Origin of the sequence: Streptomyces olivochromogenes (assembly GCF_001514115.1) — a bacterium.
GTDB lineage: Bacteria > Actinomycetota > Actinomycetes > Streptomycetales > Streptomycetaceae > Streptomyces > Streptomyces olivochromogenes.
Genome location: NZ_KQ948451.1, coordinates 343,564 through 573,501, shown reverse-complemented (window position 1 = coordinate 573,501; position 229,938 = coordinate 343,564). Strand labels below are relative to the sequence as shown.

The 229,938-nt window shown below is 70.6% G+C and carries 190 protein-coding genes, 11 pseudogenes and 1 riboswitch (2 of these 202 cut by a window edge); of the genes and pseudogenes, 111 read left to right on the top strand and 90 right to left on the bottom strand.

Translation table 11 applies throughout. The features are described from left to right. The 3 genes from AQJ27_RS02595 to AQJ27_RS02585 form a co-directional block, all read left to right on the top strand. Window positions 1–2,232 carry the 3' portion of a glycoside hydrolase family 2 gene (locus AQJ27_RS02595; RefSeq protein ID WP_067360951.1) on the top strand. The gene continues 375 nt to the left of window position 1, outside the view, so 2,232 of the gene's 2,607 nt are visible here — the last part of the coding sequence; its start codon lies beyond the left edge, outside the window; it ends in the stop codon at window positions 2,230–2,232. 262 nt (window positions 2,233–2,494) lie between these two features. Continuing rightward, window positions 2,495–3,832, top strand: a complete 1,338-nt coding sequence (locus tag AQJ27_RS02590) for a wax ester/triacylglycerol synthase family O-acyltransferase (RefSeq protein WP_067360948.1) — start codon at window positions 2,495–2,497, stop codon at window positions 3,830–3,832. 124 nt (window positions 3,833–3,956) lie between these two features. Further along, a complete protein-coding gene (locus AQJ27_RS02585; RefSeq protein ID WP_235613408.1) occupies window positions 3,957–5,480 on the top strand; it encodes an SDR family NAD(P)-dependent oxidoreductase in 1,524 nt (507 codons plus the stop codon). Window positions 5,481–5,512: 32 nt separating this feature from the next. Here AQJ27_RS02585 and AQJ27_RS02580 read toward each other — a convergent pair whose 3' ends face one another. The 4 genes from AQJ27_RS02580 to AQJ27_RS02565 all read right to left on the bottom strand — a co-directional run bounded on the left by AQJ27_RS02580 (window position 5,513) and on the right by AQJ27_RS02565 (window position 9,823). Next, on the bottom strand, window positions 5,513–7,120 hold the full coding sequence (locus AQJ27_RS02580) for a serine hydrolase (protein WP_096239707.1): 1,608 nt from the start codon (window positions 7,118–7,120) through the stop codon (window positions 5,513–5,515). Between the two features lie 46 nt (window positions 7,121–7,166). Next, complete coding sequence (locus AQJ27_RS02575) at window positions 7,167–7,967, bottom strand: SDR family oxidoreductase (protein ID WP_067360942.1); 801 nt, start codon at window positions 7,965–7,967, stop codon at window positions 7,167–7,169. A 25-nt stretch (window positions 7,968–7,992) separates the two neighbouring features. Beyond that, window positions 7,993–8,448, bottom strand: coding sequence for a hypothetical protein (locus AQJ27_RS02570; protein ID WP_067360939.1), 456 nt, complete (start codon window positions 8,446–8,448; stop codon window positions 7,993–7,995). 106 nt (window positions 8,449–8,554) lie between these two features. Beyond that, window positions 8,555–9,823 carry a permease gene (locus tag AQJ27_RS02565; protein WP_079064740.1) on the bottom strand — a complete coding sequence of 423 codons (1,269 nt, stop codon included), beginning with the start codon at window positions 9,821–9,823 and terminating at the stop codon, window positions 8,555–8,557. 568 nt (window positions 9,824–10,391) lie between these two features. Here AQJ27_RS02565 and AQJ27_RS57235 point away from each other — a divergent pair. After that, window positions 10,392–10,565: a hypothetical protein gene (locus tag AQJ27_RS57235; protein WP_167552106.1), complete on the top strand. Its 174-nt coding sequence runs from the start codon at window positions 10,392–10,394 to the stop codon at window positions 10,563–10,565. Between the two features lie 59 nt (window positions 10,566–10,624). Beyond that, window positions 10,625–11,107 carry a GNAT family N-acetyltransferase gene (locus AQJ27_RS02560; protein ID WP_067360937.1) on the top strand — a complete coding sequence of 161 codons (483 nt, stop codon included), beginning with the start codon at window positions 10,625–10,627 and terminating at the stop codon, window positions 11,105–11,107. Window positions 11,108–11,194: 87 nt separating this feature from the next. Here the strand turns inward: AQJ27_RS02560 and AQJ27_RS02555 are convergent, their stop codons facing one another. Further along, entirely contained in the window at window positions 11,195–12,538 is a 1,344-nt protein-coding gene (locus AQJ27_RS02555) for an amidase (RefSeq protein WP_067360934.1), read from the bottom strand. Between the two features lie 252 nt (window positions 12,539–12,790). On the opposite strand from AQJ27_RS02555, the gene AQJ27_RS02550 reads away from it, so the two are divergent. Genes AQJ27_RS02550 through AQJ27_RS02540 form a run of 3 tightly spaced genes read left to right on the top strand, consistent with a single transcriptional unit; the run spans window position 12,791 to window position 18,553 of the window. Beyond that, complete coding sequence (locus AQJ27_RS02550; protein ID WP_067360931.1) at window positions 12,791–15,130, top strand: alpha-L-fucosidase; 2,340 nt, start codon at window positions 12,791–12,793, stop codon at window positions 15,128–15,130. Beyond that, window positions 15,123–17,000 carry a family 20 glycosylhydrolase gene (locus AQJ27_RS02545; RefSeq protein ID WP_067360929.1) on the top strand — a complete coding sequence of 626 codons (1,878 nt, stop codon included), beginning with the start codon at window positions 15,123–15,125 and terminating at the stop codon, window positions 16,998–17,000. Before AQJ27_RS02550 ends, AQJ27_RS02545 begins: the two co-directional genes overlap by 8 nt. A 20-nt stretch (window positions 17,001–17,020) precedes the next feature. Then, a complete protein-coding gene (locus tag AQJ27_RS02540) occupies window positions 17,021–18,553 on the top strand; it encodes an alpha-L-fucosidase (protein ID WP_067360926.1) in 1,533 nt (510 codons plus the stop codon). Between the two features lie 103 nt (window positions 18,554–18,656). Here AQJ27_RS02540 and AQJ27_RS02535 read toward each other — a convergent pair whose 3' ends face one another. Beyond that, on the bottom strand, window positions 18,657–19,700 hold the full coding sequence (locus AQJ27_RS02535) for a LacI family DNA-binding transcriptional regulator (RefSeq protein ID WP_067360923.1): 1,044 nt from the start codon (window positions 19,698–19,700) through the stop codon (window positions 18,657–18,659). Window positions 19,701–19,920: 220 nt separating this feature from the next. Between AQJ27_RS02535 and AQJ27_RS02530 the strand changes: the two genes are divergently transcribed. Genes AQJ27_RS02530 through AQJ27_RS02505 form a run of 6 tightly spaced genes read left to right on the top strand, consistent with a single transcriptional unit; the run spans window position 19,921 to window position 29,447 of the window. Next, window positions 19,921–21,213, top strand: coding sequence for an ABC transporter substrate-binding protein (locus AQJ27_RS02530; protein ID WP_067360920.1), 1,293 nt, complete (start codon window positions 19,921–19,923; stop codon window positions 21,211–21,213). A gap of 8 nt (window positions 21,214–21,221) precedes the next feature. Next, window positions 21,222–22,118, top strand: a complete 897-nt coding sequence (locus AQJ27_RS02525; protein WP_067360917.1) for a carbohydrate ABC transporter permease — start codon at window positions 21,222–21,224, stop codon at window positions 22,116–22,118. Window positions 22,119–22,162: 44 nt separating this feature from the next. Beyond that, on the top strand, window positions 22,163–23,080 hold the full coding sequence (locus AQJ27_RS02520) for a carbohydrate ABC transporter permease (protein ID WP_067360914.1): 918 nt from the start codon (window positions 22,163–22,165) through the stop codon (window positions 23,078–23,080). Between the two features lie 37 nt (window positions 23,081–23,117). Then, window positions 23,118–24,377, top strand: a complete 1,260-nt coding sequence (locus tag AQJ27_RS02515; RefSeq protein WP_096239657.1) for a glycoside hydrolase 5 family protein — start codon at window positions 23,118–23,120, stop codon at window positions 24,375–24,377. Beyond that, the gene (locus AQJ27_RS02510; protein ID WP_067360908.1) at window positions 24,374–26,386 is read left to right on the top strand and encodes an endo-beta-N-acetylglucosaminidase; all 2,013 of its coding nucleotides are present in this window, start codon (window positions 24,374–24,376) and stop codon (window positions 26,384–26,386) included. The genes AQJ27_RS02515 and AQJ27_RS02510 overlap by 4 nt, the downstream gene beginning before the upstream one ends. 43 nt (window positions 26,387–26,429) lie before the next feature. Further along, window positions 26,430–29,447, top strand: a complete 3,018-nt coding sequence (locus AQJ27_RS02505; RefSeq protein WP_067360905.1) for an alpha-mannosidase — start codon at window positions 26,430–26,432, stop codon at window positions 29,445–29,447. 40 nt (window positions 29,448–29,487) lie between these two features. Here AQJ27_RS02505 and AQJ27_RS02500 read toward each other — a convergent pair whose 3' ends face one another. Then, window positions 29,488–30,189: a FadR/GntR family transcriptional regulator gene (locus tag AQJ27_RS02500; protein ID WP_067360902.1), complete on the bottom strand. Its 702-nt coding sequence runs from the start codon at window positions 30,187–30,189 to the stop codon at window positions 29,488–29,490. A gap of 199 nt (window positions 30,190–30,388) precedes the next feature. On the opposite strand from AQJ27_RS02500, the gene AQJ27_RS02495 reads away from it, so the two are divergent. The 8 genes from AQJ27_RS02495 to AQJ27_RS02460 all read left to right on the top strand — a co-directional run bounded on the left by AQJ27_RS02495 (window position 30,389) and on the right by AQJ27_RS02460 (window position 38,356). Next, window positions 30,389–31,456 carry a sugar ABC transporter substrate-binding protein gene (locus AQJ27_RS02495; RefSeq protein ID WP_067360898.1) on the top strand — a complete coding sequence of 356 codons (1,068 nt, stop codon included), beginning with the start codon at window positions 30,389–30,391 and terminating at the stop codon, window positions 31,454–31,456. Continuing rightward, window positions 31,453–32,946 (top strand): sugar ABC transporter ATP-binding protein, encoded by a 1,494-nt coding sequence (locus tag AQJ27_RS02490; RefSeq protein WP_067360896.1) that lies wholly within the window; start codon window positions 31,453–31,455, stop codon window positions 32,944–32,946. The genes AQJ27_RS02495 and AQJ27_RS02490 overlap by 4 nt, the downstream gene beginning before the upstream one ends. Beyond that, entirely contained in the window at window positions 32,939–33,973 is a 1,035-nt protein-coding gene (locus AQJ27_RS02485; protein WP_067360893.1) for an ABC transporter permease, read from the top strand. The genes AQJ27_RS02490 and AQJ27_RS02485 overlap by 8 nt, the downstream gene beginning before the upstream one ends. An 85-nt stretch (window positions 33,974–34,058) precedes the next feature. Further along, window positions 34,059–35,429 carry an L-fuconate dehydratase gene (locus AQJ27_RS02480; RefSeq protein WP_067360890.1) on the top strand — a complete coding sequence of 457 codons (1,371 nt, stop codon included), beginning with the start codon at window positions 34,059–34,061 and terminating at the stop codon, window positions 35,427–35,429. Next, window positions 35,426–36,184: an SDR family NAD(P)-dependent oxidoreductase gene (locus tag AQJ27_RS02475; protein WP_067360887.1), complete on the top strand. Its 759-nt coding sequence runs from the start codon at window positions 35,426–35,428 to the stop codon at window positions 36,182–36,184. Before AQJ27_RS02480 ends, AQJ27_RS02475 begins: the two co-directional genes overlap by 4 nt. Next, window positions 36,181–37,209: an aldo/keto reductase gene (locus AQJ27_RS02470; RefSeq protein ID WP_067360884.1), complete on the top strand. Its 1,029-nt coding sequence runs from the start codon at window positions 36,181–36,183 to the stop codon at window positions 37,207–37,209. Before AQJ27_RS02475 ends, AQJ27_RS02470 begins: the two co-directional genes overlap by 4 nt. Then, window positions 37,206–37,520, top strand: coding sequence for an L-rhamnose mutarotase (locus AQJ27_RS02465; RefSeq protein WP_067360880.1), 315 nt, complete (start codon window positions 37,206–37,208; stop codon window positions 37,518–37,520). The genes AQJ27_RS02470 and AQJ27_RS02465 overlap by 4 nt, the downstream gene beginning before the upstream one ends. Then, window positions 37,517–38,356, top strand: a complete 840-nt coding sequence (locus tag AQJ27_RS02460; protein ID WP_067360877.1) for an amidohydrolase family protein — start codon at window positions 37,517–37,519, stop codon at window positions 38,354–38,356. The genes AQJ27_RS02465 and AQJ27_RS02460 overlap by 4 nt, the downstream gene beginning before the upstream one ends. Window positions 38,357–38,398: 42 nt before the next feature. On the opposite strand, the gene AQJ27_RS02455 is transcribed toward AQJ27_RS02460, so the two are convergent. Continuing rightward, a complete protein-coding gene (locus tag AQJ27_RS02455; protein WP_067360874.1) occupies window positions 38,399–39,820 on the bottom strand; it encodes a lipase maturation factor family protein in 1,422 nt (473 codons plus the stop codon). 177 nt (window positions 39,821–39,997) lie between these two features. On the opposite strand from AQJ27_RS02455, the gene AQJ27_RS51695 reads away from it, so the two are divergent. The 3 genes from AQJ27_RS51695 (at window position 39,998) to AQJ27_RS02440 (ending at window position 44,324) form a co-directional block, all read left to right on the top strand. After that, window positions 39,998–41,200, top strand: coding sequence for a DUF6777 domain-containing protein (locus AQJ27_RS51695; RefSeq protein WP_235613409.1), 1,203 nt, complete (start codon window positions 39,998–40,000; stop codon window positions 41,198–41,200). Between the two features lie 100 nt (window positions 41,201–41,300). Beyond that, a complete protein-coding gene (locus AQJ27_RS02445) occupies window positions 41,301–43,376 on the top strand; it encodes a SpoIIE family protein phosphatase (RefSeq protein WP_067360872.1) in 2,076 nt (691 codons plus the stop codon). Window positions 43,377–43,463: 87 nt separating this feature from the next. Beyond that, window positions 43,464–44,324 carry an Fpg/Nei family DNA glycosylase gene (locus AQJ27_RS02440; RefSeq protein WP_067360869.1) on the top strand — a complete coding sequence of 287 codons (861 nt, stop codon included), beginning with the start codon at window positions 43,464–43,466 and terminating at the stop codon, window positions 44,322–44,324. Window positions 44,325–44,351: 27 nt separating this feature from the next. On the opposite strand, the gene AQJ27_RS02435 is transcribed toward AQJ27_RS02440, so the two are convergent. From AQJ27_RS02435 to AQJ27_RS02425, 3 genes are all read right to left on the bottom strand, one after another. Further along, window positions 44,352–45,008 carry an anti-sigma factor family protein gene (locus AQJ27_RS02435; RefSeq protein ID WP_067360866.1) on the bottom strand — a complete coding sequence of 219 codons (657 nt, stop codon included), beginning with the start codon at window positions 45,006–45,008 and terminating at the stop codon, window positions 44,352–44,354. Between the two features lie 238 nt (window positions 45,009–45,246). Beyond that, window positions 45,247–45,762: a hypothetical protein gene (locus tag AQJ27_RS02430; RefSeq protein WP_067360863.1), complete on the bottom strand. Its 516-nt coding sequence runs from the start codon at window positions 45,760–45,762 to the stop codon at window positions 45,247–45,249. Between the two features lie 155 nt (window positions 45,763–45,917). Further along, a complete protein-coding gene (locus tag AQJ27_RS02425) occupies window positions 45,918–46,457 on the bottom strand; it encodes a sigma-70 family RNA polymerase sigma factor (RefSeq protein ID WP_067360860.1) in 540 nt (179 codons plus the stop codon). Window positions 46,458–46,698: 241 nt separating this feature from the next. On the opposite strand from AQJ27_RS02425, the gene AQJ27_RS02420 reads away from it, so the two are divergent. Continuing rightward, complete coding sequence (locus AQJ27_RS02420) at window positions 46,699–47,859, top strand: CapA family protein (protein ID WP_067360857.1); 1,161 nt, start codon at window positions 46,699–46,701, stop codon at window positions 47,857–47,859. A 91-nt stretch (window positions 47,860–47,950) separates the two neighbouring features. Here the strand turns inward: AQJ27_RS02420 and AQJ27_RS02415 are convergent, their stop codons facing one another. Beyond that, the gene (locus AQJ27_RS02415) at window positions 47,951–48,415 is read right to left on the bottom strand and encodes a universal stress protein (protein WP_067360854.1); all 465 of its coding nucleotides are present in this window, start codon (window positions 48,413–48,415) and stop codon (window positions 47,951–47,953) included. A 188-nt stretch (window positions 48,416–48,603) separates the two neighbouring features. On the opposite strand from AQJ27_RS02415, the gene lysX reads away from it, so the two are divergent. Beyond that, on the top strand, window positions 48,604–51,888 hold the full coding sequence (lysX, locus tag AQJ27_RS02410; RefSeq protein ID WP_067360851.1) for a bifunctional lysylphosphatidylglycerol synthetase/lysine--tRNA ligase LysX: 3,285 nt from the start codon (window positions 48,604–48,606) through the stop codon (window positions 51,886–51,888). An 81-nt stretch (window positions 51,889–51,969) separates the two neighbouring features. Continuing rightward, window positions 51,970–52,812 (top strand): polysaccharide deacetylase family protein, encoded by an 843-nt coding sequence (locus tag AQJ27_RS02405; RefSeq protein WP_067360848.1) that lies wholly within the window; start codon window positions 51,970–51,972, stop codon window positions 52,810–52,812. A 75-nt stretch (window positions 52,813–52,887) separates the two neighbouring features. Here AQJ27_RS02405 and AQJ27_RS02400 read toward each other — a convergent pair whose 3' ends face one another. Then, window positions 52,888–53,550: a class F sortase gene (locus AQJ27_RS02400; protein WP_067360845.1), complete on the bottom strand. Its 663-nt coding sequence runs from the start codon at window positions 53,548–53,550 to the stop codon at window positions 52,888–52,890. A 331-nt stretch (window positions 53,551–53,881) separates the two neighbouring features. On the opposite strand from AQJ27_RS02400, the gene AQJ27_RS58405 reads away from it, so the two are divergent. Further along, window positions 53,882–54,796, top strand: a complete 915-nt coding sequence (locus AQJ27_RS58405; RefSeq protein WP_067360841.1) for a hypothetical protein — start codon at window positions 53,882–53,884, stop codon at window positions 54,794–54,796. 109 nt (window positions 54,797–54,905) lie between these two features. On the opposite strand, the gene AQJ27_RS02390 is transcribed toward AQJ27_RS58405, so the two are convergent. The 3 genes from AQJ27_RS02390 to AQJ27_RS55460 all read right to left on the bottom strand — a co-directional run bounded on the left by AQJ27_RS02390 (window position 54,906) and on the right by AQJ27_RS55460 (window position 57,084). Further along, the gene (locus AQJ27_RS02390) at window positions 54,906–55,505 is read right to left on the bottom strand and encodes a hypothetical protein (protein ID WP_067360838.1); all 600 of its coding nucleotides are present in this window, start codon (window positions 55,503–55,505) and stop codon (window positions 54,906–54,908) included. A 223-nt stretch (window positions 55,506–55,728) separates the two neighbouring features. Then, entirely contained in the window at window positions 55,729–56,493 is a 765-nt protein-coding gene (locus AQJ27_RS02385) for a bestrophin-like domain (RefSeq protein WP_079064736.1), read from the bottom strand. Window positions 56,494–56,508: 15 nt separating this feature from the next. Then, window positions 56,509–57,084, bottom strand: coding sequence for a hypothetical protein (locus tag AQJ27_RS55460; RefSeq protein ID WP_159064314.1), 576 nt, complete (start codon window positions 57,082–57,084; stop codon window positions 56,509–56,511). Between the two features lie 282 nt (window positions 57,085–57,366). Here AQJ27_RS55460 and AQJ27_RS02370 point away from each other — a divergent pair, with 282 nt between their 5' ends. The 4 genes from AQJ27_RS02370 to AQJ27_RS02355 all read left to right on the top strand — a co-directional run bounded on the left by AQJ27_RS02370 (window position 57,367) and on the right by AQJ27_RS02355 (window position 62,704). Continuing rightward, window positions 57,367–58,314, top strand: a complete 948-nt coding sequence (locus tag AQJ27_RS02370; RefSeq protein ID WP_067360828.1) for an SCO0930 family lipoprotein — start codon at window positions 57,367–57,369, stop codon at window positions 58,312–58,314. 457 nt (window positions 58,315–58,771) lie between these two features. Continuing rightward, window positions 58,772–59,584: an SAM-dependent methyltransferase gene (locus AQJ27_RS02365; RefSeq protein ID WP_067360827.1), complete on the top strand. Its 813-nt coding sequence runs from the start codon at window positions 58,772–58,774 to the stop codon at window positions 59,582–59,584. Further along, window positions 59,581–61,716: a putative bifunctional diguanylate cyclase/phosphodiesterase gene (locus AQJ27_RS02360; RefSeq protein ID WP_067360825.1), complete on the top strand. Its 2,136-nt coding sequence runs from the start codon at window positions 59,581–59,583 to the stop codon at window positions 61,714–61,716. The genes AQJ27_RS02365 and AQJ27_RS02360 overlap by 4 nt, the downstream gene beginning before the upstream one ends. Before the next feature lie 208 nt (window positions 61,717–61,924). Continuing rightward, window positions 61,925–62,704 (top strand): SDR family NAD(P)-dependent oxidoreductase, encoded by a 780-nt coding sequence (locus tag AQJ27_RS02355; RefSeq protein WP_067360822.1) that lies wholly within the window; start codon window positions 61,925–61,927, stop codon window positions 62,702–62,704. Window positions 62,705–62,739: 35 nt separating this feature from the next. Here AQJ27_RS02355 and AQJ27_RS02350 read toward each other — a convergent pair whose 3' ends face one another. Continuing rightward, window positions 62,740–63,621 carry a LysR family transcriptional regulator gene (locus AQJ27_RS02350; RefSeq protein WP_067360819.1) on the bottom strand — a complete coding sequence of 294 codons (882 nt, stop codon included), beginning with the start codon at window positions 63,619–63,621 and terminating at the stop codon, window positions 62,740–62,742. Between the two features lie 119 nt (window positions 63,622–63,740). On the opposite strand from AQJ27_RS02350, the gene AQJ27_RS02345 reads away from it, so the two are divergent. From AQJ27_RS02345 to AQJ27_RS02325, 5 genes are all read left to right on the top strand, one after another. Next, complete coding sequence (locus tag AQJ27_RS02345) at window positions 63,741–64,412, top strand: succinate dehydrogenase (RefSeq protein ID WP_067360816.1); 672 nt, start codon at window positions 63,741–63,743, stop codon at window positions 64,410–64,412. Window position 64,413: 1 nt separating this feature from the next. After that, complete coding sequence (locus AQJ27_RS02340) at window positions 64,414–66,372, top strand: fumarate reductase/succinate dehydrogenase flavoprotein subunit (protein WP_067360814.1); 1,959 nt, start codon at window positions 64,414–64,416, stop codon at window positions 66,370–66,372. Then, window positions 66,369–67,118 carry a succinate dehydrogenase/fumarate reductase iron-sulfur subunit gene (locus tag AQJ27_RS02335; RefSeq protein WP_067360811.1) on the top strand — a complete coding sequence of 250 codons (750 nt, stop codon included), beginning with the start codon at window positions 66,369–66,371 and terminating at the stop codon, window positions 67,116–67,118. Before AQJ27_RS02340 ends, AQJ27_RS02335 begins: the two co-directional genes overlap by 4 nt. A gap of 295 nt (window positions 67,119–67,413) precedes the next feature. After that, the gene (locus AQJ27_RS02330) at window positions 67,414–68,184 is read left to right on the top strand and encodes a GNAT family N-acetyltransferase (protein WP_067360806.1); all 771 of its coding nucleotides are present in this window, start codon (window positions 67,414–67,416) and stop codon (window positions 68,182–68,184) included. Next, window positions 68,184–68,993, top strand: coding sequence for a lysophospholipid acyltransferase family protein (locus AQJ27_RS02325; protein WP_067360803.1), 810 nt, complete (start codon window positions 68,184–68,186; stop codon window positions 68,991–68,993). The genes AQJ27_RS02330 and AQJ27_RS02325 overlap by 1 nt, the downstream gene beginning before the upstream one ends. Window positions 68,994–69,048: 55 nt before the next feature. Here the strand turns inward: AQJ27_RS02325 and AQJ27_RS02320 are convergent, their stop codons facing one another. The 4 genes from AQJ27_RS02320 to AQJ27_RS02305 all read right to left on the bottom strand — a co-directional run bounded on the left by AQJ27_RS02320 (window position 69,049) and on the right by AQJ27_RS02305 (window position 74,742). Beyond that, a complete protein-coding gene (locus AQJ27_RS02320) occupies window positions 69,049–71,397 on the bottom strand; it encodes an ATP-binding cassette domain-containing protein (RefSeq protein WP_067360800.1) in 2,349 nt (782 codons plus the stop codon). 42 nt (window positions 71,398–71,439) lie between these two features. Beyond that, window positions 71,440–72,441, bottom strand: a complete 1,002-nt coding sequence (locus AQJ27_RS02315) for an LLM class flavin-dependent oxidoreductase (protein WP_067360797.1) — start codon at window positions 72,439–72,441, stop codon at window positions 71,440–71,442. A gap of 22 nt (window positions 72,442–72,463) precedes the next feature. After that, window positions 72,464–73,678, bottom strand: a complete 1,215-nt coding sequence (locus AQJ27_RS02310) for a glycosyltransferase family 39 protein (protein ID WP_096239659.1) — start codon at window positions 73,676–73,678, stop codon at window positions 72,464–72,466. Between the two features lie 161 nt (window positions 73,679–73,839). Next, on the bottom strand, window positions 73,840–74,742 hold the full coding sequence (locus AQJ27_RS02305; RefSeq protein ID WP_067360794.1) for an SDR family oxidoreductase: 903 nt from the start codon (window positions 74,740–74,742) through the stop codon (window positions 73,840–73,842). Between the two features lie 342 nt (window positions 74,743–75,084). On the opposite strand from AQJ27_RS02305, the gene AQJ27_RS02300 reads away from it, so the two are divergent. Continuing rightward, window positions 75,085–76,053, top strand: coding sequence for an aldo/keto reductase (locus tag AQJ27_RS02300; RefSeq protein ID WP_067360790.1), 969 nt, complete (start codon window positions 75,085–75,087; stop codon window positions 76,051–76,053). Here the strand turns inward: AQJ27_RS02300 and AQJ27_RS02295 are convergent. Then, the gene (locus AQJ27_RS02295; protein ID WP_067360787.1) at window positions 76,040–77,902 is read right to left on the bottom strand and encodes a glycoside hydrolase family 9 protein; all 1,863 of its coding nucleotides are present in this window, start codon (window positions 77,900–77,902) and stop codon (window positions 76,040–76,042) included. The two genes, AQJ27_RS02300 and AQJ27_RS02295, sit on opposite strands and share 14 nt — an antisense overlap. A gap of 504 nt (window positions 77,903–78,406) precedes the next feature. On the opposite strand from AQJ27_RS02295, the gene AQJ27_RS02290 reads away from it, so the two are divergent. Next, window positions 78,407–80,356, top strand: a complete 1,950-nt coding sequence (locus AQJ27_RS02290) for a ricin-type beta-trefoil lectin domain protein (protein WP_067360784.1) — start codon at window positions 78,407–78,409, stop codon at window positions 80,354–80,356. A 104-nt stretch (window positions 80,357–80,460) separates the two neighbouring features. Here AQJ27_RS02290 and AQJ27_RS02285 read toward each other — a convergent pair whose 3' ends face one another. The 13 genes from AQJ27_RS02285 to AQJ27_RS02225 all read right to left on the bottom strand — a co-directional run bounded on the left by AQJ27_RS02285 (window position 80,461) and on the right by AQJ27_RS02225 (window position 94,952). Continuing rightward, on the bottom strand, window positions 80,461–81,714 hold the full coding sequence (locus AQJ27_RS02285) for a polysaccharide deacetylase family protein (RefSeq protein WP_067360781.1): 1,254 nt from the start codon (window positions 81,712–81,714) through the stop codon (window positions 80,461–80,463). Between the two features lie 207 nt (window positions 81,715–81,921). After that, window positions 81,922–82,659 carry a DUF4232 domain-containing protein gene (locus tag AQJ27_RS02280; protein WP_067360778.1) on the bottom strand — a complete coding sequence of 246 codons (738 nt, stop codon included), beginning with the start codon at window positions 82,657–82,659 and terminating at the stop codon, window positions 81,922–81,924. 225 nt (window positions 82,660–82,884) lie between these two features. Next, complete coding sequence (locus tag AQJ27_RS02275; protein ID WP_067360775.1) at window positions 82,885–84,276, bottom strand: serine/threonine-protein kinase; 1,392 nt, start codon at window positions 84,274–84,276, stop codon at window positions 82,885–82,887. A 519-nt stretch (window positions 84,277–84,795) separates the two neighbouring features. Beyond that, complete coding sequence (ssuE, locus tag AQJ27_RS02270) at window positions 84,796–85,353, bottom strand: NADPH-dependent FMN reductase (protein WP_067360772.1); 558 nt, start codon at window positions 85,351–85,353, stop codon at window positions 84,796–84,798. A gap of 53 nt (window positions 85,354–85,406) precedes the next feature. After that, entirely contained in the window at window positions 85,407–86,180 is a 774-nt protein-coding gene (locus tag AQJ27_RS02265) for an alpha/beta hydrolase (protein WP_067360769.1), read from the bottom strand. Window positions 86,181–86,296: 116 nt separating this feature from the next. After that, a complete protein-coding gene (locus tag AQJ27_RS02260) occupies window positions 86,297–87,637 on the bottom strand; it encodes an LLM class flavin-dependent oxidoreductase (RefSeq protein ID WP_067360766.1) in 1,341 nt (446 codons plus the stop codon). A 34-nt stretch (window positions 87,638–87,671) separates the two neighbouring features. Further along, on the bottom strand, window positions 87,672–88,520 hold the full coding sequence (locus AQJ27_RS02255) for an ABC transporter ATP-binding protein (RefSeq protein ID WP_067360763.1): 849 nt from the start codon (window positions 88,518–88,520) through the stop codon (window positions 87,672–87,674). Further along, complete coding sequence (locus tag AQJ27_RS02250; protein ID WP_067360760.1) at window positions 88,517–89,461, bottom strand: ABC transporter ATP-binding protein; 945 nt, start codon at window positions 89,459–89,461, stop codon at window positions 88,517–88,519. Before AQJ27_RS02250 ends, AQJ27_RS02255 begins: the two co-directional genes overlap by 4 nt. Further along, entirely contained in the window at window positions 89,461–90,372 is a 912-nt protein-coding gene (locus AQJ27_RS02245) for an ABC transporter permease (RefSeq protein ID WP_067360757.1), read from the bottom strand. Before AQJ27_RS02245 ends, AQJ27_RS02250 begins: the two co-directional genes overlap by 1 nt. Window positions 90,373–90,374: 2 nt before the next feature. After that, window positions 90,375–91,406 carry an ABC transporter permease gene (locus AQJ27_RS02240; RefSeq protein ID WP_067360755.1) on the bottom strand — a complete coding sequence of 344 codons (1,032 nt, stop codon included), beginning with the start codon at window positions 91,404–91,406 and terminating at the stop codon, window positions 90,375–90,377. Window positions 91,407–91,451: 45 nt separating this feature from the next. Further along, complete coding sequence (locus tag AQJ27_RS02235; RefSeq protein ID WP_067360752.1) at window positions 91,452–93,026, bottom strand: ABC transporter substrate-binding protein; 1,575 nt, start codon at window positions 93,024–93,026, stop codon at window positions 91,452–91,454. Window positions 93,027–93,606: 580 nt separating this feature from the next. Next, complete coding sequence (locus AQJ27_RS02230; protein WP_067360749.1) at window positions 93,607–94,521, bottom strand: DsbA family oxidoreductase; 915 nt, start codon at window positions 94,519–94,521, stop codon at window positions 93,607–93,609. Further along, window positions 94,518–94,952 (bottom strand): RrF2 family transcriptional regulator, encoded by a 435-nt coding sequence (locus AQJ27_RS02225; RefSeq protein ID WP_067360746.1) that lies wholly within the window; start codon window positions 94,950–94,952, stop codon window positions 94,518–94,520. Before AQJ27_RS02225 ends, AQJ27_RS02230 begins: the two co-directional genes overlap by 4 nt. A gap of 139 nt (window positions 94,953–95,091) precedes the next feature. Between AQJ27_RS02225 and AQJ27_RS02220 the strand changes: the two genes are divergently transcribed. The 3 genes from AQJ27_RS02220 (at window position 95,092) to AQJ27_RS02210 (ending at window position 97,480) form a co-directional block, all read left to right on the top strand. Next, on the top strand, window positions 95,092–95,613 hold the full coding sequence (locus tag AQJ27_RS02220) for a cupin domain-containing protein (RefSeq protein WP_067360744.1): 522 nt from the start codon (window positions 95,092–95,094) through the stop codon (window positions 95,611–95,613). 131 nt (window positions 95,614–95,744) lie between these two features. After that, window positions 95,745–96,296, top strand: coding sequence for an RNA polymerase sigma factor (locus AQJ27_RS02215; RefSeq protein ID WP_054231249.1), 552 nt, complete (start codon window positions 95,745–95,747; stop codon window positions 96,294–96,296). 245 nt (window positions 96,297–96,541) lie between these two features. Next, window positions 96,542–97,480, top strand: coding sequence for a hydrolase (locus AQJ27_RS02210; RefSeq protein WP_067360741.1), 939 nt, complete (start codon window positions 96,542–96,544; stop codon window positions 97,478–97,480). Between the two features lie 109 nt (window positions 97,481–97,589). Here the strand turns inward: AQJ27_RS02210 and AQJ27_RS02205 are convergent, their stop codons facing one another. The 4 genes from AQJ27_RS02205 to AQJ27_RS02190 form a co-directional block, all read right to left on the bottom strand. Next, window positions 97,590–98,939 (bottom strand): jacalin-like lectin, encoded by a 1,350-nt coding sequence (locus AQJ27_RS02205; RefSeq protein WP_067360738.1) that lies wholly within the window; start codon window positions 98,937–98,939, stop codon window positions 97,590–97,592. A gap of 43 nt (window positions 98,940–98,982) precedes the next feature. Then, on the bottom strand, window positions 98,983–100,368 hold the full coding sequence (locus tag AQJ27_RS02200) for a glycoside hydrolase family 43 protein (RefSeq protein ID WP_067360735.1): 1,386 nt from the start codon (window positions 100,366–100,368) through the stop codon (window positions 98,983–98,985). Between the two features lie 65 nt (window positions 100,369–100,433). Next, the gene (locus AQJ27_RS02195) at window positions 100,434–101,843 is read right to left on the bottom strand and encodes a glycoside hydrolase family 43 protein (RefSeq protein ID WP_067360732.1); all 1,410 of its coding nucleotides are present in this window, start codon (window positions 101,841–101,843) and stop codon (window positions 100,434–100,436) included. A 93-nt stretch (window positions 101,844–101,936) separates the two neighbouring features. Beyond that, on the bottom strand, window positions 101,937–102,197 hold the full coding sequence (locus AQJ27_RS02190) for a hypothetical protein (protein WP_067360729.1): 261 nt from the start codon (window positions 102,195–102,197) through the stop codon (window positions 101,937–101,939). A 246-nt stretch (window positions 102,198–102,443) separates the two neighbouring features. Between AQJ27_RS02190 and AQJ27_RS02185 the strand changes: the two genes are divergently transcribed. After that, on the top strand, window positions 102,444–102,947 hold the full coding sequence (locus AQJ27_RS02185) for a phosphatase domain-containing protein (protein WP_067362645.1): 504 nt from the start codon (window positions 102,444–102,446) through the stop codon (window positions 102,945–102,947). 354 nt (window positions 102,948–103,301) lie between these two features. On the opposite strand, the gene AQJ27_RS02180 is transcribed toward AQJ27_RS02185, so the two are convergent. From AQJ27_RS02180 to egtA, 5 genes are all read right to left on the bottom strand, one after another. After that, window positions 103,302–103,517, bottom strand: coding sequence for a dodecin (locus AQJ27_RS02180; protein ID WP_067360726.1), 216 nt, complete (start codon window positions 103,515–103,517; stop codon window positions 103,302–103,304). Window positions 103,518–103,693: 176 nt separating this feature from the next. Beyond that, window positions 103,694–104,656 carry an L-histidine N(alpha)-methyltransferase gene (egtD, locus tag AQJ27_RS02175; RefSeq protein WP_067360723.1) on the bottom strand — a complete coding sequence of 321 codons (963 nt, stop codon included), beginning with the start codon at window positions 104,654–104,656 and terminating at the stop codon, window positions 103,694–103,696. Continuing rightward, window positions 104,653–105,462, bottom strand: coding sequence for an ergothioneine biosynthesis protein EgtC (egtC, locus tag AQJ27_RS02170; protein WP_067360720.1), 810 nt, complete (start codon window positions 105,460–105,462; stop codon window positions 104,653–104,655). The genes egtD and egtC overlap by 4 nt, the downstream gene beginning before the upstream one ends. Continuing rightward, window positions 105,462–106,784, bottom strand: coding sequence for an ergothioneine biosynthesis protein EgtB (egtB, locus tag AQJ27_RS02165; protein WP_067360717.1), 1,323 nt, complete (start codon window positions 106,782–106,784; stop codon window positions 105,462–105,464). Before egtB ends, egtC begins: the two co-directional genes overlap by 1 nt. After that, window positions 106,781–108,151: an ergothioneine biosynthesis glutamate--cysteine ligase EgtA gene (gene egtA / locus AQJ27_RS02160; RefSeq protein WP_079064735.1), complete on the bottom strand. Its 1,371-nt coding sequence runs from the start codon at window positions 108,149–108,151 to the stop codon at window positions 106,781–106,783. The genes egtB and egtA overlap by 4 nt, the downstream gene beginning before the upstream one ends. 328 nt (window positions 108,152–108,479) lie before the next feature. On the opposite strand from egtA, the gene AQJ27_RS02155 reads away from it, so the two are divergent. Beyond that, complete coding sequence (locus AQJ27_RS02155) at window positions 108,480–109,328, top strand: TIGR02452 family protein (RefSeq protein WP_067360714.1); 849 nt, start codon at window positions 108,480–108,482, stop codon at window positions 109,326–109,328. A gap of 4 nt (window positions 109,329–109,332) precedes the next feature. Here the strand turns inward: AQJ27_RS02155 and AQJ27_RS02150 are convergent, their stop codons facing one another. From AQJ27_RS02150 to AQJ27_RS02135, 4 genes are all read right to left on the bottom strand, one after another. Further along, on the bottom strand, window positions 109,333–109,788 hold the full coding sequence (locus tag AQJ27_RS02150; protein WP_067360711.1) for a type II toxin-antitoxin system PemK/MazF family toxin: 456 nt from the start codon (window positions 109,786–109,788) through the stop codon (window positions 109,333–109,335). Window positions 109,789–110,094: 306 nt separating this feature from the next. After that, on the bottom strand, window positions 110,095–111,600 hold the full coding sequence (locus AQJ27_RS02145; RefSeq protein WP_067360708.1) for a flotillin family protein: 1,506 nt from the start codon (window positions 111,598–111,600) through the stop codon (window positions 110,095–110,097). A 145-nt stretch (window positions 111,601–111,745) separates the two neighbouring features. Beyond that, the gene (locus tag AQJ27_RS02140; RefSeq protein ID WP_067362642.1) at window positions 111,746–111,964 is read right to left on the bottom strand and encodes a hypothetical protein; all 219 of its coding nucleotides are present in this window, start codon (window positions 111,962–111,964) and stop codon (window positions 111,746–111,748) included. A gap of 102 nt (window positions 111,965–112,066) precedes the next feature. Next, entirely contained in the window at window positions 112,067–113,491 is a 1,425-nt protein-coding gene (locus AQJ27_RS02135; RefSeq protein WP_067360705.1) for an amidase, read from the bottom strand. A gap of 170 nt (window positions 113,492–113,661) precedes the next feature. On the opposite strand from AQJ27_RS02135, the gene AQJ27_RS02130 reads away from it, so the two are divergent. From AQJ27_RS02130 to AQJ27_RS02120, 3 genes are all read left to right on the top strand, one after another. Further along, a complete protein-coding gene (locus AQJ27_RS02130) occupies window positions 113,662–114,696 on the top strand; it encodes a LacI family DNA-binding transcriptional regulator (protein WP_067360702.1) in 1,035 nt (344 codons plus the stop codon). A 98-nt stretch (window positions 114,697–114,794) separates the two neighbouring features. Beyond that, window positions 114,795–115,973, top strand: coding sequence for a 4-hydroxybenzoate 3-monooxygenase (locus AQJ27_RS02125; protein ID WP_067360699.1), 1,179 nt, complete (start codon window positions 114,795–114,797; stop codon window positions 115,971–115,973). Between the two features lie 37 nt (window positions 115,974–116,010). Next, the gene (locus tag AQJ27_RS02120) at window positions 116,011–117,447 is read left to right on the top strand and encodes an aldehyde dehydrogenase family protein (RefSeq protein ID WP_067360696.1); all 1,437 of its coding nucleotides are present in this window, start codon (window positions 116,011–116,013) and stop codon (window positions 117,445–117,447) included. Between the two features lie 93 nt (window positions 117,448–117,540). On the opposite strand, the gene trxA is transcribed toward AQJ27_RS02120, so the two are convergent. Then, entirely contained in the window at window positions 117,541–117,927 is a 387-nt protein-coding gene (trxA, locus tag AQJ27_RS02115) for a thioredoxin (RefSeq protein WP_054231635.1), read from the bottom strand. Between the two features lie 135 nt (window positions 117,928–118,062). Here trxA and AQJ27_RS02110 point away from each other — a divergent pair, with 135 nt between their 5' ends. Continuing rightward, window positions 118,063–119,496, top strand: coding sequence for a dihydrolipoyl dehydrogenase family protein (locus AQJ27_RS02110; protein ID WP_067362639.1), 1,434 nt, complete (start codon window positions 118,063–118,065; stop codon window positions 119,494–119,496). Window positions 119,497–120,368: 872 nt separating this feature from the next. On the opposite strand, the gene AQJ27_RS02105 is transcribed toward AQJ27_RS02110, so the two are convergent. Further along, window positions 120,369–121,025: a peptide deformylase gene (locus tag AQJ27_RS02105; RefSeq protein WP_067360692.1), complete on the bottom strand. Its 657-nt coding sequence runs from the start codon at window positions 121,023–121,025 to the stop codon at window positions 120,369–120,371. 310 nt (window positions 121,026–121,335) lie between these two features. On the opposite strand from AQJ27_RS02105, the gene AQJ27_RS02100 reads away from it, so the two are divergent. The 4 genes and pseudogenes from AQJ27_RS02100 to AQJ27_RS60710 form a co-directional block, all read left to right on the top strand. Next, window positions 121,336–122,742: a PepSY-associated TM helix domain-containing protein gene (locus tag AQJ27_RS02100; protein ID WP_067360689.1), complete on the top strand. Its 1,407-nt coding sequence runs from the start codon at window positions 121,336–121,338 to the stop codon at window positions 122,740–122,742. 31 nt (window positions 122,743–122,773) lie between these two features. Next, window positions 122,774–123,295: a BlaI/MecI/CopY family transcriptional regulator gene (locus tag AQJ27_RS02095; RefSeq protein WP_079064734.1), complete on the top strand. Its 522-nt coding sequence runs from the start codon at window positions 122,774–122,776 to the stop codon at window positions 123,293–123,295. 6 nt (window positions 123,296–123,301) lie between these two features. Next, window positions 123,302–124,252 carry a M56 family metallopeptidase gene (locus AQJ27_RS02090; RefSeq protein ID WP_067360683.1) on the top strand — a complete coding sequence of 317 codons (951 nt, stop codon included), beginning with the start codon at window positions 123,302–123,304 and terminating at the stop codon, window positions 124,250–124,252. A 31-nt stretch (window positions 124,253–124,283) separates the two neighbouring features. Then, window positions 124,284–124,654 (top strand): annotated as a pseudogene (locus AQJ27_RS60710) (hypothetical protein); the annotation flags it as partial. 209 nt (window positions 124,655–124,863) lie between these two features. On the opposite strand, the gene AQJ27_RS02080 reads toward AQJ27_RS60710, so the two are convergent. The 3 genes from AQJ27_RS02080 to AQJ27_RS02070 all read right to left on the bottom strand — a co-directional run bounded on the left by AQJ27_RS02080 (window position 124,864) and on the right by AQJ27_RS02070 (window position 126,277). Next, complete coding sequence (locus tag AQJ27_RS02080) at window positions 124,864–125,211, bottom strand: tetratricopeptide repeat protein (protein WP_067360677.1); 348 nt, start codon at window positions 125,209–125,211, stop codon at window positions 124,864–124,866. Window positions 125,212–125,279: 68 nt separating this feature from the next. Then, window positions 125,280–125,720, bottom strand: coding sequence for a helix-turn-helix domain-containing protein (locus tag AQJ27_RS02075; protein WP_067360674.1), 441 nt, complete (start codon window positions 125,718–125,720; stop codon window positions 125,280–125,282). A 2-nt stretch (window positions 125,721–125,722) separates the two neighbouring features. Continuing rightward, window positions 125,723–126,277, bottom strand: a complete 555-nt coding sequence (locus tag AQJ27_RS02070) for a MarR family winged helix-turn-helix transcriptional regulator (protein ID WP_079064733.1) — start codon at window positions 126,275–126,277, stop codon at window positions 125,723–125,725. A 198-nt stretch (window positions 126,278–126,475) separates the two neighbouring features. Here AQJ27_RS02070 and AQJ27_RS02065 point away from each other — a divergent pair, with 198 nt between their 5' ends. The 4 genes and pseudogenes from AQJ27_RS02065 to AQJ27_RS51675 form a co-directional block, all read left to right on the top strand. Beyond that, entirely contained in the window at window positions 126,476–127,441 is a 966-nt protein-coding gene (locus AQJ27_RS02065; protein ID WP_067360672.1) for a pirin family protein, read from the top strand. A gap of 631 nt (window positions 127,442–128,072) precedes the next feature. Next, the gene (locus AQJ27_RS02060) at window positions 128,073–128,801 is read left to right on the top strand and encodes a FadR/GntR family transcriptional regulator (protein WP_067360669.1); all 729 of its coding nucleotides are present in this window, start codon (window positions 128,073–128,075) and stop codon (window positions 128,799–128,801) included. Between the two features lie 289 nt (window positions 128,802–129,090). Then, window positions 129,091–130,245 (top strand): DUF3103 family protein, encoded by a 1,155-nt coding sequence (locus AQJ27_RS02055; RefSeq protein ID WP_067360666.1) that lies wholly within the window; start codon window positions 129,091–129,093, stop codon window positions 130,243–130,245. A gap of 502 nt (window positions 130,246–130,747) precedes the next feature. Beyond that, a pseudogene (locus AQJ27_RS51675) lies at window positions 130,748–131,026 on the top strand (GNAT family N-acetyltransferase); the annotation flags it as partial. A 60-nt stretch (window positions 131,027–131,086) separates the two neighbouring features. On the opposite strand, the gene AQJ27_RS02050 reads toward AQJ27_RS51675, so the two are convergent. Both AQJ27_RS02050 and AQJ27_RS02045 read right to left on the bottom strand, forming a co-directional pair. Next, window positions 131,087–132,574, bottom strand: coding sequence for an FGGY-family carbohydrate kinase (locus tag AQJ27_RS02050; RefSeq protein ID WP_067360663.1), 1,488 nt, complete (start codon window positions 132,572–132,574; stop codon window positions 131,087–131,089). 536 nt (window positions 132,575–133,110) lie between these two features. Continuing rightward, the gene (locus tag AQJ27_RS02045) at window positions 133,111–133,563 is read right to left on the bottom strand and encodes a MarR family winged helix-turn-helix transcriptional regulator (protein WP_067360660.1); all 453 of its coding nucleotides are present in this window, start codon (window positions 133,561–133,563) and stop codon (window positions 133,111–133,113) included. A gap of 63 nt (window positions 133,564–133,626) precedes the next feature. Between AQJ27_RS02045 and AQJ27_RS02040 the strand changes: the two genes are divergently transcribed. The 4 genes from AQJ27_RS02040 to AQJ27_RS02025 all read left to right on the top strand — a co-directional run bounded on the left by AQJ27_RS02040 (window position 133,627) and on the right by AQJ27_RS02025 (window position 135,684). Then, the gene (locus AQJ27_RS02040; RefSeq protein WP_020549970.1) at window positions 133,627–133,995 is read left to right on the top strand and encodes a VOC family protein; all 369 of its coding nucleotides are present in this window, start codon (window positions 133,627–133,629) and stop codon (window positions 133,993–133,995) included. A 212-nt stretch (window positions 133,996–134,207) separates the two neighbouring features. Then, complete coding sequence (locus AQJ27_RS02035) at window positions 134,208–134,732, top strand: hypothetical protein (RefSeq protein ID WP_159064313.1); 525 nt, start codon at window positions 134,208–134,210, stop codon at window positions 134,730–134,732. Between the two features lie 74 nt (window positions 134,733–134,806). Further along, window positions 134,807–135,418, top strand: a complete 612-nt coding sequence (locus tag AQJ27_RS02030; protein ID WP_159064312.1) for a site-specific integrase — start codon at window positions 134,807–134,809, stop codon at window positions 135,416–135,418. 38 nt (window positions 135,419–135,456) lie between these two features. After that, the gene (locus AQJ27_RS02025; protein ID WP_067360651.1) at window positions 135,457–135,684 is read left to right on the top strand and encodes a hypothetical protein; all 228 of its coding nucleotides are present in this window, start codon (window positions 135,457–135,459) and stop codon (window positions 135,682–135,684) included. Window positions 135,685–135,689: 5 nt separating this feature from the next. Here AQJ27_RS02025 and AQJ27_RS02020 read toward each other — a convergent pair whose 3' ends face one another. Next, window positions 135,690–136,325: a maleylpyruvate isomerase N-terminal domain-containing protein gene (locus AQJ27_RS02020; protein ID WP_067362636.1), complete on the bottom strand. Its 636-nt coding sequence runs from the start codon at window positions 136,323–136,325 to the stop codon at window positions 135,690–135,692. 177 nt (window positions 136,326–136,502) lie between these two features. On the opposite strand from AQJ27_RS02020, the gene AQJ27_RS02015 reads away from it, so the two are divergent. The 6 genes and pseudogenes from AQJ27_RS02015 to AQJ27_RS60705 all read left to right on the top strand — a co-directional run. Further along, on the top strand, window positions 136,503–136,706 hold the full coding sequence (locus AQJ27_RS02015) for a hypothetical protein (RefSeq protein WP_067360648.1): 204 nt from the start codon (window positions 136,503–136,505) through the stop codon (window positions 136,704–136,706). Continuing rightward, the gene (locus AQJ27_RS57825; RefSeq protein ID WP_067360645.1) at window positions 136,703–137,914 is read left to right on the top strand and encodes a DUF4194 domain-containing protein; all 1,212 of its coding nucleotides are present in this window, start codon (window positions 136,703–136,705) and stop codon (window positions 137,912–137,914) included. Before AQJ27_RS02015 ends, AQJ27_RS57825 begins: the two co-directional genes overlap by 4 nt. Before the next feature lie 281 nt (window positions 137,915–138,195). Next, window positions 138,196–141,909: a S8 family serine peptidase gene (locus tag AQJ27_RS02005; protein ID WP_067360642.1), complete on the top strand. Its 3,714-nt coding sequence runs from the start codon at window positions 138,196–138,198 to the stop codon at window positions 141,907–141,909. 92 nt (window positions 141,910–142,001) lie between these two features. After that, a pseudogene (locus AQJ27_RS02000) lies at window positions 142,002–142,199 on the top strand (DUF488 family protein); the annotation flags it as partial. 310 nt (window positions 142,200–142,509) lie between these two features. Continuing rightward, window positions 142,510–142,619: pseudogene (locus AQJ27_RS57820) on the top strand (IS5/IS1182 family transposase); the annotation flags it as partial. Then, a pseudogene (locus AQJ27_RS60705) lies at window positions 142,580–142,911 on the top strand (transposase); the annotation flags it as partial. The pseudogenes AQJ27_RS57820 and AQJ27_RS60705, both read left to right, overlap by 40 nt. Before the next feature lie 82 nt (window positions 142,912–142,993). On the opposite strand, the gene AQJ27_RS01995 reads toward AQJ27_RS60705, so the two are convergent. Further along, on the bottom strand, window positions 142,994–144,214 hold the full coding sequence (locus AQJ27_RS01995; RefSeq protein ID WP_067360639.1) for a metallophosphoesterase: 1,221 nt from the start codon (window positions 144,212–144,214) through the stop codon (window positions 142,994–142,996). Window positions 144,215–144,447: 233 nt separating this feature from the next. Between AQJ27_RS01995 and AQJ27_RS01990 the strand changes: the two genes are divergently transcribed. Further along, the gene (locus AQJ27_RS01990; RefSeq protein ID WP_067360636.1) at window positions 144,448–144,714 is read left to right on the top strand and encodes a Rossmann-fold NAD(P)-binding domain-containing protein; all 267 of its coding nucleotides are present in this window, start codon (window positions 144,448–144,450) and stop codon (window positions 144,712–144,714) included. 17 nt (window positions 144,715–144,731) lie between these two features. Here the strand turns inward: AQJ27_RS01990 and AQJ27_RS01985 are convergent, their stop codons facing one another. The 3 genes and pseudogenes from AQJ27_RS01985 to AQJ27_RS01975 form a co-directional block, all read right to left on the bottom strand. Next, window positions 144,732–144,944: a beta-propeller fold lactonase family protein gene (locus AQJ27_RS01985; RefSeq protein ID WP_067360633.1), complete on the bottom strand. Its 213-nt coding sequence runs from the start codon at window positions 144,942–144,944 to the stop codon at window positions 144,732–144,734. 110 nt (window positions 144,945–145,054) lie between these two features. Beyond that, window positions 145,055–145,471 (bottom strand): annotated as a pseudogene (locus tag AQJ27_RS01980) (SMI1/KNR4 family protein); the annotation flags it as partial. A 280-nt stretch (window positions 145,472–145,751) separates the two neighbouring features. Next, on the bottom strand, window positions 145,752–147,215 hold the full coding sequence (locus tag AQJ27_RS01975) for an MFS transporter (protein WP_079064732.1): 1,464 nt from the start codon (window positions 147,213–147,215) through the stop codon (window positions 145,752–145,754). 59 nt (window positions 147,216–147,274) lie between these two features. On the opposite strand from AQJ27_RS01975, the gene AQJ27_RS01970 reads away from it, so the two are divergent. The 3 genes from AQJ27_RS01970 to AQJ27_RS01960 all read left to right on the top strand — a co-directional run bounded on the left by AQJ27_RS01970 (window position 147,275) and on the right by AQJ27_RS01960 (window position 149,348). Further along, the gene (locus AQJ27_RS01970; protein WP_067360620.1) at window positions 147,275–147,754 is read left to right on the top strand and encodes a winged helix-turn-helix transcriptional regulator; all 480 of its coding nucleotides are present in this window, start codon (window positions 147,275–147,277) and stop codon (window positions 147,752–147,754) included. A gap of 36 nt (window positions 147,755–147,790) precedes the next feature. Continuing rightward, window positions 147,791–148,141: a VOC family protein gene (locus AQJ27_RS01965; protein ID WP_067360617.1), complete on the top strand. Its 351-nt coding sequence runs from the start codon at window positions 147,791–147,793 to the stop codon at window positions 148,139–148,141. Between the two features lie 208 nt (window positions 148,142–148,349). Next, on the top strand, window positions 148,350–149,348 hold the full coding sequence (locus AQJ27_RS01960; protein WP_067360615.1) for a helix-turn-helix domain-containing protein: 999 nt from the start codon (window positions 148,350–148,352) through the stop codon (window positions 149,346–149,348). A gap of 143 nt (window positions 149,349–149,491) precedes the next feature. Here the strand turns inward: AQJ27_RS01960 and AQJ27_RS01955 are convergent, their stop codons facing one another. After that, complete coding sequence (locus AQJ27_RS01955) at window positions 149,492–152,800, bottom strand: S8 family peptidase (protein WP_067360612.1); 3,309 nt, start codon at window positions 152,798–152,800, stop codon at window positions 149,492–149,494. A 391-nt stretch (window positions 152,801–153,191) separates the two neighbouring features. Between AQJ27_RS01955 and AQJ27_RS58390 the strand changes: the two genes are divergently transcribed. From AQJ27_RS58390 to AQJ27_RS58375, 8 genes and pseudogenes are all read left to right on the top strand, one after another. Continuing rightward, window positions 153,192–153,470 (top strand): hypothetical protein, encoded by a 279-nt coding sequence (locus AQJ27_RS58390; protein ID WP_235613413.1) that lies wholly within the window; start codon window positions 153,192–153,194, stop codon window positions 153,468–153,470. 41 nt (window positions 153,471–153,511) lie between these two features. Beyond that, window positions 153,512–153,883, top strand: a complete 372-nt coding sequence (locus AQJ27_RS58385) for a hypothetical protein (RefSeq protein WP_067360605.1) — start codon at window positions 153,512–153,514, stop codon at window positions 153,881–153,883. Window positions 153,884–153,908: 25 nt separating this feature from the next. Next, a complete protein-coding gene (locus AQJ27_RS58380) occupies window positions 153,909–154,208 on the top strand; it encodes a transposase (protein ID WP_341866062.1) in 300 nt (99 codons plus the stop codon). 39 nt (window positions 154,209–154,247) lie between these two features. Further along, window positions 154,248–154,685, top strand: a complete 438-nt coding sequence (locus tag AQJ27_RS01935) for a contact-dependent growth inhibition system immunity protein (RefSeq protein ID WP_067360602.1) — start codon at window positions 154,248–154,250, stop codon at window positions 154,683–154,685. Window positions 154,686–155,159: 474 nt separating this feature from the next. Beyond that, window positions 155,160–156,674 carry a hypothetical protein gene (locus tag AQJ27_RS01930; protein WP_159064311.1) on the top strand — a complete coding sequence of 505 codons (1,515 nt, stop codon included), beginning with the start codon at window positions 155,160–155,162 and terminating at the stop codon, window positions 156,672–156,674. Between the two features lie 215 nt (window positions 156,675–156,889). Continuing rightward, a complete protein-coding gene (locus tag AQJ27_RS01925) occupies window positions 156,890–158,872 on the top strand; it encodes a WD40 repeat domain-containing protein (RefSeq protein WP_067360595.1) in 1,983 nt (660 codons plus the stop codon). Window positions 158,873–159,659: 787 nt separating this feature from the next. Continuing rightward, the gene (locus AQJ27_RS01920; protein WP_159064310.1) at window positions 159,660–161,708 is read left to right on the top strand and encodes an outer membrane protein assembly factor BamB family protein; all 2,049 of its coding nucleotides are present in this window, start codon (window positions 159,660–159,662) and stop codon (window positions 161,706–161,708) included. 691 nt (window positions 161,709–162,399) lie between these two features. Next, window positions 162,400–162,828, top strand: a pseudogene (locus AQJ27_RS58375) (carbohydrate binding domain-containing protein); the annotation flags it as partial. 238 nt (window positions 162,829–163,066) lie between these two features. Here AQJ27_RS58375 and AQJ27_RS01910 read toward each other — a convergent pair. Both AQJ27_RS01910 and AQJ27_RS57815 read right to left on the bottom strand, forming a co-directional pair. Then, window positions 163,067–163,951 carry an aldo/keto reductase gene (locus tag AQJ27_RS01910; protein ID WP_067360589.1) on the bottom strand — a complete coding sequence of 295 codons (885 nt, stop codon included), beginning with the start codon at window positions 163,949–163,951 and terminating at the stop codon, window positions 163,067–163,069. Beyond that, a complete protein-coding gene (locus AQJ27_RS57815) occupies window positions 163,951–164,508 on the bottom strand; it encodes an MFS transporter (RefSeq protein WP_067360586.1) in 558 nt (185 codons plus the stop codon). The genes AQJ27_RS01910 and AQJ27_RS57815 overlap by 1 nt, the downstream gene beginning before the upstream one ends. Window positions 164,509–164,752: 244 nt before the next feature. On the opposite strand from AQJ27_RS57815, the gene AQJ27_RS01900 reads away from it, so the two are divergent. The 7 genes from AQJ27_RS01900 (at window position 164,753) to AQJ27_RS01870 (ending at window position 178,014) form a co-directional block, all read left to right on the top strand. After that, a complete protein-coding gene (locus AQJ27_RS01900) occupies window positions 164,753–165,649 on the top strand; it encodes a helix-turn-helix transcriptional regulator (RefSeq protein ID WP_067360583.1) in 897 nt (298 codons plus the stop codon). A 28-nt stretch (window positions 165,650–165,677) separates the two neighbouring features. Beyond that, a complete protein-coding gene (locus AQJ27_RS01895; protein ID WP_067360580.1) occupies window positions 165,678–166,697 on the top strand; it encodes an aldo/keto reductase in 1,020 nt (339 codons plus the stop codon). A gap of 426 nt (window positions 166,698–167,123) precedes the next feature. Continuing rightward, entirely contained in the window at window positions 167,124–170,270 is a 3,147-nt protein-coding gene (locus tag AQJ27_RS01890) for a discoidin domain-containing protein (protein ID WP_079064730.1), read from the top strand. Window positions 170,271–170,563: 293 nt separating this feature from the next. After that, on the top strand, window positions 170,564–174,124 hold the full coding sequence (locus AQJ27_RS01885; RefSeq protein WP_067360577.1) for a choice-of-anchor D domain-containing protein: 3,561 nt from the start codon (window positions 170,564–170,566) through the stop codon (window positions 174,122–174,124). Window positions 174,125–174,233: 109 nt separating this feature from the next. Then, on the top strand, window positions 174,234–176,207 hold the full coding sequence (locus tag AQJ27_RS01880; RefSeq protein WP_067360573.1) for a glycoside hydrolase family 99 protein: 1,974 nt from the start codon (window positions 174,234–174,236) through the stop codon (window positions 176,205–176,207). A gap of 146 nt (window positions 176,208–176,353) precedes the next feature. Beyond that, window positions 176,354–177,196, top strand: a complete 843-nt coding sequence (locus AQJ27_RS01875) for an SDR family oxidoreductase (protein ID WP_067360570.1) — start codon at window positions 176,354–176,356, stop codon at window positions 177,194–177,196. Window positions 177,197–177,258: 62 nt separating this feature from the next. Next, window positions 177,259–178,014, top strand: a complete 756-nt coding sequence (locus AQJ27_RS01870) for an SDR family NAD(P)-dependent oxidoreductase (protein ID WP_067360567.1) — start codon at window positions 177,259–177,261, stop codon at window positions 178,012–178,014. Between the two features lie 59 nt (window positions 178,015–178,073). Here AQJ27_RS01870 and AQJ27_RS01865 read toward each other — a convergent pair whose 3' ends face one another. After that, the gene (locus AQJ27_RS01865; protein WP_067360564.1) at window positions 178,074–178,715 is read right to left on the bottom strand and encodes a TetR/AcrR family transcriptional regulator; all 642 of its coding nucleotides are present in this window, start codon (window positions 178,713–178,715) and stop codon (window positions 178,074–178,076) included. A 130-nt stretch (window positions 178,716–178,845) separates the two neighbouring features. Between AQJ27_RS01865 and AQJ27_RS01860 the strand changes: the two genes are divergently transcribed. Next, window positions 178,846–179,796 (top strand): SDR family NAD(P)-dependent oxidoreductase, encoded by a 951-nt coding sequence (locus tag AQJ27_RS01860; RefSeq protein ID WP_067360561.1) that lies wholly within the window; start codon window positions 178,846–178,848, stop codon window positions 179,794–179,796. Between the two features lie 162 nt (window positions 179,797–179,958). Continuing rightward, a complete protein-coding gene (locus AQJ27_RS01855) occupies window positions 179,959–180,891 on the top strand; it encodes a hypothetical protein (protein ID WP_244313859.1) in 933 nt (310 codons plus the stop codon). Between the two features lie 207 nt (window positions 180,892–181,098). Here the strand turns inward: AQJ27_RS01855 and AQJ27_RS01850 are convergent, their stop codons facing one another. Together AQJ27_RS01850 and AQJ27_RS51655 are read right to left on the bottom strand one after the other, a co-directional pair. After that, entirely contained in the window at window positions 181,099–183,456 is a 2,358-nt protein-coding gene (locus AQJ27_RS01850; protein WP_067360558.1) for a GH92 family glycosyl hydrolase, read from the bottom strand. Window positions 183,457–183,555: 99 nt separating this feature from the next. Next, window positions 183,556–183,960 carry a helix-turn-helix transcriptional regulator gene (locus AQJ27_RS51655; RefSeq protein ID WP_107120663.1) on the bottom strand — a complete coding sequence of 135 codons (405 nt, stop codon included), beginning with the start codon at window positions 183,958–183,960 and terminating at the stop codon, window positions 183,556–183,558. Window positions 183,961–184,205: 245 nt separating this feature from the next. Between AQJ27_RS51655 and AQJ27_RS60480 the strand changes: the two genes are divergently transcribed. The 7 genes and pseudogenes from AQJ27_RS60480 to AQJ27_RS01820 all read left to right on the top strand — a co-directional run bounded on the left by AQJ27_RS60480 (window position 184,206) and on the right by AQJ27_RS01820 (window position 190,243). Then, window positions 184,206–184,607: a hypothetical protein gene (locus AQJ27_RS60480; RefSeq protein WP_067360555.1), complete on the top strand. Its 402-nt coding sequence runs from the start codon at window positions 184,206–184,208 to the stop codon at window positions 184,605–184,607. Window positions 184,608–184,930: 323 nt separating this feature from the next. Next, a complete protein-coding gene (locus AQJ27_RS58370; RefSeq protein ID WP_235613414.1) occupies window positions 184,931–185,464 on the top strand; it encodes an aldehyde dehydrogenase family protein in 534 nt (177 codons plus the stop codon). Window positions 185,465–185,523: 59 nt separating this feature from the next. Beyond that, window positions 185,524–186,396, top strand: a complete 873-nt coding sequence (locus AQJ27_RS01840) for a sugar phosphate isomerase/epimerase family protein (protein WP_067362628.1) — start codon at window positions 185,524–185,526, stop codon at window positions 186,394–186,396. A gap of 128 nt (window positions 186,397–186,524) precedes the next feature. Continuing rightward, on the top strand, window positions 186,525–187,373 hold the full coding sequence (locus tag AQJ27_RS01835) for a sugar phosphate isomerase/epimerase family protein (protein ID WP_067360552.1): 849 nt from the start codon (window positions 186,525–186,527) through the stop codon (window positions 187,371–187,373). Window positions 187,374–187,636: 263 nt separating this feature from the next. Next, window positions 187,637–188,653: a sugar ABC transporter substrate-binding protein gene (locus tag AQJ27_RS01830; RefSeq protein ID WP_067360549.1), complete on the top strand. Its 1,017-nt coding sequence runs from the start codon at window positions 187,637–187,639 to the stop codon at window positions 188,651–188,653. A gap of 65 nt (window positions 188,654–188,718) precedes the next feature. Then, window positions 188,719–189,194: pseudogene (locus AQJ27_RS58365) on the top strand (ABC transporter permease subunit); the annotation flags it as partial. Between the two features lie 29 nt (window positions 189,195–189,223). Further along, complete coding sequence (locus AQJ27_RS01820; protein ID WP_067360543.1) at window positions 189,224–190,243, top strand: Gfo/Idh/MocA family protein; 1,020 nt, start codon at window positions 189,224–189,226, stop codon at window positions 190,241–190,243. 63 nt (window positions 190,244–190,306) lie between these two features. Here the strand turns inward: AQJ27_RS01820 and AQJ27_RS01815 are convergent, their stop codons facing one another. The 3 genes and pseudogenes from AQJ27_RS01815 to AQJ27_RS01810 all read right to left on the bottom strand — a co-directional run bounded on the left by AQJ27_RS01815 (window position 190,307) and on the right by AQJ27_RS01810 (window position 192,802). Next, window positions 190,307–191,326: a Gfo/Idh/MocA family protein gene (locus tag AQJ27_RS01815; protein ID WP_067360540.1), complete on the bottom strand. Its 1,020-nt coding sequence runs from the start codon at window positions 191,324–191,326 to the stop codon at window positions 190,307–190,309. Then, window positions 191,326–191,459: pseudogene (locus AQJ27_RS58360) on the bottom strand (dehydrogenase); the annotation flags it as partial. The pseudogene AQJ27_RS58360 and the gene AQJ27_RS01815, both read right to left, overlap by 1 nt. Before the next feature lie 164 nt (window positions 191,460–191,623). Next, a complete protein-coding gene (locus tag AQJ27_RS01810) occupies window positions 191,624–192,802 on the bottom strand; it encodes a phytanoyl-CoA dioxygenase family protein (protein ID WP_067360537.1) in 1,179 nt (392 codons plus the stop codon). A 108-nt stretch (window positions 192,803–192,910) separates the two neighbouring features. Here AQJ27_RS01810 and AQJ27_RS01805 point away from each other — a divergent pair, with 108 nt between their 5' ends. The 3 genes from AQJ27_RS01805 (at window position 192,911) to AQJ27_RS01795 (ending at window position 196,542) form a co-directional block, all read left to right on the top strand. Beyond that, window positions 192,911–193,957: a LacI family DNA-binding transcriptional regulator gene (locus AQJ27_RS01805; RefSeq protein WP_067360534.1), complete on the top strand. Its 1,047-nt coding sequence runs from the start codon at window positions 192,911–192,913 to the stop codon at window positions 193,955–193,957. 140 nt (window positions 193,958–194,097) lie between these two features. Continuing rightward, the gene (locus AQJ27_RS01800; RefSeq protein ID WP_067360532.1) at window positions 194,098–194,856 is read left to right on the top strand and encodes a PIG-L deacetylase family protein; all 759 of its coding nucleotides are present in this window, start codon (window positions 194,098–194,100) and stop codon (window positions 194,854–194,856) included. A 306-nt stretch (window positions 194,857–195,162) separates the two neighbouring features. Beyond that, a complete protein-coding gene (locus AQJ27_RS01795) occupies window positions 195,163–196,542 on the top strand; it encodes a multicopper oxidase family protein (RefSeq protein WP_067360530.1) in 1,380 nt (459 codons plus the stop codon). Window positions 196,543–196,566: 24 nt separating this feature from the next. Here the strand turns inward: AQJ27_RS01795 and AQJ27_RS01790 are convergent, their stop codons facing one another. From AQJ27_RS01790 to AQJ27_RS58355, 3 genes and pseudogenes are all read right to left on the bottom strand, one after another. Continuing rightward, a complete protein-coding gene (locus tag AQJ27_RS01790) occupies window positions 196,567–197,373 on the bottom strand; it encodes a thioesterase family protein (RefSeq protein WP_067360527.1) in 807 nt (268 codons plus the stop codon). A 59-nt stretch (window positions 197,374–197,432) separates the two neighbouring features. Next, complete coding sequence (locus AQJ27_RS01785) at window positions 197,433–197,759, bottom strand: branched-chain amino acid transporter permease (protein WP_067360524.1); 327 nt, start codon at window positions 197,757–197,759, stop codon at window positions 197,433–197,435. A gap of 295 nt (window positions 197,760–198,054) precedes the next feature. Beyond that, window positions 198,055–198,357, bottom strand: a pseudogene (locus AQJ27_RS58355) (AzlC family ABC transporter permease); the annotation flags it as partial. A 241-nt stretch (window positions 198,358–198,598) separates the two neighbouring features. Between AQJ27_RS58355 and AQJ27_RS01775 the strand changes: the two are divergent. Further along, window positions 198,599–199,036, top strand: a complete 438-nt coding sequence (locus AQJ27_RS01775) for an Lrp/AsnC family transcriptional regulator (RefSeq protein ID WP_067360518.1) — start codon at window positions 198,599–198,601, stop codon at window positions 199,034–199,036. Between the two features lie 81 nt (window positions 199,037–199,117). Here the strand turns inward: AQJ27_RS01775 and AQJ27_RS01770 are convergent, their stop codons facing one another. Further along, window positions 199,118–200,098, bottom strand: a complete 981-nt coding sequence (locus tag AQJ27_RS01770) for an NADPH:quinone reductase (RefSeq protein WP_067360515.1) — start codon at window positions 200,096–200,098, stop codon at window positions 199,118–199,120. A 293-nt stretch (window positions 200,099–200,391) separates the two neighbouring features. Here AQJ27_RS01770 and AQJ27_RS01765 point away from each other — a divergent pair, with 293 nt between their 5' ends. The 4 genes from AQJ27_RS01765 (at window position 200,392) to AQJ27_RS01750 (ending at window position 205,022) form a co-directional block, all read left to right on the top strand. Continuing rightward, complete coding sequence (locus AQJ27_RS01765) at window positions 200,392–202,173, top strand: FAD-binding dehydrogenase (protein WP_067360512.1); 1,782 nt, start codon at window positions 200,392–200,394, stop codon at window positions 202,171–202,173. A 435-nt stretch (window positions 202,174–202,608) separates the two neighbouring features. Beyond that, window positions 202,609–202,757: riboswitch (cobalamin riboswitch) on the top strand. A gap of 35 nt (window positions 202,758–202,792) precedes the next feature. After that, window positions 202,793–203,014, top strand: coding sequence for a CbtB domain-containing protein (locus AQJ27_RS01760; RefSeq protein ID WP_054232543.1), 222 nt, complete (start codon window positions 202,793–202,795; stop codon window positions 203,012–203,014). Window positions 203,015–203,037: 23 nt separating this feature from the next. Continuing rightward, on the top strand, window positions 203,038–203,790 hold the full coding sequence (locus AQJ27_RS01755; protein WP_067360509.1) for a CbtA family protein: 753 nt from the start codon (window positions 203,038–203,040) through the stop codon (window positions 203,788–203,790). Window positions 203,791–204,125: 335 nt separating this feature from the next. Continuing rightward, entirely contained in the window at window positions 204,126–205,022 is an 897-nt protein-coding gene (locus AQJ27_RS01750) for a hypothetical protein (RefSeq protein ID WP_235613450.1), read from the top strand. A gap of 61 nt (window positions 205,023–205,083) precedes the next feature. On the opposite strand, the gene AQJ27_RS01745 is transcribed toward AQJ27_RS01750, so the two are convergent. Then, window positions 205,084–205,482 (bottom strand): VOC family protein, encoded by a 399-nt coding sequence (locus AQJ27_RS01745; protein ID WP_067360503.1) that lies wholly within the window; start codon window positions 205,480–205,482, stop codon window positions 205,084–205,086. Window positions 205,483–205,577: 95 nt separating this feature from the next. Here AQJ27_RS01745 and AQJ27_RS01740 point away from each other — a divergent pair, with 95 nt between their 5' ends. Beyond that, on the top strand, window positions 205,578–206,591 hold the full coding sequence (locus tag AQJ27_RS01740; RefSeq protein ID WP_067360500.1) for a helix-turn-helix transcriptional regulator: 1,014 nt from the start codon (window positions 205,578–205,580) through the stop codon (window positions 206,589–206,591). A 54-nt stretch (window positions 206,592–206,645) separates the two neighbouring features. Here the strand turns inward: AQJ27_RS01740 and AQJ27_RS01735 are convergent, their stop codons facing one another. Further along, on the bottom strand, window positions 206,646–209,075 hold the full coding sequence (locus tag AQJ27_RS01735; protein ID WP_067360497.1) for a SpoIIE family protein phosphatase: 2,430 nt from the start codon (window positions 209,073–209,075) through the stop codon (window positions 206,646–206,648). 205 nt (window positions 209,076–209,280) lie between these two features. On the opposite strand from AQJ27_RS01735, the gene AQJ27_RS01730 reads away from it, so the two are divergent. Both AQJ27_RS01730 and AQJ27_RS01725 read left to right on the top strand, forming a co-directional pair. After that, the gene (locus AQJ27_RS01730; RefSeq protein ID WP_067360494.1) at window positions 209,281–210,039 is read left to right on the top strand and encodes an IclR family transcriptional regulator; all 759 of its coding nucleotides are present in this window, start codon (window positions 209,281–209,283) and stop codon (window positions 210,037–210,039) included. A 98-nt stretch (window positions 210,040–210,137) separates the two neighbouring features. Then, window positions 210,138–211,292, top strand: a pseudogene (locus tag AQJ27_RS01725) (PP2C family protein-serine/threonine phosphatase); the annotation flags it as partial. Window positions 211,293–211,737: 445 nt separating this feature from the next. Here AQJ27_RS01725 and AQJ27_RS01720 read toward each other — a convergent pair. The 10 genes from AQJ27_RS01720 to paaN all read right to left on the bottom strand — a co-directional run bounded on the left by AQJ27_RS01720 (window position 211,738) and on the right by paaN (window position 221,622). Further along, a complete protein-coding gene (locus AQJ27_RS01720) occupies window positions 211,738–212,619 on the bottom strand; it encodes a CAP domain-containing protein (protein WP_067360492.1) in 882 nt (293 codons plus the stop codon). A gap of 455 nt (window positions 212,620–213,074) precedes the next feature. Beyond that, window positions 213,075–214,193, bottom strand: a complete 1,119-nt coding sequence (gene paaE, locus AQJ27_RS01715) for a 1,2-phenylacetyl-CoA epoxidase subunit PaaE (protein WP_067360488.1) — start codon at window positions 214,191–214,193, stop codon at window positions 213,075–213,077. Further along, window positions 214,193–214,711 (bottom strand): 1,2-phenylacetyl-CoA epoxidase subunit PaaD, encoded by a 519-nt coding sequence (gene paaD, locus AQJ27_RS01710; RefSeq protein WP_067360485.1) that lies wholly within the window; start codon window positions 214,709–214,711, stop codon window positions 214,193–214,195. Before paaD ends, paaE begins: the two co-directional genes overlap by 1 nt. Beyond that, the gene (gene paaC, locus AQJ27_RS01705) at window positions 214,705–215,532 is read right to left on the bottom strand and encodes a 1,2-phenylacetyl-CoA epoxidase subunit PaaC (protein ID WP_067360482.1); all 828 of its coding nucleotides are present in this window, start codon (window positions 215,530–215,532) and stop codon (window positions 214,705–214,707) included. Before paaC ends, paaD begins: the two co-directional genes overlap by 7 nt. Window positions 215,533–215,542: 10 nt before the next feature. Beyond that, window positions 215,543–215,845 (bottom strand): 1,2-phenylacetyl-CoA epoxidase subunit PaaB, encoded by a 303-nt coding sequence (gene paaB, locus AQJ27_RS01700; protein ID WP_067360480.1) that lies wholly within the window; start codon window positions 215,843–215,845, stop codon window positions 215,543–215,545. Beyond that, a complete protein-coding gene (paaA, locus tag AQJ27_RS01695) occupies window positions 215,842–216,840 on the bottom strand; it encodes a 1,2-phenylacetyl-CoA epoxidase subunit PaaA (protein WP_067360477.1) in 999 nt (332 codons plus the stop codon). Before paaA ends, paaB begins: the two co-directional genes overlap by 4 nt. 184 nt (window positions 216,841–217,024) lie before the next feature. After that, window positions 217,025–217,900 carry a 3-hydroxyacyl-CoA dehydrogenase family protein gene (locus AQJ27_RS01690; protein WP_067360474.1) on the bottom strand — a complete coding sequence of 292 codons (876 nt, stop codon included), beginning with the start codon at window positions 217,898–217,900 and terminating at the stop codon, window positions 217,025–217,027. After that, the gene (locus tag AQJ27_RS01685) at window positions 217,897–218,643 is read right to left on the bottom strand and encodes an enoyl-CoA hydratase/isomerase family protein (RefSeq protein WP_425275178.1); all 747 of its coding nucleotides are present in this window, start codon (window positions 218,641–218,643) and stop codon (window positions 217,897–217,899) included. Before AQJ27_RS01685 ends, AQJ27_RS01690 begins: the two co-directional genes overlap by 4 nt. 38 nt (window positions 218,644–218,681) lie before the next feature. Continuing rightward, window positions 218,682–219,905, bottom strand: coding sequence for a thiolase family protein (locus AQJ27_RS01680; protein WP_067360467.1), 1,224 nt, complete (start codon window positions 219,903–219,905; stop codon window positions 218,682–218,684). Continuing rightward, a complete protein-coding gene (gene paaN / locus AQJ27_RS01675) occupies window positions 219,898–221,622 on the bottom strand; it encodes a phenylacetic acid degradation protein PaaN (RefSeq protein ID WP_067360464.1) in 1,725 nt (574 codons plus the stop codon). Before paaN ends, AQJ27_RS01680 begins: the two co-directional genes overlap by 8 nt. A 147-nt stretch (window positions 221,623–221,769) precedes the next feature. On the opposite strand from paaN, the gene paaI reads away from it, so the two are divergent. Both paaI and paaK read left to right on the top strand, forming a co-directional pair. Then, window positions 221,770–222,159 carry a hydroxyphenylacetyl-CoA thioesterase PaaI gene (gene paaI / locus AQJ27_RS01670; RefSeq protein WP_067360462.1) on the top strand — a complete coding sequence of 130 codons (390 nt, stop codon included), beginning with the start codon at window positions 221,770–221,772 and terminating at the stop codon, window positions 222,157–222,159. Further along, window positions 222,156–223,511, top strand: coding sequence for a phenylacetate--CoA ligase PaaK (gene paaK / locus AQJ27_RS01665; RefSeq protein WP_067360459.1), 1,356 nt, complete (start codon window positions 222,156–222,158; stop codon window positions 223,509–223,511). The genes paaI and paaK overlap by 4 nt, the downstream gene beginning before the upstream one ends. Before the next feature lie 76 nt (window positions 223,512–223,587). On the opposite strand, the gene AQJ27_RS01660 is transcribed toward paaK, so the two are convergent. Both AQJ27_RS01660 and AQJ27_RS01655 read right to left on the bottom strand, forming a co-directional pair. Then, entirely contained in the window at window positions 223,588–224,760 is a 1,173-nt protein-coding gene (locus AQJ27_RS01660; RefSeq protein WP_067360456.1) for a S1 family peptidase, read from the bottom strand. Between the two features lie 171 nt (window positions 224,761–224,931). Then, a complete protein-coding gene (locus tag AQJ27_RS01655) occupies window positions 224,932–225,555 on the bottom strand; it encodes a TetR/AcrR family transcriptional regulator (protein ID WP_067360453.1) in 624 nt (207 codons plus the stop codon). A 149-nt stretch (window positions 225,556–225,704) separates the two neighbouring features. Between AQJ27_RS01655 and AQJ27_RS01650 the strand changes: the two genes are divergently transcribed. The 3 genes from AQJ27_RS01650 to AQJ27_RS01640 all read left to right on the top strand — a co-directional run bounded on the left by AQJ27_RS01650 (window position 225,705) and on the right by AQJ27_RS01640 (window position 228,861). Then, a complete protein-coding gene (locus AQJ27_RS01650) occupies window positions 225,705–226,736 on the top strand; it encodes a medium chain dehydrogenase/reductase family protein (protein WP_067360450.1) in 1,032 nt (343 codons plus the stop codon). A 71-nt stretch (window positions 226,737–226,807) separates the two neighbouring features. Continuing rightward, a complete protein-coding gene (locus AQJ27_RS01645; RefSeq protein ID WP_201264234.1) occupies window positions 226,808–227,398 on the top strand; it encodes an ester cyclase in 591 nt (196 codons plus the stop codon). A 272-nt stretch (window positions 227,399–227,670) separates the two neighbouring features. Then, complete coding sequence (locus tag AQJ27_RS01640; RefSeq protein ID WP_235613415.1) at window positions 227,671–228,861, top strand: PP2C family protein-serine/threonine phosphatase; 1,191 nt, start codon at window positions 227,671–227,673, stop codon at window positions 228,859–228,861. A 10-nt stretch (window positions 228,862–228,871) separates the two neighbouring features. On the opposite strand, the gene AQJ27_RS01635 is transcribed toward AQJ27_RS01640, so the two are convergent. From AQJ27_RS01635 to AQJ27_RS01625, 3 genes are all read right to left on the bottom strand, one after another. Then, window positions 228,872–229,132, bottom strand: coding sequence for a hypothetical protein (locus AQJ27_RS01635; protein WP_067360447.1), 261 nt, complete (start codon window positions 229,130–229,132; stop codon window positions 228,872–228,874). Beyond that, on the bottom strand, window positions 229,119–229,385 hold the full coding sequence (locus tag AQJ27_RS01630) for a DUF6400 family protein (RefSeq protein WP_067360444.1): 267 nt from the start codon (window positions 229,383–229,385) through the stop codon (window positions 229,119–229,121). The genes AQJ27_RS01635 and AQJ27_RS01630 overlap by 14 nt, the downstream gene beginning before the upstream one ends. Window positions 229,386–229,516: 131 nt before the next feature. Further along, window positions 229,517–229,938 carry the 3' portion of a GAF and ANTAR domain-containing protein gene (locus AQJ27_RS01625; RefSeq protein ID WP_067360441.1) on the bottom strand. The gene runs 283 nt beyond the window's last position, so only the last 422 of its 705 coding nucleotides appear in the window; its start codon lies beyond the right edge, outside the window; its stop codon occupies window positions 229,517–229,519.

The following is a 229,938-nucleotide window of genomic DNA, read 5'->3' as shown; positions in this document are numbered from 1 at the left end:
GACGACTGGGATCGCGAACAGACCTCCGAGCCCATCGATCTGACGGCAGGTCACGCCTATGACTTCAAGCTCGAGTACTTCGAGCACTACGGCGGCTCCAACCTCCATCTGCGCTGGACCGAACCCGGCGGCGCCAAGGTGACGATCCCGCAGTCGGCGTTCCTGCTGCCCGACGGCTACGACTACGACGGCGCCCTCGCGACCACCGTCCAGCCGGACGGCCGCACCCTCAAGCTCGACTTCGCACGGGAACTGTCCGCGCCACCGACCGCCGTCGTCGACCACCTCCAGGCCGTGATCGGCGGCGCCAAGTGGCCGTTGGGGACGGTCGAGTTGGACCCCGCCGACTCCAGATCCCTGCTCGTCACGCTCAAGGAACCCGTCGTCGGCGACAAGACCGGCACCGCACGCGGCAACGCCGACCTGCGCTACGACGGCACGGGCGGCCTCGCCGCCGCCGGGGACGGCAAGGCGATCGGCGCCTTCTGGAGCAGCGGTCCCAACCACTCCACCTATGAACTGCGCACCAAGTGGGCCGACGAGGTCGGGCCGGACAACGCCCTGCCGCAATACCCCCGCCCCCAGCTCACGCGTGACGCCTGGCGCAACCTCAACGGGCGCTGGCAGTTCGCCGCCGCCACCGCGGGGGAGCAGCCCCCGGTCGGGAAGACGCTCGGCGAGCACATCCTCGTCCCGTACCCCGTGGAGTCCCAGCTGTCCGGCGTCGAACGCCACGAGGACCGCATGTGGTACCGCCGCACCTTCACCGTCCCGGCCGACTGGCACATCGGCTCGGGCAAACGACTCCTGCTCAACTTCGGTGCCGTCGACTGGCAGTCCGAGGTGTACGTCAACGGAGTCAGGGTCGCCGAACACCGGGGCGGCTACGACAAGTTCGGCGTCGACGTCACCGACGCGCTGAAGCCCGGCCGCACCCAGGAACTGATCGTCGGCGTGTACGACCCGACCGACGCCGCGTCCGGCGAGAACCCGCCGCTCGGCAAGCAGCGCCTCGACCCCAGCGGGATCTGGTACACCCCGACCTCCGGCATCTGGCAGACGGTGTGGATGGAGCCGGTCGCCCCGGACCACGTCGACTCGCTCAAGCTCACTCCGGACGTCGACGGCGGCCGACTCACCGTGGAACCGAAGGGCGTGCGCGACGGGCTGCCGGTCACGGCGACGGCGTACGAGGGAGGGCGGAAGGTCGCCACCGTCACCGGCCGCACCGGACAGCCGCTGGCCCTGAAGATCGCCCATCCGCGCCTCTGGTCGCCGGACGACCCCTTCCTCTACGACCTCAAGGTGAGCGTCGGGCGCGACCGTGTCGGCAGCTACTTCGGGATGCGCTCGATCTCCGTCGAGAAGGTCGAAGGCACCCCGCGCACCGTCCTCAACGGCAAGCCCGTCTTCATGATGGCCACGCTGGACCAGGGGTTCTGGCCCGACGGTCTGTACACGGCGCCGACGGACGAGGCCCTCGCGTACGACCTGCGCATGCACAAGGAGATGGGCTTCAACGCGGTGCGCAAACACATCAAGGTGGAGCCCGACCGCTGGTTCTACTGGGCGGACCGGCTCGGTCTGCTGGTGTGGCAGGACATGCCCGCCATGACCGCCGGGGTGAACCCGAACGCCGCGGCCCGCGCCGAGTACGAGCGGGAGATGAAACTGATGATCGACCAGCACATCAGCAGTCCGTCGGTCGTGATGTGGGTGACCTTCAACGAGGGCTGGGGCCAGTACGACGAGGGCCGCATCGCCGACCAGGCCAAGTCCTGGGATCCGACCCGTCTCGTCAACGGCATGTCGGGGCTGAACCTGGGGGCCGACGGCGGCACCGGCGACATCATGGACGAACACGGCTATCCGAGCCCCGCGCTGCCACCGGCTCCCGACGGCAGACGCGCGCTCGTCAGCGGCGAGTACGGGGGCCTCGGGCTCGCGGTGCCCGGGCACGCCTGGTCGGTCCAGCAGTCGTACGTGGACGTGGACCCGTCGACGTACACCGACGACTATCTCGCCCGCCTCGCCGAGGTACGGGCGCTCGCGTGCCGGGGGAGCAACGGCGCCGTCTACACCCAGATCTCGGACGTGGAGGGCGAGCTGAACGGGCTCCTCACCTACGACCGCAAGGTCGTGAAGCCGGACGTGGGGAGGTTGAGGGCGGCGCACGAGGCGCTGATCGCCGACGCGTCCCGGGCGACCCCCACGGGCTGCCCGGCGACCTGACACATCGGGTCCTTCGAGGGCCTTCGCGGTCCTTCGGGCGACCCGGCGCTTCCGGTCCTTCGCACGGCCGCGCGTCGGCGCGCGCGCCGCGGTCGGGACGCCTATCCTGAGCCGACCTCACGTGCCCCTTGTGTCCCGCCCCTTTCGCGGGGGGCGGGACTTAATCTGCTGTTAACTGAGCGTAGCTTGATCGTACTTGACCGTAATCGTCTGTCGGGGTTTGACTGCTTGCTCACCCTGTCGTCGAAGCGAGAGCAAGCCTTTGACTCCTGATCTCCTCGCACCACTCGACCTGGCGTTCTGGAACATCGAGTCCGCCCAGCACCCGATGCACCTCGGCGCCCTCGGTGTCTTCTCCGCGCACTCGCCGACCGCGGGCGCGCACGCCGCCGAACTGCTCGCGGTCCGCGCGGCCGGGGTGCCCGGGCTGCGCATGCGGATCCGCGACGTCTGGCAGCCCCTCGCCTTCCCGCCCAACTTCGGGAGCGCGGCCCGGGAACCCGCGCCCGACTTCGAACCCCTCGACCACGTCCGGCTGCACGCGCCGACCGCGGACTTCCCCGCCGCCGCGGGCCGGCTCATGGAACGCCCGCTCCAGCGCGGCCGGCCCCCGTGGGAGGCGCATGTGCTGCCCGGCGAGGACGGCACCTCGTTCGCCGTGTTCTTCAAGTTCCACCACGCGCTGGCCGACGGCCTGCGGGCACTGATGCTCGGCGCCGCCCTCATGGACCCGCTGGACCTGCCCGAGCCGCGCCCGCGCCCGCGCCCGGCGGAGCCGCCCCGCGGACTCCTCCCGGACGTCCGCAAGCTGCCCGACCTGGTGCGCGGCACCCTCTCCGACCTGGGCCGCGCCCTGGACATCGGCAGTTCCGTCGCCCGCGCCACCCTCGGCGCCCGCTCCTCGCCCGCCCTCACCTCGCAGCCCACCGGCACCCGCCGGATCGCGGGCGTCGCCCTCGACCTGGACGATGTGCACCGCGTCCGCAAGAGCGTCGGCGGCACCGTCAACGACGTCCTGATCGCCGTCGTCGCGGGCGCCCTGCGCAACTGGCTCGACGAACGCGGCGACAGCAGCGAGGGTGTCGCGCCGCGCGCCCTGATCCCCGTCTCCAGGCGCCGCCCGCGCACCGCGCACCCGCAGGGCAACCGGCTCTCCGGTTACCTGATACGGCTTCCCGTCGACGACCCGGACCCGCTCGGCCGACTCCGTTCGGTACGTACGGCGATGGACGCCAACAAGGACGCGGGGCCCAACCGGGGAGCCGGCGCCGTCGCGCTGCTCGCCGACCATGTTCCGCCGCTCGGTCACCGCCTCGGCGGTCCCGTCGTCGGCCAGGCGGCCCGGCTGCTCTTCGACATCCTGGTCACCAGCGTGCCGCTGCCCAGCCTCGGTCTGAAGCTCGGCGGCTGCCCGCTCGCCGAGGTCTATCCGCTCGCCCCGCTGGCCCGCGGCCAGGCGCTGGCGGTGGCCGTGTCGACGTATCGCGGACGGGTCCACTACGGGCTCGTCGCCGACGCACAGGCCGTGCCGGACCTGAACCGGCTGGCCCGCGCGCTGACCGAGGAGGTGGAAACGCTGATCATCGCCTGCGGCCCCTGAAACGGCCTGCGGGGACCGGTGATCATCTCGGGTTTGGCGCCTTGCCCTCTTGCTCCGTAAAATTCCGCCTTCGAAAGCGAGCGCGGTTCGAGCGCGGCGCGAGACCCGAGGAACGGCACACGCGATGACGGTGACAGAGGACGGCCAGGCGGCTCTCGCCGTGGACACGGCTGAGTACGACCGGGCGGCTTCCGCCGTGGACGGGGAGGCGGTCTCGTACGGTCCGGGCATCGACCCGGAGCGGCTGGCCGTCTGCCTCAGCGTGCTCGACGAGCTCGACAAGATCGACGTCGACCACCCGGACGCCATCGCCGTGCGCCGCGCCACCGCGGGCGTCTACCGCACGGTCAAGCAGCGCCGCCGCCAGGAGCGCAGGGCCGCCAAGACCGCCCACGACAAGGCCGTCACCGAGTCCACCGCGACCGGTTCCGCCCAGCGCATCGACGACGAGACCGAGGGCATCCTGCCCTCGTCCGTCACCGACGCCGGCGAGATCGCGGGGATACTCCAGCGCCCGCGCTCCTGCTACACCTGCAAGAAGCGGTACGTCGAGGTCGACTACTTCTACCACCAGCTCTGCCAGGACTGCGCCGCCGAGAACCGCGCCCGCCGCGACGCCCGCGCCGACCTCACCGGCAAGCGCGCGCTGCTCACCGGCGGCCGCGCCAAGATCGGCATGTACATCGCGCTGCGGCTGCTGCGCGACGGCGCGCACACCACCATCACCACGCGCTTTCCCAACGACGCGATCCGCCGCTTCAAGGCCATGCCCGACAGCGACGAGTGGATCGGCCGTCTGAAGATCGTCGGCATCGACCTGCGCGACCCGGCGCAGGTCGTGGCCCTGGCCGACTCGGTCGCCGCCGAGGGCCCGCTGGACATCCTGATCAACAACGCGGCCCAGACCGTTCGCCGTTCCCCGGGTGCCTACAGCGAGCTGCTCGCCGCCGAGTCCGGCCCGCTGCCCGCCGGTGAGCTGCCGCCCGCCGAGGTCATCGGCACCTTCGGCTCCGGCGCGGTGGCCGCGCTCCCGGTCGCCGGGGGCGGCGCGCTGACCGCGCAGGACGTCACCGACCTGGCCCTGGTGTCCGGCTCGGCCTCCCTGGAGCGGATCGCGGCCGGTACGGCCATCGACGCGGGTGGGCTCGTGCCCGACCTGCACGACACCAACAGCTGGATCCAGTCGGTCGAGGAGGTCACGCCGGTCGAGCTCCTCGAGGTCCAGCTCTGCAACTCGACGGCCCCCTTCATCCTGATCAGCCGGCTGCGCGCGGCGATGGCGGCCTCCGGGGCCGACCGCACGTACATCGTGAACGTCTCCGCCATGGAGGGCGTCTTCAACCGCGGCTACAAGGGCGCGGGCCACCCGCACACCAACATGGCCAAGGCCGCCCTGAACATGCTCACGCGCACCAGCGCCCAGGAGATGTTCGAGAAGGACCGCATCCTGATGACCGCCGTCGACACCGGCTGGATCACCGACGAGCGCCCGCACCCCGACAAGATGCGTCTCGCCGACGCGGGCTTCCACGCCCCGCTCGACCTGATCGACGGCGCGGCCCGGGTGTACGACCCGATCGTGCGCGGCGAACAGGGCGAGGACCTGTACGGCGTCTTCATGAAGGACTACGCGCCCGGCAAGTGGTGACCGCGCCCTCAGTCATGGGTGAGACCGAGTCCTCAGCCACGGGTGAAGGTGCCCAGGCCGTCGTGGTCCCAGGCCTCGACGGTCACCCGCGACGCCTTCGAGCCGCCGGAACCCGGTGAACCCGAACCGACCTTGAAGGTCACCCCCGAGAGCCCGGTCGCGTTCTCGCCGACGGTCCGGAAACCGAAGGTGTCGCCGTCGTAGTGGGTGAGCCGGAAGGTCGTGTGCTTCGGGCCCAGGCTCATGCTGAGTTCGCCGTTCGCAGCTGTGACGGTCAGCGGACCGTAGTAGGCGTTGTCGTACGTGCCCGTGTACGTGTCGGCGGCGCGGGCCACGGCCCCGTTCCGCGGGGGTCTGGCGTAGTCGGTGGGGGAGCGGCCCTGCTGCTCCTGCTGCCGGTAGACCCGGTCGACCAGGGGCAGCCAGTCCGTCGTGGGCTTCCCGTACTGGGCGGTGTCGAAGAAGTTCAGCGCGACCGAGTCGGCCAGGCCCACCGGCGCCCCGTTGGTCAGGACGGCGATGCCGAGCTGCTCGCCGGGCAGCATCGTCACATTGGTGTTGGCGCCTAGTTCGAAGGCGCCGGAGTGACTGAGGCGCAGCCGGCCCTGGTCGTCGTAGCCGACGTTCCAGCCGAGGCCGTAGAAGCCCGCGCGGCCCGCCGGGGCCCGCGGGGGCTGGGCGACGATCTCGGGCAGATGGGTGCGCGCCAGCGGTGCGGCGGGGATGACCTGCCTGCCGTCCAGCTTCCCGTTCGCCAGTTGCAGTCGCATCCAGGTGGCCATGTCACGGGCCGTGGAGCTCGCGCCGCCCGCGGGCGACTGGGCGTCGGCGTCCCGGACGTACTTCGGCTGCCAGGTGCCGTCCGTGTTCTTCACATGGGTGACGGCCTTGTCCTTGGCCCGGTCGTAGTCGGAGAAGCGGGAACTGGTGTTCTTCATGCCTGCGGGGCCGTACAGCGTGTCCTGGGAGAGCTTGTCCCAGGAGGTGTCCTTCGCGTTCGCGACCGCCTGGGCCGCGGCGGTGACCCCGTAGTTGGTGTAGGCGTAACCGGCGCGGAACGGGCCGAGCGGCTCGTACTTCAGGTGGTCCAGGATGTACGTCCGGTCGTAGCCGAGGTCTTCGAGGAGGTCACCGGAGTGGTCGGGCAGTCCGCTGCGGTGCGAGAAGAGGTCGGCGTACGTGACGTGTGCCGTGACCCAGGGGTCCTTGAGCGTGAAGCCGGGCAGATGCGCCGCGACGGGGTCGTCCCAGGCGAGCGTCCTGCCGCCGACGACCCCCGCGACGACGGTCGAGGCGAGAGGCTTGGACAAGGACGCGAGCTGGAAGACGGTGTCCGGGTCGACGGTCCCGGACCGTCCCACCCGACGCTCGCCGAAGCCCTTGAGATACACCACGCGGCCCTTGTGGACGACGGCCACGGCGACGCCGGGAACGCCGGTCTTCTTCATGGCGTCCCGCACGATGCCGTCGAGCTTGCCGACGGCGTCGTCGACCTTGGCCCGGGTGAGCTGCGGAGGCGGCTGGGGAGGCGGGGCCGCCGCTACGGCGGAGGGGGTGTGGCCCGCGCCGAGCAGGACGGTCGCGGCGGCCGCGATCAGCGCCGCGCATCGGTGGTGTCCCGCCCGTCGTCGCACACCCATGGTCACCATTGAACGCGCACTGTCAGGCTTTGTCCTGCGGAGACCGCTATGCGTCGGGCGCGCGGGTCCGCAGGCGGTCGTGGACGGTGTCGGCGGGGGAGTGCGCGGACCGGACCCGGGTCCCTCCGTCGACCAGCAGATCGGCGCCCGTGATCCACCCGGCCGCGTCCGAGGCAAGCCAGACCACCGCCCGCGCGATGTCCTCGGGCCGGCCGATCCGGCCCAGCGGGAGCCCCGCGCCGAGCGCGTCCTCGGCGTCCTCCCAGACGAACCGGGCCATCTCGGTGCGGACGAGCCCCGGGGAGACGGAGTTCACCCGCACCTTCGGGGCGAGTTCTCCGGCGAGTTGCCGGGTGAGGTGGAGAAGGGCCGCCTTGCTGGTGCCGTACGCCCCCACGTTCGGCCCCACATGCCCGGCGCCCTCCGTGCACACGTTCACGACCGCACCGCCGTGCTCGCCCATCCAGGCCCGCCAGGCACACTGCACCAACCGCAGCGGGGCCTCGACGTTGACCGTGAACGCCTCGCGCCAGCGGTCCGGATCGGCGTCCATGAGCGGGCCGTACGGCTGGTTGGTCGCGGCGTTGTTCACCACGACGTCGATCCGCCCGAACTCCCGCAGCGCCAGCTCGGTCAGCTCCCGCAGATGCGCCGGATCGGCCACCGAGCCCGCGAGTCCGACGCCGCCGAGCCGTTCGGCGGCCCGGCCCACCGCGTCCGGGTCCCGGGCCGTCACACACACCCGCGCCCCCGCCCGGGAGAGCTCCTCGGCGACGGCGAGACCGATCCCGCGCGAGGCCCCGGTGACGATGGCGCTCCTGCCCTCAAGCCCGTACGGCGTCGTCATCCGCGTACCGTCTCATGACGGACCGTCAGTCGACAGCCCCGAGCCGCGAGTGCTGCGCCGCCACCAGCTCCAGCACCGTGCGCCAGTCCTCCAGGACCCCGGCGTCGAGACCGGGGACCCTGCCCGACTCGTCCGCGTGGCGCAGGCTCAGCACGTCGTCGGCGTCGGCGTCGTCGGCCCATCCGCCGGCGTGCAGACGGACGAGCCGGGAGACCCGCTCGCCGAGCAGCGGCCGGACCAGGTCCGCCGTCAGGTCGGCGTGTCCGGCCGTGTCGCCGGGCCGCAGCAGTTGCCCTACGGCGTGGACCAGGCCCCCCACCTGGAGTTCCTTGTCCGCGGGACGACTTCGGCGCAGGAGCGCGGCGGTCTGTAGGGCGTGGTCGTGCAGATCCACTCGGCCGCCACAGCGGCCCGGGGTGTCCCGGGCGCCCCGGCAGGCGTGCAGCAGATCCATCAGCTCCTCGACACTGCGCAGCTCCATGCGTCAGTCCTCCCGAGTCCTCCCGCGGGAAAAAGCCGTTTCCGGGCGCCAGCAGATCATGGCTGCCTTGCGAATCGGCCAACGGGACCTGAACTGCGCGCCGTGTTCAGTGGTGCCCGTGGCCTTCGGCCCCCGGAGTCCCGTGCCCGTGGCCTTCCGGCGCAGGTGCGCCGTGGTGGTGGCCTTCCGCTCCCGCGGTCCCGTGGCCTTCCGCTCCCGCCGTCCCGTGCCTGTGGCCCTCCGGCTCCGGTGCCCCGCCCATCATCCGCAGCATCGCCGGGCCGCCCGTGCGCAGGAACCGCCACACCAGGGCCGCCGCCAGTAGCAGGAAGACGATGTTGAGCCAGGTCGTGTAGTTCCAGGAGACGCCCTCCATGGGGATCGTCGCGTCGGCCTGGTCGGGGATGAGCCCGAGGCCGCCGAAGAGGAACTCCACGACGTATCCGGCCACCACCATGGCGGTGTAGAAGGTGACCAGGAGGAAGCCGGTCATCCGGAGGCCGTAGTACTTCCGGTAGATGTTCAGGATCGGCAGGATCAGCAGGTCGGCGAAGATGAACGCGACCACACCGCCGAAGCTGATCCCGCCCTTCCACAGCACGACGGCCAGCGGCACGTTTCCGATGGAGCAGACGAACGAGGCGATCGCCACGAGCGGGCCGATCAGGGGGCCGATCAGCTTCGCGGCGAGCGGGTGGCCGTCCAGGAAGAGGGACTGCCAGAACGCGTCGGGCACCCAGGCCGCGATCGCGCCCGCGATCAGGAGACCGATCACCAGGTCGCGCAGGATCGCCGCCCATTCCATGACGAACACGTGTGCGACCGAGGTGTAGCCGTCGCGCGAGAGCAGCCGCCGCGCGAACGAGCCCTCCGTCTGGATCGACATGTCCATCGCGGCATGCCCCTCCATCGACCCGGCGAGCCCGCGCTCCGCCTGCTCCCGGGCCTCGCGCAGCAGCCGTTCGCGCAGAAAGATCCGGAAGAGCACGGCCAGCACCACGATCATGATCGGGCCGCCGACGAATTCGGCGACCGTGAACTGCCAGCCCATCAACAGGGCCAGGATCACGCCGAGTTCGACGACGAGATTGGTGGAGGCGATCTCGAACGCCATCGCCGCGGTGAAGTTCGCGCCCTTGCGGAACAGTGAGCGCGCCAGCGCGACGGCCGCGTACGAACAGGACGAGGACGCCGCACCGAGCCCCGCGGCCAGTGTGAGGGTCCGCGGCCGGTCGTCACCGAGCAGTCGCACGATCGTCGCGCGGCGCACCACGGCCTGGACGACGGCGGAGAGGCCGAATCCCAGGATCAGCGCCCAGGTGATCTCCCAGGTCATCGACCCGGTGATGGACAGTGCGTGCAGGATCGCGTGCATCGGCCTCACTCTTTCCCGTCCGGCTTCCCCGATTCATGCGGGACTATACCCCCTAGGGGTATCAGATGCCGGGTGGTGATCGGGCGGGTCGGGCCGGTTCAAGGTTCCGCAAAGACTTTGGAGGGTCGTCCCAAAAGGAGGCCGGGGCTCCGCGGGTCGGCCCATCACCCCTGTCCGGGCGCCGGGTTGAGCCTTCCCGGCCTGGTCGCGGGAGGTGTGGCGCTATGCCGAACGGGTGGCGTGCGAGGGGGGATACATCATCAAATAGACCCAGATCGAGGACCGATGGACACTGAACGACGCGAGACGGTTACCTCGTGTTTTCAGCCCCATCGAGCGGGGACCCGCTCATTTGGTTACCCTGTACCGGACGGACAGCCTGCAGGGGTTCCACCCACACCCAAGGTCCGTCCCGGGACAGCCGGTCACCACGGACTGCTCTCAACCGAGTTACCGGCGCCACCGCGTCCTTAACTGCCTTCGACTCAGACCCGAGGGGATGTCAGGCGACCGGAAGCAGACTGGCCCTGTACGTCCCGAGGGTGACCCGACACATAAGGAGTGCGCGGTGACACCGGAGAAGACGAATCGCGATCAGCGCCCCAAGGAACTCGCGGAGCGCGGAGGCCGGCCCGAGAAGAAGCTCGGCAGCCTCGACGTGTGGGCCAGGTCCGCCCCGATCCGCCTGGCGGGCTACGAGGACGACCTGGCCGAGCCCCACATCCTGCCCAGCGTGGACTGACCGCTCGCGGCGGGACTCATCGCGATCGCTGACGGCATGGGCGTGCCAGACTCACGTCCATGCTGATCAGAGAAGCCGCGGCCGACGACTGGCCGCGGATCTGGCCTTTCTGGCACCGGATCGTCGCCGCGGGTGAGACCTACACCTGGGACCCGGGCACCTCCGAGGAGGCGGCCCGGGCCCTGTGGATGGCACCGGGCAAGCGTGTGTACGTCGCCGAGGACGTCACCGGAGCGGTCGTCGGCTCGGCCTATGTCACCCCCAATTACGGCGGCCCCGCCGCCCGCGTCGCCAACGCCGGATTCATGGTCGACCCTGACCACGCCGGGCTCGGCATCGGGCGCGCGCTCGCCGAGCACATCCTCGCCGCGGCGAAGGCCGACGGCTACCGGGGCATGGTCTTCAACGCCGTCGTGGAGACCAATCCCGCCGTCAAGCTGTGGACGGCGCTCGGCTTCACGATCCTCGGCACCGTGCCGGACGCCTACGAGCATCCTCGACACGGGCGGGTGGGACTGCACATCATGTACAAGGCGCTGTGAAGCCCCTGCGTGTACAAGGCGCTGTGAGGCCCCAGCATGGACAAGGCGCTGTGAAACCCCCGCGCTCCTAGGGGGTGTCGCCGTTCCTCAGTCCAGTGGCGCCGTCCGCCGCCACGGCCGCAGTTCCTCCAACTGACCCGCCAGCTCCAGGAGTTCGAGCTCGGATCCGGGTCGTCCGACCAGCTGCACGGCCGCCGGGGCCCCGCTCGGCAGGGTCCCGAACGGCACCGCCATCGCGGGCCACCCTGTGAGGTTCCACGGCGGCGTCAGCGGCGAGTAGTTGGTGTTGACCAGCACATTGCGCAGCCAGCCCCGCTCGTGCCACGGTGCGGCGGCCGGCCCCCGCCGGGCCAGTGCCGGGGTGAGCAGCACGTCGTGCTCCGCGAAGAACGGCTCCAGGCGCCCGCGCAGCTGCTCGCGGCGCTCCCCCGTGCGTACCCCGGCCACGAAGCGGCGCCCCACGGCGGCGTGCACCCGGGTCCGCCGGGCGAGCCGGCGCGGGTCGAGGTCCTCGGCGTCCACCGCGGTGCCCGCCGTCCAGTGCATCAGCGCGGCGGTGCCCAGCCAGTAGGGGTACGGCGGGTCGGCGGGCCGCACCTCGTGGCCCGCCCCGGCCAGCAACTCCGCGGCCTCCCGGGCCGCGTTCGCGTACGGGCGGCCGACACTCACGCCGACCAGCGGACTGCGCACGGAGAGGGCCACCTTGCGGACGAGGTTCCCCGAGGGGCGTATCGCCTCGGTGTCCGACAGGACCGCGAACATCAGGCGGGCGTCCTCGATCGTGGTCGCGAGCGGCCCGTTCTCCGACATGCCGAACCAGTCGCCGTGACCGATGCCCGCCGGGATCGTGCCATGGCCCGGCTTGAGGCCGACGATGCCGCAGTTGGCCGCCGGGATGCGCAGCGAACCCATCCCGTCGTTGCCCAGTGCGATCGGCACCATCCCGGCGGCGACCGCGGCCGCGCTGCCTCCCGAGGAGCCGCCCGCCGTGCGCGAGGTGTCCCAGGGGTTGCGGGCCGTGCCGTGCACACCCTCGGAGGTGCCGAAGACACAGAGCTCGGGCACGTTGGTGAGACCCACGACCACGGCGCCCGCCGCGCGCAGCCGCGCCACCGTCGGATGGTCGTGATCGGCGGGGGTGTCCGCGGTCGCGGCGGAGCCGTTGCGGTTCGACTCGCCGCGCACCGCGAGGTTGTCCTTGACGGCCACGGGCACCCCCGCGAGGGGGAGTTCGGTCAGGTCCGAGCGGCCGGCCAGCTCGTCGGCCTCCGCGAGGGCCGCCTCGGCCCGTACGACACGGAAGGCACCCACGCGCGCGTCGAGCCGCTCGATGCGGGCGAGGTGGTCGGCCACCACCTCGTGGGGCGTGGCCCGCTTCTCGCGTACGGCTGCGGCGATCTCGGTGGCGGTCCGGCCGACCCAGCTGGTCACAGGTGCTCCTCGGGGGCAGGGGATTACTGGTGAGTACGAGGAGCACTGTGCCCGGCGGCGGGGTGCCGCGTCGAGAGCCGTCGCCCTTGGACATTCGGATCGGTCTTCTTGGACTTTCGCGCTCACGCTTGTCCGGTATCTCCGCAGAGTCGCCGATCATCCGATCACTTGCTCAACTTTCGCTCCTGCACGCCCCATTGACAGGATCTGGTGGCGCCTCAATCATCAAACATCCGATGAATTGGAGCCGCTATGAGCACGTATCCAAGACGTCAGGTTCTGGGCGCCGCGGCCGGAGTGGCCGTCGCGGCCACTCTTCCCCTCGCGGCCACGGCCGAAGCGCGACCGGCGGTCGAGCAGCACGGTCAGTGGGTTCCCGTCCCCGACCCGATCCCCGTGCCGCTCGACGCGTACACCGACAACGACGGCATCGACACGGCGGCCGCCCCCGGCGGCAGTTTCGACGGCTCGGGGTACACGTTCCCGGGCGAGGAGCTCCCGGCGGGCCCCGTCGAGGTGGACGGCATCGCGTTCGTCTTCCCGTCCTCCGCCGCGGGCGCCCGGAACAACGTGGTGGCCCTCGGCCAGCGCATCGACCTCCCGAGCGGGCGCTATCTCTCGGCCCACTTCCTCACCGCGGGCAGTTACGGCGACGCCTCGGGCCGGGCCACGGTGCACTACGCCGACGGCTCGACGACCACCGCCGGGCTCGGCGGCGCGGACTGGTACGCGACGGGCGGGTCGCTGTCGGCCCCGTACCGCTACCGACCGGACGGCACGAAGGACGAGCACGGCGTGGGGATCGGCACGGCCGAGGTCTGGATCGACCCCCGGCGCGAGGCGGTCGCCCTCACCCTGCCGACCACCAACCCCGCCGAGGCCGGGAAGGCCTCCCTCCACCTCTTCGCCCTCTCCCTCCAACCGGCCGCGCAGGGACGGGCATTGGCCCTGCGGGACGCGCACTCCACCTTCTCCCTGCTGGAGTCGAGCGGCGCGCAGAGCGTGGAGGCCACGGTCGTCAACGCGGGCACGGTCGCCGTCCTCGCCGGTGACCGGGTGTCGGTCGGTGTCGACGTGCCGGGCGCCCGTACCGTCGAGCCCGCGCACGTCGTCCGCCTCGACCCCGGCGAGCAGGCGCGCGTCCGGGTCGGCATCCGCAACCGCGGGGGCACGACACCCGGCACCGCGCGGCCCGGAAAGGTGACCGTCACCGGACGCGGACAGCACGTCACCTCCGCCGGGCGCGAGTTGACCCTCGGCGTGCCCGACTACCAGCCCACCGAGAGCTCTCTCGCCGGCCACCAGGCCCCGTACTGGTTCCACCGAGCCAAGTTCGGCATCTTCATCCACTGGGGTGTCTACTCGGTGCCTGCCTGGTCTCCGGTCGGCAAGCAGTACGCCGAGTGGTACTGGAACCACCTGCAGAGCCCGGACAACGCGGTGTACGCCTACCACCGGGACACGTATGGCGAGAACTTCGCCTACGACGACTTCATCCCGATGTTCACGGCGGAGAGGTTCGACCCCCGGGCCTGGGTGGAACTCTTCCGTGACGCGGGAGCCCAGTACCACGTCCTCACCTCCAAACACCACGAGGGTTTCGCCCTGTGGGACACCAAGGTCTCCGACCGCAACGCCGTGAAGATGGGCCCGAAGCGCGATCTGGTCCGCGAACTCTTCGACGCCTCGAGGAAGTTCACGCCCGAACTACACCGCGGCCTGTACTTCTCCATGCCCGAGTGGTTCAACCCCGACAACCCGTGGATGGGCCACGCCCCGCGCAACCCGTACACCCTGGAGCCACTCCCGTACACCGGATACACGGCGGGCAAGGACTATGTGAAGGACTATCAGGCCCCGCAGATGCTGGAACTGATCCACGGCTACGACCCGTCCCTGATCTGGTGCGACATCGGCGGCGCGAACGACAGCCTCCATGTCCTCGCCGAGTACTTCAACCACGGCAAGAACAGACCCAAGCCGTACGAGGTGACCGTCAACAACCGCTCGGGCATCGGGTTCCACGACTTCACCACCCCCGAGTACACGACGTACGAGAACACGGTCGTCGCGAAGTGGGAGTCGAGCCGGGGACTCGATCCCTTCAGCTACGGCTACAACAAGGCGACGCCCGACGCCGCCTACATGACCGCCGAGGAGGTCGTCCACAGCCTGGTCGACATCGTGTCGAAGAACGGCAACTTCCTGCTGGACATCGGCCCCCGCGCGGACGGCACCATCCCGGAGATCATGCAGACCCGGCTGCGCGAGACCGGCCGCTGGCTCAGGACCAACGGCGAGGCGATCTACGACACCACGTACTGGTCGCGGATGGCGCAGCTCGGCGAGGACCTGCGGTTCACGGTCCGGCAGAACGAGGCGTTCTACATCCACTCGCTGACCGAGCCCGGCGCCACACTGACCGTCGAGGCGCCGGTGCCGATCCGCGGCGGGGACAAGGTGACGATGCTCGGTCACGACCGGCCGCTGACCTGGACGGTGAGCGGCGGGTCGCTGGTCGTCGACGTGCCGGAAGCGGCCCGCAAGGCGGGGCAGCACGTGTGGGTGTTCAAGGTGGAGTGGCATGGCTGACCAACGCGCCGCACGATCTGTTCGCAGCGGGTGGGCGCGGAGGGTCGTCGGCTGCGCGGTGGTGCTGCTGCTGACGCTCGCGACGCCGGTCCAGGCGTCGGCGCGGGCGGCGGCGGTGCCTCCCGTCACGGTCCCCGCCCTCTCCAACTGGAGGGCTGAACAAGGAAGTTACTCCTTCGGTCCGGGCTCCCGTATCGTCGCGCGCGACCCGGCCGCACGCCGGGTCGCGGACACCCTCGCCGACGATCTGCGCGCGGCGGGCCACGGCACCGTTCCCGTCGTACGGCGGGGCGCGCACGCGGGTGACATCGTGATCGGTGTCGACCCCTCCGCGTCGCGGCTCGGCACGGAGGGATACGAACTGCGCTCGGGCGAAAGCCTGTTGGTGACCGCCGCGGGCGAGACCGGTGCCTTCTACGGCACCCGGACCCTCCTCCAACTCCTCGCCCAGAGCGACCGCGTGCCCGCCGGGAGCACGGTCGACGTGCCCCAGTACAAGGAACGGGGCGTCGGCGTCTGCGCCTGCTACGTCCACATCTCGACGGCCTGGCTGGAGAACCTCGTACGCGACATGGCGTACCACAAGCTCAACCAGCTGCTGCTCGAACTGAAGGTGAAGAGCGACGCCCACCCCGAGGCCGACACCTGGGGCTACTACACCAGGGACGAGATACGCCGGCTCGTGGCCCTCGGCGAGAAGTACCACGTCGAGATCATCCCGGAGATCAACTCGCCCGGGCACATGGACCCCTGGATCCAGAACCGCCCGGACCTCCAGCTCACCGACGCCGACGGCGTGAAGCAGCCCGCCCGGCTCGACATCACACAGGACGCGGCCTTCACGTACTACACGAGCCTGATCGACGAGTACGCGCAGGTGTTCACGTCCGGGTCCTGGCACATGGGCGCCGACGAGTACATGCTCGGCTCCGACTTCGCCAAGTACCCGCAGATCCTCGCCTACGCGCGGGCCAGGTACGGCGCGAACGCCACCCCGCAGGACGCGTTCATCGACTTCGTCAACCGCGTCCAGGCCTACGCGGCGGCCAAGGGAAAGAAGCTGCGCATCTGGAACGACGGTCTCACCGGCGCCAACACCGTGCCCGTCACGGCCGGTACGACGGTCGAGCACTGGCTGAACGTGACGACCAAGCCCAGCCGGCTCATCGCCCAGGGCTATCCGTTGATGAACGCCGCCTACTCCCTCTACCTCGTCCGCGGCGGCTTCCACACCGACACGAAGGCGCTGTACGACCAGAGCTGGGACCCGCGCAGTTTCGAGGGCGAGAAGCTCGCCTCGCGCGCGGGCGTCACCGGGGCGAAGATCAGCCTCTGGCCGGACAACGGGCGCGGGGAGACCGAGAACGAGGTCGCGACCGCCATGGACCCGGCCCTGCGGCACATCGCCCAGGTCACCTGGGGCTCGGCGCACCCCGACCCGACGTACGCGGAGTTCACCGCGCGCGGTGCGGCCGTGGGGCACGCGCCCGGGTGGCGGGACCTGACCCGTGTGCCGGTGGCCGAGGGGACGTACACCTTCCGCGGTGGGGCCGCGACCGCCGATCTCCAGGTCCGGCGGACCGCGGACGGCTATGTGACCCTGCGGTCCGCGACGAGCGGCGGCTGTCTGGAGGTGAGCGGCGGAAAGCTCACGCTGAACGTGCCCCTGGACCCCGGTGTCGAGGTGACCGAATCGCCGTGCGTCGCCGCGGACAACTTGCAGCGCTGGGAGCTGGAGTCGGTGCGCGGCGGATACCGGCTCGTCAACGCGATCACACGGATGGCGGTGCACGTGACGGACGCGGGGCGGCTCCTCCAGTACCCCCCGGACCAAGAGCCGCCGTCCGTCTGGCAGTTGACCATCCACTGATGTGAGGAGCCCCCACCCCCATGGCCATCTCCAGACGCCTCTTCGTGCTGGCATCCACCGCTCTCGTCGCGTCCACCGGCACATCCGTCGCCCTCGCGGCCCCCGGCGAAGCTCCCTCCCGCATCCCCGTAAGCCCCTCCGACAGTGAGGACGACCTGGTCCGAAAGGCCTCCCAAGTCCGGCCCACCGCACGGCAGATTACCTGGCAGAACCTCGGACGCACCGCCTTCCTGCACTTCGGCGTGAACACCTTCACCGGCCTTGAGTGGGGCACCGGTGACGAGGACCCGGACGTCTTCCAGCCCGTCGGGCTCGACACCGACCAGTGGGCCCGCGCCCTGCGCGACGGCGGATTCGAGCTCGCCATCCTCACCGTCAAGCACCACGACGGGTTCGTCCTCTACCCGTCGCGCTACACCGACCACTCGGTGGCGTCGAGCAGTTGGCGCGGCGGGCGGGGCGACGTGCTGCGCTCCTTCGCCGACTCGATGCGCCGCCACGGGATCAAGGTCGGCGTCTACGTCTCACCGGCCGACGAGAACCAGTACCTGCACGGCGTGTACGCCAACGGCAGCGCGCGCACGGAGCGCACCGTCCCGACGCCGGTCGACGGCGACGACCGTACGAACCCGAGGACGTTCACGCTGGACGCCACCGACTACGGCGCCCATATGCTCAACCAGCTCTACGAAGTGCTCACCGAGTACGGACCCGTCGACGAGGTGTGGTTCGACGGAGCGCAGGGCCGTATTCCGCCCGACAAGGTGGAGAAGTACGACTGGGACAGCTGGTACGCGCTGGTCCGGGCCCTCGCCCCCGACGCCTCGATCGCGGTGTCCGGTCCCGATGTGCGCTGGGTCGGCAACGAGGGCGGGCTCGCCCGCGAGGACGAGTGGAGCGTCGTACCGGTCACGGAGAAGGACAACGGCCGCACGGACTACGCGCTCGCCTACGACGCACCCGACGAGGGCAGCAGGGCCGCCCTCGTGGCGGCCCGCCCGGTGGCCGACTACCTGCAGTGGTGGCCGGCCGAGTGCGATGTGTCCATCCGCGACGGCTGGTTCTACCACCCCGACCAACAACCCAAGAGCGTGGACGAGTTGACCGACATCTACTTCCGCTCGGTCGGCCGCAACTCGGTCCTGCTCCTCAACATCCCACCCGACACACAGGGCCTGCTTCCGGCCGCCGACGTGGTGCGGCTGCGCGAGTTCCGCGAACGCGTGGACCGGGAGCTGCCGGAGGACCTGGGGCGCGGGGCCGTGGTCCGCTCCTCCCCGGGGGTCTTCACCGTCGACCTCCGTACGGAGCACGAGGTGGACCGGATCAGGCTCGCGGAGGACATCCGGCACGGCCAGCAGGTCGAGAGCTTCGTGGTCGAGGCGTACGGAGCGGGCGCCTGGAGCCGGGTGGCCGGGGCGGGCACGATCGGAGCGAGCCGGATCCTGCTGCTCCCGGTGCCCGTACGGGCCCGGCACTGGCGCCTTCGGGTGACGGGGTCACGGCAGACCGCGCGGATCGCGGAGTTCGCGCTGCATCGCTCACGGACCTGAAGCGTACGGGGGGTGGACGCCCCGCAAGGCGTCCACCTCTCAGCGTCTTCCGCTCCGCGTCCACCTCTCAGCGTCTCCGGCTCCGCGTCCACCCCTCACCCCCTCAAGCCCCGCAGGGCCCCGTGCTCTCCCGTTCGATCAGCCGCGGCACCGGTACCTGCACCGTCCGGGCCGGACCGCCGTCCAGTAGTGCGGTGAGTTCCTGGGCGGCCGTGCGGCCGAACTGGACGGTGTCGCGGGAGAGGGCGGACAGCCAGGGTTTGACCATGCGGCACAGGGGCGAGTCCTCCCAGGCGACGACCGAGACGTCGCCCGGTACCAGGAAGCCCAGTTCCGTGGCGGCGGCGACGCCGGCGACGGCCATCACGTCGTTGTCGTAGACCAGCGCGGTCGGCGGGGTGCCGCTCTCCAGGACGCGGCGGGTGACGGCGGCGCCCTCCGCGTCCGAGTAGTCCGTGGGGACCGAGCGCACCTCCGTCAGACCCCGCCGCTCGGCCTCCGCGCGCAGGGTGCGGATGCGGCGCTCGGTGTGGGCGAGCCCCGGCAGGCCCGCGATGTGCACGATCCGGCGGTGGCCGAGCGCGTACAGCTCGTCCACCAGCGCGGCCATCGCGCCCGCGTCGTCCGCCCAGACGGTGGAGATCCCCGGGTGCCCCGCGTCCGGTACGCCGCCGATCACCACGGCGGGCAGACCCAGCTCCTCGAGCAGGTCCGGACGCGGATCGTCGGTCCGCGGGTCGACGACCATGACTCCGTCCACGCGATGCTCGGCCCACCAGCGCCGATAGACCGCGCACTCGTCGGCCACATCCTCCACCACCTGGAAGAGCAGGCCGAGATGACGCTCGGCCAGCACCTCCTGGATGCCGGAGATCAGCTGCAGGAAGAACGAGTCCACGCCCAGGGTGTCGGCGGGTCGGGCCACCACGAGACCGACCGTCGCCGCGCCCTCGCCGGACAGCTGGCGCGCCGCCGTACTCGGCCGCCAGCCCAGCTGTTCGGCCACGCGGCGGACCCGGTCGCGGGTGATCTCGGAGACCCCGGGCCGGTCGTTGAGCGCGAAGGAGACCGCGCTCTCGGAGACCCCGGCGCGCTGTGCGATGTCCTTCATCGTCGGTCGGCGCGCGGGTGACCGCTTGGCTGGCAACCCTGTTCCCCGTTCTGCTGAGCTGGTGTACTAATGCGCTTGAGCTGAGGCAATCTAAAGCGCATTAGTGATCGATTGCAAGAGGCTGAGGGAACGTCTGTGACCAGCCATGTTGTGGCACTAATGAATTTAGCTGAGCCAAATCCATTGACTTGCCCGGCGAGTTGGCTGCAAGGTCTGCCCCGGCACCGTTACCCCTGCTGCAAGAGGAGCCCCATCCGTGCGCATCTCCCGCAGAGCTCTCGCCGCCGCTGCCACCGTCGCCGTTCTCCTGCCGCTGAGCGCCTGCGGCTCCGGGAGTGACGGCAGTGGCTCGACGGACGCCTCCGGCAAGGTCGAGGGCGACATCACCTTCCAGACCTGGAACCTGAGGGCCAACTTCAAGTCGTACTTCGAGGGCGTGATCGCCGACTTCGAGAAGAAGTACCCCGACACCCATGTGAAGTGGGTCGACCAGCCCGCCGAGGGCTACGCCGACAAGATCAGCGCGGACGCGGCCGGCGGCACCCTGCCCGACGTCGTCAACGTCTCGCCGGACCTCGTCGCCCCGCTCGCCAAGGCGGGCCTCGCCCTCGACCTCGACAAGTCCGCCGCGCAGTACAAGAAGGAGTACCTGGACGGCGCCTGGGCCAGCCACCAGATACCGGGCATGACCGGCACGTACGCCTTCCCCTGGTACCTCAACACCGGCCCGCTCTTCTACAACAAGTCCCTCTTCAAGGAGGCCGGCCTCGACGCCTCCAAGCCGCCGACGACGTACGACGAACTCTTCGCCGACGCCCTGCAGCTGGCGAAGAAGAGCGACGGCAAGGTCGCCACGCTCGCCAACGTGCCCACCGTCGAGGACTTCGGCCGCTACGGCGTCGAGCTGATGAACAAGGAAGGCACCGCCTTCGCCTTCAACGACGCCAAGGGGGTCGAACTCCTCACCAAATACAAGGAGTTGTACGACGCGAAGGCGCTCGACCCGCAGGCGCTGACCGCGACCCCGGAGTCCTCGGGCAAGAAGTTCCTCACCGAGGCCGTCGCCATGAACCCCGGCAGCGCCCTGGACCTCGGCAACTTCAAGAAGCAGGCCCCGAACCTCTACAAGAACATCGGCATCACGGACCAGATCACCAGCACCGGCAAGGTGAACATGTACGTGATGGGCGTGATGGTCAACTCGCGCACCAAGCACACCCCCGCCTCGGTCGCCTTCGCGCACTTCGTCACCGACGCGCAGAACCAGATGTCCTTCGCCAAGAAGGTCGCGATCTTCCCGAGCACCGCGGGCTCGCTCGACGACCCGTACTTCACCAAGGAGGACGGCACCGACGAGACCCGCGTGCGGATCGCCGCCGCCAAGTCCCTGAAGAACGCGGTCAACTACACGCCGGTCCTCTTCAGCGAGCAGATGAAGACCGCGCTGCGCAACGAGGTCGCGAAAGCCCTGCAGGGCAAGGAGAGCCCCAAGACGGCTCTTGACAACGCTGTCAAGGCCTGCGACACGCTGCTCAAGCAGCAGGGCTGAGCGGGGCCATGGCGAGTTCCTCCAGCACCGCCCGGGTAAGGCGCCAACTGCCGACCAGCCCCTGGCTGTTCGCCGCTCCCGGCCTCCTGGTCGTGGGCGTGTTCATCCTCTATCCGTTCGTCTCGACCGTGGTCAACGCCTTCACCGACCGCCGCACCCTGATCCCGGGCACGTTCGTGGGCCTCGCCAACTTCCGCGAGCTGCTGCACGACGACATGTTCTGGATCGGGCTGCGCAACAGCACGCTCTACGTCCTCGGGGTCGTCCCCGCGCTCGTCCTGCTGCCGTTGCTGCTCGCGCTGCTGGTCCAGAAGAACATCCCCGGCATCACCTTCTTCCGGTCGGCCTTCTACACCCCGGTGGTCGCGTCCATCGTCGTGGTCGGCCTGATCTGGGTGTGGCTCCTGGACGAACGCGGCCTGGTGAACTCGCTGTTGGAGTCGATCGGCGTCGACAGGGTCGGCTTCCTCAGCGACCAGTGGCTGCTCCTGCTGAGCGCCATGGCCGTCACGGTCTGGAAGGGCCTCGGCTACTACATGATCATCTATCTGGCCGCGCTCGCCAATGTGCCACGCGAGCTGCACGAGGCCGCGTCGGTCGACGGCGCGGGCGCGGTCCGGCGCTTCCTCACGGTCACCGTGCCCGCTGTGCGCTCCACCATGGTGCTGGTCGCCGCGCTCTCCTCGGTCGCCGCCTTCAAGGTGTTCTCCGAGGTGTACCTGATGGCGGGCCCGGACGGCGGCCCGGCGGGCGAGGACACCACTCTCGTCATGCTCGTCCAGCGCACCGGCACCGGACTGACCGGCCGGGTCGGCTACGCCTCCGCCATCTCGGTCGTCGTCTTCGTCGTCACCGTCGCGCTGATGCTGCTCGTGCTGCGCGCCGACCGCAAGGAGGACGCGTGAGCGCGCCGGAAGGAGGACATGTGAGCGTGCGGGAAGAAGGACGGGTGAGCGTGCTGGAGAAGGAGCGCGACGTCGAGCGGCGTCCGCCGGCCGAGCGCGGGCCCCGTCGTCGCCGTATCACCGACGAGCACGGCCGCCGTGTCCGCGGCTGGGAACTCGCCCTGCGCTACCTGCTGCTGCTCGCCGTCCTCGCCCTGACCGTCGGCCCGTTCCTGTGGCAGCTGTCCACCTCGCTCAAGGGCCCGACCGAGGACATCTTCAGCTCACCGCCCAAGTTCCTGCCGGGCGATCCCACGCTGCACAACTACAAGCGGGTGGCCGACACCATCCCCGTGTGGGACTACGCCTTCAACTCCCTGAAGGTCGCGGGTGCCAACGTCGTCACCAACTGCGTCGGCTCGGCCCTCGCGGGCTACGCCCTGGCCCGCCTGCGCTACCGAGGCAGGCGGGTGGCGACCCTCGTCTTCATCCTCGCGATGCTCGTCCCCGTCGAGGGCATCATCATCGCCCAGTTCACCACCATGCGTGAGCTCGGCCTGAACAACACGCTCATCGGAGTCGTCCTGCCCGGCTGCATCGGCGCGATGAACGTTTTGCTGATGCGCAACGCCTTCCTCAACCTGCCGTACGAGATCGAGGAGGCGGCCTTCGTGGACGGCGCCAACACCTGGCAGCGGTTCCTGCGGATCGCGCTGCCCTCGGTGAAGGGCACGCTCGCCGTGGTCGCGATCTTCGCCTTCATGGGCGCCTGGGACGACTTCCTGTGGCCCCTCATCGTGCTCAGCGACCCCTCGAAGTTCACCCTCACCATCGGCCTCAACTATCTGCACGGCACCTTCGCCAACGACGAACGGCTCGTCGCCGCGGGCACGATCATCGCCGTGGCACCGCTCATCGCCCTCTTCGCCTGCCTCCAGCGGTACTTCTTCCGCGGGGTGGGGGAGGGCGCCGTCAAGGGCTGACCTCCCGCACCCCCGATTCGCCTCGCAAGGATCCCGCATGCCTTCTGCCGTGCGCTTCGGCGTCAACTACACGCCCAGCGAAGGGTGGTTCCACCACTGGCTCGACTTCGACCTCGACTCCGTACGCGCCGACCTCGACTCCATCGCCGCGCTGGGCCTCGACCACATCCGGGTCTTCCCGCTGTGGCCCTACTTCCAGCCCAACCGCGCGCTGATCCGCCCGCGCGCCGTCGAGCAGCTGATCCAGCTCGTCGACGCGGCCGGAGAGCGGGGGCTCGACGTCAACGTGGACGGTCTGCAGGGGCACCTGTCGAGCTTCGACTTCCTGCCCGCGTGGACGCGGACCTGGCACCGGCGCAACCTGTTCACCGACCCGGAGGTCCTCGACGGCCAGGCGGCCTATCTGCGCACGCTCGCCGCGGCCCTCGCCGACCGCCCGCACTTCATCGGCATGACGCTCGGCAACGAGGTCAACCAGTTCTCGGCGGGCCCGCCCCATCCGGACCCCGACCGGGCGAGCAGCGCCCAGATCGACCACTGGCTGGAGCGGATGCTCGCCGCCTGCGAGGAGGGCGCCCCCGGCCGGCTGCATCTGCACGCCGAGTACGACGCCACCTGGTACCAGGACGACATGCCGTTCACCCCGGGCCAGGCCGCCTGCCGCGGCGCCGTCACGGCCGTACATTCCTGGGTCTTCAACGGCACCGCGCAGCGGCACGGCCGTACCTCCGTGCCGACCGAACACCACGCCGCGTATCTGATCGAGCTGAGCAAGGCCTGGGCCGACGACCCGCACCGGCCCGTCTGGCTCCAGGAGGTCGGCGCACCCGCCCCCCTGATCCCGCCCGAGCACGCCGCGGCCTTCACCGAGGCCACCGTCGCGGCCGCACTGGACTGCCCCGACCTGTGGGGCATCACCTGGTGGTGCTCCCACGACGTCTCCCGCGACCTCGCCGACTTCCCCGAACTCGAATACGGGCTCGGCCTGTTGACCAACGACCGGCGCCCCAAGGACAGCGCGCGGACGCTGGCCCGCGCGGCCCGCGAGCACCACCACACGCCCGCCCCCCGCACCACGGCGCTGATCGTCCCCACCGACCCCGCCGTCCGCTCGCTCTGCGCCCCGGGCGGCCCCGTCTTCGAGGCGTTCTTCCGGCTCACCGCCGACGGCGCCCGCCCCACCACCGTCCTCGACGCGCGCGTGGACGACAAGGAACACCTCGCCGCGCGCGGCATCACCGAAGTCGTCAGTCCCGATCAGGTACTCCCCATCCCACAAGGAGAAACCCGCTCGTGAACCCCACCAGACGCACCGTCCTGCTCGCCGGCGCGGCCGCCGCGCTGCTGCCCGCCCTGCCCGGTCTGCCCGCGGTCGCGGCGACCGAGGCCGCCGCGACCGCGGCACCGCCGTACGCCTCCTACTGGTACCCCGACTCGCTGCCCTCGGGCACCCCCGGCACCGGCATCACCTGGCGCAGTCTCAAGGCATGGAGCGCCGCCACCGACGCCGACCTCGCGTTCAACGCCTCGACCGTGCCGCTCGCCGCGCGCTTCACACCGACCCCGGCCAACACGACCGCCCGCAGCGGCCAGGCCCGTATCCAGTCCCTCGTCTCCTTCGGCCCCACGTCGAGCAACCCCTCGCAGGGCGCCGCCACAGCCGACTACTACGCCCTCACCCACTGGGCGTACCTCGACGAACTCGTCTTCTGGGGCGGCTCGGCGGGCGAGGGCCTGATCCTCGCGCCGAACGCCCCGATCGTCGACGCGGCCCACCGGCACGGCGTGCCCGTCCTCGGCAACGTCTTCCTGCCGCCCGTCGCCTACGGCGGACAGCTCCAGTGGACCCGCGACCTGGTGCAGAAGGACTCCACCGGGCACTACCCGCTCGCCGCGCGGCTCGTCGCGGTGGCGGCGGCGTACGGCTTCGACGGCTGGTTCATCAACGCGGAGACCAGCGGCGGGAACAGCGCGCTCGCCACCGACATGCTCGGCTTCATGAACGAACTGAAGACGCTCGGGACGGCCCAGGGGCTGCGCGTCACCTGGTACGACTCGATGACCGTGAGCGGCTCGGTGAGCTGGCAGGGCGCCCTGAACAACCAGAACAAGACGTTCTTCCAGGCCGCCGACTCCATGTTCGTCGACTTCCGCTGGTCGCAGAGCAGCCTGGCCTCCTCCGCGACGACCGCGCAGCAACTCGGGCGCAGTCCCTACGAGTTGTGGGCGGGCGTCGATGTCGAGGCGGGCGGCACCGGCGCGTCCGTGAACTGGGACGCCATCGTGCCGAGCACCAAGGCCCACGTCACCTCGCTCGGCTTCTACCGGCCCGAGTGGACCCGCAACCACCTGCCCGCGAGCCGTACCCCCGGCGACTTCCACGCCGCCGACGACCTGTTCTGGACCGGCTCCTCCCTCGACCCCTCCAAACCCAACACGAGCGCGAGCTGGCGCGCCCCGGCCGTCTCCGTCGCCGACCGCTCGACGGTCGCCTCGCTTCCGTTCGCGACCGTCTTCAACACCGGCCACGGGCTGAAGTGGTACGAGGACGGTGAGGCCACCTCGGACCAGGCCTGGAACCATCTCGGCCTCCAGGACCGGCTGCCCTCCCGCCGCTGGGTCGTGCGGACGAGCGGACAGCGCCCCGCCGTCACCTTCGACTTCGCGGACGCCTGGCGGGGCGGAAGCAGCCTGCTCGTCGACGGCGCCCTCGACGCGCCCACCACGCTGGACCTGTATGCGACCAGGCTGCCGCTCACCGCGGACACGGTGGTCGAGCTCACCTACCGCACGGACGCGGGAGCCGCCGCCGTGGAGCTGGCCGTCGCCACCGCCGAGCCGAGCGCGGCGGGCGGGGCGCCCCCGTACACGTACTTCCCGCTCACGTCCTCGGGCGACGGCTGGGAGACCGCAACGGTGCCGCTGACCGGACTGACCGGGACCGTGCACGCGCTGGGCGTGCGGCTGACGGCGAGCAGCGGTCCGGTGCGCTGGCGTCTTGGCGGGCTCGCGGTCCGCGATGCCGTGCTCACCCCCTCCGCACCCACCGACCTGCGCGTCACCGGAGCCGACGGCGGCAACCTGCGCTTCGCCTGGCAGGGCGCCCCCGGCGAAGTGCGCCACTACGAGCTGTACCGGACGCTCCCCGACGGCACGCGCCGCTTCCTCGGCGGCACCTGCCAGAGGGCGTTCTACGTCGGCGGTCTCACCGCCGAGCAGGGCGAGTCGTCCGGGGGGTTCGAAGTGCGCGCGGTGGGGGAGCTGTTCACCGTCTCGACCGCCGCCACGACCACCCACACCTGGTAGCAGGACCACCTTCCCGCACCATCTTCACCCCACGGAGCACCCCATGCATGACGACCGCACCCTGGTCGAAGCCCGCCTCAAGCGCGTCCTCGACGAGCGCATCCGACCCGCCGTGTACCCCGAGTCCGTGCCGCTGGAAGTCGCGGTGTGGCACGCTCCCGGTGAGCCGGTGCCCGTCGCCGAGGGGCTCGCGGCCACACCCGAGCCGATCGAGGTGGGTGCGCGCTGGGGCGCTCCGTGGGGCACCAGCTGGTTCCGCGTCACCGGGACCGTCCCGGAGGCGTGGGCAGGGAAGACCGTCGAGGCCCTGCTGGACCTGGGCTTCGACGAGAACATGCCCGGCTTCCAGTGCGAGGGGCTCGTCTACCGGCCCGACGGCACTCCGGTGAAGGGCCTCAACCCGCGCAACCAGTGGGTGCGCATCGGCGCCCCGGTCGAGGGCGGCGAGGAGGTCCGGCTGCACGTCGAGGCCGCGTCCAACCCGGTGATCCTCGACTACCACCCCTTCCTGCCCACCCAGTTGGGCGACAAGGAGACCGCGGGCAGCGAGCCGCAGTACACCCTCACCCGGATGGACCTCGCCGTCCTCGACGAGACCGTGTGGGAGCTGGTGCTCGACCTGGAGGTCCTCGGCGAGCTGATGGCCGAGCTGCCGGTGGAGTCGGCGCGGCGCTGGGACATCCTGCGCGCGGTGGAGAAGGCGCTCGACGCGGTCGACCTGCAGGACGTGGGCGCGACCGCCGCCGCGGCCCGCGACCGGCTGGCCGGGGTGCTCGCCGAGCCCGCCGTCGCGTCCGCGCACCGCATCAGTGCCGTCGGGCACGCGCACATCGACTCGGCGTGGCTGTGGCCGCTGCGCGAGACCGTCCGCAAGGTGGCGCGGACCACCTCCAACATGACCGCGCTCATCGAGGACGAGCCCGAGTTCGTCTTCGCGATGTCCCAGGCCCAGCAGTGGGCCTGGGTGAAGGAGCACCGGCCCGAGGTGTGGGCACGGGTGAAGAAGGCGGTCGCGGAGGGTCGGTTCGTGCCCGCGGGCGGCATGTGGGTGGAGTCGGACACCAACATGCCGGGTTCGGAGGCGATGGCCCGTCAGTTCGTGCACGGCAAACGGTTCTTCCTCGACGAGTTCGGCATCGAGAACGACGAGGCCTGGCTGCCGGACACCTTCGGCTTCGCCGCGGGACTCCCGCAGATCATCAAGGCGGCGGGCTCCAAGTGGCTGCTCACCCAGAAGATCTCGTGGTCGCAGACCAACAAGTTCCCGCACCACACCTTCCAGTGGGAGGGCATCGACGGCACGCGCATCTTCACGCACTTCCCGCCCGTCGACACCTACAACTGCTCCATGCGGGGCAGCGAACTCGCCCACGCGGCCAAGAACTTCAAGGACAAGGGCGTCGCCCGGCACTCCCTCGCCCCCACCGGCTGGGGTGACGGAGGCGGCGGCACCACGCGCGAGATGGTCGCCAAGGCGGCCAGGGTCCGTGACCTCGAAGGCTCCGCGACCGTGGTGTGGGAGACCCCGGCGGAGTTCTTCAAGAAGGCCGAGGCCGAGTACCCGAACGCCCCCGTCTGGGTCGGCGAGTTGTACCTCGAACTGCACCGCGCCACCCTGACCAGCCAGGCGAAGACCAAGCAGGGCAACCGGCGCAGCGAACACCTCCTGCGCGAGGCCGAACTCTGGGCGGCGACCGCGGCCGTTCGGACCGGATTCCCGTACCCGTACGAGGAGTTGGACCGCATCTGGAAGACGGTCCTGCTCCACCAGTTCCACGACATCCTGCCCGGCTCGTCCATCGCCTGGGTGCACCGGGAGGCGCGCAGGACGTACGAGCGGGTCGCCGAGGAGCTGAACGGCGTCATCGACACGGCGCAGCGGGCGCTGGCGGGTGAAGGCGGCACGGAGCTCGTGTTCAACTCCGCCCCGCACCGCAGGGACGGGGTCCCGGCGGGCGGGGCCCTGCCCGCCGCCGCGGCGAGCGAGGTGTCGCTCGCGCCGCGCGTAGGCGGCGGACACGTCCTCGACAACGGCCTGCTGAGGGTCGAGATCGACGCCCGGGGCCTTGTCGTCTCCGCGTACGACCTCGACGCCGACCGCGAGACGATCGCCCCCGGACGCGCCGCGAACCTGCTCCAGATCCACCCCGACTTCCCGAACATGTGGGACGCCTGGGACGTCGACGAGTTCTACCGCAACACGGTCACCGACCTGGTCGACGCGGACGAGGTCGTGCCTGGTGAGGACGGCGTGTCGGTGCGGATCGTACGGTCCTTCGGCGCGTCGCGGGTCACCCAGGTGCTGTCGCTCGCGCCGGGGGAGCGGCGGCTCGGCATCGACACCGAGGTCGACTGGCACGAGACGGAGAAGTTCCTGAAGCTCGCCTTCCCGCTCGACGTGCACGCGGAGCGGTACGCCTCCGAGACGCAGTTCGGGCACTTCTACCGTCCGACGCACACCAACACGTCCTGGGAGTCGGCCAAGTTCGAGGCGTGCAACCACCGGTTCGTGCACATGGAGGAGCCGGGCTGGGGTGTCGCGCTCGTCAACGACTCGACGTACGGCCATGACGTGACCCGTACCGTCCGCGACAGCGACTTGGGTACGACCACCACCGTGCGCGTCTCGCTGCTGCGCGCCCCGCGCTTCCCCGACCCCGAGACCGACCAGGGCGTCCACCGCTTCCGGCACGCGCTGGTGCCGGGGGCCGGCATCGGGGACGCGGTGCGCGAAGGGTGGCGGATCAACCTGCCGGAGCGGCGGGTGAGCGGCGAACGTGAGGTCGCACCCCTGGTGGAGGTGGCGCAGGACGCGGTCGCGGTGACCGCGGTCAAGCTCGCCGACGACGGCAGCGGGGATGTGGTCGTACGCTTCCACGAGTCCCGGGGCGGGCGCACCGGGGCCACGCTGACGGCCGGGTTCGAGGTCGGGGACGTCACCGTGACCGACCTGCTGGAGCGGCCCCTCGCGGACGCCGCGCAGCCGCGGCGCGACGGTGACACGGTCACTGTGTCGCTGCGCCCCTTCGAGCTGGTCACTCTGCGGCTGACACGCGCCTGAGCGGTTGCGTGTCCGACCCCTTCCCGGGCTGCGGATCCGGCTACTGCGTGAGCTGGGTCCGCAGCCACTGCTCCACTTCGCCCACGTGCGCGGCGGCGGCAGCCCTGGCCGCCTCCGGGTCGTGGGCCACCAGCGCGCGGTGGATCGCCGCGTGCTCGCGGCGCGTGCGCTCGAAGGCGCCCTCCTCCTCGTAGCCCCGCCAGACCCGGGCACGGAAGGTGCGCGAGGACAGGCCCTCCAGGATGGCGGCCATGGTCTCGTTGCCCGCGGCGGCCGCGATCTCGCGGTGGAAGGCCAGATCGTGGGCGAGGATCTCCTCCGGGTCGTCCGTCGCGTTCATCGCCAGCAGGTGTTTCTCGACCTCTGCCAGCTGGTCCGCCGTGATCCGCGCGGCGGCCAGCGCGGTCGCGGTCGACTCCAGGATCCGCCGCACCTCCAGCAGCTCGACCAGCTGCGGCCCGCGCGAGAGGTCGGCCACCACGCCGAAGGTCTCCAGCAGGTCCCCGGCCTCCAGCTGGGTGACATAGATGCCCGAGCCGTGCCGGGCCTCCAGCACACCGAGGACCGTGAGCGCGCGGATCGCCTCGCGCATCGAGCTGCGGGACATGCCCAGCTGTGCGGCGAGATCACGCTCGGTCGGCAGCCGCTGCCCGGGCTCCAGCCGGCCCTCGCCGATCATCGCCTTGATCCGCTCGATGGCGCGCTGCGTCACGGTGCCCTTCTGCGGGGCCGACTCGTCCACGCCGTCTCCTCCTGTCGCCGGGTGCGCCGCAGTCTAACCACCAGAGTGGTCGGACCACTACGGCTGATAACGCGGAAATTTTGGCGCACGGGGGTGTTGCGGAGGCGAAGTGGTCTGATAAATATTCGTCCCGGTTGAGCGGGACGCTCGGCCACGCACCGTCACCCCCGATCGATCTCGCTCAACGAGGAGCCGTCAGATGGCCGGCAGAAACGTGCGGAACACGCGAATTGCGTCGCGGGCAGTGCGTGCGGCGGCTGCGGCCGCCTGCGCGACCCTCGTGCTCGCGGCATGCGGCAGCACCAAGGACTCCGTGTCGTCGGGCGGTGGAGGCACCGGCAAGGTCGGGGTGATCCTGCCCCTGCTGACCTCGCCGTTCTGGCAGTCCTACAACGACTACGTACCGAAGATGGCGAAGTCCGAAGGGGTCGACGCCCTCAAGACCGTCAACTCCAACAGCGACCCGTCCCAGCAGATCACCGACATCAACAACCAGCTCAACCAGGGCGTGAAGGGCCTCGTCGTGGCCCCCCTGGACAGCGCCGCGATCGCCGCCGGGCTCGACCAGGCCGAGCGCAAGGGCGTGCCCGTGGTCGCCGTCGACGTGGCGCCCGAGAAGGGCAAGGTCGCGATGGTCGTACGCGCCAACAACGTCGCGTACGGCGAGAAGGCCTGCGAGTACCTCGGCAAGCAGATCCCCTCCGGCAAGGTCGTGCAGATCATGGGCGACCTGGCCTCGGTCAACGGCCGGGACCGCTCCGAGGCCTTCCGCACCTGCGTGCAGAAGAACTACCCGAAGCTGAAGGTCCTGGAGATTCCCGCCAAGTGGGAGTCCGACACCGCGGCCTCCAAGCTCGACACCCTGCTGAACGCCAACCCCGACATCAAGGGCATCTACATGCAGGCGGGCGGCGTCTACCTCGCGCCGACCCTCCAGACCCTCAAGTCCAAGGGCATGCTGAAGAAGACCGGCGAGGCGGGCCACATCACGATCGTCTCGAACGACGGCATCCCGCAGGAGTTCGACGCCATCCGCAAGGGCGAGATCGATGCCACCGTCTCCCAGCCGGCCGACGCGTACGCCAAGTACGGCATGTACTACATCAAGGCCGCGATGCAGGGGAAGACGTTCAAGACCGGCCCGACCGACCACGACTCCGAGATCGTCAAGCTGCCCAGCGGCATCCTGGAGGACCAGCTGCCCGCGCCGCTGGTGACCAAGGACAACGTCGACGACCCCAAGCTCTGGGGCAACACGGTCAAATGAGCACCCCACTGGTGGAGGCGCGGGGGGTGGCCAAGCGGTACGGCCCCACCGTCGCCCTCCAAGACGGCCGGCTCACCGTTCTCCCCGGTGAGTCCCATGCCCTCGTCGGGCGCAACGGCGCGGGCAAGTCCACCCTCGTCACCATCCTCACCGGCCTCCAGGCTCCCGACGAGGGCGAGGTCCGCTTCGACGGTGAGCCCGCGCCCGCGCTCACCGACCGCGACGCCTGGCGCCGCAAGGTGGCCTGCGTCTACCAGAAGCCCACCGTCGTACCGGAGTTGACGGTCGCCGAGAACCTCTTCATCAATCGGCAGCCGGTCGGGCGCGGCGGCTTCATCAGCTGGCGCAGGCTGCGGGCCGAGGCGGCGCAGGTCCTGGACACCTGGGACGTGCACGTCGACCCGCAGGCCCGCACCGCCGACCTCAAGGTCGAGGACCGCCAAATGGTCGAGATCGCCCGGGCGCTCAGCTTCGGCGCCCGGTTCATCGTCCTCGACGAGCCGACCGCGCAGCTCGACAACCGGGAGATCGAACGGCTCTTCACCCGGATGCGCGCGCTCCAGGAGTCCGGTGTCACCTTCCTGTTCATCTCGCACCACCTCCAGGAGGTGTACGAGGTGTGCCAGACGGTCACCGTGCTGCGCGACGCCCGCTGGATCACCACCGCGCCGGTCGCCGAACTTCCCCGCACGGCCCTGGTGGAGGCCATGGCGGGGGAGTCGATCGCCGAGCGGACCGTCACGCACCAGCCCGTCGCCGCGGACGCCCCGGTGCTGCTCGACGCCCGGGGGCTCACCTCGGACGCGTACGAGGACATCGACCTCACCGTCCGCCACGGCGAGGTCGTCGGCCTCGCCGGCTCCAGCGGCAGCGGCAAGATCGAGCTTGCCGAGTCCTTCGCCGGACTGCACACCCCGACCGGCGGAACGGCTCGACTCGACGGTGAGCGGCTGTCGTTCGGTGACGTGCAGGCCGCGCTCAGGGCAGGCGTCGCCTGTGTCCCGCGTGACCGGCACGAGCAGGGTCTCGTCTCCGGCATGACCATCGGCGACAACACCACCATGAGCGTCCTGAACCGGCTCGGCCGCTACGGCTTCATCTCCGCCGCCCGCAAGCGGGGCTTCGCCGCCGAGCTGATCGAACGCCTCGACATCCACACCGAGGGCCCCGAACAGCCTGTCTCCGACCTCTCCGGCGGCAACGCGCAGAAGGTCGTCATGGCCCGCGCCCTCGCCTCCGACCCCCGCCTCCTCGTCCTCATCAACCCCACCGCGGGCGTCGACGTGAAGTCCAAGGAGTCGCTGCTGTCCCGGATGGACAGCGCCAGCGAGGACGGCACCGCCGTGCTGGTCGTCTCCGACGAACTCGACGACCTGCGCCGCTGCGACCGCGTCCTCGTCCTCTTCCACGGCCGTGTCGTCGCCGAGCACCCGGCGGGCTGGCACGACCACGAGCTGATCGCCTCCATCGAAGGAGTGGACCATGGCTGACACGAAGGCCCCGTCGGCCTCGTCGCCCACCTCCGCGCGCGTCCCCGACGCTCGGGCCGCCAAGACCGTACTGCTCCGCAGGGCCCGCGAACTCGCCCTTGTGCCAGCCCTGTTGGTGCTCCTGGTGCTCGGCGCGATCGTCAACGACTCGTTCCTCACCGAACGGAACCTGATCTCCATCCTGGGCGCCTCGGCGGCACTCGCGATGGTGGTCCTCGCCGAGTCGCTGGTGCTGATCACCGGCAAGATCGATCTCTCACTGGAGTCGGTGGTCGGCATCGCGCCCGCCGTCGGCGCCCTGCTGGTGCTGCCGTCCGCGCAGTCCGGCTGGGGCACGGAGTGGTCGGCCGCGCTCGCCCTCGTCGCGATCCTCGTCGTGGGCGGAGTCATCGGCGCCTTCAACGGCATCCTCGTGGTGAAGTTCAAGCTCAACGCCTTCATCGTCACCCTCGCGATGCTGATCGTCCTGCGTGGCCTGTTGGTCGGCGCCACCAAGGGCAAGACACTGTTCGGCATGCCCGACGCGTTCTTCCAGCTGGCCACCTCCACCTTCCTGCGGGTCCCGCTGTCGGTGTGGCTGGCCGCGGTCGCCTTCGGGGTTGCCGGACTGATCCTCAAATACCACCGCGTCGGGCGCGCCCTGTACGCCATAGGCGGCAACGCGGAGGCGGCCCGCGCCGCCGGTATCCGCGTCGACCGGATGCTGCTCGGCGTCTCCGTCGTCGCCGGCGTCCTCGCCTCGGTCGGCGGGATCATGCAGACCGGGTACGTCGGCGCGATCAGCGCCAACCAGGGCAACAACATGATCTTCACCGTGATGGCGGCGGCGGTCATCGGCGGCATCAGCCTGGACGGCGGCAAGGGCACCATGTTCGGCGCCCTGACCGGCGTACTCCTCCTCGGCGTGGTGCAGAACCTGCTCACGCTCGCCCAGGTGCCGTCCTTCTGGATCCAGGCCATCTACGGCGGAATCATCCTGGTCGCCCTGATGATCGCCCGCGTGACCACCGGCCGCGCCCAGGACTGACCTCCCTTCGTCTTCGTACGGATCCAAGGACCCACGGATCCACGGAACCCTCCGTACGCCCCTGTCCCGGACCGAAAGGCCTCCCGTGTCACCAACTGCCGCCCGTATCACCGCGGTCGACACCTACGACATCCGTTTCCCCACCTCGCGCGAGCTCGACGGCTCCGACGCGATGAACCCGGACCCCGACTACTCGGCGGCGTACGTCGTGCTGCGCGGCGACGCGGCCGACTGTCCCGAGGGGCACGGCTTCACCTTCACCATCGGGCGGGGCAACGACGTCCAGGTCGCCGCGATCGAGGCGCTGCGCGGGCATGTGGTCGGACGCTCGGTCGACGAGCTGTGCGCGGACCCGGGCTCCCTCGCCCGGGACCTGATCGGGGACAGTCAGCTGCGCTGGCTCGGACCCGAGAAGGGCGTGATGCACATGGCGATCGGCGCCGTCGTCAACGCCGTGTGGGACCTGGCCGCCAAGCGCGCCGGGAAGCCCCTGTGGCAGCTGCTCGCCGACGCCGAACCGGAGTGGCTGGTCCGCCAGGTCGACTTCCGCTACCTCACGGACGCCCTCACCCCCGAGGAGGCGCTCGAACTGCTCCGTCGTGGCCGGGAGGGCGCCGCCGAGCGCGCCGCGATCCTCCGGGAGAGGGGCTTCCCCGCCTACACCACCTCGCCCGGCTGGCTCGGCTACAGCGACGAGAAGCTCACCCGCCTCGCCGCCGAGGCCGTCGCCGACGGGTTCCGGCAGATCAAGCTGAAGGTGGGTGCCGATCTCGCGGACGACGTACGCCGCTGCCGGGTCGCCCGCTCGGTGGTCGGCCCCGACATCCGGATCGCCATCGACGCCAACCAGCGCTGGAACGTGGACGAGGCGATCACCTGGACCAAGGCCCTCGCCGAGTTCGAGCCCTACTGGATCGAGGAGCCCACCAGCCCCGACGACGTCCTCGGCCACGCCGCCGTCCGCGAGGCCGTCGCCCCCGTCAAGGTCGCCACCGGCGAACACGTCCAGAACCGTGTCGTCTTCAAACAGCTCCTCCAGGCCGGCGCCATCGACGTCCTGCAGATCGACGCCGCCCGCGTCGCCGGTGTCAACGAGAACCTCGCCATCCTGCTGCTCGCGGCCAAGTTCGGCGTGCCCGTCTGCCCGCACGCGGGCGGGGTCGGCCTGTGCGAACTCGTCCAGCACCTGTCGATGTTCGACTTCGTGGCGCTCTCCGGCACCACCGACGACCGGGTCATCGAATACGTCGACCATCTGCACGACCACTTCCTCGACCCGGTGGTGATCAGGCAGGGTCACTACACGGCACCCACCGCGCCGGGCTTCTCCGCGACCATGCGGCCGCAGTCCATCGCGGAGTTCACCTACCCCGGCGGCACCTTCTGGGCCGCCGACCTCGCCCACCAGAAGTCAGACAGCCAGCCGAGCGACAAGCAGAAGGGGGAAGCCGCGTGAGTGCCGACTTCGAAGGACTCAAGGCGCTGGTGACCGGTGGCGCCTCCGGCATCGGCCGCGCCACCGCCGAGCTGCTCGCCGCCCGTGGGGCGCGGGTCGCCGTCCTCGACCTGGACCCCTCGACGGTCGACAAGCCCCTGCTCGGTTTCCGCGCCGACGTCACCGACGACGCCTCCGTGCGCGAGGCCGTGGCCGCGGCCGTCGCGGACCTCGGCGGACTCGACGTACTGATCAACAACGCCGGGATCGGCGCCCAGGGCACCGTCGAGGACAACGCCGACGACGAGTGGCACCGGGTCCTGGACGTCAACGTCGTCGGCATGGTCCGTACCGCCCGCGCCGCCCTGCCCCACCTGCGGGAATCCGCACACGCGGCCATCGTGAACACCTGCTCCATCGCCGCCACCGCCGGGCTCCCGCAGCGCGCCCTGTACTCCGCCACCAAGGGCGCCGTCCTCTCCCTCACCCTCGCCATGGCCGCCGACCACCTTCGCGAGGGCGTCCGCGTCAACTGTGTGAACCCGGGCACCGCCGACACCCCCTGGGTCGGCCGCCTCCTCGACGCCGCCGCCGACCCGGCCGCCGAACGGGCCGCGCTGGAGTCCCGCCAGCCCTCCGGCCGGCTCGTCTCGGCGGACGAGGTCGCGGGGGCCATCGTCTACCTGGCGAGCCCGCTGTCCGGCGCCACCACCGGCACCGCACTCGCCGTGGACGGCGGCATGCAGGGACTGCGACTGCGGCCGGTGGGCCAGTGAGCACGCTCGGAAGCGGCAAGCTCGGACGGGGCACGCTCGGGAACAGCGGTGTCGAGGTCAGTGCCCTGTCCTTCGGGGCGGCGGGCATCGGCAACCTGTTCACCGCCGTCAGTGACGAACAGGCGTACGAGACCGTGGACGCCGCCTGGTCCGAGGGCATCCGCTACTTCGACACCGCCCCGCACTACGGCATCGGCCTCTCCGAACGCCGTCTCGGCGTGGCCCTGCGCGATCGCCCCCGCTCCGACTACGCCCTCTCCACCAAGGTCGGCCGCCTCCTGGAGCCCACCGGCGCGGACGCGGGCGGCGACGATCTGGCCGACGGCTTCGCGGTGCCCGCCACGCACCACCGCGTATGGGACTTCAGCGCCGAGGGCGTACGACGCGGCATCGAGGCCAGCCTCGAACGCCTGGGCCTCGACCGCGTGGACATCGTCTACCTCCACGACCCGGACGACCACGCCGAGCAGGCCTTCCACGAGGGCTATCCGGCCCTGGAGCGGCTGCGTTCGGAAGGTGTGGTCGGCGCGATCGGCGCGGGCATGAACCAGGCCGAGATGCTCACCCGCTTCGTCCGCGACACGGACGTGGACGTGGTGCTGTGCGCGGGCCGCTACACCCTGCTCGACCACGCCGCGCTGACCGAGCTGCTGCCCGCCGCCCAGGAGCGCGGCACCTCGGTGGTCATCGGCGGCGCCTTCAACTCCGGTCTGCTGGCCAACCCGAGGCCCGGAGCGACATACAACTACGCGACCGCTCCGGAGGAGTTGCTGGACCGCGCCCTGCGACTGAAGGAGATCGCGGAGCGGCACGGCACCACCCTGCGCGCCGCCGCGCTGGCCTTTCCCGCCGCTCACCCGGTCGTCGCGAGCGTCCTGGCCGGCGCCCGCTCGGCGCACGAAGTCCGCGACTGCGTACAGCAGTTCAAGACGCCGGTGCCGGAGGACTTCTGGCGGGAACTGCGCGAGGCGAAGCTGCTGCCCGAGGACGCCCCCGTACCCGTACCCCCACAGGACCCGTCATGAGAGTCGCCCTGCACACCAAGGTCCGCGCGGACCGCGTCGCCGCGTACGAGGCCGCCCACCGCGAGGTCCCCGAAGAGCTCACCACGGCCATCCGCGCCGCCGGAGCCACCTCCTGGACGATCTGGCGCAGCGGCACCGACCTCTTCCATGTCCTGGAGTGCGAGGACTACGGGCACCTGCTCGCCGAACTGGAGAAGCTGCCGGTCAACATCGCCTGGCAGGCGCGCATGGCCGAACTCCTCGACATCGTCCACGACTACTCGGGCGAGGGCGCGCAGGCGGGGCTGCCCGTCGTGTGGGAGCTGCCGTGAGGGTGGACGCGCACCACCACGTGTGGGACCTCTCGGTCCGCGACCAGGACTGGATCACCGGGCCCCAACTCCAGCCACTGCGACGTGATTTCGGCCTGGCGGACCTCGCTCCGCAGGCGCGGGCCGCCGGCGTCGACCGCACGGTCCTCGTACAGACGATCACCGTGCCCGAGGAGACCCCGGAGTTCCTCGCCCTCGCGGCGCAGGGCGAGCTGATCGCGGGGGTGGTCGGCTGGACCGACCTGACCCGGCCGGACGTCGCCGACGAGCTGGCCCGGCTGCGGGAGCTGCCGGGCGGCCGCCACCTCAAGGGCATCCGGCATCAGGTACAGGGCGAGCCCGACCCGCAGTGGCTGCTGCGTGCGGACGTACGGCACGGGCTCGCCGCCGTCGCCGAGGCGGGCCTCGTCTACGACCTGGTCGTGCTGCCGCACCAGCTGCCGGCCTGCGTCCGGGCCGCCGCCGGCCACCCCGGACTCACCTTCGTCCTCGACCACTTGGGCAAGCCACCGATCGCCACGGGCGCGCTGCGACCGTGGGCGACGGCCGTCCGGGCGCTGGCCGCGCTCCCCAACACCGTGTGCAAACTCTCCGGCATGGTCACCGAGGCGGACCTCGCGAAGTGGACCCTCGACGAGCTGCGCCCCTACGCGGACACGGTCCTGGACGCCTTCGGACCCGGCCGGCTGATGTTCGGCTCCGACTGGCCGGTGTGCACGCTGGCGGCGTCGTACGGCCAAGTGGTCGAGGTGGCCGAGGAGTTGACCGTGGCACTTGGCGCGGAGGAACGCGCCGAGGTCTTCGGCGGCACCGCCACCCGTGTCTACCGGCTCTGATCCACCGGCCCGATCCACCGAGTCCGATCCGCCGAGTCCGATCTACCGGCTCTGATCCACCCACTCCAGCCGCATCGGCGGCAGGAACTCGCGCACATACGTCCGGTGCCAGCACGCGCCCGTCTCCCGCAGCTCAGGCCAGGTCGTGTAGCGGTAGCGGTAGAGGCGGGCGCGGACGTACCGGGGCGGGGCGTCCGCCGGGAACGGGCAGCGGCGCAACAGCCGTAGCGTGTCCCGGTCGTTCTCCAGGAGCCGTTCGACCAGGCCCGTGAACCAGGAGGCGGCGTACGCGGGGGAGAGCGCCGCGAACCACATCAGCCAGTCGAGCCGCAGATGGTACGGCGCGTACTGGCGCGGCCAGTGGCGGGGATCGCCCGGTTTGCCCTTGAACTCGTACTCCTTCCACTCCGAGTCCTCCCGCGGCACGGGATCCGCCGTGCCCTCGACGACCACCTCGTGGCGCACCCGGCTGACGCTGCCGAACGCGCCGTAGGTGTTGACCAGGTGCAGCGGGTCGAAGGAGCGGTTCATGACCTGGCGCCGGGAGATCAGGTTGCGGGCGGGGCGGTAGCTGAGGGCCAGCAGGCCCGCGGCGACCGCGAGGACCACGATCTCGTACCAGAGGGGCGGCCCTGCCACACGCGGGTGAGTGGCGGGGAACTCGATCGCGGAGAGGGCCAGCACGATGGTGGTCCAGTTCAGCCAGGAGAAGTTGCCGGACAGGACCAGCCAGAGCTGGGTGAGGACCATCAGCGACGCCGCCGCCGTCGCGATCGGCTGTGGGGTGAACAGGAGGACGGGCACGACGAGCTGGGTGAAGTGGTTCGCCGCCACCTCGACCCGGTGGAAGGGCCGGGGGAGGTGGTGGAAGAACCAGCTCAGCGGTCCCGGCATCGGCTGGGTCTCGTGGTGGTAGTCGAGGCAGGTCAGCTCCCGCCAGCAGGAGTCCCCGCGCATCTTGATCAGCCCGGCGCCGAACTCCACGCGGAACAGCACCCAGCGCAGCAGGAAGAGGACGACGACCGGCGGGGCCACCTCGTCGTTGCCGAGGAACACGGCGAGGAAACCGACCTCCAGGAGCAGGGACTCCCAGCCGAACGCGTACCAGGTCTGGCCCACATTGACGATCGACAGGTACATCGCCCAGGGCACCAGCCACAGCACCATGGCCCCCCAGAGCGGGAGCCGCTGGTCCAGGCCGGCGATCAGCGCCACCGACACCGCGCAGCCCGCCCAGGCCCAGGCCGCGAAGAAGCGGTCCGAGTAGCGCAGGTGGAACACGCTCGGTGCGTCGCGGAACGCGACCCGCGCCAGGAACCGCGGCACCGGAAGCATCCCCCGCTCCCCGATCAGCGCACGGAACTGGACCGCCGCGCCCAGGAAGGCGACGAGGTACACCACGGCCAGGGCCCGCTGGAAGACCAGCCGGCTCAGCCAGTAGTCGGGGGCGACGAACCACTCCACGCGAGCCACTCCTCTTCCCTTTGTCTTCCATTGTGACGCTGGGTGACCGTCTCCGCTTGCGTGAGCCAACTGGGCGACGCAGACAATAGTGGACGAAACGCCCCGAGTGACCGGGAGGGCGTGGTGCAACAGGAGGAAGCAGTGCAACGGGAGAACGTGGTGCGACAGGAGAACAGCGTGGTGCACATACCCACCCGGGCCTTCGTCATGGCCTGTGCGCTCTGGGCGGCGCTCCTCGTCGCCGGGTGTGGCGGCAGAGGCAGCGAGAGTGCGGCCTCCGGGGTCGACGGCGGTGAGATCCTCCTGCAACCGGTCGCCGGCGGCGGCCGCGACCCGTTCACCGCGTCCACGGCCGCCGACTCGCCGTTCATCACCCGAATGCCGTACCCGGCGACACCCGCGAACCGTGGCTCCGCCGCGCAGGGCGTGCGCTCCTTCCCCGGCTCCACGCCCGGCCTCTACGGCGGCACCCGGGCCGTCGGCAGCTGTGACGTCGAGAAGCAGATCGGCCTTCTCTCCTCGGACCCCGGCAAGGCGCTCTCCTTCGCTCAGGCGGCGGGCGTCCCGCAGGCCGCCGTCCCGGGCTTTCTGCGCGGTCTGACCTCGGTCGTGCTGCGTGCCGACACCCAGGTCACCGACCACGGCTTCCGTGACGGCCGGGCGACCAGCTTCCAGTCGGTGCTCCAGCGGGGCACCGCGGTCCTCGTCGACAACCGGGGCGTGCCGCGTGTGCGCTGCGCCGGCGGCAACCCGCTGAACCCGCCCGTCGTGTCCAGGACGACCCCGGGGGCCCAGGGGCAGCCCTGGTCCGGTTTCCGTCCTGGCAACGTTGTCGTCGTGACCCCGGCGTCCACCGTGATCAGGAACATCACGATCATCGACATCGTCGACAACAGGTGGATCGAACGGCGGGTGGGGGACGACGGTCACCGGGACGTCGTCCTGCGGTCGCCGGTCTCGGCCGCGAGCCCCGAGCGTCGTACCGGCGCGAGTCCCGGTGCGAGTCCCGGTGCAAGTCCGAGCACGGTCCCGGAGCAGAGCCCGCGGACGGGCCCCTTCGTGGACGAGCCGCCGTCCGGCTGTGTGGCGCCCACCCTGACCGTCACCCCGGAGGGAACCCCGGGCATGCCGGAGGCTCCGGTGGCCGCGGTGTCGGACTGTCTCCCGCCCACCACGACCGCCCCGCAGGACCCTGTCGCCCCGCGGGGCCCTGTCGCCCCGCGGGACCCCCTTGCCCCGTTGGACCCCTCGGAGGACGAGATCGGCCCCGACACCGTTCCGGAGATCCCCGACCTGCCCGACGGCGGTGGTCTGATCCCCGACGAGTCGCCCGATGCGGGCACCGTCTTCGACGCCCCGACGGACGTCTTCGACGGCTGAGCGCCGAGTGGTCGGGGAAGCCCGAGTCCGGACTCGCCCGAACCCGAATCCGGACTCCCCAGAAGTCGAAGAATCGGCCGAATGCTGGCAAGGTGGGCGCATGGTTGATCGGGGAGCGAGCGCCCTGTCACTCCCGGACGACTGGCCCGCCCACCCGGATCCGATCCTGGCGCTCAACCGCATGGGCAGCTTCGAATGGGACCTGGACTCCGGTCTCATGCAGATGGACGCCCAGGCCCACGAAGTCTTCGATGTGCGTCCCGAGGAGTACGACGGTCGCCCCGAGACCCTGTCCCTGCGGGTGCCCGCGACCGAGGGGATCCGACTCGACACGCTGGTCTCGCACGCCCTCAAGGACGGCAGCGAGAACTACGGCGCCTACTTCCGCATCCGCTGCCGCGACGGCTCACTGCGCTGGACCCACACCCAGGGCTACATCCGCCGGGACGGGACGGGCCGGCCGCGCCGGATCATCGGCATCGTCCGCGACGCCACGCAGGAGCTCGGCGAGCGCGCGGCGCGCCGCGAGCAGGCGGCCCAGGACGAGGCGCGGCGCCAGCAGACGAACGTCGTGCAGATCACCACGGCCGCCCTTGCCCACGCCCGCACGGTCCAGGACGTCATCGACGTCCTCAAGGACTCCCACGGCCTCACCCACCTCGGCGCGACGAGCCTGGTGATGGGTCTGGTCGAGGCCGGACGCATACGGCTGGTCGCCGAAGGCCCCGAGGGCAGCTTCGTCCCCGGCACCATGGTCACCCGCATCGACGAGCAGTACCCGATGAGCGAGGTCGTACGCACCCTCGGCCCGCGCTTCATCGAGTCGCCCGAGGACTTCGCCGACTCGTATCCGCTGCTGTGGCCGCACATCACCGACCTCAAGATCACCTCGGCCGCCTACCTGCCGCTCATCGCGCAGGCCCGGCCCATCGGCGCGATGGGACTGCTCTACAACGACCGGCGCGGCTTCTCGTCGGAGGAGCGCAACGTCCTCGTCGCGCTCGGCAGCAGCATCGCCCAGAGCCTCCAGCGGGCCATGTTCTACGAGCAGGAGAAGGACCTCGCGCAGGGCCTCCAGCAGGCCATGCTGCCGCGCTCCATACCGAACGTGCCCGGCGCCGACATCGCCGTCCGCTACCGTTCCGCCTCCCTCGGCAGGGACATCGGCGGCGACTGGTACGACGTGATCCCGCTGCCCGGCGGTCGCGTCGGCGCCGTCATCGGGGACGTCCAGGGCCACGACACCCACGCCGCCGCCGTCATGGGCCAGTTGCGGATCGTGCTGCGGGCCTACGCCGCCGAGGGGCACACCCCCGCCACCGTGATGGCCCGCGCCTCGGTCTTCCTGCACGAACTCGACACCGACCGCTTCGCGACCTGCCTGTACGCGGAGGCCGATCTGTCCACCGGAGTCGTCCAGCTGGTGCGGGCCGGCCACATCGACCCACTGATCCGGCAGAACGACGGCACCTGCCGCCGGCAGTCCGTCGCAGGGGGCCTGCCGCTCGGCCTGTCCGCCTTGTTCGGGCGCCTCGAATACCCCGTCGACACGGTCGAACTGGACCCCGGGCAGACCCTGGTGCTGTGCACCGACGGCCTGGTCGAGCAGCCCGGCGTCGACCTCGACGAGGGCATGCACACCCTCATGGAGCTGATCCGCTCGGGCCCGGACGACGTACGCGACCTCGCCGACCGGCTCATCGACGTGGCCGAGGAACGCGGCGGCGACGACGACGTGGCCCTGCTGGCGCTGCGCCGCCGCGGCCCCGGGCCTCAGCAGTCCGGCGGGCGGCTCCAGCAGCATGTCGCGCCCGGCGACCCCGAGGCGCTCACCGAGGCCCGGCACATGATCCGTGCCGCGGTCCGCGCCTGGGGCGGGGGAGAGCGCGCCGACGAGGTCGAACTGGTCGCCGACGAGCTGATCACCAACGCCCTCATACACACCGAAGGCGCCGCGATCGTCACCCTGCGGGTCCTCAGCGGCCCGGGCCGCCGGCTGCGCGCGGAGGTCGAGGACGCCTCCAGCGCCCTGCCGCGCCGCCGCGAGGCGGGCGAGTCCGGCGTCTCCGGCCGCGGACTCCTCCTGGTCGACCGCCTCGCCGACGTCTGGGGCGTGGAGGCGCGCGGCGGCGGCAAGTGCGTGTGGTGCGAGTTCCTGGTCCCGGAACGGGACTGACCGGGTGTCGCGGGAGACCGGCCGCCGTTGCCTCAGGAGGTGTGCGGTTCGGCTGGTGTTGTCGGTGGGGGGTGGCACTCTGGAGCCATGCCGGAACTGCCAGAGGTCGAAGCGCTCAAGGACTTCCTGGCCGACCATCTCGTCGGCCGCGAGGTCGTGCGCGTGCTGCCCGTCGCCATCAGCGTCCTGAAGACCTACGACCCGCCGGTCACCGCCTTCGAGGGCCGCGAGGTGACCGCCGTGCGCCGGCACGGCAAGTTCCTCGACATCGAGGCCGACGGACTGCACTTCGTGACCCACCTGGCCCGCGCGGGCTGGCTGCACTGGAAGGACACGCTGCCCGACGGCCCGCCCCGCCCCGGCAAGGGCCCGCTCGCGCTGCGTGTCGCCCTGGAGACCGGCGAGGGCTTCGACCTCACCGAGGCCGGCACACAGAAGCGACTCGCGGTGTACGTCGTCCGGGACCCGGCGGAGATCCCCGGCGTGGCCCGCCTCGGCCCCGACCCGCTCGCCGCCGACTTCGACGAGGCACGGTTCGCCCGGCTGCTCGCGGGTGAGCGCCGCCAACTCAAGGGCGCGCTCCGGGACCAGAGCCTGATCGCCGGCGTGGGAAACGCGTACAGCGACGAGATCCTGCACGCCGCCAGGATGTCCCCGTTCAAGCTGGCCGCGTCACTGACCCCCGAGGAGACGACCCGTCTCTACGAGGCGCTGCGCTCCACGCTCACCGAGGCCGTGGAGCGCTCCCACGGTCTGGCCGCGGGGCGCCTCAAGGCGGAGAAGAAGAGCGGGCTGCGGGTGCACGGCAGAACGGGCGAGCCCTGCCCGGTGTGCGGCGACACCATCCGCGAGGTCTCCTTCAGCGACTCCTCGCTGCAGTACTGCCCGACCTGCCAGACGGGAGGCAAGCCGCTCGCGGACCGCCGGTTGTCCCGGCTGCTCAAGTAGCCCGGCAGCAGCGGGGACAGCCCGGGATCAGTGGGGCGTGACGGTCACCAGGCGCTTGCCGTCCGTCGTACGCACCTCGAACCGGCTGATCTCGTCGGACTTGAGCGCGGCACCGCCCTGCAGGGTGGTCGCCTCGCCGTTGTGCGCGGGCACCATCCAACTCGTCACCGTCTGCTGCGAACCGTCCTTGCCGATGGCGACGAGCTGACAGGGGCGCGGGCCCCCGGCGTCCTTGACCTCGACCTCGACCTGGCTGCCCCAGATGCGGTCCGCGGTGGTGACCTTGGCCCACACGCCGGTCTGCGCGTCCGTCGACGCGACCGCGGCCGTCTGTGACCCGGAACCGTGCGACGTGACCATCGCGATCGACGGACCGCCCACCGCGAGCACCACGGCGGCGGCCACCGCGTACAACCAGCGCCTGCGCCCGGCCCGGTGCCGGGTCGCCACCTCACTGAGGAGTTTGTCCATCAGGCGCGGCCCGGGGGCGGCGAAGGGGTGCACGGAGCGCGGGGTGGCCTGCCGGTACAGCATCAGCTGCCGCGTGGCGGGCTTGAACTCACTCACGTGCGCCGCGCACTGGGGGCACTCCATGAGGTGATCCTCAAAGCGGAACGCCTCCGCCTCGTCCAGCACGCCGAGCGCGTAGGCGCCGACGTCGCGATGCCGTTCCAGGGACCTCATACCGAATACCGAATCCTCGTGGCGATGGTGCGGGGGTGGGAGTGGTGTTGCTGTTGCCCACGGGTACGCACCAGACCGTCGAATCACTCAAGACTCGTTCGGAATCGAGACCAAGACATTCGGAGCGGGTGGGCTCGCGGATTGGTGCGAGCCCGAAAAAAGTTGTGCGGAAAACTTGTTTGGCGGAGTGCGGATCCCTGATCAGGGGTTACCGGCGGTCCACCCGATGTCGTGGTGGTCAGAAGAGATGGATCGCCAGATGCCCCAGGGGCAGACCCAGTCGCCAGGCCGGTGTCCACACCTTCGGACCGTCGTCCTCGCCCGGGATCGGCCCGCCGCCGGGCACGGCGTCCAGGTCCGGGGCGAGCAGTTCGGTCTCCTCCAGCCAGCGCCAGGCCGCCGTCGCCAGTTCCAGGTCCGGGGCGGGGCCGCCGCACTCGACCGCCTCGGCCGCGCGCCGCGCCATGTGCTCGCGCACCCAGTCCTGCCACGGCTGGTCGTACGCCGTCAGCGAGAGCCAGGTCTCCAACTGCGAGACGACCCGGATGCCCGAGAGCTCGCCGTCGGTGTCGGAGAGGAAGATCGTCAGCGCCAGGGCGTCACGCCCGGCGCGGAACTCGAAGGACGTGGGCGGCATCAGGTCGCCGGTCCGCAGCAGCTCGTCGGCGATGTACTCGGCGTACAACCACGCCATGGGGACGGTGAGTTCCCCACCGCCGGTGCCGTCCGTGCTCTCTTGGCCTCTGTGCAGCATCCCTTCCTGCCTTCCTCCGGTTTGCGTGCGCGTCGCCCGATCCCGAGCCCTTGGGGGTTTCCCCCCCCCAATCCGGAACACGGATGAGGACAGCTGATTGCTCAACCATGGTCCTCAGCAAGGCGCTTTACGGAGGTTTGACTCGGCCTTCGGTTTCACCGCAGGTCGGCCGCATATCCTGGAAGAACCCGGCGCAGGGCGCGCAGCGCGTAGTACGCACGAGACTTCACGGTACCGGGCGGAATCCCGAGCGCCGCGGCGGCCTCCGCCACACTCGCCCCCTGGAAGTACACCAGCACCAGGACTTCACGATGCTCGGGAGTGAGTGTCTTCACAGCCTCCCGCACATCGAGCGTCGCCGCCGACCTTTCGGCGTGATCCGCGCAGACCCGCGCGCTTTCCAGCACCGCGTCCCCGACCTCCGGCGGACGCGCCTGGCGGGCCCGCCGCGCATCGATCGCGAGCCGCCGTCCCACGGTGAGCAGCCAGGGGCGTACGGAGTCGAAGTCGTCGGCGCGCAGCGCCTCGGGGTGCTGCCAGGCGCGGACGAGCGTCTCCTGCACCAGATCCTCGGCGCGTTGGCGGTCGCCGTCGGAGAGCCGCAGGAGCAGGGCGAAGAGGGGCCGGCCGTGCTCGCGCTGGAGCGCGGCCAACTCGTGTTCGGCGGTCGTCTTGGTGGTGGTTCCGGCCGTCATGGCGTGTATGCCAGCGGGTGCCGCTCCGCTGGGACAGGCCCGGGGCACGGGTCTGCGGTGGGCGGTCGATGCCGTCGGTGAACGGCGCGGTGAACGGTTCAGCGGGGCCCGGTGGCGCCCCGACGGGCGGTTCCCCGAGGGCCGGACGGGCTACGGATGCGCGTCGCTCCTTGACTCCATCCTTTCGATTGGGTGGATTTGCCTCACTTCCTAGTTAAATATGACTGCATCGAGGCTGGGCATGATCACACGTAGTCGACTGGCCGCCATCGCTGTCGCGGCCGTACTTGTCGTGGGCGCCGGCTGCCGGGCCGACCAGGAACCGTCGGCCCGGAGCAGTAGTAGTGGGCAGCCGGGCGCACCCCTCACCCCCCACGGCTTCACCCTCGTCGCCTCCGGCGACGTGCTGGCACACACCTCGGTCACCGAGCGGGCGAACGCCGACGCGGGCGGCACCGGGTACGACTTCCTGCCGATGTTCGAAGGGGTGAAACCCCTCGTCTCCGGTGCCGACCTGGCGATCTGTCACATGGAGACCGTGTACGGATCCGACGGCGACCACACCGGCAACCCGGCCTTCAAGATTCCACCGCAGGTGGCCGACGGGCTCGCGGCGACCGGGTACGACGCCTGCTCCACCGCCTCCAACCACTCCCTGGACGACGGCGCCGCGGGCGTACGGCGCACCCTGGACGCCCTCGACCTCGCGGGCGTACGGCACGCGGGATCGGCGCGCACGGCGCAGGAGGCGTATGTGCCCACGCTCCTGCGCGCGGGCAACGCGGTGGTCGCCCACCTCGCCTACACCTACGGCACGGACGGCTTCCCGATGCCCCAGGGACAGCCCTGGAGCGTCAACCTCATCGACCGCGACCGGATCCTCGCGGACGCCCGGGCCGTCAGGAAGGCGGGCGCCGACGTGGTCGTCGTGTCCCTGCACTGGGGCACCGAATGGCAGGAACAGCCCAACACCCAGCAGACGACGCTGAGCCGGGAGCTCACCGCCTCGCGCACGAACGGGCGGCCCGACATCGACCTGATCCTCGGCACGCACGCGCGTGTCCCGCAGCCCTACGAGAAGGTCAACGGCACGTGGGTCGTCTACGGCATGGGTGACCAGATCGCGGGCGAGATGTTCAACCGCCAAGGCCTCCAGGACTCCCGGGGCAACGAGAGCACCCTCGCCCGCTTCACCTTCGCCCCGCCCGCGCGCAAGGGGGACCGCTGGCAGGTCACGAAGGCGGAGTTCGTGCCGCAGCTGTTCGACATCGACGCCGGGCGGGTCGTCGACATCAACGCGGCTCTGGCCCAGGGCGCCGACCTGGCCGGTGTACGCGACCGCATCCGTGACGTGGTGCTCAGCCGCGGCGCGGCCCACGACGGCCTGATGATGGCGCAGTAGGACCCACGGAGTTCACGGAGCCATGGAGTCCAAGGAACCCACGGAGCCATGGGGCCCAAGGAACCCACGGGGCCCATGCGGTCCGTGGGATCTATGGGACGACCGTGACCGGCCAGCGGCCCGCCTTCACCAGCCGGATCGCCACCGACCCGATGATCCGGTGCCCCGCCTGCTCGGAGGCACCGACCACCACGGCGTCCGCCTTGAGCTCGTCCGCCGCCGTCACCAGACCGTTGTAGGGATCGCCGCGGAAGGTGTGGAACTCCCAGCGCACCGCGAATATGTCCTTGACCCGCTCGGCGGCGTCCCGGATCTGCGCGACGAGGTCCTCGGCGATCTGGTCGGTCGTCTCGGCGACCGGCGCCCCGAGCGCCGCTCCCGCGGCCATGACGGGCTGCACGTACACGACGGCGAGCAGCGAGTGCTGCCGCCTGGCCAGCCCGCCGGCGTAGGACGCCGCGCGCAGCGACGAGTCGGAGCCGTCCACGCCGACGACGATGACCTTGGGACCGTCCGTGCCACGCTCGAACCGGTGCGAGGGTTGCTGTTCCGCCACACCACCGAGGCTATCGGAAGCCGCAGGTCGGGAGCAGGGCGGCCCCACGGCGTCCCGCATGCGACGGAACGGGTGAAGTGTCCGCCGCCACGGCCCGCCAGGACCCGCCGGGACAGCCGTCCGCGTCGGCGACGAGCGGCCCGGCGCTCGACGGGCGCCCGCGGCCGGGGCTTCCTAGAGTCGACACCATGAGCGCCACCGTGGAGGCCCGCGGACCGAGGGACGCCACGGGTCCCGTACCGCCGTCCCGGGTCGGCTTCCTCAGCAAGGTGCCCGAAGGCTTCGCGGCCTTCTTCGGCGCCCTCTCGCTGCTGTGCGTCCTGCTGGCCTTCTTCGCCCCCGTGCGCCGCCTGCTGCACCCCGTCGTGGCCTTCCTCGACCTGTTGATCGTCCCGGTCAGCGCCAACCTCGCGTACGCCGTCTTCCTCTTCCTGCTCGCCGCCGCGACCGCCGCCCGCAAGAAGGTCGCCTGGTGGCTGGTCGTCGTCTACCTCGGCGTGCTGGTCTTCTTCGACATCGTCGGCCTGGCGATGGGCCTGTACGCCGAGTCGCTGCCGTCCTTCGTCGCCTGCGGACTGCTGCTGGTGCTCCTGATCGTGGCGCGCCGCGAGTTCTACGCCGACTCCCGGCGCGGCGCCGTATGGCGCGCCCTGGCCGTACTGCTCGCCGGACTCGCGGTGGCGATCCTGATCGGCTGGGGCCTGGTCGAGTGGTTCCCCGGCACGCTGTCCTCGGGAGAACGGCTGCTGTGGGCGGCCAGCCGGGTGTGCGGCGGGCTGGTCCCCAGCAGTTCGTTCAGCGGGCGCCCGCCCCGCAAGCTCTTCTTCGTCCTCGGCCTCCTCGGCGCCCTCGCCCAGCTCAACGCCGTCGCCACCCTCTTCCGCTCCCAGCGCCTGGAGGCGGCCCTGCGCGGCGACGAGGAGGCCCGCATCCGTGCCCTCCTGCGGGCGTACGGCGCCGACGACTCCCTCGGCTACTTCGCCACCCGCCGCGACAAGGCCGTCGTCTTCTCACCCAGCGGCAAGGCCGCCGTCACCTACCGCGTCGAGGCCGGCGTCTGCCTGGCCAGCGGCGACCCCGTCGGCGACCGCGAGGCCTGGCCGCACGCCATCGAGGCCTGGCTCGACCTGGCCCGCCGCTACGCTTGGGCGCCCGCCGTCATGGGCACCTCGGAGAACGGCGCCAAGGCCTTCGCGCGCGCCGGGCTCGGCGCGCTCGAACTCGGCGACGAGGCGATCCTGCACGTCGCCGGCTTCGACCTGGACGGCCGCGACATGCGTGTCACCCGCCAGGCCGTGCACCGCGTACGGCGCACCGGCGCCACCTGCCGGGTACGCCGCCACGCCAGCCTCACCGACGAGGAGATGGAGGAGCTCGTCGACAAGGCGGACGCCTGGCGCGACACCGAGACCGAGCGCGGCTTCTCCATGGCCCTGGACCGGCTCGGCGACCCCGCGGACGGCGACTGCCTGCTCGTCGAGGCCCTGACGCCCGAGGGCAAGCTCCTCGCGCTGCTGTCCTTCGTTCCCTGGGGCAAGGACGGCATCTCGCTCGACCTCATGCGCCGCGACCGCAGCGCCCCGAACGGCGTCATGGAGTTCATGGTCGCCGAGGTGTGCGCGGCGGCCGGGACGTTCGGCGTACGGCGCATCTCCCTCAACTTCGCGGTGTTCCGGTCGGTCTTCGAGGAGGGCGCCCGGATCGGTGCGGGGCCGGTGCTCCGGCTCTGGCGCGGACTGCTGCTGTTCTTCTCCCGGTGGTGGCAGTTGGAGGCCCTCTACCGGTCCAACGCCAAATTCCAGCCCGAGTGGTATCCCCGCTTCATCTGTTACGGCGACACCGGCTCCCTCGCCCGCATCGGCCTTGCGTCCGGCATCGCCGAGGGCTTCGTCTCCGTGCCCTCGCTGCGCAAGCTCTGGGGCAAGGGGCACCCGAAGACCGGCCCCCAGCCCGCGAGCACCGCGGGTCTGCCGTCGTTGTCGGCTCTCGGCCTCGACGAGGGCGAGGCGGCGGCCACCGATCCGACCGCGGGCCTGCCCGAGCAGATCCGCCTCCGCCACCGCACACTCGACCGGCTGCGCGCCGACGGAATCGACCCCTACCCGGTGGGCGTCCCGTTCCGCAGCCACACCCTCGCCGAGGTACGCGCGGGACCGGCCAGGCAGCACGTGACCGTCGCCGGGCGCGTCGTCCTCGTACGGGACTTCGGCGGAATCGTGTTCGCCGTCCTGCGCGACTGGTCCGGCGATCTCCAGCTCGCCCTCACCCGGCTGGAGACCGGGCCCGAGCTCACGCGCTTCCGGCAGGACGTCGACATCGGCGACCACATCACCGCCGAGGGCCTCGCCGGCGTCAGCGACCTGGGCGAACCGACCGTCTTCGTCTCCTCCTGGCAGCTCACCGGCAAATGCCTGCGCCCGCTGCCCGACAAGCGCCGGGGCCTCGCCGACCCCGAGGCGAAGGTGCGCCACCGCTATCTCGACCTGGTGTCCAGCCCCGACGCCCGCGAGGTCCTGCGGGCCCGCTCCACCGCCGTGCAGGCGCTGCGCCAGGGCCTGCTGGACCGGGGTTATCTCGAGGTCGAGACGCCGATGCTCCAGCAGATCCACGGCGGCGCCAACGCCCGCCCGTTCACCACCCACATCAACGCCTACGACCTGAACATGTACCTCCGCATCGCCCCCGAGCTCTACCTCAAGCGGCTGTGCGTGGGCGGCCTGGAGAAGGTCTTCGAGATGGGGCGCACCTTCCGCAACGAGGGCGTCTCCTCCAAGCACAACCCCGAGTTCACCATGCTGGAGGCCTACCAGGCGTTCGCCGACTACGACGTGATGCTCGACCTCACCCGCGAACTGATCCAGGGCGCCGCGACCGCCGCCTTCGGCGCGCCCGTCGTCCACAAGGACGGCACCGAGTACGACATCTCCGGCCCGTGGCCGGTCAAGACGGTGTACGGCGCGATCTCGGAGGCCCTGGGGGAGGAGGTGGACCCCGGCGCGTCCGTGCCGGACCTGCACCGGCTGTGCGACTGCGCGGGAGTGCCGTATCGGCCGGACGACGGACAGGGTGACGTCGTACTGGAGATGTACGAACGACTGGTCGAGGAGAAGACCCTGCTGCCCACGTTCTACAAGGACTTCCCGACCGACGTCTCCCCGCTCACCCGGCAACACCGCACCGACCCGCGCCTCGCCGAGCGCTGGGACCTCGTCGCCTTCGGCACCGAACTCGGCACCGCCTACTCGGAGTTGACCGACCCCGTGGAGCAGCGGCGGCGGCTGACCGCGCAGTCGCTGCGGGCCGCCGGGGGAGATCCCGAGGCGATGGAGCTCGACGAGGACTTCCTCGACGCGCTGGAGTACGCGATGCCGCCGACCGGCGGGCTCGGTATCGGCGTGGACCGGCTGGTCATGTTCCTCACGGGGCTGACGATTCGGGAGACACTGCCGTTCCCCCTGGTGCGTCGGCGCTGAGCTGGTCCCAACGGGTGCTTTCCTGAGTCCACACCGGTGTTGCTCAGCCGCGCCGCGCCTCCGTTGGGCGACTGATGGGTCATGCAAAAGGATCAGCTGCTCACGCGGCGCCGGGCGTTGATCGCCGGTGCCGCCGTTCTCGGGGCGGTGGGGGCGGCGGGCACGGCCCGCGTCCTCACCGCGGATCCGGCCGGGAGCCCGGTGCGGGCCCCCGTGGCCGGGGGCCCGCAGGCGCGTCAGGCGCTCAAGCCCTCCGCGTACCGCCTCGAGCCCATGACCGGATTCGCTCCGCCGCGCCGGACGCCCGGCAAGCCCGCCGTCCGGCGTGAGCCGATCATGCGGGTGAGCGGGCGCGGCCGAACGATGGTGCTGACCTTCGACGACGGACCCGATCCGCGCTACACCCCGAGCATTCTGCGCACCCTGCGCAAGCACGACGTACGGGCGATGTTCTTCGTCTGCGGGGAGATGGCCGTCGACAACAAGGACCTGCTGGCCGAGATGGCCGACGACGGGCACGTCGTCGGCAACCACACCTGGACGCACCCGTTGCTGACCGAGCTCCGGCGCTCCGAGATCCGCTCCGAGATCGCCCGCACCAGCGACGTCATCGAGGACGCCTACGGCGAACGGCCCGTCTGGTTCCGCGCGCCCTACGGGGCCTGGAACCGGGCCACCTTCCAGATCGGCGCCGACCTCGGCATGGAACCGATGGCCTGGACGGTCGACAGCCTCGACTGGACCACCCCGGGCACCGCCACCATCGTCGACCGGGTGGAGGAGGGCGCCGCCCCCGGCGTCGTCGTCCTCTCGCACGACGCGGGCGGCGACCGCTCCCAGACCGTCCGCGCCCTGCGTGACTACCTGCCCGAACTCCTCGACTCCGGCTACCACCTCACGGTGCCGCACCGCCAGGACTCCTGAGCGGGGAGCGGGCGCGGTCGCTCCCGACTCCGCCTACCGGCCCGGGAACACCGCCCGGGCCGTAGGCGGGGAGTCTCAGCGGACCTCGACCAGGCGGGCGAACACGACGACGTTCCCGTCGTAGCCGTGCTGCTTGGAGAAACCGCCTCCGCAGGTGATGACCCGCAATTCCGGGGTGCCCTTGCTGCCGTACACCCGGTCGCCGGGGAAGTTGTTCTTGGCGAATACGTCGACGCCGTAGATCTCGAATGTGGCGGTCTTCCCGTCCTTTCGCTGAACCTCGACCCGGTTTCCCTTCTTGAGGGAACCGAGCCCGTAGAAGACGGCCGGTCCCCGCATGTTGTCCACATGGCCCACGATCACGGCCGTGCCCTTCTCGCCGGGTGACACCGCACCGGTGAACCAGCCCGCGAGATTGGCGTTGTCGGGCGGCGGCGCGTCGACCCAGCCGGCCGAGTCGAGACCCACCGGCACGACCGGGGCATTCACCTGGATCGCGGGGATCCTGACCCGGTCCACCACGGAGTACGGCAACGCGGCGGGTCCGTTGGAGAAGGTGGCGACGGGCGTCCTGCTGTCCGCTGCCGCCGCCGTCGCGGGCTGTGGAGGGCCCACGTCGAACTCACCGGAACCATTCCGGATGAGTGCGAGGCCGGTCAGCAGAACAAGCGCTATTACGCCCCACGGGGCGCGCTTCTTCTGCCGCTCCTCCTCTTCGGCCACCTCGGACGCAAACATTCGCAATCCCCTCTCGACGCGGCCGTCACCGCGTCCGTCGCGCGTACCAGAACGCTAAGTGCAGCATGCCCGGGGGGCGACGGGGCGCGGGCGAACGGGTGTCGGGGCTCCGCGTGGTGAGCCATCCGAGTTGCCGAGGGCAGGAAATTTCTGACGGTCCGTGACCTGCGGCAATATCCGATTGTATGGAAATCCTTCGGCGTGTCTTCTCACCAGGACGGACCATTCTCGAAATGCGTCCCTGTGCGCCGCATCTGAGGGTCTGTATGGGAGGCGCTTTCTCGCCGATCGACCGGGGACGGTTCCCGGGGCGTCTTCCGCGGAGGATCACATGCGTACAACTCGTGCCCTGGCGGTCTCTGCCGCCGTGGTCGCCGCGGTGGGGCTCGCCGCCCCGATGGCGACGGCATCGAATGAACCGGGCAGCAATGAGTCGAGCAACAACGAGCCGAGCAACGACGAGCCGAGCGGAAACGAGCGACTGGGCAACCCCGGTGGACCGGGCAACGGCACAGGGCTGAACAACGGCGGTGGCGTGGTCGGCGGCGGTGGCGTGGTCGGTGGCGGCGGGGTGGTCGGCGGCGGTGGCGTGGTGGGCGGTGGCGTCGTCGGCGGCGGTGGCGTGGTCGGTGGCGGCGGCGTGGTGATCGGCGGCGGTGGCGTGGTCGGTGGCGGCCGCCCGGGTGACATCGGTCGGTTCAACGACAACGGTCGGTTCAACGACAATGGCCGGTTCAACGACAACGGCCGATTCAATGACAATGGCAGGTTCAACGACAACGGCCGCTTCGAAGACAACGGCCGGTTCTATGACAACGGCCGCTTCGAGGACAACGGCCGTCGCGAGGTGCGGAACATCCTCGTCCGGCCCGGTGTCATCGCGCGGGGCGGCCAGCTGTCGATCACCGTGGACGGCGAAGCGTGCCTGAGGCCCGGCAGTACGGTCTCCTCGCGGGTCTTCCGCACCACCCTGCTGCGCCGGGCGGGCGGCGACACGACCATCGCGACGGTCATCGTCGACCGTGACGCGCGCCCGGGGTCGTACGACGTCACGGTCCGCTGTGACGGCCGAAGGCTGACCAGGCCCGCCGCCTTCACCGTCATCGGCGGTGTCAGCGGTGGTCTGGGTGGCAGCATCGGCGGAGCCGCGCCCGCCGACGTCGCGATCGGCAGCGGACTGCTGACCGCCGGCGTCGTCGGCGGTGGGCTGCTCTGGAAGCGCCGCAGGTCCGATCGGCGGATCTGATCGGTGCCGGCACCTTTGGCGGTGCCCCGCGTACCGTGCGTCTGACAGGCCTTCGCCCCGGACCTTCTCGCCGAGATCCGGGGCGAGAAGGGCCCCGAGTGGCGAGCGGTCACGACTCCTCGTCCGTGACGCGGCGGCGCGTCATGGACCACGCGGTACCGACACAGCCGGCGATGAGCGCGGTTCCCAGGGCGATCTCCTTGAGGTCGAAGCCACCGTTGGAGCTTCCGCCGACACCTGCATTGACGCCTCGCTGTACGGAGGCCGGGAGCTGGACCTGGGTCGGGTCGGAGTAGCTGGTGCCGGAGCGGCCGGGGGCGATGGTCAGCTCGGTGTGGCCGCTCTCGTTGCCGCACTGGAACGTCACCTGGTACACCGAGCCCGCTCTGGCGTCCCCGTCGATCAGGGCCGTCGCCGACGACTGGCCCTTGGGGATCGTGACCGTGTCGAAGACTTCCGAGGAGACCCTGGCCACGGAGTCGCAGCTCTCCGCGGTCAGCCGGAGCCGGCCGCCCGCGGCGATGCTCTGCGGCTGCACGTTGAAGCCGAACGAGGTGATGCTGTTGCCCCGGCCACTGTCACGGCTGCTGTCACGGCTGCTGTCACGGCCGCCGTCACCGTCTCCGTTTCCGGCGAGAGCGGCGGTCGCGGAAAGGGTGAGGGCGGTCACGCCCAGCAGTGCGGCCGAAGCGACGCGTATCGCGTGCATGGTGAGCCTCCGGGTCCCCGAGGAGCCTTGCTGCGGACTTTCCGCCTGCGTCTGAAATGCGCCTCGATGTTCGAAACGCTAGGAAGGCGTGCACGTGGGCGCGATCGCAGTAGCGCGAATGGGGTAACCGGGTGGGCCGTACGGGGGAATGCGGGTGCGCGATCGGGGGACGGACGCGGTGTGGCGTCCGTCCCCCGATCCTGTGGCCGCTAAGGGAGGCCGGTCACTTCGGAAGGTGCGGGAACAGTGCCGTGAACGGCTCCGCCGAGGCTGTGATCCCCCGGCTGTAGGGCGCGTCGAAGTCCCAGATCAGGAAGAGCAGGAACGCGATCAGGGCGGAGAAGAGCCCGGCGAGGATCAGTTCCCGCTTGGTGCGCCGGATCTGGAGGGCGAACACCATCCCGATGGTGACCACGGCTCCGGTGATCAGCCCGAACCACACCACGCCCGGCATGGTCGCGTCCGTCGAGTCGGCGCGGGCGTTGCGTGCCGCGTCGGCCGCGGTCACCTGGTCGACCAGCGGCTGGTAGGTCTGGGCCTCGAAGTCCGACCCCGGCTTGTAGGTGCTGACGTCCTGGCGGACGACCTCGAAGAGCCGACCGCCCTTGGCGGTGACATGGCCGTGGTCGGCCATGGTCTTCCACTCGGTCTTGACGACGTATCCGACGTACGCGTCGACGTCGCCGCGAATACGGTCGCGCACGTCCGGCGGGTAGACGCGGACCCGCTCCGAGATCTCGTGCAGGGCCTGGGCCTCCGCCTGCACATGGTCCTGGGCGGCGCTGCGGGCCTCCCAGACTCCGGCGATGGCCAGTCCCAGGACGATGGCGTAGACCACGCCGATCATCATGGTCATGTATTCGATCACGTCCGGGGTCTCGGACGGATCCTCGTCGTCGGGGGCCCGGCGGGTGCGTACGAGGGACACGACGAGGACGACGACGCACGCCGCCGCCATCGCGAGGACGAGAACAAGCCATTCCGACAAGGATGCCTCCAGGGGTCAGCGCGGACGCAACGCCGCGACGGCGAGCAACGCGGGCACGGTGACGAGCAGGGTGAGCGAGACCAGGGACGGTCCGCTGCGGGGCGAGTGCCTGCGCGTCGGGGCGCGGTAGGCCGGATAACTCACCGGGGTCGCCGACGGTTTGGGCCGCGCCTTGTGCGTGGGCGAGGGCGTCGGTGTCGGTGTGGGCTTCGGCTTCGGCGCCGGTGGAGGTGCCGGCCTCGGCGGTGGCGCCACGGCGGGGGGCCGCGGGGTCGGCGAGGCGGGCGGAGGCGGTGGCGGGGGAGCCGGCGGCGGGGGCTTCGGCCTGGGCTTGGGCGGAGGCGCCGGGGGTGGTGGGGGCGGCGGTTTCGGAGTGGGTGGGGGCGTGGGCGACGGGGGCGGCGGGCTGATGGTGCAGAGGTCGCTGCCGGCCACCGCCACCGCGTCCGTACCGTCCGGGCCGATGGAGGCGTACGCGCAGGAGTCGGCGACCGCCGCCGAGGCCGGCGCGCCGCCGATGATCCAGGTCAGCGTCAGCAGCGCCAACACGCGTATGACGAGGGCGGACCGGGTCCGCTGTGGTCCATGCACGACCGAGATCATGAGGCGTATCGCGCCCGCGCACGCCGGAGCCGACGGGTATTGCCCCCGAACGAAGGACGTCCGGCTCGGACCGGTTTGACGCCCCCTCGGGACACGGCCACCGCGGTGGGAACAGATGCGCGAGAAACATGCCGGCGTGGGGTGTGTCACAGCGTTCCGAAAGTTTTTTGTGCGGCCGTTGAACACATCCGCCACTCCCGCCCGTACCTAGGGCCATGCGCGGCGCAGCAGAGCGCTGCAACCCTTAACGCGAACAGTGGGAGTTACCCAATGAAGACCTCCTGGCGGAGCGCCTCACTCGTAGCGACAGCTGCGGCCGTGCTGGCGCTCACGACGGCGTGCGGTCAGGAATCGGGCACCCAGTCGACGGGGAGCCAGAACGTGGGCGCCGCCGCGGCTGCCAACGGTTACGGTCAGGCCACCAGTAGCAGCACCACTTCTCCCAACGGCTACGGCGCCGACCAGCAGAGTGCCGCCCCCAAGGCGGAATCCGCAGGTCAGCTGGCTGTCGCGGAAAGCACGACGCTCGGCAAGGTGCTGACCGACAGCGCCGGATTCACCCTGTACCGCTTCGAGAAGGACACCGCCGAGCCGCCGAAGTCGAACTGTGACGGCGACTGCGCGACCGCTTGGCCGCCCGTTCCCGCCGACGGCGCCGTGGCCGCCACCGGTGTGGACAAGGCCCTGCTCGGCGAGGTCACCCGCACGGACGGCACCAAGCAGCTGACGATCGGCGGCTGGCCGATGTACCGGTACGCCAAGGACACGAAGGCCGGTGACACCAACGGCCAGGGTGTCGGCGGCATTTGGTACGCCTCCGCCCCCGATGGCAAGAAGGCGACCCTGGCCTCCCTGCCGGGACTGTCGACCCGCAACGACCCCAAGCTCGGCGAGATCATCGTCGACAAGAACGGCCGGACGGTCTACCGGTTCCTGAAGGACCAGGCCTGGCCCGTCCCGAAGTCCGCCTGCACCGGTGCCTGCTTGGAGAAGTGGCCCGTCGTGGCCCCGGTCTCCGCCAGCGACACCAAGGGCGTGCAGAAGAAGGGCCTGATGGGCTTCACCCGCCCGGACGGCGCCAAGCAGATGACCGTCAACTGCTGGCCCATCTACACCTTCTCCGGTGACAAGGCGGCCGGGGACACCAACGGTCAGGGCGTGGGCGGCACTTGGTACGCCGTCGCCCCCGACGGAAAGCCGGTCGGCGCGCCGAAGTAGAGGATCACCTCCCCAGGGTTGATCGATCTCGCCCGGAACAACGCGTACGACCTGGGTCCGCCCCCTCCGCACCGCACGGAGGGGGCGGACCTCTTGGCGTGCCCGGAACGCGCGGGGCGCGCGGATCGGACGACGTGCGGCATACGGATCACGGCGCGGTTCACTTGCCGAACGAACGCCCGGGAGTTTTCCACACCGGGGATACCCGACCCCTCGATACGGTCGCGACGCTTCGTAACTCCCGCGAACTTTTTGGAATGCTTCGCATCGATTTCGCGGTGACAGCGGACGGCGTGTCCGACTGACCTGCACCGGCCGCCAATTCGGCACATGCCCGAGGCAGTGACGGTGAACGGACGGTCAATTTCCGTTTTGACTCGCTCCTTTGGCGGACGATCAGTAGCCTCAGCTCGAACACCGGATCGCCTACGTCGTCGACTACGCCTTGGAGAGATAGATGGAGCGTCCCGCCTGGGCCCCCCGCAGCATTGACATCTCGGTGCCGAGCGTGTCCCGTATCTATGACTACTACCTGGGCGGTTCGCACAACTTCGAGGTCGACCGGGAAGCCGCGCGCAAGGCGATGGAGTTCATGCCGGGACTGCCCAAGGTGATGCAGGCGAACAGGGCGTTCATGCGCCGTGCCGTGCGATTCGCGGCCGACGAGGGCATCGACCAGTTCCTCGACATCGGCTCCGGCATCCCGACCTTCGGCAACGTCCACGAGATCGCCCAGACGGCCAGGCCCGGCGCGCACGTCGTGTACGTGGACCACGACCCGGTGGCCGTCGCGCACAGCCAGGCCGTCCTGCGGGACAACGAGGACGCGGACGTGGTCGCGGCCGATCTGCTCAAGCCCCAGGAGATCCTGGCGACTCCCCAGGTGCAGCGGTTGATCGACCTGAACCGTCCGGTGGCCCTCCTCCTCGTTGCCATACTGCACTTCGTGGAGGACGCGGACGACCCGTACAGTGCGGTGGCCGAGCTGCGCGACGCGCTGGCACCGGGCAGTCTGCTCGTGCTCACGCATGCGTCGTACGAGGGAATCCCGCTCCCGCCGGAGCGGGCCGAGGGCGCGGTCGACGTGTACAAGGACATCCGCAACCCGCTGATCATGCGCTCGCGCGAGGAGATCGCGCGGTTCTTCGAGGGGTACGACATGGTGGAACCCGGTCTGGTGCCGATGCCGATCTGGCGGCCCGACACGGCACCCGAGGACGAGGATCCTTATTCCTTCTCGGGGTTCGCAGGTGTGGGGCGCACGGCGTGACCGGCGAACCGGACGGGCCGGAGGACAGACTGCGCAGGTTCGCGACGATCTGGAGCCGGGCGGTCTTCCCGATCACCTCCACGTCGCTGACCCGGCCGGAGCTCGAGCAGCAACTCCTGCCGCTCGCCCGGCGGTTGAGTGACGCGCTGAAGGCGAGGACCTTCGACGCGGCCGCGGGCCAGGCGGTCGGCGCCGCGCTGGTCGCCGCGCACTGCACCGACCCCGAGGCCCTCAGCCGCAGCCTCGACTGCGTCGACGCCTATCTGGTGCTCTACTGCGGCGAGGACGGGCCCCAGGAGGCCCTGCGGACCCGCTCGGCGCGTCTGCAGCACGCCATGGCGGCGGGCTTCGCCGGGGCACTGCGGGAGCGGACGCTCGCCGAGCAGGAGGCCATCTACCAGGCGGCGTTGAACGCGCGCAGCACGGTGGCCGAGGCGCTGCACGCGAGCGAGGCCCGGTTCCGCGCGGTCTTCGAGGGCGCGGCCATAGGAATCGGCATCGCCGACCTCGAAGGCAACATACTGCAGGTCAATGGAGCCCTGCTGCGTATGTTCGGCGGTTCCGAGCAGGGCGTGCGCGGCCGCAAGGTCCCGGAGTGGACCCATCCCGAGGACGCGCCCCAAGTCTGGCGGCTGTACGAGGAGTTGGTACGCGGCGAGCGCGAGCACTACCACGTCGAAAAAGCCTTCTACCGGCCCGACGGCACCGCCCTGTGGACCAACCTGACGGTGTCCCTGCTGCGCGACGCGGACGGCCGGCCGCAGTACCAGCTCGCGCTGATGGAGGACACCACCGAGCGCCGGCTGCTCAATCTGCGGCTGCGCTACGAGGCCACCCACGACGCGCTCACCGGCCTGCCCAACCGGACCCTCTTCTTCGAACGCCTGGAGAAGGCGGTGTCCGCGGGCAACGACCAGCGCTTCGGCCTGTGCTACCTCGACCTCGACGGCTTCAAGACCATCAACGACAGCCTCGGGCACGCGGCGGGCGACCGGCTGCTCGTCGAGGTCGCCGACCGGTTGCAGTCCTGCGCGACCGCTCCCGGCGAGATGGTCGCCCGGCTCGGCGGCGACGAGTTCGTGGCCCTCACCACCGGGCCCGACACCGAGCGCGAGGTGGACGCGCTCGCCGACCGCATCATGAACGCCCTCGTCACCCCGGTCCGCATCGACGGCCGGGAACTGACGGTCCGCGGCAGCATCGGCATCGTCGAGGGTCCGGCGGGTGAGCGCGGCCCGGCGGAGGTGCTGCGCAGCGCCGACATCACGATGTACCGCGCCAAGTCCGCGGGCGGCAACCGCTTCGAACTCGCCGATCCCGAGGCCGACGCCCGCGCCATCACCCGGCACGGGCTCACCACGGCGCTGCCCGCGGCCCTGGACCGGGGCGAGTTCTTCATCGAGTACCAGCCGCTCGTGCACCTCGGCGACGGCAGCGTGCACGGCGCGGAGGCGCTGGTGCGCTGGCTGCACCCGCAGCACGGCGTTCTCGGCCCCGACCGGTTCATCCCGCTCGCCGAGCACACCGGGCTGATCGTGCCGCTGGGCCGGTGGGTCCTGGAGCAGTCGGTCCGCCAGGCCCGCCAGTGGCAGGAGCGGCACGCCGACTCGGGCCCGCTGCGGATCAACGTCAACCTGTCGCCCTGCCAGCTGACCCACCCGGGCCTGGTCCAGGACACGGTCGACATCCTGGAGCGTGAAGGTCTCGACGCCGAGGCGCTGTGTCTGGAGGTCACCGAGTCCGCGCTGATCGGCGCCGACGACGATCTGCTCAAGCCGCTGCGGCGCCTGGCCGAGATGGGCGTCGACATCGCCCTCGACGACTTCGGCACCGGCTACTCCAACCTCGCCAATCTCCGCCGCCTGCCCGTGAGCATCCTCAAGCTGGACCGCTCCTTCACCCAGGGCATGCAGCAGTTCCCGGCGGACCCCGTCGACCTCAAGATCGTCGAGGGGATCGTTTCGCTCGCCCACAGCCTCGACCTCGCGGTCACCGTGGAGGGCGTCGAAACGGGCGCACAGGCCGAGCAGTTGCGGATACTGGGCTGCGACACGGCCCAGGGCTGGTACTACGCCCGCCCCGGCCCACCGGAGCGGCTGCACGAACTGGCCCTGGTGGACGCCACAGGCTGAGGGTTCGGGCGTGGCGTGGTCTCCTGGACGTGGCGTGGTCTCCTGAAAAGGAGGCCGTGCCGCTGTCCGCGCATCCGTGAGCGGCGGAGCAGCCGGTGCGGGCCCGTGAACGTCAGCTGTGTCTCGGCCTCCACGCCGACCGTCGGACGACGCCCTCCGTATGGCCCTGGGTATCGCCGTAGTGCAGCAATCGAAGGAGCTGAGAAGGATGGGCACGGAACTCCGGGGCAGGACAGCCGTCGTCACCGGCGCGAGCAAGGGCATCGGACTGGCCGTCGCCGAGGCGCTGGCCGGGGCGGGGGCGACGGTGATCGCCGGCTCGCGCACCACGACGCCGGGTCTCGACGCGCTGGTCAAGCAGGGCGGTGTCGCCTGGGTACCGGTGGACCTGGCCGAACCCGGTGCCGCCGAGCGCCTCGTGGCGGCGGCGGACGGCCGGGTGGACATCCTGGTCAACAACGTCGGCGCGGCCCCCGCCCGCATGGGCGGATTCCTGTCGGTGACCGACGAGGACTGGCGGCGCACGGTCGACCTGAACCTCCTCACGGCCGTACGGGTCACCCGCGCCGCCCTGCCCCTGATGCTGTCCGCAGGGCAGGGCTCGGTCGTGACGGTCGCCTCGGTCAACGCCACCCTGCCCGACCCGATGGTGATCGACTACAGCGCGGGCAAGGCCGCGCTGGTCGCCTTCTCCAAGGCGCTGTCCAAGGAGGTCGGCCCCCAGGGCATCCGGGTCAACACCGTCAGCCCGGGCCCGGTGGAGACCGAGCTGTGGCTCGGCGGCGACGGGGTGGCGGCCACGGTCTCGGCAGCCGCCGGGATCACCCCGGACGACGTGGTCGCCCAGGCGTCCAGTGCCACGGTCACCGGCCGCTTCTCCCAGCCGTCCGAGGTCGCCGACCTGGTCCTCTTCCTCGCCGGCGACCAGTCCCGCAACATCACCGGCAGCGACTTCGTCATCGACGGCGGCTTCATCCCGACCTGGTGACGTACCGACCTGCCTCTTGAGCCCCCTCGCGCCGGTCAGCGTTCCAGCAGCATCCGCTGGAGTTCGCGGGCCGCGCGGGGCGGAGCCACATCGCTGCGGTGGGCCAGGGCGATGACGCGGTGGAGTCCAGGGCGTGCGAGCGGTGTCACCCGCAGGCCGCGCCCCGAGCGCGTCGCGACCATGCGCGGGACGACGGCCACGCCGAGCCCCGCCCTGACGAAACCCAGCACCGCGTCCATCTCGCCGCCCTCGACGGCGAAGTCCGGCTCGAAGCCCTCGGCGCGGCAGGCGGCGACGGTCAGTTCCCGCAGGTCGTAGCCGTGCCGGAACATCACGAGGCGTTCGCCCTCCAGGTCGGGGATGCGCACGGTGCGACCGGTCCCCGGCGCGGGCGCGTCCGGTGACGACACCACGACCAGGTCCTCACGCAGCAGCTCCACCGTCGTCAGCGCGGGGGAGGGGGTGGGCAGCGGGAGGACGACCAGGGCGAGGTCCAGCGCGCCGCGCGCGAGTTCCCGTACGAGATCGTGGGAGCCGCTCTCCTCGATCAGCAGCCGGATACCGGGATAGCGGTCGTGGAAGGCGCGCAGAACGTCCGGGACCAGGCCGGTGCACAGGCTCGGCGTCGCGCCCAGGCGGACCCGGCCGCTGCGCAGCTGGGCCAGTTCCTGCACCTCGTGCCGGGCGGTGTCCGCGTCGGCCAGGATGCGCCGGGCCAGGGGCAGCAGCGCCTCGCCCGCGTCCGTCAGTGTGATGTTGCCGCGCGCCCGGAGAAAGAGATCCGCCCCCAACTCCCGTTCCAGCGCCTTGATCTGCTGGGACAGGGACGGCTGGGCGACATGGACCAGATCGGCGGCCCGGGTGAAGTGCCGGGTCTCGGCGACCGCCACGAAGTACTGGAGCTGCTGGAACTGCATCCACCCATCATAGGCTCCAGCTATCGAAACGAGCCGGACCATGTCTTGGACCGATCGGCACCCGCGGCCCTAGCTTCTGAGACATGGCTCTGGCAACGCGGACGGACCGACGACCGTCGATGACGCGCACCGTGTGGGACAGCTCCGTCGGGAAGAAGGCCGTGATGGCGGTCAGCGGCCTGATCATGCTGATGTACCTGGTCGTGCACATGTTCGGAAACCTGAAGATCTTCTTCGGTTCGGGCGATTTCAACCACTACGCCCACTGGCTGCGCACCCTCGGTGAGCCCTTCCTGCACTACGAGTGGGCCCTGTGGATCATCCGCGTGGTCCTGGTCGTCGCCGTCGTCGCCCACGCCACCGCCGCGTACCAGCTCAGCCGCCGCGACATCAGGGCGCGCCCGAGCAAGTACGTCCACAAGAAGCCCAGGTCCAGCTACGCGACCCGCACGATGCGCTGGGGCGGGATCATCCTCGGCCTGTTCATCGTCTGGCACATCCTCGACCTGACGACCGGCACCGCGCACCCCGGCGGCTTCCAGCCCGGACACCCGTACCAGAACGTGATCGACACCTTCTCGACCTGGTACGGCGACGTGATCTACATCGTCGCGATGCTCGCGCTCGGCCTGCACATCCGGCACGGCTTCTGGAGCGCCGCACAGACCCTGGGCGCCGGCAGCCGCACCCGCGACCGCGCCCTCAAGACCATCGCCGACGTCCTCGCGCTGGTGCTGACGGTGGGCTTCATCTCCGTACCCGTCGGTGTCATGACCGGATTGGTGAGCTGACATGACCGCAGCCTCTGAATACGCCGCGTACACGACCGGTGCGCCCGTCGTCGACAGCAAGGCCCCCGAGGGCCCGGTCAACGAGCGCTGGGACACCCGTCGCTTCGAGGCCAAGCTCGTCAACCCCGCCAACCGCCGCAAGCACACGGTGATCGTGGTCGGCACCGGCCTCGCGGGCGGCTCGGCGGGCGCCACGCTCGCCGAGCAGGGCTACCACGTCGTCCAGTTCTGCTACCAGGACTCGCCCCGCCGCGCCCACTCGATCGCCGCCCAGGGCGGCATCAACGCGGCGAAGAACTACCGCAACGACGGCGACTCCGTCCACCGGCTGTTCTACGACACCGTCAAGGGCGGCGACTTCCGGGCCCGCGAGTCCAACGTCCACCGTCTCGCGCAGATCTCGGTCGAGATCATCGACCAGTGCGTCGCCCAGGGCGTGCCCTTCGCGCGGGAGTACGGGGGTCTGCTCGACACGCGTTCCTTCGGCGGCGTCCAGGTGTCCCGCACGTTCTACGCCCGCGGCCAGACCGGCCAGCAGCTCCTGCTCGGCGCCTACCAGGCCCTGTCGCGGCAGATCGCGGCCGGCAACATCGAGATGCATCCACGCACCGAGATGCTTGACCTGATCGTGGTCGAGGGACGGGCGCGCGGCATCGTGGCACGGGATCTGATCACCGGCCGGATCGACACGTACTACGCGGACGCCGTCGTCCTGGCCTCCGGTGGTTACGGCAACGTCTTCTACCTCTCGACGAACGCCATGAACTCCAACGCCACCGCCGTGTGGCGGGCGCACCGGCGCGGCGCCTACTTCGCCAACCCGTGCTTCACCCAGATCCATCCCACCTGTATCCCGCGTACCGGCGATCACCAGTCCAAGCTCACGCTGATGAGCGAGTCGCTGCGCAACGACGGCCGTATCTGGGTCCCGAAGGCGCAGGGCGACACCCGTCCGCCGAACGAGATCCCCGAGGACGAGCGCGACTACTACCTGGAGCGGATCTACCCCGCCTTCGGCAACCTGGTCCCGCGTGATATCGCCTCCCGCGCCGCGAAGAACGTCTGCGACGAGGGCCGCGGGGTGGGCCCGGGCGGACAGGGCGTCTACCTGGACTTCGCCGACGCGATCGGGCGGATGGGCAGGGCGAAGGTCGAGGAAAAGTACGGCAACCTCTTCGACATGTACGCCCGGATCACCGCCGAGGACCCGTACACCGTGCCGATGCGGATCTACCCGGCCGTGCACTACACGATGGGCGGACTGTGGGTCGACTACGACCTCCAGACCACGATCCCCGGCCTGTTCGCGATCGGCGAGGCCAACTTCTCCGACCACGGCGCCAACCGCCTCGGTGCCTCCGCCCTGATGCAGGGCCTCGCCGACGGCTACTTCGTGCTGCCGTCGACCATCAACGACTACCTCGCCCGCAACCCGCACCACGCCGAGGTCACGGACGAACACCCCGCCGTCCAGGAGGTGCTGGCCGAGACCGAGGACCGGCTGCGGCTGCTGCTGGCCGTCGACGGCGACCGCACCCCCGACTCCTTCCACCGCGAACTCGGCGAACTCATGTGGGAGTTCTGCGGCATGGCCCGCACCGAGACGGGTCTGCGCAAGGCCCTGGAGCGCATCCCGCAGATCCGCGAGGAGTTCTGGCGGCGTATCAAGGTCCCCGGCACCGGCGAGGAGTTCAACCAGTCCCTGGAGAAGGCCAACCGCGTCGTCGACTATCTGGAGCTCGCCGAGCTGATGTGCCTCGACGCGCTGCACCGGTCCGAGTCCTGCGGCGGCCACTTCCGCGAGGAGTCCCAGACCCCGGACGGCGAGGCCGCCCGCAGGGACGAGGAGTTCTCCTACGCCGCCGCCTGGGAGTTCACCGACAGCGGCGCCGCGCCCGTCCTGCACAAGGAAGACCTCGTCTTCGAGTACGTCCACCCCACCCAGCGGAGCTACGCATGAAGCTCACCCTGCGCGTCTGGCGCCAGAAGAACGCCGACGCCGACGGAGCGATGTCCACGTACGAGGTGGACGACATCTCGGCCGACATGTCCTTCCTGGAGATGCTCGACACCCTCAACGAGGAACTCATCCTCAAGGGCGAGGACCCCGTCGCCTTCGACCACGACTGCCGCGAGGGCATCTGCGGCGCGTGCAGCCTGGTCATCAACGGCGACGCCCACGGACCCGAGCGCACCACCACCTGCCAGCTGCACATGCGGTCCTTCCAGGACGGCGACACCATCGACGTCGAGCCCTGGCGTGCCTCCGCCTTCCCGGTCGTCAAGGACCTCGTCGTGGACCGCTCGGCCTTCGACCGGATCATCCAGGCCGGCGGCTACATCTCCGCCCCCACCGGTGCCGCCCCCGAGGCCCACGCGACGGCCGTACCGAAACCGGACGCCGACTTCGCGTTCGAGCACGCCGAGTGCATCGGCTGCGGTGCGTGTGTGGCCGCCTGCCCCAACGGTGCCGCGATGCTCTTCACCTCGGCCAAGATCAACCATCTGAACGTGCTGCCACAGGGCGCGCCCGAGCGGGAGACGCGGGTGCTGGACATGGTGGCGCAGATGGACGAGGAGGGGTTCGGGGGGTGCACGCTGGCCGGGGAGTGCGCGACCGCCTGCCCAAAGGGGATTCCGTTGGTTTCCATCACCGGGATGAACAAGGAGTGGCTGCGAGCCGCTCGCAAGTCAGGGCGTCGCTGAGGCGGTGCCTGGACTGCGGGTTGGTGGGGGCTGATCGCGCAGTTCCCCGCGGCCGAGGCCCGTTGTTAAGAAAACGTTCGCCGGATCTGTGCGGACGGGCGGGGCCGGGAGTGGTGCTCATTCCCGGTCCCGTCTCGCATTCGGGGGAATCTCCTGGCATTCAACATCCCCACATCCTGGCTCCTGGCACAGGTCACGTGCAGGCCAACCGGCATCGGAAGAACAGGAGCGCGCGGGCCGTACCGAACCGGTCTGCCGCCGCTGTGCCGAACCGGCCCGTGACCAGGAGAGTGCCATGACCGGCGTTTCCACCCTCGACAGCCCCCCGCAGCCCCTGGCCCCCACCCGCTACACCGTCTCCCTCGCCCGTTCCGAGGCCGACGTCCGGGCCGCACAGCGGCTGCGGCACGACGTCTTCGCCGGGGAGATGGGTGCCCTGCTGACCACGCCGCAGCCGGGGCTCGACATCGACGCCTTCGACGCCTACTGCGATCACCTGCTGGTCCGTGACACGCTGACCGACCAGGTCGTCGGCACCTACCGCCTGCTGCCCCCGGAGCGCGCCGCGATCGCCGGCCGGCTCTACTCGGAGGGCGAGTTCGACGTGAGCCCGCTCGACGCGATCCGCCCGGGACTCGTCGAGGTCGGGCGCTCCTGCGTGCACCCCGACCACCGCGACGGCGCCGTCATCGGCCTCATCTGGGCCGGGATAGCCCGCTACATGGTCGAGGGCGGCCACGAGTGGCTCGCGGGCTGCTGCTCGATCCCGCTCGCCGACGGCGGCGAGCTCGCGGCCGGAACCTGGGACCGGGTGCAGGCCAAGCACCTGGCACCCGAGGAGTACCGGGTGCGACCGCTGCTGCCCTGGACCGCGGAGGGTGTCACCCCTCAGCCCCGCACCGAACTGCCTCCGCTCCTGCGCGGCTATCTCCGGCTCGGCGCCTGGGTCTGCGCGGCACCGGCGCACGACCCGGACTTCGGGGTCGCGGACCTGTTCGTGCTGCTGTCGATGCGCCGGGTCAACCCGCGCTATCTGCGGCACTTCCTCTCGCTCGTCCCGGCCTGATGAGCGTCTGGCTGCCCAGCGCGCCCTGCACCCCCAGGGCGTGCGTCGAGGCGACGGGGTCCGCCACGGCCGTACCGCGCGCCGTGCTGCGGCTCGCGGCGGTCCTGGTCGTGGTCGCCACCGGGGTCGTGCTGTTGCCGTTCGGCGGGCGGATCCCCGCCGAGCCGGTACGGCGCTGGTGCCGGGCGATCGTGCGGGCCGCGGGCGTCCGCGTCCGGATCACCGGCCCCGCCGTCCCCACCGGCGGGCTGCTGATCGTCGCCAACCACATCTCCTGGCTGGACATCCCGCTCCTCGCCGCCGTCCGGCCGGCCAGGATGCTCGCCAAGTCCGAGATCCGGCAGTGGCCGGTGGCGGGACCGCTGGCCGCGCGCGGCGGTGTCCTGTTCATCGAACGCGACCGGCTGCGCGCGCTGCCGGACACGGTGGCGCGGATCGCCGGGCTGCTGCGGGACGGGGCGGCCGTCGTGGCCTTCCCGGAGGGCAGCACCTGGTGCGGCAGGGCGCAGGGACACTTCCGGCGGGCCGTCTTCCAGGCCGCGCTCGACGCGGGGGTGCCGGTCCAGCCGGTGCACATCCACTACCGGCTCGCCGGGGGAGTGGCGAGCACCGCGCCCGCCTTCGTCGGGAACGACTCGCTGCTCGCCTCACTGTGGCGGGTGGCCTCGGCACGCGGGCTGGTGGCGGAGGTCGAGGTACGGCCCTCGCTCGCCCCGGGCAGCCACCCGGATCGACGGGAGCTGGCCCGCGCGGCGCAAGGGGGGTTGCATTCCCGGGACGCACGCGCGTCGGCCCTCGCACATCGCTGACGTATCAGGACGAGGCGACCCGAAGGGACAGGGGCCGGTGGCCGGCGGTACGGGGCTACCGGCCCCGAGCGAGTGCCCGGGTGAGGTACGGAGCCGTCGTGCTGCCCTCCGCCCGCGCCACCTCGGCCGGGGGGCCCGCGGCCACGATCCGGCCGCCCGCGTCCCCGCCGCCGGGACCCAGGTCGATCACCCAGTCCGCGCCCGCGACCACCGACATGTCGTGCTCGACGACCACGACGGTGTGTCCCGCGTCGACCAGGCCGTGCAACTGGCGCATCAGCACCTCGACATCGGCGGGGTGCAGCCCGGTCGTCGGCTCGTCGAGGAGGTAGAGGGTGTGCCCCCGGCGGACCCGCTGCAACTCGCCGGCCAGCTTGATGCGTTGGGCCTCGCCGCCGGACAACTCCGTGGCGGGCTGGCCGAGTCGCAGATAGCCCAGACCCACGTCGAGGAGCGTGGCGAGGCTGCGGGCGACGGGCGGGGTGTCGGCGAAGAACTCCGCCGCGGCCTCCACCGTCATGTCCAGGACCTGCGCGATGTTCCGTTCGCGGTACGTCACCTCGAGCGTCTCGGGGTTGTAGCGTGCCCCGTCGCAGTCCGGACAGGGGGCGTAGGTGCTCGGCAGGAACAGCAGCTCCACGCTCACGAACCCCTCGCCCTGGCAGGTCTCGCAGCGCCCGCCCGCGACGTTGAAGGAGAAGCGCCCCACCCCGTAGCCGCGCCTTCGTGCCTCCTCCGCCCTGGCGAAGACCTTGCGCACCACATCGAAGAGGCCCGTGTATGTGGCGAGATTCGAGCGCGGGGTACGGCCGATGGGCTTCTGGTCGACGGAGACGAGCCGTCCCACGCCCGCCAGCTCCTCGGTCACCTCGCCGACGAGGGTGGACTTGCCCGAGCCGGAGACACCCGTGACGGCGGTGAGCACACCGAGCGGGAACGCGGCGCTCACCCCGCGCAGGTTGTGGCGGCTCACCGGCCCCACCTTCAACTGCCCCTGCGGGGAACGGACTTCACGTTCCGGCGTGGGGGAGCGGTCGAAGAGGAAGCGGGCCGTGGCCGACTCCGCCACCCCGGCCAGCTCCGCCACCGGACCGCTGTGCAGCACCCGCCCGCCGTGCTCTCCCGCCCGCGGACCGACGTCGACGAGCCAGTCGGCACCCCGCACGACATCCAGATGGTGCTCGACCACGAACACCGAGTTGCCCGCCGCCTTCAGCCGGTCCAGGACCGTGAGCAGGGCCTCCGTGTCCGCCGGGTGCAGACCCGCGGACGGTTCGTCGAGGACGTACACGACACCGAACAGACCGGAGCGCAACTGCGTGGCCAGCCGCAGTCGTTGCAGCTCGCCCGCGGAGAGGGTCGGGGTGGCCCGGTCGAGGCTGAGGTAGCCGAGGCCGAGTTCGACGACGGGGGCGATCCGTGCCCTCAGGTCGTCGGTGAGGACGCGGGCCGCCTCTCCCCGGGGCTCCAGGGTCCCGGCCAGTTCGGACAGCGGCAGGGCCGCCAGTTCGGCGATCGTGCGGCCCGCGACGGTCACCGCCAGCGCCTCGGGACGCAGCCGGCTGCCGCCGCACACCGGGCACGGGGCGCTGGTCAGGAACCGCTCGGCCCTGGCTCGCAGCGTCGGGCTCTTCGAATCGGAGAACGTCTTCATGACGTAGCGCCGGGCGCTCATGTACGTGCCCTGGTAGGGGCGTTGGATCCGGTCCGCGTCCCGCACCGGATGCACGGTGACGACCGGCTGCTCGTCCGTGAACAGGATCCACTCCCGCTGCTCGGCCGGCAGGTCGCGCCACGGCCGGTCCACGTCGTACCCCAGCGCGTCGAGGACGTCGCGCAGGTTCTTGCCCTGCCAGGCGCCGGGCCACGCGGCGATCGCGCCCGCGCGGATCGACAGCGACGAGTCCGGGACCAGTGACTCCTCGGTCGTACGGTGGACCTGGCCGAGACCGTGACACTCCGGGCAGGCCCCGGCGGCCGTGTTCGGCGAGAAGGCGTCCGAGTCGAGGCGTTCGGCGCCCTGCGGATAGTCGCCCGCGCGTGAGAACAGCATCCGCAGGGAGTTGGAGAGGTTGGTGACCGTGCCCACGGACGAGCGCGAGGTGGGCGCCGAGCGGCGCTGCTGGAGCGAGACCGCGGGCGGCAGCCCGGTGATGTCCCCGACCTTCGGCGCCCCGACCTGGTGGATCAGCCGTCGCGCGTACGGCGCCACCGACTCGAAGTAGCGGCGCTGGGCCTCCGCGTAGATCGTCCCGAACGCCAGCGAGGACTTGCCCGAGCCCGAGACCCCAGTGAAGACCACGAGCACATCACGCGGGATGTCGACGTCCACGCCTTGGAGATTGTGCTCGCGGGCGCCCCGCACACGGACGTACGCGTCGTGGCGGCGGTGCGGGTCGGACATCGACGGGACTCCTGCCGGGGGCTCGGGGCAAACCCCACGATTCTAGGCTGTAGTCAGTCCCGCGACCCGGGCGAGCCTCCGGAAGGAGTCCAGCAGGGCCTCGCGGTCGTACGTACTGGTCGTGACCAGCAGCTCCTGCGCGCCGGTCTCCCCGATCAACATCTCCAGCTCGTGCTCGACCTGCTTCTCGGTGCCCGCGATCTGTCCCGCGAGCGCCGACTCGTAGAAATGCCGCTCCTTGCCGTTCATCGTGAGATCCTCGACCCGCTCGGCGGGCGGCAGCGGCGGGAAGGTGCCGTGCGTGCGGGCGTACGCCATCGACCAGGCCTCGGGGAGGAGCAACCGCATCGCCTCGTCCGGCGTCTCGGCGACCGCGACGGCGCCTGACACGACGATGTAGGGCTCCGCCGCCCACACGGAGGGGCGGAACGTCGCGCGGTAGTGGTCGATCCCGCGCCGCATCTTCTCCCGGTTCCGGATGTCCCCGATGACCAGCGGCAGGCCCGCCCGCGCCGCGATCGTGGCGCCCTCGTTCAGGGCGAGTACGAAGGGCGGCACGGTCAGCCCCTCCGAGGGGCGCGCGTGCACCCCCGTCGACGACGGGCCGCGGAACCAGCCGAGCAGTTCGTCGAGCTGCCCCGCGAAGTCGTCGGCGACGTCCTTGTCCCGCCCCAGCGCCCTGCGCACCCCGTCCGTGAAGCCGACCGAACGCCCGAGCCCCATGTCGATCCGCCCGGGGAACAGGGACTCGAGTACACCGAACTGCTCGGCGACGATCAGGGGCTGGTGGTTGGGCAGCATCACCCCGCCGGTACCGACCCGGATCGTCCGGGTGGCGGCGGCGACCGCGGCGGCCAGCACGGTGGGCGCGGACCCGGCGACTCCGGGCACACCATGGTGCTCCGAGACCCAGATCCGGTGGTACCCGAGCCCTTCCAGCTCCTGGGCCAGACGCACGGTGTCCCGCAGGGCCTCGGCGGCGTCGTGCCCCTCGCGGGTGCGCGAGCGGTCGAGGACGGAGAAACGCGTCACTCCTCGGATCATACGGACCTCGCCGCACCTGTGGTCACAGGGCCTCGTGGGAAACGGTCAGCAGATAGGTGCCGTAGAAGAGGGAGAAACCGGCCAGGCCGATGAGCAGGACGACGACCGTGCGCCGCTGGGCGCGGGCCAGGGAGAGGGCGAACGGCAGCAGCAGGGGGAAGGCGGGCAGCAGCAGTCGGGGCCTGCTCGTGAAGAAGTGGGCATCACCGAGGGCGATGACGAGGAGAATCCCCGAGTACACGAGAAGCGGCAGCGGCTGTCGGTCCAGGACGCCGAGGACGAACAGCAGGACGCAGCCGAGGACGATTCCGCCGGAGAGATAGACGACCAGGGTGTCGTGCCCGACGATCAGGTGCTTGAACATGTGCGCGGTGTAGTGACCGAAGTCGAACCGTGAGCCCCACAGACTCTGCACCCGGAAGTAGCCGGTCAGGTCGTGTGTGCGCAGCCCCACCCAGGCGACATACCCCAGCCACCCGACGGGCGCCAGGAGCATGGCCGCCCAGGCGCGCGGGACGGTGTGTCTCCCGTCGCGGCGGCGCTGCCAGAGGTGGGCGGCGGCGGCCGCGATGACGGCGGCGGCCACGGTGAAACCGTTGGGGCGGCACAGCCCGGCCAGCGCGGCCAGCGTTCCGGCGGTCAGCCAGCGGTGGGTCAGCGCCGCGTAGAGCGCCCAGGCGGCGAAGGCCGTCATGAGGGACTCGGTGTACGCCATGGTCAGCACGACGGCGTGCGGCAGCAGCGCCCACAGTGCCGCGAGCGCCAGGCCGACCCGCCGTCCGTGCAGCAGCTCGCCGACCGCGTACACGCCCCAGGCCGCCACGGCGGCGGCGATCCAGGAGATGACGAGCGCCGCGTTGACCGGGCCGATCGGCAGGACCGCGTTCAGACCGTGGATCAGTCCGGGGAAGAGCGGGAAGAACGCCAGGTCGTTGTAGATGACCCCGTGGCCGGACTTGGCGGCGACGATCGTGCCGTAGCCGTACCGGGCGATGTGCCAGTACCAGCCGCCGTCCCATTCCAGACCGAGCACGTTGCGCGGGTGCCGGCCCAGGTGCAGCGACCAGGCGGTCACCATGGCCACACCCGTCAGCCGCGCGGCGGCGAACAGCCACAGCGCCGGCAGCGCCCGCTTCAGTTCGCCCCGCCATCGCCACACCTCGGGCGAGGCGGCAGACGACGCGGGCACGAACTGCCGCGTGGGTCTGCCGCTCACCGTCTGGGGGCCGTCTTCCATGCCGACCTCCTCGTCGCCCTGCTAGAGGGAACGGCCGGGGACGGGGTTCCACCGGTGGGAAGATCCTGACTTCATGGGACACGACGGTCCCGGGCCGCGCATCCCGGCCCGGCACGGACGGGTGATGAGGTCGCCGGGTTCGAGCCGCTCGAGCGGCTCGCTCAGTCGTTGAAGTAGTGGCCTGCTTCGAGGTCCGGGACGAGAGCGGGGTGCACGGGACGCCATCCGAGCAGCTTCCGGGTCAGGACGCTCGAGGTCGGGTTGTCGAGGGGCACGGCGGCGGCGAGAAAGCCGAAGCGCCGGCTCGCGTCCTCAGTGGTGATCCCGACGGTCGGCAGCTTCAACCGGCGGCCGATGAGCTCGGCGATGTCGCGCAGGGGCACGCCCTCTTCGGCGGCCCCGTGCAGGATCGAGCCGGCCGGGGCGGCTTCGACCGCCAGCCGGAACAGGTGCGCCGCATCGAGCCTGTGCACGGCGGGCCAGCGGTTCGATCCGTCGCCGACGAAGGCCGACACGCCACTCTCGCGGGCGATGCCGATCAGGCTCGGGACGAAGCCCTTGTCGCCCTCGCCGTGCACGGTCGGCGAAAGCCGTACGACCGAGGCGCGCACCCCGCGCGCGGCCAGCGCCATGGCCGCGCTCTCCGATGCGATCCGGGGTGCCACCGACCCGGGATCGGGCGCGATCTCCTCGGTCCCGAGGCGACCCGGCGCCATCATGGTGAGCATCAGGGTTCCCGAGGTCACCACGAGGGGCTTGCCGGTTCCTTCGAGCGCCGCTCCGAGAGCCCCGACGGCCCGCAGGTCCAGCTTGCCGCTCGCGACATAGTCCGAGAAGTCATGGTTGAAGGCCAGATGGATGACGCCGTCCGCCGCGGCGGCACCCTCGTGCAGGCTGTCCGGATCGTCGAGGGAGCCGCGGTGCGCCTCGGCGCCGACGGCCCTCAGCGCCGAGGCGGCGGTGTCCGAGCGGGCGAGGCCGACGACCTGATGCCCCGCTTCGAGGAGTTCACGGACGACGGCGGAACCGATGAATCCGGTCGCGCCGGTGACGAATACGCGCATGGTGCATTCCTTCGACAGGACGAACAGGGTCCGCCCCGGTGCGGCATCAGGGCGGTGATTCCACCCTGCGCGCGGGATGTGCTCAAGGTCCAAGACCTGTAGCGCATCCGGCGATACGCCTGAGGCATCACCACAGCTCAGACCGTGTCACACCCCCATGCCGCCACGCAGTCCACCCGCGCCCGCCCGTCGTCGTACGAACTCCTCGGCGGCAAGTACTGCGCCGCGGCCCCGCGACTAAGCGAACGGCGATCGGGAATGGCTTTCCCGGAGCTCTTGTCGGCGGCTCGCCGCGGCCGGGTCGGCGGGAGCCCTTCCACCCCACGGAAAGCAGGAGTGAACATGCAGTACGTGAAGCTCGGTTCGACGGGCCTGGACGTGTCCCGGATCTGCCTGGGCTGCATGAGTTTCGGGCTGCCCGACCGAGGGCCCCACGAGTGGACGCTCGACGCCGAGGGTGCCCGCCCCCTGATCCGTCGCGCGCTGGACGCCGGGATCACCTTCTTCGACACGGCGAACGTGTACTCCGACGGCACGAGCGAGGAGATCGTCGGCCGCGCGCTGGCGGAGTTCGCGCGCCGCGACGAGATCGTCATCGCCACCAAGGTGAACGGAGCGATGCACGAAGGACCCAACGCGCGTGGCCTGTCCCGCAAGGCCGTCATGACGGAGATCGACAACAGCCTGCGCCGCCTGGGCACCGACTACGTGGACCTGTACCAGATCCACCGCTTCGACCCCGCCACTCCCGTCGAGGAGACGATGGAGGCCCTCCATGACGTGGTGAAGGCGGGCAAGGCCCGTTACATCGGGGCGAGTTCGATGTACGCGTGGCAGTTCTCCAAGGCCCAGTACACGGCCCGGCTGAACGGCTGGACGCGGTTCGTGTCCATGCAGAACCACTACAACCTCCTCTATCGCGAGGAGGAGCGCGAGATGCTGCCGCTCTGCGCGGACCAGGGCGTCGGCGTACTGCCCTGGAGCCCGCTCGCCCGCGGTCGGCTCACCCGTGACTGGGACGTCAGCACCGAGCGCAGCCGCACCGACGAGTACGGCAAGAGGCTCTACCAGCCGGGCGACCGCGAGATCGTCGACGCCGTCGCCCGGATCTCCGCCGAGCGTGACGTCCCGCGTGCCCGGATCGCCCTTGCCTGGCTGCTGCGCCAGAGCACCGTCACCGCGCCCATCATCGGCGCCACCAAGGTGGGGCACGTCGACGACGCGGTGGCCGCCCTCGACGTGGAGCTCTCGGAGAAGGAGATCGAACAGCTGGAGGAGCCGTACACGCCTCGCTCGATCAGCGGGCACTGACGCGCGGCGCGGGGCCGCCCGCGCAGTCGTCCTCGGCGGCGTAGGCGGCCAGCCACGCCAGCGGCGCGTTCCAGTTGACGGCCACCTCGTTCGTCGAGTACGAGCCGATGTCGTCGATGTAGCAGGCCTGGGGTGCGCAGCCGGGCAGGTGCTCCTGCGCGACCGGGTCCTGCAGCCCGCTGTTGGGCCCGCCCGCGAGGGAGCCCGCCGGCGGGTGCGGCAGCGAGGAGTCGTACTGGTGCGCCCAGAAGCGGTGGTGCTGGTTGTCGGAGTACCGCTCCCCGTATCCGGTCACGTACGACTGGCCCAGGGCGTTGCGGCCCAGCAGGTAGTCCATCGACTCCAGTACTCCGGCGCGGTAGCGCGGGTCCCCGGTCAGTTCCTGGGCGGTGGCCATGACGATCGCGTTGTCGGTGACCGCGCTGTTGGAGCCCCAGACGTACCCGGTGGCGGGGATCGAGACGGCGTATCCCTGCCCGGCCATGGTCGACAGATAGCCGTCCGCGGCGGCGGTCACGGAGGCGCGCACCCGCCGGAGGTCGGCCGGGGGCAGCCCGGTGCGTACGGTCGCCAGCGTCAGCCGGCCCAGCGCCGCGGTGTCGGCCCAGCTGAAGCCGCCGGACGTGAAGGCGTTCGCGTCGGTGTGCCAGGGCGAGGAGGTCACCGCGTCCCGGTAGGCGCGCTCGCCCGTCGTGGCGTACAACTCGGCGGCCGCCCAGTAGAACTCGTCGGTGACCCGGGTGTCGCCATAGGCCCCACCGCCGGTGCTGTCCGAATCCGGCGCGTACATCGCCGGGTTGGCCCGCGCCGCCGTCCAGGCCTTGCGGGCGGCGGTGAGGCAACGGTTCGCGAACGCGGTGTCGTAGGGCCGGAAGACGCGGGCGCACTGGGCCGCCGTCGCCGCCAGGTTGAGGGTGGCGGCGGTGGACGGCGGGTGGAGCTCACGCGGCTGGGCGTCCTGCTCGGGCCGGGTCGGCAGCCCGGTCCAGGCGGCGTCGTGGACTTTGTGGAACGCCATTCCCGCATACGGTCTGCCGTCCGGCACCTGCATCCGCATCAGGAAGTCGAGCTCCCAGCGCGCCTCGTCCAGGACGTCGGGCACGCCGTTGCCGCGCTCGGGAACGCGCAGCGTCGAGTCGCCGAGCGCGGACGCGGTGCCCGCTCTCTTCGCCCGTTCGAATGAATTGATGAGCAGCCAGGTGGAAATGCCGCCATTCACGACGTATTTGCCCTGGTCTCCCGCGTCGTACCAACCGCCCCTGACGTCCTGCGTGTAGTCGCACACCCCGGACTGACAGGGCACGTTCGTGTCGCCCTGATTGGGTGCGACTCCGAGATGCCCGGCGGGCCGCGCATAGGCGGAACCCACCAGGGAGGCTTCGATCGGTATACCGCTGCGCTGGTGGTAGAAGAAGGCCAGCGCGTCGGAGCGCAGCCCGTCGTAGAGATCCGCGCGAATGTCGAAGGGATCGCTGACCGTTCCCTCGACCGTCAGGACGTAACCCGAACCGGTCCGTCCGTACGAGGAGAAGTCGGCGACCTGGGTCGGCTGCCCGGAGGCCGCGTCCGTGCCCCGGCCGACGGTCGGCCCCGAGGCGACCACCCTGCCCGAGGCGGTGCGCAGCCGCCAGGTGAGCGGCCCCGTGGCGGAGGTGACCACGGTCGCGCGCTTGGGACCGTCCGGCAGATAGCCGACTTGGTTGATCCGTACGGCGGTTGTCGCCGTGGCGGCGGTGGCAAGCCCCGTCGCGGAGGGGGCGGTCGCGAGGCCGCCGACGAGTAATGTCCCCGCGAGCAAGGCGGCCGTCAGGTGTCTTTGGCGGCGGCGGGGCAACGGGAAAGCGGACATGAGCGGCTCCCAGCGGTGAGGTGAATCCTGTGCCGCGGCCACGCGAGGTGGACGACGGAGAATGGGAGCGCTCCCAATATGGAGCATTGCATGGGCATGCCAGGCCGTCAACGGGTCGGTGAAGGCCTTTCCGCTCTTCGGGGGCCTGGTCGGGGGCTTGCGTGTGACCGCTCGCCGATGGTTGCGGGGGATTCCGAATTTCTTTTGTGGAGACCTCTGCTGACGTTCGGTCAATACGTCCGCGTGCGACGGAAAAGGGAAGGTGACGAGATCTCTTGTTTCGGCTCGGCGCACTGTGCAAAGGTGTGCCTTGTTGGCGTGCAGACAATTCGCTTCCTTCTGTACGCGCACGGTGTGCCCGCGCGCCCCTCGCTTCAAAAGAGCTGCCGGAGAGGGCGATTGCGGTAACAACCCCCCCATGGGTAGCCCCTCCGCTTCGTCGGGCGGGCTACATACCCATTGGTATGGACTAATTCCTGCGTTACCTTTGGGAGGAAAGCGGACGTGACTGACGCAGCGGTGTCTCATTCCCCAACGCCCGGTCGCTTGTTCGAGGTTTCGGATGAGCGGCTTGCGGCGGAACTGAAGAAGAGCTCGGGGAACACGCCCGCGCACCATCCCGTCGGGGAACTCCTCGACCGCCACTGGGAAGCGGTCTTCGCCTACGCGCGCCTGTGTACCAACGGTGTGCGTCCCGCCGGAATGCTCACCACGGCCGCTTTCACCCGGCTGTTCGGTGAATCGCTGCGGCAGACCGGGCCGACGGCCGCCTGGCGCCCGCAGTTGCTGGTCACCGTTCGGCGTATGACCGCCGAATGGCTCGGGGACCAACGGCGGGAGATGCTTCATCCCGAATTGCTGGCCGATTCCGACAGCCGTGACCGGGTCATGGCGCGGCTTCTGCCGCCGGAGAACAGACGGCAGTTGTCCCGCGCGTTCCAGCGGCTTCCCGAGCTCGCCCGGTGTCTGCTCTGGCACACCGAGGTCGAGGCCGAGCAACTCGCCGTACCCGCAGGGCTGTTGGGCATCGGTGACGATGACGCCCTGGTGGAACTGCGGCGGGCCCGGGAACGCCTGCGCGAGGGCTGCCTGGAAATCCACCGCGAACTGGCCCCGGAGGAGGAGTGCCGCCGCTTCCACCGGATGCTCGATGTGTCCCTGCGCCGCGGCGGCCTCGGCCTCGACGCCGATCTGAGCAGGCACATGGGCCGGTGCCCGCACTGCCGTCACACCGCCGACCAGTTGAGCCGGTTCAACGGCGACCTCGCGCTGCCCCTGGCCGAGGCCCTGCTCGGCTGGGGCGCCGCGGCCTACCTCGACTCCCGCCCCGGACGCGTCGACGCGATCGTGGAAGTGACCGAAGTCCCGGACACCGTCCCGACCGCGCACAGAATCCCTCCCCTCCCCAGCCACGCGCCCCTCGTTCCGGGCGAGCCCCCGCGCCCCGCGTCGCGCGGCCGTGCTTCCGGTGACTCCCGCCCACGGACGCACAAGGCGCCCCGGCGCTCCTCCCGCCGCGCCCCGCGTCGCAACAACATCGCGCTGGCCGCGCTGACCGTGAGCGGAATGATCCTGGTCCCGCTGGTCCTGTGGGTCACCCAGAGCTCGGACGGCGCGCCCGGTCTGGCCGACGGCGCGGGACCCTCGGGCTCGCCCAGTTCGGGCCCGGTCAAGGCGCCCGGATCGAATCCGTCCTGGATAGGCACCGGCGACACCTCGAAGGGCGGCGTGCGCGGCCGGCTGCGCAACACCGAGACCGGGCTGTGCATCGGCATCGTGGGCACGAAGCCGGTGAAGGGCGTGGAGACCGCGCTCACGCCGTGCTCCTCGACGGCGAGCCAGGAGTGGTCGTACGAGGACGACGGACTGCTGCGCGACCTGGCCGCCCCCGACCTCTGCCTCGACTCCCACCTCGGCTACTCGGTCCAACTCGCGCCCTGCTCCGGCGCGTCGCAACCGGGCACCAAGAACGTGCGCTACGACTTCACCCTCCAGGGCATGGTGGTGCCGCGCTGGAACCAGGACCTGGTCCTCACCCCCGCCTCCACCAAGGGCGAGGCGTCCGTGGTCCTCAAGGTCCGGGGGGAGGAGTCGGACCAGCACTGGACGATGGACACCTCGTCGCCCTCGCTCCAGATGGAGGCGGTCAACTGGGACTCCGCCGGGCAGACGAGGACATCGTCGGGTCAGGCCTCTCCCCAGCCGTCGAAGTCACCCTCGGCGACCGTGCCCAAGTCGTCGCCCCGGCCCTCGGCCGAGCCCTCGACGCCCGCGCCCTCTTCACCCGCCCACAGTTGCTCCCCGTACTACTACTGCGCGCCACCGGGCGGACAGTACGGTGATCCCGGGTACGGCTACGGAGATGGCTACGGCGGCTACGGCGATTACGGGTACGGCGGTTACGGGGGGTCCGGCGGTTACGGACACGGCGACGGCCAGGGCGGCCACCACTGACCCGTCCTGGACGTCACACCGACCGCGGCCGGGCCACGCGCGCCCGGCCGCGGTCGTGTTCGCGATGGTGGTCGTGTTCGCGGTGACGGTCGGCGTCGGAGGTGTCAGGAACTCGCCGTGGCCGACTGCGAGGCCGCCGTGCCCAGGAACTCCGACCAGCCGCCGAGGGGCGACTGTCCCGGGTTGAGGGTGCGCAGCTTGCGCAGGACGGCCGGGTCCTGGGCCTCCAGCCACTGGACGAGCTGGCGGAAGGAGACCAGACGCACGTCGTCGTGCCCGGCGATCTGCTCGATGGCCTGCTCGACCGCGTCCATGTATATCCCCCCGTTCCAGCGTTCGAAGTGGTTGCCGATGAAGAAGGGGGCGCGGTTGCTCTCGTAGGCGCGGCGGAAGCCGGCGAGGTAGCTGTCGCGGGCCTGGGCGCGCCAGGCGTCGTACATGGACTTGTCCCCGAGCGGGTTGGCATGGGACTGGTTGGCCATCAGGTTGTAGTCCATCGACAGGACCTGGAAGGAGTGGCCGGGGAAGGGTATGGACTGCAGCGGGAAGTCCCAGATCCTGCCGCCCTGGACCTTGCCGGGCCACATCTGCAGGCCGCCGGGGCTGCTGGCGTCGTACTTCCAGCCGAGGGCGGCGGCGGTCGGCAGCAGGTTGGACTGGCCCTCCAGACACGGGGCGCGGCCGCCGATCAGCTCCTTCTCGTAGTCGAAGGGGAACGGTTCGAGGTCGGTGAAGCCGGTGTTGGTCTTCCACTCCTTGACGAACTTCTTCGCCTGCGCGATCTCGCTGCGCCACTCGGCGGGGGACCAGCGGCGCACCCCGTCCGCGCCGCAGAAGTGGCCGTTGAAGTGGGTGCCGATCTCGTGGCCCTCCAGCCAGGCGGACCGGATCTGCTGGATCGTGGAGTGGATGTGCCGGTCGGAGAGGTAGCCGATCGCGGAGGCGCCCACGGGGTGCTGCGGCGGGCTGTAGAGGTGCTTCTTCGACTCGGGCAGTGTGTAGATGCCGCTGAGGAAGAACGTCATCGAGGCGCCGTGGTCGGCGGCGACCTTGCGGAAGCGGGAGAACAGCTTGTTGCTGAGCTCGCCCGCGCCGTCCCAGGAGAAGACCACGAACTGCGGCGGGCGCTCGCCCGGCTTCAGCCGTTCGGCCTTCGGCTGCTTGGGCTGGGCCCCGGTGTCGGCGGTGGAGCCGTCGCCGATCAGCTTCGGCTTGGGGGACTTGCCGCTCGTGTCCCCCTTGGCACTGCTGCCCACGGACCAGTCGTTCGCCGAGCAGGCGGTGAGCGCGCCCAGGCCGCCCAGCGCGCCCGCCGACGCCGTCGCGGTCAGCAGACGCCTGCGTGAGATGCCGGTCATGATGAACCCCCGATGTTCTCGATCCGGCTCCCGCCCGCGGGCGGGAGCTTCCGTTCCTGTGACGCGCCGCTCTACGGGGTGCGTCACACGGTGTGATGCGTGGATCGTCGGGAAAGGTCGCCGGGATCGGTACGTGTTGCTGTTCCGTGACAAACCCCGCCGATCCGCGGGCGGACGGCGGGGCGGGGTCGGTGACGTCGGCTCGGGTCAGGCGCCGTTGCCGGCGCGGACGACGGTCAGGGATACGGAAGAGGCGTTCCCCGACACGGGTACCTCGCCCCCCTTCCACGCCACCTTGAGCGGGTCCCGCTCATCGGGCGGTGTGACGATCAGTGAGGCGGGCGTCGCCGTCTTCGCCCCGCTGATGCCCGGATTGGAGAACGTCAGCCCCGCCCACGCGCTCCGCCCCGGCGCCAGCGTGACCGTCGTCGGCGTATCGGCGGAGCGCCTCGGGTCGGGCCCGAGCTGCTTGCCCGACGCGTCGACGAACGCCGCCCCGGGGAAGCCGCGCAGGGTGCAGGTGCGGTGGGAAGTGTTGGTGAGGACGACGGGGAAGTTCTCCTGACCGGCGCCCGGATCGTTGGCGCCGACCGTCGCGCGCAGCTCCGAGGTGTGGCATCGGGTACTGCCGGACGAGCCGCTCCCGCTCCCGGTCGAGGACGAGGAAGAGGACGAGTTCGAGGTCGACGACGAGTTCGAGGCCGCTGCCGAGGGTGTGAGGGAACCGGTCGGGGCGGCGCCCGTACCGGTCGTGTCCGTGGTCTTGTCGCCGGAGGCCGGCTCGGCCGTGCCGGAGAGCTTCTGCGGAGGACTGGCGTTGCCGTGGTCGGTGCCGCAGGCCGTGAGCAGGCCGAGCAGCGCGACACCCGCGACCAGGGCCGCCCGATGGGTGGGGGAGGACGGGCGGCGGAGGGGAACCGCGTCGCCGGGCCGGAAGGTCGCCATGTCAACACTCCTTGGAATTCACCGCACGCGCCCTGACTCGGCGTGCGAACGGCGCTCTGTGCTCCGTCACCAGTGTCCGATGCTCGGGCACGCGAAAAGGTTCGCGGACCGGACGCGCGATTTCCGCGGATCCCGGAACGGGGACCGTGATCCGGGCCTCGCGGGCCTCGGCGCCGCTGTTCGGCTTCCCGCTGGTCAGCCTCCGGCTCGTTCGCTTCCCGCGCGTCAGTCTCCGGCCCGTATGGAGCCGAGTACCCGGTCGGTCGTCGCGGCGCTGCCGGCGGCCTGGCGGATCTGGACGTACAGCTGTGGCTGCTGGTTCCCGCCCGCCGAGGTGAGCGCCGCCTCCGTGAGCGAGCCATGGCTGCCCGGACAGGCGTTCCAGGTGCGGATCAGCCCGTGCCAGCGCGTGCCCGTATAGGTGCGACTGCCCTCGTAGTGGCAGTCGGTGTGGGCGATCGCCCCGACCCTGTCGCGCACGTCGCCGTGTTCGCTCAGGCCGACGAACACCCCGTCCACGCCCGAGCGCAGGTTCTGCCACTTCGCCAGGTCGTCCGCGACGGCGAGACCCGGTTCGTGCGTGTCCGACAGGCCCACGGTCCGCGGATTCCAGCCGGAGTCGCGCAGTTGGCGGCCCCACCCGCCCGGAACCTCGACCGAGACCTGTCCGGAGGCGTCCTCGACCGTCACGGACGGGGCGTCTGACCGCAGGGTCACGAGCGCGGTGGTCACACCGGCCGCGCCGATCACGACCGCGGCGGCCACGGCCACCAGCACGGTCCGCCGACGGCGCCGGGGCACGCGGACCGCCCCCATCGACACCTCTTCGGCCAGCCGTTCCAACTCCACGGCCAGGCTCAGCGCCGTGGGCCAGCGCCGCTCGCGGTCGGGCTCCATGGCGCGCAACAGCGCCCGCTGCACGCCCGGGGCCAGATCCGTACGCAGCCGTTCGGGTCGTACGACCTTGCCGGGCGGTCCGGGGACCGACCCCGTGACCAGGTGATAGCCCAGGGCGCCGAGGCTGTACACATCGGCCCGCGCGTCGATGCCCGAACCGGGCTGGGCCTGCTCGGGCGGGGTGTAGCCCGCGGAACCGGCCGCCATCGTCAGTCCGGAAGCCTGCGCCAGGCTCTTGGCGAGCCCGAGGTCGGCGAGCAGGACGCGGTCGGCGCCGCCGGAGGAGGTGCGCAGCAGTACGTTGGACGGCTTGATGTCGCGGTGCACGATCCCGGCCTCGTGCAGCGCGGCCGCGGCCCGTGCCGCGAGGGCCGTCAGGCGCAGTGCCTCGGCGATGGGCAGCGGCCCGGCCTCGATCCGGTCGTCGAGGGTGCCTTTGTCGGCGTACTCCATGACGAAGTAGGGCCTGCCGTCGGGCAGTTCACCGATGTCGTAGACCTGGACGACCCGGTTCGAGTCGGCCTTGCGCAGCAGCCGGGCCTCGGAGAGGAAACGTTCGCGGACGTCGAGGTGGTCGGCCCAGTTGTCGGACAGTACCTTCAGGGCGACGACGGCCTCGAGCACCTCGTCGTGGGCCAGCCAGACCACGCCGAAGCCACCCGCGCCGAGACGCCGGTCCAGACGGTAGCGGCCGATCCGATCGAGGGGATCCCTCAGCATGGACAACCCGTCGTGCAGCCTGTGAGCCGGTGGGTTCGACCACGGTCGAGATGGCCTGGCATCTGTTCACCAGCGGGCATGTGCTCTCCAGGGCGGGGCGGATGCCACGAGCGCGGCGCTGTGGCCGCTGTCCCTAGAGGGGTGCTGCTCCTGGCAACGGTCGGGCTGTTGAAGCCTACCGGTCACGTCAGCCGCCGAGCACGCGGGACGGGGGAGGATCAGAGAGGCACGGGGGGAGGATCAGAGAGGTAAGGCGCACGGCGCAGGCTCCCGGGAGGAGACCTCCCCGACGACCGCGCTGACGCTCGACCGGGTGCGGCTCGGCGCGGGTGGACCGCTCGTCCGTCTGCGGGTGGCGGGCGGCAGAGTCACCCATGTCGTCGCGGAGGAGGTCACCGGCGGGCGGGCGACGCCGGCCGGCGGTGAGCGTGTCCTCGATCTGGAGGGGCCCTCGGAGCGCCGCGCCGAGGCAATGCCCTGTCGGGCCGCGTGCTCGTACGACAGGGCCTTGGTGGCGGCTCACCCCGTGGGCGCGAGTACGGTCGTACGGCCTCCCAGCGCGGCGGAGAAGTGGTCCGTGACCTGCTCCAGCGCCGTGGCGGCAGCGGGCGCGACGGTCAGTGTGCCGTCGTCGTCGATGGTTACGTCCTTGTCGAGCGTGAACCAGCCGGGCACGATGTGCGAGGCGCCCATGGAACTCAGCACCGGACGCAACGCGTAGTCGATGGCCAGGACATGGGCCGTGCTGCCACCGGTGGCCAGCGGCAGCACCGTCTTGCCGGTCAGCGCGTACTGCGGAAGCAGGTCGAGCAGCGACTTGAGCAGGCCCGAGTAGGCGGCCTTGTACACGGGCGTGCCGATCACCACTCCGTCCGCCTGCTCGAACAGCGCCGTGGCGGAGGCGATCGCCGGATGCCGGAAGTCGGCGCCGAGCAGCGCCTGCGCGGGGAGGCCGCGCACCTCCAGCGGGGTCACGTCGTGGCCCTGGAGGCGGAGCCGGTCGTCCAGGTGACGCAGTAGTCGGGTGGTGCGGGAGGTGGGGGAGGGGCTTCCGGAGACGGACAGGATCGAGGCCATGACGGGACCTTCCGGGATCGGGGTTCAGACGTACCGAGCGGGTGGGCGGTTGCTCACCAGGCGCTCGACCGCACCGTGATCAGCGGCCGCAGTTCGTTGCGCAGCGTTTCCAGGAAGGTGACGACCTCGGCCGCCACCGAGCGGTGCTGGAGGTCGTTGAGGACGTCGTGGTGGGCGCCGTGGACGACCGAGAGACGGGCACGGGGCAGTGACTTCGCCGTGTGCGCGAGCGCCTCGTGGTCGGCGAGCGGATCGGCGTCGCCGATGAGCAGCAGGACGGGCACGGCGGCTCCGCTGTCATGGGCCGCGGTGAGCACCGCGTCCGGGATCGCGTCGTCGAGCGATCCGCGCCGCACCTGGGGGTCCTCGGTGAGCGTGCCCCGGTGGGCGGGGCAGGAGGTACGGACGTCGAGTTCCTGGTCCCAGGTGCCGACGGCGGCGGTGGTCCCGGACGCCTGGCCGGGAAGACCCGCGAGGACCACGGCGTCGGGCCGAGCACCGGGCGTCTCCGCCCGGCCGAGCAGCGCGGCGACCGCGGCGGCGCCCGAGTCGGCGCCGACAAGGACGAGGGGCCGTACGACACCGTCCTCGGCTGCCGTGCCCTCGACGGCGTCGGCGAGCCGGGCGGCGAAGCCGGTCAGGGACGCGGCCGGGTCCTCGGGGTCGAGGGCCGGGGCGTCGATCACCCGGACCCGGTAGGCGTCGGCGGCGAGCCGTCTGCCGAAGCGGGCGTAGGTCGCCCGTGTCTCGCCCCGCCCGGGAACCACGAGGATCGTGCCGCGGGTACGGAGGCCGTCGGGGCCGTGGTGGTCGCTGTACTCAGTCATCTCACACTCCTGTGGGTGCATGCTCGGCCGTGGACGCGGACTTTCCGCCGGACGCGGGTGCCACCTCGGTCGCGATGAGTCGCCCCATCGCCGACTGTTCGGTCATGGCGCGGTCCTCAGTCGTTCACGAGCCGGCGCTCGTGGGTGTGACGGTTGGCGGGGACGGGCAGACCGAGGTTGCCGCGCAGGGTGTCGGCCGTGTACTCGGTGCGGAACAGTCCGCGCTTCTGCAGGATCGGGACGACGCCGTCGACGAAGTAGGTCAGCTCCTCCTCGGTGCGGAAGGCGAGGTTGATGCCGTCGAAAGCGCCGGCGTCGAACCACCGCTGGATGGTGTCGGCCACGGTCCGCGGGTCCCCGACGAACGGCGACTGACGGAACTGGTTCACGGACTCGGCCACTTGACGCAAGGTCAGGTTCTCGGTCCTGGCCCGCTCGATGAGCTGCGCGGCACCCGTGCGTCCGCCCTTCTCGGCGAGGTGAGCGACATCCGGGAAGGGCGCGTCCAGGTCGTGCACGCTGAAGTCGTACGCTCCGAAGGAACGGCCCAGCAGAGCCAGGTTGCGGTCGAAGTCGTCGTCCTCCTCGAAGATCTCCCGCTCGCGACGGCGGGCCGCCTCGTCGGTGGCGGCGACGACCGGGCCGCCGTGGATGAGGATCTTGACGTGGTCGGGGTCGCGGCCGTAGGCGGCGGTGCGCTTCTTGATGTCGGCGTAGTAGTCCCGCGCCTGCTCCAGGGTGCCCCCGGGCGCGAAGATGCCCTCGGCGACCTGTGCGGCGAGATCACGCCCCTCCTCGGACACCCCGGCCTGGAAGATCACCGGCTGGCCCTGCGGGGAGCGGGAGAGGTTCAGCGGGCCCGCGATCTTGAAGTGCTCGCCCGCATGGTCGAGTTCGTGCAGCTTGGCCGGGTCGAGGAAGACGCCCCGCTCGACGTCGGCCGGAAAGGCGTCGTCCTCGTACGAGTCCCACAGCCCCCGGGCGACCTGCACGAACTCCAGGGCACGGCCATAGCGGGTGGCGTAGTCGAGGTGCTCGTCGAGTCCGAAGTTCCGCGCGGTGCCGGTGTCGAAGCTGGTCACCACGTTCCAGCCGGCCCGCCCGCCGCTGATGTGGTCGAGCGAGGCGAAGCGGCGGGCGAGGTTGAAGGGAGAGTTGTACGTCGAACTCGCCGTGCCCACCAGGCCGAGGTGCTTGGTGTGGGTGGCGACGGCCGACAACAGGGTCAGCGGTTCCAGGCGGTTGAGATAGTGCGCCGGGTAGGTGGAGTTGATGAACTGGCTGTCGACGATGAACAGGGCGTCGAACAGGGCGTGTTCGGCCGCCTGTGCCAGCCGGATGTAGTAGTTGACGTCGATGCTGGCGTTCTTCGCGACGCGGGGGTCCTTCCACAGACCGTGCTGGCCCGGACCGCCGACACCGTAGGGGTGGAGGGCGAGGTGGAGCGTGCGGGACATGACTGTTCCTGTTCTGTCGGGGGGTGAGGGAGTCTCAGGCGTGCAGGAGGGCGCGCAGGGCTTCGCGTTCGGCCCGGTCGGCCGGGGCGCTGTGCAGGGTCGGCGCGGAACGGACGAGCAGCCGTGTGTAGGGGTGCCGGGGTTCGCTGATCACGTCACGGGCGGTGCCGGCCTCGACCAGCTCGCCCCGGTACAGCACGGCGATGCGGTCGGCGACCCCGGCGACCGATCCGAGGTCGTGGGAGATGAAGACGAGGGCCACCCCGTCGGCGCGGAGTTCCTTGAGGATCTGCAGGATCTGGACGCGGTTGGCGGAGTCCAGGGCGCTGACCGGCTCGTCGAGGATGACCAGACGCGGTTCGGTGACCAACGCCCGTGCCACCGCCACGCGTTGGCGCTGCCCGCCGGACAGCTCGCCGGGCAGCCGGTCGAGCAGGTCGTCGGAGAGCCGGACCCGGGAGAGGAACGCGCGCACCCGTGTCGCCGCCTCCTGCCGGGACACACCCTGGATGAGCAGCGGCTCGGCCAGCGAGGCCTCGATCGTGAGATCCGGGTCGAGGCTGCGCAGGGGGTCCTGGAAGACGTACTGGATCACTCCGCGGCGGCGCAGGGCGCGCCACGAGCGATGGCCGTACGCGCTGACGTCCTCGCCGCCGATCACGATCGACCCCGCCGAGGCGCGCACCAGGCCGAGCGCGGCCCGCGCGAGCGTCGACTTGCCCGAACCGGTCTCGCCGATGATGCCGACGGTCTCGCCCGGCGCGACGCTCAGGGAGACCCCGTGCAGGGCGCGGCGGCGTCGTCGGCGCGGTCCGTAGTGCACCTCCAGGTCCCTGACCTCCAGGACGGGGCCGGCGGCCTTCTGCGACGGGTCGGTGCTCACGCGTCCTCCTCTACGGCGGCGGCGGCCTTCGCGGCCTCCACGGCGAGGAACTTGTCCAGGCCGTACTGCTCGTGCTCGGCGATCAGCAGCCGGGTGTACTCGTGCCGGGGGTGGTGGAGCACCTCGCGGGTAGGGCCCTGTTCGACCACTTCGCCCTGCCGCATGACGAGGACCTCGTCGCACAGCTGGGCGACGACGGCCAGGTCGTGGGAGACGAGGACGAGGGCCAGCCCGGTCCGCTCGCGCAGGTCGGCCAGCAGGTCGAGGATTTCGGCCTGGACGGTGACGTCGAGCGCGGTCGTGGCCTCGTCGGCGATGAGGATCCGCGGGTCGGCGGCGATCGCCGCGGCGATCAGGACCCGTTGGAGCATGCCGCCCGAGAGTTCGTAGGTGTACTGGCCGTAGACCAGCTCCGGGTCGCGCAGGTGTACGGCTCGCAGGAGTTCGATCGCCCGCCGGTGTGCCTCGCGCCGCTTCAGTCCCTTCTTGACCCGGACGACCTCGGCGATCTGCGCGCCCACGCGGATCGAGGGGTTGAGGTAGGACGCCGGGTCCTGGAAGACCGCGCTGATCGTGGCGCCCCGCAGGGCCGTCCACCGCGCGGGCGTCAGGGCCGAGATGTCGTTGCCGTCGAGCTCGATCGAGCCACCGGTGACCTCGAAGTGGGCGGGCAGGATGCCCAGCGCGGCACGGCAGGTGAGGGTCTTTCCGCTGCCGGACTCGCCGACGATGCCGACGGCCTTGCCCGGCGTGAGCGTGAAGCTGACGCCGTGGACGATCTCGTGGCCGGCGGCCTGGTCGCTGATGCGTACGTCGCGTACGGACAGGACAGGTGCCGAAGCGTCGGCCGGGTGGACGTGCTCGGTGTTGCCGGTCTCCTCGGCCTCGGTCCTGCTGTCCTTCTCGGCCTCGGTGAGGACCTTCTCGGAGAGAGTGGCCATCACGCACCTCCTGCGTGAACGTGAGCGGCGTCGGTGTGGGCGTCGGAGTCGGTGTCGGCCAGGCGGTTGGCGCGCGCCTTGCGGCTGTTGACCAGCGCGCGGCCCGCCTCGCCCGAGACGTCGCGGATCGCGTCGGCGAGGATGTTGCAGGCCCAGACGGTGACCATGATCAGCAGGGCGGGGACCAGCGGCGCCCACGGCTTCTGGGTGAGGTAGCCGAGGTCCGAGGCGAGCAGCCCGCCCCAGGTGGGCGCGGGCGGCTGGACGCCGATCCCCAGGAAGGTCAGGCTCGAGACGATGACGAGGCCGACTCCGATGGTCTGGGCGAGCGCGACCGCGATCGGCGGGAGCACCTTGACCCACACATGGCGGCGTACGACCCAGCCGATGGAGGCACCGGAGATGAGCGCCGCCTCCACGTACGGCGAGCGGGCCACGGCCAGCGTGGCGGCGCGGGCCACCCGGTAGAACAGCGGGGACACCAGCACGCCCGTGACCAGCATCGCCTGGGTGATGCCGTTGCCGAGCAAGGCGACGACGGCGACGGCGAACAGCAGGAAGGGCAGGGCGACCAGTGTGTCGGTCAGCCGGAGGGTGATCCACTCGAAGACCCGCCCGAAATACACCGACAGGATGCCGGGGATCGCCCCGACGCCCAGTGCCGTGAGCGCGACTTCGAGCGAACCGAGCACGCTGACCCGGGAGCCGTCGAGCAGCCGGCTCAGCACATCGCGGCCGAGGTAGTCGGTGCCGAGCCAGTGGGCGCCCGAGGCGTCGGCGAGCGTGTCGGAGCTGGTGGCCAGTGGATTGTCGGGCGCGATGAGCGGCCCGAGTACGGCGAGCAGGGCGATCACGGTCAGGATCACCAGGGCGATCCGGCCGGACGTGAGGGAGAGTACGCGGCGCACCATGGTCACACCCCTCGCTGGGATGCCGGCGTCACACGTGCCAGCACCAGGTTGACGATCAGGTTGAAGGCGACGACCAGGACGATCGACACCACGAGGACCCCCTGCACGGCCGGTACGTCGCCGGCCTGGGCGGAGTCGTTGGCGAACCGGCCGAAGCCCTGCAGGCCGAAGATCCACTCCGTGACGACGGAGGCGCCGACCAGCGTGGGGAACTTCAGGCCGAGTGTGGCGAGCGCCGGGCCGAGGCCGTTGCGCAGCACATGGCCGAAGAAGATCCGACGTGGGCTCAGCCCCCGCACCACCGCGCCCGTCACGTAGTTCTCGCGGTAGGCCGCGACGAGGCTGCTGCGCAGTTGGCGGGCGACATCGGCGACGACGTCGAAACTCAGGGCGACGGCGGGGAGGGTGATGTGGGCGAGCCATGGGCCGAACCCCTGCGCCGCCGGGACGTAACCGGCGGACGGGAACACGTGCAGTCCCACCGCGAAGACCGCGACCAGCACGATGCCGACGACGAAGGCCGGCATCACCGAGATCACCGTGACGAAGCCCGTGATCGCGCGGTCGACCCACGTGGAGCGGCGCAGCGCCGCGACCGTGCCGAGGGTGAAGCCCGCGACGACGCCGATGAGCAACGCGAAGGTCGCCACCGACAGGCTCACGCCCAGGCCGAGGCCGATGAGGGTGGAGATGTCGGCCCCGTTGGTCCAACTGGTACCGAGCTGCCCGTGCAGGACGCCGCCCAACCAGTCCACGTACTGGACCAGGAAGGGCCGGTCGAGACCCCACTGGGCCTCGACTCTGGCTACCGCCTCGGGAGTCGCTTCCTCGCCCAGCTGGATTCGCGCCGGGCTGAGCCCGCTCAGTGACCGCAGCGCGAACGTCACGAACGTCGCGACCAGGAACACGGGCACGAAGATCGCGATCGACCGGGCGAGGGTGACCAGGACGCGGCCCAGCGTGCGCCGCGCCCCGGTCGTGGCGCCCCGGTGACGGACGTCGGGTGGTGTGGCCGGCGCATCCGTCGTCGTCATGGCTTGCCCCCTGTCTGTAGTGTCCGCACGGGATGTGACGGAGTGTCAGTTGGAACCGGAGATGGTCACACCGGTCCAGTCGATGTGGGCCGGGTTCTTGGGCAGGGCGGAGATGGACTTGCTCTTGGCGATGAGGTTGGGCGGCGAGTAGGTGAAGACCAGCGCCTTGCTCTGCAGGCCGGCCCGGGTCGCCGCCTGGAGGACCTTCGCGTAGTCGGGCGAGTCCAGCGGGGTCTGGCGGACCTTGGCGATGGCCGCCTCGAAACCGGCCGGCTCGTAGGGCGTGCTGAGGTTGAGCGGGCCGTTCGGGCCGAAGTGCGCGGTGAGGGTCTGCGCCGCGGAGTCACGACCCGTGGTGCCGTAGAGCGAGAAGGTGAGGTCCTTGGCGAAGAACGGGGTGGCCCAGTTCTTGTCGATCTTGATGGTGACGGTGATGCCGACCTTCGCCAACTGCGCCTGGACGATCTCCGCTTGGGGATCCTCCGCCGGGATGACGAGGTTGAGCTTGATCTGACCCGCCTTGTAACCGGCCTCGGAGAGCAGCTGCTTCGACTTCGCCGGGTCGTAGGCGTAGCCGTTCGCGGACTGCGGGTCGTAGGCCACATAGCCCTTGGGGAAGGGCTGGTTGGTCGCCGAGCCGTAGCCGAAGGTCAGCTTGTCCACGAACTCCTGGCGGTTGATCGCGTGGCGGACCGCGTCGACGACCTTGTCATTGTTGAACGGAGCCTTGTTGACGTTCAGGCTCAGGTTGTTGGCGTTGAAGCCGGGCTGGACGAACACATCGAGGCCGGCCTTCTTGGCGGCCTCGGCCTGACTGGGCTTGATGTCGGCGAAGTTGTAGACGCCGGTCTGGAGCCCGGAGACGACCGTCGAGGCGTCGGGGGCCGAGGTCAGTTCGACGTTGTCGATGTGGATGTCCTTGGCGTCCCAGTAGTCCGGGTTCTTCTTCAGCAGGACCTTGGTGCCCGGGACGAGCTGGGTGACAGTGAACGGGCCCGCGCCGACCGGGCTCTGGTCCAACTTGGCCGGGGACTTGGCCGCCTTGGGGCTGGCGATCTGCAGGACGCGCTCACCGAGCAGTTGGGGGATCTGGAAGTCGGCCTGGCTGAGGTGGAGCACCGCGTCCAGCCCGTTGGCGTCCACCGACTTGATCGAGGTGAGGTCGCCGAAGAGCGCGGAGTTCTTCTGCTTCTGGGCCCGCTCGATGGCGGCCTTCACCGCTGCCGCGTCGACCGGCTCACCGTCGCTGAACTTCAGGTTCGGCCGCAGATGGAACGTGATCCGGTCGCCCTTGGCGTTGTACTCCCAGCTCTTGGCCAGGTCCGGGACGGCCTTACCGCTCGCGTCGGTACGGGTCAACGAGGCGTACACCAGGGAGAGTTCGCGGAACTGGGCGCCGCTGCCGCTGACGACCGGGTCCCAGTGGGTGGGGAAGTAGGAGGAGGTCCACTTCAGCGTGGCGCTGCCGCCGGCTGACGAGGCGTCGCCGCCGCAGGCGCTGAGGGTGGGGACGAGCACGGTGAGGAGGGCGGTCCCCAGGGCCGCGGTGCGCAGCCGGCCGGGGCGACGGGCGGAGCGAAGGTTCTGTCTGGGGCTGCGGGGAGTGAGGCGTCCGGGCATCTTCTTGTCTTTCTTCGAAGGCTCCGACCCGTGTCAGGGCGCGGCGGATCGGGAGCGCGGGCGGTTCGCCCCGGCGCCGGACGCCTGTTCAAGCCTGGATGGGCATGCCGGTGCGTGCTCCGGTGCACACGTGGGCATGCCGCGCCCAGGGCATGAGGCGTCGGCGGCTCGCGGGGGAGGGCCGTGATGCGGAAGGAGGGGAGGTGACGAGGCGCGAAGGACGCGGCGCGAGAAGACGGGCGCTGGGCGGCGAAGCGGCGGGAGGCCGGTGCCTACGAGAGCGGGGTCAGGCGCCTGGGGGCCGCGGGCGGCGGTCGGTCAGCGACAGAGAGCGCTGGAGGTGCGCCGCAGATCCACGTAGCGGCACACCACGTTGGGGTGCGTCGTGAGCATGCTGCACATCCTGGGGGCAGCCGTCGGCGGCTGTCAATGGACACCAATTGGTGTCTCATTGGGCGGGACGGCCTGTGACCGCTGATCAGAGGCCTGTCGGGGCACGGTGGGAGCGCCGCGGTCCGTGGTGGGGAGTGCCGCGGTCGGGTACGGGAAGTGCCGCGGTCGGCAGTCGGGGGCGCAGTGGTCAGTGGTCGGGAGCGCCGCGGTGGGCGGCCGGGTGCACCGCGGCTTCCTCCGGATGCAGCCACACGGGGCCGTTGCCGGTCTCGACACGGACGGCGTCCGCCGGAGGCCACGGGCCGTGAGTCAGCAGTCTGCGCTCCGGGTCGGTCAGGCTCCGGTACCGCGCGAGCGCCTCCGCCGGGCTCAGGGTCACCGGGTCCTGCGGCAGCCCGGGACACAACTCGTCGACCGCCGAGGCGTACTCCTCGTACGACCGCCAGCCGGGCACGGCCCGGTACCCGGTGGCAGTGCGGATCAGCAGCGTCGGCAACGCGTACCGGTACTCCCCGTCGGCGGTCTCCTTGGCGGCGCCGGGATGGGGGGACCCGCCCTGTGCGGAACGCACTTCGCCCACCGGGCGACGCGCCTCGGCACGGTCGGCGCGCACCCGCTCCAGCACCGCGGCCGACGCCGCGTCGGCGGCCAGCCGTGCGGAGTCCAGGCCCGGTGTGCCCCGTACCGCCGACAGCGCCAGCGCGGGGGTGTCCGCCGGTTCCCCGAGGACGAAGACGCTCTCCCGCAGCCGCCGCAGCACCCGTTCGGCCACGTCGGCGCCCTGCAGTTCGGCGGCCTTGGCGACCAGCGAGGACGGCCACGAACTCGCTGCCACGCGGCTCAGCCGGAGCGCCCGCGGCGCCCGCGTGTGGGTGCTGATGTCCTCGACGTAGCGCGCGTACCAGGCGGTCTCCGCCGCGGGGTCGGGCGGCGGGTCGTCGTCGTGGTCGAAGAGGATGCTGTACGCGCGGCGCCAGCGGACCCGGCCGTCCAGCGCCGCACGCAGGCGCCGGAAGACGGGCTCCGACCCCCAGGCCCAGGGACACAGCGGGTCGGTGTACTCCACGACCTCCAGCGCCGGTCGGTCCGGTACGACCGTCACGTGGTTCCCTTCCCGTCCAGCCCCGCGCCCGCCTCGGCGGGCAGCAGTGCGGCCAGGGTCGTCCCGCCCAGGACCGCGGCGGCGTCCGCCTCGAGCCGGCGCCACACCCCCGGCAGACCGGAGGCGGGACCGGGGTAGTCGAGCCCGGCCAGTGACTCACCCCGCAAGGTGATCAACTCGCCGTCCACGGCGCGCGCGACATCCAGGAGCGTGATCTCGTCGGCCGGCCGGCCGAGCCAGTACCCGCCCTCGCAGCCGCGCTGACTGCGTACCAGACCGGCCTTGCGCAACTCGCCCACCACCGACTTCAGGAACCGGAAGGGGATCTGCTGGGAAGAGGCGACGGCCTCGCACGTGAGCGGCCGGGCAGGTTCACGGGCGAGCTCCAACAGGGCCCGCATGGCGTAGTCCGCCTTCGCGGAGATATGCATGCGCACATCATGCCCGACGAGGCGCCCGTCACGAGGGCTTCCATCGGTCCCCCGCCTACATTGCAGGAACGTTGCCGCAGGTGAAGCACAATGGACACCTCTTGACATCCTTTTCCGGGCGGCTCTAGCGTCCCCACCCATGAGCGAGCCGTTGACGACCCCCGGCGAAGGTTTCCACCCCCATCTCCACGACCCCGCCGGGCATCCGGTGGCGCCCTTGCACACCCGCCTGCACCACATCCGCGCCGACGCTCTCGACGGCGACACGGCTCAGACCGGAGGCATGCGCAGGTTCGCCGCCGTCAGCGGCAGGACGGTCGGCTCCGAGAAGCTGTGGATGGGCCAGACGCACGTCGCCCCCTCCACTTCCTCCTCCGACCACCATCACGGCGAGTCCGAGACCGCCATCTACATCGTGAGCGGACACCCCGAGTTCGTCTTCCTCGACGACTCGGGCGCGCAGCCGGAGGAGGTACGCCTGCGCACCGCTCCTGGGGACTACATCTTCGTCCCCCCGTTCGTGCCGCACCGCGAGGAGAACCCCGACCCCGCCGAAGAGGCCGTGGTCGTCATCGCCCGCAGCACCCAGGAGGCGATCGTGGTCAACCTCCCACGGCTGTACGCGCTGCGGCCCGGGGAATCCGAACCGTCCCAGGGCTGAGGGAGAACGCACAGGATCCGAAGGCGCATGCCGACGGCGGCCTCCGGGCTGCCCACCGGGGCGCTCCGAACGACGCCGCGTGCGTGCAACTATGATGCCTGGCCTCTGATCGACACCGAGGGGAGCACCCAGTGCAGGACGCGGCGGCGACCGAGGAGCTCGCGCTGCGCGCGGCCTCGGGTGATCCGGCAGCGCTCGACCTGCTGCTCCAGGGGATCCGGCCGGAGGTCGTGCGGCGCTGCGGGCGCTTCCTGCCGTGCCGCGAGGACGCCGAGGAGGCCGCGCAGGACGTCCTCCTCCAGGTGGCGCGGAAGATCACCTCGTTCGAGGGGCGCAGCCGGTTCAGCACCTGGCTCTACACGGTCGTCGCCAACTGCGCCCGTCAGAAGTACCGCGAGCTGAAGCGGCGGGCCGCCGAGCAGCCGGACGTCATCGACGCCTCGCAGCACGTCGACCCGCGCACCACGAGCGTGATCGCCGGGTCCCGCATCGACCTCCTGGAGGCGCTGGAGCGTCTGGAGCGCGAACACCCGCATCTGGTCGCGCCGTTGGTCTACCGGGACATCTGTCAGCTGGAGTACGCCGAGGTCGCCGAGCGCGTCGGCATTCCGCTCGGCACGCTCAAGTCCCGGCTGCACGAGGCACGCAGGCAGGTCAGGCCCTGGCTGGTCGACGCGTCCTGACGGACCGGCGGCCACCTGTCGCGCTCGGCTGCCGGGCGAGCCGCCAACTGGCCTAAATCCCCTGCCGGTTGTGGCGCAAGGTAAGAGGTTGATGATAAGTCGCGGCAGGGTCTCCCGGCGGCCTTGATCACGTCTGTACTGTCCACCGTTGTGTCGAACGGCAGTTGTTCAACGGCCGTTCTACGCGCGCAGATCGGCGCCCCGCACCGCCTCTTCCCCCGCCCCCACCCCTGGAGGAATGCCGGATGCTCACCCCCACAAGGCCCCGCCACAGACTCGCCGTCGCCCTCACCGCGCTCGGCGTGCTGCTCACGGGAGCCGCGCTCCAGACGACCACCGCCGCCCCCGCGCACGCGGCCACCACCCATCGCGTCCTGTTCGACAACGGCCACGCCGAGACGGCGGGCAACGCCGACTGGATCATCTCCTCCAGCCAGCCGAACCCGTTGAGCGAGGACTCCTCGCCGTCCTCCGAGACCGACTGGACCGGCGCGCTCTCCTCGTGGGGCGTGGCCCTGCAGAAGACCGGCGACTACAGCCTGGACACGCTGCCTTCGGGCTCCAAGCTGACGTACGGCGGTACCTCGGCCACCGACCTGTCGAACTTCGACACGCTGGTGCTGCCCGAGCCCAACACGCTCTTCACCACGGCCGAGAAGACCGCGATCATGACGTTCGTGAAGAACGGCGGCGGTCTGTTCATGATCTCCGACCACACCGGCGCCGACCGCAACAGCGACGGCTACGACGCGGTGAAGATCCTCAACGACCTGATGACCAACAACAGCGTCGACTCCACCGACCCGTTCGGCTTCTCCGTCGACTCGCTGAACATCAGCTCGGGCTACCCCGCGGCGATCAGCGACAGCACCAACGCCGTCCTGCACGGCTCGTTCGGCACCGTCACCAAGAGCCTCTTCGCCAACGGTACGACGGCCACGCTGAAGCCCGCCGACAACTCGGCGGTCAAGGGCCTGCTCTACCGCTCCGGTTACTCGGGCAACACCGGGGCCTTCTTCGCCACCAGTACCTTCGGCAGCGGGAAGGTCGCCTTCTGGGGCGACAGTTCGCCGATCGACGACGGCACCGGTCAGTCCGGCAACACGCTGTACGACGGCTGGAACGACACCGGCGCCACCAACGCCGCCCTCGCCCTGAACGCCACCGAGTGGCTTTCCTCGTAGGCGGGTCGAGCCTCGTGAACGAGGCGAACCTCGTGAACGAGCCGAGCAAGTGAGCCCGTGGCCCCCTGGTGTGCGCACACCAGGGGGCCACGGGCTCGGTCATGTCCGGTCAGCGCTGGGTGTAGATGAAGCCGATCTTGTCGACCTCGTCGCCCGTGCGGCCGTGGAACCCGGCGATCTGCCAGCCCGACGGCGCCGTGCGGGTCACGCAGTCCGAGGTCGTCGTACCGCCCGCCAGGCTGTTGCCGAGGTTGGTGGTGAACTTCGCGTAGAAGATCCGGGTGTTGCCGTCCTTCACGCCCTGGCACAGCTGCGCCGAGGTCACGTACTCGCCGCTGCCGAGCGTGAGCGACGAGGCGGTGCCGCCCGTGCCGCCATGGGTCAGCGTCGTGCCGTTGCTCAGCGTCAGGCCCATCTGGTCGACGCGTGAGCCGCTGCGCAGGGTGAGGGCGGTCGCCCTGGCCCCGGCCGGCACGCTGTCGATGTCGTCGAAGTAGTCCCCGTGCGGGCCGCCGAACTGGTCGCTCAGCTGGAAGGCGGCGTTGCGCGACCAGGTGAACTTGGCGGTGATCGGGTCGTGGTCGGAGAGCATCAGCCCGTCCGAGGTCAGGAAGCTAGCGTGCTCGTTGTTGTAGCTCGTGGCGTCGAGCGTGACCAGCTTGCTGCCGCGGTACAGGATCTTGTCCACGACCTCGCAGGTGTTGGGCACGGTGGCGCCGGTCTGGTCGCAGACCAGCGCGTCGCTGCCCTTGGCGGGCGGGGTGCCGCCCCGGATGAGCTTGACCCAGGCGTCGGTGAGGCCGTTGGCCGCGCCGAACTCGGCGATCGTGTCGCCGGCGCGCGTGTAGCGGGTGTTGGTGTCACCCATGACCACCACGGCGTTGCCCTTGGAGTGGGTCTGGATGAAGGCTGTGAGCTGGTTGAGGTTGTCCGCCCGCGAGGCCAGGTCGCCGTCGTTCGTACCCGCGTTGGTGTGCAGGTTGTAGAAGTCGACGTAGACGCCCTCGGCCAGCCGTTCCCGCATGAACGTGAAGCCCTTGGGAGTCAGGCAGTCGCCCGAGTCGATCTGGCAGGAGTTCCAGTGCACCCGCTCGAAGTCGTCGGTGTCGTAGGGGATCTTCGACAGGGTGTTGAGCCCGCTGCCGATCCCGGCGCCACCGCTGGTGGGTGTGCGGTAGGCGTGCGTGGTGTCGCCCGCGTAGAGATAGGAGTGGTAGTTGAAGTCCTCTTCCACGTGGACGATGTCGTAGGGGCCGAGCCGCTGGCCTATCGCCGTGGTGCTGGTGTCGCGCGGGGTCGAGGCGCTGGAGATGATCTCGGGGAGTCCGGCGACGTTGTAGCTGAGCACGTTGAAGGTGCCCGAGTCGGCGGCCGCCGCGGTGGGGGCGGTCGCCGTGAGTCCGCCGAGGGCCGCGGCTGCCGCGGCCAGGGTGGCGAGGACTCTTCGGAGAGGTGACATGGGGGTGTCTCCTGGGGACTGGGTGCTGAGGGATGACGGGGCGTCAGTAGCCGACCGAGAACGTGGCGTCGGCCTTTTCGGTGCTGGTGGAGATGGGATCGATGCGCAGGACGTAGTTTGCGTGGCGGATGTGACGGTCCGGATAGTTGAAGGAGCGGAACGATGACCAGGAGGTGTCGGCCAGGCCCGCTGTCCGGTAGAACGTGGCGTCCTGCGCGAACGTCGTCGTGCTGTCGTTGACGTCCAGTTGCAGCTGGTAGTTGTAGTGCCTCAGATAGCGCGTGGGATAGCTGACGGACTGGAAGGACACCCCGGAGCTGTCGGCGAGCCCCGGCACGAGCTTCCACTCCGCGTCGGTGTACGGGTCGAAGGGGTAGGCGTCGATCCGGCCGACGTAGTCGGCGTGGCGGACGTAACGGTCGGGGTAGTTGTAGGACTTGATGCGGTTCCAGCTCGGCTTGCCGTACGCCGCCACGAGGTTGTCGTACTCGGTGGTGGTGATCGGCTGGATGGTGCCGTGCTTGGAGTTGACCGGCTGGGTGTAGAGCCGCTGGTCGACCGCGGTCCAGGTGCCCGCGGCCAGGTCGCCGGTCTGCCAGGCGTAGAAGACACCGTTGGGGGTGTAGGTGTCTCCCCAGAGGTACCAGGTGCTCGACGTCTGGGACTTGACGAGGATCGGGGCCTCGGTGCCGCCGTGCGCGACGGGTGTGCTGAACACGGTGAAGCTGCCCGGGTCCAGGGAGGCCGACCTGGCGCCGACCAGCGTCTGGTCCTTCTTGAAGTAGAGGTAGTTGACCCCACCGACGCCCACGGCCAGGTCGCCGTCGATGATGTCGTAGCCGGGGTCGAAGAAGACCTGCGCCGTCGACGCGGTCACGAAGTCGGTGGTGTAGTTCACCATGATGACGTTGTGGCCCGTGGAGTTGACGGCCGAGTAGATGATCCCGTACTGGCCGCGTCCCGCGTCCCAGTACGCCTCCGGCGCCCAGCTGTGGGTGGCCATGTCGTGCAGCTTCAGCCGCCGGTAGCCGGTGAAGGAGCGCAGGTCGGCGGAGTCCCAGACATGGATGTACTGGCTCTGCAGGCTCCAGTCGGTGCCCTTGAGGTCGGTGGCGAGCACGACGAACGTGCCGTCCTGCTTGCGCAGGATGAACGGGTCGCGCAGGCCGCCGGTGCCCCCGGTCGGGGTCACGACCGGGTTGTTCTGGTTCAGCGGCATCCACTGGAGCGAGTCGGTGCTGACGGCGAGGTGGAGTCCGTAGTCGTCGCCGAGGCCGTTCGGGGACTCGGTGAAGTAGCCCATCACGTACGCGGATCCGGTCGCGGCGCGGGCGGACGGGGCGCCGATCGTGAAGGAGGCGGTGAGGGCGGCCATCGCCCCCAGCACGGTGCGGCGGGACGGCTGAAGGGGTCTGGGGCTCTCGCTCATGGGGTTCTTCTCCCTCTGTTCCTAGGCTGAGGCTGTGGATGCGGCTGTGGATGCGGTTGCGGCGTTCATGCCCAGGCCGTCACGGGTACGAAGGAGCTGTCCTGGCGGAAGAGGTCGGTGCCGTCCGACACGTCCACACGGAGCTGGTAGTCGTAGTGGCGCAGGTAGTAGCCCGGGTAGTTGTACGACTCGAAGCGGACGGCGCCGTCGGGGGTGCCGGTGCGGATGACGAACGTGGCGTCCTTGGCGAACGTCGACGTACCGTCGCTCGCGTCGAAGCGGGCCCGGAAGTCCCAGTGGCGCAGGTAGTCGCCGGCCGCGTCCCGGAAGGAGTAGGCGTTCGCGTCGGCGAGGCCCGGCACCACGGTGAAGGTGGACGCCTGCTTCTCGGCGGCGGTGCTGGAGCTGCTGACCACGGGCAGGTTGAGCAGCGCGGACTGCTCCTGCCAGTAGCGGGTGGAGTAGTTGCCCGACCGGAAGGAACGGGTGACGTTGGTGGCCAGGTTCACGCCGCCGGACACCGTCTCCTTGATCACGGTGAAGTGGCGGGCCGTTCCGGAGATGCCCGGCAGCTTCTTCGGGGCGGTCCAGGTGGCGAAGGTGTCGTAGCTGTCGCTGTAGTAGTAACTGCCGTCGCCGTAGCCGTCGAAGAAGATCCGCCAGGCGCCGTTGTCGAGCTGGATCACCGAGGGACCCTCACGCGTGCCGCCCCAGCCCGCCCAGTCGCCGGTCCGGGTGATGGTGTACGGCCCGGTCAGGCTGGAGGCGGTGGCGTACTCGATGTACTTCGTCGTCTCGTTCTTCGGGAACGCGTGGTAGGTGGAGCCGATCTTCACGATGAACGTGTCGATGTGGTTGGCGCCGATGCCGGACAGCGCCACGGGTGAACTCCACGCGGTGAGCGCGGAGTTGGCGGCCTTCATCACATACGGCGTGAAGATCCACTCGTCGTCGGTGGTCGAGCAGGACACGATGACGTTCACGCTGCCGTCGCTGTCGACGAACCACTCGGGCGCCCACGCGCGGGACAGATTGGTGATCGGGACCGTGTAGTCGTACAGGAAGGTCCAGTTGGCCCGGTCGGAGCTGCGGGCGAAGCCGATGGTGGTGCTGACGTCCTGCCAGGTGTGTGTGGTGTAGGCGATGTAGTAGTAGCCGTCGGTGTGCTTGAACACGCTGGCGTCGCGGATGCGGTTGCTGGGCGGGGTGTAGGCGGAGGACTTGACGAGCCGGAAGTCGGTCGCGTCGTCGGACTGGTACACGTTCACGGTGCCGTCGTCGCTGTTGAGGAACGGCACGATGGTGTAGCGGGTGGCCGAGCCGTGGGCGGGGGCCGCCGCGGCGGCCGAGCCGAGCAGGCCGGGCAGTTCGCCCAGCACGAGTGCGGTCGCGGGTATCGCGACCATCGCGCGCAGCAGACTGCGGCGGGACGGGTCGAGCGGCGTCGAGGACGCGTTCCGGTCGGGGGTGATCATGTTTTGCGGCTCTCCTTGTTTCTGTTGATCCGGGCGGGGGCGCGGCGGCTCCGCGTCCCCACCCGTCCTGCGCACATGTCGAGGTGGCGTCGCCTAGGCCTGGGCCAGGGCGGCGACTTCCTCGGCCGTGAGGGTCTTGCCGTACACACGGAAGTCGCAGTTGCGCTGCTGGTTGGCCCGGAAGGCGCTGTCCGGGAGGGTCACCGAGCCGAGGGGGAACGGCTGGACGGGAGCGTTGGCGTCGTGGGCGCCCGGGGCGCCCGAGGGGTTGGTCCCGGTCGAGGCCAGGGTCATGGCGGCCGTGGACGCGCCGGTGACGGCGAGGAAGTGACGTCTGCCGAGTGGGGGGTTCACAACGACCTCCGCATGCCGAAGAACCGGGCGGTGGTGTCCCTTCACCGCCCTGCTCTCGTTCGAAATACCGAATGTTGTGCGACATGCTGTGCAACATGCAGTGCGAGGCATCACGGTAAGGGCTTGCTGGGTGATGTGAATAGTGCTTGTGGTGAAGGAAGTTGATGCGGGAGGCCGACGGGTTCACAGGGGCGGGCGGCGACCGTGGAGCGCCGGGTGTCGGCGGCCCTGTTTAGGGTGGTCCGCGTGACGGAGAAGACCAGGGAGAAGACCAGCAGACCGCTCGCCGTGTTCGACCTCGACGGCACGCTCGCGGACAGCGCGCACCGGCAGCGGTTCCTGGAGCGCAAGCCGCGGGACTGGGACGCGTTCTTCGCTGCCGCGCCGCAGGATCCGCCGCTCGCGGAGGGAGTGGCCCTGGCGTTGCGCAGCACGCAGGAGTGCGAGGTGGTCTATCTGACCGGCCGTCCCGAGCGCTGCCGCCGCGACACCGTCGAATGGCTGGCCGCGCAGGGGTTGCCCGAGGGGCGCGTCTGGATGCGACGCAACGACGACCGCAGGCCCGCCCGCCGCACCAAACTGGACGTCCTGCGCCGGCTCGCGCGCGACCGCGAGATCCACGTCCTGGTCGACGACGACGAACTCGTCTGCGACGAGGCGGAACGGGCCGGTTTCAGGGTCGTCCGAGCCCGCTGGGCCACGGCGTCGGCGGCACTGAAGGACGCACAGGAGCGGGAGGGGCGGACCTAGGGGCCCGTCGGGGGAGTTGGGGGCGTGCTCGGAATCTGCCCCACGGTGGGCTGGGCGGGGCGGGTTCTTCTCCCCGGAGAGGAGGCGGAGCGGTTGACGCCGCTCGGCGATGCCTGAGGCTCCCGGTCCGGGGCCGCGCACGGCTTGGCCGACTACTCCGGCCGGGGCTTCGGCGTGCGGTGGCGCCGCCGCCGTGGGGCATCGCATGCCGGCCAGGTTCGGCCCGTCCGGTGACGCGGACCGGTCCGCCCGAGATACCGCTTCCCCCATGGGCCGCCCTGCCTGGGGCCCCGCTTTCGAGGGGCCCGGGGCGAGGTGGCCATGGGTCTCCCGGGTTTCAGAAGGCCCCGGGGCTCAGGCGCCGTCCTCCAAGCGGAAGCCGACCTTCAGGCCGACCTGGTAGTGCTCGACCTCCCCGTCCACGATCTGCCCCCTGACCTGGGTGATCTCGAACCAGTCCAGGTTGCGCAGGGTCTGCGAGGCCCGGGCGATCCCGTTGCGAATGGCCTTGTCGACGCCCTCGTGGGAGGTGCCGACGATCTCGGTGACCCGATACGTGTGGTCGGACATGCGGGTGCTCCTCTCCGCCGTGGCGGGTGTGCCACGCGTCACTCCACGGTGCCTCACGGCGCGGCGGTGCGCGAGATGTCGGGGCACCGTGGGTGACCTGGGGCCTGTCGACCTGATCCGAACGACAGGCCCTCACCCGGGTGGCCCACCGGCGAGGCCGGCCACCCGGGCGGGTGTCAGCGGACCACGCTCAGCGACAGGGCGAAACGGCCCTCCCGGTCCGTCCACCAGTGGGCCAGGTCGAGCCCGGCGGCGGCGAGTTCGCGACGTACCCCCTCCTCGCGGAACTTCGCCGAGATCTCGGTGCGCAGTTCCTCGCCGTCGGCGAATTCGACCGCGAGGTCGAGCGCGGGGATCTTCACCGTCTGCTCGGTCAGCGACCGCAGCCGCATCTCGATCCACTCGTGCTCGGCGTCCCAGAGGGCTACATGGGCGAACGCGTCGGGGTCGAAGTCGGCGCCGAGCTCGCGGTTGACGACGTGCAGCACGTTCTTGTTGAACTCCGCCGTCACCCCCGCCGCGTCGTCGTACGCGGCGACCAGTACCGACTCGTCCTTCACGAGGTCCGTACCGAGCAGCAGCGTGTCGCCGGGCGAGAGCAGCGCCCGTACGGACGCCAGGAACGTCTCCCGCTCGGCGGGCAGCAGATTGCCGATGGTGCCGCCGAGGAACGCCACCAACCGCGGCCCCGGCGTTCCCGGCAGCGCGAGGCCGCCCGTGAAGTCGGCGATCAACGCGTGCACGCCGAGCCCCGGATGCTCGGCGATCAGCGCCTGCCCGGCCTGGGTGAGGGCGCTCTCGCTGACGTCGACCGGCACGTACGTGTGCAGCCCCGGCAGCGCGTCGAGCAGATGGCGGGTCTTCTCGGACGAACCGGACCCCAGCTCGACGAGGGTGCGCGCACCGGTCGTCGCGGCGATCTCGGGGGCCCGGGCGATCAGGATCTCGCGCTCCGCCCGGGTGGGGTAGTACTCGGGCAGTTCGGTGATCTGGTCGAACAGCTCGCTGCCGTGGGCGTCGTAGAACCACTTCGGCGGCAGCGTCTTGGGGGTGTGGGTGAGGCCGTGCAGGACGTCGGCGCGCAGCGCGGCGTCCGTGGCGTCCTCGGGCAGGGTGCGGGTGAGAAGGAACGGGCTCACGTGCTGGGCTCCTTGGTGCGTGCGGATGCCAAGGGGTCGTGCGCGCCTTCCTGCGCGTGCGGGTCCTTGAGCGGGGTGAGCAGGACGTCGGTGCGGCTCGCCGCGAGCAGCGTGCGGTCCGGCACCTCCTGCCAGTGGGGGTCGTCGTCGTACGGCTCGGACGCCACGACGGTGCGGCGGCCGGGCTCGGAGAGGTACCAGAGGGTGTCGCCCCAGGCCGTCGCGGTGATCGTGTCGCCGCCGGTGAGCAGCAGGTTGAGCCGGGACCCGGGGGCCGCCTCGGCGACCTCCAGGACGGTGTCGGCCAGCGCCTGGCCCTCGTTGTCACCGGAGCGCAGCCGGTGCAGGAGCAGCGCCCAGACGAGCGCGGAGTCGCAGCGGGCCTCCAGGGACAGCAGTTCGGCCGGGGGCAGGCTCGTCACCAGCGGGGCGAGGGAGCCCGGCCAGCCCCGTACGGCGCCGTTGTGGCTGAACAGCCAGCGGTCCGCGGCGAACGGCGCCGCCGCGGCCTCCCCGTCGGCTCCCGCCACCGTGGCGTCCCGTACGGCGCCGAGCAGCGCCGTGCTCCTGACGACCCGGGCCAGGTCCGCGAACGACTGGTCGCCCCAGATCGGCCCGGGGCGCCGGTACCGCGCGGGCACCGGATCCCCTTCGGCGTACCAACCCACTCCGAAACCATCGGCGTTGACGGTCCCGTGCCGCTGCCGACGCGGCGCCCACGACTGCCGGAACAGACTGTGCGGCGGTTCCACGAGGAGTCGGCCGAGCGGCTCCGGCGGTCCCAGGTAGGCCAGGTGACGGCACATCAGGCGACCCCGTCGCGGGCCGTGCGGAACCCGGAGAAGATCTGCCGCCGGATCGGATAGTCCCAGTTGCGGAACGTCCCCCGGCAGGCCACCTGGTCCACGGCGAACGAACCACCGCGCAACACCTTGTACTCCGGGCCGAAGAACACCTCCGAGTACTCCTTGTACGGGAACGCCGCGAACCCGGGATAGGGGTGCAGGTCGCTCGACGTCCACTCCCACACGTCACCGATCAACTGCCGTACGCCGAGCGGTGACGCCCCCGCCGGATAGCTGCCCGCCGGGGCCGGGCGCAGATGGCGCTGGCCGAGGTTGGCGTGCTCGGCGGTGGGGTCGGCGTCGCCCCACGGATAGCGCGTGGAGCGGTCGGCCTCCGGGTCGTGGCGGGCCGCCTTCTCCCACTCGGCCTCGGTGGGCAGCCGGCGCCCCGCCCAGCGGGCGTACGCGTCGGCCTCGTACCAGCTGACGTGCAGCACGGGTTCGTCGGGCGGTACGACCTCGGTGACGCCGAAGTGACGGCGCAGCCACTGTCCGCCCTCGCGGCGCCAGAACAGCGGCGCCTCGATGCCGTGCGAGCGGATGTGGGACCAGCCCTCCGGGCTCCACCAGCGTTCGGTGTCGTAGCCGCCGTCCTCGATGAAGGCCTGGTAGGCGGCGTTCGTCACCGGAGTGGTGTCGATGAAGTAGGGCGGTACCTCGCGTCGGTGGGCGGGGCGCTCGTTGTCCAGGGCCCACGGCTCGGTGGACGTGCCCATCGTGAACGGGCCGCCGGGGACCAGGACTTCGGCGGGTCCCGTGAACGGCGGCGCGGGAGCGGGGTCCGGCGCGGTGAGAGCGGCGGGCCCCTTGCGGAGCTGATGGGTGATCAGCATGGTCTCGTCGTGCTGCTGTTCATGCTGAGCGATCATCCCGAACGCGAAGCCGGCCTCGGTGAGCGGCGTGCCCCGGAACGCGGTGCTCTCCAGGACGTCCAGCGCCCGTCCGCGTACCTCGGCGGCGTACTGACGGGCCTCGGCGGGCGGCAGCAGCGGCAGCGAGGGCCGCTCGGCGCGCGGATGCTCGAACGCGTCGTACAGCCCGTCTATCTCGGGCCGCATCGCGTCCCGCCCGGCGACCGCGCGCAGCAGCCACAGCTCCTCCTGGTTGCCGATGTGCGCCAGGTCCCAGACCAGCGGAGACATCAACGGCGAGTGTTGCGCGGTCAGTTCGGGCTCCTCCACGCAGGAGGTCAGGAGCGCGGTGCGGTCGCGGGCCGTGGTCAGCGCGTCGAGCGCGCGCTTGCGGAGCGACTCCGGATCCGTGGGTGATGCGGGGGCGGTCATGTGCGGATGTCCTTCCCGTCGAGCCGACCGTGGGACCGGCCGTGGTGACCCTCGGCCTGATCACGGCCGTGATCGCCCTCGGCCTGATCATGGGTCTGATCATGGAATCGGCTGTGGAAGCGGTTCAGCAGATCGTCGGCGGGGCAGCGGCCCCGGGCCACATAGCGGTCCGTGAACTCCGCGACGGCCTCCTGCACCTCGGTGGTGGCGCCCAGGCGCGGCAACGCCTCGGCGGCGGCCGCGAAACAGATGACGGCGGCCTCACGCAACTCGGGGTCGGTCAGGCCGTACCGCGCGGCGTCGTTCCACAGCGGGTTGCACGGAGCGGGCCGTGCCTCGGCGCGCTCCGCGAGCGGTTTGACGGTCCGGTAGGCGACCTCCGCGGCCTCCGGGTCGTCGAACAGCGCCGCCGTCACCGCCAGCGGCACGATCCACCCGTCGTCGCCGGGCTGCGCGTCGATCATGCGCAGTTCCAGATGCCCGCGCGGGCGGACCGGCGGGAACAGGGTCGTCAGGTGGTAGTCGAGATCCGCCCGGTCGGGGGGTGTCTCGGTCCTGGTCCACTCCCGGAAGGTCAGGCCCTCCGGTACCTCCCAGGGGCCGTCCGGCGCCCGGACGCACATCACCGGCGCGTCCAGGACGTGCCGGGCCCAGGCGGCGCGCGGATCGCCGCCCAGCGGGGGCGCGGCGGACCGTCCCGGGTCCATGGCCGCCCACAGGGACTGCCGTGTGGAGCGCCAGCCCGTGTGCCGGCCGCCGGCCAGCGGCGAGTGCGCGAACGCGGCCACCAGGACGGCGCCCAGCTGGTGCGCCAGCCACCAGCGGCGCCCGTGCCCCAGGGGGCCGGGCTCCTCGTATCCGGCGTCCAGACACACCTGGACGGAGGCGGAGGAGCACATCATGGCCCGCCCCTCCGGGCCCGCCCGGTCGAGGTACTGCTCCATGGCGTCGTAGCGCGGCTCATGGAGAAAGCGGCTCGGGGGGTTCCAGGGATCGTGGCCGTACCCGCTGAGGCCGAGATCCGCCTCGCGCAGTACCGCGCGTACCGCGTCGAGGTCGGCCGAGACGGACCCGATGCACTCCATCAGGGAGGCGGCGGGAAGGGAGCTCAGCTCCAGCTGTCCGCCGGGTTCGACGGTGAGCGCCGAACGCAGGGGCAGGGTCCGCAGTGCGGCGTACGCCGCTTGGAGTCGTTCTGGTGATGCCGGGAGCTGCGGCCGGCGCAGCTCGTGGACGAGCCATTCCACTTCGACACCGAGGGTACGAGGCGGTCCGGTCTTGAAGCAGATGCCTCGGACCAGCGCCTCCACCTCGGCCTCGGTGACGGCGGAGCGGCGCTCCGTACAGTCACTCACCGAATCGGACATGTCGGGATCCTCCTGAGATTCCACCATGCCGCCGGCCCGTCGTCTGTGGTGCCGGGCCGACATCGCTCGTCCCACCCAAGACCCTCCTGGCTGTTCGCACAAGGGTGCAAATCGTCGCTCGCGGGTTCCGGAGGCGCTGTTTGCCGGGCCGCGAGACGCTGTTTACGAGGCTGGGAAATTCCGTTGCGCCGTAGGACCAGCATCGCTCACGATGCGTTCATGGGCACGACGGGGGAATCGGCGGGGGAATCCGCCGGGGAAATGCCGGGGGGGGAGCGACGGGGGAGATCGCGAGGGGCGTCCTCGTGGCGCGTACGGGGGTCGCGCCATGAGTGCGCGCCTGCGCGCGCTCGCGCAGCAGACGCAGGAGATCGTCGCGGCGGGCGGGTACCGCGCGTCGGACGGACGCGCGGTGTCGATCGCCGCGGCCGTCGAGGGCGCGCGGGCGGGAACGCGCATGTACGGCCCTGGACCGGTCGGGGCACCGGCCGGCCGGCCCGCGAGCGCACCGCGCGAGAGCACGCTGTTCGAGGTGACGGGCGAGAGCAGTCTGGAGGCCGCCCGACGGCTCGTGCACAAGGACGGAGGGCGCCCGGCCGGCCCGGTCGCCGTCCTGAACTTCTCCTCGGCGCGCAACCCGGGCGGCGGCTTCCTGAACGGCGCGCAGGCCCAGGAGGAGGCCCTGTGCCGGGCCTCCGCGCTGTACACGTGTCTGCTGCGGGCCCGGGAGTTCTACGACCACCACCGCGCCCACCGGGATCCGTTCTACACGGACCGTGTCATCCACTCACCCGCCGTGCCCATCTTCCGCGACGACCGCGGGGGTCTGCTCGACGAGCCGTACACGGCCGGATTCCTGACCGCCGCGGCCCCCAACGCCGGAGTCGTCCTGCGTACGGCCCCGGAGCGCGCGCCCGAGCTCGGACCCGCCCTGGCCGTACGCGCCGAGCGCGTCCTGGAGACCGCCGCGGCCCACGGCTACCGCCGGCTGGTGCTGGGCGCGTGGGGCTGCGGCGTGTTCCGCAACGATCCGGCGCAGGTGGCGGGCGCGTTCCACGGCTTGCTGGTCGAAGGCCGCTTCGAGGGTGCTTTCGACCATGTCGTGTTCGGCGTCCTGGACCGCACGAGGGATCGGACGACGCGAGGCTCCTTCGAGCAGGCGTTCGCCCACGTATGAGCCCTCAACGCCAGCCGTACCGCTCCTGCAAGCGGCGCACGACCGAATTGAACCGCATCCGATCCAGCGCACAGGCCTCCCGCCGCATCCCGTCCTCGTGCAGCCGCAGCACCCGGTCCACATCCACCCAGGAGTCCCGCCCCGACCGGTCCCACGGCCCGCTCCCGATCGGCACCCACTCCCGCTCCCCGTCGTGCCGCTTGCTCGACAGCTGGACGGCGAGCAGCGTGCCGGCGTCCTCGCGCGCGACGACGAGCACCGGACGGTCCTTGCCCCGCCCGTCGTTCTCCTCGAACGGCACCCACGTCCAGACGATCTCGCCGGGATCGGGGTCGCCGTCGTGTGCGGGCGCGTACTCCGTCCGCACCCGGCCCACCTCGCGGGGTTCGGCCTCGGTGGTCGCGGAAGGGCCGTAACGGCCGGGGACGTCTTCGGTGGTGTCATCGGTAAAGGCAGTCACGCGGCTCACGTTAGAGCCTGCCCTGTCCAACCCGCCGAGCGGGTGGCCGAGATGGCCGACTACCAGGTCCGGGCCGCGTGTTGGAGGCGGTCACGGACCCGTACGACGTCCGGGCTGGCGTCGGCGCCGGGGCGCTGGACGAGGAAGGGGGTGTTGAGCGGCGGCTCGACGGCCTGGTCGGCGCCGCGGCCGAGTAGGCCGAGCAGTCGGGGCGGAGGGTCGAACCGCTCACGCGGAGCGGGCGACGAGGGACTGGAACACCCTCGTCGCCCCGCCGGGATCAGTCCCCGGCGTTCTCCTTCGGCGTCACTGCTTGCCGTCCCCCTCCACCGGCACCTTCTCCGTGCGCGGCGGCACGACCCCGTTGAGCCCGGCGGCGCCGTTGCTCCCCGTACCGTTGCCGGCCGCCCCGTCCTGGTTCATCGACGAGAGCAGCTGACGGGCGAGTCCGAGGCCCGTGCCGCCCATGGTGAGCGCCTTGGCGAACATGTCCGACATACCGTCGGCGCCGTTGAGCAGCACCATGTGGTCGACGTTCCCGAACGCGCTGGCGCCCGCCTGGACGATCTCCGGCCAGTTCTCGGCGAGCTGCTGGGCGACCACCGCCTCCTGGTTCTCGGCGAGCGCCGCGGCCCTCGCCTTGATGGTCTCCGCCTCCGCGAGACCCTGCGCCCGGGTCGCCTCGGCCGCCGCGAGACCCTTGGCCTGAGCCGCCGCCGCCTCGGCCTCACCCGTGGCCCTGGTCGCCGTCGCGGCGGCCGCACCCCGGGCCTTCGTCGCCTCGGCCTCCGCGTTTGCGGCCGTCTTGACCCGGTTCGCCTCCGCCGCGGCCGCGAGCTCGGTCTCCTTGGCCTTGGCCTCGGCCGCCGAGATACGCGCGTCACGCTCGGCCTCGGCGCGGGCCCGCGTCTCGTACGCCTGGGCGTCCGCCGGCTTGCGGACGTCCGCCTGGAGCTGCTGCTCACGACGGAGGGCGTCGAGCTCGGCGATCCGGGTCTCCTGCACGACGACGTCCTGCCGGGCCGCGGCGTCCGCGAGCGGTCCGGCCTGCCGTGCCTTCGCCGCCGCCTTGTCGCGCTCGGCCTGGTAGCCGGCCTGGAGGATCTCGCTGTCCCGGGTCGCCTCCGACATCCGGGCCGCTGCCTTCTGTTCGGCTTCGGTGGCGAGACGATTCGCCTCCGCCTGCGCGATGCGCGCGTCCCGCTGTACGGCGGCGGCGTGCGGCATCGCGAGGTTCTTGATGTACCCGGTCGGGTCCTCGATCTCGTGGATCTGCAGCGAGTCGACGATCAGACCGAGCTTCTCCATCTCCGTACCGCACGCGGCCCGGGTCTGGCCGGTCAGCTTCTCCCGGTCGCGGATCATGTCCTCGACGGTCAACCCGCCGACGATGGACCGCAGATGACCGGCGAACACGTTGTGCACCCGCTCCGACATCATCTTCTGCTGGTCGAGGAAGCGACGCCCCGCGTTGGCGATCGACACGAAGTCGTCGCCCACCTTGAAGATGACCACGCCCCGCACCTTCAGCGGAATGCCCTGGGTGGTCACGCAGTCCACGTGCAGCTCGGTCTCGTTGAGGTCGAGCGAGATCTTCCGTACCGCCTGAACACCCGGCAGCACCAGCGTGCCGCGCCCCGTCACGATGCGGAATCCCATGCCCTCTTCAAGGCCTTCGGTCCGATGCTTCGAACCGGAGATGATCAGTGCTTCGTTGGGCTCCGCGACACGCCACATGAGCTTGAAGACCACAACGATGAAGATCAGTGCGAGGACAACCGCCCCCGCCACGACGCCGACAACCATCGGCATACGCCCCCTTTGGATGGTGCCCTATCGGCACCGAACGAAGGGAGTGTGCTCCTGTGCAAGACCGGGGTACAGACGCTGACGGATCCTTGTTGCAATCTTGACGCATACCGCTCTCACCTGGGGCGGAGCGTGCACAGACGAGCCGTCAACTGTCGTACGCGGCCGACACGTACACCGTGCGCGGCGGCAGGTACTCGACCACCATCACCACCGTGCCGCGCTCGATCCGCTCCTGCGCCGCGGCCGGGTACGCGAGGAAATGCTCTGCGCCGCCGCGGACCCGGACGATCACCTCACCGACGAGCCCGGGTCCGACCGTGCCGGTCACCCGCCCCATCAACCCGACCATCGACGCATCGTCCATGGGCCCAGCGTACGGCCCAAATACCCTGGTCAGTGCCTTCGCGGCGAACTCACTCACGGCACGCGCCCGGAACTCGCCCACCGGCACGTGCGGTGAACTCGCCTACACCGCGGGGGAGTCCGCGGGCGCCCCGTGCGGCGGCCAGTGCTCGTGCCAGCGCTGGTCGGCCTCCAACTGGGCGGCCAGGGAGACGAGCAGCGGTTCGCTGTGCGCCGGACCGAGGAGCTGTGCGCCGACCGGCAGGCCGCCGTCGACGAAACCCGCGGGGACGTTCACACCCGGCCAGCCCAGGATGTTCCACGGCCAGGCGTAGGGGCAGGCGGCGATCATGGCCCGGTCGGTGCCGAGGCCGCTCAGGTCCGCCATCGAGCCGATGCGCGGCGGGGGAGCGGCCGTCGTCGGCGCGAGCAGGACGTCGTACGTGTCGAAGAGCGCGCCGATCCGCCGGTGCAGGGTCGCCTCGGCGCGCCGGGCCATGCGCAGGGGCGCGCCGCCGAGCAGTCGGCCGAGCCGGGCCGCTCCCAGGGTCCGCCGGTCGAGGAGGTGCGGGTGCGGCAGGTCGCGCACCCGTTCGGCGATACCGGCCGTCGCGCGCGGAATGAAGGTGAGCCCGATCTGCCCGTACCGCGGCTCGGCCTCCTCCACCGTGTGGCCGAGCGCCGCGAGCCGCTCCGCGAGCGCGACCACCCGCGCCCGTACGACGGGGTCCAGGCGCGCGGGCAGCGCCGTGAACGGCGGTTTCAGTGACAGCGCGATCCGCAGCCGGCCCGGCTCGCGGCCCGCCGCGTCGGACACCCGCAGCGCGGGCGGACGGTGCAGATCGCCGTCGTGGTTGCCGCTCGCCGCGTCCAGGAGCAGGGCCGCGTCCGCGACCGTACGGGCGAGGGTGCCGTTGACCGTGATGCCCTGGAAGGACTCCGCACGCGGCCAGGTCGAGATCCGGCCACGCTGCGGCTTGATGCCGATGAGGTGGGTCCAGGAGGCCGGGATGCGGACCGAGCCCGCGCCGTCCGAGCCCAGTGCCGCCGGGACAAGGCCCGCCGCGACCGCCGCCGCCGAGCCACCGGACGAGCCGCCCGGGGTGTGCTCGGCGTGCCAGGGGTTGCGGGTGGCACCGAAGGCGGGCCCCTCGGTGAACGGCCACTGGCCGAGCTCGCAGGTGTTGGTCTTGCCGATGACGATCGCGCCGGCGGCGCGCAGCCGCCGTACCGCCTCGCCGTCCTCGGCCTCGGGCGGGAAGACACCCCGGCAGCCGAACGCGGTCGGCTCGCCCGCCACGTCCATGTCGTCCTTCACCGCCACCGGCACCCCGAGCAGCGGCCTGCGCACTCCGGCGGCGAGCTCCCTGTCCGCCGCGTCGGCCTCGGCGAGCGCCGCTTCGGCGCGCACCACCCGGAAGGCGTTCAGGGAGTGCTGCGTCGCCTCGATGCGGGTCAGCGCCCGCTCGACCAGCTCGCGTGCGCTCACCTCTCCGTGGGCGAGGGCGCGCGCACACTCCGCCAGACCTGCGGCACGGTCGTGAGTCATACGTGACCACCTCCGGAGCACGTCGTCTACCGCACGGTAACCGCACCACGGGCCATCCCGCACGAGATGCGGAAGTTCCCTCGCGGAAGCGGGTGTTCCGGCACGACGGGCCCACGAGGTTCCCCCGGCGCGAAGGGACGCCCGGGGTTTCTGCAAGGATGCGGGACGTCATGGTGCAGATACCGAAGCAGCCCGTCCCGCCGACGCCCGCACAACGACCCGTGCCGACGAGTGCCGATGTGGCACGCCTGGCGGGCGTCTCCCGGGCCACCGTCTCGTACGTACTGAACAACACCAGCGCCGTCCGGATCAGCGAGCCCACCCGCCGCCGCGTCCACGAGGCGGCCAAGGAACTCGGGTACGTTCCGCACGCCGCCGCCCGTTCCCTGCGCGCCGGACACAGCCGTATGGTCCTGATGCCCACACCGAGCGTGCCCGTGGGACCGCTCTACAGCCAGTTCCTCAACGAACTTCAGTGGGCGCTGGGCCGTCTGGATTACACGGTCGTGCAGTACGGCAGTGTCGGCCTGCACGGAGACGAGGCCGCCCGCGCCTGGGCGGAGCTGCGGCCGGTCGCCGTGCTGGTGCCCGGCAGCGACCTCGGCCCGCAGGGCGTGGCCGTCCTCAAGCGCTCCGGCGCCCGGGCCGTCGTCACGCTCGGCCCCGAGCGCGTCGAGGGCGCGCACGCGCTGCTCATGGACCACGACAAGGTCGGCCACAGCGCGGGCGTCCACCTGCTGGCCCGCGGCCGCCGCCGGATCGGCGTCGTGGTGCCCGAGGAACCCGGCCTGGAGATCTTCTCCAAGTCCCGGCTCGACGGCGTACACCGGTCCCTGGCCGGGACCGACGCCACGGCGACCGCGCTGTCGCTCGCGTACGAGGAGGGGGCCGCCGCCCGGCTGGCGGCGCGCTGGCGCTCGCTCGGCCTGGACGCCGTGTTCGCCTACAACGACGAGTACGCCATGCTGCTGATGCGCGCGCTCCAGGAGGAGGGCGTCGGCATCCCGGACGAGACGGCCGTCATCGGCGCCGACGACCTCATGCTCGGGCGGCTGCTGCGGCCCCGCCTCAGCACCGTCCACATCGAACTGCCGTCCGGGCGCGACCTCGCGGAACTGGTCGACCGGGTGGTGCGTGAACCGGGCGGGGCGCCCGAGAGCCACGAGGTACTGGGCGCGCGGGTGGTGCACCGCGACTCGACCTGAGAGAGGCTGTAGCTGGTCCCCGGCCGCACCCGACCCGTTCGGACCGGATGCGACCCGTTCGGACCGGATGCGGCCAGATCAGGTACGGGAGGCGCGCCATGCGGACCACGGTCGGCATCATCGGCGGCGGCCCCGCCGGGCTCCTGCTGGCCCGGCTGCTGCACCTCGAGGGCATCGACTGCGCCGTCCTGGAGAGCAGGTCGCGCGCCCACGTCGAGCACCGCCAGCGCGCCGGAATGCTGGAGCAGGGCACGGTCGACGCCCTGCGCGCGTGCGGAGCCGCCGACCGGCTGGACGCCGAGGGCCTGATCCACCACGGCATCGAGCTGCGCTTCGACCGCGAGCGCCACCACATCGACTTTCCGGCCCTCACCGGTGGCCGTACCGTCACGATCTATGCCCAGACGGAGATCGTGAGAGACCTGATCGCCCTCCAACTCGCCGCCGGACCACCGCTGTTGTTCGAGGCCGAGGCCCTCGCGGTCGAGCGCCCGGAGAGCGACGCGCCGGTCGTACGCTTTGTGCGCGAGGGCCGTGAACAGGCCCTGAGCTGTGCCTACGTGGTGGGCTGCGACGGCTACCACGGCATCTCCCGGAACGCCTTTCCCGCCGGCCGGAGCCGCACGTACGCGCACGACTACCCGTACTCCTGGCTCGGGATCCTCGCCGATGTGCCGCCCTCCGGCGAGGAGTTGATCTACGCGCGCGGTGCCGGCGGCTTCGCTCTGCACAGCATGCGCTCGCCGACCGTGTCCCGGCTGTACTTACAGGTCCCGAACGGTACCGACGTCGCCGACTGGCCCGACGAGCGCATCTGGGACGAACTCGCCGCGCGCTTCGCGGTCGACGGCGACTGGCGCCTGGAACGCGGCCCCATCACCGCCAAGTCGGTCACTCCGATGCGGAGTTACGTCCACGAGCCGATGAGTCACGGCCGGCTCTTCCTCGCGGGGGACGCCGCGCACATCGTGCCGCCGACCGGGGCCAAGGGGCTCAACCTCGCCGTCTCCGACGTACGGGTGCTGGCCCGCGGACTCATCGAGTCGCATCGCACGGGATCGACCCAACTGCTCGACCGTTACTCGAACTTGTGTCTTGCGCGGGTATGGCAGGCCACCCGCTTCTCGTACGACATGACTAGGATGTTGCACGCTCAACCAAATGGGGATGTCTTCGACCACCGGATCCAGCTCGCCCGGCTGCGCCGGATCACGGCATCCCGCCACGCGGCCGCCGAACTGGCCGCGAACTACACGGGACTGCCGCTGGGACCGTGAGTCCCGGCGGTGAACAGTGAACGATCGGAGAGCCGACATGCCGCTGCTCGACCCCAAGACCTGGCAGTCCCGCACCCTGGCGGGCGGTGAGTACGCCGTCACCGAGCCCGCCACCGGCGAGACGCTGGCCACGGTCACGCTCGCCGCCGCCGAGGACGTCGCCACGGCCGCACGGGACGCCCGTGACGCCCAGGCGGAGTGGGCGAAGGCACCGCACTTCGTGCGCGCCGCCGTGCTGCGCAGGGCCGGCGACCTGTTCGCCACGCACGCCGACGAACTGCGTGAATGGATCGTGCGCGAGTCCGGCTCGATCCCGGGCAAGGCCGACTTCGAACTGCACGTCGCGGCCCAGGAGTGCTACGAGGCCGCCGCCCTCGCTTCCCGCCCCAGCGGCCAGATCCTCCCCTCCGAGGCGCCGCGCCTGTCCTACACCCGACGCGTCCCGGTCGGTGTGGTGGGCGTGATCTCCCCCTTCAACGCCCCGCTGATCCTCTCGATCCGCTCGGTGGCCCCGGCGCTCGCGCTCGGCAACGCCGTCGTCCTGAAGCCGGACCCGCGCACCGCCGTCTGCGGCGGTCTCGCGCTCGCCGCCGTCTTCGCCGAGGCGGGGCTCCCGGAGGGCCTGCTGCACGTTGTGCCCGGCGGTCCGGAGGCGGGCCAGGCGCTGGTCGCCGACCCGAACGTACCGGTGATCTCCTTCACCGGCTCGACCGCCGCCGGACGCGCGGTGGGCGAGGCGGCGGGCCGCCTCCTCAAGCGCGCCCACCTGGAGTTGGGCGGCAACTCGGCGCTGATCGTCCTGGAGGACGCCGACATCGACGCGGTGATCTCCACGGCCGCGTGGGGCTCGTTCTTCCACCAGGGCCAGATCTGCATGACGACGGGCCGCCACCTCGTCCACGCCTCCCTCTACGAGGAGTACGTCGAGCGGCTCGCCGCCAAGGCCGACTCGCTCGCCGTCGGCGACCCGCACCGTGCGCAGGTGCACCTCGGGCCCATCATCGACAGTGCCCAACTCGCCAAGATCCAGGGGCTGGTGGAGTCCAGCACGGCGCGCGGCGCGAAGCTCGCGGCCGGCGGCACGCACGAGAGGCTCTTCTACCGTCCGACGGTCCTCGCGGGAGTCGACGACGCGACGCCCGCGTACGCCGAGGAGGTCTTCGGCCCGGTGGCGCCCGTACGGTCGTTCGCGGACGCCGACGAGGCCGCGGCCCTCGCCGCCGCCGGACCCTACGGCCTCTCACTGGGCATCGTCACCCGGGACACCGCGCGCGGCCTGGACCTGGCCGAGCGCATTCCGACCGGGATCGTCCACATCAACGACCAGACCGTCAACGACGAGGCCGTGGCCCCCTTCGGCGGGATCGCCGCCTCCGGCACCGGCGCCCGCTTCGGCGGTGAGGCCAACCTGGAGGCCTTCACCGACGTGCGCTGGACGACGGTGCGCGGAGATGTGGCGCCGTACCCGTTCTGACGGAAAGGTTGTGCGGCGCCAACTCGCCCTGCGGCCGGTGGACCTACTCGCCCTGCAGCCCGGTCGACCTGTCGGCCCTGCGGCCCGGTGGAGCTACTCGCCCTGCGGAGCCTGCTTGGCCTGCTGCTCCGCGATGGACTTGCGGACCTCGTCCATGTCCAGCTTCCGGGCCTGTCCGATGACGTCCGTCAGGGCGGCCTCGGGCAGTGCCCCGGGCTGGGCGAAGATCGCGACCTGGTCGCGGACGATCATCAGCGTCGGGATCGACTGGATGTCGAAGGCGGCGGCCAGCTCGGGCTGCGCCTCCGTGTCGACCTTCGCGAACACCAGGTCCGGGTTGGCCTCCGCGGCCTTCTCGTAGACCGGGGCGAACTGACGGCACGGCCCGCACCAGGAGGCCCAGAAGTCGATCAGGACGAACTCGTTGTCCGTGACCGTCTGGTCGAAGTTCTCCTTGGTCAGCTCCATCGTGCTGCTCATGGCGTGACTACCTCTTCCTGATGTCGGGCCTCGGGCCTCGGGGCGAAGCCGGTGTGCACAACGCCACCCCGGGGCGGCGTATTCCGCGCGCGTACCCGTGTGGCCTCCGAGCACACCAACAACCAGACTGTGCCCATGACGGAAACGGAATCCATCGCGTACGACGTCGTGGTGCTCGGGGCCGGGCCCGTGGGGGAGAACGTCGCCGACCGCGCCCGCGCGGCCGGCCTCTCCACCGCGGTCGTGGAGAGCGAACTGGTCGGCGGCGAGTGCTCGTACTGGGCCTGCATGCCCAGCAAGGCCCTCCTGCGCCCGGTCATCGCCCGCGCCGACGCCCGCCACGTGCCCGGCCTCAGCCAGGCGGTGCAGGGCCCCCTCGACGTCCCCGCGGTGCTCGCCCACCGCGACTACTACACCTCCCAGTGGAAGGACGACGGACAGGTCGGCTGGCTGGACGGCATCGGCGCCGTGCTCTACCGCGGACACGGGCGCCTGGCCGGGCCGCGCAAGGTGACCGTCGACGGGCCCGACGGTGAGCGGCAGGTGCTCACGGCCCGGCACGCGGTCGCCGTCTGCACCGGCACCCGCGCCCTGCTCCCCGACCTGCCGGGGCTCGACCAGGTCCGGCCCTGGACCAGCCGTGAGGCCACCAGCGCGCACGAGGTGCCGGGCCGGCTCATCGTGGTGGGGGGCGGTGTCGTCGCCGTCGAGATGGCCACGGCCTGGCAGGCGTTCGGCTCCCAGGTCACCGTCCTCGTCCGCGGCAAGGGACTGCTGCCCCGCATGGAGCCCTTCGCCGGTGAGCTGGTCGCCGAGTCGCTGAAGGAGGCGGGCGCGGACGTCCGCACCGGCACCTCGGTGACCGCGGTGACACGCGAGGGCTCCACCGTGGTGGCCCTCACCGACACCGGTGACCGCATCGAGGCCGACGAGATCCTCTTCGCCACCGGGCGTGTGCCCCGCACCGGCGACCTCGGCCTCGACACGATCGGCCTCGAGCCGGGCTCCTGGCTCGACGTCGACGACAGCCTGCGGGTCACCGGCAGTGACTGGCTGTACGCGGTCGGCGACGTGAACCATCGCGCGCTCCTCACCCACCAGGGCAAGTACCAGGCCCGGATCGCGGGCGCCGCCATCGCCGCCCGTGCCGCCGGGGTGCCCCTCCTGGAGACCGATCCCTGGGGCGCGCACTCGGCGACCGCCGACCACGGGGCCGTCCCCCAGGTCGTCTTCACCGACCCGGAGGCCGCGGCCGTCGGCCTCTCCCTCGCCGAGGCCGAGCGCGCGGGCCTGCGCGTCCGCGCCGTCGACGTCGACATGTCCTCCGTGGCCGGCGCGGGCCTGTACGCGGACGGCTACCGTGGCAAGGCCCGCATGGTCGTCGACACCAACCGCGAGATCCTGGTGGGCCTCACCCTGGTCGGCCCCGGCGTGGGCGAACTGATCCACTCGGCGACCATCGCCATCGCCGGCGAGGTCCCGATCAGCCGCCTGTGGCATGCGGTGCCGTCGTATCCGACCGTGAGCGAGGTGTGGCTGCGGCTGCTGGAGATGTACCGGGACGCGTAGCCGACGCCGGTCGTTCGGGTACGGCCGCCCGAGATCGACGGGCCTGGACCGGCCGTTCGCCCGTCGCCGGCTTGAGCGCCGAGGGCGTGGGCCCCGGCCCTCCGCGACCGACCGGCCGGATTCACCCGTTCGGCGTCCGCCACTTGGGTTCTGGCGGCGCTCGAGTCGCGGTGGCGGCCTTGGGGTTCGTCGTTTCGGGGTTCGAGCGCGTCGGGGGCGGCCGTCCGGGATTGACGGGCTGGGCCGGTCGTTGGGGCGGCCGGGACTTGGCCGGGACTTGGCCCGGCATGTCGGGGGCTTGGCTGAGGTTCGGGTCCCCGGCGGCTTCGGGTGCGGCCGGCTGAGGTTCGGGTCCCCGGCGGCTTCGGGTGCGGCCGGCTGAGGTTCGGGTCCCCGGCGGCTTCGGGTTCGGCCGGCTGAGATTGACCGGCTGGGCCGGCCGTTCCGGCCTGGGCGGCTCGGCTCCGGGTATGGGGCTTCGGGCGCGGGGGTGCCGCCTTGCGGGCGGCTCCGACGGTCCGGGCGCGGCCGACCTGGCTGAGACGGGACGCTCTCCGGGCCGGACGCCAGGCCCGGCGGCAGAGCCGGGGCCAGGGCCGGATGACTCAGCCGGTCGGGACATCGACGGCCCGCCCCGGAAGGCCCGGGCCCGAACCAACCCGGAGCCCGAGCGGCACCGGTCCGGAGCCCGAGCGGCACCGGTCCGGGCCCCGAGCGGCCGGACCCGCCGGCCGCAGCCGCGCCGCCTCGGTCGGCCCGGGCCTGGAGCCGTCGAGGCTCCGACGGCCGCCGTCGGGCCATCGATCCCAGGCTCACTCCCGCCGCCGGACACCCTTCGCCCTGCCCGACTGAGGGCCCCGCGGTGCGCGCCCTCAGTCGGGAAGGGCGAAGCCCAGTACGGCGGCGGCCTCCGCAGGCGTCGGCTGCGTCCAGCGATCCGCCATCTCCTGGTTGGAAGACAGCGAGCGCAACTCGGCACGGTCGAGGTAGAGCATGCCGTCCAGGTGATCCGTCTCGTGCTGGACGATCCGCGCCGGCCACCCCGTGAACACCTCGTCGATCGCCCGGCCCCGCTCGTCCAGAGCCGTCAGCCGCACCTCGGCGTGCCGGGCCACCACGGCCTGCCACCCCGGCACGCTCAGACACCCCTCGAAGAACACGGCCCGCCCCGCGCCCACGCCCTCGTACGACGGATTCACCAGCACCCGGAACGGCTGCGGCACCCGCCCGCGCACCACCCGCACCTCCTCGGAGACCGGCGCCGGATCCTCGATGACCGCGATCCGCAGGGGTACGCCGACCTGCGGTGCCGCGAGGCCGACGCCCGGCGCCGCGTGCATGGTGGCGCGCAGGGCGGCGACGAAGCGGGTCAGGAGCCCCGGGTCGAGCTGGCCGGCGAAGGGCTCGGCGGGGCGGCGCAGCACCGGGTCCCCGGCGGTGACGATGGGCAACGGGCCTTCATGGGCGAGGAGTTCCTCGACCAGCTCGCTCAGTGGGCGGGAGGCGCTGGGGTCACGTTCGGATGCCATCGCGCCAGGATGCCAAGACCGATCGCGCCAAGCGAGGCGGCGCCAGGGACGTCTCCCGGGTCCCCACACGCCTTTTCATGTGACTCAGGCCACATGGCGCCCCGGGAACTCGACGACTCCGCGCCCCGACTTCTGGACCACCACGGAGCCCCACGGACCACCACGGGCCACTCCGGAGCGAGAGTCCAACTCCCCGGCCCACGACCCGAGTCCATCCCTGTCCCATCCCCGTCCGGTCCCTGCCCCGTCCCCACTCCTGTCCCCGCTTCCGTCCGCCTTCCCATCCCCGTCCGACCGGAGAAGCCCGCCCATGTCCACCGCTCCCACGACCACGACGGACGAGTCCCCCAGGCCCGTCGCCCCGACCCCCACCAGAAAGGCGGCCCTGCGCCCCCTGATCCTGCGCCTGCACTTCTACGCGGGAATACTCGTCGCCCCGTTCCTGCTGGTCGCGGCCCTGACCGGCTTCCTGTACGCCGCCTCGTACCAGGCGGAGAAGATCGTGTACGCGCATGAGCTGACCGTCCCGGTGGGCGACCACAAGCTGCCGCTGTCCGAGCAGGTGGCCGCCGCCCGCAAGGCCCACCCGCAGGGCGCGGTCTCCGCCGTACGACCGTCACCGGAGGCGGACGCGACGACCAGGGTGCTGCTCTCCGGCGTCCCCGGCGTCGGCGAGGGGCACACGCTCGCGGTGTTCGTCGACCCGTACACCGCGAAGGTGCGAGGAGCGCTGGAGCAGTACGGCGCCACCGGCGCGCTCCCGCTGCGCACCTGGATCGACGAGCTCCACCGTGACCTGCACCTCGGCGAGAACGGCCGGCTCTACAGCGAACTCGCCGCGAGCTGGCTTTGGGTCATCGCGGCCGGCGGGTTGGTGCTGTGGTTCGGCCGGCGGCGGGCCCAGCGCAAGGTGCGGGGTATGTCCGGGCGCCGTCGCACCCTCGGGCTGCACGGCACCGTCGGTGTGTGGGCGGCGGCCGGGTTCTTCTTCCTCTCGGCGACCGGACTCACCTGGTCGACCTACGCCGGCGCCAACATCGACGAACTCAGGACCTCGCTCGGCCAGGCGACCCCCTCCGTGTCCGCGGCGGTGGCGGCCGGCGGCGAGCACGCGGGCCACACCGGCACGGGGTCCGGCGGCACCACGGCAACGACCACGCCCCAGGACCTCGACAAGATCCTCGCGGCCGCCCGCGCCGAAGGTCTCGGCGACCCCGTCGAGATCGTCGTACCCGCCGACGCCTCCACCGCGTACGTGGTCAAGCAGGTCCAGCGCAGCTGGCCCGAGAAGCAGGACTCCGTCGCCGTGGACCCGACGACGGGCAAGGTCACTGACGAACTCCGCTTCGCCGACTACCCGCTGCTCGCCAAACTGACGCGCTGGGGCATCGACGCCCACAGCGGCGTCCTCTTCGGCCTCGTCAACCAGATCGCTCTGATGGCCCTCGCGCTCTGCCTGGTCCTGCTGATCGTGTGGGGCTACCGCATGTGGTGGCAGCGCGGCCGTGCCTCCGCGTTCGGCCGCCCCATCCCGCGCGGCGCCTGGCGGCAGGTCCCGCCGCAGATCCTCGTCCCGCTCATGGCGGCCGTCGCCGTGCTCGGCTACTTCGTCCCGCTGCTCGGCATCCCGCTCGCCGTGTTCGTCGCCGTGGACGTCGTCCTCGGCGAGATCGCGTACCGCCGTGGCAAGCGCACCCAGGGAGGCCAGGTAGCGTGATCAGGTAGGGGAACGCCGGAGGGAGACGGACATGGCGCAGCGCGACCGCGAGGACCCGCACCGGCCTTCCAGGCGCCGCGGGCAGGGCGAGTTGGAGAGCCAGGTGCTCGGTGCGCTGCGCGAGGCGGAGGCCCCGGTGACCGCCGCCTGGGTGCAGGAACGACTCGGCGGCGACCTCGCCTACACCACCGTCGTCACCATCCTGACCCGGCTGCTCGCCAAGGACGCGGTGGCCCGCGAACGACGCGGACGCTCCTTCGTGTGGCGGCCCACCGCCGACGTCGCGGGCCTGGCCGCGCTCAAGATGCGCCGGCTTCTCGACGGCGAGAGCGACCGCGAGGCCGTCCTCGCCAGCTTCGTCACCGCGCTGCCGCCGGACGACGAACAGGTTCTGCGCGCGCTCTTGGAGACGGCCCACGCGACGGGCGGGGCCGGGGCGACGGACAGGTCCGATGCGATGGGTGGGGCCGAGGCGACGGCCAGGTCCGATGCGGTGGGTGGGGGCGATGGTGTGGGTGGGGCCGACGGGGTGCCCGACGGTACGGAAGACTGACGTCTCATGGGGGTCTTCGTCTTTCTGCCGCTTGTCCTGCCACTGAGTGCCTGGCCGGTGGCACGCCTCGCCGAACTGCATCTGCATCCGCGTACGGCCACCCGGCTGCTGACGGCGGTCGCCACCGTCATGGCCCTGTGCAGCACACTCTGCCTGGCCCTGCTGATGGTGGTCGGGACCGCGCAGTTGCCCGGCAACCCGCTCCCGGACGGCTGGTCCCACGCGGAGGTCCGTGCGGCCGTCCCGCACGACGAGATCGCGGGCCAGGCGGCGATCCCGGCCCTGGTCCTGGTCCTCGCGGTCTGCGCGCGCACCCTGTGGCGCCACCGCCGGGTCGCCCAGCGCGCGCGGCGTGCGCTCGCCGCGCTGCCCAGCCGTTCCGTGGTCGTCCTCCCCGAGGAGAAGCCCTACGCCTACGCTCTCCCCGGCGGACGCCGCGACCGCGTGGTGGTCACCACGGCCCTGCTGCGCGGCCTCACCTCGCCCGAGCGCCGTGCCCTGTTCGCGCACGAGCGGGCCCACCTGACGGCCGCTCACCACCGCCACCTGCTGGCCGTACGACTCGCGGCGCGCGCCAATCCGTTCCTGCGACCGCTGCGTACGACCGTCGTCTACACCACGGAGCGGTGGGCGGACGAGGACGCGGCCCGGTCGGTCGGCAACCGCACGGTGGTGGCGCGGGCGATCGGCAAGGCGGCCCTGCTGTCGGGCGGGAGCCCGGTGCCGGCGTTCGCCACGTTCACCGGCTTCGCCGGATTCGCGTCCGCGGGTCCTGTGCCGCGCCGGGTCGCCGCCCTGCTGCGCCCCGCGCCGGCGGCCCGCAGCTGGCCGTCCGTGTTCACGTCCGTGGGGCTGGCCGCCTGGGGCGCCGCGGTCGGCACGCTCGTCTCCGCGATGTCGTCGGCGAACTCCGCCGTGACGATGGTCCTGATCCTGCACGCGGCCACGCCGCTGTAGCTCCGCCACCACTCCTCAGTCGCTCCGCCGAACATCCCTCGTCGAGGAGTCGGAGCGGCTCGGGCTGATCAGCAAGGAGGACTCCGAGCTGATCACCAGCTCCCTGACCGAACCGCAGCACCCGGTCGGGGACCTGCAGATCCCGGCCGACCGGATCACCTCGGTCCCCGCCGACGCGGCGATCGACACCGTCCTGGGCGTCGCCGGGGACAGCGACCGCACCCGCCTGCTGGTCCGCGACGGCGTCACGGTCCTGGCGACCTGGGCCCTGCCCTGCGCGCGGGCGACCAGGGCGTCGCGGGCGTGCACCGAGCCGTCGTACGCGACGACACGGGGCGGCTGACCGGCCTGGTCAGCCTGGACGACCTGCTGACACGGCTCATGGAGCCGCGCGCGGCGTGACACGGCGGAGGCCGGGTGCCGGGGCTGTGGCCGGTCACCTCGATGACCAGCCACGGCGCTCCGGCGCCCGGCCTCTTCGTCCTGCTCCCGAAGACGTTCACGCCCTCGGGCGACAGTTCATGTCGTCGGGAGACGTTCACGTCCTCAGCGGGCGGTCGCACCCCCAGCGGCGGTCGCACCCGCGAGGGCCGTCACACCTGCAAGGGCCGTCACACCTGCTCGAAGTCACCCGCGAGCGCGGAGGCGATGCGCAGGTGCGACTCGGCCTCGTCGTGACGCCCCTGGCGCTGCAACGTGCGCCCCAGCATCAGCCGGGCGTAGTGCTCCACCGGGTCACGCTCGACGAGCGTACGCAACTCCGTCTCGGCGCGGCGCAGTTGGGCCGAGTGGTAGTACGCGCGGGCCAGCAGCAGCCGCGGTCCGGTCTGCTCCGGCACCTCGTCCACAAGGCCGCCCAGAACGCGCGCCGCACCGGCGTAGTCCTTGGCGTCGAAGAACAGCTGCGCCCGCTCCCAGCGCTCCGCGGCCGTCCCCTGGTCGTAGTACTTCGTCTCCACTGCTGACCTCCTTCGAGTGTCAGAACCTCACTCGATGGTTGAATATTCCACCATCTCGCTCGTGGGCGTCATCCGCCGGCCAGCTCCGCGTTGGCCCGCTCCGTCACCAGGGTCAGCACGCGCCCCACCGTCGCCAGGTCCTCGGCCGGGATGCCCGCGTACAGCCGGGCCGCGATCTCGTTCCCCGCCGTGCGGATCTCCTCGAACACCTCACGGCCGTGCTCGGTGAGCGACACCAGCGTGGCGTCCGTCTCCGTCAGCAGCTTGAGGGCCGTCATCTCCGCGACGGTCTCCTCGGCCACCGACTCCTCGACCTTCAGCGCCCCGGTCAGCCGCCCCACGAGCCGGTCGCGCTCGACGGTGCCGCCCTGGTCCGAGACGGCCCGCAGGGCCACCGACTGGTTGAAGTTGCTTCCGATGCGCGCCAGCGCGGCTTCCAGGGCCGCGCGGCTCGCGTAGTGGGCCAGTCCTACGACCTGGCCGCCGACCGGGGGAGTGGGAATGCTCATGGCTACTCCTCGTCAGGATGTGAATCGCTATGTGTGTCGCGATGTGTGTCGAGATGCGCATCGCCCGGTGCGTCGTGCGGCGCATCGAGCGGCGCATCGAGCGGTACGTCGAGTGGTACGTCGAGCAGGGTCGCCAGCTCGTGGCTGAACGCCTTCGTGCGATCGCCGCCGAGTCCGCCGAGCGGTTCGAGGAGCTGCTCCAGCAGCCCCTGGACCACCCTTGTCGCGCGCCGCGCGACCTCGCGTCCGTCCTCCGTGAGTGACAGTTGGATCGCACGTGGATCGGCGGGGTCCCGCGTCCGGTCGACGACACCGGCCGCCTCCAGGGCGCGGGCCAGCTTCGAGACGTAGAGCGGTTCGAGTCCGGTGTGATCGGCGAGCTGACGCTGGCTCGGCCGCCGCCCGGCCCTGTGCATCCCGTACAGCGACGCGACCAGCGAGTACTGGGCGTGGGTCAGGCCCAGAGGTGCGACCGCCCGATCGACGGCCACGCGCCACTTCGTGGACAGGCGCCAGACGAGAAAGCCGGGGGTCGCGTGCTCGGATGTCGAACTCATGAGGAAAACCATACATGGATACTATGTCCATGGCTACTATTTCTCGCTGTCCCCGACCAGCGCCCTACCGACCTCCGCCCGTAGCCCCAGGACCGCACCGACTCCGGCCCAAGTACCCCCGTCCGGGGGAGTCCGCGGGAGCCCGGGGGAGGGAGGACGGCCTGACGGACGGTCCCCGACGGGGCTAGGTTGTGGCCCATGAGCAATCTTGATCGCGAGGCAGTTCCCGCGCTGTGCGGTGGCCGCGGTTTCGTGGTGGCCGAGCCGGTCCGTGAACTCCTCAGTCCCCGTCGGGTCAAGCTCGGCGAGTCCACCGAAGTCCGCCGCCTGCTGCCCAACTTGGGCCGCCGCATGATCGGCGCGTGGTGCTTCGTCGATCACTACGGGCCCGACGACATCGCCGACGAGCCCGGTATGCAGGTCCCGCCGCACCCGCACATGGGACTCCAGACCGTCAGCTGGCTCCACGAGGGCGAGGTGCTGCACCGCGACTCCACGGGCAGCCTGCAGACGATCCGCCCGCGCGAACTGGGCCTCATGACGTCCGGAAGGGCCATCAGCCACTCCGAGGAGAGCCCCGAGTCGCACGCCCGCTTCCTGCACGGCGCGCAACTGTGGGTCGCCCTCCCCGACAGCCACCGCCACACCGAACCGCACTTCGAGCACCACGCCGAGCTGCCGCTCGTCACGGCCGCCGGCCTCAAGGCCACGCTCATCCTGGGCACCGTCGACGGCACGACCTCGCCCGGCACGACGTACACCCCGATCGTCGGCGCCGACCTGTCCCTCGCGAGCGGCACCGACGTACGACTGCCGCTGGAGCCCGACTTCGAGTACGCCGTCCTGTCCATGTCCGGCGAGGCGCACGTCGACGGCGTACCGATGCTCCCGGGCTCCATGCTCTACCTCGGCTGCGGCCGGACGGAACTTCCCCTGCGCGCCGAGTCGGACGCGTCCCTCATGCTCCTGGGCGGCGAGCCGTTCGAGGAGGAGCTGGTCATGTGGTGGAACTTCATCGGCCGTTCGCAGCAGGACATCGAGGAGGGCCGCAAGGACTGGATGGAGGGGACTCGCTTCGGCGAAGTACACGGTTACGACGGTGACCCGCTGTCCGCTCCCGAACTCCCGCCGGTACCGCTGAAGCCGCGGGGTCGGGTGCGTTGACCTGCGGTCATGTCCCTGAGTCGGGTATCCGTGTGGCGTGGTTGGCGTCCCCCTGGGCAGGATCGGCCCAGGGGGGAGGGTCACGTCCAGTGGTGAGCGACTCGGGCTGGAGTGCGACGTGCGAGTGTTGGCGTCTGTGACCAGGTCTGATCGCCTTATCTTGCGTCGATCCTCGCGCGGGCCCGGTCTTGCGAGGCATGAGCGCCAGCCGGAACCTCCGGGGTACGGGCAGCTGCCGATACGGTCGAAGCTGCTTGCGGGACCTGCACATCCCATGCGCACCATGAGAGGCGATCTCTCAACAGCCAGTCCACCCGGTGTCCTTGATGCATCTCCCCGAACCGCGGGGTGCGACCTGTCGGAGGGCCCCGCGCCCCACGGGGCGACGCACGGGCGCCCCGCCGACGGACCGGCTCCAGAGGGGGCTCAGGCCCACACTGCTCATCCGCACGCTGGTTCTCCCCACGCGGACCGTGCGCAACTGCTGTGCGCCATCAGGTAATTGACGTGGCGGTCGGGGGGCTGCTTCACTGGGACAGTGGCTGAGCCACTAGACCAAGAAGTCGCTGAACCAGTGGGCCACTAGACCAGTGAGCCGCTGAACCATTGACCGAAGCCTGGGAGATCCTCCGTGGCCGTCGAAAGCATTCTGCGCCGAACCGTGGTCGACCTGCTTGAAGCGCGGCTGCGTGACGACATTCTGAGCGGCACGCACGAACCCGGATCCCTGCTGCCCCCCGAGAGGGAGCTGGCCGCCGGGTACGGGGTCACCCGTACGACCTTGAAGCACGCGCTGACCCGGTTGGAGCAGGCGGGACTGCTGAGCACCCGGCACGGCATCGGCACGCGCATCCTGGATTACCTGCGGGTCGGCGGCGCCGACCTGCTTCCGATGCTGGCCGCACAGGACCCCACGTGGCTGCGGGAGGTCTTCGAGGTGCGGCGGCAGATCGGCACCCTGATCGCCGGCCGCGCGGCCGACCGGCGCACGGAACGACAGGCCCGGCGGCTGGAACACCTGCTGCGTCAGGTCGCGGACGGCCCGGACGCCGACGCCGTCCAGCTCGCCGACGTGGAAGTGCATCGCGAACTGGCGCGGGCCACGGGGAACCGGGTCTATCTGCTCCTCACGAACACGCTGTTCAACGCCTACCTTCCGGTACGGGCCTCGCTGCGGGCGCCGTTCGAGGACGCGGCGCGGGCGACGGACCGGCTCGCGCCGGTGGTACGGGCCGTGGTCGACCGGGACGGCGAGGAGGCGCGGCGCGCGGCGGAGACGTATCTGGCCGGCACCGAGAAGATCATGCTCGGTTCGCTGAGCGGTTCTCGCGGGCGGCCGACCGCCGACGGTCCCCGGTAGCCGCGCTTCCCGGCGGCGACTCCGGGCCCGCCGGCTCCCGTCGAGGCGAGGTGTGTGCGGCGAAGCGGCCCGGCCTCGGAGTGGTCCCGATCGTGCACGGCTACCCGTTCACCCACGTTTCCTTCATTGTCATGCGCAGGTCAAGGCTGATGCCCTGGTGAACGCCCGGCGGGGTAGGACCAGGCGCGCGGTTGCGACCCCTCAGGTGCCCGAGGCAATCCGGGCCCATCACCCCTAGGACGGCCGCCCGTTCACCGTGGGCGCGGCGGCGACCAACAACACAAGGAGCATGGTGAGCAGATCAAGCAAGAGACGCGGCGTCCTCATCGGCGTGATGCTGACCGCGGTCATCGGCGGCACCGTCCAGCCGGCGATCGCCGCGCCGGTGCGGGACGCGGGGGACCAGGCCACGCCGTTCCGGAAGTCTCCGGTGCGGTCGACCGAGCAGGAGATCGCGCGGGCGCTGTCCGCCTCGCTGCGCGACCCGCAGTGGCGCGAGCAGGTCCGTGCGGCCGCGCTCGGCACCGAGGACGTGGACCTCCAGGCGCTGGCGGGCGGGACCGCCGCTCAGGAGGGCAGGAACCTGTTCGCTTCCGTCTCCGCCGCGGACCGCCGCATCGCGGGCCTGAAGGGCCTGCCCGCGTCGACCGGGTCGCTGCTGCGCGTCCGGCTGGGCGCGCCGTCCATGCGGTCGCACCTGAACGCCGAAGTCACTCCCTGGATCGCCGTCGCCGCGGCCGACGACGACGCCAGGACCATCACGGCGTACGACAGTCAGGGCCACGCCCACGCCGTCGACACCGCGCGCGTCCCCGACCGCCCGCTGTACGTCCTGGACATCGACGTCACCAAGGCTCACCGGGCCGGCCTGAAGGTGCTGCGGAAGGCCTTCGCCGACAAGGGGCTGACCTCCCTGCCGTCCAAGGCCGCGAACAGCGCCCACGCCGCCGCGGCGGGGTGGTGGGCGACCAAGGTCACGGCCGTCGAGGTGAACGACGACCAGGAGCCCTGGTTCAAGGGCGCCGCCGAGATGTTCTCGCTGGTGACCGGCTTCGGCCAGGACGGCACGGCGCGCGTCGACTCGGTGGACATGCCCTACCTGGACTACGACGGCACCGTCTACTACCCGAACCAGATCCTGGTCAACTGGTCGAACTACAAGTACAACCTGGCCGACGTCGTCATGATGGAGGACGACGACGGCACCAACTACCGTGCGCTGGCACAGGCGATCACCACGGCGCTGCTCACCGTGACGGACCAGGGCACCTACATCCCGTTGGTGAACGCGGTCCTGAGCGCGATCCCCGACGACTGGTTCACCGACGACCCCGACTACGTGGAGTCCTGGTACACCCTCGCCCAGAATTCCTCGGGCCGGCTGAACGGCGCCTCGGGCAACGGCTGGATGACCGTCGAGCCCTACTTCGTCGAGGAGTTCTAGACCTCGCACGCAAGCGCGGACCGGCCGCCGCACCTCGGTGAACGCGCCGGTCCGCGTCGAGGACACGCTCGTCGTGCCGGAGGCCGCATGCCCCCGACACCACGGCGCAGCCGTGCCCGGCACTGACCAAGAGGGGCGCCTGCCGGGCATCTACCCCGGTCAGGCACCCCTTTTCTGCGACTGGAAGAAGCCCAGCCGCTTCGCCGAGTAGGACACCAGGAGGTGCTTCGTCTGCTGGTGATACATGGTCTGCGCGCCTCTGAGCAGCACGAATGCGGTTGAGGGAGCGGTGTGTCGGCCCTGGTCCGAGCATGGCCCGGATCTTGATCGCAGCCTGTGTCAGCGATCGCGGAGGCCGGTCCCGACGAGGTGAGCTGAGGCGAAGGGACTTGGCGACAGGTCGCTTCATCACCTGCCGCAATTGGTGCGACTGACCATCCTGGAGCGGGCTGGAGGCCGTGGAGCGAGAACCGCCGAGTGTTGAGCGAGTTCGGTTCCCCCGCGCCGGAGGGAAAACCGTGGACGGCGGTTGCGGGGAGAGGTTCTGGGAGCCGGGGAGACCGAGCTCGGCTACACGTTCCTGCCGGAGGCGTGGGGGCGCGGGTACGCCGCCGAGGCGTGCGCAGCTGCACTGGACTGGTTCGCCGCGCCTCCCGACGAGCCGGTGGTGCTGTGCACCTGGACCGTCAACGACCCCTCGGTGCGCTTCGCGGTGAAGCCGGAGTTCACACAGGGGGAGCGGTTCGAGGAGTACGGCGCTCAGCGGTGGTTCGGCGTGTGGTACTCGTCGTCCGGCTTCAGGACAGGACACGGAACGGGGCGGGCAGGGCGTAGGGCGACGTCACGGGGTATCCACTTCACGGCCGGTGTTCTGGTCGTGGGCCAGGGCGTGGGTGACCGCGGTGGTGCTCTCGTACAGGACCCGGTACTGAGTGAACCGGCGGTCGTAGACGCCCGCGGTGGCGGGATCGGGCCGGACCACCGATTCCGCCGGATTCCAGGCCGCGATGTCCGGTCGGCCGATCAGCCCGGCGGCGAGGAAGGCGGCACCGTAGCCGGCACCGATGGTCGTGCGGGCGACGATCTGTTCGAGACCGGTGACATCGCTGACGATCTGAGGCCACAGCCCGCCCCGGGTGCCGCCGCCGACCGCCACGATCCGCCGGATGTCGGCGCCGGCCGCGAGCATCGTCTCGACGTTGTGCCGGACACCGTAGGCGGTGGCCTCCAGCGCCGCCCGCATCAGGTCGGCCCGGGTGTGACCCAGCGTCAGGCCCGCGATCACGCCCCGGGCGTCGGGGTCCATGACGGGTGTCCGTTCCCCGGCGAAGTACGGCAGCATCACCAGGCCGTTCGCACCCGGGGGCGAGGCGGCCGCCTCGTCGAACAGCACGCCGAGGTCGACGTCGCCGAAGAGGTGCCCGAGCCAGTCGGTGACGGCTCCGGAGGTGGCCATACCGCCGGCCAGGCAACGGGTGCCGGGCAGGGCGCCGACCGTGGACCACATCGACGGGCTGGTCACGAGCCGGTCGACGGTGTTCACCAGGAACATCGTGGTGCCGTACATCAGCATCAGGTCGCCGACGCCGTGGCCGCCGACGCTGATGGCCTCGCTCCACGCGTCGATCGTCCCCACGATGACCGGCGTCCCGGCCGGCACACCCGCGACGGGCGTGCTCACCCGGCCGGCCTCCTCGCCCGGCCAGCGCAGCGGGGGGAGTTCGATGCCGGGTGCGATGTGCTCGGCCCACTCGGGGATCCAGCGCTGCTCGTGGATGTCGAACAGCGGGGTGCACTGGCTGGCGGAATGCAGGTCCAGTACGTAGGCGCCGGTCAGCCGGTGGGCGAGCCACGAGGCGGGCATGAGGAGGCGGCGGGCGCGTGCCCACACCTCGGGCTCCCGCTCGCGGATCCAGGCGAGTTTCGGCCCGACGGCCTGGGACGACAGCGCCGAACCGCACCTGCCGAAGACGGTGTCCGACCCCAACTCCAGGTTCAGCCGGGCGATCTGTTCCTCGGCGCGGGTGTCCACCCCGTACAGAACCGCCGGACGCACCGGCTCTCCCGCGTCATCGACCAGAAGGGTGCACGGGCCCATGCCGCTGACTCCGACGGCGCGGACGACGACGTCGTCGCGATCGAGCAGCTCGGCCGCGAGCGAGACGAACTCGTCCCACCACACCTGTGCGTCCATCTCGACGTGCCCCGGCCGGGGACGGTCGACCACGTGACTGCGTACTGCCTCACCCAGGATGCGGCCGGCAGTGTCGACCACCACGCCCTTGGTGCTGGAGGTGCCAACGTCAACTCCGAAGACGACGTCGATCATGTACTGCCTCCCTTGGCGCCGGGTGCGCCACCGTAGGTTGTCGCTCGGTCCGGCGGGCGGCCGCGGTTCAGCCGGACGACTGCCGGAGATGTCGTCACATCTGTACCTCGGACGAGCGCGGCGGCACCCCTGGGTCTCCACGGCAGAACCCATACTTTGCCGCGCTTTCCGGTGGCCCGACCTGTAGACGGCACCCTCTGCCCAGCCCAGCCCAGCCCAGCCCTGACCGGACACGATCAAGATTCGATTACGCGGCCTCGCGTCCGGCAGATGGCATCTCCCCAAGACTTGATGACGCGGGAAGCCGGCAGATCGGCGGGCAGGCCAGAATCTTCAGGAAGGGATTCGAGATGTCGTTCGGGTGAGGCTGTGGGGATCAGGATCGGGAACGATCCGGAATCCAGATCTGTACGCCCTCTGGTCTGCCGCCTTCCTTGTGTAGTCGGGGTCTGTCGGGTTTCGAGGTCGCCGGCACGGATTTTCACGCTCGGCTGCACTCCTGTCCGGGCGCGACGAGACGTGCGCCGGGGAACGAGCTATGCACCGTCGTTGCCGTCGCGCAGGGAATGGATCATGCTCCGCAGGATCCGGAACGCGCCTGACTGCTCGGTCTCGGTCAGGCCGGCCAGCATTCTGACCTCGACGGACCGGACCGCTACGGTCGCCTTCTCGAGGCTCCGTCGGCCGCGAGGCGTGAGCCGCGTGGGAAGAACCTTCCCGACGGGTGCCTCCGCAGGCCTCGTCACGTAGCCCTCTCGTTCCAGGGTCTGCAGCAGCACGTTCATCGACTGCCGTGTCACGAACGCGCCCCGCGCGAGCTCCGAGTTCGACAAGCCCGGTCGTTGAGCCAGAAGCTCGAGGCATGAGTAGTGCGTCACGCTCATCCCGAGCGGCCGCAGCACCTCCTCCATGGCTGCGCGCAGGACGCTCGACGCCTCTTTCAGCAGGTAGCCCAGAGACGTCTCCAGGTCGACACCGTCTTGATTCATGTCAGGATTCTGACATAGGTTGACCTGTGTCAGAAAGCTGACACGAAAAGAAGGAGCATCATCATGCCCGCCACCGGCCCCGACTTCATCTCGCTCCAAGCGCGCGACCTCGACGCTTCACAGGCGTTCTACGAGCAGTACCTCGGCCTCGTCCGCTCGCAGGCCGGACCTCCGCACGCCGTCGTCTTCGAGACGAAGCCGATCGCGTTCGCACTCCGCGACGTCGTTCCCGGCACCGACCTCGCATCCGTTGCTCAGCCCGGCATCGGTGCCGCGATCTGGCTCCACGCCACAGACGTCCAGGCCATTCACGATGCTCTCGTCGCCGACGGTCACACCATCGTCTCCGCACCGATCGACGGCCCCTTCGGCCGGACATTCACCTTCGCCGACCCCGACGGCTACCAGGTCACTCTCCACGACCGCGCCTGATCGGCCAGACGCCACCGGACGATCACCGATCCCCGAAGACCGCAGTTGCGCCCTGGGGCTAATCGGAGTTCACGCGGGTTCCGTGAGGGCTTCGGTGCGGGGCACAGTGCAAGTGAGCAGGTGAGGGCCTTCTCCCTGCTTGTCACTCGTGCGTCTCAACTTCTCCGAGTTACTGGCAGATTCAGCGAGTTCGGCCAATAACTTGCGAGGCTATGCGGGATTCAGGAAGTCACCGCCGTCCGACGTTGCTCACCGGGCAGCCGGACGACGGCGATGCACACGGCACCGGCGAGCCCCAGGACAGCGGTCTGGCCGACGTCCAGGTGCTCCAGCGGCGAGCTGTCGCACAGACCCATGCCGTTGATGAGCAGGGCTTCTACCTGGAGACCGTGTCGGAGTATCTGTGGGCCCGGGATGTCGCCGGGCCTGCTCCCACGACGTTGGAGAATCTGGTCCGGCCGGTGATGGAGCTGTGCTCCTTCTACGACCTGGTGCCGTGGCGGCTCACACCGCGGTACGTGGACCGCTTCTACGTTGGTCAGGGGCGCCGGGCCCGCTCGACGGTGCGGAGCGAGCTGACGAAGATCGACAGCTACTTCGCGTTCCTGGAACAGCGCTGTGCCGGGGAGATCGCCCGGCGGTTCGGCGCGACCGTCGAATCACCGGTCGACACGTTCAACAGGCCAGTGCTCCGGGGGACTTCGGCCTGCGAATCCCCCCTTCACAGCGAGCGCTGACGGAGTGTTTTGCCCAGTGGCGGGCATCCCTGCCCTCCGCCCGCAAGTATCAGGTGGCCGTACGCGACTACGTGATGGCCAAGATCGCCTACATCTCCGGGGTCCGCGCGAGTGAGCTGTGCGCGGTCCGCCTCGGAGACATCCACTGGGAGCTGGGCCAGTGGGGAAGGTTCGTGGTCCAGGGCAAGGGGGCCGGCGGTTCCGGCAAGCGGGAGCGGCAGGCTTACCTGTTCGAGGAAGGACGCGAACTGCTGTGGTGGAACATCGAGGAGGTCCGCGGATCGTTCAGCGACGACCCATCGGATCCGGCGGCACCGCTGTTTCCCTCCGAGCGGCGTCCTCGGGCGGTGACTGCCCTCGACATCGTCGCGGCCGCAGCAGTGCAGCCCGACGCGTTCCGCAAAGCGCTGAAGACGGCCGGCATGCTCTACCTTCCCGGCCCGGCTCAGGGGGCTCCTGGAACAGGTCCCGAGCGCCAAGGACAAACTCGCCCTCGTCCTGATCGCGCGGTCTATGGCATCCGTCCCAAGCAAGTCGCCGAGATCCGGCTGGACGATCTCGACCGTTCCACAGGACGTCTGCGGATCCGCAGGCCAAACCGACCCGACCATGACGTCTGCTGGACGAGTTCGCTCCGCAGCTCGTCAAGGACTGGCTGGTCGAACGTCACCGCCTCTGGCCGCTGAGCAGCAACCCCCACCTGATCGTCAGCCCCATCACCGCCATGCACGTCAACCGGCCGGCAGTCGGCATCTCCAACTTCAAAGCGATACGCGACCGGATCGGGATCAACGCCACGCAGCTTCGGCAAGACCGGTTCCTCGACGAAGCACGAGAGACCGCGGACCCAGTCCGGCTGATGCGCCTGTTCGGCATCACCTCGCACACCGCGATTCACTACGTCCGCGCTGCCCATTCCGAGTACTTCACGATCGATCCAACCGAGGCCTGAGCGGCTCAGAGCGCGTTGATCGCAGATGGCGCGCGCTCCGCTCGAGCCAAAGCGCGCAGCAACGATGCTTGGCCGTGTCGGCGGGCGGCGAGTCTGGCCAGCAACGTCAGCACGGGATCAAATGCCGTGGCCGAGAGTTCCGGCGCAGCGATTCCCACGCTGACGGCCAGGTCGTCCGTGTGAACGGCGAGCTCCATCATTCGCGTCACAAGGAAGTCGTCCAGGCTCAGAGCCCACCCCGTCTGGGGTATGAACACGACCCAGCCACCCCGAACCCTCGGAAGGGCAACCCTCTGTTCGGCAAGTGCCGCACGGGCGCGCTCCAGCAGCACTTGGGCGCCCTCGGACGCGATGTCCTCGCCCTTCGCCCGAATGCCGGCGTTCACCTCACCGTCGAGTGGTGCATCGATCCACGCGGCGCGGGCGTAGTGCTCGAGAAGCGGGATCGGCGCCTGGTGCGACGTGGGTTCCTGCAGGGCTGTAGCCACGCTGAAGACCTGGTACGCGAGATGACCAGCCAAGCCGCCGACCGTCATGTCCGTCAACGCGCTGGCCTTCTCCCAGGAAGCAGCGACTTCCGGCGCACCCAGCAACGCCACCGCCTGAGCCGCGGTGTCCAGATACGCATCCGTGAGACTCATCAGACCCCCGTGATCGACTGGCCCCAGTATGCGGGCAGGCGACTGGGCGACACAGCCCATGAGACGTCACCCTGACTGGAACCCGCGTCCCAGTTCGCCGAGAACACCCAGTGCCCCAGCAGGTTCCCGCGAGAACGACCCTCAGAAGCCTGGAACCCGCTGGTTTCCGAGTACCCGTTGGAGCTGGGGCTTGCCGAACTGGTCGCTCACTTCGCGCTGCCGGAGGACGGGTTCGCCACGGTGTTCGACGACCACCGTCAAGAAGAGATCACGTGGATCGGCGAGGACGACGTCCGACAGGTCACCACCGTGCCGGTGGTCACCTTTGCCCGCACCAGCCCCGGCATCGCCTGGGCCGGCAGCCAGAAGGAAGAGCGATGACCGCGCCTCCCGCCCAGCACCCTCCGTACACCCTCTCCCTGCCGGTCAACCAGCTGGTCAAGGGCCCCGTCTTCCGCGACCAGCACGAGCGGGCCTGGGAGGCCTTGCTGCACCTGAGCGCCCGCGTGAAGGACTACGTAGACGTCATGGGACTGCGCGTGGTGATCGACGAGAGGGAGGGTTACGCCTTCTTCCAGTCGAAGCCCGACGACGAAGACGAAGCCCGCGATCCCCGTACGGCGCCGCCGCCGCGGCTGCTGCCTCGCCGGTCGCTGTCCTACCCGGTCAGCCTGTTGGTCGTGCTGCTGCGCAAGCGGCTCGCGGAGTTCGACGCGGGCGCGGACGGCACCCGTCTTCGTCGACGGGCAGTGGCTCGCCGACTTCAGCACGCACCTGGCCCAGGACGCGGCCACCCACACCCCTCAGGAGAAGACGCTGCGATCCCCGCTCAGTCCGGTCCCGCCGATACGGTCACCCCCGCCGACCTGGCTGCGGCCGGATTCCGGCTGGAGCGTCTGGAGGTCTACAACTGGGGCACGTTGGACAAGCATGTGTGGTCGTTCGGCCTCGCCGGCGCCAATGGCCTGCTGACCGGGGACATCGGTTCCGGCAAGTCCACCCTGGTGGACGCGATCACCACGTTGTTCATGCCCGCTCGCAAGATTGCCTACAGCCGGGCTGCCGGCGCGGAGAGCGGCGAGCACAGCCTGCGCTCCTATGCGCTGGGCCACTACAAGTCCGAACGCAATGAGCAGACCGGTGCCACCAAGCCGGTGGCGCTGCGCGAGCCTGGCAACTACTCCGTCGTCCTGGGCGTGTTCCACAACGCCGCGCTGAGGTTGACCGTCACGCCGGGCCAGCTGTTCTGGCTGGCCGATGCCACCAGCCCGGAGCGGCTGTTCCTCGTCTCCGACCACATCGCCAAGATCGTGTTACGAGCTATGGGACCGTCAACAAAATGCGGGAAGATGCCCTCTGACCAGGCGAGGATCTCTCACTACTCGCCGACGAAAGGGCACGGTCAGCGTATTCGCGCGCAGCCGAGGGTCAGGAGGGCGTCGTGGACGTCGTCGCGGATATCCAGGGGATCCGCAGTTGACGCAACCAGTGCGGGTGGGCGAGGGCACGCGCTGAGTGACGGCGAGTGGGTACCGGCTGTGGGGCTGCCGGCCCCCACCGGGAAGGCCCGTCACCCATCGATGACGTGAGAGCGCGGGCCCGCCGCACCTGGCGTCCGCCCCGGCGGAGGGTATGCGCCAAGCCGCCGACCGGGATGCCCCACAGGCCCGTTGCTCCGTCCGTCGACACGCCGAATTCATGGGGCGGTCCGTCGCCGTCCCCCTGGACGCGCTGTGGCCGGCGACCCCGTCTGCTCGCGGCGTAACTGTGCCATGGCACAAGAGCGACATGGGTGACCCCTTGAACGACGGTGGGGGAGGCCGGAGGATCCAGTGATCTTTCGCTCTTCGCCGCGTCTCAGGAGTCTTCCTTGCCCAAGGTTCCCATCCCCCGGCCCGGGCCGATCGCCCTCGCCGTGGCGGCCGCGCTCACACTCGGCGTCATACCGGCGACTGCCGCTGTGTCCGCGTACTCCGCCGGTGAGGTGTCGCACAACGACACCGGACACCAAACCCCCGGCGGTGCCGGCACGCACACCATCACCCTGATCACGGGTGACAAGGTCACCATCGGGACCGCCGCCGACGGCACCGCCGTGCGCTCCTTCCAGGCCGCGAGCGGAGCCACCACCGGCTTCCACCGCGCTGTCCTGGACGGCGCCACCTACGTCTACCCCGACTCCGCGCTGCCGTACGTGAGCGCCGGGAAGCTCGACAAGCAGCTCTTCAACGTGACGCGCCTGATCGCCGAGGGGTACGACGACGCGCACAGCGCCCGGCTGCCGCTGATCCTGCGCTACACCGGAGCCGCCGCCAAGTCCCGCACCCGGGCGAAGATGGCCGGCTCGACCGATGTCCGCCGCCTGGACAGCATCCAGGGCGCGGCCCTCGCGCAGAACCACAAGCAGGCACCGGAGTTCTGGTCCTCGCTCACCGGGGGTTCCGGTGCGGCGGCCCGGTCCGCGAAGCCGTCCTTCGCGGGCGGCGTCGCCAAGGTGTGGCTCGACGGCAAGGTGAAGGCCGACCTGGCCGACTCCACCGCCCAGATCGGCGCGCAGAAGGTATGGGCGGAGGGCGACACCGGCCAGGGCGTGAAGGTCGCGATGCTCGACAGCGGCGCGGACACCGAACACCCGGACCTGGTCGGGCAGGTGTCCGACAGCGCCAGCTTCGTCCCCGGCGAGGACGACATCGCCGACTACAACGGCCATGGCACGCACGTCGCTTCGACCATCGTCGGCACGGGCAGTGCCTCCGACGGCAAGGAGCGGGGTGTCGCCTCCGGCGCCCGGCTGGCCGTCGGCAAGGTGCTCAACTCCGAGGGCAGCGGCCAGGAATCCTGGATCATCGCGGGCATGGAGTGGGCCGCCCGCGACCAGAAGGCCAGGATCATCAGCATGAGCCTGGGCGGCGGCGGTGACAAGACCGACCCGATGAGCCAGGCCGTCGACGAACTCAGCCACGACACGGGCGCGTTGTTCGTGATCGCGGCGGGCAACGGCGGTCCGCACTCCATCAGCAGCCCCGGTGCCGCGGACTCCGCGCTGACCGTCGGCGCCGTCGACTCCACCGACACGCTCGCCGACTTCTCCAGCCAGGGCCCGCGTGACGGCGACGGCGGGCTGAAGCCGGAGATCACCGCGCCCGGCGTCGACATCGTCGCGGCGCGCTCGCACTACAAGCGGGGCTCCGGTTACTACACCACGATGAGCGGTACGTCGATGGCGACGCCGCACGTTGCCGGTGCCGCCGCGCTCCTCGCCTCCGAGCACCCCGACTGGACGGGCACCCAGCTCAAGGAGGCGCTGGTCAGCAGCGCCAAGGCAACCCCGGCGTACACCCCGTACCAGGCGGGCGCCGGCCGGCTCGACGCGCTGGCGGCCGTGCACACCACACTCTTCGCCACCACGAGCGCCTACTCCGGCTTCCACACGTGGCCGCCGAAGCCGGGGCAGACCGACGCCCAGACGGTGACGTACACCAACGTCGGCGACGCACCGGCCAACCTCGACCTGGCGGTCAACGGCACCGTCCCGGCAGGGTTGTTCAGCCTCTCCGCCGACCACGTCACCGTAGCCGCCCACGGCACCGCCACGGTCACCCTGACGGCGGATCTGGACAAGCTGGGCGGCGACCAGTCGGTCAGCGCCATGATCACCGGCACGGACGGCAGCGGAACGGTCCGCGCCCGGACCCTGATCGGCGCGGCCCGCGAGGGCCAGCGGCAGAATCTGACCGTCGTCGCCAAGGACCGTTCCGGCAAGCCGCTGGAGGGCCGGGTCGTCCTGACCGCCGAGCACCTCTTCACGGTGATGGACCTCGACGCGTCCGGCACCGGCACGGCGCGGCTGCCCGTCGGCAGCTACAGCGGCTGGCTCACCGGTGACGTGCAGGGCGCCGAAGGCCCGCACTCGCGCGGCATGGTGCTGCTCGCCTTCAACGACGTGAAGCTGGACCAGGACCGCACCGTCACCCTGGACGGCCGCAAGGCACGCCGGATCCTGGCGCGCGTGCCGCAGCAGACCACCGCCGTCGCGCCGCGCCTGGACGCCCACCGGTCCTTCACCGACAGCCTGGTGGAGACGTCGATGCTGCCGGACCCGTCGTACGACAGCATCTGGGCGCTCCCGACCGGCAAGAAGGTCACCGACGGCGAGTTCGAGACCGGCGCCCGCTTCCGCCTCGAGCAGCCCGCGCTGACCGTGAGCACGAAGTCGACGACCTTCAACGACCCGCTGGTCAAGCGCGCGGCCACGCCGCTGCCTGCCGGTACCCGGAACCTGACGGCGGTCTTCGCCGGTGACGGCACGGCCGGGGAGCTCGCGCGGCGACACGTGCGCGGCAAGGCCGTCGTGGTGCGCGGCGCCGGCACGGAAGGGATCAAGGCCCAGGCGGAGGCCGCCGCGGCCGCCGGCGCCCGGCTGCTGCTGGTCGTCAACGACGGTGCCGGCCGCCTGCAGCCCTGGGACGAGAACCCCTGGAGCCCGGAGAGCCCGGCCCCGGTGACGGTGGCGACGCTCAACGCCGACCAGGGCGCCGACCTGCTCGGCCAACTCCGGCACGGCGCGGTCTCGCTGAAGGTCACCTCGCACCCCACGACCGACTACGTCTACGACGTGGTGCACCACTGGACGGGCGCCGTTCCGGCGGACCCGACCTGGCGTGAGGAGTCCAAGGACCTCGGCCGGGTGAACGTCTCCTTCCGGAACTACCGGCAGGGCAAGGCGATGGAGTTCCGTCCGGACGTCTGGCGCGGCTGGGCCGTCGGCAACCAGCTCACCGCGCCCGCCCAGGGCGAGCGCACCGACTGGGTCACCGCCGGCACCACGTGGCTCGACGACGCCTTCATCCAGGGCGAGACCGGGCAGCACTCGATCGACCCGCTGAACTACCCGGCGCGCAAGACCGGCAAGGTCAGCTGGTTCGGCCCGATCCAGCGGCCCCGCATGGGCCCGTTCAACTACCAGCCGGTGCGCTACCTCGACACGATGTACATCACCGCGCCCGGCTGGGGCGACTCGGGGTCCGGCCACGTCGGCGAGGCCGGCGCGAACTTCGACGTCAAGGACTGGATGTCGCTCTACCAGGGCGACCAGCAGCTCGACTGGGGCAACGCCGAGTACCTGCAGGTTCCCGGCCTCGGCGCCGAGCGCCTGCCCTACCGGCTGGTCCTCGACAACGACCGCGGCACCTGGGCCGACCCGTACTCGACGCACACGCTGACCGAGTGGAACTTCACCTCCGCGGTCACCGGCAGCGATGCGGTGGTGTCCCTGCCGCTCATCCAGCTCGACTACGGCGTGGACACCGACAAGTCCGGCCGTGCCGACCGGCACGCCGGCCTCACGGTGACCGCCTCGCACCTGCCGGGCACCACCGCCACCATCGGGAAGCCGACCGTCGAGGTGTCGTACGACGACGGTGCGACCTGGCAGCGGACCGACCTGAGCCGGCGCGACGACGGATGGCGGACGAACCTGCGCGCGCCGCGGTCCGCCGACTTCGTCACCCTCCGGGTCGGCGCCCGGGACAGCGCGGGCAACACCGTCTCGCAGACGATCACCCGGGCCTTCGGCCTGCGCTGACGTCACACCCCGGGAGGTCACCTGGGACAGCACCGCGTGGGTGGGACCGCAGCCGGCGGCCCCGCCCACGCAGCGTTCCCAGTCGTCAGAGGATCTATGAGGACACCTCGTCGTGGAACGGCAGGCGAGTGCTCGTGGACCGCCTGCGCTACATCGGCGAACTGGAGGATGCCGATCACCGGCCGGCCGTGCGGCACCTGCGTGATCTCGCCGCCCACGACAAGGTCACCTTGCTCACCGCCACCAAGGACCTCGGCCACAGTGAGGCCGCCGTGCTCGCCCAGTGGCTCGCCGCCGCCGGCACAGCGAGCCGCTGGATCCGTTGCTCCGTCATCCGGCGGGCCTGGCGGACTGCGCGGCAGCAGGTTCTTCGCCTTCGCCCCGAGGACTTCGCTTCACCGCTCGGCAAACGGGGTACGACATGCGGCACACCTGCCTGACGAACTGGCTCCATGATGGCGTGCCGCCGGCGCAGGTCACGGACTGGGCGGCCAACGGCGTCCCGGTCCTTCTGCCCAACTGTGGCGCCCCCGGCAGGACTCGAACCTGCGGCCAAGCGCTTACAACGGCTGACACAATGAGATGGATCGGCTCTGATGACCGTGTCCGGGGCGGTAGTTGAGCGGTCGGTCGGTGTGGGGACGTCGCCATGGAGCGTGTCGGATGAGCTGTGGGACCGCCTGCTGCCACAGTGCGAACGGCGCTTCCGGTGGGGGACACCCCGGAACGGCTGGGCAGTGGGGCGTCCTTCGCCGCTTTGTGCGGGGTGAGTCCTGTCGAGCGTTCTGCGGGACGTCGGCAGTTGCGTCGCCTCAACCGCGGTGGCGATCGTCAGGCCATGCCGCGCTCCATCGCATCGTGTTCACTCGTCTGCGGGTCGACTCGCGCACTCAGGACTGTTTCGAGCGTCGGATCAAGGAGGGTAAGACCCGTCGCGCAATCGTCCGTTGCCTCAAGCGCTATGCGGCACGGGAGGTTGTCCACCTGGTCGGGCAGCTACAGCCAGGACCCCGCCGCCTGGAGATGCTGCCCCTCGGCAGCCTCGCTCCGCTCACGCGACGGAGAACCGCCGGCCCGCCCAGCGCTACGGCGAGGGGGGCCGCTGCGGGGAGCGGAGTACGAGCAGGGTGATCTCGCTGGGGGCGAAGACGCGGAACGGCGGGCCCCAGAAACCGGTGCCGCGGCTGGTGTAGAGGAGGGTGCGGGTGCCGTGGCGGCTGAGGCCGGCGAGGGCGGGCTGGTCGATGCGGACCAGGTGGTGGAAGGGCCAGATCTGGCCGCCGTGGGTGTGGCCCGAGAGTTGGAGGTCGACGCCGTCGGCTGCCGCCCGGTCGACGAACTTGGGCTGGTGGGCCAGGAGCAGGACGGGGTGGTCGGGGTCGGCACCGTCCAGGGCTCCGGCGAGGTGGGCGCGGTGGCCGGCGAGGCCGGAGGACTCGGCGGTGACGTCGTCCACGCCGGCGACCACGAGGGTGTCGCCTCCGCGTTCGAGCAGCAGATGGCGGTTGCGCAGCGGCTCCCAGCCCAGCTCGTCCATCAGGTCGACCCAGCCCTGGGCCTCGCTGTAGTACTCGTGGTTGCCGGTGACGTAGACACGGGCACGAGTCGCCTGCACGGTAGCGAGCGGGGCGGCCTGGGCGCGGCGGCGTTCGGCCGTGCCGTCCGCGATGTCTCCGGTGTGGCAGACCAGGTCGGCCTGCAGAGTGTTCACCGTCTCGCAGACCCGTGCCGACCAGCGGGCGCGGTCGAGCGGGCCGTAGTGGGTGTCGGTGATGAGGACGACGCGCGTGCCGTCCAACCCGGCCCCCAGGCGCGGAAGTTGCACGTCGAGGCGGCGTACCCGCGGTACCCGGCGGGCCTCGGCGTACCCCCAGGCGAGCAGCACGGCGGCTGCGCCGAGGACCGCCCAGGTGACGATCCGGGCCCGGTCCTGGCCCTCGCCGACGCCACTCACGGTCAGGGCGAGCCGCAGCAGGACGCCGAGCAGAACGGACCAGGTGAACAGGACCCAGCTGGTGCCCAGCAGGGTGTCCCCGACGATCGCCGCCCAGTCCTGCTGCCGTCGGCCGTGGCCGCGCGCCATCGCGAGCGGCATGCCGATCAGGCCGAGGGCGAACAGGGCGGTGCCGGCCAGAGTGACAGGGAGCGGCCAGTGCTGGCCGGCGTACAGCAGCAGCCAGCAGGGCACGGTCCACAGCAGGACGGGGGCGATCAGGGGGAGGTAGCGCATCAGGCGGTGCAGTCGGCTCCGCTGGGTCTCGTGCGCTGCACTGTCGGCGGATCGGGTTTCGCTGGTGTCGGTCACGCTTCCCCTCCTTGAGCAACCGGGCTGCCGTCGCGCGCACTGTATCCGGCCGTCTTCGGGCCGGTCGGACAGGGTGTTCATGGTAGGCAGCCCCATGCGGCGAAGGGGTCTTTGCCGGGCGGCAAGACTTCGCCGCGGCGGCCGGGGTGCCGACTACTACGGCCCCGGCCCCCGGGGGGCTGATCTCGGTCCCCGGGAACACCCTGTTCGCGCGGGCGGTCGCCGGGAGGCGCATGTTCTGGCCGGGCAAGATCGACCAACCGCACGCCCTGCACCACCTGCCGGATCTCGCGCGGGCACTCGTGATGCCGGCCGACAACGAGGCGTCATGGGGACGGGCGTGGAACCTGCCCTCTCCCAAGCCTCTGACCGGCCGACAGTACGCCGCCGCAGCGGCCCTCGACGGCCGCACGCGCGTGAACGCAGTACCCAAGCTCGCCCTGCGGACCGCGTGCCTGTTCGAGAGTGTGGCTTTCGTTTACGAGGGTCCGAGCAGCTGACGTCGGGTACTGCCGTTTCAGTCCTGGTGGCGCAGCGCCATCAACAGGGGGACGGGGACGGGAATCGTCCGGCCGGCGGGCGTCAGCTCGCCCGTCTCGGGCCCGACGGCGAACGGGGCGACGATGTCGGCTGTGCTGTCGTTGACGTAGAGCCATCGTCCACTGGGGTCGATGACGAAGTCGGTCGGACCGCTCACGCCCTGGCTGGTGTGGTCGATGACGGAGAGCATCCCGGTCGGTCGGGCGGTCGATCCGGTAGCCGGTGATCGTCCTCCGACATCCCAGGTCTACGTGCTCTCGACTCTCACCGTATGGAGAATGTGCGCAACCTGGCCGGTCTCTACCTGCTCCCCGGCCCGTCCTCTCCCGTCCGCTCGCCGTCCGCCGGGCGCGCGGCTGCCCGGTGCATGCGGATCACCGCGTACGTCTCGCCGTCCCTAGGCGGCCGCGTCCATGAACGGGTGGTGAATGTGTGCAGCCGTCCGTTCGTGACGGCATGACGCGGCAGAGACGCACCGAACTCCCCGGCCACCGCTTCCAGCAGCGACCGTTCCACCTCGGCCCCGTCCTCCAGGGCGCCTAACAACCGGCTCGGGTCCAGCGCCCGCGGTATCTCCCCGCTCTGCCGGATCTCCCTGTCCTCGTACGTGAATGCGTACTGCTCGGCACTGTCTTGCGCCACCGAAAGGTGGAAGAACGGTTCCCCGTGCCATGTCCTCGGGCCGCTCCACACCGCCCGCGTGCCGCCACCCGTCGCCGGCCTTGAGGAACTCCCGGTACGACGGGGGCATCCGTCGGCCGAGGCGCTCCTCCAAGGCTGCGATCCGCTCCTCCGACGCGGCCGGGAACCCCAGCCACCGCGCTTGCCGGGCGCTCGCGCGAACTCCACGTCGGTGAAGGCGATCCCAAGGCCGTGGGCCCGTCTACCTCCGTCCCGCAAGTTGGCGTGCCCCAGTGCACGTGCGAGGCACCATCTGCTGCTCGCCCGTCCGGAGTCCCGGGCGGCGAACAGCTCTCGCGCGCCGGTCAGCGGCCGGTCAGGGTGTCTGCGGCAGAGCCCGCCCCGTCGCCTCGGCTTCCTTCGGCGCGGCGGGTCGCGTCCGCTCGGGGCCCTGGCCCCGCCCTCGGCTGAGCTGCGCCCCGACCGCCGAGGTCACCAGGCTCAGCGCCGCGGCCGTGTACCAGACGACCCGGAAGTCGTGGTGCGAAGTGGCGTCGACATGGGAGCCGAGGACCGCGACCAGGACGGCGACGCCGATCGTGGCCGAGATCTGGCGCACCGAGTTGACCAGCGCCGACCCGGTCGCCGCACGGTGTCCCGGTACCGCGTGCACGCCGGCGGCCACCAGTGTGCCCAGGGCCAGGCCCACTCCCGCACCGGTCAGCAGCTGGCTGGGCAGCAGCTCACTCACGTAGTCCGGTGTGACCGACGCGAAGACCGCGAACCAGACCATGCCACCGGCGAACAGCGCGCCGCCCGCCGCGATCAGCGGTCCCTGCCCGAAGCGCTGCGCGGCGCGGGTGGTCAGCACGGTGACGACGGGCACGAGCGCGGGGCAGGGGGCCAGGGCGAGACCGGTGCGCAGCGCGCTCCAGTGCCAGACCTCCTGACACCACAGCACGTTCGACAGCAGCATGATCGAGAAGGCCACGCCGAACAGGAGGCTGCCCGCGTTCGCCGCACCGAAGCGCGGCAGCCGCAGCAGGTCCAGCTCGAACAGCGGACGGGGGTGCCGCAGGGACCGGAGCGCGAACGCGGCGCCGCCGATCACGGCGACGGCCAGCAGCAGTAGGGTCTCGCCGCTCGTCCAGCCCTGGTCGGGTGCCTGCACCAGCGCCCCGGACAGCGACGCGATCGAGACGATGACCAGCAGGGCGCCGAGGAGGTCGGGCAGCGGCCCGGTCTCCCGCGCGGCAGGCTTCGGCAGCGCGGCTCGGCCGACGACGAGCGCCGCGATGCCGATGGGCAGGTTGACGGCGAAGACCCACCGCCAGTCCACCTCGGTCAGCAGGCCACCGGCGACGGGCCCGGCGGCCGCGGCGAGTCCGCCGACCCCGGCCCAGCCGCGGGTGGCCTGGGTGCGGCGCTCGGCCGGCACCGCCGCCAGCAGCAGGGCCAGGGAGGTCGGGATCTGCGCCGACGCCCCTACGGCCTGCACCACCCGGGCCACGATGAGGGTTCCCAGGTTCGGGGCCAGGGCACAGCCCAGCGACGCGAGCGTGAAGACGGCGATCCCGGCGAGGAAGACCGGCCGCTGCCCTATGCGGTCACCGGCACGCCCGGCCACCACCAGCAGCGCGGCGAAGGTGATCGCGTAGGCGTTGAGGACCCAGGACAGCGATCCGAGGCCCGCTGCGCCGCCGCCTGCGGAGAAGTCCTCTCCCATGGCGGGCAGCGCGACGTGGACGATCAGCAGATCCAGGTTGGTCATGAAGACGGCCACCAGGACGACTGCGGCGGCCGTCCGAGGGTGCTTTGAAAGTCGAAGCAGCGTGGACATGGCACAACCCAAACACAGGGTGGTTTGGAAATCAAACCCTGCCGGGGGATACTGGGAAAATGACCACGCCCATCGACCCCCGGGACATGGCGGGGCGCCCGTGCTCCCTCGCCGCGGCCCTCCAGATCATCGGTGACCGCTGGGCCCTGCCGGCGATCCGCGAGGTCATGCTCGGCAACCACCGCTTCCGGCAGATCGCCAGGAACACCGGCGCTCCCACGGACCGGCTCGCCGCGCGCCTGAAGGCGCTGGTGGAGAGCGGCGTCCTCGAACGGCGCCCGCTGCCGGACGACGCCCGCTACAGCGGCTACTACCTGACGGCGGCCGGGCGCGATCTGGGTGCCATCACCCGCGAACTGATCGGCTGGGGCGACCGCTGGGTCGTCACCGCACCGCCCGCCCGGATCCGGCACCGTGATCACGAACTCGTCACCCACACGGTGTGCGAGACCTGCGGCGAGCGGGTCCACGGGGAAGATGTCCACCGGGACGACCTCGTGCCCGGCTGGGACCAGTCGGGCCCGGTGACGAACCCGTAGACCGAACGGCCCATCTCGGCGAAACGAAGGTCCGGCATGATCAACGGCGCCCACGTCATCCTCTACAGCCAGGACGCGGAGGCCGACCGCGCCTTCATTCGCGACGTCCTCGCCTTCCCCGGTGTCGACGCGGGCGGCGGGTGGCTGATCTTCAAGCTGCCCCCGGCAGAGATCGCCGTGCACCCCACCGAGGGCGCCCCCCAGCACGAGTTCTTCCTGATGTGCGACGACCTCGACGCCCAGCTCGGGGAACTGCGTGCGCGGGGAGTCGAGATCTCCCGCCCGGTCAGCGAACAGCGCTGGGGCAGGCTGACGGCGGTGCGGCTGCCCAGTGGCGCCGAACTGCCGCTGTACGAACCTCGCCACCCCGTGGCCCATAGTCTGTGACACTCGAGCGGCCCCGCCCGGGGTCCATCGGATGTGCTGACGGCACCGCCCCGTCACGGTGAACCAGATCGTCAGATCGCCAGATCGCCGGTGACAACCGTTGTGGTGCCTGGTCGCGGGGGTTGGTGGAATCATCCGCCGGGCCGACTGCGTTTCCCCTCACGCGAACCCGGGCGGAGGCGGCCCGGATGCTGAGAAAGGTGGCGACATGCTGGAGACGGTGGGCCTGACGGCCGACGAGAGCGAGGTGTACCGCCTTCTGGTCGCCACCGGGACGGCGTCCGCTCAGGACATCTCCGACCGCTCGGCCCTCGACGCCGCGACCGCGCGGCTGCTGCTGCGCGCGCTGGAGCACAAGGGCCTGGCGTCGTCGGTCGAGGACAGTCCCGAATGGTTCACGGCCGTGCCGCCGCAGGTGGCCCTCATGCCCCGGCTCCAACGCCACTTCGACGCCCTGGAACAGACCCGGGCCGCCGTCTACGAACTGGCGGAGACACACCGCCGCAGCGCATGGGCCCGGAGCACGGGCGAGGCCGTCGAGATCATCACCGGCGCGGCGGCACTGCGCCAGCATCTGCGCCAGCTCCAGCACGGCGCGGACCGCGAGATGATGTGGTTCGTGAAGGCCCAGTACGTGGCCATGTCACCGGAGAGCAATCAGGAGGAGTTCGACGCGCTGGACCGGGGCGTGCTCTACAGGGCCCTGTACGAGCAGGCGTACTTCGACGACCCCGACGCGGTGGACTACGTCGTCAAGGGCGTGTGTGCCGGAGAGGTCTCCCGGGCGGTGCCCCTCCTGCCGCTGCGGATGGCGATCGCCGACCGCTCGGTGGCCATCCTGCCGCTGGCCGCCTCGGGTACGTCCGGCAACCCCCGGGAACTGCGGGCCGCGGTGGTGCGGGAGAGCAGCCTGCTGGACGCGCTCATCGCCCTGTTCGAACACCACTGGGAGATCGGTGCGCCGCTCCGGGTGACCGAGGAGGGCCAGATCGGTGGCGCCGGCACCACGGATGCCGCCTCGCCGGTCGGGGAGGACCGGCATCTGCTCTCCCTGATGGTCGCCGGTATGACGGACGAGGCGATAGCCGGACAGCTGCGGATCAGCAAGCGCACCGTCCAGCGGCGTATCCAGGGCCTGATGAGCCTGGCGGGCGTCGCGACCCGTATGCAGCTGGGCTGGCACGCGGCCCGCCGCGACTGGCTCTGAGCACGGCGGACGCCGCGACGCACACGGACAGGGCCCACCGGAGGTGTCCGGCGGGCCCTGTTCGTGTGCGCCCGGCCGCTGCGGCCGGGCTGCACTGCTCGCGGAAGTAGCTACCCGAGGACGTGACTACTCCGCGCCAGCGGCTACTTGAGCAGGTAGCCCTTGATGACGGTCTCCTTGAAGGAGTTGCCCGCCGCGTCCTCGACGTGGACGCGCAGGCTGACCGAGCCGCCCGCGGCGCGGCGCGGGTGCTCCACGGTCACGGTGCGCTCCATGCCGGAGCCCTTGACCCGCACCGACTGCCAGGTCTTCCCCTCGTCGAAGGAGACCTCGGTGGTGAAGACGCGGATGGGCGACGCCGGGGCGCCGGCCGTCTGCTGGATCAGGACCGGGATGTCGAGCTTGCGGCCGGCCTCGGCCCGGTTCCACTCGTCCAGCTTCGGCGCCATACGGACCGCGTACAGCGGCAGCGCCTGCCGGGTCGCCGTGGTCTGCGACCGGAACCGCCATTCGGCCGACACGTGGGTGGAGACCGAGCTGGGGGCGAGGTCGCGGTCGTGCTCGACCGTCAGCCGGTAGTCGGCTGGGGTCGCGTCGGCGGGCACGTCGCTCATGCTCCAGTCCTGGGAGACGACTTCGCCGTTGCGCCACAGCTCCACCGTGGGCAGGCCGGCCGTCGTGTCGGCCACCAGGTCGAGGTTTCCGTTCGCGGCCGACTGGAACGGGCGGTAGATGGTGTCGCCCTCGCGGAAGGCGGCCATCGAGGACGCGAGGCCCACGGCCTGGATCCCGCCGTTCCAGCGCTCCTCGACCTCGGCGCCGGTCTTGTAGCTGTGCAGATCGCCGAGGTAGCTCTGCCCGCGGGTGTCCGGGTCGAAGAGGTTGTTCTGGTCGAAGGCCGACTGCCAGCGCAGGCCCTCGGCCGACGAGAAGTAGTCGACCCGCCGGGTCGGCACCGGCAGGCCCGTCATCGAGGGTGCGCTGAAGCGGACGTTGTCGACGTACATCCAGACGAGGCGGGCCGCAGTGGTTCCCGGAGTGGTGGCGGCGAAAGTGGTGTCCACCTTGGCCAGTTCCGACGAGCGGGGGCGGTATCCCGGATCGGCCGGGATGGCGCCGTGCACCGGCCGGGAGAGGTAGTAGACCGACGAGGGGTTGCCGTCCGCGCCGGCGGGGTCACCCCAGACGGTGCTGACGAGGTAGGTGAACTTGGAGTCCTTGTCCCGGGCTGTCGGCACCGCGTACACGCCGTCGATGTGGTCCGTGCCGATCGCGTTGTACATGGTGACCGAGAGCAGCTGGTCGGCCATGCTGATCGTGCCGATCTCGGCCGACATGATGCGCGCGGAGCGGCTCGGTGCCGACACCGTGACGGGCTTCGCCTTCCGGGCGTCGATGGTCACCTGCCGGTCGGCGCTCATCACGACCTTCGGCACACCGACGATGGTGCCCTCGGTGAAGGAGGCGTCGAAGTAGAAGCCGCTCACCGAGTAGGTGTCCTTCGGCAGTCGCACCACCGTGCTGCTCTTGCCGAGCGCCTCGACGTCGTACGCCTTGCCGTCGGCCGAGTTGACCAGCAGGTAGGCGTTGTCGGGGGCGGCGCCCGTGCGGCTCTTCATGCCGATGCGCAGGTCGTAGGACGGCTGCTCGACGTTCATGCCGAACGGGACGCGCACCGACACCTGGTTGTCATCGGTGCTCGCGGTCACCACACCGCTGTAGGCGGCGTACGTCGTGGTGGCTTCCGGGGTCGCGGTGAGGGTGACGGCCGCGGTTCCGTGCGCGGGCACGGTGACCGTGTCGGCGCTGAGCCGGAACAGGCCGGCGGGAGCCGGCACGTCCTTCTTCCCGCTGCTCGGGTTGTCCTTCAGCTGAAGGGTGACCGGCGCGGCGCCCGGGTTGCGGTAGGTGATGGTCTTGGTCACCGGGGGACGCGTGCCGTCCGTCCAGCGGATCAGCCCGAAGTCCAGTGCGGTGGTGTCGGCGGTGATGTCCTGGTCGACCGCCCGGGCGACGTCGACGCGTCCGGCGCCCTGGAAGTAGGCGCCGTGCTCCTTGGCGCCGGTCGCCGACTGCATCAGCTGGCGCTTGACCTGCTCCGCCGTCCAGTCGGGGTGCTGCTGGAACAGGATGGCGGCGGCTCCGGTCACATGGGGCGTGGCCATGGACGTGCCGCTCATCGCGACATAGCCGTCATCGGCGGTGGTGCCGCCCGCCCTCGCGGCGACGACGTTGACGCCGGGGGCGATGATGTCCGGCTTGAGGCCGGAGTCGCCCACCCGCGGGCCGACCGAGCTGAAGACGGCGAGGTCGTCGTCCTCCTCGGCCGCGCCGACGGCCAGCGCCCGGTCGTCGGAGGCGGGCGAGGAGACCTTGTCGGGACCGCTGTTGCCGGCCGCGGCCACGACCAGCGTGCCGTAGTCACGGGTCACGGTGTCGACCATGGCCTCGAGGGCGTCGGTCTCCGGTGTGTCCGTGTCGCCCAGGCTGAGGTTGATCACCTTGGCGCCGTGCTGGGCGGCCCAGGCCAGACCCTCGACGATGTCGGAGTTGTCGCAGTTGCCGTCCGCCGTGCACACCTTGCCGGACAGGATCTGCACACCGGGTGCCACACCCTTGTACGTGCCGTCCGAGGCCGCGCCGGAACCGGCGACCGTGGAGGTCACATGGGTGCCGTGACCGTTCAGGTCGTCGGTGTTCGGCTCGGTGGTGAAGTTCGCGGACTCGGTGACGAGGCCCTTGAGGTCCGGGTGATTGGGGTCGTAACCGGTGTCGAGCACGGCGACCTTGACGCCGGTGCCGGTGTAGCCCTTCTCCCAGGCGTGCGGGGCGCCGATGCGCGGCACCGTGCTGTCGAGCTGGATCCTGGAGCGGCCGTCCAGCCAGACCCGGCGCACACCGGCTCCGAAGGCGGTGGCGTCCGCGCGGCCGGGGGCGATGCCCTTCCAGAACCCGGCGGCGTCCGCGCGGTGTTCGCCGAGGGTCGCGAAGGGGGTCCCGCCGATGGGGCGGACGGTGTCGGCACCGGCGGCGGTCAGCTGTCGCCGGGCGGTGCCCGCGTCCCCGGCGTACTCGACGATCAGCGGCAGGCTCGACCGCTGCGCGTACTTGCCCCGGACCAGGGCGGAGACGTTGAACAGCGCCTTGTCGAGGCGGCCCGTCGCGAGCAGCGGGAGCGTGTCGGCGGGTATGACCGTCCAGTCGTGACCGGACTGGCGCTTGATGAACGCGACTCGTTCGCGGCCCTCGGCGGGCTCGACCGACACACTCTGCTTGCCCGAGGTGTCCGTCTCCAGCGTGACGCGGTCGCCGGTGATCAGTGTGAGCTGATGCCGGGAGGTGATCGGCGACCGGGCCGCTCCGGTCTGCGCGGCGGCTTCCGTTCGCCCGGTGTGCGGGCCGAGGTCCTGAGCGGCGCCGGGGGCGGCGGTCAGACCGGCCACGAGCGCCACGAGGGCGGCGGTCGCCGCCGTATGCCGAGGCCGGGGAGGGCGGACTCTGTGGCGCCACCTGTTGTTCATGTCTCTCATGGGAGGACAGCGTGGTGCCGTCAAGTGCCGAGGTCAGCAGTTTGCCCTGTCCACCAGGCGTCAAGTCACCTTTACGCCAACCCCTATACTTCATAAAGAGGGCAAAAGCGGCCAGGCTGGCGGCTCATGGACGAACCGAGCGAGCCGCTCCCCGGGTGGTGCCAAGCCGGCCGCCGGAGATCACGCACAGTCTTTCCTTCCCGGCTCGACCGGAAGCCCTTCGGCTGCCCTCGGCGGCGAGTACTGTGCCGTAGCCGAGAGCCCAGAGCCCTTAGACGTGGTCCTTGGAGTGGACACGCACCGGGACGTTCATGTGGCTGCTGTGCTCTCCCTGGTGGGGGTGGTGATCGGCACGGAAGTGTTCCCGGCCATCGCGGCCGGTTACCGCGAACTGCTGGAGTGGGCCACGGGGCTGGGCGCGGTGCGGCGGGCCGGAGTGGAGGGGGTCGGCTCCTTCGGGGCGGCTCTGTCCCGCTACTTGTTGACCCATGGCGTGGACCTGTTCGATGCGAACCGGCCCGACGCGACCGACCGCCGCCGGCGCGGCAAGCCGGACCCGCTCGATGCCCAGACGCGGCCCGGGCGGTGCTGAGCCGGAGGGCGCGCGCCCGGGTCAAGTCAGGCGATGGACCGGTGCAGATCGCCCGGATGTACAAACTCGCCAAGGGGCCGGCGGTCAAGGCCCGCACCCAGGCGATCAACCAGCTCAAGGCCGTCCTCGTCAGTGCCGACCCGAACCTGCGGAAAGAACTGGCCGGGCTGAACGATGCAGAACTCTTCCGGACCTGCGTACGGCTCGCCGACGACAACAAGAGTGACGGGAACGGGGTAGAAGCGGTGCTGCAGGCCACCCGCATCACACTGAGTCTGCCGGCCCAGCGAATCGGACAACTCACCGAGCAGATCCAGGACTTGGAAGGCCGCCTGGCCTGGCTCGCGGAACGCCACGCCCGCAGCTGCTCACTCTGGTGGGCGTCGGTCCGGACACGGCCGTCACTTTGCTGATCACGGTGGGGACAACCCGGAACGCCTGGGCGCTGAGGCGTCCTTCGCGGCGCTGTGCGGGGTCAGCCCTGGCGAGCGTTCCTCGGGCAGTCGGCAGTACCGTCGCCTCAACCGTGGCGGCGACCGGCAGGCCGACGCCGCCCTGCACAGGGTCGTGCAGACCCGCCCGCGCGTCGACCTACGCACCCAGGACTACTACGAACGCCGCAGCAAGGAGGGCAAGACCCGACGCGAAATCGTCCAATGCCTCAAACGCTACGTGGCACGCGAGTTCTTCCACCAGGTCCGGCCTGAGAGCACATTCCGCGAAGTGGTAGTGACCTGATTTTTAGAGTCCTTGCCTGTTTCGGCGAACATGAGCCCCATGGACCGTCTGCTGTACCTCGACCGCACGCTCGATGAGCTGGACCCACCCCGGTGGGCGCCTCCTGCCGCTGACGCGACCCGGTTGGTGCGCACCGTGCATGAGTTGCGGCGTGTGCCCCTGGGTGAACTCAGTGCGGCGGATCTGCGCACTCTCCTTCCACAGCAGGTGGCACTGCCCTACGTCCTTCCACTCGCTGTGCGCTTGCTGATCGAGGAGCCGCTGCTCGACGCCTGCTTCTACGAGGGCGACCTGCTGCTCGCTGCCGTCAATGCCCCTGCTTCGGCCTGGGCCTTGCTGCCGGAGCTCGCCGCGCGGCTGGGGGCCGTGATCACGGCTTTGCCGGAGGGGACGGTCGCCGGCCTGCCCCGCGGTGCCGCCGAGGATCTTGCCCGCTTCGTCGCGGGGCCCGCGACGCTGCGCCGACCTGGTAACTGACCGTGGCGCTACATGTCGCCGGTGCCGAGCGCTGCACGGACCGCCGGGAGCACAGCCCGGACTGACGGGCGACAAAACCTGACGTACGCCATACGGCCCGTCCCGACAGGCTCTTGCCATCGCGGCCGTACGGAATCGCCCGCCCAGACGGTGAGCGGGTCTCCGCGGCGATCCAGCTGAGCGGGCGCGTCGTCGCCCTCCTGCGCACCAACGGGAACGACATCTCGGCCAGGCCACTGACAGGGACTCCGTCAGGTCGGGGCCCCGTTGCCGCCGGTCTCGCCGACCTGAGTTCTCGCACGTCAGTAATCCGACGGAGTCCCACCATTACTGTTGGGCCGCCTGCGCGGGTGCGCAGCTGGGGGCTTCACCAAGGGGGCACCGGGCATGCCAGAGGGGTTGGCCCAGTGGGGGCCAGAGCTTTTCATGACGCGGGAACGGGAGCGGCGTCGCGGCCTGGCACCGGAGAACGACGTGGGAAGTGACATCGTGCAGGGGGGGTTCGAGCCCTGCCTGCTGGCCCTTCTCCGGCTGTCGGTGCGCAGGGACCCGGGCACCGGTCTCACCAGCGGGTGGTTCCTGAGGGTGCTCGCCCGCACCGGCCACCTCGTCCGCGCGGCTGAGCTGGCGTACACGATCAGTGACGAGCTCAAGCAGGGTACGGAGCTTGTGGAGCTGGTGCAGGCCGCGGCGGGCGCGGGAGACCTGTGCGGCGCTCAGGCGCTGGCCGAGTCGATTCCCCTGCGGCAGCTGCGGGACCAGGCACTGGTCGCCCTCGTGCTGGCGTGGGCCCGTGCCGGTGAGCGCGCCAGGGCTGTCGCTCTGGCGGAGCGGATCCACTACCCGCACAACTGGGGGAGGGCCTGGGCCCTGCTGGCCAAAGCGGTGGCCGACAGCGGCGACATCGATGAGGCGCTCAGGTTCGCCGCTCGCGCCGACGACGAGGTGAGCTCTTACCCCGTCGACGGGGCGGAACAGGTGCTCGCCCTCCTCGTGGAGGTGGCCGTCGCCACCGGCGACCATGACCGGGCCGCCGTACTCGCCGACCGAGTGGAGGACATCACCCGGTCCCGCAACTCGACAGGGTGGTCCAAGCCACGGCCCCTGGCAGTGGTGTTGGCCCGCGAGGCGCTTGGGGGAGACCTTGACCGGCTCGACGCTCTCCTGCGCCCGCCCGGACCCGCCGTCGGGGCCGGGGGCACGGTATGCGGGTGGGCGCTCGGCGAAGCCGCCGACCAGGACATGGTCCTGGAAGGAGACCCGGACCCCGGACCGTCCGCCGCCGCTCGCCCGTTCTCCCCCAGATCCCCGCTCGACGCCTGGGACATGGCATGTGTGCTGGACGCGGTCGCCGAAACCGCCGACCAGGACGTGGCCCTGGCCCTGGCCGACCGGGCCGAGACACTGCTCGAGACCGGCGGCGGCCGTGATCACGACATTCTGCTGAGGTCCGTGACACTCCTGCTGGCCCGGCATGGGCAGGTCGAGCGGGCCATGGCCCTCGCCGACCGGCTCGACCCCGATCTGTCCGTGGCGCGGCAGGCGGAGGTCGTCGGGGAACTGGCCCGCTCCGGTGACACGGGCGGGGCCGAGGCTCTCGCCCACGCGATCACCGACCGCCGGGCACAGGCCAGGGCGCTGATCGAAGTGGTCCGGGAGCTGGCCAGGCGCGGCGATCCGGGCCGGGCCGAGGCCCTCGTCCACTCGATCAACGACCGCTGGGCACAGGGCGAGGCACTGGTCGCGGTCGCCCGGGAGACGGCCCGGCACGGCGATCCGGGCCGGGCCGAGACTCTTGTCCGCGCGATCGCCTACCGCGCGACACGAGCCCGCGCACTGGCCGCACTCGTGGAGCTGTCCGAGCCGTGCCACGCCCGCAGACTCGCCGCGCAGGTCGTGGTGCTCGGCGGCTGGGCCCCTGCTCTGCCGGTCCTGGAGCGGATCGTTCCCCGCGCAGTGGTAGTGGTCGCCGATCGGATGACGAGCTGATCCGTGGCGAGGGACGACATCCTGCCGAGCCGTACGTCACCTCGTCTGCACCTCGTCTGCCAGGCCACGGCATCTCAACACACGCACCGGTCGCATCGCCGGGAGCAAAGGGTTGCCGGACACCGAGCCCCCTGACTGTCACCGCTGACTGCGAGACTCGTTCCATGATTCCGAAGCTGCCCTTGCACAGCCCTCGTTGGCGTGACCTTGACGGTGTGAAAGCCGAGGAGGTGAAAGCACTCCTGGAGCAGTTGGCCTCCGCGGCTGCCACCGAGAGCGGCGATGAATGGAGGCAGACCTGGACGTACCTGACCGGCGGCCTGATGGACGATGGAGTCGTCTCCGACGGAGCCTATGCGGCCCTGCCGCATCTCGTCGAGGCGGCAGCGGCCTTGCCTCCGGAACAGACCGTGGACTTCTGGGTGGACATGGGGTTCATCGTGACCGCCGATCACAGGCCCCCCGTCCCGGCCGATCTCGAGGCGGGGTTCGGCGCCGCACTGCGTCTGGCCGAGCGGGCGGCCACCCGAAGCCTTCTTGCCGCCGATATTCCCGCGCAGGTCTGCGCCCACCTCGTGCTCTCCTGTGTGGCTTTGGCCGGCCACCACATGGGGGAAGCGCTGGGGCGGTTCCTCGATCCCCAGGAAAGTGGCCTCCTGCTGGTATGTCCCGGGTGCGGGAGCGATACCGAGATCCCCACGTTCTTCGTGGACCCGGCGCGTCCGCCTTTCGAGGCTCCGGGGCTGCCTGATCCCGCCCATGTCCGGCAGGGTGGGCATCCCTGGGGCGAGGTCGCCGTGGCATTGCAGGAGGAGGCACTGGGGGAGGGGTGGGAGCCCTTCCTGCGGGTGGCACGCGACGTCGCGGTGGCAGGGGTATCCCCCGAAACACCGGGGCAGGCCGTCCTGTGCCTGGTCGCCGGCATGGTCGCGGTCAGGGGCACCCCGCAACGGGCCGCGAGGGATTTGGCCCACCAACTGATGTCGCTCACCGGATACTTCCGCTGCTGGGACTGCGAGCAGACGTGGACGATCGCTGACGGCCTGGCGGAGAACCCGGACGGTGCGCGCCCCCAGCACCGTCCGACGGAGGCGTGGACGGACTCCGACGGGTCGGCTGCCGTGGTGGAGTCAGCGGCGGCCGGACCAACAGGTGAAGCAGCGACTCGGTTCCGGCGGGACGATGACGCGGTGGTCGCGGCCGACGGCACACCCTGGGGCCGTATATCGGTGTTCTCCGATTCCGCGCCCGGTTCATCTGGGGGTGTCAACTCGCTGACGGTGGTGTCCCGTCCCGGTCGGCCGACGCTCGTGGCCGGTGCCGGGGACAGGGGCGTGGTGTGCCTGTGGGACGTGGCCGACGGCCGACTCGTCCATGCCCCGCTGCCAGGACATCGTGACCGTATCCGCTCGATGACGGCCCTGCCCCTGCCCGACGGCCGCGTCCTTCTGGCGAGCGGAGGCGACAGCGGGACGATCGCCCTGTGGAACCCTGTCACCGGGCAGCCGGTTCGCGAACCGGTCGGCGACTGGCCCGGCGGGGTGACCGGAATGTGTACCGCGACCGTCCCTGACGGCCGCACTCTGCTCGTCACCGCCACCCCCCGAGGCGCGGTCCGGCTGTGGGACCCGGACATCGGTGAGTGCGTCGGACGCCTCAACCCCTATGGCAGTCCGATCCAGTCGATCGCCGCCGTCCCGATCTCCGCCGGCCACACGCTGATCGCGGCCTCGGACACCGCGGGCCGCCTTCACGTGTGGGATCCAGCCGTCGACGACCCCTGGGAACCTGGCGCGGCCGTGCAACTGAGCGCACGTGCGCTCGCCGATGCCGACCACCGTGTGGCAGCTGTGGCGGCTGTCCCCACACACGACCGAACCGTGCTGGCCACGGGAGACAACCGCGGCGTGGTCATGCTGTGGGACCTCGCCACCGGTACCCCGATCGGCGACGGTCTGCCCGTCTCCACAGGCACCGCCGGCCTGCCGGTCATCACCGCCACCACCCTGCACGGCGGCGGCACGGTCCTGGTCACCGGCACCCTTCACGGTCACCGACTGCGGGTATGGGAACCGGAGACCGGCGTGGTGGGGCACATCGCCCTGGATGTGGCGCTCACCTGTCTGGCCACCGCGGGTCCAGACCTGATCGTCGGACACGACCGCGGAGTCCTCAGCCTCCCGCTCACCAGACAGTGAACGCGTTCAGCCGCGACCCGTGTCATCTCATCGCGCGGAGCCTCGGCACGCATGCCGAGAACCTGCGCGGCGTGCGCCGCAGGCCGGCCTGTGGCCCGAACCTCGCGGATGGCGCGCCCGCGCGGTTCGTTCGGCCATGGGCGGGCAGGCCGCGCCGAACCCGTTTGAGGACGCCGTCCCACGGCGCCGGGCCAGGAGTTCCGCCCGTGCGGTCATGACCGAGGCCCACTGCCGGCGGCGGCTGAACGAGGCCGCGGCCACGCTGCTGGGGGCCTCGGCGGTACCGCGATCGGCACCGGCATCAATGGCCGTCCTCGCTGGGCGGTGCTCGCCTGCTCCTGCCTCGCGGAGTGCCTCGCGGAGAGCAATTGCGAAGCGGTCCGGCGCTCGGGCAACCGCATCGACCTCGTCCGGCGGCGCGGCGTCTTCGTCCAACTGTCCGGCGTTCTCCCATCGGTCGCGCGTAACCGTCTTGCGTCGGCTACGTCTCCGGCACCCTCGACCGTGGCCCTGGACAGCGGAAACGTACAGGGGCCGCAGCGCTGCGCGATGAGGAGCCGCCGGCGCCTGCTGGGCCTGCTCGCCCAACAAGCAGCCGCAGCCGGGACCCGAGTGCTGCGAGGTCGGGCGCAGCCAACGGGCTGTGGGACCAGGGGGATTCACGGTTGCGTTCCTGAAACGCGACATGTCAGGGTTCGGTGCGTTGCCGGCTTCCGCGGTGTGGTCGCCCGCAGGCGTCAGGCGGACGCCGAAGGGCGAACGGTGTTGTGCGGGGAGGGGGGAAGCGGTGGCTGGTGTCGACGTCGGCGACAGAACGCTGTGGAGGGTGCCCGGCGGGGGCGTGCTCTACCGGACGCCGGCGATGGCCGACGGCGCCGTCTATGTCCTTGAGGGTCTCTTCGGTCTGGTGGCGGTCGACGCGGACACCGGACAGCGACGTTGGACACTGCGCGACGACTCCGGGATCGAAGCATCGCCGGTGGCCGGCACCGGGGTTGTGTATTTCGCCGACAGTGCCGGCTATCTGACGGCGGTGGACGCCGCGACCGGCGAGGTGCGGTGGAAGTGGAGATCACGCCGGTCGAAGATGTCGATGCCGACGGTGGCGGATCACATCGTGTACGCCGTTTCAGATCACGGCAGGATGTGGGCGGTGGACGGGCTCATCGGCCGGCCGGTGTGGAACGTCAGGGTGGCGGACTATCGCACACCTCGCAATCCACCGCCGACAGTGGTCCATGGTGTCCTGTACGCGGCTGTGGGCGGGCATGTGCTGGCCCTGGACGCGGCCACCGGAAGCAGGCGATGGGACGTCTTCCCCCACGGGGGCGTTCGACAGACGCCGACGGTGGCCGGCGGAAGCGTGTATGTGGGCAATGGCGAGGGCCTGGTCGCGATGGACGCGGCGACGGGCGAGGAACGCTGGCGGCTGTCCCCCGGAGGGGCGGTGTGGGCGAGCCCCGCGATGGCCGAGGGCGTCGCGGTCGCCGGTGTCCGCGGCTGGTACCTGATCGCGGTGGACGCGGAAACCGGTCGGGAGAGGTGGAGGCTGAAGACCCGCGGTGAGATCCACGCGACGCCCGCGGTCGCCGACGGCACGGTGTACGCGGGCAGCCACGACGGGCGCCTGTGGGCGGTCGACGCGGCCACCGGCGAGCCACGGTGGAAGGTCAAGACCACCGGGCCGGTGCACTCCACGCCCCTGGTGAGCGGTGGCACGGTGTACGTCGACAGCCTCGACGAGCACCTCTACGCCGTGCGGGCCCATCGGCCGGGTGAAGCACCTGCCGAGGACCACCGCGCCGCCTCTGTCCATCCGATACGGACGAGCGCCCATCGGGGATCCGTTCCGGCAGACCCTGCTCCGATCGGCGGCACCGTGCGCTGGCGGGTGCCGTCCCCGGGCGCGGGGTACAACACGGCGGCTGTCGCCGACGGCGTCGTGTACCAGGCCCACCACGGCGGCTTGATGGCGCTGGACGCTGCCACAGGCCAGGAACGGTGGCGACTGACGTCCCTCCCGTTCACCTCGTCACCGGTGGTCGTCGACGGCACCGTGTACATCGGCAGCGGCAGGCAACTGTGGGCCCTGGACGCGGTTACCGGCCGGGAACGGTGGAAGCGTGTGACCGACTACGTACACGGCACGCGGCCGGCCGTGGCCGACGGCACCGTGTACACGGCCGGCAGTGGCGGAGTCCTCTGGGCCGTGGACGCGGCCACCGGCAGCAAGCGCTGGAAGCAGCGGCTCAGGCCGCGCCGCCCACGCTCCTACGAGCAGTTCACCTCCCCCGCGGTGTCCGACGGCCGGGTCTACGTCTCCTTCCCCTACGAATCCCTGTTGGCCGTGGACGCCGCCACGGGAAGCACGCTCTGGGAGGTGAAGAACCGCACCTCGCCGTACGCCTCACCGGTGGTGGCCGACGGCACCCTCTACGTCGGCGGTGACCGTGGCCTGATCGCGCTGGACGCCGCCAGCGGCGAGAAGCGCTGGGAGCGGCGCTTCGACAGGTCGACGTGGTCCACGCCCGCGGTCGTCGACGGGATCGTGTACATGGGCAGCAACGGCTGGTACCTGTGGGCCGTGGACGCGGCCACAGGGGAGGAACGCTGGAAGCAGGAGACCGGAGCCGCTCGTCAATCGTCGGCGGCGGTGGCAGCAGGGACCGTGTACATCGGCAGCGAGGACATGTCGCTCTGGGCGGTGGACGCGGTCACGGGTGAGGAACGCTGGCGTCTGCAAACCCACGGGCAGTTGCATTCGACGCCCGTGGTGGCGGACGGGACCGTGTACGTCGGCAGCCTGGACGATTTCCTGTACGCGATTCACACCTGACGCCCGTGTGCGGCGCCCGGAGCGCTCGGTCGCAGACATGGGCGGACCCGCGCCGCTCCTGACGGGATCGGCGCGGGCCCTGGACCGAAGGCCGAGGATTCAGACCGGCCCGCGTCAACGCCCGGTCGACGTACGGCTGTCCCTGACCTCACGGGCGTAGGGCGTCGCTTCCCCGGGCGCGGCGCCGGCTGAACCTCCGGCGCTGTCCCTGCGTATGAATTCTGCAGGGACAGCTCCTGTCTCTGCCATGGGACGGAAGGAGAGCACCGTGCCCACACCGCCTGCGTCCGACGCACCGGACGACCGCACCCTGCTGGAGCCCATCCGCGTGCTGCGCCCGCGCCGCACCGACGCGCTGGCCCAGCTGCTCGACGACATACGCCAGGACAAGGACTACCGCAGCCACGTAGCCGTGGCCGCACCCGTCCCTCACACCCCGACCGACGGCGAGACAGAGGAACTCCCGCCTGTCCCCGGCGGCAACACGGAGGAACTCCCCGCACCCGACGGCGACACCCGCCTGCCGCGTCCCGTAGACCGCCCGCGCCTGGGGCCCGGACAGCGCCGGGCGGCCGTGGTGATCGCGGTCGTCGCGGCGGCCGTCGTCGGCTTCGGCTGCTCTCTCCTGATCCCCAGCCCTGTCAAGGCCACCCCGACCGCTCCCTCGGCGAGCGCGCCGGCCGCCCCGACATCGGCCGCCCCGGGCGTGATCGGGGCGGCCGGCGTCCTGACCAACCCCGGCTTTGAGTCGGGCGGCCTCTCGCCGTGGAGCTGCGCCGGCAACCCGGGCTCGATCGTTTCCTCCCCCGTCCACGCGGGCTCCAAAGCCCTCCAGGGAGGGGTGAGTTCGAGCGGTACCGCGCAGTGCAATCAGACCGTCGCGGTACGGCCGAACGCCACCTACTCACTCAGCGGCTGGGTCCGCGGCTCCTACGTCTACCTGGGCGTGAACGGCGGCGTCTCCACCTGGACCACTTCCCCCTCCGGATACAGCCCACTGACCGTCTCCTTCACCACAGGCGCCTCCCAGACCAGCGCGACGATCTACGTGCACGGCTGGTACGCACAGGGCAGCTACTACGCCGACGACATCACCCTGAACGGGCCCGGTGGCGGCGGTCACACGTAGAGCCCGTCATCAAGTGATCCTGCGTGTTGGATCACGGACGGGTGATACTTCGCCATGAACTGTCCTGTACCGAGGGGAAGTTGGTTGAGCGGCTGCCGCCCGAGTCATTGCGGGGCCGCAATAGGCTGGACGACACACTGATCGAGCGGGCGGCCGACCGGCTTCGTGGGCGGCGAACGCGTTGACAGTGGTGGACACGGTCATTCCTGTGCGTGGGTAAGAGGTGATGTCAGGCTTCGGGGATGGCACGGCCATAGTTCGCGAGGGTGATGTTCTCAGGCTCGGGGCCGCCGCGCCGACCGGTCTCCAAAGCGTCGAGGGCCTTCACCTCGTCCGCGGTGAGCGCGAAGTCGAAGACGTCGACGTTCTCGGCGATGCGGTGGCGCTTGGTCGACTTGGGGATCACGGAGCGGCCGTGCTGGAGGCCCCAGCGGAGCAGCACCTGGGCCGGGCTCTTGCCGTGCGCTTCGGCGATGCCGGTGACGACGGAGTCCTCCAGGACGCTCCTGCGGTTCTCGCCGTACCCCGGGTAGAAGGTGATGCCGCCGATGGGAGACCACGCCTGGTTGAGGATGCCGTGCTCGTCATCGAAGTCGAGGACGGCGCGCTGCTGGAAGTAGGGGTGGATCTCCAGCTGGTTGACGGCAGGGACGACGGTGGTGGCGTCGAGGAGCGCGGTCAGGTGGTCGACCATGAAGTTGCTTACGCCGATGGCGCGGACCTTGCCGTCGGCCAGGAGCTTCTCCAGGGCGCGGTAGGCGGCGAGGGTCTTGTCGAAGTCCGAGGGGAGAGCCTGGTGGAGGATGAGCAGGTCGATCCGGTCGACGCCGAGCTTGGTGGCGCTCTTGTCGAAGCCGTGCAGGGTCTGGTCGTAGCCGTAGTCGCTGATCCAGATCTTCGTCTCGACGAAGATCTCGTCGCGGGGCACGCGGGAGTCGCGGATGGCCTGGCCGACCTCGCGTTCGTTGCCGTACGCGGCGGCGCTGTCGATGTGCCGGTAGCCGAGGTCGAGCGCGGCCGTGACGGCGGCGCGGGTCTCGTCCGGCGGGGTCTGGAAGACACCGAGTCCGAGGGCGGGCATCTGGACGCCGTTGTTGAGGGTGAGGGTCTGCATCACAGGAACCTTTCGGTGCGGGTGGCCCGGGAGGGCACGATGAGGGTCAGGACGGCCAGTACCGCCAGGGCGAGCAGGACGGCGGAGCCGGTCAGGGCGGCGCCGGAGCGGGCCGCGATGGCGGCGGCCGCATGGCCGGTGGAGACGGTTGCGGCCAAGGAGAAGACGATCAGGGTGAACAGGAACACCGTGCGGTGTCCGAACAGGTCACCGGCTCGGGCCCCGATGAGGAGCGGTCCGCCGAAGACCAGGACGTAGGCGTTGGTGGTCCAGGACAGGCCGGTCTCGGAGAAGCCCATGTCGGATCGGATCTGCGGCAGCCCGGTGAACACGATCGAATTGTCCAGGATGACCATGAAATAGCTGACGCAGATGATCGCGAGCATCAGCGTCGCATGGACCGGGGCCTTGTGGAACCGCGCTGCCTGGTGTGTCGGCGGACGCGGAGCGGCGGTGGTCATCAGGGCACCGGGCGGTTCGGCGGCTCCCTGAGTGTGCGGGTCGGCCGTACGCCCGGAGTGGACGTCGCCGGTTCCGGACCAGGGCGCTGTGTGCACGGTGCTCCCTCAGGTCGGTCTCTGATCCGGACCCAGTCGTGGTCGGCCGGGTCCTCGGCCTTGTCCAGAGAACCGCGCCTCGGCGCGCGGGTGGGAGTCACTGCTCTTCCAGGTAATGGCAGTACCTCGCAGGCGCTCACCGGCGGACCTACCGTGAGGAGACCGGCACAGAACTCACGACGATCACAAGGAGCCACCCGATGTCCGCCCTCACCGCCACCGCGAAAGCTCCCAGGGCCTGAGCATGGCTGACAGTGACAAGAAGGCTCTGGCCGCCGACGTACGCGAGTTTCTGAGCACCCGGCGGGCCCGGATCACCCCGGAGCAGGCCGGGCTGCCGGTCTACGGGGGCAACCGCCGCGTCGCCGGCCTTCGCCGCGAGGAGGTCGCCCTGCTCGCGGGCATGAGCGTGGACTACTACATCCGGCTCGAGCGCGGGAATCTCACCGGCGCATCGGACTCGGTGCTGGACGCCCTCGCGCACGCGCTGCAGCTCGACGAGGCCGAACGCACCCACCTGTACGACCTGGCCCGCGCGGCGACACCGTCTGGCCGGCGCCCCACGGTGACCGCGTCGCGGGTGCGGCCCACGATCCTGCGGCTGCTCGACTCGATGACCGACGTGCCGGCCTATGTGCGCAACGCCCGCTTCGACATCCTGGCCGCCAACACGCTGGGACGCGCGCTGTACGCACCCGTTTTCGACTCGCCGCTGTTCGCCCGGCGCGGCCCGGTCAACAGCGCCCGCTTCATGTTCCTCGACCCCGCCAGCCAGGAATTCTGGATCGACTGGGAAAAGGGCGCGAACGACGCGGTCGCCTTCCTGCGCACGGAGACAGGCCGGGCGCCCCACGACAAGGCGCTGACCGATCTGATCGGGGAGCTGACGACCAAAAGTGACGACTTCGCCCGCCGCTGGGCCCGCCACGACGTGAAGTTCCACCGCTCTGGCGTCAAGAACCTGCACCATCCGCTGGTCGGCGATCTCGCGCTGCCCTACGAGGCGATGGACCTGCCGGCCGACCCGGGCCTCCGCCTCAACTTCTACACCCCCGAACCGGACTCCCGGGAACGAGAAGCCCTGGGCATGCTCGCCAGTTGGGCCGGCACCGGCACCGTCGTTCCCGCCGCGAACGACTGACCACCACACGATCGAGGAGAACACCTTCATGCAGTACCGACCGCTCGGCCGTACCGGCGTCCAGGTCAGCCCGCTCTGCCTGGGCGCGATGATGTTCGGCCCCTGGGGCAACGAGGACGAAGCCGACTCGATCCGGATCATCCACCGCGCCCTCGAGGCGGGCATCAACTTCGTCGACACCGCCGACGTGTACTCCGCAGGCGTCTCGGAGGAGATCGTCGGCAAGGCGCTCAAGGACCGCCGCGACGACGTGTTCCTGGCGACGAAGTTCTTCATGCCGATGGACCAGAACGACCCCAACCAGCGGGGCGGCTCGCGACGTTGGATCATCCGCGAGGTCGAGAACTCCCTGCGCCGCCTGGGCACCGATCACATCGACCTCTACCAGGTCCACCGCCCCAGCCCGGACACGGACGTCGCCGAAACCCTCGGCGCCCTCTCCGACCTCGTGCACCAGGGCAAGATCCGCTACATAGGGTCCTCCTCCTACTCCGGCTCCCAGATCGTCGAGGCCCAGTGGGTCTCACGGGAGCGCCACCTCGAACGCTTCGTGACCGAGCAGCCGCCGTACTCGATCCTGGTCCGGGGCATCGAGGAGGACGTGCTTCCCACCGTGCGCCGTCACGGCATGGGTACCCTCACCTACAGCCCGCTCTCCGGCGGCTGGCTCTCCGGCCGCTATCGCAAGAACGCCTTCGAGGGTCCGGCTTCGGCGGCGCGCCCCCAGGCCCGGTTCGACATGAGCACTCCGGCCAACCAGCGCAAGCTCGACGCGGTCGAGCAGCTCGCGGTCCTGGCGGGGAAGGCCGGTCTCACCTTGATCGAGTTGGCCGTCGCCTTCGTCATCAACCACCCCGGCGTCACCTCGGCGATCATCGGTCCGCGCACCATGGAGCAGCTGGAGGCGTTCTTGCCCGCCGCCGACGTCACGCTGTCTTCCGACATGCTGGACGCCATCGACGAGATCGTCGCCCCCGGGGTCACGGTCAACCCGGTCGACAACAGCTACGGCGACTTCGAACTGCGGGCCGACCAGCGGCGTCGCTGACGAGAGTCAGCTCGGCGAGTCCCGGGCGGTGAGCACCCCGCCCGCGATCACACAGAACAAACAGGGCGGACCGACGGTCCAATCTGTGACCGGGGTGTCTTGCTCACGCTGTGTCGACCGCTGGCCGGGGACGGTGCGTGGCTGGTGCCGGGCCGGCCGGGTGTGTCTCGATGGGGGCTTGCCGACCAGGCGTCATCACGGTTCTGACCGTCCGCGCGGTCCAGTGTCGGCTACGCGTTGAGCCGTCGGGTCGGAACCGGCAAGGCGCCGAGGGTTTTCGCACACCATCCGATATTTGCGGACTTCAGCAAGAAACTTGCAATCGCTTGCGTGGCTCATTCTTTACTTCGTCGGAATCTAGCGGGGCGGATGGGGGCTCTGTACGGTCGGGGCGCCGGTTTCCCGCACTCCTTGAAGGAGCATCAGATGCTGACGATCCCCAGACCCCGGCGACTGGCGGTGGCCGTCGTCGCCGCGGTCGGCGCGATGTGCGTGTCCGTCTTACCGGCCGCCGCCGCCCAGGAGGCGCCGCCGTCCAAGGCGCTCCGGGCCGGCGCGACGGCCCCCACTCCCCGGCAGGCGCAAGCGGCAGCGAGCGCGGCGGTGGGTGCGACGACGCCGTTCTCGGTCTACGAGGCCGAGGCGGGAACGCCGGGCGGGGGCGCGGCCGTCCGGTCGCTGACCTCGGCGCCTACGACGCAGTACTCGAGCGCCACCCTGGAGGCTTCGGGCCATTCCTATGTCCACCTGGGCGGCACGGGCCAGTCGGTGCAGTGGACCAACACCACCGGGCAGCCGATCTCCTTCCTCAACGTCCGCGCGAGCATCCCGGATTCGGCATCCGGCGGTGGTTCCACCGGGACGCTGAACCTGTATGTCAACGGAGTGTTCCGGCAGGCGCTGAACCTCAACTCGCGGCAGAGCTGGGTGTACGAGGGCAACGGCAACTACAACACGAGCGACAACCAGAACCCGGCCGACGGCGACCCGAGGGTCTTCTGGGACGAGTCGCACACCTTCGTCACCGGCTCCCCGATCCCGGCGGGCGCCACGTTCTCGCTGCGGAAGGACTCCGACAACAGCGCGTCCTTCTACGACGTGGATTCCCTCGACGTGGAGAACCCGCCGGCGCCGCAGACGCAGCCGGCGAACTCGATCTCGATCACGAGTTGCGGCGCGGTGGCGGACGACAACCCGACCAACGGCGCGGCCGACAGCCAGTCGGTGGACAGCCGGGCCGCCATCCAGAGCTGCATCGACCAGGCGCAGTCGCAGGGAAAGACTCTGTGGATTCCGCAGGGCACCTTCTACGTGAAGGGCACCGCGGGACTCAACGCGCAGGGGATCACCATCGCGGGCGCGGGCCTTTGGTACAGCACGGTCTACCGTGACGTCCCGGTCCCCAACAGCACGCCGCTGGCGGCCCTGTTCGACCTGACCTCCTGCACTGTGCGTAACTTCCACATCGACGCCAACGCCGTCAGCCGGAGCACCATCGGCGGGGACGGCGGCGCGATGGACACCACCGGCACCAACTGGCTGGCCGACGGCATCTGGACCCAGCACACCATGTCGGGCTTCTGGGCCTCCGGCACCGGCGGGACGGTGCAGAACAGCAGGCTGACGTCGATCTGGGCGGACGGGATCAACGTCAACAACGTGTCGCTGGGCGCGGACACCGGGAACAACCTGACGGTCACCGACAACTTCGTCCGCGGCACCGGGGACGACGCGATCGCCATCAACTCGGTGAACTACAACACCAACGGCGACGGTTCCCAGACCTTCTACCACCCGATGACCAATGTCACCGTCAGCGACAACACCTCGATCGCGCCGTGGGGTGGCAAGGGGGTCGGGATCTACGGCGGCAGCGGCCACCAGGTCAAGAACAACTACATCAGCGACACGGCCCGTTACATCGGTCTGGGCGCCGGGCGCTTCGGTGTCAACGGCAGCGACCTGCTGTCCGCGACCGTCACGGGCAACACCGTGGTCCGCTCCGGCGGCAACGCCTACAGCCAGGGCCAGCCCGCCCTGCACATCGGCAATGGCGGCGACGGACAGAACACCGGGATCGTCGACAAGGTCACGGTGACCGGCAACACCGTCACCGACTCCCTCTACGACGGGATCGGCTTCTCCACCTCGACCAACACGCTGCTGCAGGACAACACCGTCAACGACCCCGGCCGCAACGGCATCGCGATCTCGCCGTCGTTCTACCCCGCGCCCACCGGCTCCGCGACGATCACCGGCAACACGGTCACCGGGCTCGACCCCGGCACCTCGGCCTTCGTCAACAACTCCACCGGGTTCGTCGCGACGCTGAGCGACAACCACTGGCCGCCGCCCGCTCCCGAGGGCCCCTACGGTGGCACTCCGGCCGCCGTGCCCGGCACGGTCCAGGCGGAGAACTACGACACGGGTGGCCAAGGGGTCGGGTACAACGTCACCTCCGTCAACGGCAACGCCAACTCCTACCGCGCCGACGGCGTCGACCTGGACAACACCTCGGACACCGGCGGCGGTTACGACCTGGGCTGGACCGGCGCCGGACAGTGGTTCCGCTACACGGTGGACGTCGCCACGGCCGGCACCTACACCCTCGACCTCCGCGTCGCGGCCCCGTCCGCGGTGACCGGCGCGCTGCACCTCTCGGACGCCTCCGGCACCGACCTCACCGGAGCCGTCGACCTGCCCGCCACCGGCGACTGGCAGACCTGGGGCACCGCGACCACCCACGTGACCCTGCCCGCCGGCCGACAGATTCTGACACTCCATCAGGACGCCGGTGGCTGGAACATCAACTACCTCGCCTTTGCCGCGGGGAGCGGCTCACCGCGGGCCACCCTGACCGCGTCTCCGGGATCACTGACCTTCGCCGACCAGGCGGTGAACACGACCAGCGCCGCGCGGACCGTCACCGTCACCAACTCCGGTACCGCCACCGCCTCGATCACCGGGGTCACCGCCGGCGGTGACTTCGCCCAGGCCAACACCTGCGGTACCTCGCTGGCCGCCGGCGCGAGCTGCACGGTCTCCGTCACCTTCAGACCCACCGCGTCAGGCTCCCGTACCGGCACCCTCACTCTGACCGGCAACCAGTCCAACAACCCCACCACGGTGGCCCTGTCGGGCACCGGCACCGACACCACCGGGACCAACCTCGCCGCCGGCAAGCCCACCAGCGAGTCCAGCCACACGGACGTATACCCGTCGTCGAACGTGACGGACGGCAACCAGGGCTCCTACTGGGAAAGCGCCAACAACAGGTTTCCGCAGTGGGTCCAGGTCGACCTGGGTTCGGCCCGGAGCGCCTCCCGCGTGGTCCTGCAACTGCCCGCCACCTGGGGCGCCCGCACCCAGACCCTGACCCTCGGCGGCAGCGCCGACGGCACCACCTTCACCACGCTGAAGTCCTCGGCCGCCTACACCTTCGACCCGAACACCAAGAACACCGTCACGCTCACCTTCCCCGCCGCCACCCAGCGTTACTTCCGCGTCACCGTCACCGCCAACGACGGCTGGCCCGCGGGCCAGGTCTCAGAGTTCGAGATCTGGGCCTCCTGACCCCAGCTTCCCCACGGTGCCGCCGGACACTCCGTCCGGCGGCACCGCCATGTGTGCGGCCTCCGCGGCCCGGTGCCGGCCGCAGCCTCAAGACGGCACATTAGATCTTGCAGGCTGAATTTTTATTGTTGCAATGTTCTGTCTAGTTCTTGCGTGACCATGTCGAGGATATTACGGTCCCCCACGCGTCGTTACCGCCTCCTGTCTCCCCCCTCTCCCTTTGAGCCCCGTCCCTCCCTCCCTGGCGGTGTCAGCGGCACAGTTCCGGCATTTCGTGATGAAAGGAGTGGCACGTGTTCCATTCCATCCGAGATCTGAGACGAGCCCTCGTCTGGGTGGTCAGCACCGCGATGGTGGCTGCCGTCGGCGTCATCGCTCTGGCCGTCCAACCCGCCTGGGCGGCGGCCGCCGCCACTGGCGGCAGCGGCGCGAGCCTGCCGTACGTCGAGGTGCAGGCGGAGAACTCCGTCACCAACGGCACCTCCATCGGCCCGAGTTACACCCAGGGCCAGTTGGCCGACGAGGCGTCGTACCGCAAGGCGACGACGCTGCAGGGCACCGGCAAGTACGTCACGTTCACCACGCCGGTGGCGACCAACTCGATCAACTTCCGGTACAGCATCCCCGACACGTCGAACGGCTCGGTCTACACCGCCGCGCTGTCTCTGTACGTCAACGGCGTCAAGCAGCCCGACTTCACCCTGACGAACGCCTACAGCTGGTACTACGGCAGCTACCCCTTCACCAACACGCCGGGCAGCAACCCGCACCACTTCTACGACGAGGCCCACCGCCTGTTCTCCACCACGTATCCGGCGGGGACGACCTTCAAGCTGCAGGTCGACGCGGGGGACACCGCCTCCTCGTACACGATCGACTTCGCCGACTTCGAGCAGGTCGGCGCCGCCCTGACCGCACCGTCGGGGTCGGTGTCGGTGACCAGCAAGGGCGCCGACTCGACCGGTGTGGCCGACGCGACCAGCGCGTTCAACGCCGCGATCAGCTCGGCAGGCCCCGGCGGCACCGTGTGGATCCCGCCGGGCAGCTACAACATCCCCGGCCACATCAGCGTCAACAACGTCACGATCGCCGGCGCCGGCATGTGGTACTCGACGGTCACCGGCACGGCCCCCGGCTTCTACGGCAACTCCGCACCCTCGGCCAGCACCAACGTGCGCCTGCAGAACTTCGCGATCTTCGGCAATGTGCAGGAACGCGACGACAGCGCCCAGGTCAACGGCATCGGCGGCGCGATGAGCGACTCGACCGTCTCCAGCCTGTGGATCGACCACATGAAGGTCGGCGCCTGGATGGACGGGCCGATGGACGGGCTGACGTTCACCGGCATGCGCATCCGTGACACCACCGCGGACGGCATCAACTTCCACGGCGCCGTCACCAACTCGAAGGTGACCAACAGCGACATCCGCAACACCGGCGACGACGGCATCGCCACCTGGGCGGACTCAGGCATCGGCGCCGACGCCAACGACACGATCTCGAACAACACCGTGTCCCTGCAGATCCTCGCGAACGCCATCGCGATCTACGGCGGCCACGACAACACCGTCAGCGGCAACCGGGTGGTGGACACCGGCCTCGCCCAGGGCGGCGGCATCCACGTGGGGCAGCGCTTCACGTCGACGCCGGTCGGGCTCACCACGATCTCCGACAACACCATGATCCGGGCCGGCAGCCTCGACCCCAACTGGCAGTTCGGGGTCGGCGCACTGTGGTTCGACGGCAGCCAGGGCGCGATCACCGGCCCGATCAACGTGACCAACGCGCTGATCCAGCAGAGTCCGTACGAGGCGGTCCAGTGGGTCGAGGGCACCATCAGCGGTGTCAACCTCAACAACGTGACCATCGCCGGAACCGGAACCTTCGCCCTGCAGGAACAGACCGGCGGCGCCGCGAAGTTCACCAATGTCACGGCTACCGGCGTCGGCTACTCGTCCCCGGTGTACAACTGCTCGGGCGGCAACTTCGTCGTCACCGACGGCGGCGGCAACTCCGGCATCAGCGGCACGCCGTACTGCGGCGGTTGGCCGGCTCCGGTCTTCCCGCCTTACCCGTCCGAAGGCGTGACGGCCACCCCCGGTGCGCTGAACTTCGGTTCGGTCGCGACCGGTTCGACAAGCGACGCACAGACCGTGACGGTCTCCAACCCGACCAACACCGCCGCGTCCGTCTCGTCGATCTCCACCAGCGGCGACTACTCCCAGACCAACACATGCGGCTCGTCGATCGCGGCGAACGGCTCGTGCACCGTCAGCGTGAAGTTCGCGCCGACCGCGACCGGCAACCGTAGCGGTGCGCTGACCGTCAACGCGGGCGGGACCACCAACACGGTCAGCCTCTCCGGTACCGGCACCGCGCCGGGCCCGGTGCTGAACACCGACCCGGCGAGTCTGTCCTTCGACGGCACGGTGGTCGGCTCGTCGGCCACCGCGCAGACGGTGAAGGTGACGAACTCGGGCACCGCGTCGGCGACCGTCTCGGGAGTCTCGGCCTCCGGTGACTTCAGCCAGACCAACAACTGCTCCACCCTCGCGGTCGGCGCGTCCTGCACCGTGAGCGTCGGGTTCAAGCCCACCGCGGGCGGAACGCGCACCGGCAACCTGACCGTTACCAGCAACGCCAACAACAGCCCGACCACCGTCTCCCTGTCCGGCAGCGGCATCGACAGCAGTACCGACATCGCCGCCGGACGGCCGGCGTCGGCGAGTTCGAGCAGCAGTCCGTACGTCCCCTCGAACCTCACCGACCCGGACGCGTCGACGTACTGGGAGAGCGTGAACGGCTCGTTCCCGCAATGGGCCCAGGTCGACCTCGGCCAGAACTTCAGCGTCGGCAAGGTCGTGCTCAAGCTCCCGCCGGCGACGGCATGGTCGGCTCGCACACAGACCCTGTCGGTGCAGGGATCCACGGACGGATCCAACTTCTCGACGATCAAGGCCTCGGCCGGGTACACCTTCGACCCGAACGCCAACAACAACACGGCGACCATCACGTTCAACGCCGCCACCGCGAGATACGTGCGGGTGAACATCACCGCCAACACGGGCTGGAACGCGGCCCAGTTGTCGGCCCTCCAGGTGTTCCCCAGCAGCGGTGGCTCCTCGCCGGCGACCCTGTCGGCCGACCCGACGTCGCTGTCGTTCCCCAGCCAGGCGCTCAACACCACCAGCAGCGCCCGGACGGTTACGGTGACCAACACCGGTACCGCGGCCGCGACGGTCTCCGGCATCACCGTCACGGGCGACTTCTCGCAGACGAACACCTGCGGGACGTCGATCGCGGCGGGCGCCTCCTGCACGGTGGACGTCACGTTCAGGCCCACCGCGTCCGGCACCCGCACCGGTGACCTCAGCGTCGCCAGCAACGCGTCGAACGGCACGACCACGGTCGCGCTGACGGGCATCGGGGCCGGCGCGGCAAACCAGAACCTGGCGGCAGGGAAGCCCACCACCGAGTCCAGCCACACCGACGTGTACGCGTCGTCGAACGTGACGGACGGCAACCAGGGCAGCTACTGGGAGAGCGCCAACAACGCCTTCCCGCAGTGGGTGCAGGTGGACCTCGGTTCCGCGCAGAGCGCCGGCCGAGTCGTCCTCCAGCTCCCGGCCGGCTGGGGCGCCCGTAACCAGACGCTGTCCCTGTCGGGCAGCACCGACGGCGCCGCCTTCACCACCATCAAGTCGTCGGCCGCGTACACCTTCGACCTCACCACCAACAACACGGTCACCATCACGTTCACCGCGACCACCCAGCGATACATCCGGGTGAACATCACGGCGAACAACGGCTGGCCGGCCGGTCAGATCTCGGAGTTCCAGGTCTGGAACACCTGAAGCGACCCGATGGTGCCGCCGAGCGCGAGCGTGAGCGCGCTCGGCGGCACCCACCGAAGCGGAGTCCAGAGAAGTCCAGAGAAGTCCAGAGGAGCCCAGAGGAGTCCAGATGGGTGTCACACGCAGAGTCTTCTTAAGGGTGGCGATCGCGGCCACCGCGGTGGGAACCGTGGGAGCGACCGAGACCGTACTCGCCCCGACCGCGTCGGCGGCGAGCCCGCCGGGCGACGTGGTCGGCAAGATCACCGTCGGCTACCAGGGCTGGTTCGCCTGCATCGGCGACGGCGCGCCCATCAACGGCTGGTGGCACTGGACCCAGAACTGGGGCCAGCCGCCGTCCCCGACCAACACCGGCATCAGCTGCTGGCCCGATGTGCGTGAGTACACCAACACGTACCAGACGTCGTACGCCGCCCTGGGCAACGGCCAGCCCGCCAAGCTGTTCTCCTCGTACGACCAGCAGACGGTGAACACCCACTTCCTGTGGATGCAGCAGAACAGCATCGACACGGCCGCCCTGCAACGCTTCAACCCCACCGGCGGTGAGGGCCCCACCCGCGACGCCATGGCGACCAAGGTGCGCAGCGCCGCCGAGTCGTACGGCCGGAAGTTCTACATCATGTACGACGTCTCCAACTGGACGAACATGCAGTCCGAGATCAAGACGGACTGGACGAACAAGATGTCCGCGCACACCGCGTCCTCGGCGTACGCGAAGCAGAACGGCAAGCCGGTCGTCTGCATCTGGGGGTTCGGCTTCAACGACCCCAACCACCCCTTCACCCCTGACGCCTGCCTCGACGTCGTCAACTGGTTCAAGGGCCAGGGGTGTTACGTCATCGGCGGCGTCCCGCGCGAATGGCGGACCGGGACCGGGGGATCGCAGCCCGGCTTCCTGGGCGTCTACCACGCCTTCAACATGATCTCGCCGTGGATGGTCGGCGCCATCGGCAATGTGACCGAGGCCGACAACGCCTACACCACCTACACCGTCCCCGACCAGGCGGACTGCAACGCCAACGGCATCGACTACCAGCCCTGCGTCCTGCCCGGCGACGTCTCCGGTCGGCAGCGCGCGCACGGCGACTTCATGTGGCGGCAGTTCTACAACGTGGTGCGGGCCGGGGTGCAGGGCATCTACATCTCGATGTTCGACGAGTACAACGAGGGCAATCAGATCGCCAAGACCGCCGAGACCCAGGCATGGGTGCCCACCAACTCCGGATTCCTCGCCCTCGACGAGGACGGCACCGCCTGCTCCTCCGACTACTACCTGCGCCTGACCGGCGACGGCGGCCGCATGCTCAAGGGCCAGATCGCGCTGACCGCCACTCGTCCCACCCAGCCGACCGTCCCCACCGGCGGCGACACCACACCGCCCGCCGCGCCGGGTGCCCTGACCGTCACCGGGCACACCAGCAACTCCGTCTCGCTGGCCTGGAACACGTCGACCGACAACGTCGGCGTGACCGGCTATCGCGTCCTGCAGGTGTCCGGCTCGACCAGCACACAGGTGGGTAGCACCAGCGCAACCTCCTTCACCGTCACCGGACTTGGCGCATCCACCGCTTACGCCTTCGACGTCGTCGCCCTCGACGCGGCGGGAAACGTGTCGCAGCCCTCCAACCAGGTCACCGTCACCACCGACCCCCCTTCCAGTACCACCAACCTCGCCCTCCACCGCCCCACCTCGGAGAGCAGCCACACCCAGACATACGCCTCGGGCAACGCGACCGACGGCGACACCAACACCTACTGGGAGTCCGCCAACAACGCCTTCCCGCAGTGGGTCCAGGTCGATCTGGGCGCCACGACCGGCGTCAAACGGATCGTCCTCCGCCTGCCCCCGGCCACCGCCTGGGCCACCCGTACCCAGACCATCTCCGTCCAGGGCGGCACGGACGCCGGCACCTCCACCCAACTCCTTGCCCCGGCGGGCTACACCTTCGACCCGGCGACCGGCAACACCGCGACCCTCACGCTCCCCTCCACCGTCACCACCCGCTACGTACGACTCACCTTCACCGCCAACAACGGCTGGCCGGCCGGGCAGGTCTCGGAGTTCCAGGTCTTCGGCGTCTGACGAACAGAGGGCCCGACCGCCGTTCAGCGTTGCTGGCGGTCTTGCGTCCCTTGCGGCTCAGGAGTACGTTTCCAAACGGGTCGACTCGAATAGAAATAGCCGGATCGCGAGCCTCGCGGCCCAGGTCAGCGCAACAGGAGCCGCACATGAGTACCGAGGTCAGCGTTGTCATCGGTAACGGGGGGATGGGGCGCGCCGTCGCCCGTAGGGTCGGTGCCGGTCACCGACTGCTGATCGCCGACTACAAGGAAGACGCTCTGGAGCCGGTCGCCGAGCAGCTGCGCGACGACGGGTTCGAGGTGATCACGCAGAGCGTGGACGTCACCTCGCGTAAGTCGGTGGCAGGACTCGCACACACCGCGGCGGAGCTCGGCAGGGTCACCCGTCTCGTCCACACCGCCGGCGTCTCTCCGGCTCAGGCGCCGATCCCGGCGATCCTCGCGGTGGACGTCCTCGGCCCCGCGCTGGTGCTGGACGAGTTCACGGACGTGATCGCCGCTGGTGGCGCGGGCGTCGTCATCGCCAGCAACGCCGGGCACTTCTATCCGGGGCCGCTGTCGCCCGAGGACATCCACGCGCTGTCCGATTTCTCGGCCGAGGACCTCGCCGGCCACGCGCTGCTGAGCCCGGATCGCTATGCCGACGGCAGCATCGCGTACCAATTCGCCAAGCGCGCCGCGCAGTTGCGGGTCAAGGCGGTGGCAGCGGGTGCCTGGGGTGACCGAGGGGCCCGGCTCAACTCGATCAGTCCGGGCGTCATCTCCACGCCGATGGGCCGCGCCGAGCTCGACGGCGGCGACCAGGGGCTCGTGCGGAGCCTGATCGAAGCCTCGGCGATCAGGCGTACCGGGGCCGCCGAGGAGATCGCCGCGGCAGCGGAGTTCCTGCTCAGCCCGAGCGCGAGCTTCGTCACCGGAACCGACCTGTTGGTGGACGGCGGTGCCGTGGCCGCGATCACCACCGGTCGTTTCGATCCGACCGCCTTCTGACCTCACCTTCCCGCGGCCGCCTCCCGGCGGCTGAAGAACAACCGCACAGAAAAGACACCAGCATGCAAGACAGCGCACAGCGCTTCGCTCATCGCACCATCCTCGTCACCGGCGCAGGCGCCGGTATCGGGCGCGCCACCGCGCTGCGCCTCGTCGCCGAGGGCGCCCGCGTGATCGCCGCCGACCTCTCGGCCGAGAGCCTCGACTCCCTCGCACGGGAGGCGCACGGAGACGGGGCGATCGTCGCCGTACCCGGCGACCTCACCGACCAGAGTGTCGTGGACGCGGCAGTGGCCGCGGGCGAGGGCCGGATCGACGGCCTGGCCAACATCGCCGGGATCACGGACGGCTGGCTGCCGGCCACCGAGATGGACGACCGGACCTGGCAGCGGGTCTTCGACCTCAACGTCACCGTTCCCATGCGCCTGACCCGTGCCGTGCTGCCGCAGATGCTGGAGCGCGGCGAGGGCGCGCTGGTCTACGTCTCCTCCGAGGCGAGTTTCCGCTCCTCACTCTCCGGCGCCGCCTACACCAGCTCCAAGCACGCCCTCAACGGCTTCGTGAAGTCCGTCGCCTTCTACTACGGCCGACGCGGCATCCGCGCCAACGCCGTCGCGCCCGGCGGGGTCAACACGGGGATGGACACCGCCTTCCGCTCCTCCTACGCCCAGGAAATGACCGCACCGGCCATCGCCGCCGGAACCTCCTCGGTGGCCCCCGAGGTCATCGTCCACCCGCTGCTCTGGCTGCTCTCCGAGGACGCCCCCAACGTCAACGGCGTCATCCTGCCCAGCGACGGCGGTTGGACCACCGTCTAGACCCGACAGGAGATCCCGCGATGACGGACACTGCGACGGACCGGTGCGATCCACCCCGGCTATGAACCGGTGACCGGCTCCGCCCGCAGGCCGCGCAGCAACACATCGAGGAGCGAGTCCACCGACTCGATGCTCAGATCGGTGCGACGGGCGGTCACCCAGTACATGAGGGAGCCGAGGATCGCGTCCGCGACCGCGCCGAAGTCCGCGTCGGGGCGCACCTCTCCGGCCTCGGCCGCCACGCGGAGGCGATCGATGAACCCGGTCCGCTGCACCTGGGTGAAGCGCTCGTAGAGCCGCTCGGCGGTGGCCGGGTCCTCGCTCGCCGCGGAGGTGACGGCCCGGATCCGGTCGGCCCGGACCGGGTCGACGAAGTCCCGGGCGAGGGCGTGCGCCCACGTGCGGACGTCCTTGTCCACCGATCCGGTGCGGGGCGGCGCGGCGAGGTGGAAGGGCTGCGCCTCCTCCATCACCGCGTCCGCGACGACCATCCCCTTCGAGGGCCACCAGCGGTAGATGGTGTCCTTGCCCACTCCCGCGCGCGCCGCGATCCCGCCGATCGACAACTTCTCGTAGCCCTGCTGGCCGATGAGTTCGCGGGTCGCGGCGAGGATGGCGAGCCGCGAGGCCTCGCTGCGCTTGCGGCCCGGGGTGGGACGGGGATCCTCGCTGGTCGACGGGCGCTTGCTGGGCTGGCTCACCTGGCGAGTATAGGGCGCCCACCGGTCCGTGGAACGGTCCCGTCTTGCCTCTGGGGCGCATCGGACATACATTTTCATACGGGTCGACTCGTATCGAAATGATCCGACGGAAACGGCAACAAGGACGGCAATGACTTTTCTCAGCACTCCCTTCAATCGCGACACCACCGCGGACGAAGTGCTCCGCGGTGTGGACCTCACCGGCCGGCGAGCGGTGGTCACCGGCGGCTCCTCCGGGGTCGGCGTGGAGACCGCGCGGGCACTGGCGCGAGCCGGCGCCGAGGTGACCCTGGCGGTACGCAACACCGCCAAGGGGGCCAAGGTCGCCGCGGAGATCACCGCGGACACCGGCAACCAGGCCGTACTGGTCGCGCCCCTGGAGCTCACCGACCTGGACTCGGCGCGTGCCTTCGCCGCTGCCTGGCAAGGCCCGCTGCACATCCTCGTCAACAACGCCGGCATCATGGCCCTCCCGGAACTGCAGCTCACGCCGCAGGGGTGGGAGGCTCAGTTCGCCACGAACCACCTCGGCCACTTCGCCCTGGCGACCGGACTGCATCACGCGCTCGCCGCCGAGGGCGGCCGGATCGCCGCGCTCAGCTCCACCGCGCATCTGTACTCGCCGGTCGTCTTCCACGACATCAACTTCGCCCGTCGGCCCTATGTCCCGCTGGAGGCCTACGGCCAGTCCAAGACGGCGATCGTGCTGTTCGCCGTGGAGGCCGGCCGGCGCTGGGCGGCGGACGGCATCACCGCCAACGCGGTGATGCCCGGCGGCATCCGCACCCCCTTGCAGCAGCACGCCTTCGGGGAGGACATGTCGGACGAGGCGCGGGCCGTGTACGACGCCTACCCCTGGCGCACCGCCGCCCAGGGCGCCGCCACCTCGGTGCTGGTGGCCGGCTCGCCGCTGGTCGAGGGGGTGACCGGGCGGTACTTCCAGAACAGCGCCGAGGCCCCGGTCATCGACCCGAAGGAGCTGGAGACGGACATCGAGCCGGTGGGCGTCGCCCGGTACGCGCTCGACCCGGTGGCCGCGGAGCGGCTGTGGGAGCTGTCCACGGCCGCCGTGTCCGCCTGACACGGCCGGCCGGGGCCGTGCCCCGATCCGCGACACGGACGGCGCGCTGCTCCGAGCTGTGTGGGGGCGCCGCTCTCATCGCGATGATCAAGACCATGGTGAGCGTGCCGAGTGGCTGACCTACGCTCACCGGGATCTGCCTGACATCTCCGCTTCATGTTCATGCGGACCATGCACGGCGAGCATGTGCTGATTGCCGGGCAGCGGGACGTTCCTGGCATGGCCATTACTGCTCCGGCTCGTCGCTCGCTCACCGCATCTGCGGTCGGCCTCGCCGCGTCGCTCACCGTTTCCCTCGCCGTCCTCGCCCCCGCGCAGCCGGCGTTCGCCGACGCCAACGCCGTACCGACGTACGAGGTGAAGATCGATCTCACGACCGCGGCGCTCGACGCATCGCACGTACCGACCTCGGCTGTGAAGGCGGCCTTCGGGATCACGGGCTCCGCCAAGGCACGCTCCTACGAGTACTACGACACCGACGCGCTCGACCTCAATGCCCAGGGCTGGGACGTCCGGCTCCGTCACAAGTCCGGCTCGGACTTCGAGGAGACCTACAAAAAGCGCTTCCCCGTGGTCGGCGGCGACATCGACGCCGCTCTGGACGAGGCGAACGCGGAAGGTTTCGACAGCAGCGACACCAACTACGACGCTCAGGTGGACTGGGGTTACGCCAAGCAGACCCTGAGCTTCAGCAATGAAAAGAGCCACGGCGCCAGCGGCTACTCCGGCACCTCGATGCCGTCCAGCAGCACCGGCCGTACCTGGCTGGTCAACGAGATCCCCGGCAAGCTCGACGACTGGCTCTCCGACAACTGGGGTTCGGACACCCTGAAGGTCTCCCGAGCCCACGGCCCGGTGACCTCGCAGGTCTGGTCGGGGGCGTGGGAGTCGTCCGACGACGCTGGCATCGAGGTGCTGCCCGTGAAGGACTCCACCGGAACCGGCACCGAGTACGTCGTCGAGTTGTCGTTCAAGACAGACGACTATGCCGACGCCGCGCAACTCCACGCCGACGCCATCGCCGTCGCCGATGGACACGGCTGGCTGTACCACGGCGACATCCTCAAGACCCAGCTGATTCTCGACCGCTACTGAGCGATCCTGCCCCGCAGCCCTGCACCGCGCGAAGCTCCGGTCCCAGGCGGCGGAGGCCGTCGAGTGGCGGCCGCGGCCCCCGTCATGCGCATGCGTTGACCAGCACATGGGCGATTGCCGCGACCGCGTCTCGTCAGGCGTGTGGTGTGTGCCGAAGTGCCGCGGTCGGAGCTTCGGCCGGGGGATCAACAGCTGTCGATGACCGCCTCACCGCGTAGGTCCCAGGGCGGGCGGGGCGGCGTCGGCGGACGTCCCCCAGCCGGACGGTTCGGCGCCGACGGTGAAGGACAGCGACCGCAGGCCTCGGAGCGACTCGGTCGTCAGATACGTACGGCCGTAGGAGGAACCGTCGACCCTCGCCGACTGGATGTACCGGTCACGGTCGGAGGTGCCCGGCGCCGTCACGGTCAGGGCGCCGTGCGGGTAGTAGCGCCGGTCGAGCGTCAGATCGACCCGCGGGAAGACGGGCGTCGACAGGCCCCAGGTGTCGTAGCCGGGCTGCACCGGGAAGATCCCGATGGACGAGAGCACGTTCCAGGCGGACATCGTGCCGAGGTCGTCGTTGCCGGTCATGCCGGTCGGTGCGTCCGTGAACAAGGTCAGCGCGGCGTGCACCACATCGGTCGTCTTCCACGGCTGACCGGTCGACAGATACGTGTAGGGGGCGATCAGGTCGGGCTCGTTCTGCGGGTTGTACTTGTCCGCGTTGTAGTAGTCGTACGGGCCGTTGACCCACACCTCTCGCGCGGTCTTCGCCGGGTCCTTCAGAAGCTGCTCGTACGCGAAGAACGAGTCGAGGCGGTCATTGGCCGTCTGCTTGCCGCCGATCAGGTCGACCATGCCCGGCAGGTCCTGCGGCACGAGCCACTGGTACTGCCAGGACGTGCCCTCGTGGAAACCCTCGCTCAGGGCCGGGTCCGCCGGTCCGGTGAAGGAGCCGGAGGCATCCCGCGCGCGGAAGAAGCCGGTCGAACCGTCGTAGATCTTCCGGTAGTTCTGGGCCCGTGCGGCATAGCGTGCGGCGTCCGCGTCGTGGCCCAGATCCCGCGCCATCGCGCCGAGCATGGCGTCCGACAGGGCGTACTCCAGGGTCGCGGAGGCGCCGTGGTCGTAGTCCGAGTCGCCGGGCTTCGCGTGCGGGCGGTCCTTGACGTACGGCGCGAAGCCGTTCGCGATGTACTCCTTGTTGGCCTCGCGGCCCACCGCGGGCGAATCGGCGGGAGGCACCCCGTCGGCGTTCTTCTTCAGGGCGCGGTAGGCCCGTTCTGCGTATCCGTCGGCCCCCTTGAGCAGGCCCTGCTGGTAGGCGTTGGTCAGGAACGGGGTGACCGGGTCGCCGGTCATGATGTTCGTCTCGACCGTGCCGTAGCCCCACTTGGGCAGCCAGCCGCTGTCCTCGTCGATCTTGATGACGGAGATCGCCATGTCCCTGGCCTCACGGGGCGCGAGCAGGGAGAGGAGCTGCGACTGGGTGCGGTAGGTGTCCCACAGTGACCAGTTCTGGTAGTAGGTGAAGCCCTGTGCGCGGTGGACCCGCTGGTCCCAGCCGGTGTAGCGACCGTCGGCGTCGCTGCCGATGTTGGGTGCGAGGAAGGACCGGTAGAGCGACGAGTAGAACGTGCGGCGCAGGGTGTCACCGCCGCCCTGGGCGCGTACGTCGTCGAGCCGGTCCTCCCACGCGCGGTGCGCCTGGCTCCGGACGGCGTCGAACGAACGGCCCCCCTCGGAGCGGAGGTTGAGGGCGGCACCGCGGGCGTCCACGTACGAGAGCGCGGTGGTCGCCTCGACCGTCCGGTCCTTGGTGGTGTCGAAGCGGACGAAGGCGCCGTTGCGTCCCGCGCTCACGGATTCCCTGGATCCCTCGGTGACGGTGTCGCCGTTCCAGGTGCCCGAAGTGGTGAACGGGCGGTCGAAGCGGGTGACGGTGTAGACGGTGTACGGCTTGGTGTCCTGGCAGAAGCCGCTGCCGGTGATGGCGGTGCGCACCGTGCGGTTGTCGAGGATCTCGACCTTGGTGGAGATCGTCCTGTGCAGCGACTGCCCCGCGTTGAGCAGGACGTTGGCCTTGTCCGTGGCCGGGAAGGTGTAGCGCTGCACCCCGGTCCTGGCGGTCGCGGTCAGCTCGGCCTCGATGCCGGTCTTCAGGTCGACCCGGTACGAGCCGGGGTTCGCCCGCTCGCTGTCGTGGCTGAACTCCGCCTCGTACTTGGCGTAGTCCGTCTCGGTGACGTCACCCGTGGTCGGCAGCACGGGCAGGTCGCCGCCCAGGCCGCAGCCGACGCCCGAGAGGTGGACGAGGGAGAAGCCGCGGATGTGATTCTGGGAGTAGTCGTAGCCGGTGTTGTGGCCGGTGTCCGGCGAGAACTGCACCATGCCGAAGGGCACGGCTGCGCCGGGGTAGGTGTTGCCTTCGTTCTCCGTTCCGATGAACGGGTTGACCAGATCGGTGAGCGGGGCGCTGGGCGGGGCGTCCGCCCGAGCCGCCGGAACCGCGAGGGAGCCGCCGAGGAGCACGGCGGTCGCCACCACCATCCCCGCATCGCGTAGCCGTTGAGTCCATCCCATGGGCGGGAATGCCTCCTCGAAGCCTAGACAACGTTGTCAAGCGCTGGGCGCGCCCATTCTTCGTCGTGTACACGTAATCGTCAAGTACCCTGTGTGGCTCTACTGACGAGTAGTCAGGTGGTCGGGTGGTGTCCGCGCGCAGGACGTCGGCTGTCCCGAAGCCGACTGCGCCGGCCGTGGTTGCTGCGATCCTGGTTCCTCTGATCCTGGTTCCTGCGATCCTGGTTCCTCCGGAGCCGGCTCTTCCGTGGCGGACTTGTGCTGCTCGTCGCCGTCCGGGTTCCGGTGGGCGGCGGCGCCGAGTAACTCCTCGCGCTCCATGGGCCGTAGCGGCAGCGCCTTGGCCAGCTCCTGCATCGTGGTCATGCGCGGGTTGGAGCCCCTGCCCGTTTCCAAGCCGCGGATGGTGCGCACGCTCACCCCGGAACGCTCAGCCAACTCCTCCTGGGTCAGCCCCGCCTGGACCCGCAGTCGCCGCAGCGCATCGCCGAACCCACTGGTCACAAGTCACGGCCCATTTCTCTGAGATGTCGCCTTTTCGCAGGTGGGGGACTCTAGCGCGGCCACCGGCCACGTATGACCGGTTCAGTGTCCTGTCCACGTTTCCTCCACCGGGGCCACCTTCGAGGGCATCGAGGGATCGACTCGACGGGTCGAGTGGATCGACCGGTCCGGAGAACGGGGAACAGTCATGCCGACGACGACCGCACCGCACGGACGACCGTCACCGCCCGCACATTCTGGCGAAGTTGGAGCTGCCGGACCGGGCTGCCGCCATCGTGCACGCCTTCGACTGCGGTCTGGTCGTGCCCGGACAGGGCCCGCGCAGGCAGGCGGTGGCGTCGGGGATCGCTGTCCGACAGCGGACTGGCCCCGCACCCGGTCCATGGCTTCGGGTCTCCGTGCTCGGCCCGTTGCGGGCGTGGCTCGCCGGTCAGCCCGTGGACGTCGGCCCGGTGCGGCAGCGGGCCGTGCCGGCGGCGTTGGCGGGCTGTGACCGGACGCAGGTGCTGAGCGGCCAGAACGCGATCATGGCGATCACGTCGGTGTTGAGCGGTGGCAGCTGTCCCCAGCGGAACGACAGGCAGGCACTCTCCTGGCGGATCTTCAACGGCGCGGGCAAGGTCTGCGCCGTGCAGAGGACGAACTGAGTCGCTTGACGCGTCGGGGCGGCCCGAACGGTTCTCGGGCCGCCGCGCCCCTATGGCGTGGCGGAGATGGCCGGGTGGTCAGTCGTCGTAGTCGACCGAACTGCAGATGCTGTTGAACGTGCTGCAGCAGGGCAGTGCCTTCGTGCGCTCCTCGCGCGTCCCGGTGTCGGGCCACGCCGATGATGGAAAAAAGATGGGCTCAATGACGTAATAATGATGGATTCCGCCCCTTCATTAATGCCCTGCGGTCCACCTACCCTTGCGGCCATGCAACGGCCTGGCCGTTGGCTGACCAGCCTTGAAGGTTCCTGGAGGGGAAGGCAATGGCGCCTGTGGAACTACGCGTCGGAAGCCGATGGCAAGCGTCGGCGGGGTCGAGACGGACCCGGGACGTGACCTCGTCCTTCGGCGGCTCGACCGTCGATACCGTCGAGGTGGCCCTCGCGGCGGCGGAGCGGGGAGCCGCGGTATGGCGACGTACCCCCTCCGGGAGCGCGGTCGCGTTGGGCGGCTATGCCAACGCCGGGCAGGTGTGCATCTCAGTCCAGCGAGTGATCACCCACCCCGACATCACCGCCGACTTCCTCGACGCCCTCGTCTCCAAGGTCAAGGCAATCCGGACCGGCGACCCGTCGTCCCCTGCACCTGGCCAAGCGGCTGAGAGCACTGACGGAACTGGTGCGGGACGGCCAGTGGGGCATGCGGACACTCGCCTACGACCCGTTCAGCCCTCCACCGTCCGAGTGCGCCTGCGCCGACCTCGGCGAACTGGCCGGGTCGAGCGAGGGAGCGATCCTGATCAACTGCGCCCGCGGTTGGCCAACCCCGACTGGAACCACCGAAAGGCCACGGCATGACCACCTCACCCACGAACTCACCCACCACCTCACCCACGAACTCACCCTCGAACTCGCCCTTGAACAGGATCGCCGGCGCGCCCATCTCCTGGGGCGTGTGCGAAGTCCCCGGCTGGGGCTACCAGTTGACGCCCGAACGGGTGCTGAACGAGATGCGCGAAGTCGGCCTGGCCGCCACCGAGATCGGCCCTGAAGGCTTCCTGCCCGGCGAGCCGGACGTCATGGCCCGGGTTCTCGCCCACCACGACCTCCACGCGGTCGGCGGCTTCACCCCGCTGCTGCTGCACGTGCCCGGACACGACCCGCTGCCCGAGGTGGAACAGCTCCTGGAGAGCTACGCCGCCTCGAAGGCCGAGGTCCTCGTCCTGTCGGCCGTCACCGGCCAGGACGGCTACGACTCCCGCCCCGAACTCGACGCCGACGGCTGGAAGCTGCTGCTGTCCAACCTCGACCGGCTCGCCTCGCTGGCCGCCGAACGCGGCGTACGCGCCGTCCTGCACCCGCACGTCGGCACGATGATCGAGAACGGCGACGAGGTCCGGCGCGTCCTGGAACACTCGGCGGTCTCGCTCTGCCTCGACACCGGGCACCTGCTCATCGGCGGCACCGACCCCGCCGAGCTCACCCGCCAGGCGCCCGAGCGCATCGCCCACACCCATATGAAGGATGTGGACGCCTCCCTCGCCGCCAAGGTCCGGTCCGGACAGCTCAGCTACACCGAGGCGGTGCGCAAGGGCATGTATCGCCCGCTGGGCGCGGGGGACGTGGACGTCCAGGCCATCGTCACCCACCTCGGCGCGCGCGGCTACGACGGCTGGTACGTCCTGGAACAGGACACCATTCTGACCGAGGAGCCCAAGGAAAAGGGGCCGGTCGAGGATGTGTGGGCCAGCGCCGAGCATCTGCGCACGGTGCTGCGCGGTGTCGCGTAGCCGTATATGGGCCTGATGCGTTTTTGATGTCTTCGGAGGGATTGACCGGCATGTGCGGGGCACCCAAGAATGCCGCAGTTATTGGGTGCCACGTCTTTTTCCGAACATGAGGGATCCAGGAAACACAAATGACCGCTGACGAATTTCTGGCCACGTGTTGGACCACGGCGGGTGACGCCGCTCCCGACGAGGAGGACCAGCGCAGTCCACTGAATCTGCGGGAACGCGTGGATGCGGCGCGCGAGGCCGGATTCACGGGCTTCGGGCTGCTGTACGCGGACCTGGTGGAGGCCGAGCGCGAGTACGGGCTCGCCGGTATCCGGTCTCTCTTCGAGGACAACGGAATCAGCCACGTCGAGTTGGAGCTGCTGACCGACTGGTGGGCCGACGGACCCCGGCGGACCGCGTCTGATGCCGTCCGCAGCGGACTCCTGAGGGCCGTCGAGGCGCTCGGCGCACGCACCCTCAAGATCGGCCCCGATGTGGCGGACGAGCCCTGGGACCTCGACGTCTGGGCCAAGGAGTTCGCCACGTTGGCGGCGCAGGCCGACGGTGTGGGCGCCCGGCTCGGGATCGAGTTCCTGCCCTGGTCCAACCTCAAGACCGTGCACGACGGACTGCGGCTCGTGGAGGCCGCCGGTCACCCGGCGGGCGGGCTCATCATCGACGTCTGGCACACCGAGCGCGCCCACACCCCTCCCGCCGACCTGGCGGACGTACCCGGGTCGCGGATCGTGGGCGTGGAGCTCAACGACGCCGACAGTCAGATGGTCGGCACTCTCTTCGAGGACACCGTCCATCGCCGTCGGCTGTGCGGAGAGGGCTCTTTCGACCTCCCGGGGATCATCACCGCGCTCCGTACGGCCGGCTGGAACGGCCCCTGGGGCGTGGAGATCCTCTCGGACACGCATCGTGCGCTGCCGGTGCGGGAGGCGGCCGCAGCGGCGTACCGGAGTGCCGCGACGCTGGTGAAGTGAAGGCCACGGCCCCGGTCCTTCCTCTGTATGAGCAAGGGCCGGGGAACGTCCGGTCATTTTGATGCAAAGGCCATGCACTTTTCCGTGTGGGGGCATGCGAAATCAGCGTCAATTAATGTTCTGGCATCTTTTCCTGATGGATAAATGATGTCATTGCAAACATTGACCTGAGGGTGAGGTGAGGGTTCCATCTCGTCATGAGCAACAGCGGTGTTAACGAGCCGCTTTGCCTTTCCCCTGCAGCACAGTGAGGTGCCGGAAAGATGGACCGTTCCTCCCACCCCCGCTCCCGCAGAATCGTCCCCGTTGTCGCAGCGGCAGCCGCCGCACTGCTTGTGGCCGGCTGCTCCAGCAGCTCCGGTGGCAAGCAGGCCGAAGAGAGCGGGAACACCGTCTCGGCAGGCAAGGCCGGCACTCCCCGCATGACGGTCGCGATGATCACGCATGCCGCCCCCGGTGACACCTTCTGGGACACGATTCGCAAGGGCGCCGAGGCCGCCGCGGCCAAGGACAACGTCAAGCTGGTCTACTCCAGCGATGCCAACGGCCCCAACCAGTCGAACCTGGTCCAGAACGCCATCGACCAGAAGGTCGACGGCATCGCTGTCACTCTCGCCAAGCCGGATGCCATGAAGGCCGTGGTCGCCAAGGCCGAGCAGGCCGGTATCCCCGTCGTCGGCTTCAACACCGGCGTGCAGGACTGGAAGGAGCAGGGTCTGCTCGAGTACTTCGGCCAGGACGAGAGCATCGCCGGCGAGGCGTTCGGCCGCAGGCTCAACGAGGCCGGGGCCAAGCACACCGTCTGCGTGATCATGGAACAGGGGCAGGTGGCGCTGGAGGCCCGCTGCGCGGGCGTGAAGAAGACGTTCGGGGGCAAGACCGAGATCCTCTACGTCAACGGCACCGACATGCCGTCGGTGAAGTCCACGATCATCGCCAAGCTCAAGCAGGACAGCTCCATCGACTACGTGACGACGCTCGGCGCTCCGTTCGCGATGACCGCCATCCAGTCCATCGCCGATGCCGGCACCAAGGCCAAGCTCGCCACGTTCGACCTCAACAAGGACGCGGTCGGCGCCATCAAGTCCGGCAAGATCCAGTGGGCCATCGACCAGCAGCCCTACCTCCAGGGGTACCTGTCGATCGACTCCCTGTGGCTCTACAAGACGAACGGCAACTACAGCGGAGGCGGCGAGGCACCCGTGCTGACCGGGCCGGCCTTCGTCGACAGGTCCAACGTCGACAAGGTCGCCCAGTTCGCCGCCAAGGGAACCCGGTGACGACCACAACCCGGACCACGGCCCCGGCGACGGGCTCCTCGTCCCCGGCTCAGCCGGCTCCTCGGATGATCGGCGGCGAGTCCGACCTGTCGGCGGGCGTCGCGGTGATCGCCTCGGCGCTGACGGCGGCCCTGCTCAGCCACCAACTGAGCACGAACTCTGGGTGGGCGTGATCGTCGCGCTCCTGGTGTCGCCGGCGATCGGCTTCTTCAACGGCTGGATGGTGGTCAAAAGACCGGGCTGCCCCAGCTTCCTGGTCACCCTGGACGGCTTCGCGGCCATCGCCACCTGGATGCTGCTGCGCGCCAGGTACGGCAACTGGATCTCCGCGGTCGGCGACCACTTCAGCGTCCTGCGCCTTCGCGCCATGGAACTGTCCGCGGAACGCGGCGAGATCACCCTCGAAGAACTGACCGACCACATGGCAGGCGGAGCCGAACTCGCCGCACTCAAGCACAAGTTGTCCCAGGTCCGCGGGGCCGACGCGGAGGAGCTCCCCGAAGAGCACGCCCTTCGGGTGGGCGCCCTCAAGGCCAACTGACCCTCACCAGCAACGGAGACCTCACGAACATGCCACCTCAGCGAGCACTGGGTGTTGCCGTCGTCGGCACCGGCAAGATGGGCGCGGATCATGTGCGCAGACTCCACGACGTCGTCAGCGGGGCACGCGTGACAGCCGTCGTCGACATCGAGGCGGAACGGGCGAAGACGCTCGCGGACGCCATCGAGGGCTGCACGGCGTACACCGAACCCGCGGCGGCCATGGCAGCGCAGGACGTGGACGCCGTCCTCATCGCCTCCCCGGGGCCCGCCCACGAGGCGGCCCTGCTCGAGGCCCTCGGCCGTGACCTGCCGGTGCTGTGCGAGAAGCCGCTCACCCCCGACGCGGCGTCCGCCCTTCGCGTCCTGGCGGCGGAGCAGCGGCTCGGGCACCGGCGTGTCCAAGTGGGCTTCATGCGGCGGTATGACACCGAATACATGAAGCTGAAACGGCTCCTCGATGGCGGGGAGCTGGGCAGGGCACTGATGCTGCACCATCGGCACCGGAACCTGTCGATGCCGCCGTGGTTCACCAACGAGATGCTCATCAACGACTCGGTGGTGCACGAGATGGACGTGACACGCTGGCTCCTCGACCAGGAGATCACAGCGGTCACCGTGCACAAGCCGGCCCCGACGTCGCATGCTCCGGCCGGTATGAACGACCCTCAGTTCGTTCTCCTCGAAACCGAGTTGGGTGCCCTGGTCGACGTCGAGATCTTCGGCCACTGCGGCTACGGCTACCAGGTGCAGGCCGAAGCGGTCTGCGAGCGGGGCACCGTACGCATCGGTGACGAGCACGGGCCGCGGCTGAGCACCGACGGCCGCTGGGGCGGACGCATCACACCGGACTACGTCGAGCGCTTCGAGGACGCGTACGACCGTGAGGTCCAGAGCTGGGTGGACGCGACCCGACGTGGCGAGATCGCCGGCCCCAGCGTCTGGGACGGCTACGCGGCCGCGGCCGTGTGCGAGGCGGGCGTGCTCTCCCAGCGGGAGGGACGACGTGTGGAGGTCGAGCTGATCGAGCGGCCCGCCTTCTACCGGTAGGCCGAACACGGAACGGGAGAGGGCGGTACCGGACCGGTACCGCCCTCTCCCGTTCGCTCTTCGTCATGCCGTGGCCGGAAGGACCGTACGTGGCCGTATGGGGAACCCGGCCGCCCGGTAGGAGTCGTCGATGAGCCGCATCGTGGTCAGCGCGTCGTCGGCGTCGAGCGCCGGCGGCGTCCCGCGCCGCAGGTGGGCGGCGAAGGCCTCGAGTTGGTAGGTGTACGAGGACCGGCGGCCGAGTTCCTCGGTGCGCTCACCGGCGGCCGTACGGACGACGACCCGGTCGTCCAGATGCGGCTGTACGAAGTTCACCGCCGTGGCTTCGCCGCGCGAGCCCACGACGCGGCAGCTCATCTGCCAGGTGTCGTGGGCCATGTGGCAGCGGGCGCTGCCCGTGGCGCCGCCCGGGAACTCCAGATCGACGTCCAGCCACTCGTCGACCCCCGCCGCCTGAGCCTTCTCACCACCACGCGCGGCGACCAGCCGGGGCGCTCCACCTGCCCACGGCGCGAGCATGCGCTGGGCGTGCAGGCTGTAGCATCCGAGGTCCATCAACGCGCCGCCTGCCAAGGGGAGTTGCCACCGTACGTCGTCGTCCGGTGGCGCGGGCATGGCGACCATCGTCTCGACGTGCCGGAGGTCGCCCAGCTCCCCGCTGCCCAGCAGCTCGTGCAGGCGCCGGGTGACCGGGTGGAACAGGTAGTGGAAGCCCTCCATGAACACCGTGCCCGCCTTGGCGACGGCCTCGTGGACCTGGGCCGCCTCCGCCGTGTTGCTCGCGGACGGCTTCTCGGTGAGGACGTGCTTGCCGGCCTGGAGAGCGGCCAGGTTCCACGGCCCGTGCAGGCTGTTGGCCAACGGGTTGTAGACGACCTCGATCTCCGGGTCGGCGACGAGCTCGGCGTAGGAGTCCGCCACCCGCTCCACGCCGTGCGTGGCGGCGAAGGCCTCGGCCCGGTCGCGGTCGCGGGCGGCCACCGCGACCAGGCGGTGACCGGTCGCCCGGGCCGGTCCCACGATCGACAGCTCGGCGATCCGGGCCGCGCCCAGGACTCCGATCCGCAGGGGTTCGTCCGTCATCACTTGCGCACCTCGTCGAGTCGTATGGGTCGGGGTTCAGGCAGGACATGGTGCACGCCTCGGCGATCAAGCTCGCCTCGACGGCGTCAGCGACCGTGCAGGGGGAGGTACGGGTCCCGGCGGCGACTTCGGTGTCCTCCAAGCCCACCGCGATGCATCCGTGAGGCGGGCGACGTCGTCACGGCGTCCGCCCTGCTCGCCCTGGACGACGGCACCATCGCCGTCCAACTCCCGCGGCTGCCTCCGTTCCCGAGGGCGACCTTGTCCTCGAGAAGTCCCATGAACGCCGTGTCGCTCTCAGCTCCGGCGGCGCTTGGCGGCCGCCTGCAGTGCCTGGCGCAGCCGCTCGGGCTCCCAGTCCTCGGCGACGGCCTGCAGGACGGTGTCCGCCTGGGAGGGCGGGGCAAGACCGTCCACCGGCGGGTCGAGGTCGAGGTTGGTGGGGAAGGGGTAGCCCTCGGCGGTGGCCGCGATCACGCGGCGCAGCCAGTCCTCCGAGACGCCCTCCGCCTTGCGGCTCAGCAGCACCGGGAACAGCGCGTTCGCCATCGCCTCGCGGTCCACCGACTCCATGGCACGGCCGAAGGCGGAGGAGATCTGCAACAGATTGGCCATGCGCCTGATGCCGGCCGAACGGTTGTGCCCGGCGGCGTGGAAGAGCGCCGGGTTGAAGAAGACCGCGTCACCCTTCTCCAGGGGGAGTTGGACGTGGTGGGCGTCGAAGTACTCGACGAACCGCGGGAGTCGCCAGGCGAGATAGCCGGGCTCGAACTTCTGCGAGTGCGGCAGGTAGAGGGTCGGGCCGGACTCGACGGGCATGTCGCAGTGGGCCACCGCGCCCTGCAGGGTCAGCACCGGCGAGAGCCGGTGGACGTGCGCCGGGTAGGTCGCGGCGCGCTCCTGGGAGAGGAAGCCGAGATGGTAGTCGCGGTGGACGTTCTGCGCCGCGCCGCCCGGGTTGACCACGTTGACCTGTGACGTGACCTGGTAGGCGGGGCCGAGCCAGGCCTCGGAGATCAGCTCGATGATGTCGTTGGCGTAGTAGTCGGCGAACACCTCGGGCGCCCGTACGGCCACCTTGTCCAGGGCGTTCCAGACGCGGTCGTTCGCGCCGGGCTTGGCGAAGTGGTCGCCGCGGGCCGTGCCGCTCGCGCGCTCCTCCTCGATCAGCGCGCGGAAGGCCTCGGACGCCGCGTCCACGACGGCCGCGTCCGGGAAGGCGCCCTTGAGGACCACGATGCCCGGCCCGTCCGACAGAGCCCGGACCAACTCGTCCTGCACGCTCCGACGGCCCTCCGGGGAGATCGCCAGCGAGCGGAGCCGATCGCTTTCGTACAGCGGGACGTTCTGTTCGACCCGCTCGGCCGAGGGGTGGTCGGCGGGGTCGGTGCGCTGCTCCACGAGTGAGCGGAACACGTCGAGATCGCAGTCCGCCTCGGTCAGCCAAGTCCGCGCTCCTGCGGCTGTGGGAGACATCCGGGTCCTTTCGCAGTCCGTCCATTTCTGCCAGTCTTGAGAACCTCAACCCATCATTCAATGCTTGTCGGTACATCAAAAGTGCATCATCGGCTCTTGGGATCAGTCATGCGACACCGCTACCCGATCAGGGAAATCGCCCGTCAGGCCGGACTGAGCACGGCCACGGTCGACCGCGTCCTCAACGAGCGGGGCAACGTGACGGAGAGCACCGTCAGGGAGGTGCACGAAGCCATCAGGGACCTGGACCGCCAGCAGAGCCAGGTCCGGCTCGGTGGCCGCACCTTCATGATCGACATCGTGATGCAGACTCCGGAGCGGTTCTCCACCGCGGTACGGGACGCACTCGAAGCCGAACTGCCCTCCCTGCATCCCGCTCTCGTACGTTCGCGCTTCCACTTCCGCGAGACCTGCCCTCCCGCAGAACTGATCGGCACCCTGGACAAGATCGCGAAGCGTGGTACGCAGGGCGTGATCCTCAAGGCCCCCGACGAGCCGGAGATCGCGGCCGCGGTCGGCCGGCTGGTCGCGGCCGGCATCCCCGTCGTCACCCTGGTGACCGACCTGCCCCACAGCGCACGCCTGGCGTACGTCGGCATCGACAACCGCGCGGCCGGGGCCACCGCCGCCTATCTCCTCGGGCAGTGGCTGGGCAAGCGGCCCGGCAACGTGCTCACCACCATCAGCCGGGGCTCCTTCCGGGGAGAGGAGGAACGGGAGATGGGCTTCCGCAGCGCGATGCGCCTCGCCGATCCCAGACGATCCCTGGTGGAGGTCACCGACAGCGACGGCCTGGACGCCACCCAGCACGATCTCGTCCTGGAGGCGCTGAAGCGGGACGAGGACATCATCGCCGTCTACTCCGCGGGCGGGGGCAACCTCGCCACCCTCGACGCCTTCGACGCGCTCGGGCGGGAATGCGAGGCGTTCATCGCCCACGACCTCGACCACGACAACACCCGCCTGCTGCGCGAGCGCCGCCTGTCCGCGGTCCTCCACCATGACCTGCGCCAGGACATGCGCCGCGCCTGCCAGATCATCATGCGCGCCCACAAAGCACTCCCCGACGACGGACCGTCACTGCCCTCGGCCATCCAGGTGGTCACACCGTTCAACATGCCACCGGGTGCTGCGTCCGTGCCGGTCGCCGACTGAAACCGAAAGGCTCGACGCTTGGCTACGCGGGCGAGTCGCGACTCGGGAGTCGTCCGCGCTGCGGCAGGCCGGAGTTCAGCAACGCGCCGCCCTGGGGGACGTACGATCGGTTCTCCTTCGCCCCGGAAGGCGGTCCGCCCGTGTCGGTGCCGAGCCTGCTCGCGGTTTTCGCGCACCCGGACGACGAGTCACTGTCGGCCGGCGGGGTGCTCGCCCGTCACGCAACCGCGGGCGCCCGCACGGCAGTTGTCACGGCCACCTGGACCGCGGACACCCCGCGGGCCGCGGAGTTGGCCGAGGCGCTGCGGATCCTCGGCGCCGGCGAACCGCGGATGCTCGGCTACGCCGATGCGCGTGTACCGCAGTCGGCCCCGGGCCGTGTGCGGCTCTGCGACGCGCCGCTCGACGAGGCGGTGCGTCGCTTGGTGGCGCACATCCGGGAGTTCCGCCCGGACATCATGGTCACCCATGACGCCTACGGTGGGCTGCCCGGTCACCCCGACCACGTCCACACTCATCGGGTGACCATGCTCGCTGCCCAAGCGGCAGGGCTTGAGCGGCTCTACCCCGATGCCGGTGCCCCCTGGCAGCCGCGTGCCCTCTACCTGGCCACGCACCCGCACTCGGCCGTGCCGGCGCTGAGAGACGTGATCGGTGCGCGCAAGACGGTGTACAGCGTTCCGGACGAACAGGTCACCGCGACTGTCGATGTCGGCCCCTGGATGGAGCGGAAGATCGCCGCCGTACTGGCGCACCGCTCCGAGGTCGAGCGAGGAGCTCTGCCGGGGGTGATCGCCGGTCTTTCGCCGGAGGCACGGGAGCGGCTGTTCGCCACCGAGTGGTACATCCGCCACGCTCCGATTACCGCGGCCTCGGCCCAGACGGAACTGACCGCCTGACCACGCGGCCCTGAGTCGAATCGAAGTGCGATCGCGTGTGTCAGAAGGGCCGTGAGGCGGGTCCCATCGACCCGGGGCATGGGGGAACGGGCTCGCTCATCAAGGTGATGACCGCCCCGTCCCTTGGGGTCGTGACCGATTTCGCCCGATTTCCCGATGCATGATGGCAGCTCACGGCCGCCCGTTTTCCCTAGGTGCAGTGCATGGGAGTTCAGCTTGTCCGCACATGCCCGTCGCGCCCGGACCGTCATCGGATCCGCGCTTGCCGCACTCGCATTGGCTGCGGGGTGTTCCACGCATACGGAGATGAGCGCACTCGGCCATCCGGAGCTGTCGACGGTTCCCCTCCAGACCGTGTCCCCGTCGCCGGCCCTCACCGCGCGGGCAACGCACGATCTGCGCGACCCCGAGCAGATCGTGAGCAGGAACGGACTGCTCAGGACCAGGATCGTCGTCGAACGCAAGAAGGTGCGCCTGGCAGGCCGCGATCTGTGGGCCCTGACGTACAACGGGATGTACATGCCGCCCACGCTGCGTCTGCGGCCGGGGGACCGGATGGAGATCTCCTTCGAGAACAAACTCGACCACCAGACGAATCTGCACGTCCATGGCATGCACGTCTCACCCGTCGGCCATTCGGACAACGTCTTCCTCAAGGTCGAGCCAGGGAAGACGTTCACCTACGAGTACACCTTCCCCAAGAGCCTGGAGCCGGGAACGTACTGGTACCACCCACACCCGCACACGCTCTCCGCCCCTCAGACCGCTGGCGGCATGTCCGGCCTGATCGTGGTCGACGGCCTCGACAGGTATCTGCCCGCGCCGCTTCGCGGGATCACGGAACACGCCGTCGCGCTCAAGGACTTCCAACTCGTGGGCGACCAGATCAAGACCTCGCATCTCAAGATCGGTGCACCCACGACACGCACCGTCAACGGGCAGCTCAACCCACTGATCCGGATCAGGCCCGGCGAGACCCAGCTGTGGCGCCTCGCGAACATCGGGGCCAACATCTTCTACAAAGTGACGCTGCCGGGCACCAAGTTCCACATCGTCGCCCAGGACGGCTACCCGGTGAACAGGGTCTACTCCGTCGACTCCATGGTCATCCCGGCCGGTGCCCGCTACGACGTGCTCGTACAGGGCCCGAAGGCCGGCGTGTCGGAACTGCGGACCCTGCCGTACAACTCCGGCAAGGCCGGAAACCAGTTCCCCGAGGCCACGCTGGCCACGGTCCGGTCCGAGGGCGAACCGATGCGACCCGCGACCTTGCCCACCACCTTTGCCCCGGTGGACGACCTCGCGAAGGAGGCCGTCGCGGCGCGCAGGACGGTCATCTTCACGGAGAACAAGGCGGGCACGCTCTTCTACATCAACCACAAGCTGTTCAACCACGACCGCATCGACTTCCGGGCCAAGCTCAACACCGTCCAAGAGTGGACGATCAAGAACGACAGCGACGAGGTCCACTCGTTCCACATCCACACCAACGACTTCCAGGTGATGAGCATCAACGGCGAGCCGCAGGTCAACTACGGCTTGCGGGACACCGTCGACGTCCCCGCGCGCGGAAACATGGTTGTCCGTATCCGGTTCCTCGACTATCCGGGCAAGACGGTCCTGCACTGCCACATCCTCAACCATGAGGACGCGGGGATGATGGCGGTACTCCAGATCGACAAGTGACCGCCCCGCAGGCGTCGTCCGTGATCACTGGCCCGTTAGGGGGCGGACGGTGAGGATCTGTTGTGCGTGTCCGACCGGGCCGTTGAGGTCGTGCAGGACGGTGCTGGTGAGGCCTTGGCCGGTCGGGCCGAACGTGACCGTGGTGTCCAGGCCGGTCCAGTGGCCTTCGGGCCGGCGGTGGAGGTGGACCGTCAGGTCGACGTTGGGGTACATCCAGGCGGTGGGCGGCTGTCGTACGGCGATGCCGTTGGCGGTGTCGACGAGGGCGAGGTAGGTCGCGAGCGTGCTGCTGGGCTCGTCGGCGACGAGGGCGTGGCGGGTGGAGATCCAGGCGGTCGTACGGCCCGCCTGGGGTGGTGCGAGCGGGCGGACGTCCAGGGAGGCGATGTATCCGCCGGGCCACACCGAGGCCATCGGCCACGGGGCGAGCGCCTGGGGAGGGGTGAGCCGTTCGTCGGGGCCCCCGGCGACGGCGGAGGTGTCGACGGTGGCGAGGAGCCAGGCGCGGGCACGGACCACGGGCCGGCCGGCGATGAGCACGACGGCCTCGATCAACTCGATGGTGCGGCCCGGGCGGATGGTCTCCACCCGGATCTCGCACTCGTCGAGGGCGGGACGCCCCAGGATGTCGTAGCTGATCCGGGCCAGGACCAGGCCGGTGTCCGGCCGCCCGGCCAGATGGCGGTCGATGGCGTGGACGACGAGACCGCCGAGCGGGCTGAAATGCTGTTCGTCGGGGTCCCAGGCTCCGCCCGTGTGGGCGGTCGGCTTGTAGCGGTGCTCGTCGATGCGCTCGTAGTAGCTGTCGGGGACCGGGGTGCCGGTGTTCAACGGACGTTTCTCCTCGGGCGGTTCACGGAGCTGTTCAAAGGGCTGATCACAGGGGGCGATCACAGAGTATTGAGCAGGACGACGTAGACGGCGGTGCCGATACCCACGCTCAGGATCGTGCGGCGGCCGAAGGCCAGGTGGACGCCGATGGTGACGGCGACCGCGAGCAGTGCGTACCCCGTTCCGTGCGGGTCGCGCGTGATCGTGCCGTGCAGGGCCGTCACGGCGAGGATCGCGAGGATGCCGACGGGCATCCACACGGACAGCTGCCGCACCAGCGCCGAGCCGCGCAGGGTGCGCAGTACCGCGAACGGCAGGGCGCGCAGCGCGAAGGTGAGAGCGAAGACGATCGCCAGGACGGTGATGAGGTACGAGGTGCTGGGCATCGGTGGTCTCCCGGGCGGGCCGGCGAGTGGTGAGCGTGTGGCGCACCAGGAGCAGGCCGACGAACATCAGCAGCGCGGTGAACATGGCGAGGCCCGGGGTCAGTACGAGTGCGAGCGCGGCGGCGGCACCGGCGAGCAGGACGGAGGGGAGTTCCCTGCGGGAGCGGAACGCGTCCAAGGTGAGCACGGTGAACAGGGCGCACAGGGCGAACTCCAGGCCCTTGATCGGCGCGGGCAGCGCGGCGCCGAGAGCGACCCCGACCAGACCGCCGCCGACCCAGTAGGTCTCGCAGGCGATCTGCATCGCCAGCAGCCGGGGCGCCGAGCGTTCCGCCTCGGGCAGGGAGGCGTTGACGGCGTAGGCCTCGTCGATCATGGCGTAGACGGCGTAGGCCTTCGCGACCGGGTGCTTGACCAGGTGGAGGGGGAAGGAGAAGGCGTAGAAGACGTGCCGGAAGTTGACCACGAGGACGGTCAGCGCGACCGCGGCCAGGGGGGTGACGGTGGCCATCATGCCGACCAGCAGCAGCTCCAGGGAGCCGGCGAACGCGGCCAGGGACAGGGCGGGGGCGAGCCACCAGGGCAGGCCGGCCTGCATGATCAGCAGGCCGAGAGCGATACCCAGGGGGAAGATCCCGAGGCCTGCGGAGAAGGAGTCGCGGACTCCCAGGGTGATCTGCCGGCGCCGCTCGGCGGGAGCCCGGACCGCGACCGGGGCGGGTTCCGGTGTGGCCGCGCGGGACGGAACGTCGTGGTGCATGTGTTTATCGTCCCGGAAAACGCGCGCCATGTGGTTGCGAAGATTGCGCGCCAGGCGGTCTGGGGTGCAATCTTCTGACGTGGATGCGATCGATCTGGCAATCATCGCCGAGTTGGAGCGGGACGGGCGGCTGACCAACGTCGAGCTGGCGCAGCGGGTCGGGCTCACGACAGGGCCCTGCCTGCGGCGCGTGCAGCGGCTGGAGGCTGACGGTGTCATCCGCGGTTACCGGGCCGTCATCGACCCCGTTGCCGTGGGCCGCTCTTTCGAGGTGCTCCTCGACCTCAGCCTCGAAGCCCAGGACGCGGAGACGGTCGAGCGCTTCGAGCAGACCATGGCGCAGGCCGAGGAGGTCATCGAGCTGAGGAGGCTGTTCGGCAGCCCGGACTACTTCGTGCGCGTGGCGGTCGCGGACCTGTCCGCCTACGAGACCTTCCTCAGCGGGCACGTGATGACCATTCCGCGGATCAAGAACGTCACCTCACACTTCACGATGAAGGTGGTGAAGACGGCCTGATGACCGGCCGTCCCATCGGCTGTAGCGCCGGCCGTCCCGCGACGCCGGCCCGGTCGGTCGGGGACGGTCGGTGAGGGACGGTCAGTGGGGGATGGTCACCAGCACCCTGCCCCGGCCGCCGGCGTCGACGCGGTCATGGGCTGTGGCGATGTCCTCCAGCGGGTAGCGGTCGCCGACGTCGACGGTGAGGGCGCCCACGGCGGCCGCGGCGGTGAGGTCGCGGGCGGCCTGGCGTCTGGCCTCGGCCGGGAAGTCGTCGCTGCCGAGCAGCCGCAGGGTGACGTTCTTGAACAGCAGGGGCCAGAAGGGGATTTCGGTCCGGTCGGCGCGGGTGGCGTAGGCGGCGATGACCGCGTCCGGCGCGGCGACGGCGGTGTCCAGGTCGGCGTTGTCGGAGAGTGCCACTTCGATGATGCGGTCCACGCCCTGGGGCGCGTACGTGCGGATTGCCGCCGCCGGGTCGGCGGAGTCGAGGGCGACGGCGTGGGACACGACGGCCGGGTCGACGCGGTCCAGGTCGTCGCCGCGGCGGACGGTGGTGAGCACGGTGGCTCCGCCCCAGCGGGCGAGCTGAGCGGCCAGGGAGCCGACCCCGCCGAGCACTCCGTGCACCAGCACGGTCCTCCCGTCCACCGGCCCGTCGCTGAACACGGTCCGGTGTGCGGTGATCCCGGGAATGCCCAGGCTCGCGCCGAGTTCGTCGCCGAGGTGGTCGGGCAGGGGAACGGCCAGGTCCGCGGGTACGACGGTGTGCTGGGCGGCGGTGCCGAAGGGCCGGTACGACTGGGCGCCGTATACCCAGACACGCTGTCCGACCCGGCGTGCGTCGACACCGTTCCCCACGGCGTCGATCACCCCGGCGGCATCGCTGTGCGGAATCACCCGCGGATACGGCATCGACGAGCCGAGCCACCCGTGCCGCTTCTTCGTGTCCCCGGGATTCACCCCCGACACGGTGACACGGACCCGAACCTCACCGGGGCCGGGCTCGGGGTCGGGGAGTTCCCCGACCCTCAGCACGGCCGTGGCCGGGCCTTGTTCGTCGTACCAGGACGCAAGCACGTGGGACCTCCGTCGTCTCTCAGCTCGCGGGTTCTTCGAGCGTAGGGGGAGCGTTCCCGATGCGCGCGGCGCCGGGCTCGGTGCGCCGCACCAGCAGGCCCGCCTTGGTCCGATGAGGCTGACGTCGGGCCGGGATGGGCCCATGGCGGCCTGTTCGGGAGGCGGTCGCGACTTCGCCCGCGCGGTCTGGTTTCCCTGGGTGCTACCGGCGGTAACAACAGAGGTGTCGCGGCACACCCTTGTGTGTCTGGCGCACCGCCCGCACCTCCCGTACCTCTTCCGGAAGGCACCTCATGGAGAATTCGGCGTCCCCCACGGTGATCAGCAGACGAAGAGCCCTGACGGTGGCCGGCGGCGTGGTCGCCGGCGCGGCCCTCGCCGCGCAAGCGTTACCGGCGTTCGCGGCCGGGTCGGCGGACGCCGACGCGATCGTCGTCGGCGGTGGCCTCGCCGGCCTGGTCGCGACGGCCGAACTGGCCGCCGCGGGGCGCAAGGTACTGCTCCTGGACCAGGAACCCGAGTCCAACCTGGGCGGCCAGGCGTTCTGGTCCTTCGGCGGTCTGTTCCTGATCGACTCCGACGAACAGCGGCTGATGGGAATCAAGGACTCCCGCGAACTGGCGTGGCAGGACTGGCTGGGCACGGCAGGCTTCGACCGCGGTGTCGAGGACCCGGGCGGTCAGGACTACTGGGCCCACAAGTGGGCCGAGGCGTATGTGGACTTCGCCGAGGGGGAGAAGCGGTCCTGGCTCTACGGACTGGGGATCCGCTGGTTCCCGATCGTGGGCTGGGCCGAGCGCGGCGGCGGCCTCGCGGACGGTCACGGCAACTCGGTGCCCCGTTTCCATGTCACCTGGGGTACCGGTCCGGCGGTGGTCGAGCCGTTCGAGAAGCAGGTGCGGGCCGCGGTCGCGAGCGGAAAGGTGACCTTCAAGTTCCGGCACCGCGTCGACGAGATCGTGCGCGCCGGCGGTGTCGTGACGGGTGTGCGCGGCGCGGTCCTCGAACCCAGTACGGCGGCGCGCGGCAAGGCCAGTTCCCGCACGGTGGTGGGCGACTTCGAGCTCCGTGCTCCGGTCGTGATCGTCACTTCGGGCGGGATAGGGGCCAACCACGATCTGGTACGGCAGAACTGGCCGGCCCGGCTCGGCACCCCGCCCAAGTTCATGGTCACCGGTGTGCCGGCGTATGTGGACGGGCGGATGCTGGGGATCACCGAGGCGGCGGGCGGCCGTATCGTCAACCCCGACCGGATGTGGCACTACACGGAGGGCCTCAGGAACTACGACCCGATCTGGGCCAACCACGGCATCCGTATCCTCCCGGGACCGTCGTCGATGTGGTTCGACGCGACCGGCAAGCGGTTCTCCGCCCCCGACATGCCCGGCTACGACACTCTGCACACCCTCGAGTCGATCACCGACAGCGGCTACGACTACTCCTGGTTCGTCACCACGCAGAAGATCATCGCGAAGGAGTTCGCGCTCTCCGGTTCCGAGCAGAACCCGGACCTCACCAACAAGGACATCCTGAAGCTTCTCTCGCGTATCTGGCAGACGCCGGAGCCGATCGAGAAGTTCAAGAAGAACGGTGTCGACTTCGTCGTCGCCTCCAGCCTCTCCGAACTCGTCACCGGGATGAACCGGCTGACCGGCGACGGCCTGATCCAACTGGCCGACCTCCAGAGGCAGATCGAGGCGCGGGACCGGGAGATCGACAACCCGTACACGAAGGACGTCCAGGTGATGGGCATCCGCAACGCGCTGGCCTACACGGGGGATTCGCTCAGCCGCACCGCCGCGATCCACAAGATCCTGGACCCCAGTGCGGGACCGCTGATCGCGGTGCGGCTCAACATCCTCACCCGCAAGACCCTGGGCGGCCTGCAGACCGATCTGTCCGGCCGTGTTCTTGACGCCTCCGGCGCCCCGGTTCCCGGTCTGTACGCGGCCGGTGAGGTGGCGGGATTCGGCGGTGGAGGAGTGCACGGATACCGCTCCTTGGAAGGCACCTTCCTCGGCGGCTGCCTGTTCTCCGGACGCCAGGCAGGACGCGCGGCGGCCGCGGCGATCTGAGCCGCGCGGTCGGTCGCGGACTCCGTTCCCGGCGCGTGCGACAGCTCTCCACCCACCGGCAACTCAGTGGCCCTGCCAGGGGCGTTGTGCTCCAGGCGCGACCGCTGAGTTCCGGTCGGTGGCCGCGCGGGCCGGTTCCCGCCGAACGGCGGGTGGGTGCACACCGTTCCACCCCACGCGGCCTTCGGAGAGGACGACGACCCGGTCGAAGTTCTCCGCGCAGAAGCACGACCGCCACACGTCCGCCGGCCCTGACGGTCGGTGAGACGTCCGCCAGCGCGGTCGTTCCGTTGCCTCGAACACCACGCCGGTCGCCGGCGAGGCCGGGGCACCGGACTCGGCCGGGTAACGCCACCGCTGACCCGCTGTTCACCGGGGACCCGCCACCTGGTGCGAGAGGAAGATCACGCCAGGTGGCGCGGTCTTGGCCCCGCACCCGACACGCGGTACGGTCGGTGCGATATCGATGACGGCAAGACGGAAGCCGGTGGGAAACCGGCACGGTCGCGCCACTGTGAACGACAGGCTCCAGCCCGCTGGGACCTCTTGTGAGTCAGACCCGTAGCCGTCGTCCAGTGCACCACCGAGATGGGACGCGAACTCCCGAGGAGGCCCTGCCATGGCGCAGACCGTCGCCCAGCCGACAACCACCACCCCCGTCGTTCCCGCCAAGTTGCCGCTCAAGGCGATTGCTCCGTGGGCGGTCTTCTTCGGCATTCTGATGCTCGTCCTGCTGTACTTCGTCGGTGCCGAACAGGGCGCCACCTCCGTCGTCTCCGGCTCGGACGTCCACGAGTGGGTACACGACGCCCGCCACCTTCTCGGCTTCCCCTGCCACTGATCGAGGGGAACCCCAGCACTGCCATGAACTCCGCAACGGTAAGAAATCTGCTCGTGCGGGGCATGCTGGCCGGCCTCGGTGCCGGCCTGCTCGCCCTGGTTGCCGCCTACTTCCTCGGTGAGCCGAGCGTCGATAGCGCGATCAGCTTCGAGGAAGCCCACTCCCACGAGCACGAGATGGAGATCGTCTCCCGCTCTCTGCAGTCCACCGCCGGTCTCGCCACCGGCGTCCTGGTCTACGGCGTCGCCTTCGGTGGCATCGCCGCGCTGGCCTTCGCCTTCGCGCTCGGCCGCGTCGGCCGCTTCAGCCCGCGGGCGACCGCACTGCTGCTGTCCGGCTGCGCGTTGCTGGCCGTGTACGTCGTGCCGTTCCTGAAGTACCCGGCCAACCCGCCGTCGGTCGGCAACCCCGACACCATCGGCAAGCGGACCACCCTGTACTTCCTGATGATGGTGCTCAGCGTGCTCCTCGCGATCGGCGCCACCATCCTCGGCAAGCGGCTGGCACCCAGGATCGGCACCTGGTACGCCACCGTTGGCGCGGTGGCCGCCTTCGCCGTCGTGATCGGTCTGGCGTACGCGTTCCTGCCGGTCATCAACGAGGTACCGAAGGACTTCCCGGCCAGCCTGCTGTGGCGGTTCCGTCTCTCCGCACTGGCCATCCAGACCGTCCTGTGGGGCGGATTCGGCCTGGTCTTCGGCGAGTTGGCCGAGCGGTTGCTGAACCCCAAGCCGGTGACGGCCGCCGCGAGCGGACGGGTCGCCGTCCCCAGCTGACCCGACTCTCCACACGAGTGAAGGCCCCCGGAACCATCCGGGGGCCTTCTCGTGTCGTAAGTCCCCTACCGCCGTGGTGCGTTCCGTGGAGGAAGTGGGCAACCGGTGAAGGATTGACGGGAGTTGTCAAAAGTTGGAAGAATCCAGCTCGCTTCGCCGCGTCTGAAGTGAGCGAAGCGACACGAGTGGCTTGGGCGGCATGCCTGCCGCCGGTTCCTGCGTCGGGTCATCCAGTTCTGCCGTCCGCGTCGGTCACTCGCGCGCCATCACCTCCCACACTCTCGATTTCACAGAGGCTCATCTTGTCGCGTTCGCAACACTCCAGAACTCTGGCTGTGCTCGCCGCCACCGCATTCGCCACCTCCGCCGTGCCCCTGCTCGGCGCGGGGGTGGCCAGTGCCACGACCGCCGGGGCGTGCGAGTCCGCCACGGTCCAGTACCGCATCGTCGGCGCCGACGGAAACGTCGTGGGCGCCGACTGGACCTCGCAGGGCGGGTTCCATCAATGGGACACCGTTCCCGGGAGCGTCCAGGTCCGGCTGGCTCCGGGCCAGACGGTCGGGGAGGGCTGCAAATACCCCGTGTCCCTCGCCGAATACACCACCGAGGGGCCGAACTGGTATGTCTCCGGGCACCAGAGCCTGGTCGACAAGGCCACGGTCTACCTCACCGCCGACGACGTCGCCGGTACGGACGACGCGCAGCGGACCTGGCAGAAGCTCGCCGTGAAGACGCCGGACTGCTACGGCCAGATCGACCTGTACGGCGACGACATCACCTACGACGGGAAGACGGGGGAGGGACACGGCCCCCTGCCCTACGAGCCCGACAACGTCGTCACCCCCTACCACCTCATAGCGGCGTGGAACGGGGGCGAACAGCCGTGCACCCCCGGCCCGTCGGACTCGCCCACCCCGACGCCGTCGACCCCGACCACTCCCGCCACCCCGGTCACGCCCACGACTCCCGCGGGCGGACAGCCTCCCGCCGAGGAGACGACCCCGCCTCCGACCAGCCCCAAGCCCTCCACCACGCCTCCCACGACGCCGGACGTGCCCCCGCTGGAGTCGACGCCGCCCGCCACTCCCGAGCCGTCGCCCAGCGACAGCGGTCCGCCGCTGGCGGAGACGGGTGCGAGCGCGCCGGTCGGCACCCTCGCGGGCGGCGCGGCCCTGGTGGTCGCCCTCGGTGCCGGGGCGGTGTACGCGTCCCGTCGCGCACGTCGCTCATGACCGCGGCGCGAGGGGTCACCTTCTTGGCGTAGCCCAGCCCGCCGGCTCCGCCTCGGCGTCGTCAGGAAGCGAACTTCTTGACGGCGTCGGGGCTGACCGGGGTGAAGAAGTTGACGAGGTTGCCGTCGGGGTCGCGGAACAGCAGCGAACGGTTGCCCCAAGGCATGGTGGTGGGCTTGTTGACGAAGTCCTCCACGAAGCCGGTCAGGTTCTCGTACACGCCGTCCACGTCGTCGACGAGGAACTCGATGATCACGGAGCGGTTGTCGGACGGACGGGCGGCGTCGGGGGCGAACAGCGGCACGGTGCGGATGCCGGCGATCGCGAGCGTGGCTGACGCCGTCCTGAGCTCGGCGAAGTCCTCGTGGGACCAGCTCGCGCGGGCGCCGGTCGCGCGCTCGTAGAAGTCGACGAGGCGTGCGACGTCGCCCGTGATGACGCGGAGCGAGACGAGGTTCACGATGATCTCCCGGTGAGTTCGGTGGATGCGTACTCACGGAGGCTAGGAGAGATAGCGGACAGATTCCGCCCGGTATTGCGGGGATACTTCTGAGCATGCCCAGGCCCACAGCTCGCGTGCTCTCCCTGCTGGAGCTCCTGCAGTCGGGCGGCATCAGGACCGCCGCCGAACTCGCCGAGCGGCTCGACGTCGACGAACGCACCGTGCGCCGGTACGTGGACCACCTGGTCGACCTCGACGTGCCCGTCGAATCGGTGCGCGGCCGCTACGGCGGGTACCGGCTCGCCCCCGGCCACCGCATGCCTCCGCTCATGCTCGGCGACGACGAAGCGCTGGCCGTGCTGCTCGGCCTGATCGCCGGGCGCCGCGCCGGGATGCCGACGACCACGGGCACCGCCCATGAGACGGCCACGGCCAAGATCCGGCGGGTCCTGCCCAAGCGCCTCGCCCGAAGGCTCGACGCCGTGCTCGACTCCCTCGCCTTCACTACTCCGCCCGACGCGACAGCCGCACCCGAGAGCGCCGTCCTGCTCTCGATCGCCGACGCGATCCGCCATCGCCGGCCGATCTCGATCCGGTACACCGCCGGAGACGGCCGGCACAGCGCCCGCACGGTGCACCCCTACGGGCTCGTCGTCCACTCGGGCCGGTGGTACGTGACCGGTGCGCAGCCCGAGAGCGGTGAGGACCGCACGTTCCGGCTCGACCGCATCACGGACGCGAGGTCCCTGCCCGGCTCCTTCGAGCCGCCCGCGGGACTCGATCCGGCGCGGCGCGTTGTGTCGGGGTTCGCCGAGGCTCCGTACCGGCACGAAGTGATCCTGTGGATCCGGGGGACGGCCGAGCAGATCCGCGTCCGGCTCCCGGCAAGCGTCGCGGTCGTGGAGGAGCCGCGGGCAGCGGGCCGGGCGGACGGTGATTCCGAGCTCTGGTCGCGTGTCCGGTTGCGTGTGGAACGGCTCGACTGGTTGCCTCCGGTGCTCGCGTCGCTCGATCGGCCCTTCGTGATCGAGCGACCCGACGAGCTCCGCGATCTCGTCGTCGCGCTCGCCGACCGGCTCGTGAACTCCGCCCGGCGACGCCCGCCCGACGTACGACCGGTGCCGTGAGCCCGCCACCACCGCCACGGTCGGCGCCGGTGCCGGCGCGGGGTCGTTCCGGTGTCAGGCGGGCAATGGCTGTTCGGCCCAGATGGTCTTGCCTGTGGGGGTCTGGCGACTGCCCCACCGCTCGGCGACCTGGGCAACCAGCAGCAGCCCGCGCCCACCCTCGTCGAAGATCCGGGCTCGGCGCAGGTGCGGGGCGGTGCTGCTGCCGTCGGAGACCTCGCAGATGAGCGTGGAGTCGCGGATGAGGCGTAGCCGGATCGGCGCCTCGCCGTAGCGGATGGCGTTGGTGACCAGTTCGCTGACGATCAGTTCGGTGGCGAACGCCGTTTCGTCCAGCCCCCACGCGGCCACCTGTTCGCCCGCCACCTTGCGGGCCCCGGCGACGGCCGCTGGATCCCGCGGCAGGTACCAGGTCCGCATCTGCCCGGGGTCGAGCGCGGAGGTGCGGGCCAGGAGCAGGACGATGTCGTCGGCGGGACGGCTGGTCAATGCGGTGCTCAGCACCTGGTCACAGGTCTCCTCCAGCGTGTCGGCCGGACTGCTGAGCGCCTGGCGCAGCAGTTCGAGCCCGACGCCGATGTCCCGGTCGGCGGCCTCGACCAGGCCGTCGGTGTAGAGAGCGAGCAGGCTTCCCTCGCCGAGCTCCACCTCGGTGGACTCGTACGGCAGGCCGCCGAGGCCGAGCGGCGGCCCGGCGGGCAGGTCCAGAAACCGCACGGTGCCGTCCGCGGTGACCAGGGCGGGCGGCGGGTGCCCGGCGCGGGCCAGGGTGCAGCGGCGGGACGCCGGGTCGTACACGGCGTACAGGCAGGTGGCCCCGACCTCACCCGACGTCTCCTCCGCCCGTCCACGCGCCTCCGGACCCTCTTCCCGGTCGAGCCTGATGACGAGGTCGTCGAGCTGGGTGAGCAACTCGTCGGGGGCGAGATCGACGTCCGCGAGAGTCCGTACGGCGGTCCGCAGGCGCCCCATCGTGGCCGAGGCCTGGATGCCGTGCCCCACCACATCGCCCACGACCAGGGCGACCCGCGCGCCGGACAGCTGGATCACGTCGAGCCAGTCCCCTCCGACGTCGGCTCCGGAACCGGCCGGGAGGTAACGGTAGGCGACCTCCACCGCTGTGAGAGCCGGTGGCCGCTCGGGCAGCAGACTGCGTTGCAGTGCCAGTGCCGTGCGGCGTTCACGGGTGTAGCGGCGGGCGTTGTCCACGCTCACCGCGGCCCTGGCGACGATCTCCTCCGCGAGCACCAGGTCGTCCTCGCCGAAGGACTCCGGCGTCCGGTGCCGCAGGAAGTGCACCATGCCCAGGGTCACGCCCCGGGCCCGCAGCGGGACCATCATCACCGAGTGGATCATGTACTTGCCCACGGTCTCGGCACGGGCCGGGGATGATTCGACCCACGCCCGCAGCGCCGGATCGTCCGACCGGTGCCGGGTGCCCCGGCCGCTGACCAGCGTCAGCACCGGCAGCGAATCCGCCGGGTAGAGACTCGTGCCGCCCGAGGCGACCACCGACTCCGGGCATCCCTCCAGCACCGATCGCTGCGCGGCGCGGCGGACCATGACCGACTCGCCGGGCGGCACCGACCGGGGCTCCTCGCCCTGCGCCACGGATTCCAGCAGGTCCACGGTGACGAAGTCCGCGAACCCGGTCACAGCCACCTCGGCCAGCTCTTCGGCCGTTCGGGTCACATCCAGGGTGCTGCCGATGCGGAGGCTCGCGTCGTTGAGCACGGCCAGGCGCTGTCGGGCCCAGTACTGCTCGGTGGTGTCGAACACGGTCGCCGACAGCCCGTGCACCGTGCCGTCCTCGTCCTTCAACGGCGACAGGAACATCGACCACGCGTGCTCCCGCGTCTCGCCGGGAGCCTGGCCGTGCTGCTCATGGAAGATCATCTCTCCGGTGCGCAGCACCTCCCGCTGGAGGCGGTCGTACTCGTCGAAGGGCCAGCTCGGCTCGATCTCCCACAGCGTCAGGCCCCGCATCTCCTCCTCGGTCCTGCCCATCACCCGCGTCATGACCTCGTTGGCGGCCACGAGCCGCGCATCGAGGTCATAGACCGCCACCGGCAGCGGGAGCTGCGCCAGCGTGCGGCCCCACATCGCGGCCGCGTTCGGGTCGGACGGTCCGGCAGGGTTCGTCAGCGCCGCGCCGGTCACCAGCCAGAGCCTCCGGCGCGCCGCGTCCACCAGCGGCACTCCCCGCAGCCGCACCACGACACGACCCCCCTCCCGGTGCCGAAGGGCCACCTCGGTGGCCCACTGGCGCCCGTCGGCGATGTGGCGCCGCGCCGAGGCGGGCAGGTCGGCGGCGAGCAGGTCGGTGGCGTGGCGGCCCACGATCTCTTCGGGTTCGTAGCCGAGCAGCTGCGTGGCTCCGGCACTCCAGACCATGACCGACCCCCGGGCGTCGACCACGACCGCGGAGTCCTCCGGTACGGGCGTCGGCACGTTTCCTCGGGATGCGACGTGCTCGCTGTCCATGGGTTCTTACCCTCGTCCTCGCCTCGGCGGAGTCCGGAGGCGCGCCCCGAGGAAACCGGGCGCACATCGCGGGCGTCGTCTCCAGCCTCCCGCGGCGCCGTTCCGCCCTCAAGCCAGGGCATCGGCCGTACGCCCGTTCCGTGCGCGGAGTCGGGTGGGGCGGTGCCGCCTTGCTCGCGCGGCCTGACCGGCGCACTCTGGTCGTATGGGTGTTCGTGACGGCCCCACGCTGATCACGTCCGTGCAGCGGGCGTTTCGTCTCCTTGAGGCGGTGGGCGCGCACGAGAACGGTGTGCCGGCGAAGCATCTCGCGCGGGAGACGGGGCTGCCCCTGGCCACGGCGTACCACCTGCTGCGGACGATGGTGCACGACGGCTATGTGCGGAAGCTGGACGACGGCGGGTTCGTGCTGGGGGACAAGGTGCAGTCGCTGCACAGTTCGGGGCGCGGGCAGGCGTTGCTGGGCCGGGTGCGTCCCACGCTGGCGGCGTTGCGGGACGAGATAGCGGCTGCCGCGTATCTCACCTTCTACGAGGACGGTGAGATCCGGGTCGCGGAGATCGTCGACAGTCCCCGGGCACCGCGGGTGGATCTGTGGGTGGGGATGGAGGACGCGGGGCACGCGACCGCGCTGGGCAAGTGTGTGCTGCGGGAGCTGGACGACGAGTCGCGCGAGGACTACCTCTCGCGGCATCCCCTGGCGGATCTCACGCCGCGGACGATCACGAGTCCGTTGGAACTGTTGCGGCGGCTGGACTCCTCGCCGATGGCTCCGGCCGTCACGGATCTGGAGGAGTACTCGCTGGGGACGGTGTGTGTCGCGGTGCCGGTGTACAGCGGGGAGACACTCGGCTCGCTCGGCGTCTCGCTGCCGGTGAACCGGCTCTCTCGGCTCGAGGAGGCTCTGGAGCGGTTGACGCCGACCGCGAACCGCGTGACCAGAAGCCTCTCGCTCACTATCTGAAATCCCTGTCCTTGTCGCGTCCGGCCCGAACCCGTTTCCTGGATGAAACAGACATTTCCGGAGTGCGGGTGGCGCACGGTGAGGACTGCGGACGAAACATGAGTCAGGCCCGAGACCATGGCGACGCCCCCTGGCCGATAGGGCTGTTCAGGAACCGCGTGGCCGGTCCCGGGTCATCGGCCCGGACGCGTGCCGCCGCACACCTGGCCGCCGGTACACCCGTGCTGTCCGTGCTGATCGTTCTCGTCGTCGTGCTCGTCGACCTCCTCGGCGGAGCAGGCATGATCTGGCTCTCCCTGCTCGTGGCCGGGCCCGCGCTGGCCGCCACCACCAGCGGGCCGCGCGGGGTCTTCTGCGTGGGTCTGCTCGCCGCGGTGCTGGGTGCCGCGCTCGGCGTGCGGGACGGTGTGCCGGGCCGCGAACTGGTGGCCGTGCTGTCCGCGCTGGCGGCCGTCACTCTCGCCAGTGGCCTGTCGGGCGCGTTGCGGGGGCGTCGTGAGCGGGTGCTCGCGGCCGTCCGCTCGGTCGCGGAGGCCGCCCAGCACGCGCTGCTCAGGCCGGTACCGGCGACGGTCGGGCCGTTTCAGGTGGCGGTCCGCTACAGCGCGGCGGCGGCGGAGGCCCGTATCGGCGGGGATCTCTACGCGCTGGTGCCCACTCCGTACGGCGTCAGGCTGATCGTCGGGGATGTGCGCGGCAAGGGGCTGCCGGCCGTGAGCACCGCCGCACTCGTCCTGGGTGTCTTCCAGGAGGCCGCCTACGACGAGCCCGATCTCCTCGCCGTCGTCGCCAGGATCGAGCGGAGCCTGGCGCGCAACCTCGGTACCGACGACTTCGTCACCGCCGTTGTGGCCGGATACCCGCAGGCAGGGCATCTGGAGGTGGTGAACTGCGGGCACGCGCCGCCGCTGCTGGTGCGTGCGGCCGGGGGTGTCGTGCCGGTGGATCCCATCCACCCCGCCCCGCCGCTCGGGCTGAGCGCGCTCACGGGCGAGACTCCCAGCCTCCAGGTGCTGCCCTTCGCCGACGGGGATCAGTTGCTGCTCTACACCGACGGGGTCACCGAGGCCCGCAACCACCACCGTGAGTTCTACCCGCTGGCCGAGGGGCTGGCGCGCCACCTGTGCGACGAGCCGGCGCGCACTCTCACCGCGCTGCACGACGAACTGCTGGCGCATGTGGGCGGCCGACTGCACGACGACGCGGCGCTGCTCCTGCTCCACAAGCCGGCGGTTGCCGACCCGGCAGTTCCCGACCCGGCAGTTCCCGACCCTGCGGTTGCCGACCCGGCGGTTCAGGGCCCGGCGGTTCAAGAGTCTGTGGTTGCTGACCTGGAGGTTGTCGGCTCGGCGGTTCAAGAGTCTGTGGTTGCTGACCTGGAGGTTGTCGGCTCGGCGGTTCAAGACTCTGCGGTTGCCGACCCGGCAGTTCCCGACGCGGTGGTTCTCGACCCGGTGGTTCTCGACTCGGAAGTCGCCGACCCGGCCCTTCCTTACCCGGGCGTTCCGTACTCGGCCGTTCCCGAACCGGTGGCCGAGACCGGTCGCGACGGCTGCCCCGGCTCCGTCCCGCCCCGGGGCAGCCGGATCCGGTTCGCCGAGCGGGCCGGCGAACCGGCGGACCCGGGTGTTCCGCTCGGCTTCTTCACGCCGTGCGGCCGCAACGGAGGAGGCTGACGAAGGCGCCGCGAGGCGTAGGTCAACGGGCCGCGCCGAAGTCCTGCGTCCAGTAGCTGCCGGGCTGCGCGAGACCTACGCCGATCTCCTTGAAGTCACAGTCCAGGATGTTGCGCTTGTGGCCGGGACTGGACATCCAGCCCGCCATGACCGCCTCGGGGGTGGAGTATCCGAACGCGACGTTCTCGCCGTACGCACTCCAGGTGTAGCCGGCGGTCGTGATGCGTTGACCGGGATCCGAACCGTCGGAGCCCGTGTGCGACATGTTCTGGTGGCTCGCCATGTCCGCGCTGTGATCCTGGGCGGCCTTCGAGAGCTTCGCGTTCAGGGTCAGCGGGGAGCAGCCGACCTTGCCGCGCTCACTGTTGACCAGGGCCACGACACGAGTCACGGCGGCGGATGCCGGGGCCGTCGTGGCCGCGGTGCTCGGGGACGCGCTGGCGGTGGACTCGGGTGCGGCGGGTGCCGTCGAGGCGGGTGCCTCGGGTGCGGCGGGTGCCGTCGAAGCGGGCGCCTCGGGTGTGGCGGGTGCCGTCGAAGCGGGCGCCTCCGGTGCGGCGGGAGTCGCGGAGGCGGGTGCCTCGGACGCGGCGGGCTCCGTAGCGACCGGCGCTTCGGGCGCGGAGGGTGCGGCGGGCGCGGTGGTGGCCTGCGAAGTCGGCTGGGGGTGCGCGGTCCACCCGCCGCCCTTCCGCCGCTCCTTCAGGGACGCGCGCTCCTGCAGGGACGCGTTCTGCCAGTTCTGCCAGTTCTTCCAGCTCTGCCGCTGACCGGAGGATTTGGCGTCCGTGGTGCTCTGGTCGTTCATGCACGCCATGGCGGCGGTCGGTACTGCAAGCGCGCTCAGCACGACGGCAGCGATGGTGATCTGCCGGCGGTGCGTCTTCCTGCGGTGCTTGCTCATGCGGGCCTCGCTCGGTCGTCGCGGGGGCGCCACCGGTGGGCTGGCTCCGCACGGGGACTGTGCCTGAGCTGTGGTGACGCCGTTTGGGCCGCCATTGTTAAAACCTGCGTGAGTAAGCGGCAACGAGCGCGACTACTACCCGGCCTCGTAGACCCCGAACGTCCTTGAATCGGGCGCATGGGTGTGCAGACCCGGCTGACCGGAGCGCGGCATGACCTGACGAGCCGTCAGGAGGCTTCATGTGTCCGGAGGGCGACGTGTCGCGGCCGTGTTGGGCATATGCCAAAGGAACATGCGTGTGTATGTCGGATTGCGGGTGGCAAGTCTGGCTATATCGCCCAGGCGCCATGTACTACCGCACCACGTTGATACGGGAACTCGGCGTGACGGATGTCACGCCGAGCTGCCGCAACCATTCCCGAGGATGGAGATGGCGATGGTGATGGACGACCGCGTCAGCTGTCGTAGTCGACGGCGAGCGTCTCCGTGACCGGGAACGACTGGCAGGTAAGGACATACCCCGCGTCGACCTCGGCGGGTTCGAGGGCGAAGTTGCGGCGCATGTCGGCCTTGCCGTCGGTGACCAGGGCCCGGCAGGTGCCGCACACGCCGCCCTTGCAGGCGAAGGGCAGGTCGGGGCGGGTCTTCTGAGCGCCGTCGAGGATGCTCCGGCCGCGGGGCAGGGCGGCGGTCGTGGAGCGGCCGTCGAGCGTGATGGTGACCTCGCTGACCGGGCCCACGGTGGCCGCGTCCTGGTGGTGCACCTCCCGCACGGGCTCGTCGTCGGCGTAGAACAGCTCCTGGTGGACCCGGTCGGCCGGCACGTCCAGCCCGGCCAGCACCTGCTGGGCGTCGCGGACCATGCCGTGCGGGCCGCACAGCCACCAGTGGTCCGCGCCCGCCACGTCGACCAGTGAGCCGACGAGCGCCGACAGCCGCTCGGCGTCCAGCCGGCCGGAGAGCACCTCGGCCTCGCGGGGCTCACGGGAGAGGACGTGGGCGAGCTGGAACCGGGCCGGGTAGAGGTCCTTCAGGTCGGCCAGCTCGTCGGCGAACATCACGGTGTCGGTGCGCCGGTTGCCGTAGAAGAGGGTGACCGTCGAGCGGGAGTCCGCGGCCAGCACCGACTCGGCGATGGACAGCATGGGGGTGATCCCGGAGCCCGCGGCGATCAGCACATGGTGGCCGGGGGTGGCGAGGTCGGGCGTGAAGGCGCCGGTCGGTGCCATGACCTCGACCGTGTCTCCGGGGCGCACCTCCCGCACCAGCCAGGCGGAGAACAGACCGCCCGGCACCACCCGCACCCCGATGCGCGGCACCGATCCGGCCGGCGAGCAGATGGAGTACGAGCGGCGCTCGTCACGGCCGTCGATCTCGCGCCGCAGGGTGAGCGACTGCCCAGGAGCGAAGGCGAACTCCTCGGCCAGCTCCGCCGGGATGTCGAAGCTGACCGCGGCCGCGTCCTCGCACAGGGGCTGCACGGCGGCGACCCGCAGGGAGTGGAAGGCCGGCCGACGGCGGGTACGCGGGCGTACCGCCGGGGCGGGGGCGGCCGACTCCATCAGGTCGTCCATCAGATCTCCTTGACGTACTCGAACGGTTCCAGGCAGGCGCGGCAGCGCCAGAGCGCCTTGCAGGACGTGGCGGCGAAGCGGGACGTCTCCTCCGTGTCCGCCGAGCCGCAGCGCGGGCAGGGCACGGCGGCCCGCCGGGTGGTGGTCAGCACGAGCGGCACCGGACCGGCCGGGTGCCGGGGCGCGGCGCCGGGCGGGGCGATCCCGTGTTCGGTGAGCTTGCGGCGGCCCGCCGGGGTGATCCAGTCGCTGGTCCACGGCGGGTCGAGGACGGTACGGATCTCGACGCGCTCGTACCCGGCGGCGGCAAGCCGCGCGGCCACGTCGGCGCGCATCTCCGCCATCGCCGGGCAGCCCGAGTAGGTCGGCGTCAGGCTCGCGACGACCGTGCCGTCGGGGGCGAGCGACACCTCGCGCAGCACGCCCAGGTCGGCGAGGGTGAGCATGGGCAGCTCGGGGTCGGGCACCTGTTCGGCGATGTGCCGGGCCCGTCGCACGTCGGTCAGTACGCTCACCATGTCGCCTCCGGGTGGGCGCGGGCCACGCTCTGCAACTCGGCCAGCAGCGGCGTCAGATGCTCGGTGTGCTCGCCCGCGCGTCCGCAGCCGGGCAGCGGCCGGTACACGGGCATGGGCAGTCCGCCCGCCTCGGTCACCTGGCGCAGCACGGCGACGACCTCGTCCCGTACGTCGTAGGCCGTGAACAGCTCGCCCAGGTACGGGGCGACCCGCTCCAGCGCCGTACGCATCCTGCGGTGGGACTCCGCCGTACCGTCGCCGAGCCGCACGGCCCATTCGGCCGCGTACTGGCGGTGGTAGGTCAGTTCCTTGACGCCCTTCGCGGCGATGGCGGAGAGCACCGGGTCGGGGTGCGCGGCGAGCCGCTCGAAGTGTGCGAGCCGCCAGCTGGACAGTGCCAGGAGCCGCACGACGGAGAACGCGAAGTCCCCGTTGGGAAGTTCGGCCAGGCGTACGTTGCGGAAGTCGTCGGCGTCGCGGAAGTAGGCGTAGGCGTCCTCGTCGCGGCCTGTGCCGTCCACCTGGCCGGCGCGCGCGTAGAGCAGGCGGGCCTGGCCGAGCAGGTCGAGGCCGATGTTGGCGAGCGCCACCTCCTCCTCCAGCTCGGGGGCACGGGTGGTCCACTCGGCCAGTCGCTGGGCGGACACGAGCGCGTCGTCGGCGAGCGCGACGCAGGAGGCCGCCAGCTCTGCGGCGTCCAGCCCGTCCGGCACGGTGGTGTCGACCCCGTGCAGGGGGTCCTCGAAGCCGGTGCCGTACGCCCAGCGGGTGTCGTCCTCGTGTCCCTCGGCGAGGGTCAGGTAGACGTGGTCGTCACTCATGCCCTGCTCCTCAGATGTGCGGGACGTCGTCGGGGATGTCGTAGAAGGTCGGATGGCGGTAGACCTTGTCGGCGCTCGGCGCGAAGAACGGGTCCTTCTCGTCGCGGGTGGAGGCGGCGATGTGCTCCGAGCGCACCACCCAGATGCTCACGCCCTCGTTGCGACGCGTGTACAGGTCACGGGCGTGGGTCAGGGCCATCGCGTCGTCGGCGGCGTGCAGCGAGCCGACGTGTACGTGGTTCAGTCCGCGCTTGCCCCGTACGAACACCTCGTACAGCGGCCAGCCGTCCTTCTTGCCGTCGATGTCGTTCATGCCGCCGTTTCCTTCCGGGCTCGCTCGCTCTGCTTGGCCGCGTGGGCGGTGGCCGCCTCGCGGACCCAGGCGCCCTCCTCGTGGGCCGTCCGCCGCCGGGAGATCCGCTCGGCGTTGCACGGTCCGTCGCCCTTGATGACCCGCATCAGCTCGTCCCAGTCCGGGGTGCCGAAGTCGTGGTGTCCGCGCTCCTCGTTCCAGCGCAGCTCGGGGTCGGGCAGGACGACGCCCAGCTTCTCGGCCTGCGGCACGGTCATGTCCACGAAGCGTCGGCGCAGTTCGTCGTTGCTGTGGCGCTTGATCTTCCAGGCCATGGACTGGGCCGAGTTGGGGGAGTTGTCGTCGGGCGGCCCGAACATCATCAGCGACGGCCACCACCAGCGGTCCACCGCGTCCTGCACCATCGCCCGCTGGGCGTCGGTGCCGCGCATCATGGTCAGCAACAGCTCGTACCCCTGGCGCTGGTGGAACGACTCCTCCTTGCAGACCCGCACCATGGCGCGCGCGTACGGACCGTACGAACTCCTGCACAGCGGCACCTGGTTGCAGATCGCGGCGCCGTCGACGAACCAGCCGATCACGCCGACGTCGGCGAAGCTCAGGGTGGGGTAGTTGAAGATCGACGAGTACTTCTGCCGGCCCTCGATGAGCCGCTCGGTGAGGTCGGCCCGGTCCGCGCCCAGGGTCTCGGCCGCCGAGTACAGATACAGCCCGTGCCCGGCCTCGTCCTGGACCTTCGCGAACAGGATGGCCTTGCGGCGCAGCGACGGCGCGCGGGTGATCCACTCGCCCTCCGGCTGCATGCCGATGATCTCCGAGTGCGCGTGCTGCGCGATCTGCCGGATCAGCGTCTTGCGGTAGCCGTCGGGCATCCAGTCGCGCGGCTCGACCCGCTGGTCACGCGCGACGGTCGCGTCGAACTGCTCCTGGAGCCGCTCTTCGGCCGCCGGCCCGACGCCGTCGGCGCCGGTGGCGGCGGAGTGTGTCGTGGTCATCGATACCAGCTTCCCTACCGACCATTCGTTCGGTTCCAGTGTGACGGGTTTCTTCCGGACGGGCAAGACTTTCGTGCGGCCGGGCACGACCTTCGTCCGGCCGGGCCGGGCCCGGGGTCGAGGCACGAGACCAGAACCCGGGACCGGGGCGTGGGGTCCGGGGCCGAGGCGCCGCCGGGGGTGCTCAGGGCCAGGCGTAGAAACCCTGCCCCGTCTTCCGCCCCAGCTCGCCGCGCGCGACCTTGTCACGCAGCAGCCGCGGCGGCGCGAAGCGCTCCCCGAGCGTGGCGTGCAGGTGCTCGGCGATGGCGAGTCGTACGTCCAGTCCGACCAGGTCGGTCAGGCGCAGCGGGCCCATGGGGTGCTTGTAGCCGAGGCTCATGGCGTCGTCGATGGCCTCCGGCCCTGCGACCCCCTCCTCGACCATGCGGATCGCCTCGAGGCCCAGCGCCACGCCGAGGCGGCTGCTGGCGAACCCGGGGGAGTCCTTGACGACGACGTCCTTCTTGCCGAGGGCGTGCGTCCAGGCCAGCGCCAGCCGTACGGTCGCGTCCTCGGTCTCCGGGGCGACGACGATCTCGATCAGCTCGGAGGCCGGTACCGGATTGAAGAAGTGCATGCCGAGGAAGCGCCCGGGGCGGGCGAGAGCCGACGCGAGGTCGGTGACCGACAGGGAGCTGGTGTTGCTGGCCAGGACGGTCGCCGGACTCAGGGCCCGCTCGGCGGCGGCGAGCAGCCGGGCCTTGAGCGAGGCGTCCTCGGGGACGGCCTCGACGACGAGATCGGACGTGCGCGGCAGCTCGTCGACCGAGCCGACGACGGAGACCCGGCCGAGTACGTCCTCGGCGGGCGCGTCGAGCCTGCCGCGCTCGGCGGCCCGCGTCAGCCCGGCGGCGACCCGGTCCAGCGCGGCGGCCGCGGCGTGCTCGCCGCTCTCCACGACGGTCACGGACGAGCCCGCGGCCGCGAACGACTGGGCGATACCGGCGCCCATCCGGCCGCCGCCGATCACGCCCACGACGGAGGGTGCGGACGCGGTGCCGGTGACGGCGGTGTTCATACGCTGCTCCTCTTCTCCAGGAAGCGAGTCATCCGCTCCCGCTTGTCCTGTCCCTCGAACAGCACGGCCTGCGCCAGGTCGTCGGCGACCGGATGGGCGCCCGGCGAGTCGACCACGAGCTTGGTCAGACGCAGGGCCGCGGCCGAGGAGCGGGCCATCCGGTCCAGCAGCGCGTGCGCCTCGTCGAGGAGCCGGTCGGCCGGTACGACATCGATGACCAGCCCGGCCGCCAGCGCCGCCCGCGCGTCCAGGTTCCGTCCGGCGAGCAGCACCTGCTTGGCCACCGACTCGCCGACCAGCTCGGGCAGCCGCCAGCAGGCTCCCGCTGCGGCGAGGATGCCGAGCCCCGGCTCGGGGTTGCCGAACACCGCGTCCGGTCCCGCGATGCGCAGATCGCAGGCGTACGAGAGTTCGGCGCCGCCGCCCAGCGCCCAGCCGTCGACGGCGGCGAGGGTCGGCATGGGCAGTCTGCGCACCCGCTCGAACAGGCGGCTGTTGATGCCCTGGAGGGCTTCGTCGCGGCCGCGTCGCAGCAGCTCCGCGATGTCGGCGCCGCCCGCGAAGACACCGCCGTGCCCGGTCAGCAGCAGGAACCTCGGGTCACGTTCCAGCAGCTCGCACACGGCGTGCAGTTCGCGGATCATCAGCCCGCTGATGGCGTTGCGGGCCTCGGGGCGGTGCAGGGTGACGACGACCCGGTCGTCGCGCTCCTCGACCAGCAACGTCTCGTACGTGCCGCTCACAAGCGCTCCTCGACCGGCGGGGGACTCGTCCGCGGCGCTCATACGCGCTCCACGAGCATCGCGACGCCCTGGCCGACACCCACGCACAGCGTGGCCAGGCCCCGGCGGGCGTCCTCGCGCTCCAGCCGGCCGATCAGCGTGAGCAGGATGCGGGTGCCGGAGCAGCCGAGGGGATGGCCGAGCGCGATCGCACCGCCGTCGGCGTTGACCTTCTCCTCGTCGAGCTTCAACCGCCGCATCACCGCGAGTGCCTGCGCGGCGAAGGCCTCGTTCAGCTCGACCGCGTCCAGGTCCCCGCTCTCCAGGCCGGCCCGGGCAAGGGCCTTCTCGGCGGCGGGGACGGGGCCGAGCCCCATCAGATTGGGCTGTACGCCGGCCGAGGCGGCGGTGATGATCCGGGCGCGCGGGGTGAGCCCGTACCGCTCGACGGCCGCCGCGCTCGCCACCACCAGCGCGGCGGCGCCGTCGGACAGCGGCGAGGAGGAACCGGCCGTGACGATGCCGTCCGGCCGGAAGATGGTCCGCAGGGTGCCGAGCTTCTCCAGGGTCGTGCCGGGGCGCGGCCCCTCGTCGCGTGTGACCTCGCCGTCCTTCACCCGCACCGGCACGATCTCGCGGTCGAAGCGGCCGGCCTCCTGCGCGGCCACCGCCCGCTGGTGGCTGCGCAGCGCGAAGGCGTCCGAGTCGGCGCGGGTGATGCCGTCGAGCGCGGCGACCTCTTCGGCGGTCTCCCCCATCGACAGGGTCACCTTGGCCGTCTCGGGACCCGCGCCCGCCGGTACGGCCCGGTCGGTGGCCGTGAAACGCGGGTTGGTGAAGCGCCAGCCCAGCGAGGTGTCGTGCACCTCGCCCGGCTTGGCCCACGGGGTGCCGGGCTTGGCCATCACCCAGGGCGCGCGGGTCATCGACTCGACACCGCCGGCGACGACGAGGTCGGCCTCCCCGGACCGGATCGCCTGGGCCGCGTTCGCGACCGCCGTCAGCCCGGACGCGCACAGCCGGTTGACGGTGTAACCGGGCACGGTGTGCGGGAGGCCGGCGAGCAGCACGGCCATGCGGGCCACGTCCCGGTTGTCCTCACCGGCCTGGTTGGCCGCGCCGAGGATGACCTCGTCCACGGCCTCGCCCGGGATCCCACTGCGCCGCACCGCCTCGCCGACGACCAGGGCCGCCAGGTCGTCCGGCCGTACGGAGGCCAGCGCGCCCCCGTACCGGCCCTGCGGGGTGCGGGCACCGTCGATCAGAAAGACCTCGTCAGGCATCTGCGGACTCCTCGGTGTGTTCCTCGGCGGTGGCGGGCCGACGCGACTGGAGCGTGGCGAAACGGCCGGTGACGAAGGCGGGGTCGGAGAGGGTGGCGCTGGCCGCCGGGTTGGCGGCGCTGCCGTGGAAGTCGCTGAAGGCGGCGGACTGGTTCACGAAGACGCCGCCGGTGAGGTTCTCCGACAGGTGCACTCCCGCGTCGAGGGCCGCCAGCTCGGTGGCGGCGAGCACGTCCTCGTCGGTGGAGTGGACGGCGGCGGTCAGTGCGCCGTGCGCGCGCACGGTCTCCCGGAAGATCCGCAGACTGTGCTCGGTGGAGTCGGTGGCGATCACGAAGGAGATCGGCCCGAACCACTCGCGCGTGTAGGTCTCCCGGTCGGCTTCCGCGTCCAGCCGGGCCACCAGCGGCGTACGGACGACCGCGTCCGAGTGCTCGGGGTGCTCGACCGGTGCGGACGCCCGCGCCGTACGACCGAGCCCGGCCGCTTCCTCCAGTCGCTCCCGCACCCCGTCGTTGACGATCGCCCCGAGTGTGCCGGCCGCGCGGGCGGGGTCGCCGAGCAGTTTGTCGAGCGCCGCGGCGAGGTCGGCGGCGAACGCGTCGGCGGTTTTCACGCCCTGGTCGGTGGCGAAGCCTTCGCGGGGGACGAGGAGGTTCTGCGGGGTGGTGCACATCTGCCCGCTGTAGAGGGACAGCGAGAAGGCCAGGTTGCCCAGCAGCCCGTGGTAGTCGTCCGTCGAATCCAGGACGACGGTGTTCAGGCCCGCCTTCTCCGTGTACACGGCGGCCTGGCGGGCGTGGGTCTCCAGCCAGTCGCCGAAGGCGGTGGAGCCGGTGAAGTCGATGATCCGTACGTCCGGGTGGAGGGCGTACACCGCGGCCGTACGTTCCTCGGCGCTCTCCGCCGCGAGGATCACCAGGTTCGGGTCGAAACCGGCCTCGGTCAGCACCTCGCGCGCGATCCGCACGGTGATCGCCAGGGGCAGGACGGCGCCCGGGTGCGGCTTGACGACGACCGGGTTGCCGGTGACCAGACTGGCGAACAGACCGGGGTAGCCGTTCCAGGTCGGGAAGGTGTTGCAGGCGATCAGCAGCGCCACCCCGCGTCCGACCGGCGTGAACTTCTTCTCCATCAGCAGCGGGCCGCCCTTGCGCTGCGGCTTGCTCCAGCGGGCCGCCTCCGGGTGGCGCTTCTGCTCCGCCCAGGCGTACGCCACCGCCTCAAGACCGCGGTCCTGAGCGTGCGGTCCGCCCGCCTGGAACGCCATCACGAAGGCCTGGCCGGTGGTGTGCTGCACGGCGTGCGCGATCTCGAAACTCGCGGCGTTCAGCCGGGCCAGGATCTCCGCCGCCGCACCGGCCCGGGCGTCGGGGCCCGCGGCACGCCAGGGGCCGGTGGCGGCCTGCGCGGCGGCCACGGCCTCGTCCGGCGTGAGGCGGGGGTAGGTGACACCGAGCGGGAAGCCGTACGGGGAGGTCTCCGTGGCGGATGTCGTGCCGCTCGCCGGGTGACCGGGCAGTTCGAAGTGACCGCCCAGCCGCTCATGGAAGGCCGCTTCCCCGGTCTTCGCCGCGTCCTCCCCGTACACCGACTTGCTGGGCGACTCCGGATACGGGGTCCAGTGGCCGCGACTCGCGGTGGCGGCGACCGCCTGCTCCAGCAGGGCGCGGTGACGGGCGAAGAAGTCCGGACGCTCGGGGAGGTTCTGGGGCATGCGTTCCACCTCTTGACAGGCAGTGGTGATGCTGGATTACTAGGCCGTGCCGCACGCTAACCGAATGTTCGGTCGGGACACAAGGTGGTGAAAAAGGTGACGCAGGCCACAGGAGCGACATCGGCCGGGGCGACGCCCGCCGAGGCGATGTTCGCCGCGGACGAGGCGTCCCGGGCGCTGGGCATCGAGCTTCTCGAGCAGGGCGAAGGGACCGCCGTGCTCCGGATGACCTTGACGCCGGCGATGGTGAACGGACACGGGATCGCCCACGGCGGCTATCTCTTCCTGCTCGCCGACACCGCCTTCGCCTGCGCCTGCAACAGCCACGGGCCCGTGACCGTCGCGGCCGGGGCCGACATCGACTTCGTCGCCCCGGCGTACGAGGGTGATGTCCTGGTGGCCACGGCACGGGAGCGCACCCGGTTCGGCCGCAGCGGCATCTACGACGTGAGCGTGCTGCGCGGCGACGAGGTGATCGCGGAGTTCCGCGGACGCAGCCGCAGTATCAGAGGCACGACGACGAAGGAGTCGCGATGAACACCGCAGCGACGGCCGGCGCGGCCACGGGACCCCGCCCGGCCCGCCTGGGAGAGCCGCTTCCCGAGGATCTGCTGGACGAGGGCGAGCGCCTCACCCGCGAACAGCTGAGGGAGCTCCAACTCGACCGGCTGCGGGCGACGTTGCGGCACGCGTACGCCAATGTGGACCTGTACCGCAGGAAGTTCGACGAGGCCGGGATCAAGCCCGACGACTGCCGCTCCCTGGAGGACCTGTCGCGGTTCCCCTTCACCACCAAGGCGGATCTGCGGGAGACGTACCCCTTCGGCATGTTCGCGGTCCCGATGGCGGACGTGCGGCGCATCCACGCCTCCAGCGGCACCACGGGCCGCCCCACGGTCGTCGGATACACCGAGAACGACCTCTCCATGTGGGCCGACATGATCGCCCGATCCATCCGTGCGGCCGGCGGCCGTCGCGGGCACAAGGTGCACATCTCCTACGGCTACGGCCTGTTCACCGGTGGCCTGGGCGCGCACTACGGCGCAGAGCGCGCCGGCTGTACGGTGATCCCCGCCTCCGGCGGCATGACGGCCCGCCAGGTGCAGATCATCCAGGACTTCGAGCCCGAGATCATCATGGTCACCCCGTCCTACATGCTCACCCTGCTCGACGAGTTCGAGCGGCAGGGCGTCGACCCCCGCACGACCTCCCTCAAGGTGGGCATCTTCGGGGCCGAGCCGTGGACGGAGGCGATGCGCCGTGAGATCGAGGAGCGCATGGACATCCACGCGGTCGACATCTACGGCCTGTCCGAGGTGATCGGCCCGGGGGTGGCGCAGGAGTGCGTCGAGACCAAGGACGGACTGCATGTGTGGGAGGACCACTTCTACCCCGAGGTGGTCGACCCGTTCACCGGCGCCGTGCTGCCCGAGGGCGAGGAGGGCGAGGTGGTCTTCACCTCCCTCACCAAGGAGGCCCTGCCGATCATCCGTTACCGCACCCGCGACCTGTCCCGGCTGCTGCCCGGCACCGCCCGGCCCGCCTTCCGCCGCATCGAGAAGATCACCGGCCGCTCCGACGACATGATCATCCTGCGCGGTGTGAACGTCTTCCCGAGTCAGATCGAGGAGATCGTCCTGCGCACACCCGCAGTCGCCCCGCACTTCCAGGTGCAGCTGACCCGGCGCGGCCGGATGGACCACATGACGGTCCGCGTCGAGGCGCGTCCCGGGACCGGGGCCGAGCAGCGGGAGGCGGCCGCGAAGACGATCGCCCAGGGCGTCAAGGACGGCGTGGGTGTCACCGTCGAGGTGGCGATCGTCGACCCGGAGACCCTGGAGCGCTCGCTGGGCAAGCTCCGCCGGGTGAAGGACCTCCGTCAGCAGTGACGTGCCGGTCACCGCGTGAGCGCCTCTCTCCGACCGCGGGCCGAGCGGGGAACGCTCGGCCCGCGGCCCGTGGCGGTCAGGCGGTGACGAGGGTGAGTCCGTACGTACTGAGGATCTCGTTCACGGGCTGGAACCAGGTCTGGCCGCCGCTCGTGCAGTTGCCCCAGCCGCCCGAGGTCACGCCCTGGGCCTGGTCCCCGGTGATGAACGAGCCGCCGGAGTCGCCGGGTTCGGCGCAGACGCTGGTGCCGGTCAGGCCGTAGACGGATCCCTGGCTGTAGTTGACGGTCTCGTTCTGGGTGAGCACGGTGCCACAGTGCCAGTGGGTGGTGGAGCCGGAGCGGCAGATGGACGAGCCGACGGGGGCCACGGCCGAGCCGCGGACCAGTACGTCGCTGACGGTGCCCCAGCCGAGCACCACCGGTACGGTCCACCAGCCGTTGCCGATCCGGATGTACGAGTAGTCGTTGCCCGGGAACGACGATCCGGCGAAGGTGCCCATCGCCGAGCCGTCCCAGCCGGCCACGGAGCTGCCGGCCGAGCCGCAGTGTCCGGCGCTCACGAAGCCGCCCACCACGGAGAAGCCTATGGAGCAACGGGTGTTGCCGTTGATGTAGTACGGGTCGCCGCCGACGGTGCCCGCGGAGAACGTGCGCGGCGTCTGCGCGGCTGCGGAGGTGTGGACCGTGAGCAGACCTGCCTCGCGCGCGGGTGCCAGGAACTCCGTGACCGCGGCGCTGTGTTCCGCGCCCTTGCGGACCTCGGCCACCAGGCTGCTGGTGCGGGGGTCGACATGCCAACTGCGGACGGCTGTGGGGGCGCCGTCCGACGTGGCGTTGTCGTCGAGGGCGGCCTTGGCCGCGTCCAGCGTCCGGGCGCTGTGCGCGACCCGTACGACCGTGGCGCCGGTGGCTCGTACGGCGTCGGCCGCCGCGGTGCCCGTGTCGGTGACTCCGACGACGAGGGTGCCGTGCGCCGCGTCGTACCAGGACCCGCCGAACGTCCGCCCCGCCGCTCGTTCGGCCCGCGGCGCGAGCTCGGCGGCGGCGGTTTCACGCTCGCCCCTGGTGCGGGCCTGCGACGCGGTGAGGCCGAGGTCCCGCTGCATGGCGGTGACCAGGCCGGGGGAGAGGGGGCGGGAACTGGACGGTTGTGCTGTCGCCGTGTCGACGGGCAACAGCCCCAGAGTGCACGTGCCGAGGGCCAACAGGACGGACAGGCCCCAGCGAAGACGCGTAACACGTCGCATGGGTGAACCCCTTCCATTCTCAACTGCCGGAGAAGGTATGGACCTTTGGGGTTCAGTGTTGGAAGTGTGTTGCGTGCATGTCAATGGTGTCGATGTGGAACGGGCTCGTCCACATCCTGACCGCTTCCGGGATCGACGTCGTGGTCGGGCCGATGGCGGTGATCACCGCGATCAATGCCCTCGGTGTGGGTCTCGTCGGCGCGGTGGCAGGTCGTCCAGTTCGGCGGCGAACATCAGGGCGGGGTCGACATCCATCCCGGTGAAGTGGCCGGCGAGTTCCAGGGACAGCAGCCCGTGCAGCCGGGTCCAGAAGGTCAGGGCCCGGCGCAGGGCCTCGGGGCCGTCCGGGGGCGACGCGGCGTAGGCGTCGAGCAGGGTCGTCATGATCTCTGAGGCGATCCCGGAGACGTCGTCGGGCGCGTGGTAGCCGGGGACGGGCGTGCCGTAGACGAGGAAGTACCGCTGGGGGTCGTCCAGGGCCCACCCGCGCAGGGCGTGAGCCAGAGCGGCGGCCGGAGCGGCTGGATCGGTGCCGGACTCGGAGGCCGCGGTCGCGTGGAAGGTGTCGGCGAGGCTTCGGTACGCCTCCCTGACGAGCTCGGTGATCAGCTCGTCGCGTCCGGCGCAATACCGGTAGAGCGCGGGTCCGCTCATGCCCATCTGTTTGGCGATCGCGTTGAGGGAGAGCGCGGAAGCCCCCGCCGTGGCGATCTGCTCCCATGCGCGTTCCCTGATCTCCGCACGTATGTGGGCGCGGTAGCGCTCGCGCGGGGTCTGCGTGCCCGTGTCGGCCATGGCCTGCCGCCTTTCCGCAGTCGCGAAGATAGAGGCTCAAGATGTAGTTAGAAGGTATCACTAAACTTCTTGACTCTCCCTTTCGTGTTGCGTTATAACTTCTAACGAACGCAAAAGTGAGTAACCAACGCGGAGCGCAGGAGGTCGTCATGAACGCCGAAGGACTCGTCGAGGTCGTACTGCCGGGCAAGGTGGAGCCGGAAGGGCTGGAGATCCGGCACGGAGCCGTGCCCGCCGCGGGCCCCGGCCAGGTCGTGATCCGGATGGAGGCGACCGGGGTCTCCTTCGCGGAGCAGCAGATGCGCCGCGGCCGGTACTACGACCAGCCGGCGTTCCCGTTCGTGCCCGGATACGACCTGGTCGGCACCGTCCTCACGACCGGCGAGGGTGTCGAGCCCGCTCTCGCCGGCACCCGGGTCGCCGCGCTGCTCAAGGTCGGCGGCTGGGCGAGCCACGTGCTCGTCGACGCGGCGGACGTGGTGCCGGTGCCCGACGGGATCGGCGCGGCGGAGGCGGAGACCGTGGTGGTCAACGGCATCACCGCCTGGCAGATGCTGCACCGCAAGGCACACGTCCGCGCGGGGCAGACCATCCTGGTCCACGGTGCCAACGGCGGCGTCGGCTCGGTCCTGGTCCAGCTCGCCCAGGCCGCGGACGTGAAGGTGATCGGCACGGCGTCGGCGCGTCACCACGACGCGCTGCGGGAGCGGGGCGTCATCCCCGTCGACTACCGCACCGAGGACGTGGCCGCACGGGTCCGCGAGCTCGCCCCCGGCGGGGTGGACGCCGTCTTCGACCACGTCGGCGGCCGCAGCGCGATCGACTCCTGGCACCTCCTCGCGCCCGGCGGCACGCTCGTCTCGTACGGCAGCGCCTCCACCCGGGACGACGAGGGCTCCAAGCAGTGGCCCGTGCTCAAGCTGCTCGGCCGGGTGTGGCTGTGGAACGCGCTGCCCAACCGTCGCCGCGCCTACTTCTTCAACGTCTGGGCCGGGCGGGCGCTGGCCAAGAACCGCTTCCGGGCCCAGCTGCGCGCCGACCTCACCCAGGTCTTCGGAGCCCTCCAGCGCGGTGACGTCACCCCCCAGATCGCCGCCCAACTGCCCCTCACCCGCGTCGCCGACGCCCTGCGACTGGCCGAGTCCGGCACCGTCGCCGGGAAGGTCGTGCTGAACCCGTAGCAGGTCCTTCCGTAGCCGCCGATCGCACACCTTCCCCAGCCAGCCCCTTACCCGAGACGCGAGGAACCGTCATGACCGCCACCCCCACCACCCCCACCACCCCGAGGCGCCACCGGGCGCGGCTGCTCGTCCCCGCGGCGATCGCCGTCCTCGCCTTCACCGCCACGACGGCCGCCGCGGACACCTCACCGACAACCGGGGCCGAGCGGACGGCCACGACCACCCACGACCACCGGGCAGCCGAGCGGAAGCCGAAGGCGATGCTCGACGCGTGGCTGCGGCTCTGGAACGGCGATCTCGCCCAGGCCCCGGGCATCATCTCTCCCGGCTTCCGGGTCCACGCCGCCCTCCTCGACGGCGGTGACGGCAGCTCCATCCGGGGCGTCGACGGCCTGGTGGCCTGGATCGGCCAGACCCGCGCGGCATTCCGCGACCTGCGCTTCACCATCGAGGTCCCCCCGCTGGTCGACGGCCGCTACGCATCGGTGCGCTGGACGGCCACCGGCACCTACGCCGGCGGCTTCCCCGGCGCCAAGGCCCAGCCGGGGACCGTGGTCAGCTTCACCGGCACCGACACACTCCGCATGCGGGACGGCAAGTTCGCGGAGTACTGGGTCAACTCCGACACCCTGAGCCTGCTCACCCAGCTCCAGGCACTCTGAAGCACGCCCCCCTGTGGCAGGGGCGGTGACGGGTGTGTCGCCGGCACGGTCCGGTGCCTGACATGCCGTTGAGTGGAGCAATGACCGGTACGCCGTGCCGAGTCCCAGCAGGCTGGGCGTCTTGCCGAAACCGTGTGCCAGGAGTTCCGTGTGAACAGGCTGCATCAAACGAGCCGTCAGTCGTGTCGTCCGCTCGCGGGCGCGCTCTCGGTGCACCCCCCTGCCTCGCTGGTGTCCGAGCTCCCGCCCCTCGCACAGCGTCGCGGGACACCGTGAGGTGGCGGCGCCGCGGCGCGGAGGCGGAGAGCGCCACGCCGCACCCGAACAGCACGGGCCGCTCGCTGCCGGCACCGCCCACGTGGATGCGCTGGCTCCCCCTCTTCTACGTCGTGGCCGTCCTGTTGATCGAGCCCATCACGCCCGTGGACTGGCCGGTGAGCTTCCTGCTGATCGCCCTCCCGTTGGTGGCCGCCTTCGCCCACGGCCCCGTGATGGTCGTCTGCGTCACCGTCTTCGCCATCGTGTTCGAAGGGGTTCTGGCCGGTACCCCGTGCTGTGCCGGACGTTCCGTCGGCTACCAGTGGGACCGCCACTACGTGGCCGCCTACTTCTGCACCGCTCTCATCGGCACCCTGGGAACGATCCTGGCCGTCAGCCGGACGCGACGGGAGCGCACGCTGGCCACCGTGCGCTTCGTGGCCGAGATCGCCCAGCGCGTCCTGCTCAGGCCCGTTCCGCACCGCGTCGGTGACATCCTGGTGGAGAGCTTCTACCTCTCCGCCGACGCGGAGGCACGCGTCGGAGGCGATCTCTACGAGGCGGTGCCCACGACGCACGGCCTGCGCCTCGTGATCGGCGACGTCCGGGGCAAGGGTCTGTTCGCCGTGGAGACCGCCGCCGCCCTGCTCGGCGCCTTCCGGGAAGCCGCCCACGACGAACCCGACCTCGCCGCCCTGGCGGGCCGGGTGGAGACCAGTATGAGCCGCCGAGCCGCCGACTACGCCAGCAGCGACATGGCCGAGCGCTTCGTCACCGCGGTCTTCGCGGAAATCGTGACCCCCGACCGTGTCGTGCGGATCGTCAACTGCGGCCACCCGCCCCCTCTGCTCATCAGCGCCGCCGAAGTCACCGAACTGGAGACGGACCAGTCCTCACCGCCCCTCAACCTCGGCGTGCTCGTCGGCGAGCCCTACCGCGCCGAGGAACATTCCTTTCGGCCGGGCGATCAGCTCCTGCTGTACACCGACGGCGTCACCGAGACACGCGACGAGGACGGCGCCTTCTACCCGCTCGTCCAGCGCATCCGCTCCTGGGGCGTTCTCCCGCCCCGGGAACTCCTCGACCGGCTCCACCACGATCTGCTCGCCTACAGCGACAACCGTCTCAACGACGACACGGCCGCACTCGTCGCCTGCTACATCCCCGACGAACCGCGGGCACCCACCGACCCCCACGCGCTCTGAGCCGGAGCGATCAGCGAGGATCCGGGCGGCCGCTCGTGATCCGGTTCCACAGGGAGCGGGTGGCACCGAAGCCGCTCTCGTGGACCCACACGTGCGTGCACGACGGGCACTGAAGGTGGAGCAGGCTGCCGGTGTTGGAGAGCAGATAGCGCCAGTGGTCGGAGCAGGTACGCCGTTGCTCGCACGATGCGCAGCCGCGACTGTCGTTGCAGTTCGGGCAGCTCACCCAGGCACGGCGCCCGCGGTCCGCCTGCGGGTCAAGCGGCAGCATGGCCGCCTCCGCGCGGGGGCAGCACACCGGCCGCGACCAGGTCGTCGTACAGGCGTTGCTGCTCCTCGTCGAGACCGGAGTACAGCAGGTCGTACGCGGCCTCCTCGCCGCGCATGACCTCCATCGGGTCCCAGTCGGGGCCGAGGGCGGCCAGGACCTGGGCCTGTCGGTGCACCTCCTGCGCGGTCAGGTCGACGGAGAAGTCGACCAGCGCGGGGGTGCCGTCGGGAGGCGGGGAGTTATGTGGGGCCATGAGACGAAACTTAGGTATGCCTTCTTTGCCGGGGCAAGAGGGGGTGGCCGAAGTCACAGCAGGTCGGCGGCTGTTTCGCGGTCTTTGGCGGGTCGCTCGTTCCGGATCGCCGCCCGTTGCGCCAGGAGCGGTCAGCTGGGCTTTTCGCCGGTTTCGCAGATGCGGCGGGCGATCTCGCGCAGTTTGATGTTGTGGTCCTGGGACGCCTTCTTGAGCAGCTTGAACGCCGAGTCCTCGGTCAGCGCGTAGCGCTCCATGAGGATGCCCATGGCCTCGCCGATCTCGTGACGGGTCTCCAGGGCGTCACCGAGCTGCTGATGCGTACGGGCCGCGGAGAAGGCCACGGCCGCGTGCGAGGCGAGGATCCAGCCGGCCCGCTGAGCGGCCTCGTCGAAGGTGTGCGGCCGGCGGGAGTACAGGTTGAGGGCCCCGAGCTCGTCGTCCTCGGTGAACAGGAGGAAGCCCATCACGCTCCCCATGCCCAGCCTTCTCAGCTCGGGGGCGAAGTGGGACCAGCGCTCATGCGGGCGGCTCAAGTCCTCGATGGTGTAGA

Excerpts from the sequence above, each read along its gene's own strand:
- AQJ27_RS01970 (WP_067360620.1), top strand. The coding sequence starts at position 147,275 with ATGACCACGCCCATCGACCCCCGGGACATGGCGGGGCGCCCGTGCTCC.
- AQJ27_RS01855 (WP_244313859.1), top strand. The coding sequence starts at position 179,959 with ATGCGGACCATGCACGGCGAGCATGTGCTGATTGCCGGGCAGCGGGAC.
- AQJ27_RS01960 (WP_067360615.1), top strand. The coding sequence starts at position 148,350 with ATGCTGGAGACGGTGGGCCTGACGGCCGACGAGAGCGAGGTGTACCGC.
- AQJ27_RS01965 (WP_067360617.1), top strand. The coding sequence starts at position 147,791 with ATGATCAACGGCGCCCACGTCATCCTCTACAGCCAGGACGCGGAGGCC.
- paaB (WP_067360480.1), bottom strand. The coding sequence starts at position 215,845 with ATGAACGACATCGACGGCAAGAAGGACGGCTGGCCGCTGTACGAGGTG.
- AQJ27_RS02020 (WP_067362636.1), bottom strand. The coding sequence starts at position 136,325 with ATGAGTCTCACGGATGCGTATCTGGACACCGCGGCTCAGGCGGTGGCG.
- AQJ27_RS01720 (WP_067360492.1), bottom strand. The coding sequence starts at position 212,619 with ATGAGCAAGCACCGCAGGAAGACGCACCGCCGGCAGATCACCATCGCT.
- AQJ27_RS02250 (WP_067360760.1), bottom strand. The coding sequence starts at position 89,461 with ATGGCCACTCTCTCCGAGAAGGTCCTCACCGAGGCCGAGAAGGACAGC.
- AQJ27_RS57825 (WP_067360645.1), top strand. The coding sequence starts at position 136,703 with ATGACCGCGCCTCCCGCCCAGCACCCTCCGTACACCCTCTCCCTGCCG.
- AQJ27_RS02350 (WP_067360819.1), bottom strand. The coding sequence starts at position 63,621 with ATGCAGTTCCAGCAGCTCCAGTACTTCGTGGCGGTCGCCGAGACCCGG.
- paaD (WP_067360485.1), bottom strand. The coding sequence starts at position 214,711 with ATGGTGAGCGTACTGACCGACGTGCGACGGGCCCGGCACATCGCCGAA.
- AQJ27_RS02070 (WP_079064733.1), bottom strand. The coding sequence starts at position 126,277 with ATGAGTTCGACATCCGAGCACGCGACCCCCGGCTTTCTCGTCTGGCGC.
- AQJ27_RS02560 (WP_067360937.1), top strand. The coding sequence starts at position 10,625 with ATGCTGATCAGAGAAGCCGCGGCCGACGACTGGCCGCGGATCTGGCCT.
- AQJ27_RS02440 (WP_067360869.1), top strand. The coding sequence starts at position 43,464 with ATGCCGGAACTGCCAGAGGTCGAAGCGCTCAAGGACTTCCTGGCCGAC.
- AQJ27_RS02040 (WP_020549970.1), top strand. The coding sequence starts at position 133,627 with ATGCCCGCCACCGGCCCCGACTTCATCTCGCTCCAAGCGCGCGACCTC.
- AQJ27_RS01755 (WP_067360509.1), top strand. The coding sequence starts at position 203,038 with ATGAACTCCGCAACGGTAAGAAATCTGCTCGTGCGGGGCATGCTGGCC.
- AQJ27_RS02030 (WP_159064312.1), top strand. The coding sequence starts at position 134,807 with ATGGCCAAGATCGCCTACATCTCCGGGGTCCGCGCGAGTGAGCTGTGC.
- AQJ27_RS02565 (WP_079064740.1), bottom strand. The coding sequence starts at position 9,823 with ATGCACGCGATCCTGCACGCACTGTCCATCACCGGGTCGATGACCTGG.
- AQJ27_RS02515 (WP_096239657.1), top strand. The coding sequence starts at position 23,118 with ATGCCTTCTGCCGTGCGCTTCGGCGTCAACTACACGCCCAGCGAAGGG.
- AQJ27_RS01870 (WP_067360567.1), top strand. The coding sequence starts at position 177,259 with ATGCAAGACAGCGCACAGCGCTTCGCTCATCGCACCATCCTCGTCACC.
- AQJ27_RS02065 (WP_067360672.1), top strand. The coding sequence starts at position 126,476 with ATGAGCAATCTTGATCGCGAGGCAGTTCCCGCGCTGTGCGGTGGCCGC.
- AQJ27_RS01890 (WP_079064730.1), top strand. The coding sequence starts at position 167,124 with ATGCTGACGATCCCCAGACCCCGGCGACTGGCGGTGGCCGTCGTCGCC.
- AQJ27_RS01760 (WP_054232543.1), top strand. The coding sequence starts at position 202,793 with ATGGCGCAGACCGTCGCCCAGCCGACAACCACCACCCCCGTCGTTCCC.
- AQJ27_RS01975 (WP_079064732.1), bottom strand. The coding sequence starts at position 147,215 with ATGTCCACGCTGCTTCGACTTTCAAAGCACCCTCGGACGGCCGCCGCA.
- AQJ27_RS01810 (WP_067360537.1), bottom strand. The coding sequence starts at position 192,802 with ATGTCTCCCACAGCCGCAGGAGCGCGGACTTGGCTGACCGAGGCGGAC.
- AQJ27_RS01835 (WP_067360552.1), top strand. The coding sequence starts at position 186,525 with ATGACCGCTGACGAATTTCTGGCCACGTGTTGGACCACGGCGGGTGAC.
- AQJ27_RS01730 (WP_067360494.1), top strand. The coding sequence starts at position 209,281 with ATGGGTGTTCGTGACGGCCCCACGCTGATCACGTCCGTGCAGCGGGCG.
- paaI (WP_067360462.1), top strand. The coding sequence starts at position 221,770 with ATGTTCGCCGCGGACGAGGCGTCCCGGGCGCTGGGCATCGAGCTTCTC.
- AQJ27_RS02570 (WP_067360939.1), bottom strand. The coding sequence starts at position 8,448 with ATGGAGCTGCGCAGTGTCGAGGAGCTGATGGATCTGCTGCACGCCTGC.
- AQJ27_RS02265 (WP_067360769.1), bottom strand. The coding sequence starts at position 86,180 with ATGACTGAGTACAGCGACCACCACGGCCCCGACGGCCTCCGTACCCGC.
- AQJ27_RS02320 (WP_067360800.1), bottom strand. The coding sequence starts at position 71,397 with ATGTCCGACCCGCACCGCCGCCACGACGCGTACGTCCGTGTGCGGGGC.
- AQJ27_RS01985 (WP_067360633.1), bottom strand. The coding sequence starts at position 144,944 with ATGCTCTCCGTCATCGACCACACCAGCCAGGGCGTGAGCGGTCCGACC.
- AQJ27_RS02090 (WP_067360683.1), top strand. The coding sequence starts at position 123,302 with ATGGGGGTCTTCGTCTTTCTGCCGCTTGTCCTGCCACTGAGTGCCTGG.
- AQJ27_RS02220 (WP_067360744.1), top strand. The coding sequence starts at position 95,092 with ATGAGCGAGCCGTTGACGACCCCCGGCGAAGGTTTCCACCCCCATCTC.
- AQJ27_RS02275 (WP_067360775.1), bottom strand. The coding sequence starts at position 84,276 with ATGCTGAGGGATCCCCTCGATCGGATCGGCCGCTACCGTCTGGACCGG.
- AQJ27_RS02125 (WP_067360699.1), top strand. The coding sequence starts at position 114,795 with ATGCGGACCACGGTCGGCATCATCGGCGGCGGCCCCGCCGGGCTCCTG.
- AQJ27_RS02300 (WP_067360790.1), top strand. The coding sequence starts at position 75,085 with ATGCAGTACGTGAAGCTCGGTTCGACGGGCCTGGACGTGTCCCGGATC.
- AQJ27_RS02315 (WP_067360797.1), bottom strand. The coding sequence starts at position 72,441 with ATGATCCGAGGAGTGACGCGTTTCTCCGTCCTCGACCGCTCGCGCACC.
- AQJ27_RS02180 (WP_067360726.1), bottom strand. The coding sequence starts at position 103,517 with ATGTCCGACCACACGTATCGGGTCACCGAGATCGTCGGCACCTCCCAC.
- AQJ27_RS02225 (WP_067360746.1), bottom strand. The coding sequence starts at position 94,952 with ATGCATATCTCCGCGAAGGCGGACTACGCCATGCGGGCCCTGTTGGAG.
- egtC (WP_067360720.1), bottom strand. The coding sequence starts at position 105,462 with ATGTGCCGTCACCTGGCCTACCTGGGACCGCCGGAGCCGCTCGGCCGA.
- AQJ27_RS01785 (WP_067360524.1), bottom strand. The coding sequence starts at position 197,759 with ATGCCCAGCACCTCGTACCTCATCACCGTCCTGGCGATCGTCTTCGCT.
- AQJ27_RS01935 (WP_067360602.1), top strand. The coding sequence starts at position 154,248 with ATGGACCGTCTGCTGTACCTCGACCGCACGCTCGATGAGCTGGACCCA.
- AQJ27_RS02435 (WP_067360866.1), bottom strand. The coding sequence starts at position 45,008 with ATGAGGTCCCTGGAACGGCATCGCGACGTCGGCGCCTACGCGCTCGGC.
- AQJ27_RS01820 (WP_067360543.1), top strand. The coding sequence starts at position 189,224 with ATGCCACCTCAGCGAGCACTGGGTGTTGCCGTCGTCGGCACCGGCAAG.
- AQJ27_RS02235 (WP_067360752.1), bottom strand. The coding sequence starts at position 93,026 with ATGCCCGGACGCCTCACTCCCCGCAGCCCCAGACAGAACCTTCGCTCC.
- AQJ27_RS02585 (WP_235613408.1), top strand. The coding sequence starts at position 3,957 with ATGACGGTGACAGAGGACGGCCAGGCGGCTCTCGCCGTGGACACGGCT.
- AQJ27_RS02095 (WP_079064734.1), top strand. The coding sequence starts at position 122,774 with ATGGCGCAGCGCGACCGCGAGGACCCGCACCGGCCTTCCAGGCGCCGC.
- AQJ27_RS02055 (WP_067360666.1), top strand. The coding sequence starts at position 129,091 with ATGGTGAGCAGATCAAGCAAGAGACGCGGCGTCCTCATCGGCGTGATG.
- AQJ27_RS02580 (WP_096239707.1), bottom strand. The coding sequence starts at position 7,120 with ATGGGTGTGCGACGACGGGCGGGACACCACCGATGCGCGGCGCTGATC.
- AQJ27_RS01735 (WP_067360497.1), bottom strand. The coding sequence starts at position 209,075 with ATGGACAGCGAGCACGTCGCATCCCGAGGAAACGTGCCGACGCCCGTA.
- AQJ27_RS01645 (WP_201264234.1), top strand. The coding sequence starts at position 226,808 with ATGACCGCCACCCCCACCACCCCCACCACCCCGAGGCGCCACCGGGCG.
- AQJ27_RS02485 (WP_067360893.1), top strand. The coding sequence starts at position 32,939 with ATGGCTGACACGAAGGCCCCGTCGGCCTCGTCGCCCACCTCCGCGCGC.
- AQJ27_RS01990 (WP_067360636.1), top strand. The coding sequence starts at position 144,448 with ATGTTCTGGCCGGGCAAGATCGACCAACCGCACGCCCTGCACCACCTG.
- AQJ27_RS01805 (WP_067360534.1), top strand. The coding sequence starts at position 192,911 with ATGCGACACCGCTACCCGATCAGGGAAATCGCCCGTCAGGCCGGACTG.
- AQJ27_RS02260 (WP_067360766.1), bottom strand. The coding sequence starts at position 87,637 with ATGTCCCGCACGCTCCACCTCGCCCTCCACCCCTACGGTGTCGGCGGT.
- lysX (WP_067360851.1), top strand. The coding sequence starts at position 48,604 with ATGAGCGCCACCGTGGAGGCCCGCGGACCGAGGGACGCCACGGGTCCC.
- AQJ27_RS01655 (WP_067360453.1), bottom strand. The coding sequence starts at position 225,555 with ATGGCCGACACGGGCACGCAGACCCCGCGCGAGCGCTACCGCGCCCAC.
- AQJ27_RS02310 (WP_096239659.1), bottom strand. The coding sequence starts at position 73,678 with ATGGAAGACGGCCCCCAGACGGTGAGCGGCAGACCCACGCGGCAGTTC.
- AQJ27_RS02200 (WP_067360735.1), bottom strand. The coding sequence starts at position 100,368 with ATGAGCGAGAGCCCCAGACCCCTTCAGCCGTCCCGCCGCACCGTGCTG.
- AQJ27_RS02305 (WP_067360794.1), bottom strand. The coding sequence starts at position 74,742 with ATGCGCGTATTCGTCACCGGCGCGACCGGATTCATCGGTTCCGCCGTC.
- AQJ27_RS02445 (WP_067360872.1), top strand. The coding sequence starts at position 41,301 with ATGGTTGATCGGGGAGCGAGCGCCCTGTCACTCCCGGACGACTGGCCC.
- AQJ27_RS02335 (WP_067360811.1), top strand. The coding sequence starts at position 66,369 with ATGAAGCTCACCCTGCGCGTCTGGCGCCAGAAGAACGCCGACGCCGAC.
- AQJ27_RS02575 (WP_067360942.1), bottom strand. The coding sequence starts at position 7,967 with ATGACGACGCCGTACGGGCTTGAGGGCAGGAGCGCCATCGTCACCGGG.
- AQJ27_RS01635 (WP_067360447.1), bottom strand. The coding sequence starts at position 229,132 with ATGCTGCCGCTTGACCCGCAGGCGGACCGCGGGCGCCGTGCCTGGGTG.
- AQJ27_RS01900 (WP_067360583.1), top strand. The coding sequence starts at position 164,753 with ATGGCTGACAGTGACAAGAAGGCTCTGGCCGCCGACGTACGCGAGTTT.
- egtB (WP_067360717.1), bottom strand. The coding sequence starts at position 106,784 with ATGACCGCCCCCGCATCACCCACGGATCCGGAGTCGCTCCGCAAGCGC.
- AQJ27_RS02050 (WP_067360663.1), bottom strand. The coding sequence starts at position 132,574 with ATGATCGACGTCGTCTTCGGAGTTGACGTTGGCACCTCCAGCACCAAG.
- AQJ27_RS02035 (WP_159064313.1), top strand. The coding sequence starts at position 134,208 with ATGCGGGATTCAGGAAGTCACCGCCGTCCGACGTTGCTCACCGGGCAG.
- AQJ27_RS01650 (WP_067360450.1), top strand. The coding sequence starts at position 225,705 with ATGAACGCCGAAGGACTCGTCGAGGTCGTACTGCCGGGCAAGGTGGAG.
- AQJ27_RS02540 (WP_067360926.1), top strand. The coding sequence starts at position 17,021 with ATGGCCATCTCCAGACGCCTCTTCGTGCTGGCATCCACCGCTCTCGTC.
- AQJ27_RS02025 (WP_067360651.1), top strand. The coding sequence starts at position 135,457 with ATGCACGTCAACCGGCCGGCAGTCGGCATCTCCAACTTCAAAGCGATA.
- AQJ27_RS02465 (WP_067360880.1), top strand. The coding sequence starts at position 37,206 with ATGAGAGTCGCCCTGCACACCAAGGTCCGCGCGGACCGCGTCGCCGCG.
- paaC (WP_067360482.1), bottom strand. The coding sequence starts at position 215,532 with ATGAGTGACGACCACGTCTACCTGACCCTCGCCGAGGGACACGAGGAC.
- AQJ27_RS02420 (WP_067360857.1), top strand. The coding sequence starts at position 46,699 with ATGATCACACGTAGTCGACTGGCCGCCATCGCTGTCGCGGCCGTACTT.
- AQJ27_RS01690 (WP_067360474.1), bottom strand. The coding sequence starts at position 217,900 with ATGAACACCGCCGTCACCGGCACCGCGTCCGCACCCTCCGTCGTGGGC.
- AQJ27_RS02155 (WP_067360714.1), top strand. The coding sequence starts at position 108,480 with ATGAGTGCGCGCCTGCGCGCGCTCGCGCAGCAGACGCAGGAGATCGTC.
- AQJ27_RS02120 (WP_067360696.1), top strand. The coding sequence starts at position 116,011 with ATGCCGCTGCTCGACCCCAAGACCTGGCAGTCCCGCACCCTGGCGGGC.
- AQJ27_RS02525 (WP_067360917.1), top strand. The coding sequence starts at position 21,222 with ATGGCGAGTTCCTCCAGCACCGCCCGGGTAAGGCGCCAACTGCCGACC.
- AQJ27_RS02240 (WP_067360755.1), bottom strand. The coding sequence starts at position 91,406 with ATGACGACGACGGATGCGCCGGCCACACCACCCGACGTCCGTCACCGG.
- AQJ27_RS02390 (WP_067360838.1), bottom strand. The coding sequence starts at position 55,505 with ATGCACGCGATACGCGTCGCTTCGGCCGCACTGCTGGGCGTGACCGCC.
- AQJ27_RS02105 (WP_067360692.1), bottom strand. The coding sequence starts at position 121,025 with ATGGCATCCGAACGTGACCCCAGCGCCTCCCGCCCACTGAGCGAGCTG.
- AQJ27_RS02075 (WP_067360674.1), bottom strand. The coding sequence starts at position 125,720 with ATGAGCATTCCCACTCCCCCGGTCGGCGGCCAGGTCGTAGGACTGGCC.
- AQJ27_RS02100 (WP_067360689.1), top strand. The coding sequence starts at position 121,336 with ATGTCCACCGCTCCCACGACCACGACGGACGAGTCCCCCAGGCCCGTC.
- AQJ27_RS01795 (WP_067360530.1), top strand. The coding sequence starts at position 195,163 with ATGAGCGCACTCGGCCATCCGGAGCTGTCGACGGTTCCCCTCCAGACC.
- AQJ27_RS02295 (WP_067360787.1), bottom strand. The coding sequence starts at position 77,902 with ATGTCCGCTTTCCCGTTGCCCCGCCGCCGCCAAAGACACCTGACGGCC.
- AQJ27_RS02400 (WP_067360845.1), bottom strand. The coding sequence starts at position 53,550 with ATGTTTGCGTCCGAGGTGGCCGAAGAGGAGGAGCGGCAGAAGAAGCGC.
- paaE (WP_067360488.1), bottom strand. The coding sequence starts at position 214,193 with ATGGACGACCTGATGGAGTCGGCCGCCCCCGCCCCGGCGGTACGCCCG.
- paaN (WP_067360464.1), bottom strand. The coding sequence starts at position 221,622 with ATGCCCCAGAACCTCCCCGAGCGTCCGGACTTCTTCGCCCGTCACCGC.
- AQJ27_RS02325 (WP_067360803.1), top strand. The coding sequence starts at position 68,184 with ATGAGCGTCTGGCTGCCCAGCGCGCCCTGCACCCCCAGGGCGTGCGTC.
- AQJ27_RS01910 (WP_067360589.1), bottom strand. The coding sequence starts at position 163,951 with ATGCAGACCCTCACCCTCAACAACGGCGTCCAGATGCCCGCCCTCGGA.
- AQJ27_RS02505 (WP_067360905.1), top strand. The coding sequence starts at position 26,430 with ATGCATGACGACCGCACCCTGGTCGAAGCCCGCCTCAAGCGCGTCCTC.
- AQJ27_RS01765 (WP_067360512.1), top strand. The coding sequence starts at position 200,392 with ATGGAGAATTCGGCGTCCCCCACGGTGATCAGCAGACGAAGAGCCCTG.
- AQJ27_RS02370 (WP_067360828.1), top strand. The coding sequence starts at position 57,367 with ATGAAGACCTCCTGGCGGAGCGCCTCACTCGTAGCGACAGCTGCGGCC.
- AQJ27_RS02365 (WP_067360827.1), top strand. The coding sequence starts at position 58,772 with ATGGAGCGTCCCGCCTGGGCCCCCCGCAGCATTGACATCTCGGTGCCG.
- egtA (WP_079064735.1), bottom strand. The coding sequence starts at position 108,151 with ATGTCCGATTCGGTGAGTGACTGTACGGAGCGCCGCTCCGCCGTCACC.
- AQJ27_RS02340 (WP_067360814.1), top strand. The coding sequence starts at position 64,414 with ATGACCGCAGCCTCTGAATACGCCGCGTACACGACCGGTGCGCCCGTC.
- AQJ27_RS02195 (WP_067360732.1), bottom strand. The coding sequence starts at position 101,843 with ATGATCACCCCCGACCGGAACGCGTCCTCGACGCCGCTCGACCCGTCC.
- AQJ27_RS02330 (WP_067360806.1), top strand. The coding sequence starts at position 67,414 with ATGACCGGCGTTTCCACCCTCGACAGCCCCCCGCAGCCCCTGGCCCCC.
- AQJ27_RS02135 (WP_067360705.1), bottom strand. The coding sequence starts at position 113,491 with ATGACTCACGACCGTGCCGCAGGTCTGGCGGAGTGTGCGCGCGCCCTC.
- AQJ27_RS01895 (WP_067360580.1), top strand. The coding sequence starts at position 165,678 with ATGCAGTACCGACCGCTCGGCCGTACCGGCGTCCAGGTCAGCCCGCTC.
- AQJ27_RS02490 (WP_067360896.1), top strand. The coding sequence starts at position 31,453 with ATGAGCACCCCACTGGTGGAGGCGCGGGGGGTGGCCAAGCGGTACGGC.
- AQJ27_RS58405 (WP_067360841.1), top strand. The coding sequence starts at position 53,882 with ATGCGTACAACTCGTGCCCTGGCGGTCTCTGCCGCCGTGGTCGCCGCG.
- AQJ27_RS01630 (WP_067360444.1), bottom strand. The coding sequence starts at position 229,385 with ATGGCCCCACATAACTCCCCGCCTCCCGACGGCACCCCCGCGCTGGTC.
- AQJ27_RS02425 (WP_067360860.1), bottom strand. The coding sequence starts at position 46,457 with ATGACGGCCGGAACCACCACCAAGACGACCGCCGAACACGAGTTGGCC.
- AQJ27_RS02280 (WP_067360778.1), bottom strand. The coding sequence starts at position 82,659 with ATGGCGACCTTCCGGCCCGGCGACGCGGTTCCCCTCCGCCGCCCGTCC.
- AQJ27_RS02355 (WP_067360822.1), top strand. The coding sequence starts at position 61,925 with ATGGGCACGGAACTCCGGGGCAGGACAGCCGTCGTCACCGGCGCGAGC.
- AQJ27_RS02345 (WP_067360816.1), top strand. The coding sequence starts at position 63,741 with ATGACGCGCACCGTGTGGGACAGCTCCGTCGGGAAGAAGGCCGTGATG.
- AQJ27_RS01680 (WP_067360467.1), bottom strand. The coding sequence starts at position 219,905 with ATGCCTGACGAGGTCTTTCTGATCGACGGTGCCCGCACCCCGCAGGGC.
- AQJ27_RS01850 (WP_067360558.1), bottom strand. The coding sequence starts at position 183,456 with ATGGGATGGACTCAACGGCTACGCGATGCGGGGATGGTGGTGGCGACC.
- AQJ27_RS02205 (WP_067360738.1), bottom strand. The coding sequence starts at position 98,939 with ATGTCACCTCTCCGAAGAGTCCTCGCCACCCTGGCCGCGGCAGCCGCG.
- AQJ27_RS02045 (WP_067360660.1), bottom strand. The coding sequence starts at position 133,563 with ATGAATCAAGACGGTGTCGACCTGGAGACGTCTCTGGGCTACCTGCTG.
- AQJ27_RS02545 (WP_067360929.1), top strand. The coding sequence starts at position 15,123 with ATGGCTGACCAACGCGCCGCACGATCTGTTCGCAGCGGGTGGGCGCGG.
- ssuE (WP_067360772.1), bottom strand. The coding sequence starts at position 85,353 with ATGGCCTCGATCCTGTCCGTCTCCGGAAGCCCCTCCCCCACCTCCCGC.
- AQJ27_RS01740 (WP_067360500.1), top strand. The coding sequence starts at position 205,578 with ATGCCCAGGCCCACAGCTCGCGTGCTCTCCCTGCTGGAGCTCCTGCAG.
- AQJ27_RS01880 (WP_067360573.1), top strand. The coding sequence starts at position 174,234 with ATGGGTGTCACACGCAGAGTCTTCTTAAGGGTGGCGATCGCGGCCACC.
- AQJ27_RS02210 (WP_067360741.1), top strand. The coding sequence starts at position 96,542 with ATGCTCACCCCCACAAGGCCCCGCCACAGACTCGCCGTCGCCCTCACC.
- AQJ27_RS02430 (WP_067360863.1), bottom strand. The coding sequence starts at position 45,762 with ATGCTGCACAGAGGCCAAGAGAGCACGGACGGCACCGGCGGTGGGGAA.
- AQJ27_RS02110 (WP_067362639.1), top strand. The coding sequence starts at position 118,063 with ATGACGGAAACGGAATCCATCGCGTACGACGTCGTGGTGCTCGGGGCC.
- AQJ27_RS01875 (WP_067360570.1), top strand. The coding sequence starts at position 176,354 with ATGAGTACCGAGGTCAGCGTTGTCATCGGTAACGGGGGGATGGGGCGC.
- AQJ27_RS02495 (WP_067360898.1), top strand. The coding sequence starts at position 30,389 with ATGGCCGGCAGAAACGTGCGGAACACGCGAATTGCGTCGCGGGCAGTG.
- paaK (WP_067360459.1), top strand. The coding sequence starts at position 222,156 with ATGAACACCGCAGCGACGGCCGGCGCGGCCACGGGACCCCGCCCGGCC.
- AQJ27_RS02405 (WP_067360848.1), top strand. The coding sequence starts at position 51,970 with ATGCAAAAGGATCAGCTGCTCACGCGGCGCCGGGCGTTGATCGCCGGT.
- AQJ27_RS02245 (WP_067360757.1), bottom strand. The coding sequence starts at position 90,372 with ATGGTGCGCCGCGTACTCTCCCTCACGTCCGGCCGGATCGCCCTGGTG.
- paaA (WP_067360477.1), bottom strand. The coding sequence starts at position 216,840 with ATGACCACGACACACTCCGCCGCCACCGGCGCCGACGGCGTCGGGCCG.
- AQJ27_RS01830 (WP_067360549.1), top strand. The coding sequence starts at position 187,637 with ATGGACCGTTCCTCCCACCCCCGCTCCCGCAGAATCGTCCCCGTTGTC.
- AQJ27_RS01860 (WP_067360561.1), top strand. The coding sequence starts at position 178,846 with ATGACTTTTCTCAGCACTCCCTTCAATCGCGACACCACCGCGGACGAA.
- AQJ27_RS02550 (WP_067360931.1), top strand. The coding sequence starts at position 12,791 with ATGAGCACGTATCCAAGACGTCAGGTTCTGGGCGCCGCGGCCGGAGTG.
- AQJ27_RS02130 (WP_067360702.1), top strand. The coding sequence starts at position 113,662 with ATGGTGCAGATACCGAAGCAGCCCGTCCCGCCGACGCCCGCACAACGA.
- trxA (WP_054231635.1), bottom strand. The coding sequence starts at position 117,927 with ATGAGCAGCACGATGGAGCTGACCAAGGAGAACTTCGACCAGACGGTC.
- AQJ27_RS02285 (WP_067360781.1), bottom strand. The coding sequence starts at position 81,714 with ATGACCGGCATCTCACGCAGGCGTCTGCTGACCGCGACGGCGTCGGCG.
- AQJ27_RS01660 (WP_067360456.1), bottom strand. The coding sequence starts at position 224,760 with ATGCGACGTGTTACGCGTCTTCGCTGGGGCCTGTCCGTCCTGTTGGCC.
- AQJ27_RS58370 (WP_235613414.1), top strand. The coding sequence starts at position 184,931 with ATGGCGCCTGTGGAACTACGCGTCGGAAGCCGATGGCAAGCGTCGGCG.
- AQJ27_RS02140 (WP_067362642.1), bottom strand. The coding sequence starts at position 111,964 with ATGGACGATGCGTCGATGGTCGGGTTGATGGGGCGGGTGACCGGCACG.
- AQJ27_RS01815 (WP_067360540.1), bottom strand. The coding sequence starts at position 191,326 with ATGACGGACGAACCCCTGCGGATCGGAGTCCTGGGCGCGGCCCGGATC.
- AQJ27_RS02145 (WP_067360708.1), bottom strand. The coding sequence starts at position 111,600 with ATGCCGATGGTTGTCGGCGTCGTGGCGGGGGCGGTTGTCCTCGCACTG.